The sequence below is a fragment of the Robbsia sp. KACC 23696 genome, assembly GCF_039852015.1.
Taxonomy (GTDB): Bacteria; Pseudomonadota; Gammaproteobacteria; order Burkholderiales; family Burkholderiaceae; genus Robbsia.
The window spans coordinates 807,224-1,037,909 of record NZ_CP156626.1 but is presented as its reverse complement, the minus strand read 5'-3'; the positions used below and the strand labels follow the sequence as shown (position 1 = coordinate 1,037,909).

Below are 230,686 nucleotides of genomic sequence, written 5' to 3'. Positions count from 1 at the left end.
ATATCGCGCGGATGCGTCCGACGCTGCGATGTGATGCACGCACGCAGGAAGTGCTGCAGGTGCTGATGCATGCGCCGGCGCCGAACAAGGCGATCTGGCCGGCCGCGCGCCTGCTGTTGCACGCGGGGCCAGACCTGTTGCCGCCCTGGGCGCAGGAAATGTTCGGACTCGATCGCTATGCGGCGGCGCGCAGGCTGGCGCTGCGCCCCAGTGTACACGGCGTGGGAAAAATCATGCGCTGGGCGCTGACCAATGGGGTATCGAAACGTGCGCGGGCACGCGTGGCGGCCGGCAAGGGCGACGCCGACTGATTCGCTTAGACGCGATCGTCGCCGACGCCTTTCGCATCGAAATCGCCGAGGTGGGCGACATCGCCCCACGCCAGCACCTCGGCCCGATCTTCCGCCGGCGTCTGGCCGGGATACCAACGCAGCGCATTGATGCTGGCGTTCAACAGAACGCCCGGGCGCGGCGCATCGAGGGCCACGCCCTGCGCAAACCGTAACGCGCAATCGAGTACGCCGCCATGCGCCACGCAGGCGATCGTTCCCCCCGCATATCGACGCGCCTGTTCGCCCAAGGTCTGCACTACCCGTTGCGACAGTGTCCGGATCGACTCGCCGCTCTCGGGCGCGAAGTCCGGATCGTGCGTAATCCATTGTGCGTAGGCCGCGGGCCAACGCTGAGCGATCGCCGCTTTATCGTGCCGCTCGAACACGCCGAACAGGCGCTCACGCAGCCCCACTGCCTGCACGACATCGGTTGCGGCCGCATCGGGAGCAAGTACCCGCAGCAACGGCGCGGCCGTCTGCATCGCGCGCGACAGATCGCTGCTCACGATCGCGGACAAGGGCGCCACCCAGGCCGACGCATCGCGCGGCACCGACGACCCAACCTCGCCGATCAAAGGGGCGCCGGCTATCGCAGCCAGGCCGCCCGCATCGCCACCATCGGGCGTCGAATCGGCCGCTGCTCCCGCGATCGAAGCCGTCCAGCGACGTGCGAGCGCCTCGGCCTGCGCCAGTCCGACCTCCGACAGCGGAATATCGATCTGGCCTTGGATACGCTTGACCGCGTTCCATGCCGTTTCGCCATGCCGTATCAGCAGAACGATCGTCGGCGCCAAGGCGGCAGGCACGGTTTCCTGCGTGGCGGCAACGTCGGCTGCACGTATCATCGGCAACTCAGGCCGACAGCGTGACGCGCGCGAAACGGCGCTTGCCCACTTGCACGACGTAGGTCCCGGCGTCGAGCTTCAGGGCGCGATCGCTGATGGCGGTACCGTCCACCTTGACGCCACCCTGCTCGATATTGCGGTTTGCTTCCGTCGTCGACGGCACCAGGCCCGCCTGCTTCAGCAACGCCGCGATACCCAACGGCGCACCGTTCAATGCGACCTCGGGAATGTCGTCGGGCACCCCGCCGCGCGCACGGTGGTTGAAGTCTTCCAACGCCCCTTCCGCTGCCTGCTTGCTGTGAAAACGGGTGACGATTTCTTGCGCCAGCAGCACCTTGAAGTCGCGTGGATTGCGGCCCGCCTCGGTCTCCGCCTTGAAACCAGCGATACGGCCCAGCGACTCAAAAGACAACAATTCGAAGTAACGCCACATCAGCGTATCGGAGATGCTCATCAGCTTGCCAAACATATCGTTCGGCTTCTCGCTGATGCCGATGTAGTTGTGCTTCGACTTCGACATCTTCTCGACGCCATCCAAGCCTTCCAGCAAGGGCATCGTCAGCACGCACTGCGGTTCCTGCCCGTACGCCTTTTGCAGCTCGCGCCCCATCAGCAGATTGAAGCGCTGATCGGTACCGCCGAGTTCGAGATCGGACTTCAGCGCGACGGAGTCATAGCCTTGCAGCAACGGATATAGGAACTCGTGAATCGAAATCGCCACGCCGCCATGGAAGCGTTTCGTGAAATCTTCGCGCTCCAACATCCGCGCCACCGTGGATTGCGATGCCAGCTTGATCATGCCGGCGGCGCCCAGCGGCTCCAGCCATTCGGTGTTGTTGCGCATTTCCGTCTTCTCGCGATCCAGCACCAGGGCTGCCTGCTCGAAGTAGGTATGCGCATTCGTATCGATCTGCTCCTGCGTCAACGGCGGCCGCGTGCTGTTACGCCCCGAAGGGTCGCCGATCAGCGACGTGAAACCGCCGATCAGGAAGATCACCGTATGGCCCAGATCCTGCAGCTTGCGCATCTTGTTGAGCACAACGGTGTGCCCCAGATGGATGTCGGGCGCAGTCGGGTCCAGGCCGAGCTTGATACGCAGCGGCGTGCCGGACTTTTCGGCGCGCGCAAGCTTCTGCGCGAACTCGGACTCGACGAGCAATTCGTCGCAACCGCGTTTGACTTCGGCAAGCGTGTCCAGCACCGATGCCGTCAACGGCAACGCGGCGCTGTCCGGCGAGGACGACGCATTGGCAGGGGAAAGAGCATCAGCGTTCATACGAAACCGTGGGAGTAACTGGAGAGCCAGGGCGAATGCCGTATCGATACGGCAGCGCCGAAAAGTCCGTATTGTAGCAACGATACGCCACTCCCCCTAACCGGGCATCCTCGCCCCGACGCGTTTGCGACTCGGACGAGCGGGTAGAATGACCGTTTCATCGTGCGCACGGTTCGCCGACGCCGTGCGATGGACCGATCCGCTCCTCCGACGTCGATTTCATGTCCAACGCCTCAGCCCCCTCCTCCGCCGGAACACCGGCGCGCCACTACATCGGCCTGATGTCCGGTACCAGCATGGACGGCGTAGACGGGGTACTCGCGACATTCGCACCGCAACCCGAGGTTCTGGCGCACGTCCACCTGCCCTTTCCGGCACCGTTACGCGACGCCTTGTTCGCCTTGCAATCCCCCGGCGACAACGAAATCGACCGAGAAGCCCTCGCCGCGCAGGCGCTCGTCGTTGTCTATGCCGACTGCTGCACGGCATTGCTGCAGGAAACGGCGCTTCAGGCTGCGGACATTGTCGCCATCGGCGTCCATGGACAGACCATTCGTCATCGTCCTGAACGAGGCTATACGCGTCAACTGAACGACCCGTCGCGACTCGCCGAGCTGACCGGCATCGATGTAGTCGCCGATTTCCGCAGCCGCGATCTGGCGGCTGGGGGCCAAGGCGCACCGCTGGTGCCGGCATTTCACGCCGACGTTTTCGGCGCGCCGGGGCAGACGCGTGTGATCTGCAATATCGGCGGCATCAGCAATCTGTCGATCCTTCGCGGCAAGGACGAGGTGCACGGCTTCGACTGCGGTCCCGGCAACGCCTTGCTGGACGCGTGGGCGGAACGCACACTCGGGCGCCCCTACGATGAGGGCGGCCGACTGGCCGCGGCAGGAACCGTCGATGAGACCCTGCTGAAGCAGTTGCTCGATGAACCGTTTTTTTCGGCATCACCACCGAAGAGTACCGGTCGCGACCTGTTCAATACCGCCTGGCTCGACGGCAAATTGCAGGCATGGCGCGATGCGGGGATTGGCGACGCTGTCGACAAAGCGGAGCACGCCGCCGATATCCAAGCGACATTGACGGCATTGACCGCACGCACCATCGCCGAGGAAATCGCGATTCACGCACCGGGTTGCGACGCGGTCTATGTGTGCGGCGGCGGCGCGCACAACGAAACACTGATGCGCGCCTTGCGCACCGCCCTACGGGAGAAAGCCCCGTCGGTTGCGCACGTTGTCAGTACGCAAGCACTGGGCATGGACGTCGAACATGTGGAGGCATTGGCCTTTGCCTGGCTTGCGGCGCGATTCGGCCAACGCGCCCCGGGCAATCTCCCCGCCGTCACCGGCGCGCGCGGTCTTCGCGTACTGGGCGCGCTGTATCCACGCTAACGGCACCTACTCCAGAGCGGGATGGCGACCAAACACAAATGGCCCGATCCGCCTTTACGGCGTCCGGGCCATTCGCAATACCGCGCTACTTTATCGACCAGACGAAGACGCTTGTGCATCCTGTGCCTGATACGGTTCCGCCCCGTTCTTAGACCGAGAACGAGGAGCCACAGCCGCAGGTGGTGGTCGCGTTCGGATTCTTGATCACGAACTGCGCGCCGGTCAGATCGTCTTTATAGTCGATCTCGGCACCCACCAGGTATTGGTAGCTCATCGAATCGATCAGCAGCTGGACGCCATTCTTATCCATGACCGTGTCGTCTTCGTTCACTTCCTCGTCGAACGTGAAGCCGTACTGGAAGCCGGAGCAACCGCCGCCTTGCACGAACACGCGGAGCTTCAGATCCGGGTTGCCTTCCTCGTCGATCAGCTCCTTCACCTTGCTAGCTGCCGAATCGGTGAAGACAAGGAACGTCGGGGCGGGGGCAACGGCCACTTCAGCGACCGGCGTGTCTGTCACAGCATTCATTGATCTCTCCAGGGGGATACTGCTTGTTCTGTGGCGCGAGCCATGTGCATAGCCCCGATTTTAGTCCGAAGTGGCGAAACGCGGCGAATTGCACTGGTACACCTGCCAGCGACAGGGACTTGCCGCATCAGGAAAGCAACAGCGCGCAAGCATAAAACAAAAACGCCGCTGGATCTGCCAAAGGCATCCAACGGCGTTTTGCATGATAAGGCGGCGCGTATCCGAGGAAACTGCCGCCATATCGGCGGTCCTGAAACGAATTAACGCTTCGAGAACTGCTTTGCGCGACGTGCCTTGCGCAGACCAACCTTCTTACGTTCGACTTCACGTGCATCACGCGTCACGAAACCGGCAGCCGACAGGCTCGGCTTCAACGTCGCGTCATAGTCGATCAGTGCGCGGGTGATGCCGTGGCGCACTGCGCCGGCTTGACCCGTTTCACCGCCGCCATGGACGTTGACCTTGATGTCGAACTTTTCGAGGTTTCCCGTCAGTTCCAGCGGCTGGCGCACGACCATCAACGACGTCTCACGCGAGAAGTATTCGTTGATAGGCTTGTCGTTCACAACGACCTTGCCCGAACCCGACTTGATGAAGACACGGGCAACTGCGCTCTTGCGGCGGCCAGTGCCGTTATTCCAATTTCCGATCACGGTATAGGCTCCTTAGATCTCGAGCGCCTTCGGCTGTTGCGCCGAATGCGGATGCGTACCCTCGGCGTAGACCTTGAGCTTCTTGATCATCGCGTAACCGAGCGGACCCTTCGGGAGCATACCCTTCACCGCCTTTTCCAGCGCGCGGCCCGGGAAACGTTCTTGCATCTTGCCGAACGTCGTCTCGTAGATGCCGCCCGGGTAACCGGTGTGACGGAAGTACTTCTTGTCCGTCGTCTTCTTGCCGGTAACCTTCAACTTGCTGGCGTTGACGATAATGATGAAATCGCCGGTATCGACGTGAGGAGTAAATTCAGGCTTGTGCTTACCGCGCAAGCGGCGTGCCACTTCGCTGGCGACACGGCCGAGAACCTTATCCGTCGCGTCAATCACGTACCATTCGTGCGTGGCCGTTTCGGCCTTTGCAGAAAATGTCTTCATGACTGATCCAAATAAAAAAAAGCGCCCTTACGGCACCGCTTAAGGCGTGCGGAACTCTTATTGGATGACCCGGCCGATCGGCCCCGCCCTCCTCCGTTTCCCTGCGCCTGCAGCGGTGATGCCTTCGTTCCACGCCGCACGATCGAAAAACGATTGTCCAATCGGCGTGGTCGGCATGACTTGCCCGGTCTTGCAACCGTCCTTCCCGACGAGCTTTTATCGGGAGAGCCTGCGAGTATAGCGCACTTTTGGCAAAAGGAAGAGCGCCGCGGCAAACGAGAGCCCAGCGTCGTGGGTTTCGCGCGACCGTGGTCGGCAGGACGTCCCGCGGCATGTCGGGCGCGGACGCGACGCGAAAGATATGAGATCGGTAGAAACAGTCTCAGTTGACCGCGCAAAAAAATGCCCGGAAGGGAGCCCTCCGGGCAAATCCACCCACGCGACATTCGTCTGCAGCGGATGGAGGAGACAGGGAAAAGCGATAACGCGACGCGTGATGACGGCCATACAAGCGGGACTGTCGCAGGACGCGTGCCTGTTCGATTCACTATAGACGCCCTTCTCACCTATCGCAAGGAGCCGTTCGTCATATGAAAACGTCTTTCGCATTGCGAAAAATGCGACACTGAAACGAATGAACGAGATTGCCGCAAATTCATTGATTTGCAGCATTTCGGTCTCTCGATCGTCATAAACCCAGATAGAACAAGCACTTTCCCCTGACGTTTAGGGGGGCAATCATATGCCGTGAGCAAGCTATGATTTCTCCGGGGGTAGAATGCGCGTCTCAGAGGAGTGAAGCCAAGATGGAATGCAAGATCAGTTGGATGGGGCCCGAGGGCATGGCGTTCGCGGCCGAAACCGGTAGCGGACACTTGGTGACGATGGACGGCGCACCGGAAGGCGGTGGCCGTAACCTGTCGCCGCGGCCGATGGAAATGCTGTTGGTGGGAACCGGCGGCTGCACGGCCTACGATGTCGTGATGATCCTGAAGAAAAGCCGCCAGGACATCCACGATTGCAGCGTCAAGCTGACCGCCGAGCGCGCCAGTGAAGATCCGAAGATCTTCACGAAGATCCATTTTCATTTCACGGTGAGCGGCCGCAACCTCGACCCGTTGAAGGTCGAGCGCGCGATCAACCTGTCGCATGACAAGTATTGTTCGGCGTCGGTCATGCTCGGCAAGACCGCCGAGCTGAGCCATTCGTTCGACATCGTCGATAGCGCGGCAGCCTGATCGGTCCGATCGGCGCGGCGTGGCGCGGATCGTGCCACGCCGCGGCAAGATGAAAAACGCCCCGCGCATCCTTTCGGATGGCGGGGCGCTGAAAAAAGGGCAAAGTGTCCCGATAAGCCGGATTCTGTTCGCACCGCGAAGTGCGCGACAGCCATTCATCTAGACGCACCATTGCTGGTACGCTCGAGCTCCCTACCCGCAGACCGACGGGGGCCCCGTCGTGACACCGTTACCGATGACGTGCCTGCCTATTTGGAATTGCTCCGGGTGGAGGTTACCGTGCCGTCTGGGTCGCCCCAGCCGCGGTGCGCTCTTACCGCACCGTTTCACCCTTACCTGATCCGTGTCGCGCGAGCGCGCCACGGCCATCGGCGGTCTGTTCTCTGTTGCCCTGTTCCGCGTGTCGCCACGGATGGCCGTTAGCCATCACCCTGCCCTGTGGAGTCCGGACTTTCCTCCCCCTGCCCCCTTTCCCCGTCAACGTGTGACGATGAGAGACAACGCAGGCGGCGGCTGTCTGGAACACTTTGCGAAGCGGAGTGTAGCACGCGCGCCGATCAGACCAGCTTCCAACGCAACACTTCGCCAGCGCGCAGCGGCACTACCGCACTCTGATCGCTGCCATAGACAGCCGGCAGCGTCCACGATTCCCGACGCAGCGTCACCGTGTCGGTGTTGCGCGGCAAGTTGTAGAAATCGGGGCCGTTGAAGCTGGCGAACGCTTCCAGCTTGTCCAGCGCGCCCGCCTGCTCGAACGCTTCGGCATACAGCTCCATCGCATGCGGTGCCGTAAAGCACCCGGCACAGCCGCAGGCGTTTTCCTTCGTGTCCTGCTGGTGAGGCGCGCTGTCGGTGCCGAGGAAGAAACGCGCATTGCCCGACGTCGCCGCGGCCACCAGCGCCACGCGATGCGTCTCCCGCTTCAATACCGGCAGGCAGTAATAATGCGGACGGACACCGCCTGTGAAAATGGCGTTGCGGTTGTACAACAAATGCTGCGGCGTGATGGTCGCGGCCAGCGTCCCCGGCAATGCATCCGCCTCCAGCACATAGTCCGCAGCCTCGCGCGTCGTGATGTGCTCGAACACCACCTTCAACGCAGGATGGCGCTTGCGCAGCGGAATCATCACCTCGTCGATGAAGACGCGCTCGCGGTCGAACAGATCGATGTCCGCATGCGTCACCTCGCCGTGCACGAGCAATGGCAAACCGGCTTCCTGCATCGCATCCAGCGTTTTGCCGCACTTCGCGAGATCGGTGACGCCCGCATCCGAATTCGTCGTCGCGCCGGCCGGATACAGCTTCAGCGCATGGACGATGCCGCTGTCGCGCGCGCGGCGAATCTCTTCGGGCGGCGTGTTGTCGGTCAGATACAGCGTCATCAGCGGCGTGAACGCGGCGCCGGCCGGCAAGGCCGCGACGATCCGCTCGCGATAGGCCTGCGCCAGGGCCGTGGTCGTCACCGGCGGCCGCAGATTCGGCATGATGATCGCGCGACCGAATTGCCGCGCGGTATGCGGCAGCACTTCGGCCAGCATCACGCCGTCACGCACGTGCAGATGCCAGTCGTCGGGACGAACGATCGTCAAGGATTCCAACGTCGCGCCAGGCGCGGCGGACACAGACGGGGAAGCGGAGGCAGCTGCGGAAACGGCAGAGGTCATGATGGCGTCGATAAAAGAAGAATGCAAACTGCGGGAGAGTCTAATCGGTCGGGGCGGCGTGGGACATCCCCGTCGGCAGGCGCGGCACACGGTGTTGCCCGGTCGCCGCACTTCGGCTGTGACAGCCAAAATGACTTTTCTGGGAACTTTTAAGACAAACGTCGCAATGCTATGCTTGGCGCGTCGTCTGTTTGTGCATCACGCCATGCAGAAACGCGTCTATTGTACCGACGTCCACCTGCGACGGGCAGTTCGCACCGACGCTCGATGGCGTCCGACCGGGTCCATGCGCCATGGACCGCGCTTATTAGATTGCCGCGGCCCAGGGAGCCGCCAGCCTTATGTGTGAGCTTTTGGGTCTGAATTGCGCGACACCCACCGATGTCCGCTTCTCCTTTACCGGCTTTGCTGCGCGTGGCGGCATCACGGACCACCATGCAGATGGCTGGGGCATCGCTTTCTTCGAGGAAAAAGCCTGCCGGCTGTTCATCGATAACCAGTCGTCGTGCCAGTCGCCGGTCGCCGAATTGGTCAAGCGATATCCGATCAAATCAAAGAACACCATCGCGCATATTCGCAAGGCCACGCAGGGCGCGCCCTTGCTCGAAAACTGCCACCCCTTCATGCGCGAGCTGTGGGGACGGCATTGGATTTTCGCGCACAACGGCGATCTGAAGCAGTACTCACCCGATTTGACGGGCTTCTTTCAGCCGGTGGGCAGCACTGATAGCGAGCTGGCTTTCTGTGAAATGCTCGAAGGCCTGCGCCAGCGTTTCCCGAGCGAGCAGCCGCCGCTCGACGAACTATTCGATGCGGTGGCCGAGATCACCGCGCGCATCAGTCAGCACGGCACCTTCAATTTCCTGATGTCGAACGGCCAGGCGATGTTTGCGCATTGTTCGACGCATCTGCAATACCTCACTCGGCAATGGCCTTTCTCGACCGCCCATCTGGTGGACGAGGACATGTCGATCGATTTCGCGCAATACACCACGCCGGAAGATCGCGTCACCGTCATCGGCACACTGCCGCTGACGGACAACGAAGTGTGGACAGCGTTCGCCCCGGGTGACCTCTTTCTATTCCGCAACGGTGAGCGCATCGCGTCGCGCCGGCTGGCCGTCCCCGAAGCGGTTTTGGCCGTAGCGGCACGCCCACGCGAGCGCTATCCGTCCGAAGCCGCAGCGCTCCCGCGCGCCGCGTTGACCTTCCCGAGCACGACGCCGTTTCACCCGGTACTGACCCCCTGAAAAAGGCGGATGCGGTCGACGCCTGCCTGCGCGTCGCCGCCGCCGATCAATCGTCGCGCCGCGGCCACATCGACGCCGCTAAGTCTTCGAATCGATAAGACTTTTTCCCGCATTTACATTTTTTCCCTCAAGATCCTCCTTCGCCCGGCCGTTATCTTCATCATGCGCGCCGGCGTTGCCGGGCATGCGCGTCGAGCGCCCCGGCAGCCCGACATTTTTTCTTGTTACCGCACAGGACGCTGTCATGGATGTGACGAACGCCTCTTCCACCGCCGCCACCACGGCGAGCGTGGCGGCCGGCAAACGCAAGGACGTCGACGCGAAAGCGGCGTCGTCTTCTGCCGCGCCGTCGCATCATGCCGCGCCTGCCAGTAGCAAGGTGTCGCTGTCGTCGGCAGCCAAGGCGGCACACGAGTCGGACCAACAGCGCAAGGCGGCCGAGACGGCAAGCGGATCGAAGGCAGCCGACAAGGCGACCGGCACGACCGTCGGCGTCAAGTCGGAAAACGATGCCGCGGTCGCCGAGGAAAAAAAGGCAGCGGATGCCGCCGCGGATGCCAAGGACGCCTCCGCCGTGAAATCCCTCGCCTACGGGGCACTGGGACTGCAGAGTCCGGAAGAAGCACAGAAGAATTCCGACCATTGGTATTCGGCCGGCAAATGGGTGGGCGCAGCCCTGACAGTAGGCGGGATCGTTTCGCTGTTGCTGTAAAACAAGACATCGGATCGCGGCACGCTGTCCCCAGCCCACACTTGATATAGGACATATCATGCGTAAGCTCGCGTTGATCATCGGCGTCGTTGCGGCGCTCGGCACACAGGGATGTGCCACGAATTTCCAGACCTTCCTGACCGGTGCGGTCGTCGGCGGCGCGCTTGTCGGCGCCTCGCAATGTTCCCGCTTCTGCTACTGAGGCAGATAAAGACAAAGGGCCGCGAGTAGGGTTCGGCGCTTGGCCTTGCCCTGCTCGCGGCCCCCTCTGCCGCGCTGTCTTAAGGTCGTGTCAGTGCAGGATCTTCGCCAGGAAGTCCTTGGCGCGATCCGACTTCGGACTGTCGAAGAACGCTTCCTTACGGTCGTCCTCGACGATCAACCCCCGATCCATGAAGATGACGCGATGCGCGACCTTGCGCGCGAAACCCATTTCGTGGGTCACGCACATCATCGTCATGCCTTCCTGCGCCAGCTCGACCATCACGTCGAGCACTTCATTGATCATTTCAGGATCGAGCGCCGACGTCGGTTCGTCGAACAACATCGCGATCGGGTCCATGCACAATGCGCGCGCAATCGCCACGCGCTGCTGCTGACCGCCGGACATCTGTCCCGGAAACTTATCCGCATGCGATCGCAGGCCCACACGGTCCAGCAGCTTCAGCGCTTTCTGCGTCGATTCGTCCTTGCCTCGGCCAAGCACTTTCATCTGCGCGAGCGTCAGATTCTGCGTGATCGACAGATGCGGAAACAACTCGAAGTGTTGGAACACCATGCCCACGCGCGCGCGCAGCTTCGACAGGTTGGTCTTTTTGTCCGTCACCGATACGCCATCGATCAGGATCTCGCCCTTTTGAATCGGCTCCAGGCCATTGACGGTCTTGATCAGTGTGGACTTGCCGGAACCGGACGGACCGCACACCACCACCACTTCCCCTTTCTTCACTTCCGTCGTGCAGTCGGTCAGCACTTGAAACTGACCATACCACTTCGACACGTCCTTCATTACGATCATCTGCTCACCCCTTTTTGCATCCGTTTGACGAGCGTCGACGCGATTACCGAAACCACGAAGTAGCATGCGCCAGCAAACAATACCATTTCGACCATCGTACCGTCGCGGTCGCCAATATTGGTGGAGGTACGGAAGAAATCGGCCAGGCCGATCACGTACACCAACGACGTATCCTGGAACAACACGATCCCCTGCGTCAGCAACAACGGCACCATCGCACGGAAGGCTTGCGGCAACACCACATAGCGCATCGATTGCGTGTACGTCAGCCCGAGCGCCGAAGAAGCCTGCACCTGTCCTCGCGCCACGCTCTGCACGCCGGCCCGGATAATCTCGGAATAATACGCGGCCTCGAACAAGGAGAACGCGGTCAAGGCCGAGACGAAGCGGATATCGACCGACGGCGACAGACCGAAGAACGACTGCAACAGTTGCGGCACCAACAGGAAGAACCACAACAGCACCATCAGCAGCGGGATGGAGCGGAACAAGGTGACGTAGATCGTCGCGAACCACGCCAAGGGCTTCACCGGCGACAGTCGCAGCAGCGCGAGAACCGTCCCCCAAAGGATGCCGATGACAATGGCACACACGGTGATCTCGAACGTCACGATGGCGCCATGCCATAGCGTATTGAACGACGCCGGAATCGAAGACCAATCGAATTCGTGATGCATCACTTGCCTCCCAGATAGCCAGGCAGCCGCGTGCGCTTTTCGATCCAGCGCATGAACGACATCACGATCATATTGATCAGGAAATACGCGAACGTCACGACGATGAACGACTCGTACGGCTGCGCCGTGTAATCGACAAGTTGACGAGCCTGCGCCGACAACTCAAGAAGACCGATCGTCGATGCCACGGCGGAGTTCTTGAAGATGTTCAAGAATTCGGACGTCAATGGCGGCACGATAATCCGGAATGCCACCGGCAGCAGCACATGGCGATAAGCCTGCGGCTGCGTCAGGCCCAAGGCGTAGGCGGCATTACGTTGGCCGCGCGGCAAGGCCTGGATGCCGGAACGCACCTGTTCGCACACCCGCGCTCCGGTAAAAAGCCCGAGGCAGATGATGCTGGAGGAGAAAAACTGGACGGTGGGATCCAACTGTTTGAACCAATCACCCCATGCCTTCGGCAACAGTTCCGGAATGACCAGATACCAGATAAAAAATTGAACGATCAATGGGATGTTACGAAACACCGCCACGTAGATCGTGCCAATGGCAGGAAGCCATCTGCCCTGGACGGTCCGCAACACGCCGAAAAACGACCCGCAGATCAGCGCCACGATCCATGCCGCGATCGACAGCTCCACGGTGACTGCCAATCCCGACAGCATCCACCCGAGGTAGGTGGTGGGCTCGCCGGTGGAAACCGGGCTCGTCAGGACGCCCCAGTTCCAGTGATAAGCCATGGTGAACTCCAGAACAAGAAAAAACCGGTTTGCTAACGCAAATCGTACACATACAGCAAGATAGACGCGCGTGATACATAACAAAAAGCCCGCAGCGCGCGGGCCCTTCCATTGTCCTTGATCCAGTCCGTCAGAACACGGTCACAATGGATGCGAATTTTCCGAATTGCTGCCAGTCACCGCAAGCGGAACTTTACACGAGTGTAAGCTGCCTGCAACGCTGGCAAAAACAATTTATTGGAATGCCTTGTCGTTCGGTGCCTTGAACAGGGTCTTCATATCGTCGCTCAACGCGAAATTCAGGTTCAAGCCCTTCGGCGGGATCGGTTGTTCGAACCAGTTGTGATACCACTTCATTGCTTCGCCATCGGTTTCGGCCTTCGCCACGACCTTGTCGGTCAATGCCTTGAAGCCTGCATCATCCTTGCGGACCATGCAACCGTATGCTTCGTTCGACTGCGGCTTGCCGACGATGACCCAGTTGTCCGGCTTCTTCGCCTTCGCACGTTCACCCGCGAGCAGCGCGTCATCCATCATGAACGCGACCGCACGGCCCGTTTCCAGCGTCAGGAAGGAATCGCCATGGTCCTTGGCGCTGATGATACGCATGCCCATGTTCTGGTCGGCGTTCATCTTGCGCAGCAATGCTTCAGACGTCGTACCGGCCGTCGTCACGACGTTCTTGCCCTTCAGGTCGGCGAAATCCTTGACGCCCGAGTCCTTGGCCGTCAACAGGCGCGTACCGATCACGAAGAACGTATCCGAGAAGGCCACCTGCTTCTGACGGTCGAGATTGTTCGTGGTCGAACCGCATTCGAAATCGATCGTACCGTTTTGCAGCAGGGAGATCCGATTCTGCGATGTGATCGGAATCATCTTGACCTGCAGATTCGGCAGGTTCAGTTCCTTCTTCACTTCCGCGACGATCGCGTTGGAGAAGTCCTGTGCGTAGCCAACGACTTGTTGCTTGTCATCGTAGTACGAGAAAGGAATCGACGACTCGCGGTGTCCCACCGTGATGATGCCGTCCTTCTTGATCTTATCCAGCGTGGCACTAGACTGCGCAAAAGCGCTTCCCGTCATGACGCCCAAAACACACATTGCGAGCGCGATTTTCGTGATTTTCATTGTCCTGATCCCCTTGCGGTGTGTCGATCCTGCTGTTCGCGAATAGATGTTTCGCCTTCGTAGACAAGCGTTGCCGCGTCTGCAGCGCGCTGTGAAACATCTCCTCGCACATGGTCGCCTTGCTTTTGCCTGACGAACGCACTGCATTTATATAACAACACGCCCTGCACCCGCAACGAGTTCACAACGTTCGACCTTAAAAAACCCGTATGACGTGCGCATTAAAAAGCCCGTGCGACCGGGTTTCTCGGTCGCACGGGCTATCTACGTGATCTATCTCAACAAGACGCTGGCCCGCGCAAGTTGCAGCACGCATGCAACACTGTCCCGCATTGCACCGTCGCATGCAAACGCTCGCCTACATCGCATCAGGGATACAGACCGCGCATCTCGCGTGCTTGCAGAATACGGGTGCAGGCAACGATATAGGCGGCGGTCCGCATCGTGACCGATTTCTCCTGCGATACTTGCCAGACGGCGGAAAAGGCCTCGCGCATGATGCGCTCCAGGCGCCGATTGATTTCGTCTTCGTCCCAGAAGAAACTGGAGAAATCCTGCACCCATTCGAAATAGCTGACGGTCACACCACCGGCATTGGCAACCACGTCCGGGACGACCAACACACCGTTCGCGTGCAGGATGTCGTCGGCGGCGGGCGTCGTCGGGCCGTTCGCGCCTTCGACGACGATGCGCGTCTTGATCTGATGCGCATTCTGCTCGGTGATCTGTCCTTCGAGCGCCGCCGGAATCAGGATATCGGTTTCGATCTGCCAGAACGCGTCGCGCTCCCGCAGCACTTCGATACCGGCAGCGGCACCCGCCGCTTCGGCAAAGCCTGCGACGCCGCGATGTTGCTCGACATGCGCGGCCAGGGCCCGTGCGTCGAGACCATTCGGCGCATACAGCGTGCCGGTGTGATCCTGTACCGCAATGATTTTTGCGCCGGCATCCTGGAACAGCCGCGCCGCCACGCCACCGACGTTACCGAAGCCCTGCACCGCCACGCGCGCGCCGGCCAGATTCAGCCCGATCTTGGCAGCGGCTTCGCCGGCGACGACGAAGACGCCGCGCCCCGTCGCATCGCGACGTCCCAGACTGCCGCCCAGGGAAATCGGCTTGCCGGTGACGACGCCGGTTGCCGTATGACCCTGGTTGACCGAGTACGTGTCCATCATCCACGCCATGATCTGCTCGTTCGTGTTCACGTCCGGCGCGGGGATATCGGTATTCGGTCCGATGATATTGTTGATTTCGCTGGTGTAGCGGCGCGTCATGCGCTCCAGTTCGCCACGCGAGAGATTGCGCGGGTCCACGCGGATACCGCCCTTCGCGCCGCCATACGGCACGTTGACGGTGGCGTTCTTGACCGACATCCAGGCCGCCAGCGACATCACTTCGCTCAGCGTCACGTCCTGGTGGAACCGCACGCCGCCCTTGCCCGGTCCGCGCGACACATTGTGCTGGACGCGGTAGCCCTCGAAGTGGGCAATGGTGCCATTGTCGAGTTCGATCGGCACATCGACGATCATGATGCGCTTAGGTCGCTTCAGCGTCTCGACCCAGCGGCTCAATGTGCCCAGATAGGGCGTGACACGATCGACCTGTTCGAGATAACTGCCCCAGGGACCCAAGTTTTCCGCGCTCAGATACGAGGGGGTGCGATGACCTTCTGACATGGCGGCTGCTCCGCTTAAGTAGATGATGAATTGCACTCTATGACTGCCGAAAAGCCGTTGCAAATGCCGAAGCGTCATCTATCCATGCATTTTTTGCATAACCTCTGAAAAGCATTACAAAACAAGCTTCTACAGCGCCACGTCGGCACGACATACCCTCTCTATCGTCACTGATCATTACGACAAATCCGCCTAACGTTGGCGTAAAAATCGGTAAATGCACCCCTTGCGCGAAAAACCGCCGATACGAGGCCAAGCCGATCGCGTCGCGCGATCAGAGATTTTCCGGCTCGTCGAGCAGGGTTTGTGCGGCGTCCCAGACGGCGTCGCGCAATGCCCGACGTTGCCCGTCGACATCGGCCAGCGTGTCGCGATAGAGCCGAATTTCCATCGTGAGCGTCCACGGTCCCGCCGTCTCGCTGCTACCGGGAATGTCGTCGAGCGGGACGAGGCGACCGTCCGTCAGCGCATCCGCGGCCGCACTCGCCGGCAAAAAGGCGATGCCATGGCCGGCAATCGCCATCACTTTCAGGCCTTCCGCCATATCGGTCTCATAGATCCGATCCAGATACAAAGGCTGCGTGGCGCGCGACAGCAGCACTTCGGTCATCCGGCCGAGGTATGCGTCAGGCGCATAGGCCAGATAAGGAACCGGCGCCTCTATTTTGCCCGGCAGCGTAAATCGCGGGGTCGCCGCCTGCGCAGGCGAGCGTGGCGCGCAGAACGGGCCGATCGTTTCCTGGCCCAGCGTCAATTGCGCATAGCGGCGCGGATCGAGGGCCACCGGATGACTCGGATGGTGATAGCCCATGATCAGATCACAGCCCCCTTCCGTCAGCGTCAGCACTGCGTCATGCACGTTCAACGCCCGCAAACGCGCATGCAGCGGACCGGACGGCCGCCGCCCCGCCCCATTCGCCTCGGTCGACGCTGGCGTCGGCGTCGGATGGCGCGCGAGCAAGGCATCGATACGGCGGATCCATTGCGGAAAAAACGTCAGCGACAGCGTATGCGGGACCGCGAAGTCCAAGGTGGTGGCGCTCATCACGCCCTGCCCTCGGAGCAGCGTGCGCGCCTCACGTGCCTGATTAAGCAGCGCCAGCGCCTGCGCATGAAAGATATTGCCGGCTTGCGTGAGGCGCGTGGGATAGCCGGAACGATCGATCAGTTCCGCGCCCAGCCAGGCTTCCAAGGCCTGGATGCGCCGCGAGAACGCCGGTTGCGTCACATGCCGCAGCGCCGCCGAGCGGCTGAAGCTGCGGGTTTCCGCCAGCGAGATAAAGTCCTCGAGCCATTTGGTTTCCATCGCGTGTCAGTCCGGTGCCACGTCATTCGAGTTCATCGTGCGATTGCAGGCGCCACATCTCGGCATACGGTCCGTTTGCCGCCAGCAAGCTCGCATGCGTGCCGCGCTCGACCACGCGGCCCGCATCCATCACGAGGATCTGCTGCGCATTCACCACGGTAGACAGGCGGTGGGCGATCACCAGCGTCGTCCTGCCGCGCGCCACTCGGTCCAGCGCCTGCTGGATCGCACGTTCCGCACGGGAATCGAGCGCCGACGTCGCTTCGTCGAGAATCAGGATCGGCGGATTTTTCAGTAGCGTCCGAGCGATCGCGACCCGCTGCTTCTCTCCGCCCGACAGCTTCAGTCCCCGCTCTCCTACCGGCGTATCGTACCCCTTGGGCAGGCTTTCGATGAACGCATGGATCTGCGCATCGCGCGCCGCGGCGAACACTTCTTCGCGGCTGGCGTCCGGGCGACCATAGGCGATGTTGTAGTAGATCGTATCGTTGAACAGCACGGTGTCCTGCGGCACGATGCCGATCGCCGCGCGCAGCGACTGTTGGCGGACCGAGCGGATATCCTGGCCGTCCACGGTGATACGGCTGCCGACCTCGGCATCGTAAAAGCGGAACAACAGTCGCGCCAACGTCGACTTGCCGGAACCGCTATGTCCGACGATCGCCGTGGTGGTTCCCGCCGGCACGGTGAAGTCCACATCGTGCAGGATGGTGCGATCGGCTTGATAGGCGAATCGCACATGGTCGAAGACGACGGTGGCGCCCAATGGGCCGTGCAAGGCCAGCGCTGGCGCATTCGGCGCATCGGCGACTTCACGCTGCTCGCCGGTCAGCGTGAACATCCGGTCCATATCCGCCAGCGCCTGCTTCAACTCCCGATAGATCACGCCGAGGAAGTTCAGCGGGACATATAACTGCAGCATGAAGGTGTTGATCAGCACCAGATCGCCCAAGGTCTGGCGCCCGGCCATCACCTGGGTGGTGGCGTGCCACAGAATCAGCACCAGGCCGACCGAGATGATCACCTGCTGCCCGAAGTTCAGCATCGATAGGGTCTTCTGCGATTTGACCGCCGCGGCACGGTAGCGCCGAAGATAGGTATCGTAGCGATCGGCCTCGAAGGCCTCGTTGCCGAAATACTTCACCGTCTCGTAATTCAGCAGCGAATCGATGGCCCGCGTGCTGGCCTGCGATTCGAACTCGTTGACCGAGCGACGCAAGGCCGTGCGCCAGGCGCTGACCTTGACCGTGAACGCGACGTAGGCGAGCAGTGCAAGAATCGTCACCAGCGCGTAGTAGACCTCGTAACGCGTGATGAAGATGACGATGACCAGCGTGATTTCGATCAAGGTCGGCAGGATGCTGTACAGCGAATACTGCAGCACCTGCTGAATGCCGCGCGTGCCGCGATCGATATCTCGCGTCATGCCGCCGGTCTGCCGATCCAAATGGAAACGCAGCGACAAGCCGTGCAGATGCCGGAACACCTGCAAGGCGATATCGCGCACCACCTGTTCGGTGACGCGGGCGAACAACAACTCGCGCAATTCGGTAAAGAGCGAGGTGGAGAGACGCACCACCGCGTAAGCGAGCACCAGGATGCCAATGCCGCCGGCAAGGATGATCATCGGCGAATGGGCTTGTTGCCCGGCGGCCACCAGCGTATGCGACGCGGAGAGTCGATCGACGATCATTTTCAACAGCAGCGGCACGCCGAGGTTCGCCACCTTGGCCAGGATCAGGCAGCTGAGGGCCAGCGTGATGCGCACGGAAAACCCCGACAGATAGGGCAACAGCGCCTTCAAGGTCTGGACATCCCGTTGGGGCGCATTCACGGCGGGCGCGGCATCGGTCGGATAGGAAGCGGAACGGCGCATGGAACGTAAGCGAGGCGAGAAAAAAGCGGGAATCGGAGGGGAAATCGCGGCGGACTTACAATAGCGGGCGGTCCGTCATTTGCATCGACAGCCCGCATCTTACAGAACGGCTTTCCATTCAGACCACACGATGACCGAACAATTCAATGCCGCGCCCGACGCCGGCCCGGGCGATGCCCACGGTACGCCGCCCGTCACGGGGTCTTCCGGCAACCCCGCCACCGTGCCGCATGCGGGCAGCGATGAGACGGAGGGCTTTCCGCCGCACCGTGCCACGAGCCAACCGACGCTGCGCGTGATGGCCCGGCCATCGGACGCCAATATCTATGGCGACGTCTTCGGCGGCTGGATCATGTCGCATGTCGATATCGCCGCCTCGCTGGTGGCCGCACGGCGCGCCAATGGGCGCGTCGTCACTGTCGCCGTCAATTCCTTCGTCTTCAAGCAACCGGTCTTTGTCGGCGATCTACTCAGCTTCTATGCCGACGTGGTCCGGACCGGTCGCACCTCGATGACGATCGATGTCGAGGTTTTCGCGCAGCGCATGCACGCCCCGAACAACGTGGTCCGCGTCACCGAGGCCACGCTGACCTTTGTCGCCACCGGCGACGACCGACGGCCGCGTCCGCTGCCGCCCCAATAAAGCAAGGGCGGCGCGCTGCGGCGTTCAGGAGGCCAGGCCGAACTCCCGCAACGCCGGCACGAAGTCGTGATTGGGCTTGGGTTTGCGCGCTAATTTGGCCAGCGCATAACGCTGAAAACGGGATAACGCCGACCATTGCGCCACGCTCAGCGGCGCGGCGCCGGCGAAACCGCACTGTGCCTGGACCGTGTCCGGCACGACATCGGACGCGTCGCCGGGCATCGGCTGCAATGGCGGCACGCGTTCCACCGGTTCGCGCAGGTCGCGCGCGGCGAGCGTCGCCAGAAACGTCTCGAAGGCCGACGACGGCGCAGACGAATCGGCTTCCGCATCCGGCACCGGGTGTGCCGCCAGGGCGACGCGATCGCTATAAGGAAGTGCCTGCCACTGCGCGAGCGACAGACGCCAGCCGCCGCGGTCGAGATGAAACCGCACGCTCAGTGGAATATAGGTGAAGTCCTCGCACGACGGCTGTTCGAAGGCAAACAGCTGCGGCGCATTGGCGGGACGTTCAGGATGATCTTGGCTGTTCATCCCCTCACGATAGCATGATCGCCGCAGGCTATGGCATGCTGAGGCGGAGACGGTCAGGGCACTGTACCGCGTAAGAAAGGCGGTACAGCGATTGCGCACCGGTTCGCGCGGGGCGATGTCGACCGGAATGTCGCATCATAGCGTTTGGCGGCCGCGTGGGACGATCCCCGCGCTGCGCGGCGCCGCTGACGGCACGCGCCCGCTCCGCCGCGCATGGCATCCATGGCCCGACTCGACGTTTCGATCGTCGTTTGGCCCCGACCCGAGACAGGCAGCATGATCAAATCCGATCCCAGCGAAAGCGATCCCTCCCCCAGCACCGGGTGGCGGGCACTGGACGTGGCCCGGCATCGCGGGGGCGTGGCACAGGCGGCCCAGGACGACATCGCGGAAGAATGGCCGGTCGCCCTGGTCTACAACGGCATTTCGCACGCGGTCATGATGACCACGCCGCGCGACCTGGAAGCGTTCGCGGTCGGATTTTCCCTGAGCGAAGGCATCATTCGCGATGCGGCCGATATCCGGGATATCGAGACGACCTTTTATGAAGAGAGCGCCGAAGTCCATATCGACATTCTCCAGTCGGCGTTCGTCGGCCTGAAAGAGAAGCGGCGCGCCATGGCGGGACGCACCGGCTGTGGCGTCTGCGGCATCGAAAGTCTCGATCTGCTGGATCTCGATCCGGAGCCGATCGACACGTGTCGATCCCGACACCACGGCAATGCGGCGAATGCCGCCGCCACATCGGAATCGCCACCGCTCGCCACCGATGTGTCCGACGTCGCCATCCAACGCGCGGCAGGCGCCTTGCGGGCGCATCAACATCTGATGCGGCGGACCGGCGGCGTCCATGCCGCCGCATGGTGCAGTCCCGACGGCGACCTGCTCGCCGTGTTCGAGGACGTCGGTCGGCATAACGCGATGGACAAGTTGATCGGGCGACTGGCGCTTGATCGCGTCGACTTCGGTTCGGGCTTTGTGTTTTTGTCGAGCCGGGGCAGCTATGAGTTGGTGCGTAAAGCGGCGCGGATGCATATCCCCATGCTGGCAACGATATCGGCGCCCACGACGTTGGCGGTCCGCATCGCGCGACAAGCCGGCGTGCGTCTGGCCAGCTTCTGCCGCGACGACGGCTTTGTCGACTACACCGCCGTGCCCGGCGCCAATCTGCCGGCCGGATGAAGATTGACCGCGCTGCCCACGCGTCGCTCAGCCGCTTTTGGTCTTGCTACCGATCGCGCGAATGCGTTGCTGCGCGGCCGGGGACTGCAGCAGATCCGCGAAGATCGCCGCTTCGCGCGTGATCTGCGCCGCCGTGGTTGCAATGCCGTGCGCGGTATCCGCCCCTTCCGATACATCCGAGGGATCCGATCTGTCGGGCTTCATCAGTGCCTTGGTCGCGCGCACCGCCGCTTCCGGCAAGCTCGCCAGCCGACGCGCAAGCGCCAGCACGTGCGCATCGACCTGTCCGCTCGGCAGCACTTCGCCGACCAGGCCGCAGGCCAGCGCCTGCCTTGCGTCAAAGGGCTCGCCCAGCAGCAGCATGCGCGCGGCCCGCTGATACCCGACCAGACGCGGCAGCAACAGACTGGCACCGGCCTCCGGACACAGACCGAGCGCCGTGAACGGCATGGCAAATCGCGCGTCATCGCCGGCACAGACGATGTCGCAATGCAGCAGCATCGTCGTACCGATACCGACCGCCGGCCCGCGTACCGAGGCCAGTATCGGCTTGCGCACCCGATTCAAGGTGTGCAGAAAATCGAGCACCGGCTGCAAGGCCGCCACCGCCGCAGCGGCAGCGTCTCGATCGACGACGCCGTCCGCCGACGTCGGAGCCCCGGAAGCGGGCGTTGCGAAGTCCGAGAGGTCGTTCCCGGCAGTGAACGCTGCGGCGCCCTCGTGCTCGGATCCCGCCACAACGATGACTTTCACCGCCGGATCCGCCTCGGCCTCGCGCAACGCCAGCGTCATCGCGCGATACATCGATAGATTGATCGCATTGCGCTTCGACGGTCGGTGCCAGCACAGCGTTCTGACGGCGCCTACCGATTCCGCATCGGAGAGCACCCGGATGCCGTCGGCTTCGGCTGCCGCGCCGAGGGTGTCTTGTGCGGCCGCCATCAATCCATCCGCTCGAGAATGCCGGCGGCGCCCATGCCGGTGCCCACGCACATCGTGATCATCCCGTAACGCTGTTTCGTGCGTTGCAGACCATGCACCAGCGTGGCGGCCCGCACGGCGCCGGTCGCGCCCAACGGATGCCCGAGCGCGATCGCACCGCCGAGCGGATTCACGCGCGACGGATCGAGATCGAGGTCACGCGTTACCGCCAGCGCTTGCGCGGCGAACGCCTCGTTCAATTCGATCCAATCGAGATCCGACTGCGACAGCCCGGTCGCGCGCAACACCGCGGGAATGGCTTCCTTCGGCCCGATGCCCATGACATCCGGTGCCACGCCTCGCACCGAGAAACCGACAAAACGCGCGAGCGGCTTCAGGCCGAACGTCTTCAATGCCCGCTCCGATACCAAAACCAGCGCCGCCGCGCCGTCCGACATCTGCGAACTGTTGCCCGCCGTTACCGATCCCTTTGCCGCAAACACCGTCTTCAACTTCGCCAGGCCTTCCAGCGAGGTATCGGCACGAGGACCTTCGTCCGCGGACAACGTGCGTGTATCGAGCCGCACCGTGGCACCGTCGAATTCCGGCATGCGATTGACGATGTCGATCGACGCGATTTCCTGCGTGAACGCGCCGGCCGCCTGTGCCGCGAGGGCACGACGATGCGATTCCACGGCAAACGCATCCTGGTCTTCACGGCTGACCTTCCAGCGCTCGGCGACCCGTTCCGCGGTCAGTCCCATGCCGTAGGCGATCGCCACGTCCTGATCTTTCGCGTAGACCTGCGGATTGATCGACGGGGTGTTGCCGGTCATCGGCACCATGCTCATCGATTCGACACCGCCGGCGATCATGACATCGGCTTCACCGACGCGAATACGATCGGCCGCCATCGCCAGCGCGCTCAGCCCCGACGCGCAGAAGCGGTTGACGGTGATGCCCCCTACCCGCTGCGGCAATCCCGCCAGCAACACGCTGGTACGGGCGACATTCAGCCCCTGCTCGGCCTCGGGCATTGCACAGCCGATCACCGCATCCTCGACGGCACTGGGGTCCAGCGACGGCACCTGTGCCATCACATTGCGCAGCGCATGCACCAGCAGGTCGTCCGGGCGCATGAAGCGCAGGGCACCGCGAGGCGCCTTGCCGATCGGCGTGCGGACCGCCGCGACGATATAGGCATCCTGAAGCTGACGCACGCCACCAGACCGCTGTTCATTGAAGGTTGTCATTCGTCTCGCTCCACCTATTAGTTTCGCGGCGGCTTGCCGCCCTGCAGCAGCCCGGCAATCCGTTCCTGCGTCTTCTGCGTACCCAGCAGTTCGACAAAGGCGCGGCGCTCCAGATCCAGCAGCCATTGCTCGCTGACCAGCGTGCCCGGATCGACATCGCCACCGCAGATAATGTCCGCGATACGCGTCGCGATCTCCGCATCGTGTGCGGAAATGAAGCCGCCATCGCGCATATTCACCAGTTGCGAACGGATCGTCGCCGCAGCGGAACGGCCGGCTACCGGGATCAGGCCATTCGGCAATGGCGGTCGATAGCCAGATAAGGACAACGCCCTGGCCTCGCGAATACCGGCCCCCAGCAGATCGTGCACATTGAAGACGATCGGATCCGACGGTTGCAGATAGCCCATCTGCAACGCTTCATGCGCGGAAGCCGACACCTGCGCCGTGGCCGCATATTTGAAGCGCGGCGTCAGGAAGTCGAGATAGCGCTTGCTGTCGAACTGACCCGCCACGCGCGCCGCCGCAATGGCCGCTTCCTTCAAACCGCCACCGGCCGGCACCACGCCAACGCCAATCTCGACCAAGCCCAGATAGGTCTCGACATGCGCGACACGGCGCGCCGCATGCAGGGTCAGCTCGCAACCGCCGCCCAGTGCGATACCCGACAGCGCCACCACCACCGGCACCTGCGCGTATTTCACGCACTGCATCGTTTGCTGGAATTCGGCGATAAAGGGCTCGACACCGGCAGCCCCGCCCAGCATGAACTTCGGCATCGCCGACGCGAGATCCGCGCCGGCCGAGAACGGGCCGCCCGGCGTACCCAGCGTCAACGACGTCGGTTGCCAGATCACCAGGCCACGATAACTTTCTTCGGCCAGCGCGACGCCGCGCCGGATCGCATCCAGCACATCCGGTCCGATGGTGTTCATCTTGGAACGGAACGACAGGATCAGGACATCGGCGTTGACACTGCCGTCGGCAGCGGCGACGTCGTCGACCCAGAGTCGTGCACCGGCATTTTCGAAGACCGTCGTCCCGCGTTGTGTCGGATCGGCATTCGTATCACGCTGCGTGCCGAAAACACGCGCCGGGAAGATCTGCCGCGCATAGATCGGCAACTCGCTACGCGGGACGAAGCGCTTCTGCGACGGCGACCACGAGCCGTCCGGGGAATGCACGCCACCGTTCGCGTCGACCGGGCCGTCGAAGACCCAGGCCGGCAGCGGCGCCGACGACAAGGACTTGCCTGCGGCGATATCGTCACGCACCCACTCCGCGACCTGACGCCAGCCGGCGGCCTGCCACAGTTCGAACGGGCCTTCGTTCCAGCCAAAGCCCCAGCGGATCGCGAAATCGACGTCGCGGGCATTATCGGCGACTGTCTCCAGATGGACCGCGACGTAGTGGAACACGTCGCTGAAAATAGACCACAGGAATTGCGCCTGCGCATCGTTCCGCGATGCCGCCTCGCGCAGTGCGGCGAAACGCTCGACCGGCTTCAGCTTCAGGATCTGCTTGATCTCGTCGCTCGCCTTCGCACCCGACGCCTGATAGGCGGCATTGCCGTCGACACCCGATGCCGCCTTATCGGCATCGAGCACCAGGATGTCCTTGCCCACCTTCTTGTAGAAGCCGGCGCCACTCTTCTGACCGAGCGCGCCGCGTTCAACCAGGGCACGCAGTACCGGCGGCGTGGCGTAGTGGGCGGCAAAAGGATCGTCGGGCAGGCCATCCTGCATCGTCTTGATCACATGCCCCATCGTGTCCAAACCGACGACATCGGCGGTACGGAAGGTCGCCGACTTCGCGCGGCCGAGACGGCTACCCGTCAGATCGTCGACCAGATCGAAGGACAGCTTGTATTGCGCCGCGCGTGCGATCACGGCCAGGATTGAAAACACCCCGACGCGATTCGCAATGAAGTTCGGCGTGTCCTTGGCATGCACGACACCCTTGCCGACGACACCGGTCAGGAAGGTCTCCAACGCTTCGAGAATATCGGGGCGTGTCGACGGCGTCGCGATCAACTCCACCAGATGCATATAGCGCGGCGGATTGAAAAAGTGGACGCCGCAGAAGCGCTCGGCCAAAGAGGCCGCTGCGCCGTCGAGTCCCTGCGCCAACGACGCAATCGACAAACCCGACGTATTCGACGCGAAGATCGTTTGCGCACCGAGGGCCGGCGCGACCTTGCGATAGAGATCGTGCTTCCAATCCAACCGTTCCGCGATGGCTTCGATCACCAGATCGCAGTCGGCCAGCAAACCGAGATCGTCCTCGTAGTTCGCCGCTTGCAGATAGGCCGCGTCCGCCGGATTTCCGAGTGGCGCCGGCTTCAGCTTCTTCAAGCGTTCGATCGCCTGCAAGGCGATGGCGCTGCGCGGCGCCGCCTTGGCGCCCGCGTCCGCTTTGGTTGCAAGATCGAACAGCACGACAGGAATCCGCGCGTTGACCAGATGGGCGGCGATCTGTGCGCCCATCACGCCCGCACCCAGGACAGCGACCTTGCGCACGCGCCATTGCGACGCCACGAACGGGGCCGCCGCCGGCGCGTTGGCGCGCGCCCGCGATGCGGCCGCCGCGGCGGAAGCCGCCGCCGCGTTCGACGATGCACCTGCCGGCGCATTGGTCGCCGACGTATCGGTCTTTGCCGTATCGGTCTTTCCCGCCGGCGCCGCAAACAAGGCGCTGACGCGATCGAAGGCCTGCTTTACCGAACCGTCCGCACCGAACGCCGCGGTGCCTTCTTTCATGATCGGATCGGCGCCGGTCCGCACCAAAGCGGCCTGCGTCAGCGCTTCCGGCAGCAGCTTCGCAAAATAGAAACGTGCCGTCGCGAGCTTGGTTTGATAGAAGGCCGCACCGCCCTCGTCGGCGAGCGCCTTCGGGTCACCCTGCAGTGCATCGAACGCGACCCGCGCCATCCGCGCCCAAAAGTAGGCGAAGACCAGATGACCGACCACCCGCAGATACGGCACGGCGGCGGCGCCGACTTCATCGGCATTCGTCATGGCCTTCATGCCGACTTCACCGGTCAGCTTCTTGACTTCCATGCCCAGCAAGGCAAGCGGACCGACAAACTCCGCCATCTCCTGCGATGCCTGTTCGGATTCGACGAACGCGATGATCAGTTGACCGAACTGCGTCATCTTCCGGCCCATGTCGCCGAGAATCTTGCGTCCCAGCAGATCGAGCGCCTGTACCGCGTTCGTGCCTTCGTAGATCATATTGATCCGCGCATCACGCACATACTGCTCGATGCCCGTCTCGCGGATATAGCCATGACCGCCGAACACCTGCACCGCATGGTTCGTGCATTCGAAGGCGTTGTCGGTCAGGAAGGCTTTGGCGATCGGGGTCAACAATGCCACATGGTCTTCGGCGGTCTTGCGCACCGCCTCGTCCGGATGCGTGTGCGTCACGTCGATCTGCAGCGCCAACCAGCTCGTGAACGCGCGCGCGCCTTCCGCGTAAGCGCGCTGGGTCAGCAGCAGGCGTCGCACATCCGGATGTTCGATGATCGGGTCGGCTGGTTTGTCCGGTGCCTTGATGCCCGTCAGCGAGCGCATCTGCAGCCGCTCCTTCGCATAGGCCAGCGACTGCTGATACGCCGCTTCGGTCAGGCCCAGACCCTGCATGCCGACGCCAAGCCGTGCGGCGTTCATCATCACGAACATCGCCTGCAGGCCGCGGTTCGGTTCACCGACGACCCAGCCACGCGCACCGTCCAGATGGATCTGGCATGTCGAATTGCCGTGGATGCCCATCTTGTGTTCGATACCGGTGCAGCTCACCGGATTGCGCGCGCCGATATTTCCGTTCGCATCGGACAGGAACTTCGGCACGAGAAACAGCGAAATGCCTTTCGTCCCGGCAGGGGCGTCCGGCAACCGCGCCAACACCAGATGCAGGATATTGTCGGCCAGATCGTGTTCGCCGCTGGAAATGAAGATCTTCTCGCCGCTGATCAGATAGCCGTCGCCGTCCGGCGCGGGGAGCGCCTTGCTGCGCAACATCCCGAGATCGGTGCCGCAATGCGGCTCGGTCAGACACATCGTGCCGGTCCATTCACCGGAGGTCAGCTTCGGCAAATACTGTTGTTTCTGCTCGGGCGTGCCGTGCGCATGCAAGGCCGCATAGGCGCCGTGGGACAGGCCCGGATACATCGTCCAGGCCTGATTCGCGCCATTCAGCAGTTCATAGAGGGTGTTATTGATGCTGATCGGCAGCCCTTGGCCGCCATAGGCTTCGTCGCACGACAACGCGGGCCAGCCGCCTTCGACATACTGCTTATAGGCCGCCTTGAACCCGGCCGGGGTCGTCACCGCCCCATTGTCGAAGTGACAGCCCTCGTGATCGCCGCTTGCGTTCAACGGGAACAGGACGTTCTCGCTGAACTTCGCCGCTTCTTCGAGTACCTGATTGACCGTGTCCGCGTCGATCTGCGCGTCAGTCGGCAAGGCCTGCCGTGCCGGCTCCGTGGCCAGCAATTCATGCAATACAAACCGGATATCCCGCAACGGCGCGCGATACTCTGCCATGAGTGTCTCCTCCGACGCGCCGCCGAGACCCCTCGTCTTCCGCACCGCCGGCGTTCCTCCGCTTGCTTGCAAGCGGCGGGATGCCGACAGCGCGGGTCAGGAGACCGCCAGCGCGCTATGCCTGATACGAAACGATCAGCTTCTCGAGCGCGGCCCGTGCAAACGGAATCGCATTCGGAAGCCGCAGGAACCGGGCGTCGTGATGCACGCCCAGCGTCAAGCTATACAACTCGAACAACATCATCTGCGGATCGACATCCTTTCGCAGATGCCCTTCTTCCTGCGATTGCAGGATTGCCGTCTCCAGTGCCTGGCGCCAACTGATCACGCTGTGCTCGAGCTGCTGGCGCACCGGACTGTCGGCGGCGCGGTCGTCATATTCGATCGGTCCGCTGATCAAAATACAACCGGTCGAGATCTCTTCCTTGATCCGCTTGTCGACCCAGGCGAAAACCATCGCCCGCAGCCGTGGCAGGCCGCGCACGGCCTCCAGGCTGGGAAAAAACACATCCTGCTCGAAGCGCCGGTGGTATTCCTGCACCACCGCCACCTGCAAGTCCTCACGCGAGCCGAAGTGGGCGAATACGCCGCTCTTGCTCATACTCATCCGCTCGGCCAGCGAACCGATGGTCAAACCCTCCAGTCCCTCCCGGCTGGCCATCTGGAGCGCGGCGTCCAGAATTTTCGACCGCGTCTGCTCACCTTTGCGCATGCTCTTCTCTTCCGATTCGAAAAATCGAACGGCCGTGCTATTATTGACATCGGCCGTTCCGCAAAACAAGTAATTTATTAGAAACGACTTTCTAATGCAGACCAAAGGTCGGATCTGCCCGGGCACCTGCCCGGCGCACCGCGTCGTCCAGCGGCCTGTGGTCGCCGTTCGCCACTCAGTCGAAACGGCCCGCGGTCAGTAATCGCATCATGAAACGATAAACCAGATACGCGGCGCCGTTCAGCGCCCGTGTCATCCAGCCACGCGCCGCATAGCGCGCCGGGTCGATCCGGCGCGACGCATCGAACGCTTTTTCGATCGCCTCGCGCAGTCTCACGGCGAGCGGGTCATGCAGCAGCACGACATTGGCCTCGTGATTCAAAAACAGGCTCAAGGCATCCAGATTCGACGAGCCGACGGTCGCCCATGCGTCGTCGACGACGGCGACCTTGCCATGCAGCATCGCCTGATCGTATTCCGCAATACGCACGCCTGCCTTCAGAAAAGCGCCGTACAGCGAGGGCACCGCCCAATCCAACAGCGCGAATTCCTTGCGACCGATCAGCAGCCGGACATCCAGCCCACGCTGCGCCGCCTGGATCAACGCCCGTCGCAAACGGCGACCGGGCGTGAAATACGGCGTCGCCAGCAGCACACGATGTCGTGCCTGCCGGATCGCCTGCAGATAGGCACGCTCGATGGCTCGGCGGTTCAGCAGATTATCGCGCGCGACGAAGGCGACTTGAGACTTCCGAAGCGGGGCATCCCGTCGCTTGTCGTCGTCACGCGCGCCGGCGGGTGGCGACGACACCTGCGCGGACGCCGATACCAGCGCGCGTTCGCGTTTCAGCACACGCCGCAATTGCCGTCGATCGCGTTGCGACACCCGTGCCGCCCGCAGACGCTGCCAGAGCCCCCCTTGCTGCCGCGCCGGATCGACGCGATTCCACTGGATATCGAAGGCCAGCGTCACGTCGCGAACCACGGGCCCGCGCAACGCGACGGCGAAATCCCAGCGCGGCGCGTCGAGCTTGCGCCCCTCGTTCATCCAATCGTCGACGATATTGATGCCGCCGACAAACGCCACGCGTTGATCCACGACGCAGAGCTTGCGGTGGTCGCGCGCCAGCCCCAGCGCGCCGAACCAGTGCGGATTGAAAATCCGATGCACGATTCCCTGCGCGGGCCATTCGGCAATCAATGGCAAGGCGGCGGTGCCGACGCCGTCGGTGATCACCTGCACTGCCACACCGCGTTGCGCGGCGCGCACCAATGCGGCCGAGATCGCTTGCCCGGCCTCGTCATGACAGAAAATATAGGTTTCCAGCCGAATCGTATCGTGCGCGGCGTCGATAGCCTCGACCATCGCCGGGAACAGCATCGTCCCCCCCGACATCAAGGTCGCGCCGGGACAATCGAGGAATTTCAGCCGCGTCGCACGCCAAGTACGCCAGGCGCCGCGCAAGCGACGCGCGTTGCGCTCCGGACCGTGTTCGTCGTCCCGCGACGGCCCGTCTCGATGCTGCTGCAGGGGGAGCGCCGACAGCGGTGCCGGCATGCCTTGCACCGACGCTGCATCGGCCTCGGCGCGGGGCGGGGTGCGCCGCTCAGCGCCCGGCGAGTCGATCGGGGAGCGCGAGGATGGCTGCGGCATTGGAGGGGGAGGTGCACCGGGCCGCTGCGTCGTGCAGGGACAGCCAGGCGTGGGCAGTGTGCTCTCGTGGCGAGAGGACGATGGGGATATCGCGCGGCACTTCGACACTGAACCAATGTTCGGTGTTCGTCGTCACGCCCGGGGCATAGCGATGCCGCCAGACGGGATAGATTTCATAGGTGATGGCGTGCTGCCAGTCATGCAACGCACGACGCGGCACGCGCGCGCTGCCGACGACGATGCCAGTCTCCTCGGCCAGCTCGCGCATCGCGGTCTCGGAGATCGCTTCGTCGAGGTGGTCCTTGGAGCCGGTGACCGATTGCCAGAAGCCGGGAAAGTCGGTGCGTTCGATTACGAGCACTTCGATATCCGGTAGCGGCGTATGAATCACCACCAGTACCGACTCGGGAATCTTCGGCGGACGTCCGGTCTGCACCATCGCGCGACGCCGGACTCAGGCCGGCTTCTGCTCTTGGCGCAAACGGATATGCAGCTCGCGCAGTTGCTTCTCGTCGACTTCGCTCGGCGCCTGGGTCAGCAGATCCTGCGCACGTTGCGTCTTCGGGAAGGCGATGACGTCGCGGATCGAGTCCGCACCAGCCATCATCGTGATGATCCGGTCGAGGCCGAAGGCGATACCGCCGTGCGGCGGCGCGCCGTACTGCAGCGCGTCCAGCAGGAAGCCGAACTTCACCTGCGCTTCTTCCGCATCGATCTTCAGCGCGCGGAACACCTTGCTCTGCACGTCCTCGCGATAGATCCGAACCGATCCGCCGCCGATTTCCCAGCCATTGAGCACCATGTCGTAGGCCTTCGCCAGGCAACGACCCGGGTCCGTTTCCAGGTAGTCCAGATGCTCGTCCTTCGGGCTCGTGAACGGGTGGTGGCAGGCGGTCCAACGGCCGTTGTCGTCGTCGTACTCGAACATCGGGAAGTCGACGACCCACAGCGGACGCCAGCCGGCTTCGAACAGGCCCGTCTTCTTGCCGAACTCCGAGTGCCCGATCTTCAGACGCAGCGCGCCCAGCGCGTCGTTGACGACCTTGGCACGGTCCGCGCCGAAGAACAGGATGTCGCCGTTCTGCGCGCCACTGCGCTCCAGGATCGCGGCGACGGCGGCATCGTGCAGGTTCTTGACGATCGGGCTTTGCAGGCCGTCACGGCCGGCGGCCAGATCGTTGACCTTGATCCAGGCCAGGCCCTTCGCGCCGTAAATCTTGACGAATTCGCCATAGGCATCGATATCGCCACGCGACAAGGCAGCACCGCCCGGGACGCGCAGCGCGGCCACGCGGCCGTCCTTCGAGTTGGCCGGGTTGCTGAACACGTTGAAGCTGACATCCGTCATCGCGTCGGTCAGTTCCGTGAACTCGAGCTTGACGCGCAGATCGGGCTTGTCCGATCCGAAACGCTGCATGGCTTCCGAGTACGCCATCACCGGGAAGGTTTCGGCGAGCGAGACGTCAATCGTGTTCTTGAACACGTTGCGGATCATCACTTCGAACAGATCGCGGATTTCCTGTTCCGACAGGAACGAGGTTTCGCAGTCGATCTGCGTGAATTCCGGCTGACGGTCGGCGCGCAGATCTTCGTCGCGGAAGCACTTGGTGATCTGGTAGTAGCGGTCGTAACCCGACACCATCAGCAATTGCTTGAACAATTGCGGCGACTGCGGCAAGGCGAAGAACTGGCCGGGATTGGTACGCGACGGCACCAGATAGTCGCGCGCGCCTTCCGGCGTGCTCTTGGTGAGCATCGGCGTTTCGATGTCGATGAAACCGAGGCGGTCCAAGTGGTTACGCACTTCCATCGCGACGCGATAGCGCAGACGCAGATTGTGCTGCATCTGCGGACGACGCAGGTCGAGGACCCGATGCGTCAGGCGCGTGGTTTCCGACAGGTTGTCGTCGTCCAGCTGGAACGGCGGCGTCACCGATGCGTTCAGCACCGTCAGTTCGTGGCACAGGACTTCGATCTTGCCGCTGGTCAGGCCGGCATTTTCGGTGCCGTCCGGACGCGAACGCACGAGACCCTTCACCTGAACGCAGAATTCATTGCGGACGCCTTCGGCGACCTTGAACATCTCCGCACGATCCGGATCGCACACGACCTGGACCAGACCTTCACGGTCACGCAGATCGATGAAGATCACGCCGCCGTGGTCCCGGCGGCGGCTGACCCAGCCGCACAGGGACACCGTTTGCCCCAGCAGATGCTCGGCCACCCGGCCGCAATATTCGGTTCTCATCGAAGTGGTCATCTCGTTGACTCTGTGATTCATTCAGTAATGGCGACGCGTCCGATGCACGCTGTGTGCATCGCGCGACCGTGCGGCCGAAGCCGCTCAGTCGCCACGCGTCGCGTGATTCGTTCCCGCCGCGTCTTGCGCGGTGATGCTGTCACCGCCCGGCCCGCCTGACGGGTTGCGCGATGGGGCAGTCGCGGTTGCCGCCTGCTTGGTGGCAGCTGCCGCGGCCAGTGCCTCCAGTGTCGGCTCCGGCACACGCCGCGGCGGCGATACCGGCGACACCACACCCATCGACACGATGTATTTCAATGCCGCGTCCACCGACATATCCAGTTCGACCACTTCCGCGCGCGGCACGATGAGGAAGAAGCCCGACGTCGGATTCGGCGTAGTGGGCACATACACGCTCACGTGATCGCCATTGAGCTGCTCGGCCACATCCCCGCCCGGCACGCCGGTCAGGAAGGCGATCGTGTAGGACCCCTTGCGGGGATACTCGATCAGCAGCGCTTTGCGAAAGGCATTGCCGCTGCTCGACAACAAGGTATCCGAAACCTGCTTGATGCTCGTGTATAGCGGCCCGACGATCGGAATATGCCGAAGCAGCCAATCCCACCATTTGACCAGCGTCTGGCCGATGAAATTCTGCGTCAGCAGACCCACGACGAAGATGAACGCCAGCGTCAGTACCGCTCCGATGCCCGGCACGTGCACGCCGAGCCAGGTGTCGGGCTGCCACGATTCGGGTAGCAGCAGCAACGTCTGGTCCATCGTGCCGATCACCAGGCCCAGCACCCACAGCGTGATCGCCAGCGGCACCAGGACCAGCAAGCCGGTCAAAAAGTAGGTTTTCAGCGTTTTCTTCGTCGTCATCGATTTTTCCGTCGGCGCGTTCCCCTTCGTCGCCGCATGGGACCGCAGGACGCGCTGGTGCTCAGGATGCGTTCGATCCGCCGCCAGCCGGTGCCGCGGGGGGTGCCGGCGTCGATGCCGCAGCCGGCGCCGCTGCCGGGGCCGCCGGCTTGGCCTCGCCGCCCGAGGAGCCGCTGCCGCCGCTCTCGGCGTTACCGCCCGACGGCGTGCCGGCGCCATCCGAGCCGCTCGACGGTGTCGTCGTGCTGCTGGCGCCCTTATTGCCGTTGTCGCGGAAATCCGTCACATACCAACCCGAACCTTTCAATTGAAAGCCGGCGGCAGTGACTTGTTTCTGGAAGGTCGACTTGCCGCAGCTCGGACAATCCGTCAGCGGCGGGTCCGACATCTTGCGCAGGACATCTTTCTGGAAACCGCAGGATTCACAGCGGTACGCGTAGATCGGCATGACCCAATACCCTATTGAAAACGTGTAGCAACTCGCAAAGCGTTGAATTATAGCTGCAAACGGCCTGCCTCAACGGGCAAAACCGTCGTCGGCAGCCGACAGCTCAGAGGATCCCGAAGGTGCTGGCCAGCCAGATCTTGGTCAGCGCAATGCCCACGCCCACCGCCACGCCGAACACGATCACGCCGCGCAGCAGGCGATTGGTACGCTGCTGCTCCCGGATCAACGTCAGCATCAGCTCGTCGGCCTGACCGCCTTGCCGGAGCCGGCCATGCTCGCTGAGCATCGCGTGGACCAGCCGCGGCACCTGCGGCAACGTCTTGCTCCACTGCGGCGCTTCCACCTTCAGGCGATCGTACCAGCCACGCCAGCCGATCTGATTGATCATCCACTTTTCGAGATACGGCTTGGCCGTCTGCCAGAGATCCAGCTCCGGATCGAGATCGCGCCCCAGCCCTTCTACATTCAACAAGGTCTTCTGGAGGAGCACCAATTGCGGCTGGATCTCGACCTGGAAGCGGCGCGACGTCTGGAACAAGCGCATCAGCACCTGTCCCAGCGAGATGTCCTTGAGCGCCTTATCGAAATACGGCTCGCACACCGCGCGGATTGCCCCTTCCAACTCCTCGACACGCGTCTTCGCCGGCACCCAGCCCGACTCGACGTGCAGCATCGCGACGCGATGGTAGTCGCGCTTGAAGAAGGCCAGCAGGTTCTGCGCGAGATAATTCTTATCGAAATCCGACAGCGTACCGATGATGCCGAAGTCCAATGCGATATAGCGGCCGAACGAATCCGGATCCAGGCTGACCTGAATATTCCCCGGATGCATGTCGGCGTGGAAGAAGCCGTCGCGGAACACCTGCGTGAAGAAAATCTCGACACCCTCGCGCGCGAGGCGGGGGATATCGACATTGGCGGCGCGCAGACGTTCGATCTGACTGATCGGCACCCCGACCATCCGTTCCATCGTCAACACCGTCGCCGAGCAGTAATCCCAATACATCTCCGGCACCATCAGCAGGTCCGTCGAGGCGAAATTCCGCCGCAACTGGCTGCCGTTCGCCGCTTCCCGCATCAGGTCCAGCTCGTCGTGCAGGTATTTGTTGAATTCCGCCACGACCTCGCGCGGACGCAGCCGTCGACCATCGGCCCAGAACCGCTCCGCCATCCGTGCCACATCGCCCATCAGCGCCAGATCGCTTTCGAGCACCGGCAGCATGCCCGGGCGCAGCACCTTGATGGCGACGGGCTTGCCGGCATGCTCGCCGGCTTTCAACTTGGCGAAGTGCACCTGCGCAATGGAGGCGCTGGCGACCGGCACGCGTTCGAATTCGTCATACATGTCTTCGATACGACGCCCGAGCGCACGTTCGATCAAGGCGACGGCGACGTCGGAATCGAAAGGCGGCACCTGATCCTGCAATTTCGCCAATTCATTGGCGATGTCGGCGGGCAGGAGATCGCGTCGCGTCGACAACATCTGACCGAACTTGACGAAAATCGGGCCCAGGCTTTCCAGCGCGAGCCGCAGACGTTCACCGCGCGGGGCATGGAGCCGGCGGCCGATCGTCATCAGACGGACCAGCAGCCGGATACGGCGTTGCGGGAAGCCTGACAACACGACCTCGTCCAGGCCAAAACGGATCAGAGTGAAAATGATCTTCCATAACCGGAAGGTACGCATCATCGCGGCGCTCCGGTTTGTGTGAGGGGGGACGGCAAGGCGGGCGTCCGGTTGTTGCCCGCCGAGCGTTGTTGCTCCAGGCGCGCAATGCGCGCTTCCAGCGATGCGATGCGATGCGCGGTGGCGTCGACCTCGGCGCCGAACGCATCGTTGACACGCGTGCGCACCAGTTGCGGGCGCTCGTCCAGCAGGTATTCGGCCAATTGGCCGGCGGCACTTTCGGCCAGTTGACGCAGCTGCGCGCCAACGTGTCGCACACCACGTACGACGCGATAGGCGGGCGCGTCACCGAGCCACTGCGCCAGGTCCTCCTCCGGCTCCCAGCGCAGATGCTCGGCCAACCGGCCGAGCGCCTGCGCGAACTCGGCATCGCCCTCGATGCGCACATGCTTCATCAGCACCGAGGGGCCATAACGTAGCAAGGCGGGAATCGCGTCCGGGAGCACGGTGATTTCGACATCGGCGCGATCGTCAGCGGCCGCGCCTGCACGACTGCCTGGGCCATCGACAGCCGCCTGCAGACCCGCGCCAGGGACGGCGGCGCTGGCAGGCGAGTGCGGGCGATCGGCACGCGCAACGGCATCACGCCAGGCCTGCGCGGCCGGTGCCGCGTCACGCAGCGTCGAGGGAACGGCCAACAAGCCGTCTTCCGCGACAAGCACGTCGAAGGTCAACGGCGACACGTGCAAACGCGCACGCCGGCCGGCGTACGGAACGAGCTGGGCGCGGGCCCAGGACTCGCGGCGCAACAAGTGATTGACCGCCGCTTGGAAAGACGGAACGGGAAGAGTAGCGACGCGCATCAGCACAAAGAGCACAAAAGGAAAAAGCCCGCCCCGCGGAATTCGCGAAGCGGGCTCCTATTGTAGGGCAGTTCGATCAATGCAGTTGTTGAATCCCGGCTAACAACCACCCTGCTTGCTCGTTCTTCCGCTTGACCAGATTCCAGACCTCGGCGAATTCTTCCGCCGCGGCGCCCTTCGTTTCCCGGATCAGTCCGGTGAAACGGACGCTGGCGAGGAACTCGGTGGCCGTGTCCTCGATGCCCATCAACTCGGCATCTACGCGGACCACATCGGTGCGATTCTCGGTCTCGCCACGTGATTGGAGATCGAGGCGCAGCTCGGCGAACATTTCCGGCGTCGTGAAGTCGCGCAGATCGTCGAGATCAGACGAATCCCAGGCCGTTTGCATCCGGACGAAATAGACTTTTGCATTGTGCAGGAAGGTCGTCTGGTCGAAATCGCCCGGCACGCCCCACTGCCCTTGCGGCATCGCACCGGCAGACGCCTGACCCGGCGTCGATGCCGTACCGAAGGCACCGCCGGCAAGACCCGCCGCCGAACCCGGGGCATCGCTCCAGCCGGACGCTTGGCCGGACGGCGCGCTCTGCGTCGAGGCAGCCCCATCGAAACGGCTCGACGAGCCATTCGATCCGATACCGCCCATGCCGCCAGACTGACCACTGCCCGCTGCCGCATAAGCCGGCGTCTGGGACGTCGGTTGACGACGCGACATGAATTTCCGAATCAGCCAGATTGCGACGAAAGCGATCAGCGCGATGACGATCATATTGGCCATCGCACCGGCGAAGGCGCCGCCCAGGCCGAAGTGCGACAACAGCGCGGCAATGCCCAGACCAGCGGCGAGACCGGCAAGCGGGCCCATCCAACGGTTACGCGCCGGCTGTGCGGCTGCCGGGGGTGGCGTCGCCGGCTTGGCGGCTGCCGTCGGCGCCTGCGGCGCGGCACGCGATGGCGCCTGCTGCGACACCATCGGCGATTGGCGACCCATGCTCCGGCTGCTTCCCATACGGCGCGCGTCGGCGTGTTCGCTCATCGCCGCGAAAGCCAAGACGGCCACAACGGTCAGCGCGCCCACTTTGATCGCGGGCAGCTTGACGCGCCGCAGCGATCCGCTCAGTGATGCGATCAATGAACGGGCGACTGATCGCACCGTATCGATTCCTGCTTTAGACATACGTTCCTCGCAATTGGCATGCTGGATTGGCCACCCGACATCGCGCACGACGTATCCGGCGCAGAAGACAAGGCGTTGTTGCGCTACTATCTCGCGCAACCTTTCAATAAGCATACAACTGAAAGGTAACGAAGTAAATCAGAATTTGGTGCCCTGGTGGAGCGCGACAATGCCGCCCGTCAGGTTGAAATACTGCACCGATTCCAGCCCCGCACCGGCCATCAGGTCCCTCAGCGATTCCTGATCCGGGTGCATCCGGATCGACTCGGCGAGGTAACGATAGCTTTCGGCGTCGCCCGCGATGCGTTCGCCGAGCCAGGGCAGCAGCTTGAAGGAATACACATCGTATGCCTTCGTCAGCGGGCCCCAGACCTTCGAAAACTCCAACACCATGACCTTGCCGCCCGGCTTGATCACCCGACGCATTTCCGCCAGCGCCGCGTCCTTGTGCGTCATATTGCGCAGGCCGAAGGCGACGGTCACCACGTCGAAGTAGTTATCCGGAAAAGGCAGCTTCTCGGCATCGCAGAGCAAGGCCGGGGTGACGATCCCGCGATCCAGCAGACGGTCGCGGCCGACGCGGAGCATCGAGCCGTTGATATCGGTCAACCAGACTTCGCCGTGTGGACCCGCCGCCTTGGCGAACGCGGCGGCGAGGTCGCCCGTGCCGCCCGCGATGTCGAGCACCTTCTGGCCCGGACGCACGTTCGCGCGGCCGATCGTGAAAGCTTTCCAGACACGATGCAACCCGCCGGACATCAGGTCGTTCATCACGTCGTATTTTTGCGCGACCGAGTGGAAGACGCCTGCGACCTTCTGCGCCTTCTCGTTCTCGTCGACCGTGCTGAATCCGAAATGGGTCTTGCTCATCGCGTCATGCCTCGCGTCCTCTTGTCTCTTTATAACCGTCTTTCTGCCCGCCCGACGCCCCTTTCATGGGAAACGTCGGCGTGCATCCTCTATGCCGTGCCAGCCGACGGCGCGGCCATGCCCGTGTCCGTTGCCGCGTCCCGGCTCGCTCCAGCGGCATCCAGGCGCAACAGGTAATCCTGCCACAGTGCGTCCTGCCGTGTCGCCAGCATGTACAAATAATCCCACGAGTAAATGCCGGTGTCATGGCCGTCGGAGAATCCGAGCCGGATCGCGTAATGCCCGACCGCGTCGATCCGCGTGACCCGCACCGCACGCTTGCCCGTTTGCAACACCTCCTGCCCCACGCCATGACCGCGCACCTCCGCCGACGGAGAGTACACCCGCAGCAGCTCGAACGGCAGGCGATACTGCGCATCGGGGTATTGCACTTCCAGCACCGCGGAGGCTTTGTGCAGCACAAGGCCAGTGGGAATAGGTGTGTCTTTTTCGAGTCCCGCCATCTTTTAGGCTCCGATTCCGTTAGTGCGGCGTCGCGTGCAATGACTTCCGTGCCGCACGCGCACGTTCCCGGCGCTCAGGGACGGGACGCCAGCGGCGCGAACGACTGCGCCAGCGCGCCGCGCAAGGCCTCGGCCAGACCGACCGTCAGCGCCTGGCGTGCCGCCAGCAGCGTCGGGGCGACGTCGCGCTGACGCGCCGACCACACCGACTGCGGGAAATGGGCATCGTCCCGAAAACGCGGTATGACGTGCCAATGCTGGTGCGCCACCATATTGCCGAGGCTGGCCACGTTGACCTTGTCGCACCGCAGCCGCGCGCGCAGCACGCGCTCGACGACGACGATCGCATCGAACAACTGCGCGCGCGACGTGGCGTCGAGGTCGCTAAGCTCCGCGACGTGATCCTGCCAGATCACCCGGCAAAAGCCCGGATAGTCTGCGTCGTCCACCAGCACGACACGCATGACCGCATCACGCCAGACCACCTCGCCGCCATCGGTCGTGCACAGCGGGCAATCGGCGTGGGAACTCATACGAGCACCCGCTCGATGCCGCCCGCGTTCGCCTTGTTGACGTACTCTACCATCCAGTTTTCGCCCAGGACGGCGCGCGCCATTTCAACGACGATGTAGTCGGCGCTGACGTCGACGTCGCCGTCGTAACGCGTCAGGCCTTGCAGGCAGGACGGGCAGCTCGTCAGGATCTTGACGTCGCCGTCGAACGTCGCGGGCGCGTCGGCCAGCACCGGCGCGATCGGCGTCACCACCGCCAGGTCGGTGCCGACGGCCGGCGTGACCGGCGTGACCGGCGTGACAGTCGTAGCGGCGGGCGTGACCGGCGCGGCCACCACCGGCACGGAGATCTGCCGCACGCGCGCCTCACCCTTGCGCATTTCCTCCGCCTTGCGGAACCGGACTTGCGTCGATACATCCGGACGCGTCACGGCCAGCGTGCCGGACTCACCGCAGCAGCGATCGTTCTTCTCGATCTTGTAGCCGTCGTGTTCGCTGCCCATCAGCTGATTGACGAGTTTGACCGGATCCATCGTCTTGATCGGCGTATGGCACGGGTCGTGATACATGTATCGCGTGCCCTTCACCCCGTCCAGCTTGATGCCCTTTTCCAGCAGGAATTCGTGGATGTCGATAATCCGGCAGCCGGGGAAGATCTTGTCGAATTCGTAGGTGGCCAGCTGGTCGTAGCAGGTACCGCAGGACACCACCACCGTCTTGATGTCGAGGTAGTTCAACGTGTTCGCGACGCGATGGAACAACACACGGTTGTCCGTCATCATCTTCTCGGCCTTGTCGAACTGCCCCGAGCCACGTTGCGGATAGCCGCAGCACAGATAGCCCGGGGGCAATACCGTCTGCACGCCGGCGTGCCAGAGCATCGCCTGCGTCGCCAGTCCGACCTGCGAGAACAGCCGCTCCGAGCCGCAACCCGGGAAATAGAAGACCGCCTCCGTATCCGCCGTCGTGCCCTTCGGGTCACGAATGATCGGGACGATCTTGTTGTCCTCGATATCGAGCAAGGCACGCGCCGTCTTCTTCGGCAGGTTGCCCGGCATCTTCCGGTTCACGAAGTGGATGACCTGCTCTGACACCGGCGGCTTGCCGACGGTGGCCGGCGGATGGGCCGCCTGCTTGCGTGCCAGGCGCTTGAACAGGTCGTTACCGGCACGCTGCGCCTTGTAACCCCAGTTCATCATGACCTGGCGCGTCGCATTGATCGTGTTCGGATTCGTCGCGTTCAAAAAGAACATCGCCGCGCTGGAGCCCGGGTTGAACTTCTTCTTGCCCATCTTGCGCAACAGATTGCGCATATTCATCGTCACGTCGCCGAAGTCGATCTTGACCGGGCAGGGCGTCACGCACTTGTGACAGACGGTGCAGTGATCGGCGACATCGTTGAACTCGTCCCAATGCTTGATCGATACGCCGCGACGCGTCTGCTCCTCGTACAGGAACGCTTCCACCAGCAGCGACGTCGCGAGAATCTTGTTGCGCGGGCTGTACAGCAGGTTCGCGCGCGGCACGTGCGTGGCACACACCGGCTTGCACTTGCCGCAGCGCAGGCAGTCCTTGACGCTGTCGGCAATCGCGCCGATGTCGGACTGCTGCATGATCAGCGATTCATATCCCATCAGGCCGAAGCTGGGCGTGTAGGCGTTGCGCAGATCCGCCCCGTCCATCAGCTTGCCCTTGTTGAATCGGCCTTCCGGATCCACGCGACGCTTGTAATCGCGGAATTCGGCGATCTCGTCCTCGGTCAGGAACTCGAGCTTCGTCACGCCGATACCGTGCTCGCCCGAAATCACCCCGTCCAGCGAACGCGCCAGCTTCATGATGCGGGCCACCGCCGCGTGCGCATCCTGCAGCATCGCGTAGTTGTCCGAGTTCACCGGGAGGTTCGTATGCACATTGCCGTCGCCGGCGTGCATATGCAATGCGACGAAAACACGCCCGCGAAGGACGCGCTTGTGAATCGCCTGCGTCTCGTCGAGGATGGGCTTGAATTCCCCGCCGTTGAAGATCTTGCGCAATTCGGCACGGATCTCCTGCTTCCACGAGATCCGCACGGTGCGGTCCTGCGCGACATCGAACAAGGTCGCGTCCGGCTGCGCGGCGAGCCGATCGGCGAACGCGCTTTCCAGATGCGCCAGACCCAGTTCACGCAAAGCCGGCGCGGCGTCGGACAGCGGTTGATCGAGATGCGCCTGGATATAGGTCCAGCGCGCGCGAACCTGCGTCAGCAGATCGAGCGCATGCGTCACGCGATCTTCCAGCAACTCCGCGCTGGGGATCTCGTTGGCGTCGTCGCTCTTGCCCAGCGGCAGGTCGCCGCGCGCAAAGAATGCGTCGAGCGCCTCGACCAGTTGCAGCTTGTTCTTCAGCGACAGCTCGATATTGATCCGTTCGATACCGTCGGTGTACTCGCCCATCCGATTCAGCGGGATGACGACGTCTTCGTTGATCTTGAAGGCATTCGTATGCTTGGCGATCGCGGCCGTGCGCGAACGGTCGAGCCAGAAGCGCTTGCGCGCCTCGGCATTGACGGCGACGAAACCTTCGCCGCTCTTGCCGTTGGCCATACGGACCACCTCGGACGTCGCCTGCGCGACCTTGTCCGGATCGTCACCGACGATATCGCCGATCAGCACCATCTTCGGGAAGGCGTTGCGCTTGGACTTCGTCGCATAGCCGACCGCGCGCAGATAGCGCTCGTCCAGATGCTCCAGGCCGGCCAGGATGGCACCGCCCTCTTTCGAGGTCTGGAACAGATAGTCCTTGATCTCGACGATCGACGGGATCGCATCGCGCGGCTGACCGAAGAACTCCAGACAGACCGTGCGCGTGTGCGCCGGCATCTTGTGCAGGACCCAGCGCGCGCTGGTGATCAAGCCGTCACAACCTTCCTTCTGCACGCCCGGCAAGCCCGCGAGGAATTTGTCGGTGACGTCCTTGCCCAGCCCTTCCTTGCGGAAGCGCCGGCCGGCGATGTCGAGCGTTTCCTTGCGCAGCAGCTTTTCGCCCGGCGCATAGTGACCGTCGAACCAATGCAGCTCGAATTTCGCCACCTCGATGTCATGGATCTTGCCCATGTTGTGCTCGAGGCGCGTCACTTCCAGCCAGTCGCCGTTCGGATCGATCATCCGCCACCAGGCGAGGTTGTCCAGTGCCGTACCCCACAGCACGGCCTTCTTGCCGCCTGCGTTCATCGCCACATTGCCGCCGACGCACGATGCGTCCAGCGACGTGGGATCCACGGCAAACACGAAACCGGCCTTTTCGGCGGCTTCCGTGACCCGACGGGTGACGACGCCCGCGCCGGAGAAAATCGTCGCGACCGGCGTGCTCAGACCCGGCAGCATCGTCGTCTCAACGTCGCCCAGCTGTTCCAGCTTCTCGGTATTGATGACGGCCGCAAACGGCGTCAGCGGCAAGGCGCCACCGGTATAGCCGGTACCACCCCCGCGCGGGATCACCGTCAGGCCGAGTTCGAAGCAGCTACGAATCAGCGCCGCGATTTCTTGCTCGGTATCCGGCGTCAGCACGACGAACGGATATTCGACACGCCAATCGGTCGCGTCGGTGACGTGCGACACGCGCGACAGGCCGTCGAACTTGATATTGTCCTTCTGCGTGTGCTTGCCGAGCAGGCGCGCCGCGCGTTTGCGCAGCTCGGCCGTCTTGGCGAATTCGTCGGCGAATTCGCCGACGGCACGGCGTGCCGCCGCGATCAGCTGCTCGACGCGCGCGGCACGGTCACGGCCGATGTCGTCGTTGTGCTCGCGCAGATCCTCGCGACGACGCTTGTCGATTTCCGCCAAGCGATGGCTCAGCGCGTCGATCAGCATCTGCCGACGACGCGGGTTGTCGAGCAGATCGTCCTGAAGATACGGGTTACGGCGCACGACCCAGATATCGCCGAGCACTTCGTACAGCATGCGCGCGGATCGGCCGGTACGGCGCTCTTCACGTAATACCGACAACGCCTGCCAGGCGTCGTCGCCCAGCAAACGGATCACGATTTCGCGGTCCGAGAACGAGGTGTAGTTGTAGGGAATCTCGCGCAGGCGCAATTCGCCGTGCGGGTCAACGCCACTGCCAACGGCAACAGGCATGCCGTTCTGATCGAATATCTGGGGAGCGTTCATTTTCAACTGGGGTCGTGTCCGGCGGGTAAGCCGGACCGGCTCTGGAAGCCGCCGCGAGGCGCAGCATTCGGCGACGCTACTACCTCGAAAGTAGCGCATTGTACTGCAACGACTCGTTGCGCGCGGGCAACGACGCCGTGGCCCGCCATCCGTCGCGCCTCCGCCGGGCCTCCCGGGCCGGGGCGCCGCATGGCGACGGGATCGGTCTGCCGACATAGCCACTATCGCGAAAAACCGTGACAATACGCCGATGAAACCAGCTAACACGCCCTCCTCCGTCGATCACACCCAGCCGATCGGCATCCTGCTCGCGGCCGGCCGTGGCAGTCGCTTCGACCCGTCCGGGGCCCACAACAAGCTGCTGACCACGCTGCCCAGTGGCGCCGAGGCCGGCTTGCCGATCGCCTTTGTCGCCGCGCGCCGCATGCGCAATGCGCTGCCGCGCGTGATCGCCGTCGTCGACGGCAGTCCGGAGATGTCGGCCGAGCGAGCCGCGCAGCAGCGCACGCTGGGCGACTGGCTCGTCAAAGCCGGCTGCGAGGTGGTGGCCAGCCCACGCGCCCATCTAGGTATGGGGGCCAGCCTCGCCGACGCGGTGCAAGCCAGTCTGCGCGCAGCGCCGGGCAAGCCGGCCGCGTCTACCGGCTCCCCGTCAACAACAGAGGCGGCAGACGCGCCTTCCGCCGCCGCCCCGGTCGTGCCGAAGGGCTGGGTCGTTGCATTGGCCGATATGCCGATGATCGCGCCGGCCACCACGCAGGAAGTGGCCGCCGCGCTGCTGTCGGCAAGCGATCCACTCGCGCTGGTCGCGCCGGTCCACGCCGGAAAGCGCGGTCACCCGGCCGGCTTCGGCGCGGGCCGCCTCGACGCATTGCTGGCGCTGGACGGCGAGCGCGGCGCTGGCGACTGGTTTGGCGCCGACGGCTTCGTCGCCGTCGCAACCGGGGATGCCGGCGTGTTGCGCGACATCGATGTTCCCGACGATCTCCGCTAAATCGGATCCTGCGTACTGTCGAAACACCGCAAAACCCCAAGGTCCGCGTGCCGTCATCCCACCGTGACAGTCGCCGGACGACTTTCCGGCTCTTTCAGACTAGACCCCATGGAAAGCGCCGCGCGGCGACGCTTTAATCGATGCGTCCTTCGGCTGATGGCCTCGCATCCGCGCGCCGTCGGGTAAAGGAAGGAAAGTCGGGAGGAAAGTCTTATGTTGGGTTACGTCACCGTCGGTACGGCCAGCGTCGAAAAAAGCCGCCACTTTTATCGCTCGGTCTTGGCCGGCCTGAACCTGGATGTGCTTCACGAAAGCGAACACGAAACGATGTTCGGTCCCCGTGGCGGGACGATCCTGGAGGCGTTCTTCAATGTGACACGCCCCTTCGACGGCCGAGCAGCCAGTGTGGGGAATGGCACGATGATCGCATTCGATGCACCGGACAGCGCCAGTGTCGATATCGTGCATGCCGCGGCACTAGCGGCGGGCGGCCAGTGCGAAGGCGCCCCGGGCCCGCGCATCGATTATCACCCGCAGATGTACGCCGCCTATTTCCGGGATCTCGATGGCAACAAACTGGCGGTCGTCCATTTTTCACCGACGCCGTTTCTTGCCTGAATCGCACTTGCGCTGACGGCGACCGTCGCCTTTCCTGCCGACCGACTCGCTAGCGGCTGCCAGCGGATTAGGACTACAGCGGCGCACGCGGTCCAGACGCCCGGTGCGACGCCAAGCCGCAGGCGTGATCCTGCAAATCCTCCGCACTCGGGCCGCCTAGCAGCGGCACGGCCAAACGCCGCACGGCGACAAGCAGCGCCGTCGCCGCGCCACCGGCAGCGGCCGCGCCGTGTCCCGTCGAGGGCGCACCGGTCACGAAAATTGTTTGATGCCCCATGTCGTGCGCCGCGCCGGGAAGTTCCCGTGCGACCATGGCAAAGAGATTACCGGTGCGCAACGCTTCGAGCGACAAGCGCCGCACTTGCCACGTCCCGCCGCCCAGCGACACGTCGGTCCACACGTCCGATATCGATGCGGCAGCGAGCGTGTCCCGCACATCGGCGCGCGCGCAGTCGATGTGAATATGCAAGTGATCCTGCGAACGCGCATTTGCGGGATTGATCGCCAACGCGATCTCGTTATCCTGCAACGACTTGGCCAACGCCGCGATCACGTGGCGGCGCTGATGCCAGGCCTCGTAGAAGTAAGACGGCGTGTCGGCACGCAACACGGCCGGATCCTCGATGCCGGAAACCGACGAAATCGGCAACAACAGAAACTGCGACTGTCCCCGAATGTCTTTTAGCACCACGTCGTCGCCGGCGGTGTCGTACACCAGGCAAGGCTGGTGGTCAGCGGTGGCACCGCACCGTGCGACGATCCGCGCCAAGGCCTGACGTCGCGCGGCGCCGGGCGACGATGCCGGCATGACGGCGCCGGCCGCGCGCGGCGGCACGATCTCCGCAGACGCATCGAACGGCCGTGCGGAACCGGTGTTCCGACAGCCGCCAAGCACGCCGACCACCAGGCAGCCGAGCACGATGCGACACGCAACGCGGCGTCCGACGACTCCGCGGCCACGCCCAGATGACGGGCGCACGCCGGCAGCAAGCGTCCCGGCGATGTCGCGGCCAATGGGTATCGAAGGCATGTCGGAAAGGCGGTCACTCATCGTGCGTCCAAGGGCTGCAGTGGAAAGAAAGTCATGCACGCTCACGCGTCATCTACCTGCTGTAATGACTCCGCGCTGTGGCCGTCATGAACGTCGTTCATCGATCGCACCGCGAGATAGACCTCGTCCGCGTCGCGGCTCTTATGAAACGACGGCGCGCCGGTGATGAAGACCGTCCGTCGCGTCATCCGATCCGCAGGCCCAGGAAGCTCGTCCGCGATCGTGGCGAATACGTTTGTCGCTTTGAGCTCGTCCAGGGACATGCGCCGGACATGCCAGAGATCACCGTCGTACGCCCACTCGGACCAGTCGGTCGACACGTCCGCCCATTTCAGCGAATCATAGACGTCGGGCTTGACGCGGTCGAGATGGATATGCAAATGATCCTGCGTTCGCGTGGTTTGCGCGTTGATTGCCAGACTGATCTCGATCCCGTTCCTGCGACTCCCGACGAACTCGAGCGCGGAGAACCAGGCGTAATACAAATAAGGCAAGGTCTCGAATTGCTGCAGATCCGGAGACTCGATCCCGCTGATGGACGAAATGGGCAGCAAGAGATAATGCGACTTTCCTTTGACGTCTTTTAAGACCACCACGTCGCAGGCGCGATCGAACCGAACGCACAAATTCGGCTCCGCCAGGCATCTGGCGCAGGACGCAACACGCCGCGCCAATGCCATTCGTGCTCCAGTCGGCAGCATCGTCTCCGCGCACTCCGATTCGACCAGCTCGACCAGCTCGACCGATTCGACCGGCTCGGTCGGCGCCTTCGTGCCAGCCGCAACGGCAGGCGCAGGCGCACAGACACACACGAGCTGCACGTGATTGCTTCCGGCGGTCGATGTCGACTCGCCGGGCGCGCAGGCGCTGATACCGCCGATCAACACCACGCAAGCAACCACGGCGACGAGCGAACGGAAGGTCATGGCGGCGATCCTGGGCGATGAAACGTCATCGAGGCGTGCGGTCCAGCGAACAGCCGATCACCGTCGCCTAATCGTCCACCCAGCTGCCAGTCAGCCTAACGAGGAGATCACGCGAGGCCGTAGACATATCCGCTCTCTCAGCGCATTTGCCGAAGCGTACAGGGCGCGCCCCACTCGCGTCCGCTCGGAAAGGTCGCTGCGCTCGGCCGCCGCGATCGGTGTCTCAAAATGGCTTGACAGCCATTTTGTCGTCGTTTCATGACCGGATTGCGACGCAAATCGCGATATCATAGATGTTTTACCCACCGCAAGTGGCACCATGTCAGCCCCCGACTATCTGCGAAAAGTGTTGAATGCGCGCGTCTACGACGTCGCCCGCGAAAGCGAACTGGATTACGCCCCCAACCTGTCCGCGCGCATCGACAATCGCATTTGGTTGAAGCGCGAAGACAATCAACCGGTGTTCTCGTTCAAGTTGCGCGGCGCCTATAACAAGATGGCGCAGTTGGACGATGCGGAGCGCGCGCGAGGCGTACTCGCCGCCTCGGCCGGCAATCATGCCCAGGGCGTGGCGCTCGCCGCGGCGCGGCTGGGCTGCACGGCCGTCATCGTCATGCCGACCACGACGCCGCAGGTCAAGGTGGATGCGGTACGCGCCCATGGCGGCGCCTTTGTCGAGGTCGTGCTGCACGGCGAATCGTATTCGGACGCCTATGGGCATGCGCTCACGCTGCAGGCGGCGCGCGGCCTGACCTTCGTGCACCCGTTCGACGATCCCGACGTGATCGCGGGCGCCGGCACCGTGGCGATGGAAATTCTGCGTCAACATCCTGGCCACATCGACGCGATCTTCGTGCCGATCGGCGGCGGCGGCTTGATTTCGGGGGTCTCCGCCTACGTCAAGGCAGTTCGCCCGGAAACGCGGATCATCGGCGTTCAGACCGTCGATTCCTGTGCGATGGCGCAGTCCCTGGCGGCCGGCGAACGCGTCTCCCTGACCGATGTCGGCCTGTTTTCAGACGGCACCGCCGTCAAGCTGGTGGGCGAAGAAACGTTCCGGCTCTGTCAATTGCATGTCGACGAAGTGGTTCGCGTCGATACGGACGCGCTGTGCGCCGCCATCAAGGACGTCTTTCAGGACACGCGCAGCTTGCTGGAGCCTGCGGGCGCCCTCGCGCTGGCCGGCCTGAAACTGGTCGTGGAACGCGATGGACTGACGCAACAGACGCTGATCGCGATCAATTCCGGTGCAAACCTGAACTTCGATCGGATGCGCTTTGTCGCGGAACGTGCGGAAGTGGGCGAGGCGCGTGAAGCCGTCTTCGCCGTCACGATCCCCGAGGAGCGCGGCAGCTTCCGCCACTTCTGCGAAATCGTCGGCGACCGCGCGGTGACCGAATTCAATTACCGCATCGCCGATTCGCAGGCCGCGCACATCTTCGTCGGCGTGCAGACGCGCAGCCGCGAAGAAGGTCCGGCACTGGCCGAGGCATTCGAACGCGCCGGCTTCTCGACGATCAACCTGACGCACGACGAATTGGCGAAACAGCACGTCCGTCATATGGTGGGAGGGCACTCACCGAATGCCCATGACGAGCTGCTCTATCGCTTCGAGTTTCCGGAACGCCCGGGGGCGCTGATGCGCTTTCTTTCGGCGATGTCGCCGAACTGGAACATCAGCCTATTCCATTATCGCAATCAGGGCGCCGACTATTGCAGCGTGCTGGTGGGCTTGCAGGTGCCGACCGAAGACAGCGCGGCCTTCGCCGCCTTCCTCGAACGCATCGGCTATCCGTACAGGGAGGAGACGGCGAATCCCGCCTATCGCCTGTTTCTTGCCGACGCGGCAAAGCGTACGCCCGGCGTGCAGCGTAACGAGAGGACATGACACGATGACCCCGGACCAATCGTCGCTCGGCAAGGCGGTCGACTATGCGGATCAATACGACCCGTCCCTGCTCTTCCCGATCCCGCGCGCGCAAGGGCGTGCCGAACTCGGACTGACGGCGGGCGCGCCCTTGCCGTTCTTCGGTGCCGACATCTGGAATGCGTACGAACTCTCCTGGCTCAATGCCCGCGGCAAGCCCCAGATCGCGGTGCTGACGCTGATCGTCCCCGCCGACGCGCCCTTGATCGTCGAATCGAAGTCGCTGAAGTTGTATCTCGGGTCTTTCGCGCAAACGCGTCTCGACTCGGTGGAATCACTGCGGGACACCTTGCGCCGCGATATCGGCGCCGTGTGCGGCGCTAGCGTCAACGTGCAATTGACGCTGCCGCACGCGTTCGACCAACTGGCGCTCGACGAGCTATCGGGAACGGATTTGGATCGCCTCGATCTGGACTGCGACGTCTACGCGCCGGATGCGTCCTTGCTGCACGCGCGCGTCGATGAAGCGCCGGTGGAGGAGACGCTGGTGTCGAATCTGCTTCGGTCAAACTGTCCGGTCACCGGGCAACCCGATTGGGGGAGCGTACAGATCCGCTATTCGGGCCCGCAGATCGATCAGGCCGGGTTGCTGCGCTACATCGTCTCGTTCCGTCGCCATACCGGCTTTCACGAGCAATGCGTCGAGCAGATTTTCCTCGATGTGCTACGCCAGTGCCGCCCGTTGAAACTGGCGGTTTATGCGCGTTATACGCGCCGCGGTGGGCTGGACATCAACCCCTTCCGGACCAATTTCAACATGCCCGTGCCGGATAACGCCCGCACCGCGCGTCAGTAAACAAAACGGGGCGCACCCACGCGGCGCGCCCCTTTCGACATGCTCCCGCACACCGCCGCCGTCAATTCTTGGCGTTGCCCGAGCGTGCCCGCTGGTCGCTGCTGGACCACTCGGCAAAACGCTGCTCGACCTGGTTGACCAGCAGATACAGAAACTCCAGCACCGGACCGCTGGCGACGGCATCCTGCAGGCGGCGATGGAAGGTCGCGATCTGCGGCGTGGCGACATCGATCAGCTTGCGGCCCTGGTCCGTCAGACACAGATTGTTCAAGCGGTTGTCACGGGCATCCGGTTCGCGATTGATTGCGCCGCGGCCGTTTTCCAGTCCCTGGCACACACGCGTCAACGCACCGGCATCGATTCCCAGCGTGCTGACCAACAGCTTTTGCGGATGCTCGTCCTTCCAATCCGACATGCATTTCAGCACGCGCCATTCCGGTGCCGAAATCTTCTGTTCGTTGTGACCGCATAAACCCGTCGTGTAGTCGCGGCTCAGGCGATTGCACGCCTGTGCCAGATCGTTACACAGCTCGTCGAGCGACAGTGCGCGCGCCGCGCCGGCGGCCGTGGCGTTGGCGTTGGCCGGTTCCGCAGCCGTTCTCGCATCGGCGGCACGCGTGCCCAAAATCACGCCACGGGCCAATTCGACGACATCGTGCAGCGCGATCGCGCCGCGCGACAAGGCCTCCCGACGTGCGGCAATGGCGCCCGCGTCGACGAGCGAATGCACGCCTTCGGTCGGCGCCTCCGCCGCATTGGCAGCGGCCGTGTCGGCATCGGCACCCGCACCGGCATCGCCGCCCTGGCTGCCGACGATCTTCGCGATCGCGTCGAAGGCGGCATTCAGTGCATCGATTTGCGCCGTCGTCAGCGGCGTCCTGGCAATTGCTGCCGGCCGCGCCGGAACCCAGCTTGTTTCGTCAGTCCGTTGCTGCATGCCGTCTATTCCATCGAAGATGCTGCGTCCCGGCGCATCCACTACGTCACCGGCCAAGTTCCCGTTCACGTTTTTCGTCTCCTATATCCATTCCTGAAGCCGACCTTCCGGCCGACCCGCGTCAAACGCATCTCCTCACATCACACCCTGGCCACCCGCCCTGAAGTGCCTGCCTCGCCTGGATCCGTTTCTCCATCTCTTTGGAGTACGAATCATCTATCATGCTTTTCTCGGACCGTTTTTCACATTGCCGATGCACGGCTTCCCGTCCTCGTAGGCCCTATTGCTCAGCGGGCACGCCGCATCGGTGCCCGAATCGGCTCATCCGCGCGATGAGCCTCGTCTTATTTTTTATCCCCGGGCGATGACGGTGTCGCCTTTTTCTCTTTCGAGAACTGAATCGACGGTACCCGTCGTGTCTGCCACAAACCCCAGGCGGCGGCCAGAACGGCGCAACCCAGACCCAGGTGCACGGCGGTAACCAGTGCGCTGCGCGCCAGATCAATGACCTGGCCATTATGCCCAGCTCGTACTAGTTGCGCGACCAGCCGTGTCTCATCTTGCTGATCTACCAGGATTTGCGGATTGGCCATCGCCCCGAACCAGGATGACAACTGCGCCGAATCCAACAGGGTGCGGATCCGCGCCTGGTAGACATGCGAGATCACGGCACCGGTCAGCGCCGTCCCCGTCATGCCGCCAATCATGCGCAGCGATTGCAACATCGCCGTCACGGTACCCAACCGTTCCCGTCCCGCCTGCTCCTGACCGAACACCGTCAGATTGGGCAGTATCCATCCGAGACCCAAACCCGTGCTCGCCATGCAGGTACTGAGCCACCATACCGGCGTCGTCCGTTGCGCCAGCATCACGCCGATACACCCTACGGTCAACAGACCAAAGCCCAGCGTCAACATGCGATTAGGCTTACGAAGTCGGGTAATGATCCGGCTGTTCGTGATGCTGCCCACTGTAATACAGACAACCAATGGCGTGACAAGCGCACCCGCATTTCCGGGCGACAAACCGAAGCCACCCTGAAACAACAGCGGCGCGTAGAACAGCAGCGAAAACAATGCGCCTCCTGCCAGCAGAGACAACATGAACAGCGACGACAGCCGCACATCGGCGAACATCGTCAACGGCAGGATCGGATGCGTGGCGCGGCGCTCGCATTGCCACAATGCGACTCCCGCAACCGCGGCCAAGGCCAGCAGTCCGAGCCCGGGTAGTCCGATCCCATCGTTCTGCAAGCGCCCGACGCCCAGTTGGATCGCGACCAGGGCGCCGGCCAGGAGGACGGCACCCAGCCAGTCGATCTTGACCCGCCCTTTGTGGGTCCCGCCGTGCATGCCCTGCCGGAGCCGCGGCAGATAGCGCCAGACGAACCATGCCGAGATCACCCCGATCGGCAGATTAACGAAGAACACCGAGCGCCAGCCGAGCGTCTCGGTCAGCAGCCCGCCGAGCGACGGGCCCACGGCATTGGCGATGCCGTAGGCCGAACTCAGGATCACCTGCCATCGCATGCGCACCAGCGGCGAGGGGAACAGGTCGGGTACGCAGGCGAAGGCCGTCCCGACCAACATGCCACCGCCGACGCCCTGCAACGCCCGGGCAATGATCAGCATCGTCATCGATCTCGAAACGCCACACAGCAGGGAGGCACCGGTGAAGATGACGATCGACGCCAGCACGAATGGCTTGCGACCGAAGTCGTCCCCCAAGCGGCCGAAGATGGGCACCGTGACCACCGATGTCAGCAAATACGATGTAGCGATCCACGCATAGAGCCGGAATCCATGCAACTCGGCGACGATGCTGGGCAAGGCAGTGGCGACGATGCTCTGATCCAAGGCGACGAGCATCACAACGAAAGCGATACCGAGCGTGGCGAGGAAGGCGGCACGGAAAGGCAGGGCCGAGTCGGAAACCGGGGACGGCGAGGAAGCGGGAGACGCAGCGGCAGCGGCATCCGTCGCGCGGGAATCGCGTGACGCTGTCGGCTCCGATGATGCCGGATTGGACATGACGATAGGAAATGGGGGAGGGAGGCGATACCTGAGCGGATCGGCGCGGCCCTCTGTACGGGAGCGTCGGTGACGCTGCAAACGCAGACGAATTTTGTTCGAACAATTTGCTTCGGCAAATTATCGCACGCAGCGCTCGGCGCCGCGACCGGCCGATAAGCGAAACACGCAGTATCATCAAAGACGTTGCGCGCACATCGCGCTAATCCCCAGGCAAGGGCTCGCACGCTCCATGATCGACAAGGTTTCCACTCCGCCCTCCTTCGAACCGCTCTCGGCCGCCGATCTGGCGCGCCTGAGAACGGCGCGCCAGACACTGGAAAATCCCGGACTGGCCGTCAAGCTAGCCTCGGCGATGGGCGCACCGGTGGAAAAATTACTCGGTCGCCTGCCGAATGCGGCCAGTCGGATTGTCAACGACGCCACCGGCCGCGCACTGCAGACCTGCCTGAGTCTGGCAATTCGCACCTTGCGTTCGCCGCAGGCGGCCGAGGAACTCACTTTTACGCTCGACGACACGAACACGGTGACGCCGATCACGCCGGCATCGGCGGCGGCTCGGAGCGAGAGCGGCGGCAAGCGCAGTCGGCGCCTGCACCAACTGGCCGTGGCCGCCACCGGCGCTGCTGGCGGCGCTTTCGGCATGATTTCACTGCCGATCGAGTTACCGGTCACCACCACGCTGATGTTCCGCTCGATCGGCGCGATCGCGGCCCAGCATGGCGAAGATATCCGCAGTGCCGAAGTGCAACTGCAATGTCTGACGGTGTTGGCCATGGGCGGCCCGACGAAGGACGACGACGATGCGTCCTACGGCTATTTCATGGTGCGCGGCGCGATGGCACAACAAGTGGCCGCCGCCACCGCCGAATTGGCGGCGCGCGGCGCGGGCGGCCACAGCTCGGCCCTGGTGACGAAGTTACTGCACTCGGTGGCGGCGCGGTTTTCCGCCCAAGTCAGCGAACAGGCGGCGGCGAAGGCGGTACCGGTGGTCGGCGCGGTTTTCGGCGCGGCGGTCAATGCGATCTTCATTTCGCATTTCCAGGACATGGCACACGCCCACTTCACCGTACGGACACTCGAACGCCAATACGGTGAAGCGGCGGTCAAGCATGCCTATGCGTATGACGCTTGATGAAACGCGCGGCCTCCTCGATGGCACGGCGTCCCTCCGGTAGCACCGGTGCAAACATCTGCCAGGCGTGAGGCACCCGCGGCGTCATCGAGAGGGTGACCTCGACGCCCGCCTCGCGCGCACGTTCAGCCACGCGGCGCGCATCGTCCAGCAGCATTTCGCTGTCGCTGGCCTGTATCAATAGCGGTGGCAGACCGTGGAAATCGCCGTAAAGCGGTGAGATGCGCGGGTCCCGCGCATCCAGGCCATCCGGCCCCAGTACGAGGGACGTGGCATCCCGCAGCCCCTGCCCATCCATCAAGACATCGCGCTCGGCATTGCTGACAAGCGTCGCGCCCGTCAGCGCCAGATCCGTCCACGGCGAAAACAGCACGCCGGCAGCGGGCATCGGCTCGCCGGCGTCTCGCAGTGCCTGCAATAGCGCCAAAGCCAAGCCACCGCCGGCGGAATCACCGGCAACGACAATCTGTTCGGCGCGCTCGCCCGATGCCAGGATCGCATGCCAGACGCGCAGCGCGTCTTCCAACGCGGCCGGGGCCGGATGCTCGGGCGCCAGCCGGTAATCCGGCGCGCATACCCGCGCGAGCGCGCGACGGGCCAGTTTGCAGGTGACCGCACGGTGCGTGCGCGGCGAACAGAAGAAATAACCGCCGCCATGCAGATAAAGCACGATGCGCCGGCTCGTTTCCAATAATCGCGGCGAGCTGGGACCAATCCATTCGCCTGGTATCGCCGCGCCGGTATCTGGGGCCAGATCCTGCGCCGTCTTGATCGCCCAGCCAGTTGCCGGCCGCGCCGACCAGACCATTTTCTCCGCACCGGCACGTACCGACGCCACATCCAGCGGCGAATGCCGCAAGGCCCGAACACGGCGCTTCAGAAACCCACTCAATAAGACATTCTGCCAACTCATTGCGACGATCTTCCTCGATAGGCTGGTGCTGATTGTATCGATACGGCAGGCGGCACCGCATCTCACCTTAGCATCGCAAGACTATTCTGCTCCAGGCAATAAGTCGTTTCTGAATCTTGAGACGCGTGAACGCCCGCAAGCTCCTACAATGAGCAGGCGAGAAGGTGGCCCATGCTGTTGGGGTCTCCATTCCTTTGGCGCGGCCTGTTGGTCGCGCTTTTTTTATGTGCGCGTCGCGCCACTCGCGCGCGCGAAACCGGCCGCACCAATGCAAAAAAGGGATGCCGACACGCGGCATCCCTTTCTCTGTCCCAACGGCAGGCTGGTATCAGCGCTTGCCGTTCTGCTGCGCCATTGCATCGGCTACGACTTGGCAGATTTGCAGGTGTTGCTGCAAAGCCAGACGCGATTGTGCACGTACATAAGCGATGCCGCGGCCGAATACACCGTTTTCACGAATCAGAAATTTTGCAATGGCGGTCATGATGACGTCCTTGACGTTCAGGGATCTCCCCTAAGGGTTATCCCTAGAATACGCCTCGACGCCCCCGCATGCAAGTCGTCATACCACTTTCCGTCCGCTACACCCGCAGAGCGCCCGCCTACACGAAATTTTCCAGCCAGGCGTCGGTATTAAAGCAACAAATCCCTGCGCTGAACGGTGGCGCAGTCATCGTACAACTCAGGCATCACGGTCGCGAAGGACCTGCGCGAAGCTTTCGCCGACGTAGGCGACATTCGCTTCGCTCAAGCCGGCGACGCACATCCGCCCGGAACGGATCAGATACACGGCAAACTCTTCCCGGAGGCGGTCGACTTCCTCGCCCGTCAGCCCGGTGTAGCTGAACATGCCGTTCTGTTTGATGAAGTAGCTGAGGTCGCGGCCCGGCAATTGTTCCGCCACCACGGCATGCAGCCGCTCGCGCATCGTGCGAATCCGCACCCGCATCGGCGCGACTTCCGCCACCCACTGCGCGAAAAGCGCCGGATCGTTCAGCACCGTCGACACCAGCGTGCCGCCGTGACGCGGCGGGCTCGAATAGTTGCCGCGGACCGTGGCCTTCAGCTGACCGAGTACCGCATCGGCGGCCGCCGGCGTCTCGGCGACCACGGACAGACTGCCGACGCGCTCGCCGTACAAGGACAGGTTTTTCGAGAACGACTGCGCGACGATGATCGGCAGCCCCGCATCGGCCATCATCCGCACCGGGCCCGCATCTTCGTCGATGCCCGCCCCGAATCCCTGATAAGCCATATCGAGGAACGGAATGACGTTGCGCGCCTTCAGCACTTCGGTGATCTGTGCCCATTGCGCGGACGTCGGATCGACGCCCGTGGGGTTATGGCAGCACGGATGCAGCAGCACGATGCTCTTTTCGGGCAGTGCCGCCAAGGTGGCCAGCATCGCGTCGAAGCGCAAGCCGCCACTGGCTGCATCGTAGTAGGGATAGGTATTGACCTTGAAGCCTGCCGCGCCGAACAAGGCCACGTGGTTGTCCCACGTCGGATCGCTGACCCACATCTCGCTGCTAGGGAAATAGCGGCGCAGGAAGTCCGCACCGATTTTCAGGGCGCCGGACCCGCCGACGGTCTGCACCGTCGCGATGCGGTTTTCCGTCAATGCCGGGCGATCCGCACCAAATATCAGACGCTGCGCGCCGGTGCGATAGCCGGCCAAGCCTTCCATCGGCAGATAGACCTGCGGCGCCGGCTTGGCGTCGATGCGCACCTGCGCCTCGCGGACGCAGTCCAGCACCGGAATGCGACCCTCCGCGTCGTAGTACAGGCCCACGGATAGATTGACCTTGTTCGCGCGTGGATCGCGCTCGAAGGTTTCAATCATCGACAGGATGGGATCGCCCGCGTAGGCATCGACGTGCTGGAACATACTGTTTCTCAGAATTGTGCGCGAGGCGTCAGTCTAGCGTGTTTGCGCCGCCGCGACATCCTCATGGACCCCGTCGCGGCAAGAATGCGCTCCACCCGCTGTCTTTTGCCGCTGTTTCGCGCTCAAAACCGGTCTTTTGGAGAAATTCAGGCCGCGCCGATCGATGCGTGCCGGCGCGCCACCGCCTGGGTACACGACGCGGTAAAACCCCTTTCGTGTTGCACGGGAATCGTGCGTGATTTGACAGCGCATAGATATCGATATATCTTTTCGCAATCATCTTTAGATATATCTATATGAAATTCTCCTTCCGTTCTGGTTTCCGGTCCCATGGACCGGCACGTTCCCGGGAAGACGTCCCGGGTGGCGATAACACTGACGCGCCGCGTGGTGAAGACAACGGCCGCGGCCGCGAACGCGGCCGGCATCGGGGCGACGCTCCCGGCCTCGACGCCGCCGACGGCGGTCCGCGCGGCGAAGGTCACGGCCATCGTGGCCGCCATGGCCATCATGGCCGTCCCGAGGGCGAAGACTGGCGCCGCGAACGCGACGGCGAGGGCCGCGGCGGCCGGCACGGTCGGCAAGGCGAAGGCGGTCGCGTGCTGGGACGCGGCGAGCTGCCCTTGGTGATGCTGTCGTTGCTGGTGGAAGCACCGCGTCACGGCTACGAGATCATCCGCACCATCGAGGAACGCACACGCGGCGGCTATGCGCCGAGTGCCGGTGTCGTCTATCCAACGCTGACCTTGCTCGAAGAACAGCGTTGGATCGCCGGACTGGGCGCGGACGAATCCGGCAAGCGGCGCTTCTCGGCGACCGATACAGGTCGCGCCCATGCTCAGGCGAACGACAGCCTGATCCGTGGCGCCTTCGCGCGCCTCGATATGGTGGCACGGCTGCGCGCACGTGAGTCCCTGCCGGCACGAGTACGGCAGGCGATGGAGACGCTGAAACAGGCGCTACTCGCACCGGGCGCCCGTTGGGACGACGGTGAAGCGGATCGGGTGGCCGCGGCCATCGAACTCGCCGCGATGACCGTGGTGGATCCGACGGCGCGCGCGTCGGCTGCCGCATCGACGTCCGCTTCCGCGGCGAACGCCGGCATGCCGCCCCCGGTTTCGCCTGATCTCGCCAGGGCGACGGCCGACATCGCGGCGGCTCCGACCGTGGCCGACATCGGCACCGCACACGTGGACGCCGACCGCTTCGCCGCGCAGCGCGTCCGGCACACGCTCACGGCCCGCCTGCTGCAAGTGAAGCGCGTTACGCAAGTGGCGTCGCACCTGGTTCGTATCACCTTGACCGGAGACGCGCTCGCCGGCTTCGTCAGCGCGTCGTTCGACGATCATGTGAAGGTGTTCTTCCCACGCGCCGGAGACACCTCGCCAATCATGCCGGACGTGAGCGACCTGAAAAAACGCCACGATGATCCGGCAAAGCGCCCTATCGCGCGCGATTACACGCCGCGCCGCTACGATCCGATCGCCAATGAGCTCGACATCGAGTTCGTGCTGCACGACGAGGGACACGGCGCAACGGCGTCGGGCGCAGCCCCGCACATGGACGACGGACGCGGGGCCGGATGGGCGGCAGGGGCGCAGCCGGGCGATTTGCTCGGCATCGCGGGACCACGCGGCTCCTTCGTTGTGCCGAACACCTTCGATTGGTATCTGCTGGCGGGCGACGAAACGGCGTTCCCGGCAATCGGCCGCCGCATCGACGAGTTGCCCGCGCATTGCACGGCCTTCGTCTTCGCCGAAGTCGGCACGCTCGCCGATTTGCCGCAATGGCAACGTCGCGCAAACGTCCACGTGACGCCCGTGCTGCGTGGCGAGGTACCGGCCGGCGCGAGCGATGCGCTGCTGAAAGCCGTGCAAGCGGCGGATCTCCCCACCGGCATCGGTCACGGCTGGGTGGCCGCGGAATCGACGGCGGCACGTGCGCTGCGCAGCCATCTCATCGACGAACGCGGCTTCGACAAGCAACACGTTCGCGCGGCGAGCTATTGGCGCAAGGGCGCCAGCAATCAGCACGAATCGCTGGACGGTTGATGCCGGACGCGGGATGCGGGATGCGAAGGCGTCGCGACGTGCAAGCGGCATGCGTCGCGGCGCCGCGCGTCACCGACTGATCCGCACGTCATCCAGCAAGGACAGCGGCGGCATCTGCTGCATCCTCCTGGCCAAGCGCCCATCAAGGCGTAACGGCCCCTGCGGCAACGCTTGCCACAGCGGCGCTTTGCCCCCGGCTGGCACCGCCGTCCGCGGTGACAGCAAGATCTGCGATGCCAGATAAGCGGCCATCGACGGCGCCGCCTGGCGTAACGGCGTCACACGCAACAGACAGCTTTCCGGCACAGCGATCATCGACGCGGTATCGGCATCGCAAAACGTGCCGATATCCGCATTAACCGCCGCCTGCAGTACGTCGGGCGGCGTATGGGCATCCGCATACAATAAGCGGACTCCGGCGTGACGCCAGCGCGCGATCGCCTCGGCAGGCGGCCCCGTCGCCGCCACGATCTCGATCGCGCCCCCCTCCTCGTCGACGCGATCGCCGACCGCCCTTTCGTCCATCTCTTGCGGCACGGCACCGAGCCGTTCGTCGTTCGATGCCAGCCCTTGCGCGGCATCGCGCAAGGCGCGCAACCTCTGCTCCGGCGTAGGCCGTTGCATGGCGATCCGCGTGGGCGAGTCGGGCACGGCTGCCATTTTCGATTTCGGCGCGGGAGACGGCGCGGGTGTCCCGTCGGTGCTCGCGGCGACGTCGCGCCAATAGCCGATACGCACGGGCGACGCCTGCGGCAGATAGCGGTGCGCCCATCGCAACTGCGTCGCCAGCGCAGGGGCGGCGATCACGCCGCGCACTGTATAGCCCACGCGCTGCGCCGACGGGACCAGCAGACGCGCATCCATTTCATCGATGTCAGTGAAAATCAACGGCACGCTGCCGGGCGTCCCGCGGTCTTCTTCCACGACGCCGACCCGCAAGGCTGCGATACGCTGCGCATACTGCGCCGCGGCGATTGCATGCTGCAATGCGCAGGGGCCGATCACATAAAGCATCCGTCGCTGCGTGCGACGCGCTGACCGGCCATTCGATGCCTGCAATAAAGGCGCCGATGCCACACGACAGGGTGCGGTTCCCGGATCCGGACCGATCAACACCGTGTCGAATTGCGGATAAAGACCGGCATCGGTCAATGCGTCGACGAAGCGCTGCGCCGTCGCGGCGGCGTCGGCTCCCTCCGGCCGCACGATCACGATTGCCGGGAAAGCCGCCGCGACCGTCTTGCTCAATGGCGACGAGCCGCCGACCGCATCACGCGGTGCCGACGCGCTGCCCGCGCTCCCACCCGGCCATAAGCGTTGCAATAAACGCGTGGGGTCCGGGGTCTGCGTCCACCACAGTACCGAGACCGATATCGCCGCGCCCAACAGCGTCAAGCCGATCCGCCAGCCCACGTCGCGTAGGCGCATTCGCCGTCGTAATCGTTTCATCGCATCCCCGAGGAAGGGGCCTCCGAACCAAGCGCTACCGTGTCATCTGCGACGACGCCGGTACCACGCAAGAAGGTCGCATCGGTTTCAGTCCGAGGATCCCAGGCCAGCGCGATGCTGGTGATATCGTCCGCCTGTTGCGCGCCCTCGGCGAACGCCTGAACGGCTGCCAATACGGCATCGCTGACGCAACGCGCCGTGTCCGCACCGGTAGGGCGCACAGGTGGCAAAGTCGCCCGACCAGCACGCCTGTCCGCGGGGCTGCCGGCTTCGGCAGGCAGCGCATCCAATGTGATGACGGCGTCCACGATCACGTCGTGCAGCGCTTGCTCGCCAAAGAAGGCATCGCCGCGATCGCAGGCTTCGGTGACGCCATCGGTATAGAAGAACACGATGTCGTTGCGATCGAGCACCTCGCGATGCTGCGTATATCGCGCGTCCGCGAGTACGCCCAAGGCGATGCTCCGACCACGATCGAGCCATACGGCCTCCGCGGGCCGCGCGCGTCGCACGCGCAGCGGACAGTTATGTCCGGCATTCACATAGTCGAACGTCGCCGTACGAAGATCCAGCACGCCGAAGAACATCGTGACGAACATGCAGTCGGGGTTGTCCTCGCACAGCAGCGCGTTCAGCCGCGTCAACACCGCCGCGGGCGCGTGCAACATGCCGGCGGTGTTCTTCAACAAGGAGCGCGCCACCGCCATGAAAAAAGCGGCCGGCACCCCCTTGCCCGAGACGTCGGCAATGACGATGGCCAGATGCGAGTCATCCAGCATGAAATAATCGTAGAAATCGCCACCCACTTCGCGCGCCGGCAGGATCGTCGACACCAAGGCAAGGCCGGCGGCGTCACACGCCGACGGGGCCGCGTGGGGAAGGATCGACATCTGCATCTGCCGCGCGATCAACAGCTCCTGATGCAAGGCGGCGAATTGCACCTCGCGCACCAGCGCCGCTTCTCGCTCCGCAAGCAGACCGCGCAGCCGATCATGTTGCCCACAGACGAGCCCGGTCATCTGCGTGAGAACGGCCGCCAGGTCGATAAGCGAATCCGATGGCGCTTTCAGCGCGTCCAATGTCTGCTCGATGTGCAGCCGGTCGTCAGTGTCCAGCGTCTCCGCCAATGTGCGCAATTGCGCGCGTAGCAGTTGTCCTTGCCGCTGCATGCCGCGCGCGCGTTCGTCGCGGAGGACCTGAAGCGCCAGCAGATTCGTGCGCAAGGCCATCGCGGCGCGCACGATCGCGCCGGCTTCGTCGCTGCGATCCCGATCGGCATCGTCGGACAAAAAATCGACCCGACCTTCGGCAAGGCGACGCAGGCCGCCCATCGCCCGCCGCAACGGCGCGAAGATCACGCCGAAGGACCAGCGCAATAGGACGACGCACAATATCGCCAGGAGTCCGATCGATAGCATCAGCACGATGCCGATCACGACCTCGTGCAGGCGACCCGGGTCGATGCGTGCCATGAGGCGCCGATCGTCGTCGTGTGAAACGACGGCGGCATCGGAAGGAGCGGCGGGCGTGGCAGCGTCGACGCTGACGGCGTCCGTGCGCCAGACAATCCACGCGATCTGCCGCCCATCGGGCCCGGCGAGCGGCGAGGCGATCTGCCAATATCGGCGGCCGCCAATGCTCAGCCGCTGCACCGCGTTCCGGCCATGGCGCAACGTCGGCCAACGATCGTCGGCCGGCCAGGCGTCGGCATCGTCGGCTGCGGCGTGGCGGCCAAGCCGTCCTTGCGCGAACGCCGAGGCCGTGGTGATCGGCGACGGCGCGGCAGCCGTTGCACGCCGGGGACCGTCGCCCTCGCGCTGAACCGGCGCGAGAAAAAGGTTCAGCAACAGCACTTCGCCGCCTAGCTGCCGGCCGAGTCGTTCCAACGGCATCGACGCCGACATCATCGTCGGCGCCGGAGACAGCGCCGCCGTGGCCAACGCCGATGCCCTAGGCCTGACCGTGTAAGGCGTGATCCCCGTCTTCGGTTGACCAGTGCGCGATGACGCTTCGCCGCAAGGGAGCCAGCCGTAATGCGCACCGTCCAACCACTGCAGCGCCGGCATCGGGGCATCGGCATCGCACTGGCCTTCACGCCCGGCCTCGGCTAGCTGCGTGCGCCAGCCGCGCGTCAGCAGCGCATGCAGCATCGCGTCGTCGCCCTCGCTTTCCCCTTCATCGCGGCCGCTCAAGCGATTTCCGATCGCCGAGAGCGAAAGCCATCGAACGTGCCATGTCCCGTTGCCCGACACGCCGCTCCCGCCTCGTCCGTCGTGCAGGGCAAGGACCAACAACACCGTTGCAGCCGCCATGCCCAGCATCGCGATTACCGTGACCGCCAGCACATTGCGTTCTATCCGCGTACGCGAGAAACGGTGCGCGCCGATCATGGCCGATTGCGCTGTGGATCGGCGTCGAATGGCGCCTCCGCCAGACGCCCCGAACGTTGCCAGGGACCGGCCTGGGATTGCCAACGCCAGGCCTGCACGGCGGCCAGGATCGGCAAACAGACAACAGCCGATGCCACGACGAGAAAGGGCCAGCCCGATGCCAACGCGCCGCTCAAACCCGGCCCGACCAGTGCGACGCCGATCACCGTCGCGAGGGGCGACGATGCTAGCCGCCTGGCCTTGCCCTCGACGTGATCGACATCGAGATATGTCCGATCGTCACGCGTCGTGCATTGCAACGCCCACACGAGCAGCACGGCGGCACGCAGCAGCCCTCCCACGCAGACCGACAACATCGCCGGCAGCAGCACTGCGGGCCAGGTCGTCAACGCGGGCCAGGCTTGTGCGGCGACGATCGATGCCAAGGCGACAGCCATCCATAGCGCGACACCGCTCGCCCGCATGCCGACCGACGCCACGCCGGCCATCGCGCTGTCATCGACGTGTTTTTCATCCTCGTTATCCAGGCCGGTATCGGCGTCGCTAGCGTCCGCGTGCCAAAGCCGGTGCACGCCCCATCCCGCGACGAGGCAGAAAGCGCCATAGATCCCCTCCCATATCGATGGCGCCGCATACGCCAGCAGCGCCGCCACGCCGCCGGCGCCAGTGCCGCATAGCAGACTGAACCAGCGCGCTTGGGCACCCACGGCCACCACATGGCGGATGTCCGGCGCCGCTGCCGGATAACGCGCATTGCCCGCCGCATCGGCGATACATCGCGCGCGCCGTGCCGGAGCAGTCGGATCGGTTTCAGTCCGGTCCAGGACATCGGCGCGGACGCGCAACGCCTGACGATGCGCGACGAGCCGATCCAGCACGCGCGAGACGATCCCCGCATAATCGATGCCGCCGCGCGTCGCCCCGCCGATGGCGCTTCCCGCGCCTGCCGCCCGCCATCGTTCGCGATAGTCGGCACGCACCAGCGCATCGACGCCGCGCATCGTCACGGTATCGCGTACCACCGGACCGACCCGCCAGGCGTACCGCCAGGCAGCGATGCCTAGGAGCAGCATCGCGCAGGCGAACGCCAGCAAGCCACGCCAGAAAACGCCGCCGCGCCGCAAGCCGTCGGCGAGAAGCGTTGTCGGCCCCGACAACGCCTGCACCGCCAGGTCACCCTGCGCATAGGCGACGACGTCGCCGGTCTCGTTCTCGACCGTCAAGGACAGCAGCGGCGCGAACGTGCTGCCCGGCGGCACCGCGCTCGCGACGATACGACCGACCGGGTCGACGAGTCGGATCGCCGTGCCGGCGTCGCCCCGCACGCGCGCCTGCAGTTGGGCCGACAAACCGTCGACGCGATCGATCGGCATGATGCCCGCGGCAGCCGCGCTGCCCCGTGCCACGTCGACCACGATCGCCTCCATCCGATGATGGCGTACATCCTGTTCTGCCTCATGACGCTGCATGGCGCCATCGGACAGGATCAACATGCCGACAGCCGCGGTCCACGACAGCGCCGCGATGGCAAAGCCGATCAGGGCGGCGACGATCCACCACCGGGCACCGAAGCGCTCCGCGAGAAGGGATGCGCCTTGCATCATGTCGGCCGCCCCGTGGCGGACGTCGCGGGCAGGGGCGGTGACGCCGCAGCGCGGGACGTCCTGCCGACCTCGACCGTCTGGTCGACCGCGGGCGCGGGCACCGGCGCCTCGGTCAGCGTGCCTAAAGCCTTCATCAGAACGCGTTGGCGTTGATGGGCGCGCGTCCATTGCGCACGCCAGATTTGCGCGAGCACCCGATGACGACGCGCACGCCGATACGCGAACACCGACAGCACCGCAGCCAGCACGCCCGCTGCCACGAGGTACTGCGAGCGCACGCGGAAGGTGTCGGCGACCGATACGGCCCGCGCCGAACCGGCCGCTTCCCGGTGCGACGTGTCCACGCTGGCCTGACCATCCGGTAACGTGCCTACTTCGTGTCGGCGCGGCACGAACCGCGCATCGACACCGATGACGGCGAACGCGACGACCTGACCGAATGCATCGTAAATCGCGGTACCGATCACGCGCTCCCCCGCAGAGACGACCGACCACTCGGACGCGATTCCCCGACGCCCGCCCGGATCGGAGAGCACGCCAGTTGGCGCATTGCCTGGCGAAGCATCGACGTCGACACCACAGGCAACGCCGGTCGACGTGCCCTGCGGTCGTCCCGGAACACAATCCGCCCATTGGCGGCGCAATACGCGCCGCACGTCCGACGGCAGCGCGGTGCCTGCCGCCGTCCTATCGCTGGCGGCGCGGATGACGCCGTCGAGATCCACCACGGCGATCCAGTGCAGCGATGTCTCGTCCTGATAGGCGCGAGACAGCGCCGCCGTCACGCGCGAAAAATTGCCCTCTTCCGGTTCGGCAACGACGACTGCTCGCCCCGCCCGCGTTGCCGCGGCGCCTGCGGCTTGCGTCCGGGGCAAGGGCTCGACCGATAAAAATGTCGCATCCCATGCGGCCAATCGCGTCAGTTGGGAGGCGGCGACCGCGAGCGTCACCCGTGCCCGCGCATTAGCCATCCCGTCCAAGGCCGCCCGGTCGTGCGAACGAAACATGGCCGACATGACACTCACCGCGAGGACGGCCAGCAAGGCCGGTAATCCAAACACCTCGCACCACCCGAATGTCGCCTGCGCAGCGGACTTGATCGCTCTAGCAGCCGAAAAACCGGGATAACGAACGATCCGCAGAATGCGACGATGAATTGACATGAGCGTGCAGTCCCACCCCTTCCGATTGACGTTCGATGCCGCCCGCGAGCCGGGCGCCTCGGTATTCCATATGCGCGCACCCGCCACGCTCCACAACGCCGCGCGATGTGTCGAAGCGATGCACGTCTGGCTCGACCTTAGGTCACCGGGTTCACGCGACGGGTTCCACGCGGCATTGATCGTCGACGAACTGGTTCACAATATCGCCATGCATGGCCAAGGGCGCGAACATCGGCGCCGCGCCTCGGTCTGCTTTTCTTTATGGGTGGAACACGGCGCGCAAGGCATTCGCATCGCTTTGCACGACACCGGCGCGCGCTTCGATCCGCTGGCCGCGCACACGCGGCACGGCCGAAGCGCGACGCTGGACGATCCGGTGGGCGGATTGGGCATCACGCTGCTGCGGACCTTGCTGCATGCCGCGCATTATCAGTACTGCGCCGGCGAGAACCGCTTGCGTCTTTTCGTGCCGCCGCACGACGGATCGGCATGAGCCGCATCGGCGTCTGGCGTGGCATCGGCCGCCGCAGGCGTCGCGGCCGATGCCAAGGCCGCCGCCCGCAGCAAGGCAACGTCGATCTGCGCGTCTCGACCCAAAGGAAGCTCGACGGACAAACACATCCAGACCTGGCCGCGCGGCCAGTGCAGATTGATCGTTCGAAGATCGTCGAGCAACAGACTGCAGTGTCCGCGTGCGTCTAGCGACAAGGCATCGATGCCGCACAGACGCCCCAATTCGCCTAGCGGATCGCATGCTGCTGTCTGACCATGGTCAATCCCGTTCCGATAACGCACAGCGGCACTCCCTTTCAGACGCTTTATCGCAGCAAAACGATCTGCTCCTTACGCACATTGCGCGGTATATCAAGATGAATCCGACGTAAATCCCTCGGCAAATCGGCCGGCGATCGACAGTACTCATTGCAAGCGCTCGTTAATGCATGGCGAAAGAAATCTAGTATCGAAATAAATACCAAAGCAGGCATTAATATTCACATCTTAAAATAACACGCGGATCTTTCAAACGATCGATTCATACAGTCAATCATCCATATCTTCATGACATTTCACGTCGCGCACCGGACGTGTATCCATAGAACATCGCCCAAACACGACGGAAGCGATTGCGTGGCAAGATGACACCACAATTGATCAGGCCATTTAGCCAACTTAGTGGAAAAATAAATACGAAAATGCGTTTCACCAAGCGAACATTTTTTAAACGGACGCCCCTATCACGGAAAAACTTCCAGATAATCTCAAAACTACTTAAATCTAGGTATCGATTTTTTGAGAAAGTTCGTTTCTAATAACCTCAGATCGCTTCTTCATCTCGTCTCTTCTTTTCCTGGGATTACCCTCCCAGGGGAACAGTCGGCCTCGACCCGTTACCCAGCGGGGAATAACCGAAATGAGGACAGATGCAATGGCGCATCTTCGCAATGCGACAAACACGACGGCTGTCGTTCCCGTCCTGCAACTGGCCGATTTCCGCCGTCAAGCCGAAGACGGCGCGACGGTGGCGGTGGTACGGGACCGTGCAACCATCCGGGTGATAGCACTCGGCACGACGCCCGATGGTCGAAGCATTGCATGGCTGCGGTCGAGTGAGGATACGGCGGCACATTTCGTCTCCTCGCTGGGTAATGCATTCGGTAAGCAAATCGCGGAACATACCGCGCGCGAACTGAAATTGACGTCTCGTGGGGGCGTGCCGCTGCATGCCTCCTTGGTACAGCGTGCGATCCGTATGGCAGAAAGTGCGAAGGCGTCGCTCGACGGTGTGGCATTCATGGATGCGCTACTCGCCGGGCGACCACCCAAAGCACACGACAAAGCCTAAACGGATCGGCCTGCCTGTCCAAGGGGGTGGCCAACGCCGCCATGACAAAAACTGCCTATCAATGCTTGCGCTTACCGCCGCGTCGGTTGCGCGTGCCGGCGAGCGCCGGTTCCGGGGAAACAAAATGAATCACACAATTTGTAGTCCTGATCTATTCCACTATAGCGCGTCGATGCCTGCCGTTCCTCCCCCTCTCCTGCCCGAAGCATTGTTGATCGATTCGGCCGACCCCGAAGCCGGCTGCAGCGTCGACGATGACTTTCACGTCGAGATCGATGCGGCACATTTGCTACCCGTCGCGACGCCGGCTTGGACGGAGACCGAGCCCTTGGCGGCGGCGGCCGTCGCGCATACGATGCCTTTCACGGGCTATGTCGACGAAAACGCCCTGTTCAGAGAGCTAATCGACAAGCATTCCTCGCGTTTATACCGTTTCATCCTGAAGCATATCGGCAACGCCTCGGACGCCGAAGAGCTTGCGCAGCAAACGTTTGTCGAAGCGGTCCAAGCGTATCGCACCTTTCGGGGCGACTCGCAGCTGTCGACCTGGCTGTACGGTATCGCGATGAATCTCGTCCGTAACTACCTGTCACGGGCGCCGCATCGCCGACACCACATGACCGACGACTCGATCCTGGACGATATGCCGGAAAGCGATATCGCGGGACGCACCGTCCATGACCCCGAGCAACGTTTTGCGCAAACGCAGTTGTTCGCGCAAATGGATGTGGCACTCGCCGAGTTACCGGAACATATGCGCGAACTGTTGATACTGGTGGGGGTGGAGGCGCTGTCGTACGAGGAAGCGGCCGTGATGCTGACCATTCCTATCGGCACGGTGCGAAGTCGCTTGTCCCGCGCCCGCAAGGCGCTGTCCGAAAAATTAGCGGCACGCGGCATCGTTCCCTGATGCTTCGGCTAGGTGCGCGATACCCATCGAGCACGCTATACGTCACACGCCTTACGCCGCCGGCCTCACCGCCGCGCGGCGCCGCTTCGAGCCGGTCTCTTCTGTTCGCGAGATCGGCTTTTTTTCGTCCACTACTGCGCGGATGATGCGGACGGCACGGCGATGCCGATCGGCGAAGGCGCGGTCGGCACTTCCCCATCGGGTGACGGCGACGTCGATCCATAAGGGCGGTACGCGGGGCCGTCAGGAATGCTGATCATCGTCGGGCGGATGATGAACAGGCGCTCGGTATTCGTCGCGTTCGTCTGACGACTGCGGAACAGCACGCCCAGCAAGGGGATCTTGCTCAACCAAGGCGTGCGTTGCAGATCCAATCGTTCATTGCTGCTGTTGTATCCGGCAATCACGAGCGCCTCGTTGATCGACAGCCGGGTCTGCGTGCCGATCGTCGTCTTGCGGATACGCGGCAAGCCATTTCGACCGATCTCGAGAATGGTTCCGTCCTCGATGTCCACCGTCAATTCTATTTCGCCGAAGGGTAGATGCGCGACGTAGCGCGGCGTGACGTTCAAGGTCGTCCCGACGGTGACCGGCGTGACCGTCGCCACATCGCGCCCCGTGGTCTGGATATAGACGGTGTCGGAGAGGTCCATCACCGCGCCCAGGTTATCGAGCGTCAGGATCGACGGACTCGCCAGCACTTTCGCATCGCCATCGGCTTCCAGCAGGTTCAGCCGCGACGCGAACGCGCTCCCTGCATTGCCCACCAGCGACAGGACACCACTGGTGCCGGCAACGGCGTTCAACAAGCCGGCTCCAGTGACCGCGCTGGTGGCCGTCGTGCTGCCGAAGCCGATACCGACATTCCCGGTACGCGCGCTCCAGTTGATTCCCAGCTCCTGGATGCGGCTCTTGCTGACATCGATGATTTCCGCCTCGATCTGCACGATCGCCGTGGGCACATCCAATTCGTCGATCAGTTTCTGGTAGATCGGCATCCGGTCCGGCACATCCTGCACGATGATCGCATTCAGGCGTGCATCGGCCCGGATCGACGGTTGAATCGTACGCGGCAAATTGGCCTGCAGCGCCGCCTCGCCGCTCGTACCGTTCGCACCACTCGCGCCGTTGCCGGCCGATGCGCCCCCGCGCGAGCCGCCCGTCGCCAGCGCCTGCCCGAGTCCCGCCGCCGACGCGACGTTGGCCGCCGACGACAGGCCCATCGGCGGTAGCGGCGGCATCCCCCCTTGCAAGCCGGTCAATGCCTGGCTGCCACCGCCCTGGTAGACCGGTGCATAAGACGAGGCCGCCCCGCCTTCTTGAAACGTCGGCGGGTTACCCCGCAACGGCGCGCTCAGCGCCGACATCACCTCGTTGTTGCCTCGCCCCCCGATACCGCTGCCATCGCCCTGGATCAACGCCCGCAATGTCGTGGCGAGACCCGGCGTGACGATGCTCCGATCGCGATATTGAATCGTCCGATCGAGCACCGACGCGTGCTTGAGGCGGAATACGCGCACTTCCTGCGCACCGGCAGCGCTCGGCAGTTGCGCGACCAGATGCTCCACCAGTTCCACGTAGCGACGCGGGCCGGACACCAGCGCCACGCCCCGCTCCGCCATTTCGCCCCAGCCGAAACGGGGATCCAGGACCCCCAGCGTGTACAGCGCGTCGCGCAGCCCGCCGATGCTGCCGCCGCGTGCGTCGACCACGCGCGTGACTACATCCGAGGCGCCGCTGATGTAGAGCACACCGGCATAACCGAACCAGGAAAAACCGTAGACGCTGCCCAACTGATCCAGAAACGCGGTGGGATTCGCGCTGTTGAAGCGCCCGTTGACCCGCGCCCCCAGACGGGAATCGGCGCGCGACGACACCGCACCATCGATGTCCAGCCGCAGGCTGAAGTTTCGCGCGAAGTCCTGCAGGACCTTTGTCACCGCCACGTTGTTCGCGTAATACGTGAAGGGGGCATCGTCCCACCGGGGCGCCGCGTGCGGACTGCCGTGCGCGGTAAGGAGCATGCCGGCCACCGCCAGGGCGAGCAAACCATTCCATAGACGAGAGACGGACGCCAAGGCGTGAACGCCGACGGCCGGTGACAGGACAGACAGCTTCATAAGGCGCATGACGAACTTAAGAAAAAGAAAGGACCGACGCGGGGCCGGTGATGGCGTAGCGGCCGCGCATTGCAACCGTGCATACGCCTAGACATTGGGCAAGAGAAAGGGAAACGCGCCGTGTGCCACCCGTTCGGCCGCGACGCTTTCCGGACGGGCGAGGATGTCACGCCATCGGGCGAACATATCGACGAAGCGACCCAGCGCGTGCGCCAACGCGTCGACTTCGGCGTCGGTGATGGCCGGTCGCCCCGGCGTCGCGCCGGATCGGCTCTCGGAAAGCGTCGTCAATGCAAGACCACCCGTTGCCGCATTCGCCGCCAGCGCCTCGACGTGCCATTCCAGCCAGGCAGCGCGCGCCGCGGTATCGACGGCACAAGACAGCGGCGAACGGCTCGCGGACCACAGCGCGATCCGGCCGAGCCGCAGCACCGCGGCATCCCGTTGCGGCCCCGGGAACGGCAAGATCATCAAGCGGCCGCGTATCAAGACGCCCCCTTGGCGCGACGGCGAGAGTTCGATGCGATAGCGTCGGTCGAAGACTAGCACCGTCGCCGTCCGATCGCGTAGCGGCACGTCGGGCAAGCCGCGACGTCGTCGATATTCCGCGATCAGCCCGATCGCGGCGTCGCTTTTTTCCGTCATGGCAACGCTCCGTCTGCGTCCTGTGCCAGCATCTCGCGCACGAAACGCAATACCTCGGCCACCGGCTCGAGGAAGGCCTCGGGGATATACTCGTCGACCTCGGCGCCGGCCAGCATGCCGCGCGCAAGGGGAATGTTCTGCACGATCGGTACGCCAGCGTCGCGCGCCTCACGAATCATCGCTTCGGCCACTGCCCCTTCCCCCTTCGCCAAGACGAGCGGCAGCGGCGAATCCGGATCGTCCTGCTCGTAGTACAGCGCAATGGCGACGTGCGTCGGATTGGTCACGATGACCGTGGCATTGCGTGCGCGCTTGACCGCACCCTGCGTGGCCATCTCGCGCTGCAGACGGCGGCGCATGCTCTTGACGTGGGGGTCGCCTTCCATTTCCTTGTATTCCCGTTTGACGTCGGCCTTCGTCATCATCAACTGCTTGCGATGCTGGAAACGCTGCCAGGCGAGGTCTGCCAGACCAATGACCAGATAGGCCAGCGCGACATTGATCAACAGCGTCAACATCAGCGCGCCGATCGCGCTGAACACCCCCTCCAGGCCGGCGCGTGGCAAGGTGAACAATTGCGGCAACGCGCCCATCAATACCTTCCAGACCAGCACCGTCAGAAAGACGATCTTCAACGTGGACTTCAAAAACTCGACGAAATTTTTCTTCGAGAAAATCTGCTTCAGATTGGCGATCGCATTCAGCTTTTTTCCACTCGGCTTCAACTTCTCGAAGGCCAGCAACAAACCGGTCTGAATCGTCTCCGCAAAGATGCCAACGACCAATACGATCACCAGGAACGGCCCCACGATCAGTGCCACTTCGCGTGCCGCCATTCGGACAAAGGCCGACACCGCCGAGTCGAATGGCATATTCATCAACGAAGGGGGCGTCAGGATCAGACCGGTCAACGATTCGTACATCGCATGACCGCGACCGATCAGATAACCGAACAAGGAAAGGATCAGCAACGTCTGCGTGAAGTCCTTGCTCTTGGGAACATCGCCCTTTTTTCGCGCATCTCTGAGCTTTTTCTGTGTGGGTTGCTCGGTTTGTTCGCCGCTCATGATGGCCGCCTCACCACTCTTTGTTGAGGAACGGCAGCAGGCCGCCCAGTTCCGTCAGCACCCCTTCGAGCTGAAAGATCAAGGTGCCGACGTACAGCACGAGAACGAAAAAGGCGATGGCGCTCTTGATTGGCATCGCGATGAAGAACACCTGCAGTTGCGGCACGAAACGACTGATCAGGGCGATTCCCACCTCGGCGAGAAACATGACGATCATCACCGGGCAGGCCAGCAGGATGGCCGTTCGTACCAGCGTGCTGAGCATCCCCAACATCGCCGGCACGCTGTCGCCGCGCAGCGACGGATACCACGACGCCGCCGGCCAGAGATGGAAGCTGTCGTAAAGGCAGGTCAGCATCAGTTCCGGGCCGTTGGCGATGACGAAGAAAACGACGAAGGCCTGCAGGAAAAGCTGCCCTAATGGCGAGGAATCGTTGCCGGTCAAGGGATCGAGCGTGGCGCCCAGACCGGCACCGCGTTGGTTGTCGATGAAAAAACCGACCGCTTCGAGGATCCAGAACGGTACCGCGAACGCATAGCCGAGTACCAGGCCGATGAACGCTTCCTTGAAGGCCCAGGCAATGAAGCCCGCGACGTCGCCGGTGGTTACGTTCACCGCACCCGACAACAAAAAGGCGACGCCATCGAGTCCCGGCAGCGCCGTTTGCGAGCCGTCCGGGGAGCCCGACAACAACACCGGCATGACGAGAAAGCCGAAGGTGGCCGAGATCGCCATCCGCATCGTCATCGGGATCGCTTGCTTGCCAAATAGCGGAATGATCGCGAACATCGCCAACATCCGTGGCTGCGTGGCGAGCCAGGCCCACAGCATGCGCAGGATGCTCTCGAATGCCGCGCTGCCCGAGCCCACGATCAACGTCGACATGGTCCCCGCCCCTTGATCGCGCCGCCGCGCCCCGCCTTGCCCACCGCGCCGCACGCATCACGGCCGATCACCGGACGATGTCGCCGAACCGCTCGAACAACAATACGGTGAAGTTGTAGAGTTCCGTACCGATCCAGCCACCCATCAGCATCAACGTCGCGATGACGGCAATCAACTTCACCGCGAAGGAGAGCGTCTGCTCCTGGATCTGCGTCAACGCCTGAAACAAGGAGAACAAGGTGCCGACGATGGCGGCCACCGCAATCGGCGGCAATGACAACCACAGCGTCAGCATCATCGCCTGCTTCAGATACCCCACCAGATCCACGGTTTGCATCGTATGCTCCAGCGTCTACAGGTAGGACAGGACAAGGCCCTGAATCAAACGGGTCCATCCGTTCACCATGACGAACAGAAAGAGCTTCAACGGCAGTGAGATGGTGACCGGCGACACCATCATCATGCCCATCGCCAACAGGATGTTGGAGACAATCAGATCGATCAGCACGAACGGCAGGTAGAGCAGGAAACCCATCTTGAACGCCGCGTCCATTTCCGAAAGCACGAAGGCCGGGATCAGGATCAGCAGGTCGTCCTCCTTGACATCGGCCGCCAGCGTGTTGGTCCACATCCGGCGTGCGGTATCGACGAAGAAGGCGCGATGCTCGGGCCGGCTGTTGTGCATCAGAAACCCTTTGAAGGGATCGACGCCCGCCGCCACCGCCCGCAATAGCGTGTCCAATGTGATGCTAGGCGCTTGCGCGGCAGTCTGCCGCGAGGTGCCGCCCCCGATGCCGGCCGTGCCAGCCGTGCCCGGCATGCCGGCGGTTCCGGGACGGGGCGCCGTGGCGCCGAAACGCGACTGCGGCGAACGCGCATTGCCACCATAGCCATTCACCACGCTCGGCGGTGCCGACATCGACGGCGCGCTGCCACCGATGTCGGCACTCGCCGCCGTGGCGCCGGACGTCATGCCACTCCGGTCGCCGTCCGCCGTGCCGCCGTTGCGCATGACGACGCCGGTACCGGCAGGCAAGGTCGCCATCACCGCGTCGTACACCCGGCCGCCGACAGGGGCCATCACATAGGCCGACAGGATCAGCGCCATCCCGTAGATGGCGATATTCGGCGGGGCCTGCTGCACGCCCAACGCGTTGCGCACCAACAGCATCACGACCGAGATTTTCAGGAAAGACGTGGATACCACCGCCAGGGTCGGGATCAAGGTCAGCGACGCGAGAATCAGAGCCAGTGCAATGGGATCGAGATTGCTCACTGCCGCGCCTCTGTTACGGCGCGGTCGATGGCGTCGCTCGCATCGTTGTCATCGATGTCACGGCCATCGCCCGCGCCGGCCACGAACAAGCGCAGCACCGACACGCCCAATTGACCATCGATATCGACCAGTTCGCCAACGCCCAGCGGCGCGCCATTGACACGAATCCGCACCAGGACCGCCGGGAGGTCGTCAGGCTCGGTGGCGTCTTCGGTGGTTTGGCCATCGTACGGCGCCTCGTCCTGTGCTTCGTCATACGCCACATCCGCGGCAGCGTCTTCGGCGCCGCGTTCGCCGAGGGTGTCGGCACCTGGAGCGAGATAAGCCGCCCCCGCCGACGGCCCGGCGTCGACTGGCGACGGTTCGGGCGCGCGATGGGGCGCACGGAACGACAGCGGAACGGGGAAGGTCAGGATGCTGCCTTCGCGCCACCGCTGCAGTTCCGCGAGGGACACCGTCTTCGCCCCCAGCTCGAACGTCACCCGCACCGGCACACGATCGGTCCACGCATCGCCGATGTCTGCCCCATCATCGCGCGCGGAACGTCCACCCTGACCAGCGGACGCCTCCCCGTGACGCGAGCGATTCGCACTGCCATTGAAGTCGTCCATTGCCTCGTCTGCCACACCGAACTCCTGATTGATCAAGCGCACGCGCCAAGCGGCCGCGCCCTTATCGCGCGATGGCGCAACGACCATGCGCCAGCACGACACGTCGTCGATTGCGACGAAGCCAGACAAGGCGATGTCTTCGCGGTCACCGCCGCGGATCGCGTGCATGCCTTCCGATACGTGGCTGGCCGCCTGCGTGCCGTGCGCCGAGGACAGACTCGGCACGCCCAGCAAGACGATGTCGCCGGCCGATAACGCGCGCACGTCGACGATCGGCAACGACACCGGCGGCAGCACGAGACGCGTCCGCATCGACAGAAAGCGGTGTCGGGACGCGCGCATAGCGTCATCGGCCACCGCGTCCGCGCCGTCGGTCTCGTCCGCACCCGGTATTGCGATCGACGCCGGGTCGCGTGCGGCGGCAGGCGGTCGCTCGCGTCGGTTCTCCAGCAGCGCCGCCAGAAGATTCACACCGAATGCATCCGTTTCGAGCGCCGCCAGAATCGTCGTCCTGGCATCGTTCAAGGGCTGAAGCAGCACGACGAACGAGAACACCGACGATCCCGCGTCCCGATGGCCTGTCGCGATCGTCTGGTCGTGCACCACGTGCGGCGCGCCCAAACCGGTCAGGGCCAGACGCGCCATCAGATCGTCCAGGGCAGCACTGCGAAGCGATCGTGCCGATGCGTCGTCCAGCGGCGTACCGCCGTCGATGTTCAAGCGCGCGGCCAGCCAGGACAGCGCCGCCGCATTGCGATAGAGCAGTCGCATCCGTGCACCGGACCAGTCGATCAGTGCTTCACGATCGAATTGCTCGCGCAGCGTTTGCGAGACGCCGGCGGACAAGCTCAGGCGCCAACCGGCTGGCGTCTCGCCCCGACCCGTCGCGTGCCCGGCGCGCGGGGCGCGGGTATCCTTATCGTGTGCGATCACGCCGATCGGGCCGGTGTGGGCGCCGTTCATGGCGATCAGACAATCGATGCCGCGTTGACTGATCGTCGTCAGTGATTGCGCCACGTCCGCGGAGAGCCGGCGCAATGCGACACGCGCCGGTCGCGCGCGACCGCGAGCGAGTGGCGGTGGCGGTGGCGGTGGCGGTGGCGACAGCATCGGCGCATCGACGGATGCCGGCGCCGAGGGCAATGTCCCCGCCTCCGCCAGCGCGGGCGTCTCTTGCCCGAACGATGGCAACGATGCAGCCATCAGACCGGCTCCCCGCTCGGCGCGGGCGCATAGGCTTCGGCCACCACGCTGTGTGCCTCGGTGCCGGCGTGTGCCGTCATGCCGCGCGCCATGTCTGCCGGTGCGCGGTTATCCGCTCCCGGCGCGGTCTCGATCCGCACCCGCGCAGCACGCGCGAACCGCGCGGCAAGATGGCTCGCGAGCTTCTCGACGCCTGGCCGCAGCCGCATGGCGTCGTCGGCATAACGGCACGACACCGTCGTTTGCAAGCAGCCGTCCTGTTCCTCGACACGCACCGTCACGCCCTGTTTGCCCGCCACCGACACGTCCATCTCCACGCCACCGCGTCCGTCGATGTCGACGCGCAGCGCATCGATCGCATCCAACATGCCGCGCAACGCCGCTTTTTCCGCATCGCCCTGCGTGCCGTTTCTTGCCGCGTCCGCATGCGGTGCTTGCCGTGCATCGACAAAAGCGCCTGCCGCCGCGGGTCCGCCATGCGACTTCGGCCCCGACGACGTCAGCGCCGCCAGCAGGGCCGCCTGCGTGTGTCGCGCCATGCCATCGCGATCGCCGTGCCCTTCCTCGCCCCCTCCGTTATCGCCACCGGACGCGTTATCGCCATCGGCGGACCTGCGCGTGTTGGCAGGCAATGCCGCATCGCGCGATGCCGACGCGGTCCCCGATGCGTTGTTTGTCCCCTCCGCCTCCTCTGCGTCCTCCGCACCGTCCTCGCCCGCTGCGCTCGGGCCCGCATCGTCCTGCGTACCGCGCCCTTCCTCGATATCGCACCGTGCATCGCCATCGGCCGCCATGCGCGCCGCCACGCGATCCTGATCCTCGACGTCGCCCTCACCGTCGTCAGCGATGGCCTGGAAAGCGTCGGCCGGGTCGGTGTGATCATGGCGGTCCGCGCGATCGCCACGGTACGCTTGCCTCGATTGATCGGCCCGCCCGGCGCCGGGGGGCTTGTCCGCTTTATCGCGGCGGCCTTCCTCCCTGACTTGCTGCCGCGCGGACAGCAAGCCGCCGGACAGCGGGCTGGGTCGCGCCGGTGGTGGCGTCGATGGTGGCGTCGATGGGGAGGTCGGCTTCGACGTGTCGCGACGCGCCAAAGCGGCCTCGAACGATCGCGCCTGACCCGTGGTATCGCGTGCCGTATCTCGTGTATTGCCATGCGACGCGCGCTGGTCGCGATCCCCGCCCGTGATGCGCGTCATTGTCATTGCATGCATTCCTTTGGCAGCCTACCGAATGGAAAACGGGCTCGTTCCATGACGCTCAGTCACCGGCCAGGTGGTCCGCGTTCCATTCCGCCTGCGCTTCCCGATCCGCGCGATCGGCGCCATCGCGTCCCTGCGCGGCGGCCTCTTCCATTTCCAGGTCTTCGAGCCGTTGCGCTTCCCGGGCGGCAATGCCGGTGTAGCGATGCGCCAGATCGACGAACTTCTCCTTTGCCCGTTCGGCCCGGCGTGTCGTATCGCGAACGTCGTCGAGTTTCTTCTGCGCCTGCGTCAGTGCGCTGGCCGCCTGTCGCGCCAGTCCGCCCAATCGATCCGACTCCTGCCGCATCGACTGCACTTCCCAGCGCGTATCCTCGATCTCCCGCACCCGCCGCAGACCGCCGATCATGGCGCCGAACAGCGCGATTTCGCGCGTGTGCGCTTCCTTGCACTGATGCTCCCAAGTCCGCTTCGCCTCGTCGCGGGCCTGCAGCGACTTCGCAAACACCACGCGCTCGCGCATCAACGCCAGTTGCGCCCGCGATTCACGCAGGTTCTTGATCCGCAGCAGATCATCGATCATTCGCATGGTTCAACGGGCCAGGGCGATCAAGCGCTTCACGGTATCGTCGAAGCTGCTGTGCTCATGGACGTCCTGACGCAGGAAGGCGACGATCGCATCGCGTTTGGCGATGGCCTCGTCGGTGACCGGATCGCCGCCGCGTTGGTACTCGCCGATCTTCAGCAATAGCGCCACCTCGTCGTACTTTGCCAATAGCTCGCGCACGCGTGCAGCCGCGGCGCGATGTTCGCGCGAGGTGACCGAATTCATCACGCGACTGGTGGAGGCGAGCACATCGATCGCCGGGTAGTGATTCATCGTCGCCAGCGAGCGCGACAGCACGATATGCCCGTCGAGGATCGAGCGCGTTTCGTCGGCGATCGGCTCCGTCATGTCATCGCCTTCGACGAGCACCGTGTACAACGCCGTGATCGAGCCCTTGTCGTTGGTGCCCGCGCGCTCCATCAACTTGGGCAGCGTGGCAAACACCGATGGCGGATAGCCGCGCCGCGTCGGCGGCTCCCCGGCGGCCAGGCCGATTTCACGCTGCGCGCGCGCGAAGCGCGTCACCGAGTCCATTAGAAACAGCACGCGTTTGCCCTGGTCACGAAAATACTCGGCAATCGCCGTCGCGACGTAGGCGGCCTTGGCGCGCTCCATCGACGAACGATCGCTGGTGGCGCAGACGATCACGGCGCGACGACGGCCCTCGGGACCGAGTTCGCGCTCGATGAACTCGCGCACTTCACGGCCCCGCTCGCCAATTAGCGCGACTACCGTCACATCGACATCCGCGTGTTTGACGAGCATGCCGAGCAACGTCGACTTGCCGCCACCGGCCGCCGCGAACACGCCCAAGCGCTGCCCTTCGCCACACGTCATCAGCGCATCAAGCGCGCGGATGCCAAGCGACAACGGCCGATCGATGATGCGACGCGTCAACGGATCCGGCGCTTCCGCGAAGACCGGGTAGTACATGCCGGTGCGCAGCGGGCTCGGCGCGCCGTTCTTATCGGTTTCGCCAAGGTGATCGAGCGGCCGCCCGAGCCCATCCAGCACGCGGCCGAGCAACTCGTCGCCCACCGGTACCCGATGCGCCTGCCCCGTGGGCAGGACTTCGGTCCCTGCCGACAGGCCGTACATATCGCCGAGCGGCGTCAGCAAGGCGGCATCGCGGACGAAACCCACCACCTCGGCGCGCATCTCGAAGCGGCCATCCGGATCGCGCAGAATGCACAACTCGCCCACCCGCACGCGAGGCACCACGGCGCGAATGATCGTGCCGGTTACCTGCGTCACGCGGCCTTTGACCTGCACCGTACGCGCATCCTGCAATGCGGCCTGCATCATATCGGTGATGTAATCGAAAGAGCGCACGGCGCGTCAATCCTCCAGCAGCGGTGAACGACGGCGACCACGGCGCGCGTCCTCGTCGCGGTCGTCGCGGCCACCGTGTTCGTCGTGGCCGCCCTGGCCGTCGCGCCCCGTGCGCCCTTCCGGCGTCTCCCGATCCGAGCGCTCGCCGAGCACGGCGCCGAGCGCATTGCGTATCGCTTTCAGTTGCCCGTCGAGACTGGTATCCACCATGCCGATATCGGTTTCCAGGATGCATGCGTGACGCCCGAGACGGCCGTCGGCCACCACATCGACGAAGCCGATCGACGGAAACCCTTGCAAAATCGTGTCGAGTCGCCCGCGCACCGACGCCACCTGATCCGGATTGACGCGCAACAGCACCTGCTTCTGATTACGCACGGCAGCCAGTGCCGAGCGCACCACCATAGCCACCTTGGCGTGATCGTCGAAGTCGTCGATGATGCGCGTCACGGCGGACATCACCAAATCGACGGCATCGCGTTCGACGCGCGCGAAATAATCGATCGCCCTTCCGACGTTCTCGATCATCCGCTCCGCCTGCTCCAATTGCGCCGTCTCCCGGCCTTCCGCATAGCCGCGCGCGCACGCATCGTCATGGGCACGCTGCGCGTCGTCGACGATGGCCTTCGCGCGGCGCGTCGCCTCCGCCACCACGCGGTCGGCTGAGACATAGGTCGCCACGGCGGCAGCCTTTATCACGCGCGTCCCCGGCGTCAAGTGGACGCTGGCCTGCTGCGGCGTCAAGGCAAGGTGTCGAATGTGGAAAGCCATGGTGCATCCAGGCAGGTGGTCAATGCCGCGAGAAACGCGAGGAGGTCGGCGTCGGAGAGACGGTTCAATGCGGGCGCTGCCGGCAGCAACGCCGGCAGCAGCGAAGGCGCCGCTTGCGCATGGCCGATCGCCAATGGCGGCGCGCTCGGGAAGGGGTCGATCATCGCCGCAGCATTCGCATCGACGGGCAGCTTCAAGGCCAGACGCCGACCAATCGCATCCGGTGTCCGTGCTGCAAAGCGGGCCAATACCTGCCATCCGATTGCTTCCACCGTCTGGCGGATCGGGGACCGGCCGAAACCGTCGCCCATGCCGCCATGCGCATCCTGTGCGCCGTCGATGGCAAGCATCTGCGGCGTCATGCCTGCAATCGGATGAAAGCGATGGGCCTGCCGGACGGCAAAGGTGTAGAGCGGCTCGCCGAGCGCCTCGCGCCAGCGCGCCAGCTCGTCGCGCCGGATCGACGCGCGTATCCACGGTGCTTGCAGCGTCGCGCCGCAAAGGCAGGCGAGCCCCGTCAGTTCCGTCGCATCGAGCAAGACCACGCGGGCCAGCGCCGGGTCGAGTGGCGGTAGCGGCAAATCGTCCAGACCGTGCGCAGCCGTCAAGGCCTCGGACTTGGCTCGATGCCAAAACACTGCCGCCGCGGGACCGAACGCCTGCAAGCGTGTCAGCATCTCGCGATCGGCCGGGTCTTGCCAACTGACGTGGAGGTTCTGCGAGGGCCAGCGCGTAAAGGTATCCAAGCGCTCGGCGAGCGGCGCCGGCAGCGTCCATCGCTCTTTCGGATCAACGCGTATTGGCACGTTCGTCACCGCTTCCTTCCGCGCCCGACGCGCGCGCGCCGACCGGCACCGTTGCGACCGACATCAGGCCGGCGCCCTTCATTCCCGCAGGACCGCCGCCAGCCGACGCGGCGCCGGAACCCGCACCCGATTTGCGCAAGGCGTCACGCATGCGCCAGGTCCACCAACCGAGTCCGGCCAGTGCCGCCGCGAGCGCCAGCGCCACCACCGATGCCACGCCGAGCACCGCCCGCATGCCCGCCACCGAGTCCGGCGCCACCTGCCAGCCGGCCACGCGTACCCACGGCACCGCGGCGGCACGCACGGTTGCCTGTGCCGGCACCAGAAAAACGGTGACGCGCGTGACGCTCAACCCGGGGATACCATTGGCCACCATCGTGCGAATCTGCGGCATCAAGGCATCCAGACTCAGTCCGGCCTTGTGCTTGATAAAGACCGACGCACTCGCCTGCGTGCCGACTTCATTGATGCCGCCGCGCTCGGGCAACACCACGTGGACCCGCGCCGTGACGACACCGTCGATCTGCGACAACGTCTGTCCCAACTCCTGCGACAAGGCGAAGACATAGCGCGCACGCTCTTCCAACGCCGACGACACCAGGCCCTCCTTGCGAAAGACCGCGCCGATGCCGGTAAAGCGTTCCCGGGGCAGACCGTGCGTGCGCATCACCTCCAGCGCGGAGGCAACCTGATTGGACGGCACCGACAAAGAGGCGCGATCCTTAACGGTCGTCTTGCTCACTTCGACGCCGTCGGAGAGCAGCGTCGCCATGATGTCGTTGGCTTCGTCGTCGGTCACCGACGACACCAGTTCGACGCGCGAGCCGCAGGCTGCCAGCAACAGGCACACCAGCATCGCCCCCACCCGCGCGGCACGTTTCATTGTGTCTTCACCAACTGATCGATGATTTGCGGCGGCTTGGTGATGATTTTCGTGGTCAGATCGATCTGGAACATCGCACCGAGCGTCGTCATCTGAATGCGCGTCAAGTCGGCCAGCGACATATCGCCATTCACGCCCACACCCTGCTGCACGGTCTGCGCCACCTGATGCCACGACGTCGATACGCCGCGCAGCGTGTCGCGCACATTGCTCGCCAGTGCCGAGACAGCAGTGGACGGCGCCGTACCGGATGCGGCCGCATCCGACGCGGCGACGCCCCCCGTGCCGTCTGCCGTCACCGTACCGACGCCATCGGACGATTGGCCTTGCAAGGCGGCATTGAAGCGCGCAATCGATGTGACGCTCGGCGCACCGCGTACGACTCCCGCCGCGCCTGCTCCCGCAGCCGCCCCCACCGCGTTTTGTGCCAGTGCCTCCAACATCACCTGCTCCTTGCGCTTTGTTCTTTGTGATTCGACAAGTTGTCCGCCAGCCGGCGCAAGGCCGGATCCAGCAGGCTGCCATCGGCATCCTGCTCCGGCACGCTGCCCCATGGGATCGCCGACACGATCTGCTCACTCTCCTGAGCGCGTCCCGCGGCCTGCAGCATCACCGCGTGGTGCACATCGAGCGCGACGCGTTCGTGCGGGCCGAACCGGTCTGTCCTCGCCGGTGCGGGGTCGGCCGAGTTGCCAGTGCGCTGCCATAACGTCGACAGCGGGGGCGCGGCGGGCCGAAGCCGCTCGAACACCGCCACCGCGCGCCGCCCCTGGCCCGCACTCGCAGCGGCGAAGGCAAGGCCGATATACCCGGCGGCGTGGTCCGGCCGCATCGCGATCACGGCCGCGAGAATCGGCTCGGCATGGGCCAGATCGCCTTGCTCCGCCGCCATATAGCCCAAACGATTCAGCAGATTGATCTCACTGCCGTCGAGCAACGGGACGACGGCGCCGAACGGGGCATCCCCCGTGTCCGGCAAACCCTCACGATCCGTCATCACATATTCCGATTGATGGCGCTGGAAGCATCGGCGAGCGATTGATGGATCGAACGCAGCGTCTGCAAGGTCTCGTTCGCCCGATCGCGCATCGTGTTCGCCATGTCCGCCGCGGCATTCGCGCCGGCATCATGGCGACTGGCATCCAATTCATATTGCCGCTGCATGACGGATGCCTCGTCCGCTCTCGCCGTTACCACCGCACTCGCGGCCTTCCCGATCGCGCCGCCCACCTTCTGGATGGTTTCGTTACGTTCGCTCAAGGCCGTCACGCGTGCCTGTGCCGCCGTGGCCTGCGTTTTCAGATCGTAGACGTCTGTCTTGGTCGGCGCGGCTGCACCCGCCGGCGTCTCGACCTCGCCTTTGAACTGTTTATTCGCAGCCGAATACTTGTTGCTGGCACTCTCGGCTGCCCCCGCGGATTTTGCCGTGGCCGCCGCCTGCGCCAGCGACACGACCCCGAGCACCAGCTGCGTCGTACTTTCGATGATGGCCGCGGCGAAGCGCTGCCCCGCGGCCTCTCGCATCGACGCAATCGCGGCCGTCTGACTGGCGACATTCGCCTCTTGCGCCATCGAGCGCTGCTTCATCGCGGTGTCGCGCAGACCGCGCGACACCTCGGCCATCATCAGCATCAGTTGGCTGATATCGGTCACGGGCACCGCTGCGCCGCCCTCCTCGCCGCCGCCGGCAATCGACGTCATCACCTGCATGACCCGCGCCGACGACATGGCACCGGGCGCGGGCGCGCTAAGCGGCACTGGTGCACCCTGCGCGCGCGCCGCGGCCTGGTCTGGCGCGCGCAGGCCGACGAGCGACTCCTCCACCGAGGCGAGCGAAAACGAAGGCAAGGACAATGCCCCCGCCGGTGTTTGCTTCGCCGAATGCGCCGCTGCTGCGCCCTCGGCGCCCTCGCTCATCGGCAAATGGCCGATCTTCCCGGCATCTCCCCGAACTCCGTCGACCATATTCGCTACTCCTGAACGCCTGTACGAACGCCATCCAGCCAATGAGTAACCGAGGCGCTTCCCCGGTTCCCCGCCGGACACCGCGTCAAATCGATGCCGGAACCGCACCGAGCGACGCCACCGTCGCGCCGTTTATCACGGCGCCGCTGCCATCGATCCCGCGACGCAGCACATCGAGCAACGCTTGCGCGCGATACGCCACTTGTGTCGGCTTGCTGGAAGAGGCGGTCGCATCGGCGACGATCAGATCGAGCAGGCGCTCCGCTTCCTCACGCTCCTTCAAGGCAAGCAGGCATTCGGCGCTACGCAGGCTGGCTTCGACACTGTCTGCGTCGAGCACGCCGACCCAGGAAAACGTGGCCAACGCATCGCGATGTCGTTCGAGTTGCTGCAAGCACACGCCGAGCCCCATCAGATAAGTCGCGTCGATGGGCGCATAGTCGGTGAGGAAGAGGAACAGGCGCAAGGCGGTGTCCGCTTGTCGCCGCGTCAGATGCGACCACGCCAGCGCATAGATCGTATCCAATTCATCCCGCGTGTAGCGTGACGTCAGCGATAGAGAGGACAATCCTTCGCGTAACCGCGTCACGACCGCCTCGATCTGTTCCGCCGATTGCCGCATCGTCGGCGCCGCGGTCACGTCTGCGCCGCCGTCGATCGGAACGTCCGCACGCGTTGCGGACGACGACTGCGTGTCTACCATGGCTTTCTCCCTACACATGAATCGATCATGCGCGGCCTTATTCGAACGTCGGGACATCGGGACATGGGCGCGTGACCTCACGCACCCACGCGACCGCCCATATTGCGCGCAAGCAACTGATACGACTGCGAGGCGCGGCCCAACATCTGCGACGCGCCGCGATAGCTTTCCTCGACGTCCTCGAACATCTTGCGAATATCGTCGAGCAGATCGTCCATCTGCTGCTGCAGTTTCAGGGTCTTGACCGACGAGGCTTTCGCATCCGCACGTGCCTGATCGGCGTCCAATTGGTGTTTTGCAACGATGATGCCTTGCGTTCCGGCGATGACACTACTGCTGCCCTCGGCGACACCTTTCGTCACCGTCAAGCCATACTTCAGACCCGACATCTTGGCCAAGGTCCCGGCCAATTTCGTCGCGCTCTCCGCGCCTTTGAACATCGCGCCCGTGGCCAGCGCCGTCACCACCACGGTCGCCAGCGTCGCAACGACGGTCACGATGGCGATGACGTTGGGACTGGCGCCCGACACTGCCGCAATGCCGCCCACCAGCTCGCCCAATACCGAAGGATCGACCGCGCCGAGCAGAAAACCGATACCGTTTCCGACCACCTTTCCAAGCTGTTCCGCCTCTTTATCCGAACCACCACAGGCTTTCACCAATGCCGTGCCCATCTTCGTCAACAGCCCTGAAATCGAAATCGCCGGACCGCCTGCCAACTGACTGATTTCGCTAACGAGGCCGATGACCGCGCCAACCGTTCCGGCAACGGCAAAGGCCAACAGCGGCGCCGCTGCGCCGGCGGTGGCGGCCACCGCCAAGGCGGACAACACGACGGCGGCGACCGCGGCCACTATCTTGAAAAGCTTCTTGAAAAAACCGAGGATGCCGCCCGATTGGGCCTCCGCCTCGCGCGCGCTCTCGACGGACTTCTTGTAGTTGGCGTTCTGTTCAGCCTGACTGGCCTTCAGCTTCACGGCATTGTTCTTGATGTCGCCCATCGTCGTGTCGGCCTGGGCATTGGAAAAACTCGCCTGCATCAATTGCATCGCGATTGCCAGATCTTCGGTATTCCCGGTGAGCAGCGAGGGCGCCAATGCCGGCGCGCCGTTACCATCGTCGCCGCCTCCGCCGGCGCCATCGGGCAAGCCGGAAGCACGCAAAAAGTCGCGCACCGCACGCAAGGGATCGATCGCCTGATCGGCGCCGCCGCCCACGCCCAGCGCACCGGTAGCCGTAGCGGCCCCTTTGTTCGGGTCGACGGCGCCACGGCCCGTGCCCGGCGGCGCGGCAGCAATACCGCCTGGATCGTCGCCCATGGCCCCACTCAGCGGTGGCCGGATACCGTCCGGCGGCAGTGCCGTATCGCTCATGCCTTTGTCTCCCGCATCAGCCAATCGCGCATGGCCTGGGCACGTGCGCGCAACGCGATGTGCGCGGGCGCATCGGCAAGATCGATGACGAATCGCAATGTCTCTACTGCTTCTTCACGCATCTGCAACGCGATCAGACATTCCGCGATGCGATACTGCGGCGAGGGATCCGACATGGCCAGACTGGCAGCCACGCCATAGGAGGACAGCGCGTCCTCGAAACGTCCCAGCATCTGCGCACAACCGGCCATCCCCATCAGGTAACGGCTTTCCCATTGGTTGTGCAGGTTCAGAAACGTGAACAGGGTCAATGCTTCCTGATAGCGTTTCTGGTGATAGAGCTGGGTCGTGTAGTGATACGCCGCCTCCATCTGCGATTCGTCGACGCCGACGAAATCCCGCAACAGGCCACCTTGCGCAACCCACTCCAACCAGCGACTCGCGACCTCGGGGATGTCCGACGAGGCCGTGCTTTCTTCGCTTCCTTCGGTCTGGTCGCTCATAACGGTCAACGCATATTCGAGATGGGCGTCTGCCGCGCCTGCGCGAGCTTCGACATCATGTTCGACCATTGATCGACGATCTGGCCCAGCTTGCTCATGGCCTGCTGCATCATCAGCTGATCCGTCTGGCTCGTGCTGCCGATCGAATCCGCTTTCTGGCGCACGGACGACGCCGCGGTCGTCAATTGATTCAATGTCACGGTGGACATGCCTGTCCTGCCAAGCAAGGAGTCCAAGGGCACGCCTGCCTCCGTGCAGCCTTTCCTGATATCGTCGAGAATTCGGCCCTGTTCGGCGTTTAGTGCCCCCAATGCCTTGTCCGGACTGCTCGTTTTCATACTCGCGGCCAGACGCGAGAAATCAGAGGACAGCGCATTGAACTTCTTCATTTGCTCCGTCGATTGCTTCATGGCATTGAGCTTGTCCGTGATATTGCCTTCACTCGTCGCCAGACGTGCCGCCATCACCAGGTTCAAATCCGTTTCTAAATTCCCGGTCAATTCGATGGGACCGCTGCCAGACACTGGGGATGACATCGCGCGTCTCCTTTGATATTTCACATATCTCAAATAAAAGGCCCTGGGCGGCATACCGCGCTGGCTGCGCCCGAGACGTCTTTACCATCCGACGACGCGTACCGCGAGATGGCGCGCTGGCACCATCCCGCTATAGCCGGTTACGGCCGCCGATAGAAACCGACGCGGTCACACGCTCTCTCAATGCATCACCGATAAAGGTCAACGCATATTCGAAATGGGCGTCTGCCTTGCCTGTGCCAACTTCGACATCATGTTCGACCACTGATCGACGATCTGGCCCATCTTGCTCATCGATTGCTGCATCATCAGTTGATCCGTCTGGCTCGTGCTGCCAATCGAATCGGCCCTTTGACGCATCGACGCGGCCGCGGTCGTCAGTTGGTTATAGGTAACCTCGGAAAGCGCGTCGGTTCCCAGCAGCGCACTGAGTTCCACGCCGGCCGCGTGGCAATGCTTGCCGATCACCTCGAGGATTTTCTCTTGATCGGCGTCGGGCAGGCCCAAGGTCTTGTCCGGGTTGTTCGTTTTCATACTGGCAGCCAGCCGAGACATGTCGCCGGACAGAACGTTGAACTTCTTCATCTGCTCGGCCGAGTCTCGCATCGCGCCGAGCTTTCCCTGAATGCTCTGCTCACTTGTGGACAGACGCGCCGCCATCACCAGGTTCAAATCGGTTTCGAAATTCCCAGTCAACGCAATCGACCCGTCGACACATAGCGGAGATGACATCGCACCCCTCCTTCTCTGTTAAAAACACGTTCAAATAAAAGAACGCGGCCGCCGTAATGGACCCGCGCCCCCCAGGGAATCTTTCTTCTCGGCCGTGGCAAAGGCCTGCGCCGCCTGCTCGCGCGCGACCGCGTCGTGCATCTCCGCCTCGTCCTGCGCATTCATCTCATTGACCTTCGCCAACTCCTCCGGCGAAAGCTGCGACATGACCCACCGTTGATCCAGGCCCCTTTCCGCCAGCACGGCGTTGCTGCGAATCAATAAGGACTCGGCCTGCTCGATCGTTTCCTCGCGGCTCGCAATACAGGCAGCGATGCGCGCGTCCATCTCGATATCGCCAGGCGTCAGCGTCGGATTGTCCGAGGCGGGAGACTGCGCGGCAGTTGCATCGACATAAGGCTTACCCGTTTCTGAATGCGTGGACACAGACCCTCCTGCGAATGAAAACGTCGGAACATCGATCACCCCCCTACTCGGGCGCCATCGCCTTTATCGGCGCAGCGCCGCGCGAAGGCGTGCTCCTTCAGTACCGTGCCGTCGATTCTGGTTCCCTATCCGGAATGCCGGCGAGCCGGCGTCCGTCATTTCTTCCGGCAAGGACGGTCCATGGCAAAAAGTCGTGGATGCAGGTCAGCGAATCGGCCGGTGCGGGAACCCACGCCGCCGACCGGTTACTTTCCTTTTGCCATCAAACCATGCATCGATCGCACCAGGCGTGTATTGCGTTGCACCGCTTCGTTTCCTGGCGCATCGTTTCTTCGCTTTCATCCAGTCATCACCATGACCGCATTCTCGATCGGCAACGGGCCGCCACAGTCCAATCCCAATGCATTGGATCCTGCCGGCACGCGCGCCGATGCCGCTACCCGTCAAAGCAATCTGTACGATGCCGCGCCGCTCTTCGTCAGCGACGCGTTGATAGGCATCGAACACGGCGAACGGCTGGCCGAACAAGCAGACGCCTTGGCGGAACTGCTCAAGTCCGAGCTGCAAGGCAAGGAAGAAGCCGAGCGGGATCTGCGCGAGGCGGAAGCGCATGAGTGGATCGATCCGGAGGCGCTGGCGGAATTGCTCGCCGAAACGCTGCAAAAGGACGAAGAGATACAGCGTGCCCGTGAGGAGCTGGTCGCCGATCTTCAACAGGGCTCTCCGGAAACGATGCAGCAGATGTTGCGGGAACGGTGCGACAACAATCCGACGCAGTTGTTCCTCGCATTGCAACAGGCCGCCGGCGCGCTGCGTCGCGGGGCCGTGGCATCGGACGACGACAGCAGCGACGGCGACGGCGCGCAACCCCGGGCAGGCACTGCGCGCCGTCGCGGCGGTGCCGGCGGGGAAGACGCGGAAGCCATCCTGGAGCGCTTGCAAGACATGACGCAGGAGCTGGAGCTGTCACACGGCACGCGCATCCGCGCCGATCTGAATACGCGCGGTGTCTGGCACATGCCGGACACGACGCGGCAGTGGGACGCGGCCGAGATCGTATCGCTGCAGGCGTCGTACACGACGCTGGTCGAAGGCGACACGCGCATCGCGTCGGTCCTGCTCCGCGTACTGGACGGCGTCGACATGCTGCAAGCCAAGGACCCGGGCGACATCATCGATGCTTCCCCGGGCGCGGAAACGCGCGTCGGCACGACGGCGCAGGCAGTACTCGAACGGTTTATCCAGGCGGTCGGACGCGATATCGAGGCGCTGCGCCCTTCGGTAGACAGGGAACATCTGCACGCGTTGCTGACGGAAAAGTCGCACATCATCACCGCCGTCACGGTGCTGCAGCAATGCGACACGCTGGCCGCGACCTTGCACCCCCGCTCCCCGTCCAACGCGGATGCCGTCGCCTTGCAGACGATGCGCAAAGCTGTCGAGTTGACCGATCAGGCCTACTTCGCACCGGAGGCATTCGTGCAATTCGCGCGCACAATCGCGGCGGAAGCCGATCACCGGCCGGTTTCCACCGAGAGCATCGGCAACGCAGGACATACGTCCGGCGTCGTGGCGCAGTCCGACGCGGGCGTATCGCCCGTTATTGCGCGCGCCATCCCTTTTCTGACCGGCTTCGGCGTCGTGGTGCGGGATATGCCGGAGCAGGTATTCGTCGATGCACTACAACGGGGTCGCGCGCGCGACGCCGTGCAACATGCATTGGACGATCTGATCGACGAGGAGAACGCCGGTGTCTGATCCCCAAGGCAATCCCTATGGTACGTCCGGGTCGACGCCGATACCGAGCCCGGGCCCGGGCCTAAACGCAGCCGATGCGCTCGCGGCGCCATACCGCTATGCCGCGCACATGGCGCAGTCCCTGCCGTCATTGCGCGATAGGCATGACGTGCAGCAGACCTCGCAAGCGGTGCTGGCGGTGATGGAAGCACTGGCGGAGCGGGTTGGCTTTACCGTGGAGGCGGCACAGAGCCGGCAGCGCACGGAGTTGCGCCTCGACTCCGGGGCCCGGATCGGCATCGAGCCGCTGGGTGAAACCTTGCTCCTGCACGCGGTTTTTCCGGTGACGGCGCATTTACCGCGTCATCTGTTGGAAGCGCTGCAGCGCGTTGCCGCGACATCGGGAGAAATGCTGGCGGGACGGAACCGCGACGCGTCCAACGCCACCGATGCATCACGCAGGGCGCGTCCGAACTGGACGATCCATGTGGCCGCTCAGACGCAGCAGGACGCCCACGTACGGGAGGATGCATTGATTGTCATGGTCCGCTTGCACGGCGAGGCACTGCAACTGGACGAGGCCGAGGCCGCGCTTCGCTATCTGCACGGATGGCAGCCGCATGCGATAGACCGATAGACCCGTTTTGATTTTGATCGAGAAAGATGGAACTGCACCCTTATCGCCTGGATCACGGCCTGACCGATGTCAGCCAGCTCGACGCCGCCGACCGTCCTCGCCTGCCGGCCGGGCCGGCTTCGCTGCTGCCGACGACCAGCCCGGCAAGCGGGCCGTTGCAGCGATTATTTCGCGAGCAGGGCCTGGATGTCTATTTGACCGCCGCGCTGGGTGGCCCGAGTGCCGCAAGCGGCAACGCGGACGCTGCATCGGCATCGGCGTTCGCGTCTGCGCCGCTTGTTGACGCGCAATCGTTCACGACGCCCCGAGGCTATGGGCAGGCACTCGATCAAGCCTGCGTATTGCTCGAGCAGAAACTTGCCGCGCGCGGCGATCCCGGCGACGCATCGACAAAGATCATGCGCTCGGCGCTGCGGGTACTCACGTCGACCGCCGAGATGCGCGCCGAGCTGGCAATGCTCCGCGGCCTGTTGCTGGCAGGGTGACATGACTGCCGCACGCGACGCGTCGCCGCTACGCCAACTCGGGCCCGCATCGGTCGCCCCGTTTGCGGCGCAGGTGCGAACGCCGCCCGTGCTGGTGGAGAACCGCGGCGACCGCGCCTTCATCGCGCACCTCGCCTTCCTGTTCCTGGCGCACGATCGGGCCGAGCGCGCCGTCGCCCTGTTCGTCCTGCTCGCCCACAACGCGGCGGCCGACGACCCGATCCGGGGCGCGCTTGCGCTGGCGCAGTTGCGGTCCGGCAAGCCGAAAGCAGCATTCACGACGCTGTCGACCATCCCCATCGCGCTTCAGGTGCAGGCCCCGTACCAACTGCTGCGTGCACAGATTCTCGGCGCGCTCGGCCGACATGAGGAAGCGGCGCGAGCGATGCGGGCCTTCGCCGTGGCCTTCGCGGCAGACCCGTTGCGCGCGGCCGTCGATGCGCGCGCCGCGGCAGACGTTTAACGCCCTCCTCTCCCTCTCCCCGGCCAATCATGTATCAAACCCTGCAACGCGTGGTAGCGCTGGCCACCAGTCGTAACGACATCGTGCTGGCCTTCGTCTTGGTCGCCGTCGTGTTCATGATGATCCTGCCGCTGCCCACCTGGCTCGTGGACACGCTGATCGCGATCAATATGACGCTGTCGGCGATCCTGCTGATGGTGGCGATGTACCTGCCCTCACCGCTGGCGTTTTCTTCGTTTCCCTCGGTATTGCTGATCACCACGCTGTTTCGACTTTCCATCTCGATTTCCACGACGCGGCTGATCTTGCTGCAAGGTGATGCCGGGCATATCGTCGAGACCTTCGGCAACTTCGTCGTGGGCGGCAATCTCGTCGTCGGCCTCGTCGTCTTCCTGATCCTGACGATCGTGCAATTCATCGTGATCACCAAGGGCGCCGAACGCGTGGCGGAAGTGGCCGCGCGCTTCTCGCTGGACGCGATGCCGGGCAAGCAGATGTCGATCGACGCCGACATGCGCGCCGGCGCTATTGATTTGACCGAAGCGCGCAAGCGCCGCTCACGGGTCGAAAAAGAAAGCCAGTTATACGGATCGATGGACGGCGCGATGAAGTTCGTCAAAGGCGATGCGATTGCCGGCATCATCATCGTTTTCGTCAATATGCTCGGCGGCATCATCATCGGCAGTGTCCAACGCGGCATGCCGATAGCGGAAGCGATCAGCACCTATTCGGTTCTGACGATCGGCGATGGCCTGATCGCTCAGATCCCCGCCCTGTTCATCGCCATCTGTGCCGGCATTATCGTGACCCGCGTGCAAAGCGGCGAAGGCGAGTCGAACGTCGGCCGCGATATCGGCATCCAGATCCTGCAGCAGCCTCGCGCGTTGCTGATCGGCGCAGGGGTTGCACTGGGCATGGGTATGATTCCGGGCATGCCGATGGCCGTGTTTATTAGCCTGGCGATTCCAGCCGGTGTAATCGGCTTCGTCTTGCTGCGCGCCACGCGCCGGGTCGTCGATGCGAAGACCGGCGCCGTCTCGGAAATCCCGGGACTGCGCGCGGCGGGACAAGGCGCGGAATCGCCGGAGCCCACCGAGGAACATACCGAGTTCACGCCGACGGTGCCGCTCAGCGTCGATGTCGCATCGGGTTTGCGCAGCACGTTCAGCGCGAATGTCCTGAATAGCGAATTGATCAAGATCCGACGGGCGCTGTACGCGGATCTGGGCGTGCCCTTCCCCGGCATTTCGTTGCGCTTCACGAATACGCTCGCCGATGAGCGCTACAGCGTGCTGTTGTCCGAAGTGCCGGTGGCGAGCGGCCGTCTCCGTCCGAACCATCTGCTGGCACGCGACACGCAACGCAATCTGGAAGCGCTGCAAGTGCCGTTCGAAACGGACGCGACCTTTCTGCCGAACATCCCGACTCTGTGGGTCGATGCCGAATTGCGGCAGACCTTGACCAACGTCGGCATCGGGACGATGGACGCCAGCCAGATCCTGACCTACCACCTCGCCTTCGTCCTGAAGAAATACGCGGCGGATTTCATCGGCATTCAAGAGACGCGCTTTCTGATCGAATCGATGGAAGGCCGCTTCCCGGATCTGGTCAAGGAAACGATGCGCGTGATGCCGATCCAGAAAATCGCCGAAATCCTGCAGCGGCTTGTTTCGGAAGACATCTCGGTGCGCAATCTGCGCGGCATCCTGGAGGCGCTGATCGAATGGGGGCAGAAGGAAAAGGACACCGTGCTGCTGACCGAATATGTTCGCATCAGCCAGAAACGCGAGATCAGCTACAAGTTCGCCAGCAGCCACAACGTGCTGCCCGCCTACCTGCTATCGCCGGCGATCGAGGATACCGTGCGAAGCGCCATTCGGCAGACCTCCGGCGGCAGCTATCTCGCGCTCGATCCCTCTGTCTCGAAATCACTGATCGCCGCGATCAAGCATGTCGTGGGCGATCTGCGCAGTGGCGCGCACGCCCCGGTCATGCTGACGTCGATGGATATCCGGCGCTATATGCGCAAGCTGATCGAAACCGACTTCTACGAGCTGCCGGTGCTGTCGTATCAAGAGTTGACATCGGAGATCAACGTCCAGCCTCTTGATCGTATCGCTCTCTGACGCAGGTTCGATCATGCATGTGCCGCTGCAAACGTCAGCCCGATGCCGGCTGCAACGCCGTCAGATCGTCGATGACGGGAAACAACGCAATGAAGCCGCTCATCTCGAACACCTCACGGACATTGGCTTTCAACGTCGCCAGCACCAGTTGGCCTTTGACGCCCCCTTCGGGCGCGGCACCGGCGCTCGGGCGCGCCAGCCGTTTACCGGCCATCAACAGCACGCGCAAACCGATGGAACTGATATAGCTCAGCCGCGACAAGTCGAGCACGAGATGGCGCCCCCCGTCGTCGAGATAGGCATCGATCGCCCGTCCGAGAAGCGGTGCGCCGTTCCCGTCCAGGCGCCCATTGAGGTGCATGACCTGCCAGCCCTGTTGTTCCGTTTGGTCTATCTGCATGGTTCTGCTTCCGGTTTGTCTCGGCAACATGCCGCCAACGCCCACTCAGTGACGTGCTTCGTGCTTCATATCCTAAAAATAGATAGACGATGAAACCTCAGGATTTCTCAGCGGAGCGCGAAACAGCTGCATCACAGGCATCGGCCGAGTTCGCGTTTCGTATCCTGCGCGGTTGGCATGCCGGCGCGCAGATCGTCCTGCAGCCGGGCGAAACGCTGCGAATAGGCGGAGGCGAGGATTGCGACATCGTCTTGACCGACGAGGTCGTGGCACAGGCAACGCTGCTGGTGCGCTTGATACGCGTGGACGACGGCCGCGTCACAGGCTGGCACCTGCGCCGACACGCGTCGCGCGCGTCGGCGCCCGCGATGTCCGCCGACGAGGGCGGCGACAGACAAAGCGACAGCCATAACGACGACAACGCGCGCCGGAACGACACCGCCACGCCATTCGACGAGCCGGTCCACATCGGTCCGCTGACAGTCACGGTGTCCCGTGCGGACGCGTCCTGGCCCGCCGTGTTCTTGCCGGACGCGCCGACGCCAGCGGTACGCGACGACACACAGTCCACGCCCCAGTCGCTCGACGATACGCCACAAATGGCATCCGACGCGATCGACGACGAAGCGCACGACGCCCGGCAATCGGCAGCGCTCGATGTCGACGGGCGCCCGAGCGAGTCGGAAGCGCCCCTCGGTTCTGCCGGACAAGACGCAATGGCGGCGGAGAAAACCATCCCGCCATCGACGCCGGGCGCTGACGGGCACGATGCGTCGGCGGCACCTTCGCGCGACGACAAAAGAGCGCGCGGGCCGCTATTCGGCTGGCGTCGCGGATTCGGCCGATGGCAAACGGACGGCAACGGCCTACCGATGCGCTGGATCATGGCCGTGGGCGTCCTCGCCATCGTCGCGGCCTTGGTCGCCTTGATCCGCGTGCTACCGGGCCCGGCTCCGACGCCGCCGATGCCGACCACGACGCTTACCGTCGATAGCCTCACGGAGACCCGGATGGCCTTGCGCGCCGCCGGCTGGATCGACGGTATTCGAGCGGATGTCGACAGCGAGGGCCATGTCGTCGTCTCCGGCTGGGTTGCCGACGACGCCGCGCGCGATCGGCTTTCCGCGGCGTTGGCGCGCCTGACGCCGATGCCGGCGATGCGTATCGACATCGTCGCGGATGCGGTCCAGGCCGGCCGTGACGCGGCAGCGCGTTTCGGCCCGTTTCTGAGTATCGACGCCGGCAGTGTCGGCACGTTACGCATCCGCGGCGTGGTGTTGCCACCATCCGATCCCGATGCGCTGCTTGCCATGCCGACCAGGACGATCGAGACCGGCGCGGGGGCAGCGACATCGCTCCCAGGCGCCCCGACGACCGACACGCCCACCGCCGCACCGAACGCCACACCGAACGCGGTCCTGCCGAACGGCAGCGAGGACGATCCCCTGCTGCCGACGTTGCGTGCCGCCTTGCACGCCGCGCTTGCCGCTGCGGTGCCGAACGCCACGCTGAACGATGCCGCTTTGCTGACGACCGACGGCGCGGTGCGGGCGCTCGCGGCCGCTTTGGCCCAGGCGAGGCTGCCGCGCGCCGCCATCCATTGGGAACGCAACACTCTCGTCGGCGTCGATACCGCCAGCCGCCGCGCCGACCGTAGCGACGCATCGCAGAGGGTCGGGCAGTTGTTGCTGGATGCGCCAGCGGGAACGGACATCGGCCAACTGCAACATACCGTGGAGGGCTTCCGCAATCGCTATGGCGATCGAATCCCGATTCGTACGCTGATAGCCGGCAGCCGGGCGATGTTCGCGCCGGCCCAGTTGCCCTTTGCGATCGTCTCGATCAGTAGCGGCCCGTTGCCCTCGGTCGTCGTGGACGGCAGCGTGCGGCTTCTGCCCGGCGGCACCTATCGCGGCTTCCGGCTGGTCCATGTCGACGACGACGCTGTGGTCTTCGATCGTGTCCCGGGCGTCGTGTCGGGCATATCGTCATCGCCGCCCGCTTCGACGCGGATCGTCTTGCAGCGCTAAGCCTCCCTTCTGTCCCAGGAAACGACGCCATGACTCGCTCTTTGCCTCCCACCGCGCCGATGTCCAGCACCGCGCCACCGCTTGCGCCGGGCGACGCCCCCATCGGCATCCCCGGTCGCCCCGGTACCCGGGCCGAATGCGACGTGATAGCAGCACGTCTGGCGTCGATCTCGGACCGTCTGCGCGGCGAGGTCCAGGCCGGCATGCCGCCCGAACGCTATGCGGTCGCGCGCACCTGCGTGGCGGCGCTGGACGCGGCGCTGTCGTTGGTCGACGCGATGCGTCTGAGCTTGGGACCGGATGCCGCCCATGCGCCGAGTGCGCCGAAGCGATGACGTCGCACGCGAACCGCGTCGCCTGACATCCGCCTCGGCGCCACGCGATACCGGCTGGGGCAGGGAACAAGGCCGCCGATCCGGTCACTCACACAGCGCGGCGCCCCCTTCCCCTCGCTAACCTTGCACAGGTATCCGTATGTCCACTTTCTCACCCGACAGCATCATCAGCACACTCGGCACGACGTTGACGTCGGTCGAGACGAGCATGAATCAATTCATCGGTCAGCCTGACCTGTCGACGACCCAATTGATTCAATTCCAGGGGCTGATCGGCAAATGGTCGATGATGTCGAACCTGAACAGCACACTGGTGAAGAGTCTCTACGATACCTTTACCGGCATCGTGCAAAAAATGGCATGAAGACGCTGGCGTCCGTCGCCGGATCGGACCAACGTCTCCCCGCCCGGCGTTCGATGCGCTGCCGTTCATGTCGTCGCCGTCGATTGGCACGGCGATATTCATCGGGGCCCGTCACTGGGGATGAAAGTCGATCTTCTTTGGCGCTACGAGGAACTGCATATCGACGGTCTGCCCATCGGCATGATGTGCGACGGCGATCCGGTACACGGCGACTTATTGCTGTATTCGGCGCTGGGCAAGCCACGACAACAAGATGCCGAGGCGCTGAATCGACGCCTTCTGGAAGGCAACCATCTCTACGCCGGTACCAGCGGCTGCACGCTGGGACGGCATGAGGGCAGCGGCATCGTCACCTTGTATGCGCGGCTGCCGATCCCCCTCACCGTGCCGGCCACGTTGCTGGCCAAAGTGTGCGACCTGCGACACGTCACCTTGATATGGCGTCACGATATCCAGGCGCTGCCCACTCTTCGCGCCTACGCGAATTGACGTCGGCCGAATCGGTGCACGATGCACTGCCGTCAGGCAAGCCTGCCACTGTCCGCGTGAAACGCCATGCGATGCGCGATTTCCGCGCATAGATGCGTAACCCCATAGGTCGTGGCCACCCAGCCTGGCAGCGCGTCGTTCAACGGCTCGTCGCGCCCCACATGCACGACTCGCCGGACCTGCAGCCAGCTCGGGGCGGTAGGTGCCCACGCCGTGACGGTATCCGCTTCCGTCACCACCGCGGCACGGCCGGGGCTCGGCACGCCGGCGTCCAAGGCCACGCCATAGTGTGCAATCGGCCATTTGACTTCGGTATCGGCGCAAACGCCGCCGCCCGGATCCGTCCACAGGTCGACATGAAACGTCGGCGTGTCGCCGAGCAACACCCATTGACCCGGCGCATCGGTCCCCGGCAGCAGCAACCGCTGCGGATCGTCGTCCACGGCGTACCGCGCGATAGCCGGCATTGCCGCGGCCAACAGGCTGCTTTGGTGCAGACGCCGGCTCAGTGCCTGGACAACGGTCTCGTCGCCGTCGCACAGGGAGACGAGCCGCGAGATGAAGGCATCGATCGCCGAAAGCGCGGCGTCCCCGCGCGTATCGCTCGGACCGGACGCCGCGCCCGGCGACGGTAGAACGGAGTCGCCAAGGAAAACGATCGATGCGTCCAACGCTTCCGCGACGAATGCGGGATCGAGTATCTGCCGCACGCCACCGGTGTCGGCGTCGGTGCCCCGCCCGCTTTCGGACGACGCCCCGCCGGCGCGACGAGATAATGTATGCAGCATGTTTCTCATAAATGGATCGGCTTCGTCGCTTGGCGCCATGATCGTCGTGAACGACGACGCCGTTTGCACCGATGCGATCGTGCCGCTCCAGTGCCGCGCGATGCCGATCCGCACGCTGCCGTCGAACGGTGCGATACGCGCGGGGGCGAACGCGGCGCGGACTTCGCGTAACGGCGTGTGTCGATCGGCCGGCAATGCGCTTTGCTGCTCGGCGAGCAGCTGTAACGCACGCTGCAAGGTGCGATGCGTGACCGCGCTGGCATCGGCCGGGGGCGCGACCGATTCGCTTTCGCTTTCCCCCCCGTCATCGGCCTGACGCAGCGCCGACAGCATGGCCGGCGTGGTCGACGCGGACAGCGACAACATATGCCCGAGCGCATCGGCCAGCGCGTCGGTGCGGGGTGCCCGACTGGCCGCCGCCGTCAGGGAGACGGCCAGGGCGGCGTCGGGCGTCAAATCCTGATCCTGCTGAAAATAGCCCACGGCGAGCGGCGCGGAGCGATCGTCGACTGGACCATTGGCACCGTTGCCACCGTTGGACAATACGCGCACGAGGTCTTGCAGTGCATCCAAGGCCGAGATCACCTGTTGGCGCAATGTCTGCGACGTCCGAATATATACATGATCGGTCGGACGCCACGTAAAAACGGCCGTCGACGCAACCTCGCCCGCTCGTCCGACCGGCGCGTCGCCTGTACTGCCCGAAACGTGCCGTGCTGCCGGCATGTCGCGATCCGACGGCGCCGCGTCCACCCGCGCCGCGTGGCGACGATGCAGTTCGGCTTCCGTCGGCGACGATCCGTCCGCCCCATCGGGCACGATGTCCGGCGCAGCATAATGCGATAGCCGATCCATCACCGTACGCTGCAGGCTCTGGGCCGTGTGCGCGTTGGCGCTCGCGCCGCTTATCGCCGCGGCCAGGGCCGCATTGCTGCTTCCGTCGGTCACCTCCACCGCGTGCCAGCCGATCAGACCCGGCACCGCGCCCGTCCCTGCCAACCCGATTGCTGACGACATGCCTTCTCCTGGCCTGAATCGATGAGGACCTGTCGGCGTCAGACGGTCTGTGGGGAAGGGGAACCGCCGGAGCCTGCGGACGAGCCGGTCATCAGCGTCATGTGATTCATGCCGCCGTTACCGCCGTCCATCTCGACCGGAAGGGTCTGCAACATCGCTTGCGCATCACTGACGAAAGCCTTCACTTGGCGCGCGGCATCCGGTGCGACGGCCGACACCAGACGGATCGTCTTGAACAGATTGATCGAATCGCGTTGCGCGTCGAAGCCGAAATAGGCGCCACCGGTGGCCAGGCCGAAGAGGTGCATGCGCAGCAGCATTCCGTAGACATCGGCGCGCGCCGCTTCGCTCACCCGTCCCAACGGCGCATAGAGCCAGACCACCTGCCGTTCGTTATCGCATTCCAGCGTCAACTCGAGCGCCTTGCCGCCGGGATGATCCATCCGCACCAGACAACTGCCGGTTTCGATGACTTGATCGATATCGATCTTTTCCTGCAGTCCCAGCGCCAACAATAAATCGCGGTATTGCATCATCAGTATGTCTCCTCAGACCGGCATGACGAAGGGGGAACCACTACCGGCCGCGTTCGGGCCGGCGCCCGCGCCGGGCATCGAGGAGGTGCCAGGACGCAACATCGGACCGGACCCGGGGGCACCGTTTGCCCCCATTGCGTCGGATGGCATGTTCAGCGGAATGTTCTTCAAGTCCGGCAGGGCGGCGGACCAGCGCATGGCTTGATTAACGAAGGATTCGACTGCTTTCATCCCGGCGGCACGGTCCAGGCCCCCAAGTGCGACGGTACGGAACAACGTCACCTGGTTCGCGCTCTCGTCGAAGCTGAAATACGCGTCATCGGTGACGAGGCCGAGCAAATGGATCTGCATCAGAACCGGAAACAGCAGTACCTGGTCTTCGCGCGAAATCGTCCCCAGTACTGCGAAGAGATTGGCGCCGACGCCCTCCGGTGCGGACGCCAACGTGATATCCACCTTGTCGTCGAAGCGAATCGAGCAGGACCCGCCATTCTTTACGTCTTTCAGATCGAGCTTCGTCTCAGCGCTCAGCGCTTCCAGCAATTCAGTGAAATTCATTCCAGCCTCGGGCGAGTAAACGGAAAAAGGGCCAAGTAGGGTTCCCGCATGGCCGCTCTGTAACCGCCTGGCGCCCCGGGTTCCCTGCTTCGCCCCTTCTCCGTTTCGATTGCCCGCAACGGCCTGCCCGCCGTTGCGCCGGCACACCGTGGGGCAAATCGAGCGGCATTGCACGCGCTCGACTCGCCCTCGCCGTTTTATCGATCGATGCTTTTCATCCGGGCATCGCTATAGCGCGCGCCGGAAACACTGTTCGGCGGCAGCGCGCCGTCCAATGCCTTCAACTCGTCCACCGACAAGGTTATCGACATCGCCGCCGCATTCTCTTCCAGATAGCTGCGCCGTTTCGTGCCCGGGATCGGCACGATATCCTCACCTTGGTGCAGCACCCAGGCCAGCGCGATCTGCCCTGCCTTTACGCCCTTGTGGCGCGCGATGTCCTGCACCACCGAGGCGGCCTTCATGTTCGCATCGTAATTCTCGCCCTGCAGACGCGGATCGTCGTGGCGGAAGTCGTCGGGCGGATAGTCCTCGGCGCGCTTGGCAGTCCCGGTCAGAAAGCCCCGTCCCAGCGGACTGAAGGGCACAAGCCCGATGCCCAGCTCACGCAACACGCCGATGATGCGCGGCGCCAGATTACGTTCCCAGAGCGAAAACTCGCTTTGCAGCACGGAAATGGGCGCGGTGGCGTGGGCTTTGCGAATATTCGCCTCGCCCGCTTCCGAGAGTCCGAGATAGCGCACCTTACCCTGCTCCACCAGCCGCGACATCGCCCCGACGGTTTCCTCGATCGGCACGGCCGGGTCGACGCGATGCTGATACAACAGATCGATGTGATCGGTGTTCAAACGCCGCAACGAGCCTTCGACCGCTTCGATCACATGTTCCGGGCGGCTATTCAGTCCGGTCGTCTTGCCTTCCTCGATTCGCATGCCGAATTTCGTTGCGAGGATAATTTTGTCGCGATGCGGCTTCAGCGCGCGGCCCAACAGCGTCTCGTTCGTGAACGGCCCATAGACTTCGGCGGTATCGAAGAGCGTGATGCCGAGGTCGATCGCGCGATGCAACGTGGCGATCGCTTCCGCCTCGTCCGCGGGGCCATAGGATTGGCTCATCCCCATGCAGCCCAGTCCGATCTTCGATACTTCCAGGCCTTGGCGGCCCAGTTTTCGTTTTGCTGACACGACAGGTCTCCAGACAAATTCTTTAAAAAGTCGGCGCGCCACCCGAATAAACGGCGGGGGAGGCGCATACAATGGACACTCCCGATACGATAATCCGTTTTGCGCCCATGCGTGTTTCCTCCGTCCGCGCCCGGACCGCTGCACGACTTCCCTCCCGCGCGGCCTGGCGCAGTCTTCCCTGGGCCGATGCAGGCCATGCCGCCGTGGTCAGTGCCGTACCGGTCATCCTGGCGGTCCTGGTCGGCGAGCCGCGCCTGGGCTGGAGCGCCATCGCCGCGTTCTGGGCGTGTTTCGCCGACCCTGGCGGTCCGCTCCTGCGCCGGATCGGCGCGATGTCCGCCGTCGCGCTTGTGGGGGCCCTGTATTGTTTCCTCGGCAGCGCGGCGCAGCACGTGCTGTGGTTGCTGCTGCCACTGACCTTCCTCTGTTGCACGACGGCCAGCCTCGCGCAATTGACCGGGCCGTCGAATGCCATTGTCGGCACGCTCGTCTGCGCCGGATTCGTCGTTTCGACTGAATTGCCCACGCACGACATCCGCGACAGCGCCACCTATGCGGTGTTCTTCATCTGCGGCGGCGTCTGGGCCATCGTTATGACCGCGCTGGTCTGGCGACGGCGTCCCTGGCGTCACGCCACCGCGGCAGTCGCCGGCTGCTTTGTCGAGCTGGGCGACTATGCGCATGCGCTCGGATTGCGCTATATGCCATCGCCCGCACGGGAAGCGCGCCGGGAAGCGCGACGCAAGGCACGGGATGAGAACGGCGAAGAGACCGATGCCCTGCGCGATCTGAGCATCACCCATCGCCAGCTGTTGCGCGCCCGGATCGAAGCAGCGCGCGCTCGAGTCCGCGAAGTGCTGGGCAGCCGTCCATCGCGTGGCGAACGCGGCCAGCAATTACTGGCGCTGCTCGATGCGGCGGAGGCCGGCTTCGTCGTACTGGTGGCGCTGTCGGATACGCTCGCTGCGCGGCCTCGTGCCGAGACGATCCGCGCAGAGGATCGCATTGCCGACGCCAGCATCCTGCGCGTGCTCTATCGTTTCGGGCAATGCGCGGATGGGATTGCCGACGTCTCGGACCTCACCGATCCGCGGCAGCGGCAACGACTGCAACAAGCGCTGGGACAAGTCGATCAAGCCGTGCGTCAGGCCCATGCCTCGGTGCGCGCGCTCGACGTCGTACAGGATCTCCCGATGCACACGGTCCTGCGCCTGCTGACGCAATTGCTCGATGCCGGCGCCACGGCGGTCGCCGTGTTGATCCAAGGCAGCACGGATGAAACGACGCGGCCCGCGCCGGACGCGGCGCAGACCGATGCGCCACGCACCGCGGCACCGATGTCGATGTCGATGTCGATGCTGCCGGACCTATGGCATCGGCTAGGCGCCATGTTCCAACACGGCTTCGTGATCGCGCGACGAGAGCTGCATCCGCGTACGCGCGTCGCACGGCATGCGTTGCGGGTCGGTATCGCTACCACGCTGTCGGTCGCGCTTTGCAAGACGTTCGCACTGAATCACGGCTATTGGATGTCGCTGACGGTCGTGTTCGTGTTGCAGCCCTACCTGACGTCCACCTGGCAACGTGCCTTCGATCGCATTGCCGGGAGCGTGATCGGTGCGGTAGGCGCATCGCTGGTCGGTATCCTGCTTCCTTCGCCGTTGGCCGTCGGCTTGGCCGTGCTGCCGATCGCCATCGGCACCTTCGTCGGCCGCACGGTCCATTACGCCGTGTTCACTTTTTTTGTCACCTTGCAGTTCGTCCTCGTCGCCGAGATTCAGCAGCCCGCCTCGCATGAATTCGTGCTGGCCGCATTACGTGCGATGAACAGCATCTACGGCGGTCTGCTCGGCCTGGCCATCGGCCAGCTGTTGTGGCCGGAGCGCGGCGGCGAACGCTTGGCGACCGTCCTGGCCGACGCGCTCGATCGTCATGCCGGCTATGTCCGAGAAGTGCTGCGCGGCATGCTGGATCAGAGCAACGAAGGCGGCGCCGGTGCCATGCACGCCGGCGCCACGCCCCAATACACAGCGGGTAAAGCCACGCCGCTCGCGCGCAAACTCGCTGGCTTGCGGCGCGAAGCCTGCGTGGCTGCCGACAATGCGCAATTGCTCCTGCGCGCCTTGCGCCAGACGCCGTTGCAACGCGACCGCCGTCTGGTGTTATGCGCCGCATTGGTCGGCGCAATGAAGGAATTGACGGCCGCGGCGACCGTGCTGGAACTACAGCCGTGGCGGCGACCGGATGCCAGTGGCGACATCGGCGCCACCGCGCACGAGCAAGATATTGCCTTGCTAGCGTATGCGGATGCCGTCGCCGCGCTGCTGCGCGGCGCCGCGCGATGGTTGCGTGACGGTGCGGCAGCCGGGACGCGCCCCGAGATCGTCGCCCCGCTTCGCCCGGTATTGCCTGAGGCCGATGCACGATGGCTCGCCCTGGCTCGACTGGTGAGCGTCGATCGAAAAATCCAGCATGCCTTGCAAGAAGCAGCGGAGGCCGGACACGCCGCCCCGCACACTGGCATCGTCGGCGGATAAAACGACGAAGCCCGTACCGGCAATCGGACCGGGACGGGCTTCTTCAAACGGACCCTCATCGTCGACCACGCCAATACGTTGATCGGCGTGGCGATTCAGGCATCGGGGTAACTCAGACCGCTTGCTGACGCGGCAGAAAGGTCTTGCGCTTCAGTGCGCGCTCGATGTCCTCGAGACTCTTGCCGCCCGTTTCGGGCACGAGGAAATAGACGAACAACCAGCCTGCCGCATTCAAGCCGGCATAGACCCACATCGCGCCGCCGACACCCAGCCAGTGCGTCATCGTCAAGGCGGTGCCGGTCAGCAGCAGATTGGAGCCCCAGAGCATTGCGGCATGCGCACCGGTAGCCGCATCGCGGATCGCGACCGGATAGATTTCGGCACCGGTAAGCCATCCCACCACCTGGATACCGCCGGAATTAAAGATCATGAAAACGATGAGGCAGCCGACGATCCACCATGCCTGCGTCGCGCCCATCAAATTGTAGTGCAGCACGGCGCCCAGTACGATCAACGAGACGACCGCGCCCGGCATCATCCACAGCGTCAATGAACGGCGGCCGGTGTGGTCGACGAACATCTTGCCCAACCACGTCATCACGAGATACGTGACGGCCACGCCCAGCGCCGCCCACAACGCCGACGACGCGCCGAAGCCGGCGTTCTTCAGGAATGTCGGCGTGTAGTAGATCATCATCTCGATGCCGCTCAACTGCGTGAACGCTGCAACGCCAAGCCCCGCCACCAGTGCCGGGCGTACCCACGGTTGACCGAGCGCACGCCAGCCCTTCACGTCGTTGGATTCTTCCTTCTGCACGATGGCTTGGATATCGGCCACTTCGCGATGTACCGCCTTATCGCTTTCACGTACCTTCGACAGTTCGGTCTTCGCGTCCTCGACACGGTCCTGCGTGACCAGCCAGCGCGGGCTGAAAGGCAGCTTCGTCATACCGAGCAACAGCGCCAGCGACGGCACGACCGCCACGCCGATCATCCAGCGCCAATCGAAGAGGTTCTGTCCTGCGACACCGACGATTGCCGCCAACAGAATGCCAATGCCGATCGAGACATTGAAATACGTCACCAGCCTGCCGCGCTTCTCCGGCTCCGCCAGTTCGGCGATATAGGTCGGCACGATCTGCGTGGATCCGCCCACGGCGAAACCCAGCACGAGGCGCGCGGCGATAAGACTCCACATATCGGGCGACAGCGCTGCGGCCACGACGCCGACGCAATAGATAGCCGAGACGATCATGATCGTCCGACGCCGACCGATACGCGCCGACAGATTCGTCGAACTGAGTGCGCCGATCACGGCCCCCAGCAGAATGGCGGCGGCCACCCATTCCTGCTGACGATAGTCGAGATGAAAGTCGTGTGCGATCTGCGGCAATGCGCCCGATATGATCCCGGTGTCATATCCATACAGGCCGCCGGCAATGGCTGAAACCGAGGCCACCATGGCCATGTAGACGTTCGGCGCCATAGCGGTGCTTTGCGTTTGTGCAGAAGTTTCCATAGAAATGAGCCTTTTTTAATGTTTTTTAACTAATTTTTCTCTCTCTTTCAAAATACCATGGTTTGTTGGGGCGGGTTTTCCCTCGGATCGGGTGCAAGTCGCCGGACCGACGTGGTATTTTCCGACACACTCATCGATTCGCCGATACCTCGGCGCCCGCGCCTTCCTATTTCCGCAGGAGCCCACCATGTCGCTGTTTCACGGCCTCAGCGCCTTCCCGATCACGCCAGCCGATGCCGACGGCATCGTCGACACCGATGCCCTCGCGAGTTGCGTCACGCGACTCGTCGTACCGGGCGTGGCATCAATCGGTCTCCTCGGCAGCACCGGTAGCTATGCCTATTTGCGCCGCGAGCAGCGCCGACGCGCGATCGAGGCCGCGGTCGAGGTGTTGGGCGTAACGGAACGGCCGCCACTGATCGTCGGCGTGGGGGCCTTGCGAACCGACGAAGCGCAAGCGCTGGCGCGCGACGCGGAGGCCGCCGGCGCCGATGGCCTGCTGCTGGCACCGGTGTCTTACGCCCCGTTGACTGAAGACGAAGTGTTCGGACTCTTTTCCGCGGTAGCGGGCAGTACCGGTTTGCCGATCTGCATCTATCACAACCCGGGCACCACACACTTCCGCTTCAGCGATGCCTTGATCGTGCGGCTGGCGCAGGTGTCGAACATCGTGGCGGTCAAACAGCCGGGGCTGCCTGCGGCGGAAATCGGCCCCGCGTTCCGGTCGCTACAGACGCAGCTGCCGGGGGATTTCTCGATCGGCTACAGCGGCGATTGGCATGCGTCCGGCGCGTTGCTGGCAGGCGCGCATGCGTGGTTCAGCGTCGTGGGCGGCATCCTGCCGGAAGCAACCGCGCGCCTCGCACTGGCGGCAGTGGCACAGGATCGGGCAGCGGTGCAGCATTACGAGCACGGATTTGCGCCGCTCTGGGCTCTGTTCCAACAATACGGCAGCTTCCGCGTCGTCTACGCCATCGCGGCATTACTCGGCCTGACGACGGCGATGCCGCCGTTACCCGTGATGGGCGTGCCACGTGATTACTGGCCTGCCGTGGAGAAAGCGATACAGTCGGCCAGCGCCGCCTAAAGCTCACCTAAGTCCCACCTTAGATCCGCGTAGGCCGGCCTAGATCCGGTAGGGCATCCGCACACCGGGGACATCTGCTGGAAAGTCCTTGGTGTTTCGTGAAACGAGCAATAGCGAGTGAACCTGAGCGGACGCCCACACGATTGCATCGGGAAGCCGGATCTTGCGCTCCTGTCGAATCGCGATGGCACGGCTCGCGACGGTGGCATCCACGGCAATCACATCGAACGTACCCAACCATCCGCGTATCAATGCGTCTTCGTTTGCCTGAACGCCTACGAGAACCTCCATCCAGGTGATCATGCTGATCGCTTTGGATGTGTATCGGGACAGCTCTCCCTTGGCCGCATCGACACCATTGAGATAGTCGATCAGGATGTTGGTGTCGAAGAGCGCTTTTACCATTCCGAACGCCGCGCTTCTTGATACGCCAGACCGTCCACGCTTCGGCCATCCCATAGCCCGAAAACGTCCGTTGCAGCAGCGGACTGGTAGTGCGCAAGGTAAGCGTCAACCGCGTCGCGAATCACAGCAGCGCGCGGACGACGTTCTGTTTCCGCCCGTTTTCCCAAGGCGTCGACTTGTACGTCGGAGAGGTCTATCAAGATACGGGGCATGCTTCCCTCTCGATTCATATCGTATATCCATATCATATATCAAAGTTACCCTCTCCGCCGCGCTTCTTTCACAGTGCCCGCTAAACACAGTAATCGATGACCACCCGAAGTCCAGCTAGCCGGATGGCATAGCGCGTGGCTGGGTGATAAAACAGGCCCCGGCCCCCCCGACGTGACGCGCAGGCAAAAAAAATCCCGTCAGCACGAGGGTGCTTACGGGATTTTCGTCAGACTTTAGTCAGGCTAATCAGACCAGCGCGTTAGAACGGAATATCGTCATCGCCGTCGAAGCCGGGGTTAGGCGAGTTATAGCCGCCACCGCCGCCCGAGCGACCGCCGCCGCTGGCGCCACCGCTCGAACGACCGCCACCACCGTTGCCGACCGGCTCACGCGAGAAGCCGCCATCGCCACCGTCACGGCCGCCGCTGGAACGACCACCGCCGTTACCGCCGCCGTAACCACCACCGCCGCCGCCGTAACCGCCTTCATCGCCGCCGCCCATGCCTGCGCCGCCACCGCTGCGGCCGCCGAGCATCTGCATCTGGTCTCCGACGATTTCCGTGGCGTACACGTCACGGCCGTCCTTGTCCTGATATTTCCGCGTGCGGATCCGCCCTTCGATATAGACCGAGGAGCCTTTCTTCAGATATTGCGCCGCGATTTCACCCAGCTTATTGAAGAGCGAGATGCGGTGCCACTCGGTGTTTTCCTGGAAGTTGCCGTCCCGATCCTTATAACGCTCCGTCGTCGCCACGCGCAGATTCGTCACGCTCCCGCTCCCGCTCGGGAACGAGCGCGTTTCCGGATCGGCACCGAGATTGCCAACGATGATGACTTTATTGACCGATGCCATGCTTTCTCCTTGCGATTCGGTTAGGCCCGATGTGCGACGACGCCGCCCGTGACGTCGGCCCTGATGGGCCCGTCGTCTCCGGCGGCGTCGCGCATCGATGCCACTATTTTAACTGTCGATAGGTATCGAAATGGGTTGAATGGGGTGCTCGATGCAACTGATTGCCAACACAGCGATCAGGCGCTCTCCGCCGACGTCGTCGACTTGGGCGGCCACGCTTTCATCCTGCTTGCAATGATAAGCCATACGAGCACCAGAAATCCTGTCACCAGAAACACCGAATGCTCACCATGGCTTTTCACCAGCCAGCCCCCCACTGCACCACCGGAAAACAAGCCCAGGGCCTGGAGGGTGTTGTACACCCCCATGGCCGCCCCCTTGCGGGGTCCCGGCGACAATTTCGACACCATCGACGGTTGCGAGGCTTCGAGGATGTTGAATCCCGTGAAGTACACCAGCAACACGATGGCGATAGACCAGATCGTATCAGGCACCCACAACATTGCTACTAGGCCGATCAGCACGAGGAAAATCGCCAGGCTGATCACCGATTTCATCTTGCCGCGCTTCTCCGCGACGATGATCGCCGGCACCATCAGCACGAAAGCGACGCCCATCACCGGAAGATAGACGATCCAGTGCGAGGATACGCCCAGGCCGGCGGCCACCAACATATGCGGCAGCACGACAAACAGCGCGGTCTGCGTCGCATGCAGCACGTACACGCCGAAATTCATCCGCAGCAACTCGGGGTTGCGGAATACGTCCGAGAAAGGCGTGCGAACGGCCGGCACGCCTTTTGGGGCGTCCGGCACGACCCATAACACCACGCCGATCGCAACGATCGACAAAAGGCCGATCACCGAGAACAGCCCTTCCATGCCAATCCAGCGGTACACGACCGGCGCCGCCACGATAGCGACGGCGAAAGACACCCCGATGCTGGCGCCCACGGTCGCCATCGCCTTCGTGCGATTGGCCTCGGACGTCAAATCCGCGATAAAGGCGGTAATGGCCGACGAAATGGCACCGGCGCCCTGGATGGCGCGACCGATGATGATCCATTCGAGATTCGGTGCCAATGCCGCGATCGCGCTTCCCAAGGCAAAAACGAGCAGCCCGGCCACGATCACCGGCTTGCGGCCGATTCGATCCGAAAGCCAGCCGTAAGGAATATACAATAGCGACTGCGTCAGCCCGTAGATACCGATCGCGAGGCCCACGAGTGCGGTGTTGTCGCCGCCGGGGATCGTCTTCGCGTAGATCGAGAAGATCGGCATGATCATGAACAGGCCGAGCATGCGCAGCGCGAAGATCGCGGCGAGCGACAAGGTCGCGCGCCGCTCCAACGCAGTCATGCCGGTGGATGAAGCGTGTGAATGTGACATCGGAGATTCCGCAATTCTGGCAAGGGTCGACGCCCCGCCCGGAGGCGCCGACGCCGATAACTACTGTGCGCCCATCCGCATCGGGGCGCCGGGCACCGCACACCGCAGTGCGCGATCAATGGCAGCGGCACCCGACCCGACGGCCGTCGCGGGCCGTTCGCACCCTAGCCGCACGGCCTCGGCCACCATGCTAGGGCACGCGGCGGCCGACGGCCGGGCGGCGATTTGTCGCGCATTGCTTTTCTGGGAAGCGGGGGACGCTGTCGTTTTTTCTCTTCAGGCAGTCTTCGATCGGAGGGCCTGAGCGGCACGGAAAGCCAAACGCAAGTCGGCTTGTCAGCCATCTGTCAGCGTTGCCAACCAGGCGCAAACGCCCCCGAACTGAAAACAGCGCCGTAGGCGTTACAAGGGCGGCAAAAGACGCGAGACGACCATCCCGCTACGGCGTGCCGGAAAAGTCGCTATAGTAGCAGGTTTGTTCCTTCCGAGATCCGGCCAGCTTCATGGAAGAAATCCGCATTCGTGGTGCGCGCACGCACAACCTGAAGGACATCGATCTGGATTTGCCGAAGCACCGCCTGGTGGTCATCACAGGCCTCTCCGGCTCCGGCAAATCGTCGTTGGCGTTCGATACGCTCTACGCGGAGGGACAGCGCAGATACGTGGAAAGCCTGTCGGCCTACGCCCGGCAATTTCTCCAATTGATGGAGAAGCCGGACGTCGATCTGATAGAGGGGCTGTCTCCGGCCATCTCGATCGAGCAGAAAGCCACCTCTCATAACCCCCGCTCGACGGTGGGTACGGTCACGGAGATCCACGATTACCTGCGTCTGTTGTTTGCACGCGTCGGTACGCCGTTCTGCCCCGATCACGATGTGCCACTGCGCGCGCAAAGTATCTCGCAGATGGTCGACGCGGCGCTGGCCCTGGCCGAAGACACGCGCCTGATGATCCTGGCTCCGGTGGTCTCGAACCGCAAGGGCGAGCATACCGACCTGTTCGACGATATGCAGGCGCAAGGGTTCGTGCGCTTCCGCGTCCGTTCCGGGGGCGGCGCCGCGCATGACGGCGCGCCGAAGATCGTCGATGTCGACGACCTGCCAAAGCTGAAAAAGACCGAGAAACACTCGATCGATGTCGTTATCGACCGGCTCAAGGTCCGCGAGGACATCAAGCAGCGCCTGGCGGAATCGTTCGAAACGGCGATTCGCCTGGCCGACGGGCGCGCGCTGGCGATCGAAATGGACAGCGGCAAGGAGCACGTTTTCAGCTCGAAGTTCGCCTGCCCAATCTGTTCGTATTCGTTGCAGGAGCTCGAGCCGCGTCTCTTCTCCTTCAATAATCCGATGGGGGCGTGCCCGACCTGCGATGGCCTGGGCCAGCAGACCTTCTTCGATCCGAAGCGCGTCGTCGCGCACCCGTCGCTGTCGCTGGCGGCCGGCGCGATCAAAGGCTGGGATCGACGCAATCAGTTTTATTACCAGATGCTGCAGAGTCTGGCCGCGTTCTACGATTTCGACATCGAATTACCGTTCGAGCAATTGTCGGATACGATCCGCGACGTCCTGCTGCACGGCTCCGGCGATGTCGAGATTCCGTTTTCGTACATCAACGAACGCGGCAAGGCCGCGGTACGCTCGCACGCGTTCGAGGGGATCATCCCAAATCTGGAGCGCCGCTTCCGCGAAACGGATTCGACGGCGGTCCGCGAAGAACTGGCCAAGTACCAGAACACGCAGCCCTGCCCCGCCTGCAAAGGCACGCGGCTGCGTCGCGAAGCCCGGTTCGTCCGTGTGGGCGACGGCGAACAGTCGCGCGCGATCTTCGAGATCAGCGTCCTACCGCTGCGGGACGCCCTCGGCTATTTCAGCGAGCTGCGCCTGCAGGGCGCAAAGGGAGATATCGGCGACAAGGTGATCAAGGAGATCATCGCGCGCCTGACCTTCCTCAACAATGTTGGGCTCAACTACCTGTCTCTGGATCGCAGCGCGGACACGCTGTCCGGGGGCGAGGCACAGCGCATCAGACTGGCCTCTCAGATCGGCTCCGGCCTGACCGGGGTCATGTACGTGCTGGACGAGCCGTCGATCGGCTTGCACCAGCGCGACAACGATCGTCTGATCGATACATTGAAACATTTGCGCGATCTGGGTAACTCAGTGATCGTCGTCGAGCATGACGAGGACATGATTCGCGCGTCGGACTACGTCGTCGACATGGGGCCGGGCGCCGGCGTGCATGGCGGCGAAATCGTGTCGCGCGGGACACCGGACGAAATCGCCGCCGACGAGGCATCGACGACTGGCCGCTATCTCAGCGGCAAGCTGGCGATCCCGGTCCCCGCCGACCGACGCCAGCCGGACCCGGAACGGCAATTGCGCATCATTGAGGCCTACGGCAACAATCTGAAACGCGTGTCGGTCAGTCTGCCGGTCGGCCTGCTGACCTGCGTGACCGGCGTTTCGGGATCGGGCAAGTCCACGCTGATCAACGACACGCTGTATAACGCGATCGCGCAGCACCTGTACGGCTCGATCGCCGAACCGGCGGAGCACGAGGCGATCGAAGGGCTCGAGCATTTCGACAAGGTCATTGCCGTGGACCAGTCGCCGATCGGCCGTACGCCACGGTCGAACCCGGCTACCTACACCGGCGTGTTCACTCCGATCCGCGAATTGTTTGCCGGCGTGCCGGCGGCCAAGGAACGGGGGTATGAGGCCGGCCGCTTCTCTTTCAACGTCAAGGGCGGCCGATGCGAAGCGTGTCAGGGCGACGGCGTGCTGAAGGTGGAGATGCACTTCCTGCCGGATGTCTACGTGCCCTGCGACGTTTGTCACGGCGCCCGCTACAACCGGGAAACGCTCGAGATTCAGTACAAGGGCAAGAACATTCGCGAAGTGCTCGATATGACCATCGAGCAGGCGCACGAGTTCTTCAAACCGGTGCCAGTCGTGGCGCGCAAGCTGCGAACGCTGCTGGAAGTGGGATTAGGGTATGTCCGATTAGGCCAATCGGCGACGACACTGTCGGGCGGCGAGGCGCAACGTGTCAAGTTGTCATTGGAACTGTCCAAACGAGACACCGGTCGTACGCTCTATATTCTCGACGAGCCTACAACCGGGCTACACTTCCATGACATTGCGCTTTTGCTGGAAGTGATCCACCGCCTGCGCGAGCAGGGCAACACGGTGGTGATCATCGAGCACAATCTGGACGTGATCAAAACCGCCGACTGGGTCATCGACATGGGTCCCGAAGGCGGCGCCGGCGGCGGCGAAGTCATTGCGCAAGGCACGCCGGAGCAAGTGGCGGCATCGAAGGCGAGTTTTACCGGCAAATACCTGGCGTCGCTGCTCGAAAGGCGCGCCTAGCAACAGAGATCAATGCACGTCGATGGAAAATGTTCGTCCCAGCCGCGGCCAGCGCGTTTCCTCGGCAGATGCATTGCCCGCGTCGGCGGTCCCCACGCCGGCACCTAGCGGCGCGGCCAATCACGCCGCCAGCGTCGGCCACGGCCCCCATCTGGGCGGTGGCGCGGGAGGCCATGGGCCGCGCGGCGGCAGCGGGGGCGGCTTGTCGCCCCGCGCAGCCGCCTGGCTGGAGGGCGTCAGTTACGCGCTGAGCGGACTGGCGCTGGCCGCCGTCCTCTTTCTGCATCTGCTCGGGGGCCTGCTGGCCGGCCTGCTCGTCTACCAACTGGTCTATTCGCTGGCGCCCTTGCTGTCGCGTCGCCTGCCGGGCCGTCGGGCTCGCTGGGTGGCGCTTGCAGTGTTATCGGCCGGTATCGTTTCAGCACTGACGGTCCTGGTGCTGCTGATGATCGCGCATTTCAAAGCCGACGCGGCCACCGTGCCGAAGTTGCTCGACAAGACGATGACCATCATCGATCAGGCGCGGGAACATTTGCCCGATTGGGCCGACGGCTATCTCCCCGACGATATCGACGATATTCGCGCCGCCCTTGCCGGCTTCATGCACGACCACATGTCGACGCTGCAACTGGCGGGTCGCGAGGTGGCACGGGGTTTCGCTCATATCGTGCTCGGCATGATCCTCGGCGCCATCATCGCCGTGGACGCCTCCGATCCGGGCTATCGTCGGCCGCTCGTCGCCTTGTTGGTTACCCGCTTCTCCCGTGTGGCCGACGCTTTCCGCCGCATCGTCTTCGCGCAAGTCAAGATTTCCGCGCTGAATACGATGTTCACGGGCATCTTCCTGCTCGTGGTGCTGCCAATCTTCCACACGCGGCTGCCGCTATCGAAGACGCTGGTGATGATCACCTTCGTCGTCGGGCTGCTGCCGGTGATCGGCAACCTGATCTCGAATACCTTGATCATCATTGCCGGCCTGTCCGTCGGCTTGCCAACCACGATTGCCGCCTTCGCCTTCCTCGTGCTGATTCACAAACTCGAATATTTCCTGAACGCGCGCATCGTCGGGGGGGAAATCGAGTCGAAAGCGTGGGAATTATTGCTGACCATGCTCGTCATGGAGGCTGCCTTCGGCCTGCCCGGCGTCGTCGCGGCGCCGGTCTATTACGCGTACGTCAAGCGTGAATTGCGGCTGAAGCATCTGGTGTAGCAGTGCCACCGCGGCAGCGCGGTATTTCGGTATCGCGTCCGTGCGTTCAACTTCAAGGATGAGGTTCCGATGTTGAAACACACCCAGGCAATCATTCATGCCCCCCCGCCGGAGCGTGCCGTCCGGTCCGCCGTCCCCGATTCGGTCGAACCTGGCTTCGAAGCCGAGGCAGTCCTGGCGGCGGCCCGCCATCAAGCCTTGCATGTCGCCTTCCGAAACCAGCAGGATTGGCTCGAAGAAACCGAGCCCAACGCCGACCAGGCACTGAGCGACGGCACGCTTCACGCCGACGCCCCGGATCCCCTGCCCCCGCGAGCATACGCCTTACAAAGCCCATCCGTGCCGCCTGCCGCGCTCCCGACCGCACCGATGCGCCATTACGGACGTATCGACCGGGCGGATGCCGGTCACGGCGCCACCTTGGATCTGGTCATCACGGCAGCCGACGTCGAGGCAAAATACGAGGACGGCGTGCATCCCGGGGCAGACAAGGCACCCTTCGCGCAGCACCGTATCGAAACAGCTGAAAAATCGCATTCCGGCGGCCTAAATAATTCGTTATCCGAAATATTTAGGGCACTCAAACGCGCCTGGCACACCACGACGCGACATTTGCAGGACCGGTGGCGCGGCGATACCGAAGCAGGGACGAGGGAGCGTGCCGACGCACCGGCACCGGCCGCTGCCGCACACGCGCCCCGCCTCTTGACGTTCGGCACGCTCGGTAGCGCCATCGGCGGGATGTCGAATCTGTTCCTGCTGCACGGCATCAGCGCCATTCCGCTGGTACTGTCGATTTTTCGCTGGCCCGCCGAACAGTCGCACGACAGCTGCAAACCGCCGGCGCCCGAACAGTTGCCCGAATGGGATATCCAGGCCCGGCAAACGGCCATGACGGGCATTGCGCTCGCCGGATCGGGGCTCTATGCCGGACAGGTGCTGAGCCGCCACTGGGATCGACTCTCGACGCGCGGCAAGGCGGTTGCAACGGCCGGCGCCTGCCTGCTCATCGGCGTATCCGGCCTACTGTCTTATTACGACAAGACACTGACGATGGGACGCATGTTGGCCGGTTTCTTCGATAAGTATCTCGAGATATTGGTGACGAACGGTTGGACCACCGAGGTGGGCGCAGGCGTTGGCGATGCCCGTACGCTGACCGCATGGAGCGTCATCATCACCGTTTGTTTATTCACCGTGCACATGATTCGCTCTGGCATCTTCGTCGGAGTGGACGCCTTGCTGAATCAGAAATGGCTGTCGTCTTCAGGCGAAATTCTGATGCGCGCCGTTGGCAAGGTGGTCGCCGAGGTTCTCGCATTCGGCATGCTGATGCCGTCAACCATGGCGCTGGCGAATGCCGTGTTCGGCACGCACTTTATCGTCAGGCCGCCCGCGCGCTCGATACGGCAATCGGCCTTGGACACCGCGACCCGTTGCCTGCGCGCGGCCAGCGGCCAGGACTCCCGCACGCGCTTCCTGCGCGATCTGGCGCGCAATATGGTGCGACCGCTGACAAAACGAGAATTCAGCACCAAGTTCGTGGCCTTGCCCAATCTCGGGCACACCACTGTCTGCTCGGGCGGACAAGCCAATATGAGCGTGGATTTATGGTTTCGCAACGCATTCGGCGAAAGCCTGCTGGAAACGATCAAGACCGGAGAGACACTCAGCCACGCACGGCGCGCGGCCGACTCGGCAGAGCACGACCATGACGGTCCGAACCGAATCATTTCGCTGGTAGGCGACTATCTTCGTGCCGATGCCCTCCCGAGCGAACGCGTGCGCGATGACGACATCGCGCACGCCGATGCGGGAGCCCCGTCGGGCGATCCCTCATATACGATAAGCCGTCCCGCGGCCCGTCGTCGTGCTGTCCCTGCCGCGGACGGCCTTTGAAAAGTCACTAAGCCGAGCGGTCCGCACTGCGCATCGCTCGACAGCCGCGGTTTTTGGCGGCCCTCACCCTTGCCGATGCCGACGCCCGAAGGCCGGACGCCCGATACGGCTTCGGCAACGCGATGCGACGCGGCATCAGCATCAGCATCGGCGTCCGCAACCAGGCGTTAGACAATCATCGTATCGACAAGGGTTAGGCCTTCCGCCCAGCGCTGTTTTCACGCTCTTTAAGACAGCACTATCTGATCCGCATCTGCGGAAAAAACAATAATTGACGATCCATTCACATCATTCTGCACTACGAAATAGTTATTGCAGGACAAAAGGATCGATATTATGCATCCGCAACCCTTGACCATGGCCTACCCGTCCGATCGCACTTCCCAGGGCACCGACAAACAGCGTCGCATCGCCCGCAACGAGAGCGACGACGATGATCGCGGCACTTTCGGCCGAAACAGCCGCTCTCCCCTCGGGCTCCCCAGCGCATGGCCAATCGCGAGCGCGGTGCCCAGCCGGACGATCATTACCGGTTTTGTGCGCGACGACGATCCCACCTTCGAAGAGGTGCCCCTCGACGATGACGGCGATACGACGCCGCAAGTTGGCGCCGTGCGCCGTCTTTTCGACGCCCATGCGTCGACTGCGTTTGCCGCGTTCGCCGCTGGCGCGCACTATCTTCCCCCTACCTTCTGGGGCGATACCGACAGCCGTACTTCGAGCATTTCCAGCAGGGATTCAGACGTTTTCGTAACCGCCCCGACAAGCCCTGACGGCTCGCCGCCCCCTTCTCCTGCCGTCTCTCCCTCCCCTTCCCGTGCTTCGTCTCCCAGCGGCGCGATCAATCGACCCGAACCCTCCGACGACAATGCCATCGTCCCGATAACGCTGTCGAATCGTAACGACCGTGCCGGCGACATCGATCTGCTCTTGGCAGGCACCGTCGCTGAAACGCCTGACTTCATCACGGACGACCAGGTCCTTGCCGCAACGCGCGGGGACTGGAAAAAATGGGCCGTCAAATTAATACCCACGGCCATCAACACGGCAATGCAGTCGGCGCTCGCCTATGCGTTTTCCGCGGGCACCCAGGCAATCGCATCGATCCCAAAAAACGACAGCGAGATCGACGCAGCACTGCAATCGCTGAATGCGACGCTGCTCGAATTCGATGCTGCGGAGAAGGAGCAATCGAACCAGGACGGCAGCGATTGGGGAAGCTATCTTGGCTATGTTGCGGCGTTGACATCGGGGGTCGCCTCGATGATCATCGCCTACCGCTATCTTTTCGATGGGGAAAAAAAGTCGCGCCGCATAGACGGCGGAAAGTATGCGTTGATCGCCACGGCAGGCGCGCTCACCTCGGCGCCCCTGCTGCTCGCGCCGAAAACGGCACCCGGCATTTTTTTGAGCAGTCTGTTCGATATTCTCGTCGAGGCGATCGCCCCTTCCGATGCCTTGCCGAAGCTCGACGTCACCGGGGAGAACAGCGGAAGCAGCCGAACCGAGGCATGGATCACCGCCGGTGTATCCGGCGGACTATCGACGATCGTGCTGCTGATCGGCGTGCCAGTCGGCAGCGCGCTGGGTGCCCGGCCGTGGGTGGTCATCCCGATCAATGCCAGCATCCGAACGGTGCTCGATCTGCTCAAGCCGGTCGCACAAAATCGGCTTCGGCAATGGGCCTCGAAGCGCGGCAAGGCCAGTTACGTCTTCACGGAAGCCGACGCGGACATGACGATCCATAGCGAGACATTAGACAAACTCAAGACGCTACTGGGTTTGCCGACATCCGGCGAGAACAGCACGGAAAATGCGGAAGCCGGCATCGTCTCGGCGGAAAAAGGCGTGCTGCATACGCGCGGCATTTATAAGGGCCTGCTCCCGAGCGCGGTCATCGGCCAGATCCCCCGTAATGCGCTGTCTCTTGTCCTGAACGCCGAGGCATCGCAACAGTTGAGCGACGGCGCGGTGCTCACGCTGCGCATTGGCGCCATCGGCGGTGCGAGCGTTCTCTCGATCGCGATGAGCGCATTCGAGACACAGCGCATCACCGCGAAGAAAATCAACAAAAAAGCGGCGAAGACGGAGGCGGAAACGACGTCGGCAAGCGTTCAGACCGCTCCTGCCGACATCGCCGAAGCAGTTGCGCGCAGCGATGTCGTCGATCGCGAGCCGGTCTTCGACGAACGTCTTTAGGAGAACACGATCGTCTTGTGCCCGTTGATCAGCACCCGACGTTCGACATGCCATTTGACCGCCCGCGCGAGCGTCACGCATTCGATGTCGCGACCAATGGCGGTCAGTTGCTCGGCATTCATGCTGTGGTCCACACGCTCCACACCCTGCTCGATGATCGGGCCTTCATCCAGATCCGTCGTCACATAGTGCGCGGTGGCACCGATCAACTTCACGCCGCGATCGAAGGCCTGAAAATACGGTCGCGCACCCTTGAAACTGGGCAGGAAGGAGTGGTGGATATTGATCGCGCGCCCCGACAGCTTCTCACAAAGCGCGGGCGACAGAATCTGCATATAGCGCGCCAGCACCACCAGATCGATCTGCTGTTCTTCCAGCACTTCGACAACGCGCGCTTCCTGCGCCGCCTTGCCTTCCGGCGTCGCATTCAACAGCGGGAAATGATAAAAGGGAATGTTGTACGACGCCGCCAGCTGGTAGAAATCCTTGTGATTCGACACGATGGCCGGAATCTCGATCGGCAGTTGCCCCATCCGATAGCGGAACAGCAAATCGTTCAAGCAATGGCCGATCTTCGAGACCATCAGGATGACCCGCGGTTTATGCGTCACGGCGTGCAATTCCCATTGCATGCCGAAGCGCTCCGCCAACGGCGCGAACGCCTCCTTCAGCAAGGCATGACCTGCCTCCACCCCGATTTCCTCGAAGTGCACACGCATGAAAAACTGTCCGGTATGCGCGTCACCGAACTGAGCCGAATCCAGTACATTGGCACCACGCTCGAACAGAAATCCTGTCACGGTGTGAATGATGCCCGGCCGATCCTGGCAACCCAGCGTCAAGATGTAATCGTGGCGCGCTGACATGATGCTTCCCTCTACTTTCTACTAGTGCTTGATTGAACTGAAACGGGGCGGCCGATACGCATCGGCGTCGATGCGCGGGCAGCCACCCGTCATGGCGCGCGATAAAGCGCGCCGAAACCTTTTGCCTGTTGCGACGAGATCCAACCACGGCGCAGCGCGCAATCGAGTGTGGCGACACTGGCGTCCATCGTCATCTCACCGCGCGCGATCGCCAGCAAGGCGTCCGCTGGCGTCACGTGCAAATGCTCGCCCACTTCGCCGTCCTCGGCACGCGGGGCGAAATCGTCGGGCAGCGCCAGATCGAAAACGAACAATTGCTCCGCCTGCACGCCCTGCTCGATCTCGTTCAGCACATGCAGCGTACCACCGGCTTGGGCACTGGCCGCCAATTCGGGCGCGATACCGGACTCCTCCCAGCACTCCTTGACCAGCGCCTCGGCGACGGTACAGCCCCACGGAATGCCGCCGCCAACGAGGTTGTCCAACATGCCGGGATCGACGGCCTTGGCCAGGCTGCGACGCGCGATCCACATATGCGTCGCGGCACCACCGGCCAGAATGCCCTGCACGCCGTTGACGTGCACCGCATAGGTCATCGTGCCGAAGAAACGCGAGGCGGCGCGTTCGATAAACGCCAGCGGCGGATCATCGAAGGCATTGCGGATCGCAAACGTCTCGTCGCGCCAGCCGGTGATCCTTCCCTCATCGCGCAACGTGGCGATGACCGCGCCCAATGCCTGTGTCCGTGCCGGCGTATCGGCCAGCGCGGCGGCAAGCGCCACCACGCCAGACGGCCCGGCGGCCGACGCCTCGGTGGCTGCGGGCGAAAAAACGAAATACTGCGGCCAGCGCGCGAGCCGGGACACGTCGTCGTGACGTACCCAGCCCACACGGACGCCGTCGATCTCGAAACGCCAGAATCGACGTGCATCGAAGCCCCGCGCCGCCGCAATGCAGGCCGGAGCGCCCGTCGGTCCCGCCGTCAACTGTCGATGCGCGACGGCCCATGCCGCGTCAGATGCATTCATTCCGTCGATCCTCCGCTCCGTTCAGGAAGCCGCGCTCCGCAAACGTGCACGCAATGCCCGTCAATGTCCGTCGAATGTACACAGCGTGAACAACGACAAACCCGCCTCGCGCAACAAGGTCGATCCGCCCAGATCCGGCAGGTCGATCAATGCGGCCCCTTCGACGACATCCGCCCCCAGACGCTGCAACAGCGTGCGCCCCGCCATCAGCGTGCCGCCGGTGGCGATCAGGTCGTCCATCAGCACGACGCGCTCACCGGGGCGGCAGGCGTCGATATGCGCCTCCAGCGTCGCCTCACCGTATTCGAGCTTGTAGGACTCGCTCACGGTCTTATACGGCAGCTTGCCTTTTTTGCGCAGGGGGATAAAGCCCGCGCCCAGCGCATGCGCGAGAAGCGGCGCGAGGATGAAGCCACGCGCCTCGAGTCCGGCGAAGTGCGCGATGCGCTGATCGCGATAGCGCGCGACGAAAGCATCGATGATGACGTTCATCGTCTCGGCCGACGCCAGCAAGGGCGTGATGTCGCGAAACTGCACACCCGGCGACGGCCAGTCCGGAACAGTCCGAACGCGCGCGCGCAAATAGGCCGCGACGGCCTCCCGATCGCCGGGAGCCGGCAACGTCTGTGCTGAAAAGTCCACTTGATACCCTTGTTGATTCGCTTGTGATTCGCCGGATGTGCCGATTCTGTCCGCCGACGGCGGCCCGACGAGCGTTGCGACGGCCGACACGCCAGGCCGCTGCGCCGCCGCAGCCCGTGCGTCCCGTTCGATTATGCACTCCGCCATCGTCCGTCGATGCCCCGCCAGGCCGAGGGATGTCGCTCAGGCACGTCCACTTTCGCGGAGCAGCTTTTCCTCCGCGTGCGCGAGCGCCGATGGCGTCCCGCGCAGGACCAGGACATCGTTCATCATGACCTTGGCGGCGGCGTCCGGCTCGCCGCCACGGATCCCGCGGCGCCGGATGGCCGTCACATCGACGCCCATCTCGCGCAGCCGCAGATCGCCCAATGTGCGTCCTACCGCGTCGGCGTGCGGCTCGATTTTGACGGATTGTAGCCTGACCTGCTCGTCCTCGTTCTCATCGTCGGGATCGTCGGCACCGCGGAAATAGCCACGCAACAGTCCGTAGCGCTCGTCGCGCATCTGTTCCACGCGCCGCAAGACCCGCCGCATCGGCACGCCGACCACCACCAACGTGTGCGACGCAAGCATCAGACTTCCTTCGACGATCTCAGGGATCACCTCGGTCGCGCCGGCCGCCGTCAACTTGTCGAACGCCGCATCGTCGACAGTTCGGACGATCACCGGCAGACCCGGATTCAATTCCTGGACATGCTCCAGCACGCGCAACGCCGACGGCAGATTCGTATAGGTAATGGCGACGGCGGCAGCGCGCTGGAGCCCGGCCGCGACGAGCGCCTCATGGCGCGCGGCATCGCCGAACACCACGGACTCCCCGGCGGACGCCGCGGCGTTGACCCGGTCCGGGTCCAAGTCGAGCGCGACGTAGTCGATGCCCTCCTGCTCCAGCATCCGCGCCAGATTCTGCCCCGAGCGGCCATAACCGCAAATAATCACATGCCCGGTGTTTTTCATGCTTTGCGTCGCGATCTTCGTCATCTGCAGCGACTGCACCAGCCATTCGCTCGACACGACCCGCATGACGATCCGGTTCATGTTCTGCAACAGGAACGGCGCGGCGATCATCGACAGCAACATGGCCGCTAGGATCACCTCACTGGTCACCGGATCGAGCAGATGCTTGTCGTTAATCAGATTCATCAGGACGAAGCCGAATTCCCCGGCTTGCGCGAGGCCCAGGCCGGTCCGCAACGCCACGCCGGGCGTCGCACCGAACAGGCGCGACAAACCGGCGATCAACATCAATTTCAGCGCCATCGGCACGATGAACAACACCGTCACGGCGATCGGGTGATGCCAGACGATCATCGGATCGAGCAGCATCCCGGTAGTGATGAAGAACAGGCCGAGCAAAACGTCGCGGAATGGCTTGATATCCTCTTCCACCTGATGCCGATACGGCGTCTCCGCGATCAGCATGCCGGCGATAAAGGCACCCAGCGCCATCGACAAACCAAGCTCTTCGGTCAGAAAAGCGCCACCGAGCGTGACCAGCAGCAGGTTCAGCATGAACAGTTCTTGCGAGCGCCGGCGCGCGACCAGCGTCAACCAGAACCGCATCAAGGGCTGACCGAGCCACAGCAGCAACGACAGCGCGACGCCGATCTTGATGGCTGCCATGCCGAGCGAGAGGGCGAGGTCGCGCGCATTTTGATTTAACGACGCGAGAATGATCAGCAGCGGCACCACCGCCAGATCCTGAAACAACAACACCCCGATGATGCGGCGTCCGTGCTCGGTTTCCAGCTCCAGCTTCTCCGCGAGCATCTTGCTGACGATGGCCGTCGAGGACATCGCCAGCGCCGCGCCCAAGGCAAACGACGACTGCCAGCTGAAATGGGTGAAGGCATTGACGGCCGCCCCGGCGATCATCGACGCGGCGATCGTCCCCACCACCTGCGCGACCCCCAGGCCGAAGACGATCCGCCGCATCGCCCGCAATCGCGACAGTGAAAATTCGAGGCCGATCGAGAACATCAGAAAGACGACGCCGAACTCCGCCAGATATTCCACGCGCGACGAATCGGAGGCGATGCCGAAGGCATGCGGCCCCACGAGAATGCCGACCACCAGATAGCCCAGCATCGGCGGCAGGTTCAAGCTGCGGAACACGACCACGCCGGCCACAGCGGCCAGCAACAGCATCAAGGTCAGTTGCAGCGGTGTCGTCATCGTCAGATCGGGCTTTAAAATCAGAGGTTTGAAATGGCCAGCGCCGCGCCGATTGAAAGACATCGTCGCGTGGGGCAGTCGGACGCGTCCGGCCTGCGTCGTGGAAAGAGCGAGGGGAAAACAGGAAAATTCACGGTGCCGCGCGAAGCGGACTGTCGAACTATCTCGAAAATAGCATCATCTTGCAGCGAAACTGTCGCATTCCACCAACATTCCGCATTATTGCCCCGCTGCGCGCCGTCGTCGGCACGCGCAATCATCCGGCATCTGTCGCATCGACCGTCGCTCGGCCTGCCTTTTCCGGGGGTAATAGTCTGTCATTCACCGGTAACGAAATCGTGCTGCCGACGGCCTGGCTGAAACACTCGATTGCAGGCCTTTTGTTATACTCCGCGAATGATAGCGAAAATCAATCAGGACCGTGCCATGTCATTGGCACGCGAGGTCCTGGCGATCGAAGCGGATGCCGTACGCGGCGTCGCCGAGCGCCTGGATGGTCAGTTCGTCGACGCGGTCCAGTTGCTGCTGGCATGCCGCGGGCGTGTGGTCGTCTCGGGCATCGGCAAATCCGGTCATATCGCGCGCAAGATCGCCGCGACCCTGGCCAGCACCGGCACGCCGGCCTTCTTTGTCCATCCGGCCGAAGCGGTCCATGGCGATCTTGGCATGATCACTGCCGACGACGTCTTCGTCGCCATCTCGTATTCGGGCGAGACCGATGAGCTGCTGCGCATCATGCCGCTTGTGAAGCGAATGGATACGACGCTGATCGCGATCACCGGCAACCCGAAATCCAGCCTGGCCGGCTTGGCCGATGCCCATCTGGACGGCTGGGTCGCGAAGGAAGCCTGTCCGATGAACCTGGCGCCGACGGCCAGCACCGTGGCTGCATTGGCCCTCGGTGATGCGCTCGCCTGCGCGGTGCTGGATGCGCGCGGCTTCGGCCCCGAGGATTTCGCGCGTTCTCACCCCGGTGGCGCGCTGGGCCGCCGGCTGCTGACCTATGTGCGCGACATCATGCGCGTGGGCGATCAAGTCCCGCGCGTATCGGCGGATGCCAGCGTCCATGATGCCCTGTTCGAAATAACGGCGAAAGGGTTGGGCATGACCGCCGTCACGGAAGCGGGCGACACGCTGATCGGCGTCTTCACCGACGGCGACCTGCGCCGGGTACTGAAAAGCCATTCGACGCTGGACACGCTGCCGATCAAGGATGTGATGACGCGCTCGCCGCGCGTGATCGCCCCGGATCATCTGGCCAGCGAAGCCGCCAGCCAGATGGAAAAATTCCGCGTCGGCCAGATTCTCGTCGTCGAACCGGCCGGAACGCTGGTGGGCGCATTGAACCTGCATGACCTGTTCCGTGCAAAGGTAATCTGATGAGCCATACGGAAAATTTCGCCGCGGCATCGGGCCCGGCCGCGAGCGCGGGTGCCGCGCCCATCGACGCCGACACGCTGCGCCGCCGCGCGGCCGGCGTCCGGCTGATGGCCTTCGATATCGACGGCGTCTTCACCAGCGGCCAGATCTATTACGGGCATGACGGCGAGATGCTGAAAGCCTTCCATACGCTCGACGGTCATGGCGTCAAGCAATTGGCCCGCTGCGGCATCGAGGTCGCGATCATTACAGGCCGGGAATCCGGCATCGTTGCCTCCCGTGCCCGGGAACTCGGTATCGGCCGTGTATTCCAGGGGGTCAAACAAAAAGGCGATGTGCTGGCCAGCTTGCGCGCCGAACTGCAGTTGCGCGACGCCGACATCGGGTATATGGGTGACGACTGGCCGGATCTGCCGATCTTGTGCCGCGTCGGCTTTGCCTGCGCGCCCGCCAACGCGCATCCGGATGTCCGGTCGCGCGTGCATATGGTGACCCAGGCGCGCGGCGGCGAAGGCGCGGTGCGCGAAGCGTGCGATACGATCCTGCGGGCAACCGGGCATTACGACGCGTTGCTGGCCAAACAGTGCGAGGGCTGAGCGTATGACGTCCAGTACCGGCGCTGCTCGTACGCCGCCCGCGCAGCCCACGCCCCCTTCGCAGCGTCCGCCGCACCAGGCAAAGTGGACGCAACGCGTTGCACCGTTCGTGCCGATCGTCGTCATGGCGATCCTGGCCGGCGCGACCTACTGGCTACTGCAGTCATCGCTCAAGCCCGCCGCCCAGCCGGCGGCGAAGCAGGTAGGGCATACCGCCGACTATTTCGGCAACGACCTTTCGGTCACGATGCTCGACGATACCGGCAATGTGCAATACCGACTCAATGCGCGAACGTTGACGCATTACGAAGACGATCAAAACAGCGTACTGACCGATCCCGCGCTGCGTTCCTTCAAGCCCGGATCGCCCATCATCACGGCTACCTCGAAACGCGGTGTGGTCAATAGCGACGCCTCGATCGTGAACCTGTACGATGACGCGAAGGTGGTCCGTGCGCCGGGCCCCGCGGATCCCCCGATGGAAGCGGATTCCTCGCACTTCGAGGTGCTGGTGAACGATGACACGATCCGGACGGAAAAGCCCGTCAAGCTGACCCGTGGCCCGTCGATTGCGACGGCTACGCAAGGCATGACTTATATCAACACGACCCGCTCGGCCCAATTGTTCGGTAACGTCCGCGGCTCGATCGCGGCCCAGCAATTGAACGGCGGGACGCGCTGAATCAGAACGACCAGATGAAATTTTCGTATCAAGAGCCGCGCCGCGTCGCGCGGCGCATCACGGCCACGTGGCTCACGCTGGTAGCCCTGCTTGGCGGGCTGGCGACGTCGGCGGCCCATGCCGAACAGGCAGACAAGAACAAGCCGCTGGTCTACTCGGCCGACCACCTGTCGTATGACGATCTGAAACAGACGACCATCCTGACCGGCAATGTCGAGCTGACCAAGGGCACGATCATCGTCCGCGGAGACCGCGCCGAGATCCATCAGGATCCGGAAGGCTATTCCTACGCAACGGCCACCAGCGACAAAGGCCTCGCCTACATCCGGCAAAAGCGCGATGGGGTCAACGAGTACTTCGAGGGTCAGGGCAAGCGCATCGACTACGACGGCAAATCCGACGTGTCGACGCTGACCGGCTCGGCCGTGGCAAGGCGCCTGTCGGGCCTGACCACCCCGATCGACGAAGTTCACGGTAGCGTCATTCGCTACGACGGCCAGACCGGCTATTACACGGCGCAATCGAATGGCGGGACGAAGACCGGCACGCCAGGTGGTCGGGTCCGCGGCATGATCGCGCCCAGTACGACTACGCCGGCAGCCCCCTCGTCACCCGCCTCAACCGACGACGGCGATAGCAGTGCCTCCACCGGTAACGGCGCCGGGGATGGCAGCCGCGGCGGTGTTGCAAACGCCCATAGCACCCGAACCCAGGCGGTCACGGACGGTACGAGCGGTGCATCCGGCACCGCCGGCGCCTCGCCGCTCGAGTCGGCACATCAATTGGAGACCACCCCATGACGGACGTTGCCGTGGCAAATGCAACGGCCGCCGAGGCTCTGCACGAGGCCGCCGGACTGCTGCAGCATGCTGGCGAACGCCGCACGCTGAAGGTCAGAAATCTGGAAAAGCGCTACGGCGCGCGCACTGTCGTCAAGGACGTCTCGCTTGACGTCTCCAGCGGCGAGGTGGTGGGACTGCTCGGGCCGAACGGCGCGGGCAAGACCACGTCGTTTTATATGATCGTCGGTCTGGTCCCGCTGGACGCTGGCGAGATCCAGTTGAACGACAAAGTGATCTCGAAGCTGCCGATTCACCTGCGCGCGAAACTGGGGCTGTCGTATCTGCCTCAGGAGGCCTCGGTTTTCCGTAAGTTGAGCGTCGAGCAGAATATTCGTGCCGTTCTGGAGCTGCAACGCCATCCGAATGGCCGCAAGCTGTCTCGACAGGAAATCGCCGATCGCACCACGGCCTTGCTGGAAGAATTGCAGATTGCACATCTGCGGCAAAACCCGGCCATGTCGCTATCGGGCGGCGAGCGTCGACGGGTCGAGATCGCGCGTGCGCTGGCGACCGATCCCGGCTTCATCCTGCTCGACGAACCGTTCGCGGGCGTCGACCCGATCGCCGTGATCGAGATTCAGAAGATCGTCCGCTTTCTGAAAAGCCGCAATATCGGCGTATTGATCACCGACCACAACGTGCGCGAAACCCTCGGGATCTGCGACCACGCCTACATCATCAGCGACGGCCACGTCCTTGCCTCGGGCGCGCCGGCCGACATCATCGCCAACGAAAACGTGCGCCGCGTCTATCTGGGCGAACATTTCAGGATGTAACACGCCGCGACGGCGCGTGTCGATCGGCGACTTTTTTTCCGATTTTTTGTTTCTTCAGCAGCCGCCCCGCCCTTGCACGACGCCCTCCGGTACGTCTGCACATCGATGATTGATGCCCCCATGCGCCCCTGCCGGCCCTTGCCTGCGGGGGCGCGCTGCAATTACCGGGCCAAGTTGGCATCAAACGGCAATCTAGTGGTTTCGCCGCATCCTCAAAGCCACTACAATGGTTGGCGACATTATGAAAGCCAGCCTCCAGTTACGCCTATCTCAACACCTCGCGCTCACGCCGCAGTTGCAACAATCCATTCGATTGTTGCAACTGTCGACGCTGGAATTGCAACAGGAAGTTGCCACCGCCGTCGCCCAGAATCCATTGCTAGAAAGCGATGACGATTGGGGCGGCAAGTCGTTGCGCGTGGCGAGTGATGGTTCGATCGCCGGGCACGGCCCGTCGACCGCTGGGACGAGTGGCGTATCGGAAGGCGGCCAGAACGGCGAGAATCGGCGGGATGGCGCCGAGGGCGAGGCGCACGGCGGCAACGGCAGTGACAGCGGTGACGGTGACCGCGGCAATGCCGATGCCCCGCGCGACAGCAGCGACGATGGTCCGTCCTGGAGCCTGGACGACTATGCCCGTAGCGGCTCCGGCGGCAGCGGCGCTGGCAGTGACGACGATGATCTGCCGCCGATGCAGCTCGAGGAAGTGCGCACGAATCTGCGCGATCACTTGAACGATCAGCTGGCCCTGACGCGCACCGATGCCCGTGATCGCGCGCTGGTTACCTTCTTGATCGAATCGATCGACGACGCCGGCTATCTGACCACGTCGCTCGACGAGATCGTCAGCGAATTGCCGGAAGACAGCGGCATCGACATCGACGACCTGAACAATGCGCTGACACTGCTGCAAAGCTTCGATCCCGCGGGTGTCGGTGCGCGCTCGCCGTCGGAATGTCTGGCACTGCAATTGCGCCGCCTCACGCCGGGCGCCACCCGAACGCTGGCGCTCGATATCGTCAACCATCATCTCGAATTGCTCGCGGCGCGTGATTTCGCCCGCTTGCGTCGGCAGTTGAAGGTTGATGATGATGCACTGCGAGAAGCGCATCAACTGATCCGTTCCCTGGAGCCCTTCCCCGGCGCCGCCTACAGCAGCGCTGAAGCGGACTATGTGATTCCGGACGTCCTCGTGCGGAAGACCAGTCAGGGCTGGATCGCCGAGTTGAATCCCGAGGTGATGCCGAAGCTTCGCATCAATAATCTGTACGCCAATATCCTGCGCAACAACCGCGGCGATCCCGGCAGCGGATCGCTGCGTCAGCAGCTGCAGGAAGCACGCTGGCTGATCAAAAATATTCAGCAACGATTTGACACGATTTTGCGTGTGGCGCAGGCTATTGTGGAACGGCAGAAGAATTTTTTTGCCCATGGCGAAATTGCCATGCGTCCCTTGGTTTTGCGAGAAATTGCTGATACGCTAGGTTTACACGAGTCGACTGTGTCGCGCGTCACAACAGGCAAGTACATGCTGACGCCGTCGGGGACCCTCGAGTTCAAGTTTTTCTTTGGCTCCCATATCTCTACCGATACGGGTGGCTCGGCCTCGTCCACGGCGATACGTGCACTGATCAAGCAATTGATAGGAGCAGAAGACCCGAAAACGCCGCTTTCCGATAGCCGGATTGCCGAGCTGCTCGCTGAACAAGGCTTCGTCGTCGCACGACGGACCGTTGCAAAGTACCGCGAAGCGCTCCGCATTCCAGCCGTCAATCTCCGTAAGTCGCTCTAGTCCGCCGCAGTTTCCCGCCGTTGTTCCGCGAGGCTGCGTCGGCAGCTCACAGGGCATTGGCTCGTCGCATGTTGCGGCGGGTTTGTACCGGCCGCGAACGACTGCGAAGCTTCCGCCGCGCAGCGATCCTCCGGCCCCAGCATGGGAGAAGCAGCAATGAATCTGACCATCAGTGGACACCATCTCGATGTCACACCCTCCTTGCGCGAGTATGTGATGAACAAACTCGACAAGGTGCTCCGGCACTATGATCAGGTGATCGCCGTCAATGTGCTGCTGACAGTGGATAACCATCGGGAGAAGGAAAAACGGCAACGCGCCGAAATCACGCTGACGGTCAAGAAACGCGATATCTATGTCGAGAGCGCCGATGGCGATTTGTATGCCGCCATCGATCTCCTCGTGGATAAGCTCGACCGACAAGTATTGCGTCACAAGGATCGGCTGCAGGGCCATGAACGCGAGGCATTGAAGCACGTTGCCGTGAATGCGGCGCAGGCGGAACTGCTGGAGTCCTCGCAATAAGCGACATCCGCATTCCGACCCATCGCTTTGGCAGTTCCCGATCGTGACACATGTGTCCGGATTCTGGAAAAGCGGCGGGAAATGCGCACGAACGGCAGGATGGCAGCATTGGCATACACGCCTCCATGCGGCCGCGCGGCCAACAGGATTGGCCCGGCCCTAAACCGGTTTAGCGTTATTGCCGCACTGTGCTGGAATACAGTTCGACGCGCGTTAGGACAAAGAAGCCGGTGGCGTTGCCACCGGCTTTGTTCTTTGCAAGACGTTTCTCGTGTTGTCCACGTCATTGTGTGGTTTATTTTGCAGCGCGCAACAATGGCGCAATAACGAAAGCACGTGCTCTATAATAGGAAATTCGTCACGGGGAAATTCGGCTCGGCATGGCGTCGGTGTGCTAAATAGACGCCGGCGGTTGATGCCTGCTTTTCAACATGAATCGTTTAGCCAAACTGTTAGCGCCGGAAAACGTACAACTCGGCGTCAGCGTCACGAGCAAGAAACGTGTGTTCGAGCAGGCGGGTCTGATCTTCGAGAATCAGCACGGGATCGCGCGCAGCATCGTCACCGACAACCTTTTCGCACGTGAGCGGCTTGGGTCCACCGGCTTGGGGGAAGGCGTCGCCATCCCGCATGGTCGCATCAAGGGTCTCAAGCAGCCGCTGGCCGCTTTCATGCGGCTGGACACGCCCGTGCCGTTCGACTCGCCGGACGGCCAGCCGGTTAACCTGCTGATCTTCCTGCTGGTGCCGGAGCAGGCAACCCAGCAACATCTGGAAATCCTGTCGGAAATCGCCCAGTTGCTGTCGGACCGCGACACACGCGAGATGCTGGCGGCGGAGCGTGATCCGCTGCAGGTGCATCGTGTCCTGACGCAGTGGCATAACTGACCGCCCCTTTCTTCGCGTGGAGTCTTCCGCCTGATGGATACGTCGAGCATCAATGCGCAAAGCATCTTCGACGATAACGCCGCCGAATTGAAACTGAGTTGGCTCACCGGCCATGAGGGCTGGGAGCGCGGCTTCTCTCCGGAGACGGTCGAAAACGCCACGTCCAGCGCGGATCTGGTAGGACACTTGAATGTGATCCACCCCAACCGGATTCAAGTCCTGGGCGATGCCGAACTGGCCTATTATCAGCGCCAGTCCGACGAGGATCGATCGCACGATATCGCCAAACTGATCGCGCTGGAACCCCCGTTTCTCGTCATCGCCGGTACCGGCGAAGTGCCCGACGAATTGATTCTGCGCTGCACTCGCTCATCGACGCCGGTGTTCACCACCCCGCTGTCGTCCGCGGCGGTCATCGATAGCCTGCGGCTCTATATGTCGCGCATCCTCGCCCCGCGCGCGACGATGCACGGCGTCTTCCTCGACATCCTCGGCCTCGGCGTCTTGCTGACCGGCGACTCGGGATTGGGCAAGAGCGAGTTGGGACTCGAACTGATCAGCCGCGGCAATGGTCTGGTCGCCGACGACGCGGTCGATTTCGTTCGGCTCGGCCCCGACTATATCGAAGGCCGCTGCCCGCCGCTGCTGCAGAATCTGCTGGAAGTACGCGGGCTGGGTCTGCTCGACATCAAGACGATCTTTGGTGAAACAGCCGTCCGGCGGAAGATGAAGCTGAAATTGATCGTCAATCTGGTGCGCCGTCCGGACGGTGAATTCCATCGATTGCCGATCGATGCGCAAACGATCGACGTGCTAGGCCTGCCGATTCCGAAAGTGAATCTGCAAGTGGCCGCCGGCCGCAACCTCGCGGTGCTGGTCGAAGCCGCCGTTCGCAATACGATTCTGAAGCTGCGCGGTATCGACACGCTGCACGACTTCATGGACCGACAACGTCTGGCAATGCAAGAGCCAGACAGCCAATTTCCTGGAAAAATGATCTGACGCGCAGGCCAGGTCGACAGTGCTATGATGGCTGCAACTCCGGTGTAAACCGGTTCACCGTCTGCTTACCCAGAGGGTGGCGCGGCGCGCGGTAGCTCGCCCTGTCTCGTGACAGGCCGGCGTCCCCGACGCGAGCAGCGCCACCGGCGCGCGCCGATGTGGTATTCGGCGACGACTGGGCGACTTTGCTTCGTAAAGCTGCCGCCATGCGGATCATTCTTATCACCGGTATTTCGGGGTCAGGCAAATCGGTCGCGTTGAACGCGCTCGAAGACGTGGGCTATTACTGCGTCGAGAATCTGCGACCCCGCTTCCTGCAGGAACTGGCCGGCGAACTGGACCGCGACGGTTGTACGCGACTGGCCGTCGCGATCGACGCGCGTCCGGGCGCCGCGGCCCTCGCAAACGCACCGCTGGGCATCGAAGGCGTGACGCCGCGCGACGCTGGAGGACCGTCCGTTTCCGATATCAATGCCATCATCACTCGCTTGCGCGACGATGGGCATACGGTGCGCGTGCTGTTTTTGAATGCCAGTACGCAAGCGCTGATTGCACGGTACTCCGAAACGCGGCGCCGACATCCGCTGTCTGCCGCCGTCGGCAGCGCCCTCGCCGCCGATGGCTCGTCGGCCGGTGCCGATACGTCGTTGGCGGACGCCATCGAACGCGAACGCATGCTGGTCGCACCGCTGGCCGGCCTCGGTCATCAAATCGATACGAGCAATCTGCGCGCCAACACCTTGCGTGCCTGGGTCCGTACGTTTGCGGAACATCAGAACGAAGGTCTGACCGTGATGTTCCAGTCCTTCGGTTTCAAGAAAGGACTGCCGCTCGATGCCGACTACGTATTCGACGTGCGGATGCTGCCGAACCCCTATTACGATCTGTCGTTGCGACCATTGACCGGACTCGACCAGCCGGTGATCGATTATTTAAGTGCTATTCCGGAAGTACATCGGATGATCGACGATATCGCACACTTTATCGAAACCTGGCTGCCCGCCATCCGCAACGACAATCGCAGTTATCTGACCGTGGCGATCGGTTGCACCGGCGGCCAACATCGGTCCGTGTTTATCTCGAAGACGCTCGCCGAGCGTTTCGGCGGTGCCGACCGCGTCATCCTGCGGCATCGTGAAATCGCGCCGACCGTCGTGCCGGGCGTATCTACAGGACGGTGACCATCATGGCAACGCTGCTGGCCGACCTGCCGCTTTTCCCATTGGGTGCCGTGCTGTTTCCGGACGGCTTGTTGTCGTTGCGGGCGTTCGAAGCGCGCTATCTGGACATGGCACGGGACTGCCTGCGTCGGGACGTGCCGTTTGGCGTGTGCCTGTTGAAGAGCGGCAGTGAAGTATCGCTGCCCGGAAGTGACGAGGCGGAGCCGGAGACAATCGGTTGCCTGGCACAGATCGTCGGGTGCGACGTCCAGCAATTGGGCGTGCTGCTATTGCGCTGCCGCGGAATGCATCGCTTCCGTCTCCTCTCGACGCACCGCGAAAAAGACGGTCTGCTGCGTGGCGTCGCCGAGCCGATGGGCGACGATACGGTCGAGGACGAATCGGACGAACACCGGATACGCCTGGCGTCCTGCTCCGAATCACTGAGTCGCATCATCGACAATGTCCGCGAACGGGATCCCGCGCATATGCCGTTTCTCGAGCCCTTCCAGCTCCACGACGCGAGTTGGGTCGGAAACCGCTTATCCGAGGTCTTGCCGATCTCGATTCGCGCGCGTCAGCAATTGATGGAACTTGACGACGCCGGCACCCGGCTTGAACTAGTCCATCAATACATGATGCGCCATCAGATGCTGTAGATCGCCGATCGAGCGTCTTTTACAACAAGGCACCGCGCAAGCTGTCGAGCAGCTTGCGCACCGGCGCCGGCAAACCGTATTGATGCAGCGACGACCAGGCGACCCATTCGACTGGCGCAACGCCCGCGTCATCGTCGGCAATCCCGAAATCGATGCCCTCAGCGGTCGGCACGCGCCGCGTCGATGCCGACTTAGCCGCGCCGCGCGGTTTCACGTTCGATGCGGTGGGTGACAACGTCAGCGGACCGCCTTGCGGCTCCGTGCAAGGCAGTAACAGCGGCGTGATCGTCAGACGGAAGTGGGTGAATTGATGCGCGAACGGCGTCAGTTGCGATGCCTGCGTCCAGTCCGCCCCGTATTCGCGCGCCAGCGATTGCGCCTGCGCCGGGTCGGCAGCCTCCGGCAAACTCCATAGCCCGCCCCAGATGCCATGCGGCGGACGTCGATATAGCAAGAGATGCGAGCCAGTGTCGAATACCAGCATCGTCGTTTCCCGCTGCGGGACGACTTTCGCCGGCTTGCGCGTCGGCAGATCCTTCTGGCGACCGCCCACACGCGCGACGCAATCGTCGTGGAAGGGGCAGCGCTCGCACAACGGGTTCGCACGGACGCATAAGGTCGCGCCCAGATCCATCAAACCTTGCGTATAGGCCTTCATCGTCGCACGCGATTTCTCGGAGCGCGTCGATCCGCTCGGCGCCGGAAGCAAGGACTCGGCGAGTGCCCACATCGCCGTCTCGACGCGTTTTTCACCGGGGAAACCTTCGATGCCGAACACCCGCGCCAGGACACGTTTGACATTGCCGTCGAGAATCGTCTCGTGCGTCCCGTAGGCAAAGGCGGCGATCGCCGCGGCCGTCGATCGGCCGATTCCCGATAGCGTGACGAGTTCGGCGACATTGTCCGGGAAACGCCCGTCGAAACGCGCCACCACATCCTTCGCGCAGCGATGCAGGTTTCGCGCACGCGAGTAATAACCGAGCCCTGCCCAGAGCGCCATCACCTCGTCCTCGGGCGCGGCGGCAAGTGCGCGAACATCCGGAAAACGTTCGGTGAAACGCGCGTAGTACGGGATCACCGTGGCCACCTGCGTCTGCTGCAACATGATTTCGGACAGCCAGACACGGTAAGCATCGTCGGTCTGCCACGGCAGGTCGTGGCGACCATGTCGGCGTTGCCACGCAATCAGGCGCGGCGCAAAACTGTCTTTCGCTATCAAAGGGAGCACAGGACCCACGGGGCGGTTCGATGGCAGGGCGTGGCCCCGCCGATTACAAAAGCAGCCGGCTCAGCGCTGGCACTGCGCGCAGTAGAACGTCGAGCGCTGGCCCTGAACGATCTTGCGGATCGGCAACAGGCAGACGCGGCACGGCTGGCCGTCGCGATCATACACCGCGTGCGCCATCTGAAAATAGCCGCTGGCACCGTCGCTGCCGATGAAATCGCGCAAGGTGCTGCCGCCCTGCTCGATCGCCTCACCCAGCACCTCGCGGATTACTTCCGCCAATCGATCGTAGCGCTGCCGCGAAACGCGGCCGGCGGCGGTGGTCGGGCGGATACCGGCACGGTACAGCGATTCCGATGCATAGATATTGCCCACGCCTACGACGATCGTCCCGGCCAGCAAGGCCTGTTTGACGGCCATCGCCCGGCCGCGCGTGCGCTCGAACAACAAAGCACCGGAGAAGGCATCGGAGAATGGCTCGACGCCGAGCGAGGCGAGCAAGGGATGCGCGAGCACATCACCGGCCTCCCGTGGATGCCACAGTGCCGCGCCGAAGCGACGCGGATCGCGCAGCCGGACGATCGCCTCGTCGAAGACCAGGTCCAGATGGTCATGCCGACCGGGGGCCAGATGCCGGTCCTCCCCCTGCAACACGCGCAACGAACCGCTCATACCGAGGTGCAGAATCAACCATCCGGCATCGGATTCGAGCAAGAGGTATTTGCCGCGACGCGAGACGGACCGGATCGGGCGGCCGGCCAACGCCGCCGGCATCTCCGTCGGAATCGGCCAGCGCAGCGCCGGCGTACGCACGTGCACGGCCTGCACGCGCCGCGCGGTGACATGAGGCGCGATCCCGCGCCGGGTAACTTCGATTTCGGGTAATTCGGGCATGATCCGGGACGGCGGGCGCCCCACGGGAGCGCGGTTTGACACATTATGCAAGGTGCGGTCCGACAATGTACCACCGCCCTCCTGACAATGTCGGCACGTGGAGCTTACAAAAATGGGCGGTTTGCAAGTCATTCGATGCGCGAGCGGGTCGAAACGTAGCGGTCGCGATACAATCAAGGAAACTGCAGCCTGGAACTTATGAACCACTCTTTCGCCACACCCGCCCGTTTGCCGCGTCCGGAGCGAATGACGCATCAGGATGCTTCGTCCATGTCTCCGTTCCCCGCGATACACCCTTCAGCGCTGCAGGCTGCGCAGATCCGCCATGCCGTCCGTCCGGACCATGACGTCGACGCGATTGCCGCCCCCGCTACAAACGGGATGGCCGATCGTTTCGCGTTGCGCCGGATCGTCAGGCTCGTACGTGCCGTTGCCGTCACGGCCCTCTCCGCCACGGCGCTGAGCGGTCTCGCCGCGCACGCCGCCTTTGCCGCCGGCGCCGTTGCGGGATCGACGCAGGGCACGGCGGTGGGCGCCTCGGCGTCGCCTCTCGGGCACGCCGGCGTGCCGCTATTGGCGCAAGGCAGCGCGACGCCGGCGCAAGCCGCGCCGGCGGACGACGACGATGGCGACAGCGACCCGACAACGGTGCCGATGCCCGGTGGTGCGGCAGCGCCGGCGACGACGGTGGTGATGCCGGCCGGCCAGCGCCTGCCCGCGTCGGACACGGTCGATCTGCCGAATCGCGAACTCTCGAGCCAGATCGTCTTCCAGGTGCTGGCGGCGGAAGTCGCGTTGCAACGCGGCCAGGCGGCGCCGGCTTACCAGACTTATCTCGCGCTTGCGCGCTCGACGCAGGATCCGCGGATGGCGCAACGCGCCGCCGAAATCGCCGTCAGCGCACAGAGCCCGAGCGATGCCTTGACCGCCGCGCGTCTGTGGCACCAATTTGCGCCGCACTCGGACCAGGCGGCCCAATTCGATGCCACGCTGCTGGTATTGAATGGCTATCTGGACGAGGCCAAGCCGCTGCTCGCCCGTCAGTTGGCCGCCGTGCCCGATTCGGATCGGGGCGCCGCCATCATGTCCTTGCAGGAACTGGTCGGGCGCGGCCCGGATCATATCGGCGGCGTGCGGGTGCTGCGCGAGCTGCTGCAAGACGATATGAATCGTCCGGAAGCCTCGACCGCCATCGGGCGGCAGCAGTTGCTGGCCGACGATCAGCCCGGCGCGCGCAAATCGTTCGATGCCGCATTGAAAGTCAAACCGGATTTCGCGCCGGCCGCCCTGCTGCTCGCGCAGCTGAGCGCCGATGCGCGGCATGATGCGATCGCGTCGGTGTCGGGTTTCGTGCAGCAGCATCCGAAAGACCGCGATGCCCGCTTCCTGTTGGCCCAGCTGTATCTGGCCGACAACCAGGTCGATCCGGCCCGCAAGCAATTCGAGACGCTGCATCGGGCCAATCCCTCTGACCCGGCGCCGTTGTTCGCGTTGGGCCTGCTCAGCATGCAATTGAAGCAGCAAGGCGACGCGGAGAAGTACTTCACGCAGTATGCCGATCAGGCCGCTAAGCTCAATGCCGCCGCACAGACGCAAGCGGGGCAGAACGGCGCATCCAACGGCATGCTGACTCGGCACCTCGACGGCGGTCCCGCCTATCTGTATCTGGCGCAGATCGCGGCCGAACGCAAGGATTTCACGGCAGCGGATGGATGGCTGCAGAAAGTCGACGTCAACAGTACGCAATTCGTGCCGGCCCAGATCGGTCGCGCCGAACTACTGACGCAGCAAAAACGCTATGACCAGGCCGATGCCTTGTTGTCGAGCATCCCGCCACGCACCGCGCGCGAAGCAGTGGCATTGGGTCGCGCCGATGCCGGCGTACTGATGCAGGCCGGCAGGTACGACCAGGCCGAACAGCGACTCTCGGCGTTGGTGCAACTGGCGCCGAACGATCCCGATCTGGTCTACGACTACGCGATGGCGGCGGAGCGCAACGCGCACTATCCCGTCATGGAAGCGCAATTACGCCGCGTCATCCAGCTCGATCCGACGAATGCGCAGGCGTATAACGCGCTCGGCTACTCCTTGGCGGACCGCGGCGTGCGCCTGGACGAAGCGGACAAGCTGATTCAGAAGGCGATGTCCTTGGCGCCCGGCGATCCCTATATCACCGACAGCGCCGGCTGGATCAAGTTCAAGCTCGGCGACAAGGATCAAGCGGTGACGCTGTTGCGGCGCGCCTATCAGATCCAGCCAAATGCGGAAATCGGCGCGCATCTGGCCGAAGTGCTGTGGAGCCAAGGCAAGCAGGACGATGCACGCCAGGTGCTGCGCAGTGCCCAGCAGCTCGATCCGACCAATGACACGTTGCTGGGCGTGATGTCGCGCCTGAAGGTCACGATCGAATGAAGGGTTCGTTTCTGCATCACCGCTCCGCTGCGCATGGCGTCACTGTCGGTGCCCGCGCCGGCCGCTCCACCCTTTCGCGCCGAAGCGGCCTGACGCACCGGCTCGCGTCGACCTGCACGATTGCCTGCCTGAGTGTCGCGGCGTTGTTGACCGGCTGCGCGACGCAAACCCCACCGCAACAGAAAACGCTCGCCCCTACGGCGCGCACGACGGCGCACAGCGCGTTCCAAGGGCGCTTTTCGGTCCGGTACGCGGATCAAAATCAGCGCGTGCAGAACGCCTACGGCAATTTCGACTGGCTGGAACAGGGTGACGAAGTGACGCTATCGCTGCGTAGTCCTCTGGGAAGCACGCTGGCCATCGTCGGCAGCACGCCGACACAGGCGACGCTCGAGCTGCCGAACCAGCAGCCACGCACCGCGACGAATGTCGAGGACCTGATGCGCGGGGCGCTCGGTTTTCCGTTGCCGGTCTCCGGCATGCGGTACTGGCTGAAAGACAGTCCGTCTCCGGAATCGCATGCGCAGATCGTCCGGGATGCGCAAGGCCGCATCACCCAGATTGTCCAGGACGGATGGCGTATCGATTATCTGGCTTTCGGTGACACGCCGAGCGACGCGCCGCCGGCCACGCGGACGGCTGGCGCCGGCGCTGCCACATCGCAGGCGCCTTCGGTTCGTCGGATGAACCTGACTCGGATCGACGCGCCATCGAACGCACCGCTCGACGTCCGGATCGTTCTGAACCCCTGAGCGTGCGCGAGTGCCCATGGCGCCATGTCGGCGGTAAGATGCCGATGTGTGTCCATCGCCGAATCACACGATGGGGCGCTTGCCCGTTTTGCCGCCCCATCTCGCTGGCTGCCTTTTCTTACCTCGTCGTTCCCTCATGACCACGCTGCCGCCCTCCCCCGCTCGTCCTGTGCTGTCCACCACGGACATCGCCGCACCCAACCCTGCGCTGCGGGCTTTGCTGCCTGCCGCGGCACGCACGATGACGGACTGTCTGGCGCCGGCAAAGCTGAACCTGTTCCTGCACATCACCGGCCGACGCCCGGACGGCTATCACGCCTTGCAAAGCGTGTTTCAGTTGGTGGGCTGGGGCGACACCCTGCACTTTGCACGACGCGATGACGGTCAGATTCGCCTGCTGACGCCCCTGCCCGATGTGGATCCCGAGACGGACCTCACCGTCCGCGCCGCCCGCCTGCTGCAAACGTATCGTGGCAGCCATTACGGCGTGGACATCGTCGTCGAGAAACGCATTCCGATGGGTGCCGGGCTGGGCGGCGGCAGCTCCGACGCGGCGACGACGTTGCTCGCCCTGAATCAGCTCTGGGAGCTGGGCGAGTCGCGAGAGACGCTCCAGGGCCTCGGCCTGAAACTGGGCGCCGATGTCCCGTTTTTCGTTTACGGCCGCAATGCCTTTGCCGAGGGCGTGGGCGAGCTGCTGCAGCCAGTGCAGACACCCGAAGCATGGTTTCTGATCGTGACACCGCCGGTGCATGCATCGACCGCAGAAATATTTTCATCGCCGCATTTGACACGGAGCACGAAAGCCATCACAATTGCGGACTTTCCTGATGCGAGCTCAGGTGCCAGTGCCGCTGAAATCTACGGATTCGGCTGGAACGACATGCAAGCTGCGGTGGAAAAACAGTACGCGATGGTTGCGGAAGCCAGAGTCAGTTTGTCTGCTTTCGCGCCGGCGCGGATGTCGGGATCCGGCGCGAGTGTATTCGCGGCATTTGCCAGCGAACACGCTGCGAGGGAAGCCCAAGCGGCATTGCAAGCGCAATCGTCGTCGGCATCGTGGTTCAGCATTGTGGCGCCCGGTATGGCGAACCACCCGCTGTAAAGCACTACCGAACGAAGTAACGCAGGCGTTGGATCGGGTTTTGAGAAAAATTTAGCGAAAACGCTAGACGGATACGAAAAACCCACCTATAATGCAGGGCTCTTGAGTGATCTGAACGAACGCAAACGCGGCTTCGGAAACACACAAAAGAACATATCGAACAGTGCCGTTGTATAGGCGTCCTGTCTCGATAAAGCGGTAACCGGCATCGCGCCGGGAGCAGTACGTAGGGGAGTCGCCAAGTTGGTCAAGGCACCGGATTTTGATTCCGGCATGCGAGGGTTCGAGTCCTTCCTCCCCTGCCAAAAGAATTCTTCTCATCGAGCAATGACAGCAGTCTGAAAAAACGGGGCCACATGGCCCCGTTGCTCGATAAGTTCCCAAGTCAGATCTTCGGCCCGCCCGATGACGAAGCAAAAGCAAGACGTCAGCCTTTCAGGTGACGCAGGCATTCAGCACCAGCGCTTGTCCGCCCGAGTTGCCTCCTTCAAAGCCCCCCCGAGTGTAAAAACGATGAACGAAGGCCTGATGGTTTTCACTGGCAATGCCAACCCGCACCTTGCCCAGGAAGTCGTCAAGATCATGGGCTTGCCACTGGGCAAGGCTACGGTCAGTCGTTTCTCCGATGGGGAAATTTCGGTCGAGATCCAGGAAAACGTTCGCGGCAAGGATGTCTTCGTGCTGCAGTCCACCTGCGCGCCGACCAACGACACGCTGATGGAACTGATGATCATGACCGATGCGCTGCGTCGCGCGTCGGCTGGTCGGATCACCGCGGCCATCCCGTATTTCGGCTATGCACGTCAAGATCGCCGTCCGCGTTCCGCACGCGTGGCCATCTCGGCGAAGGTCGTGGCGAATATGCTGCAGATCGCCGGCGTGAACCGGATCATCACGATGGATCTGCATGCCGATCAGATTCAGGGCTTCTTCGACATTCCGGTCGACAATATTTACGCCACGCCGATCCTGCTGGACGATCTGCGCAGCCGCAACAACGACAACTTGTTGGTCGTGTCGCCGGATATCGGCGGCGTCGTGCGCGCCCGGGCATTGGCCAAGCAATTGAACACGGAACTCGCCATCATCGACAAGCGTCGTCCGAAGGCGAACGTTGCCGAAGTAATGAACATCATCGGTGACGTCGAGGGCCGTAACTGCGTGATCATGGATGACATGGTCGACACCGCGGGCACGCTGTGCAAGGCGGCCGAGGTGCTGAAGGAACGTGGCGCATTGAAGGTTTTCGCCTACGCGACGCACCCGGTGCTGTCGGGCGGCGCGGCCACCCGTATCGCCGCGTCGCAATTGGACGAACTCGTTGTTACCGACACGATCCCGCTGAGCGAGGAATCGCGGTCGTGCTCGAAGATTCGCGCATTGTCGAGCGCCGGCTTGCTGGCCGAGACGTTCTCGCGAATCCGCCGGGGCGATTCGGTGTTGTCTTTGTTCCAGGACGGCGAAGGCCTGCTGCCCTGATATCGTATTGCACCATGTCGGCACGATGCCGGCATGGAACCAATCGGCGCGACTCAGCTGAAAGCGGGGCGCGTCGTTTTTTGACGAGAATCCTTAACGGATTCATTGCACTGCCTGGTCGCGGGCAGTTTGTGGAGAAACAAGATGGACGTTATCGCTTTTGAGCGCAGTGTACAGGGCACGGGTGCGAGCCGCCGCCTGCGTCGCGCTGGCAAGACGCCGGGCATCGTTTACGGTGTTGGCGAGCCGCAAGTCATCGAACTGGATCACAACGCACTGTTCCACGCGTTGAAGAAGGAATCGTTCCACGCATCGATCCTGCAGTTGAAGGTCAGCGGCGGCGAAGCACAGCAAGTGTTGCTGCGCGACGTGCAATACCACCCGTTCAAGCCGCAAGTGCTGCACGTTGACTTCATGCGCGTCGACGCAGCGAAGGTTCTGCACACCAAGGTGCCGGTGCACTACATCAACCAAGAAACGTCGCCGGCTGTGAAGCTGAGCGGCGCGGTGATCTCGCACGTGTACTACGAGCTGGACATCGTCACGTTGCCGAAGAACCTGCCGGAATTCGTTTCGGTCGACATGGCGACGTTCACGCTGGGTCAATCGTTGCACGCAAAGGACGTCAAGCTGCCGAACGGCGTGCAACTGTCGCCGACGTTCGCACAGGAAAACCCGGTCATCGTCACGGCAACCTTGCCGGCAGCTGCGCAGTCGGAAGACGGCGCCAGCGCCACCGAAGGCGGCGAAGCAGCAGCGTCGTAATCACGACGTCGGTCGGGCCTTGTGCCTGGCCGTCGGTATCGGGCTCAACCGGGGCGCTCGCGCTGCCCTGCCGAACACGATACCGGCTTCCCTCCCCCTTCACCGGTTCCGCCGCTATCATAGGGGCGAGCCGGTAGACAGAACCCGCCAGGCGTCATGCCGGCGGGTTTTTTTATTTTCAGGAGAGCGTGGTGGCTGCCATCCGCATGATCGCCGGGCTGGGCAATCCCGGACCGGAATACGAAGACACACGGCATAACGCCGGATTTTGGCTCGTCGACCAACTCGCGCGCGAAGCGGGCGCGACACTGCGTGTCGAGCCACGCTTCAATGCACTGGTGGCGCGCGCGCGGCTCTATGGCGACGAGGTCTGGCTGATCCAGCCGCTGACCTTCATGAATCTGTCGGGCCAATCGGTCGGCGGTCTGGCGCGGTTCTACAAGATTCTGCCCGATGAAATTCTCGTCGCCCACGACGAGCTCGATCTGGCGCCTGGCATCGCGCGATTCAAACGCGGCGGCGGCAGCGGCGGCCATAACGGTTTGAAGGACATCAGCGCGAAGCTGGGGACGCAGGACTACTGGCGCTTGCGTATTGGCATTGGCCATCCGCGCGATCTGATACCCGGTTCGGCCGGCAAACCCGATGTCGCGAATTTCGTCCTGAAACCGCCGCGCCGCGAGGAACAGGCAGACATCGATGCATCGATCGATAAAAGCCGCGCCGTCCTGCCCACCTTCGTCAAAGGCGAGCAGGAGAAAGCGATGATGACGCTGCATCGCCAGTAAGCGGGGCATGTCAGACGGCCCATCCTCTCGCCGGCCCGATCGCAGAGACTCGGATCGCGCCCGGGCTGCCGACGCTAGCGGAAATCCCTGAGACAGAACAAGACTTTTTCCTATTGGACTGGCCCTTTATCGCTGATTGAATAGGTCTGGGGCGATGGCACGGCCAGCAGCGATCGCTGTTCCTGTCATTGCAACCCTTCTTTATTCGCAGTGCTAATAAAAAAGGTCCGATATGACGTATTCCAAACAACGGCGCTTACTTCTGCGATCGATCGCCCCCGTCGGCACTGCGGCAGCATTAGGCACTCTGGGTCTGCTGGGAGGATGCGGGGACGGCAGCTCTGGGAGCAAGCGGGACGTCGTGACCGAAGCGCTGCGCGACGTATGTCTTCCGCCGCTGCCGATCCCAGCAGTCGATGTCGACGCCGTTCGAGCCACCCTTGCGCAGTCCTTTCTGGAAGGCGACGACACGAATCAAGCCGATACCTTCCGCAACGTCGACCTGCTTCACACAACGCGTCCCATCGCGCAAAACCGCTGCCGCGGTGATGCATTGGAACGGGACCCCCGCTTCGATCTCAGCGATCTGCGCTATACGTATGACGCACAGTCGCAAAGCGTCGACAACTACATGGCGCGTAATCGTACTGCCGGTCTATTGGTACTCAAAGACGGCAAGGTCGTGCTCGAGCGGTACGGCATGGGGCAAACGGAAACCGCGAAATGGACATCGTTTTCCCTGACAAAGTCCTTTACCGGGACGCTGGCGGGCGCGGCCGTCCAGGACGGCCAGTTGGCATTATGGCAATCGGTGGCGCATTATCTAGGCCGTGACGCAACGGGCCGCTACGCCGACGTGCCGATCGAGAACCTGCTGCGGATGCGATCCGGTATCGGATGGCAAGAGCTGGACATCTCGCGTCTCGGGCAGGTGTTTCTACCCATGTTGACCTTGAATGCCGGCCGAAAAGGCGATGTGATCTCGGCGGTGGTTCAGCAAGTACAGGAACTTTCCCAAGACGCCGGGGCGTCGGCATTTCGCTATAGCACGCCCGATAGCATCATGCTGGGCGCGGTGATCCAGGCCGCGACGGGGCAGCCCCTGAATGCCTATCTGCAAGAAAAGATCTGGGAGCCGGCCGGAATGGCCTACGACGGCTATTGGCTATCGGAATCCACGGAAGGGATTGAAATCGGCGGGGCCGGTATCAGTGCGACATTGCAAGATTTTGGACGCTTCGGGCAGTTCATCCTGACAGGCGCGAAAGGACGCGACGGCAAATCGATCTTACCGCCAGGCTGGGCGCGATCCGCCTATTTCAGCGGACCTGGCGGTGGACCTGGGCAGTTTGTCCGGGTCAGTGAAGAAGAGCCGCACGGTTATGGCTATCAATGGTGGATTGTCAGCCCGGACGACGCCGGCCGTCCCGCCGATACGCGACCACCGATCTTCTACGCGAGTGGGCTGATGGGACAGCGGATCTTTATCGACCCGGTCAGCAATGTCGTCATGGTGATACTGAGTGCCTGGCCCATGATGGATCTGCTGTACGCCGAACGGAATATCCAGACGCTGGCATTGCTGAGGGCGACGATTCAGAGGCTGTCGTAGTGCCGCCAGGCACGCGACATGAGAGGGGGCTAATCGACCAGCACATGATCCCCGGCCGCGTTGACCGGGTCGGCATCGCCTGCGTAACACCCTCGCCCCACTGCTCGCATGATGACGCCCACTTGATCACGCGTGGGCTTACAAATCAAGCCTCGTCGGAGGTCGTGGTTGTCGGCGATTCCGGCGCGTCCTGCTTCGTCAAACGCGCATATTTATGCAATAGCATTTCCCGCGACTCGACATGGTTCGGATCCAGGGGAATGCATTCTACCGGGCACAACATCTGGCACTGCGGCTCATCGAAATGCCCGACGCACTCGGTACATTTGTCCGGATCGATCTCGTAGATCTCCACCCCCATGCTGATCGCATGGTTAGGACAAGCCGGCTCGCACACATCGCAGTTGATACATTCGTCAGTGATTATGAGCGACACGTGTTCACCACTTTTTCTTTACTGTCCAAGAAGTCAAAAACCTTCAGAAGATGAGGGAATTATCATCGCTTCATCGCATGTCCCAAGCGATACATGCTCGCGTCCCGCATCGGTTCAACCATGCACCGCGGGGTAGGCACGACTGCCCGCGTCGTTGCTGCATCCCATATTGTGCGCCACAGTCCCCCTGCCGTCCAATAGCAAAGGCGCTCATCGAAGCGGCCACTAAGCGCACGGTCGTGCCGCCGCCCCATTAATGCGATCTATTTTTGTAGTCTGAAAATCGATGCCGGTGACAATAGACACGCCGCTTCGTGACTATAATGATCCGTCTCTTCCTATCGGAGCGGTGATGCCTGTGCAATGCATATTTCAATTAAACGGGCAGAAGACATCGATGTTCGTTTGCCAAGGGTTCGGCGCAGTCATCGCGTTCTCCGGGACGGACAAATACATCAATAAGCCCGACGCGACCGCCATCGTCGGTAATGGCCCGATTCCAAAGGAAGCGCGGAAATTTTCGACTCCACCCCAACGGCCGTTTCGGTGTCAGTGAGGGATGTATTTACCTGATATCGCAGGCACAATTCGACCGATTACGCCGCTACCTCCTATCGCAAAAGCCTACAACGATACCGGGTACCAGCATTCCCTACTACGGTATGGTCGAGGTCCGATGACAACGGTTCTACGTATTGTCTTAGTCGCGGTCATTACGCCGATCGTCTTTCTGGGAATCACGCGCTCCGACGCCGTCGCCCGCTGGATCGTAAGCGCCCTCGTGTGGAGCGCATTGACGCCGCTGTTCCGCATAACGGGTGCATTTGGAAGCGAGGGTGAAGAAAACGTGATCTTCGGTTTATTGGCTGCGGTTAGTGTGCTGATCGCAATCGCATTGGTATGGATCGCGTCGACGCTCATCATCGCGATGACACGTTCCGGATATCGCTGACGTAGAGCGCGAACGCGGGCTTGGACCGACGTGCCCTTCCGACGAACTAGCATCACCTCAATGGCTCTCTGCGATCGAGAACGTGCACTTTTGTGGTTCGCCGGTGCAGAGATAGCGAACATCGCCCCACCCGCTCACATCCCGCTTCCATCGTTCGCCTCTCGGTACGATCTTGCTGACGAGATCATCGTCCCTGCGGCCAGCGCTCAGGCGCATCAACAAGGACCCACCGCGGGTCAGATCGTAGCGACAGCCGACGAATTCGCTGATCCCGGGTTTCGGCGCCGTCGCCCCCGCATGGCGTTTCTTATCATCGAGCGGGCGAATCCACACCTTCTGGAACTGCCGAACCTCTTGCGCATCTGACTGCATAACGCCGACCCATTGGAGACCGCTGGCCGTTCGGGCCGTAACGACTGCATCGAGCTTCTTCATGTCCGCAAGCTGCGGACAATGTTCGACGCGAGACTGTACCGATGTCGGCGCCTGCGCCTGCGTCGTGATCGACGCGAAGCCCAGCGCGCCGGAAAGCGCCACGCTGGCGATCGTGGCAAAACGGATCGAATCTTTCAAGGGCGGTTTCTCTATTTCCGCACCGCGATGCGGTGACGTGCTTCCAATAGATATCGGTAGCATCAAAAGAGTAGGCTAAGCCCAGAAACCTCGATAGGTCCACCGGTCTGAGCGCGCAGTGCGCGCACTCACGCTGACCGTTCGGCCAGGGCACACCGCATCGGAGACGCGTCGACGGTTAAAGCACGCGACGGCGAGGCAGATAATCAGGACTACGATGTAATAACAAAGCAAGCCGTCATGCATGTTTATCCATGACGGCAGAAACATCGATCTATCAGCGCGCCCACGGCCCGGAAAGCGCGGCCTCGCGCGCATCGACAGCGCCAGGTGGCGCCGCCAGCGCACACGCGTCGCCTGCAACGGACCAAAACAGGCCTTGCCGTTTCAGTTGCCGAGATCGGTCTTGGCGACCTTCTCTTTCAGACGCGCTTCCACCGACGGGAAAACGAATTTACTGACATCGCCGCTGAGCAACGCCACTTCGCGGACCATATTCCCCGAAATGAATTGATACTGCTCCGAAGGCGTCATGAACATCGTTTCGACATCGGGCAACAAATGCCGGTTCATCCCGGCCAGTTGAAACTCGTATTCGAAGTCCGATACCGCTCGCAAGCCCCGAACGATAATCCGTCCGTTCACCTTGCGAACAAAATCCTTCAGCAGGCCGGAAAACCCTTCCACCTGCACATTCGGATAGTGGCCCAACACGTCCCGTGCAATTTCCAGACGCTCGTCGAGCGAGAAAAAGGGGCCCTTGCGCTTGCTGGCGGCCACGCCGACGACCAAATGGTCGAACATCGACGAGGCGCGTCGCACGAGATCTTCATGGCCCCGCGTAAAGGGGTCGAACGTGCCGGGATATACCGCAATGATCATTGTCTCTTCTCCGCGTCGGCTCGCAAGGCCGCTCCTGTACCGGTGATGCCGCGCACGATCAGCTCGTCGTGCTGCGTTGCAGTAAGTGATAATGTACCGCACCCGCGACACCTTGATGTGACACTTCCCATCCATCACGCGTCAAAGTGGACCATGCCTGCGCCAGCGGGCTGTTCGGATCCAGCGTCAGCGATGCGGGCCCCTTTTTCTTGACCGGCAGCGGCGAAAGCGGTACCGGCGCCTCCACATAAATCTTTCCGTGCGGCGTACAGACCCGCGCCGCCGCGACTAATGCGGACGGCAAGGCGCTGCTGTCGAACGGCGGATCGAGAAACACCAGATCGACGCTGGCCGGCGCCATGCTCGACAACAGGCGCCCGCCATCGGCCTCCACTACGTCGACTCCGCGCGCCTCCAGCTTGTCCTTCACCGCGCGCAATTGCGCCGCGACGCGAGGATGACGCTCGATCAGCCGTACCAAGGCCGCACCACGCGACGCGGCTTCGAAACCGAGCGCCCCGCTGCCGGCAAAGACATCGACGCAGCGCCAGCCATTCAAATCCTGTCCGAGCCAGTTGAAAAGCGTCTCACGAACGCGATCCGGTGTCGGCCGCAGCCCCTCGGCATCGATCACTGCCAGCGGCGTCCGCTTCCACTGTCCGCCAATAATCCGGACCTGCTGCGCGACGCCACGCGGGCGGTTGATCGCGGCGCCACCCGTTTTGGCGGCGGGGCCGCCGGCGCGCGACGGCGCATTGCCGGGAGAAGACGAACGAGGCATGTAAGGAAAGTCCACTGAAAGCAAAACCGGATTATCGCAGGTTCGGCGCGCCGCGGGCCGTCGCACCCTCGCCGCCTGTGGCGACGGTGCGTCGCGCCGCTCGGCACGCGCGTCGGAAGGACGCGTCGAGACGTGCAATACCCACCCGCGCGCGATGCTTATCCACGCGGCTGTCGGCCGCCACGGTTTCCTTATAATGGGCAACTTTCGCCATTTGGAGCACCGTCATCGCGATGGATTTCGCCACACTGGACGCGCCGCTGGCTCATTGGGCATCGCAGTTCCCCAACCGCATCGCGCTCGATGACGGCACCCGACAACTGACCTTCGCCGCGCTGCATCGCGCGGTAAGCGCCCGCGCGGCTTATTTGCGGGACATCGCCGCGCCGCAGCATGTGTGGCTCGACGCGGCGCTCTGGGCCGACGCGCCGGAAACGGACGCGCAGACCGCATTGGCGCGCGACCCCGCGGATTCGGAAGCAGGCGGCACGGCAGCAGCGGCGGCCAGTCACGACGACCCCATCGCGCGACTACGGGATTTTCTCGCGATCATCCATAGCGGACGTGCCGCCGCCGTGGCCGACGACGACTGGCCGCAAGCGGTACGCGGCCGCCTCGCCGACGCGCTCGCCGATACCCCGTCGACGCTAGCCGCACCGTCGCCGCTGACACCGTTCTACGTCGGCTTCACCTCGGGCAGCACCGGCTTGCCGAAGGGGTTTCGCCGGCATCATCGTTCTTGGGTGGAAAGCCTGCGCGCCGCGCTCGATGCATTCGGCCCAGGCGCCCAGTCTCGCGTGTTCTGTCCCGGACGCCTGTCCCATTCGCTCTTTCTGTTCGGCGCCTTGCAGGGCCTGTGGACAGGCGCCGGGGTCGTCTTACAGCCGCGATTTTCTGCTGCGCGTGCTTTGCAGACGCTGCGTGACGGGGAACATTGCGTGGTCGCAGTACCCAGCCAATTGGCCCTTATGCTGGACGTGGCGGCACGGCGCAAACTGGCGCCGCTGGAAGGCGTGACACTGGTGATGATCAGCGGCGCGCGATGGATGCGCGAACGGACGCCCGCGCTGCGCGCGCTGTTTCCGAATGCGCGGATCATCGAGTTCTATGGCGCGTCCGAAACCAGTTTCGTCGCGTGGACCGATGCCGACGACGCGCTGCCTGGTGCCGTCGTCGGACGCCCGTTCGCGACGGTCGATCTCCGCATCGCCCCACTGCAACCGCCGTCCACCGATGGCGCCGGCTTGATCTTCGTGCGCAGCCCGATGCTCTTCAACGACTACGTTTATGCCGCTGCCGCAGGCACAATCGACGACACTGCCGCCGTCCGGGAAACGGGCGACGCGCAAGGCGATTGGTTGTCGGTACGGGACGTCGGATATCTCGATGACGTCGGCCGTCTGTGTTTGATCGGCCGCGCAAAGCGCATGCTCGTAACGCAAGGAAAGAACCTGTTTCCCGAGGAAGTGGAAGCGGTGCTGCGCGCGCATCCGTGGGTGGACGATGCGTCGGTGCATGGCGTGCCGGACGCGATTCGCGGTCGTGCCCTCGTGGCTGCCGTCCGATGGCGACAGAATGCGGGACCATCGGACAACGCCCTAATGGATGAAACGATTGGCGCCGCTATCGCCGATGGCGACACCGATCTGCCGCCCAGCGCCGCCGAATTGGCGCGTTGGTGCCGTGCGCGGCTCGAACCCTACAAGACCCCCCGTCGCTTTTTTGTCTGCACGGACAACACGGCCTGGCCTTGTACGACCAGCGGCAAGACCGACCATCCGACCCTGGCCGCACGGCTCGATCGCGCCTGTGCGGCGCAAGCCGCTATCGCCGCGCAAGCATCGGCCGGATCGCAACGATCCACCGAAACCATTGAACCGGCCGATCCAGCATCCGATAGTCTGCGCCCGCTATGAACGATATCGACGACCCCATCGTTCTGGCCGGCTGGGCGCGCAGTGCCGTGGTGCCCGTGGATGGCGCCTTTGGCGACCTGACGCCCGCTGCGCTAGGCGCGCCGGTCATCCTAGCAGCGCTGGCGAAGGCGGGAATCGTCGGCGCGCAGGTGGATACCGTGGTGGCTGGCAACGCGCTGGGGGCCAATGGCAATCCGGCGCGGATGCTGGCACTGGCGGCGGGGCTGCCGGACGCCTGCGCCGCCTTCTCCCTCGACAGCCAATGCTGCGCCGGGCTGGATGCCGTCACCGTCGGTGCAGGCCTGATCGCGTCGGGTACGGCATCGATCGTCGTGGCGGGCGGGGTTGAAGCATGGAGTCGCGCACCGATCCGCGCCCATCGTCCTGCCCGCTCCGATGATCCGCACGAACCGCCGCGCGTCTACGAACGTCCTGCGTTCGCCCCCGACCCGGCGCGCGATCCGGACTTGTTCGCGGCGGCCGCCGACTACGCCCGACAGCGCCGATGGACGCGCGAGGCACAGGATCGCTACGCGATCGCCATGCATGGCCGCGCACGCGCCCATGCCGCCGAGTGCGCCAATGAAATCGTGCGCATCGCCGGTATCGATGCCGACCGTTATCCCCGCACGCTGACCGCCGAACGCGCCGCGCGGATGCCACTGGCGATGCGTGCGGACGGCTTGGGACATGGCCTCGGCCTCAGCCCAAGCGACCGTATCGTCGACATCGATGCCGACGACCCACGCTATGCGCAAAGTCGCATCGCGGTATCGCCGCGCGCGGACGGTGCCGCCTTTGTGGTGTTAATGCGTGCATCGACGCACCACACGGTGCGCGCCCACTTGGCGCAGACAAACGCGCCGCGGCTTATCTGGCGCGGCGGCCAATCGCTGGGCGGAAAGCCCGAGCAACCGATGCTCGCCGCGGGACTGGCGGCCAACGCGCTGCTCCAGCGCCACGGCCTATCGGCGCAGGCATTGCACACGATCGAACTGCATGATGCGTTTGCATCCCAGGCGTTCGCGTTTGCCGAGCAATTGGGGATCGACGTGATGCAATTGAACCGGCGTGGCGGTGGCATCGCGCGTGGACATCCCATCGGCGCCTCGGGTGCGATCGCGTTGGTGCGGATGGCAACGGATCTGCTCCGCGATGGGAAAACCGGCGATCTCGGCCTGGCCGCGATTGCCGGCGCAGGCGGCCTGGGCGCCGCGGCCTTGCTCGCGCGCGACGATGCTGTCCTCTAGCCGATTTCGGTAAAGAAATCGTCGACTGCGAGACGGGCGGTGCGACAGGTATTGACCGGCGCCGTCGGGTCGCGATAACCCAAGGCCATGCCGCACACCAGAAGGCGGCTGTCCGGAAACCCAAGGGACGCACGGATAAGGCGCGGGAAATGCGCCATCGCCCCAATCGCGCAACTGGCGATGCCCTCGGCCTCCGCCGCGACCATCAGGCCATGCAACATCATGCCCAGGTCCATATAGCCGCCCGCGCCGAGTCTCGAATCGATCGTCACCAGCAGCGCGACCGGCGCATCGAAAAAGCAGAAATTGCGCGTGAACTGTTCGGCACGACCGACGCCGTCATCGCGGGCCACGCCCAGCGCCTGATACAGCGCCTGGGCGGCGGCCACCTGGCGTCGCCGCAGCGTGTGCGGCATCGGATCCGGAAAATAACCGTAGTCTTCCGGCTCGTGCAGACCCGCACGATGCGCGTCGCACAAGGCGGCGCTCAACGTCGCCCGTGCCGCGCCCTTGACGTGAACGATCTCGCCCGGTTGCAGATTCGCACCGCTCGGCGCGCGCCGCGCAACGGCGAGCAAGTGCCTGAGCATGCCGTCCGGCAAGGGCGTCGACAGAAACTGGCGAGTCGAACACCGCGTCAGCAGCGGATGGCCACTATCGATCGCGAACGGCGCGTCGGCGCCGCGCGGCATGACGGCGCTTTGCGTCGGCACGCTTTCGGACAGAGCGCTTTCCGGCAGTCGGTTCATTCGGCCTCCGACGCGCGCGACACTCCCTCCTCCGCGATCTCGCTGGCACCGACGACGACGCGCACCTGACGCGCCGGATCGATCCAGCGTGCAAAGGTCTCCCGCGCTTGCGCGTAGCGCACCTCCAGCACCGAGTCGACCCACGTCTGGATACGATTCAACGGCAAGCCCTCGAAGCCGATGTCGGCGGCCTGCCGCAGCAGTTTCGCATTCGAATCCAATGCGAGATCCCGACCCTCGACCATTTCGGTGCGCGTTCGGAGATAGAGGTCCTGCAGCATCGCCTGATCGGACAGCGCATCGCCGACAAACGCACGCAAGGTATCGCGGATCGCCTGATCGCAGCGGCGCGCCTGATCCGCCCGCGTCTTCACGACGATGCGATGCTCGCCCACTCGCGACGCATACAGCGTGCTGGACACCTCGTATGCCAATCCCAAGCGCTCCCGAACCGTATCGTTCAACATCCAGGAAAACATGCGATTGGCGAGCATCAACGGAAAATAATCGGGATGCCCGATTCCCGGCGTCAAGGCGCCAATCAGCAGATGCGCCTGACTGGCCGGATGCGCGATCCATTGCTCGCCCGCTTTTGCCGACGGCCCGGCGTCGATGCGCAGATCGGCCAGCGCCGCGTCGAGCGCGGCGCCTCGAATCACCGAGGGCGCATCGATTACGGTCGCTTTCGATCTGACTGTCGACACGTCCGCACCCGGTGCGGTGGCGGGAAGCGCCAAGGCCAATTGCTCGGCCAAGGCCTTGGCATCGTCGGCGGATAGATCGCCGACGATCGTGAGAACCGCGCGATCGCGCGTCAGATATTGCCGATGAAACGCGCGCAGATCCGCCGTCGTAATATTTTCCAGGCTCTCGACATCGGGCAGGCGTCCATAGGGATGATCGCCATAAAGCGCCTGCGTCAGACGCAGGTTCGCCAGTTGCTCCGGATCGATCAATTGCTCCTCGGCGAACGCCAGCAAGCGATCCTGTTCTCGCGCGATCGGCCGCGCGGCCCACGACGGCACCGCCAGCATCGCGCTGGTCAGCGCGATCGCATGCCGCAGCAACACCGGATGCGACAAGGCCCGCAGTCCGACCGACAAACGGTCCGCCTGCGCGTCCGCGGCCACCTTTGCACCGATGCGATCGAATGCATGCTCCGCGGCTTCTTCGCGCATGGCAGGCAAGGTTTCGTCGCCGTACGGGCCTACCGCGCGGTAGGCTTTCTGCCCCGTCAACAGCACGCTGGCCAGCAGATCGGCCAGCCCCGATTTGCCTGGCGGATCGAATACGCTACCCGCCGCAAAGTCGATATTGATATCCACGATCGGCACTTCGCGACGCGGCACGAAGAATACCGGTACACCGCTTGCACTGGTCCACTGTTCGATCACCCGCCCGTCCCCTCGCCTTTTCCAACTTTTCCGACGCGTGACGGTGCCGGCTCGTTTTCCGCGACATCCGCATCGTCGCCGCCGTCATCGTTGGGCATCAGCACGGCCACCGTCATCGTTTCCGGTTTGAAGTAACGCTGCGCCACCGATTGCACTTGCGCCGCCGTGACCGCGGCAAGACGCGCATCGATCGCACGCGCATCGTCGCCAAAACCCAGCATTGCAAGGCGCCCCACTTCCTCGGCTTGCTCGAACACGGAATCGGCGCGATACAAGCGCGACGCCATCATCTGCATCCGCACGCGCTGCAGCGCCGCTTCGTCGACGCCATCGCGCGCGACGGCCGCCACCGCGTCGCACAAGGCGCGCTCGACGCGGGCCGGCGTGACATCGGCCGTGCAGACTGCGCCGATCGTAAACAGCCCCGGGGCACGCATCAGGTAATCGAACGAGGCCCACGCCTCGTCGGCCAGCCGACGCTTGCGGACAATCGCCGTTTCCAGCACGCGGCCCCAGTCCAGCAGCTCGGCCAGAATCGCCAGCGCGAAAACGTCTTCGTCGATGGCTTGCTGCTCCGCGGTGCCGCCGGGCTGCGCCCGATGCAGGCGCGGCGCCTTGAAGCCCAGCGCCAACTGCGGCGTGGGCACATGCGCGCGCGCCGCCACGCGTCGCGTGCCACCCTGTTCGGGTTCACGCTGCGCACGCCGCGTCGGCACCGGCGCCGACGCCTCGTTCGGGATGACGCCATAGTGCGTTTGCGCCAGCGCCAGCACCTGATCCGGCACGACGGCACCGGCCACCACGAGTACGGCGTTCTCCGGGCGATACCATCGGCGATACCAGTCACGGGCATCGTCGGCCGTCATCGACTCGAGATCGCTCATCCAGCCGATGATCGGCCAGCGCTGCGGCGAAGCGTGAAAGGCGGTGGCATACAGCTGCTCGAAGAGCAGCCCGCTCGGGTCGTCGTCGGTGCTCTGCCGGCGCTCCTCCATGATCACGCGGATCTCCCGCGCGAACTCGGCATCGTCGATGGCGAGGCGCGTCATCCGCTCGGCCTCCAGCGCCATCACCGCCCCCAGATGTCGGGCGGGCGCTTCCACCGTATAAGCGGTATAGTCCGTCCACGTCAACGCGTTCGCGTACGCGCCGAGCGCCTGCATCTGCTTGTCGTATTCGCCGGGTCCGTATCGGTTCGTGCCATTGAACATCATGTGCTCGAGAACGTGCGCGACGCCGGTCACGCCGCTGGTCTCATCGATGGACCCGGCGCGATACCAGAGCGAATGTGCCACGACCGGCGCCCGATGATCCTCTAGTACGTAGACCGTCAGACCATTATCCAAACGATGCACGGACAACGGCGCACCCGCGGCAACTGGCGCGACAGCGAGTTCCGCCAGTGCGACGTCAAGATCCATCGTTACCTCTCTGTTAGAATACTGGGCGCTTGCGCGTTGCTTTCCGGATTTCACAAATGTTCAGTTTTTTCAAACGCTTCGGCCGCTCTCAGCAGGACAGCAAGGATAACGCGGAACAGAAGCGCGATGATACGCCGCCACAGGCGCCAGCGCAGCCTACCCCCGCGGTTACCGACGCCGATGTGCAACATCAGCCATCGGTGCCTGTTGTCACGCCCGCACCGCCCGTTTTCACACCGCCGCCCGCGGCCCCGGTAACGGCGCCGACGCAGCCGCCTGCACCGTCCATCGCGCCGACGCAGGAGGCTTCGCACGCCGCTGCGGCACCCGCGTTCGTGCCGCCGACGGCCGGTTCGCCTCTCGTGCCGACCGTGCCGACGCCGCCTGTCGTGCCGACGGCACCCAGTGCACCGGCTAGCGACACGTCTGCGCAAGCCCCGGCTCCGGAGGCAAACGGCCAGCTCGATGCCCCACCTGCCGCGGCGCAGATCATCGCGCCGACGCCTGCTACGCTTGTCACGCCTGCCGCAGCTGCAGCGCCTGTCATGCCTGCCGCACCACCTGTCACGCTAACCGCACCTGCCGCGCCCAGCGCAGCCGTGCCGCCAGCGAGCGTAAGCCCGGTCGCCGCGGTAACCGCGCCCGCGCCGGCGGTCCGCGACGTATTCGAGATCGTACCGCCGCCGGAGCCGGAGCCGGCCGCGAAGCAATCCTGGCTGCAACGCCTGCGCGGCGGTCTGTCCCGCACGTCGTCCAATCTGACGACGCTGTTCGTCGGGGTCAAGGTCGACGAAGCGCTGTTTGAGGAATTGGAAGACGCGCTACTGCTTTCCGATGCCGGCGTGGAAGCCACGCAATTCCTGATCAACGGTCTGCGCCAGAAAGTCCGCAACGACCGTCTGACGGAGGGCTCGCAAGTCAAGGCCGCGCTTCGCAGCCTGCTCGTGGATCTGCTGAAGCCGCTGGAGCGCTCCATCACGCTGGGCCGCGAACAGCCGATGGTCATGATGATTACCGGTGTGAACGGTGCAGGCAAGACCACCAGCATCGGCAAACTGGCCAAGCATCTGCAGAAATACGGGCAGTCCGTGCTGCTGGCCGCCGGCGATACCTTCCGCGCGGCGGCGCGCGAGCAACTCGTCGTCTGGGGTCAGCGCAACAACGTCACCGTAATCGAGCAAGAAGGCGGCGATCCGGCCGCCGTCATCTTCGACGCCGTGAATGCCGCGCGCGCGCGGAAGATCGATATCGTCATGGCCGACACCGCCGGCCGCTTGCCCACCCAGTTGCACCTGATGGAAGAACTGCGGAAGGTGAAACGCGTCACCGCGAAAGCGATGGACGGCGCGCCGCATGAAGTGCTGCTGGTGCTGGATGCCAATACCGGGCAAAACGGCTTGGCGCAGGTCAAGGCGTTCGACGACGCGATCGGCTTGACCGGACTGATCGTCACGAAGCTGGACGGTACCGCGAAAGGCGGCATCCTCGCCGCGATCGCGCGGCAGCGCCCGGTACCGGTGTACTTCATCGGCGTCGGTGAATCGGTCGACGATCTGCAACCGTTCTCGGCGGTCGAATTCGCCGATGCGCTGCTCGGCTGAGACGCCGCAACCAACACCGATGCACAAAAAAACGCGGGAAAGGCCGGCGACGCTCGCCGGTCCTTCCCGCGTTTCGACTTTAGACGACCTTAACGCTGAACTCGCCGACGCCGTCGACAACGCCGTGCATCACGTCGCCCCGTACGATCTTGCCGACCCCTTCCGGCGTACCGGTCATGATCAAATCGCCGGGGAACAGTTCAAACAGACCCGACAGATACTCGACGGTTTCCGCAACCGACCAGATCATGTCGGACAGATCGCCGCGCTGACGCTCTTCGCCATTGACGGACAGGAAGATGGCGCCCTTCGACGGATGGCCGATATCGGCGGCACGATGGATCGGCCCGATCGGTGCCGAATGATCGAAACCCTTCGCCGTTTCCCAAGGACGACCCAGCTTCTTCGAGGCGGCCTGCAGATCACGACGCGTCATGTCCAGACCCAGCGCGTAACCGTAGACGTGATCTAGCGCTTCCGCGGCGGGAATATTCTTTCCGCCCTTGCCGATGGCCGCCACCAGCTCCAGCTCGAAATGCACGTCGTCGGATTTCGTCGGATAGGGGAAAGCGCCTTCGCTACCCGGAGCCACATAGACGACGGCGTCGGCCGGCTTGCTGAAGAAGAACGGCGGCTCGCGGTCCGGATCATGGCCCATTTCGCGCGCGTGTGCCGCGTAGTTGCGGCCGACGCAATAGATTCGGCGCACCGGAAAGTCGGCGTTGGCGCCGGCCACAGGAACCGCGGCTTGAACCGGGGGTTCGATAACATAAGCCATCACAAGTCTCCCAAGAACATCTTAAAAAACGATCGAATCGGAATAGGGGGAAAGCCGCGCATCGACGGGACGGCGCACGAACGTGCCGGCAGTCTTGCCGATGAAAGCGCTATAGTACTCGCGACAGCCGTCTTTTACCGAACTTGAACTTTATGCACCCGCCTTCCCCTGCCAGTGCCGCCGGCGCGCCCCCTGATCCGCAGCGCAGCCCCTCTGCCGGCGAGCCGTTTCGCTGTGCTCACCTGATCAAGGAAATCGGCCGTGGCGCCCGCGGCGCGCGTGCCTTGTCGCGCGAGGATACCGAAACGCTGTTCACCGCGATCCTGGACGACCGCGTGGACGACGTCGCGCTCGGCGCGCTGTTGATGGCTTACCGGATCAAGGGCGAAACGCCCGACGAACTGGCGGGCATGCTCGCTGCAGCCCAAACGCGCGTGAACGCGATCGCTTTTCCGCACGGCGCCATACCGGTGCTGTCGGCATCCGCGTCGGGCGCCACGAGATCGCCTCATTTCCGCCCGGTATCGATCCCGTCGTACAACGGGGCCCGGAAGATGGCGAACCTGGTCCCCTTGCTCGCGGCTTTGCTGGCGCAACGGGGGGTGCCGGTCGTTGTCCACGGCGTGCGAACGGACCCGGGCCGCGTCACCAGCGCCGCGATATTTACCGCGATGGGACTGCCGCCCGCCGAATCGGCAGCTGATGCCGGCGCTCTGCTTCACGCGGGCAAGCCGGTGTTCATGCCAATCGATGTATTGTCGACAGGACTGGATCGCCTGCTGCGTCTGCGCGCCAAGATGGGCGTACGCAACAGCGCGCATACGCTGGTGAAACTGCTGGATGTGTTTGCCTATGCCGCCGGCGAAAGTGGCGTGCGGCTGGTCAATTATACGCATCCGCCCTACCGGGACAGCCTCGCGGGCCTGTTTCAAGCGCATCCGTTTCTGGCGCGAGGCGATATCTTGCTCGCGCGCGGCACCGAGGGCGAAGCCGTGGCGGATGTCCGGCGCCAGGTGCAGATCGACCGGCTGCGGGACGGCGCGGCCGATGTGCTGGTGAATCCCAGCCGGAGCGACGATCTGCCCACCGATCCGGCATCGCTGCAGTTGCCGGACGCGGCCCAGGCGATGGACGCGCAAGCGACGGCCGACTGGATCGGCAGCGCGCTTGCGGATCCGGCACGCGTGCCGGCCAGCATCGCCCGACAGGTCGAACAGATCGTCGACATCGCCGGACAAGCTTAGCCTAGCCCATACCGGTTCCCGGCAGCCGAAACAGACTGGCCGGGGGATGCCATGCCGGGCAGCGCTTCACGCCCGGGCGCCGACGTCTATTAGCGCGGGATCAGCGGAAGTTGTACTGCACGTAGATCTGGTGGAAGTCGATCCCCGGATTCGGGCTCTTGATACTTGCATTCGACAGATGCTGGAAGCGGTATCCCACCTGATACTGCTGGTGATTGCCGAACTTGACGCCGAGGCCGACCATGTCTGCAAACTGGAAGGCGGTGGACATCGTGTAAGTATCGGAAAGACGATCATGTGTCAGCAGTCGAACACCGACACCCGCTTCGACGTAAGGCCGCAAGGCGCCTGACGATTTTTCGAAGCGCAGGACCGGCGAGACACCGAACTCGCCAATCGTCTTGCGCGCACTGGTTCCGACATCCCAGTACACCGCGTGCGCTTCACCGACCGCGGCGAAATTCCATCCGCCGATGTGCCAGAACGTCCAATGCGGGTCCCATACCAAGCCCAGGTCGAATTTTTGCGTGTGCACTTCGTGATCGTTCGCGAAGCCGTAGGCAAACTGCGCCCCCCAGGTACTTTCCGCATGGGCCAACGTCGGACCACACGACATCATCGCTGCGCCCGCGATCAGCGCGCAGCGAAGCGCTACTTTCGTAATTGGCATCTACTGCTCCATCGTCTGCCTACCGCAGTGGAAGGACTGCGGTTGTTTTTTTGATTTAATTGCGTTATCAAACAGTTAATCGAAATGTCTGTCTGGGAACGCTTGGACGCATGTCGCTAGAAGCACTAGCGATCGCATGGACATGCTGGAATCATTCTAAGCACTTTGTGACAAAGTTTGCTGACGGGTCCCCAATCGCGCGGAAATGAAGGACTTATGTAAGATTTTGAGACAATGTCCGCTGTCCGGGAACGGACCGTGCCCTGGACGTAGGTGCAGTAGAGGCGTACCATAGACGTTACCCTATCAAGAGATGCTTCCTGATAGTTTTTGAACTTTTCGTGGGACATCCTGTCCAAATAGCTATTAGCACTCGCTTTCATTGAGTGCTAATATCTTTCCGTCTTACCGCTGTCCTATAGACGTTGCTAACTGAGGAAAATCCGTGAGCGAAGCCATGTCCCCCACCCTTTCCAGCGCGGCCTTGCGCGGCGGCGCGCTGGCGCTGACGCCCAAGTCCTTGCTGACCGGGCACATCGGCAACATTGACGCATATATTCAGGCGGTCAACCGGATCCCGCTGCTGACGCAGGCAGAGGAAACCCAGTTCGCTCGCGATTTCCGTGAGCATCAGGATCTGGAAGCCGCGCGGCATCTGGTGCTGTCGCACCTGCGTCTGGTCGTCTCGATCGCTCGTCACTACCTGGGGTATGGCTTGCCGCACGCCGACCTGATTCAGGAAGGCAATATCGGTCTGATGAAGGCGGTCAAGCGCTTCGATCCCGAGCAAAACGTGCGACTCGTGTCATACGCGATGCACTGGATCAAGGCCGAGATCCACGAATACATCCTGCGCAACTGGCGCCTGGTGAAGGTCGCGACGACCAAGGCCCAGCGCAAGTTGTTCTTCAACCTGCGCAGCCATAAGCGTAGCGCGCAGGCGTTCACGCCGGCAGAGATCGACGGTTTGGCGAAGGAATTGTCGGTCAAGCGGGAAGATGTCGCGGAGATGGAGCGTCGACTTTCGGGCGGCGATGTCGCACTGGAAGGCCAGGTCGAGGACGGCGAAGAGTCGTATGCGCCGATTGCCTACTTGTCCGACTCCCGCGCCGAGCCGAGCGAAGTGCTGGAAACACGTCAGTTCGATCGTCTGCAATCGGACGGCTTGAGCACGGCCTTGGAGTCGCTCGATCAGCGCAGTCGCCGGATCATTCAGGCACGTTGGCTGAATGTTGAGGACGACGGTAGCGGCGGCGCCACGCTGCACGAACTGGCCGACGAATTCGGCGTGTCGGCCGAGCGTATCCGCCAGATCGAAGCCAGTGCGATGAAGAAAATGCGCGGCGCGCTAAACGCGTTCGCCTGATCGTACGGCTTGACCAGCTTAACCGAAGGCAGTCCCGCTGAGAGGCGGTACTGCCTTCGTGCTATCGACGCATCCCCTTTCGTTTCAGACCGGGTCCGGCGGCCACGCCGACGTGGGGCAGCTGTGTCCCGGGGTCAAGCCGTCTTATGCGACCGCGGCGGCGTCCGGAGCCAGCAGAAGACGCACATCGTGCACCCACCGGTCCACCCCTTCCCCATCCTTCGCGTACAGACGCAAACGCCCTTGTGGGTCGAATACGAAGCTGACGGCGGTATGCGCAATGCCATACGCGCCCGCGTCGCCATTTGTCGCATTGGTGCCATTGGGCGCTACAGCAATGGCCGCTGAGGCTCCTGAGGCCGGCGCGGCGGCCGGTGTCTTTTCGACGTAGACGTGGAATTGCTTCGCCAATTGCTGAACCGCCGCATCCGTCGGGGGACGCAAAGCGATAAAGCCGGGATCGAAGGCGTGCACGTATTCGGTCAGGATCGGCGGCGTATCACGCTCGGGATCGACGCTGACGAACACCACCTGAAGTTTGGTGCCATCGTCGCCCAGACGCGCTTTTGCACGCGCCAACTCGGCGAGCGCTGTCGGACACACATCCGGACATTGCGTATAGCCGAACAGTAGAACGACCACCTTGCCGTGCCAGTCCGCAATCGTACGAACGGCACCTTGCGCGTCGGGAAGGGAAAATCGGGGATCGAAATCGCGGCTGCCGGTGATATCGAGGTTATCGAAATCCGGGCCGCGCTTGCCGCAGCCGCCGAGCACGCCCGCGAACGACAGAAAACCGCTGAGGCCTACAACGCCGAGACCGCCCAGCACGGTACGCCTACGCGGAACGGCTCGCGGGGGTGGCGATGCACCGCTCGCGCGCGCATCGGCGGGAGGGGGGCGGCGGTCGAAGGACATGGTGCCGCGCCGGGTTCAGGCCAATATGCCGTAAAGCATCTGCGCGTAGTGGTCGACGAGCAAGGCGGCGAACAGCAGCGACAGATAGACGATCGAGAATCGGAAAGCACGGCGCGCCAACGCATCCGAATAATGACGCCAGATCTGCCACGAATACCGCAGGAACACACCGCCCAGGACGATCGCGCTTACCAGATAGACATACCCGCTCATCCGCGCCGCGAATGGCATCAGCGTGACCGCAAACAAGGCGATCGTGTACAGCAGGATGTGCAGCCGCGTGAGTGCCTCGCCATGCGTATTCGGCAGCATCGGCAAGCCCGAACTCAGATAGTCCTTGCGACGATACAGCGCCAGCGCCCAGAAGTGCGGCGGTGTCCAGATGAAGATGATCAGCACCAGCAGCCAGGCTTCCGCCGGCACCGCGCCAGTGGCGGCCGCCCATCCCAATGCCGGCGGCATCGCACCCGAGGCGCCGCCGATGACGATGTTCTGCGGCGTCGAGGGCTTCAGGATCAGCGTGTAGATGATGGCGTAACCGACAAAGGTTGCCACGGTCAGCCACATCGTCAGCGGGTTCGTAAACCGGTACAGCACCCAGGCACCGATGCCACCGAGCAATGCCGAGAACACCAAAATCTGGCGGCTGTTCAGTTGACCATTCGCCGACGGACGCCATGCCGTGCGACGCATCATCGCGTCCACTTTCTGTTCGACCAGGCAGTTGATGGCGAACGCGGCGCCAGCGGTCATCCAGATGCCGACGGTACCGCCGATCAAGACGCGCCAGGACACCATGCCGCGTGTCGACAGAAACATGCCGATGATGGCGCAGAAGACGGCCAATTGGGTGACGCGCGGCTTTGTCAGCGCGTAGTACTGCGCGGCGCGACTTTGCGGAGCGGAAGAAAGGGTTGTGCTATCCATCACTTATTCGGTGCGGGGTTGGCGCGCGTATCGGCGCGCTCGCCCGGTGCGGACGACGCCACGAAGGCCGTCGAAAAGGTCGGCGTCGAATGCGACGGCGCCGCGTGAGCCTGTGTCGCGTGCTGCTGTGCCGAATAGGCCGATTCGGGCGTGGATCGCGTCTGGGATTCCGCGGGAGACGAGGATGACGCTGCGCCGGTTTGCGCATCGACATCCGCTATTTTCGATGTCCGATGCCGTGCTGTGCAGACGCGATAGTTTAGCATGACGACGGTCAGCAGCATGATCGCTGCACCACCGTTGTGCGCGACGGCGATCGGCAGCGGCCATTTCAGCACGATGTTCGACAGCCCCGTCAGGAACTGCACGACCGCCAGCGCCACCAGCAGCCGGGCCGGCTGGCGCAGCGCCGGCGAGCGCTTCAGCGCCGAACCGAGCCACAGCAGGTACGCCACGACAACCACGGCAAAAACACGGTGCGTCCAGTGGATCGCGACCAAGGCCGACTGCGTGATCACCTCACCGTCGGCAGCCATGCCAAGCTTGCGCCACAGATGGAACCCCTGCGCGAAGTCCATCGGGGGGATCCACTGGCCGTTGCAGGTTGGGAAATCCGTGCAGGCCAGTACCGCATAATTGGTGCTGACCCAGCCGCCGAGCGCGATTTGCACGACCAGCAGCAGCAAGCCGACCAACACGGCCGCGCGCCAGCGGTGCACACTCGGATCGTAAGCAGGCTGCGGCGTCTGCGAGGCCGAAAACCAACCCAATCCCGCCAGCAAGGTCAGCGCCAACAGCAAATGGGTCGTGACGATCAGCGGTTCCAGCTTCTGGGTGACGGTCCAGGCACCGAACACGCCCTGCACCACAACCAGTCCCAATAAACCCAAGGGCCAGGCCAGCGAGATGCCGAGCACCTTGCGACGGACATACACGATCACGCCCTGCGCGATGATCAGCACGCCCAATGCCATGGCCACGTAGCGATGGATCATCTCGATCCAGGCCTTCGTCATCGTCACCGGCCCGGTGGGCATGGCCGTGGCGGCCAGATGAATCGCGTGGTGCGCACTGAAGGGCGAGGCGGTGCCATAGCAACCGGGCCAGTCGGGACAGCCCAGACCGGAATCGGTCAGGCGCGTAAACCCGCCGAACATTACCAGGTCCAGCGTTAGAAACGTGGTGACCCAGAGCAGCTTGCGGAACTTGGCCTGATCGCCCTTGACGAACACGTACGACAGCGGAAACAGTGCGATGCACAGTCCGATGGCGGCGAGTTGAATAAGATGGTCGAAGGAAATCATCGTTCTAGGCGCTCCCGATGCCGGCTGGGCAGGATACGCACTGCCGTTTCAAGGAGCGAGGTCTCGCGCACGGATCAACCCGCCGACAAGGCGAACACCAGACGCGTCGCCGGAACGGCCATGCCGATCATGATCAGGAATGGCACGACGAGCCAGACCACTTCGACGGTCATGCTGCCATGGAAATTCGTCCCGTCCTCGCTGCGTCCGCGCACGCGGCGCAGACGAACGATCGAATACAACATCGCGACGAAGACCACTGCAAAAACCAACAGGCAGAGCACCATCAGCGCGACATGAATGTCGGAAAGCGCATGCAACCACTGCGCGACATCAAATGCGGCCATCATCACCTCCCACCGGGGACCAGACCATACGCGCCGAATGCGGCGCGGGCACTGTCACACCGGCGCCGGCGCAGCGCGATCCAGTCTCGGAACGTTCGCCCTGGTGGGGCCCTCATCCTCGAAACGGCGTACCGGCGCGCAAACGGCGTCATGCGACCAAGCGCCGCATTATAGGCGCCGGACCGGCGGCGCAGCAACCGAGCCTGTTGCAAGCACGCGAGGTTCCGTCCCGTCTACCTGCCGAAATAGTCGAAGTGCAGCGCCGACGCGGCGTGTCGCACGTGCCGATCGCGCGGTGGAATACGGCATTAGGCAACGTTTACACCGATTTTAACGTCGCTTCCTGCGATATCGCCGCATTTGCTTCGGCTGCGCACGCGACGCGGCGTCCATTCGCGGCGAAATGCCGCACCGCCAAAAACAATATGATGCGTCAGCGGCAACGATGCCGTTATACGACGGACGCTGTTTGTCTCAATATCGATCGAGCAGCCCGCTGCGACCGGGGTCTCGCCACTCAGTTTGGCCCGCGGCGCAGACGCTGCCGCCCTTGCCGACCGCCGATATCGTCGATGCGAACGATCGCGCGCCCATCGTTGGTTTGTTTCGGCGCCGCTTTCCAGGCGTGGCCATAGACGATCTCGAATGTGAGCGGGATCGCACCGTCGCCGTTGCGTCGCGCATCGAGTGCATCAAGCCAGGCGCGGTGGAAACGACGCCCCATCAAGCCTTGCGGCCGCAGCCCGGCGATTGCGGTGTCGCCGGCCGCCGCGCCGCCAGGCGGCTTGCCGGGGCCGGGGATCGCCGGGCCCCAGCCGCGGACGTCGCGCAACAGCGATGCCGGGTCACGGTAGGTGATCGTCAGCCGCTCCATGTCCATTACCGGTTCGGCAAAGCCGCTGGCAACCAGCATGTCGCCGAAATCATGCATATCGACGAAATCACGCACCGGCGCACGCGGCATGTCGGGCGCAGCCGTCATCGGCGCGGGTGCGTCCCAGGGCGACGAGTCCGACGCCGCCGCCACGCCGGATCCCGCGGCGGCGGCTCGCCCCCATCGGTCATGATTCAGCGCCATCGGATGGAGCGCCGTATAGGCGTCGTACCAGGCGTCGCGCACCTCGGCGAGCGTATCGGGGCCCACTGTCGAAAACATCAACAGCCCCCCTACCGCCAGAACCCGCTGCCACGACGGAAAGACACGATCGGGCGCCGGATGCCATTGCAATGCGAGATTGGACCACAACAGATCCACGCTACCGGCGGCGATCGGCAGGTCCGTGTAGTCGGCCTGCACCCGCCATACGGCTTTTTCGCCCATCGCGCGCCGCAGCGGCGTCGGCAGCGTGCGAGACAGCTTCTGCTTCCAACCGGCGCCTGCGGACGGCGTTCCGTCGATCGTTCCGGGGACCCGGGTCAGCATCGCATGCGCCAGATCCACGCCGAGCGTCTGCGCCATCGGATAGCGCTGCATCAGCGCCGCCAGGTCGCTCCCGAGCCCACAACCCGCATCGACGATCCGCAGCGGCGACACCTTGATGTAGTCCAAGCGCTCGTGCATCCGGGAAGCGATTTCCCGTGGCAGAAAGCTGATGTCCGCGAACGACGCCGCGCGACGCTCGAACCCTCGCCGCACGTGGGAAAGCACCGCCGCATGCGACAGATCGACCGGGGTCGACGGAGAGGAACTGCCCGGTGACGGAGAAATAGAGTCGTTCGGCATAGTGATACGGCGTTTGCGACGCGTCGGGACGACGCTACACTGGCCCGCAGTATACGTCGACATGACGGCGTGGCTGGAAAAGGCCCATCAGGAGAGGTGGATCGTGAAAGACCCCGCGCACCGCATCGGCGCCGGCGCGCTCCGGGCCTGGGCGTATGCGAAGTGGCAGCGTCTGCTGCCGGCCGCCTGCCTTTTATGCGGACATCGGGCGGACGGCGCTGTGTGCGTCCGGTGCGAGCAGTGTTATTGGCACGCCGACGACGCCCTGCCCCGCTGTGAACGATGTGCGGTGCGCTTATCGCTGCAATCGCCGCCCGCCGAGGAAGGCACTGGCACCCGCGCACCTCTGCGCCGCTGCGGCCATTGCCGCACGCGGCCACCGGCCTTCGATGCGACGTTCGCGCTGGCGGACTACCGGGCGCCGCTCGATGCCTTGATCGTCGCCTTGAAATACCAAGGCAGAGTCGGCCTCGCCTCCGATCTGGCGGCCCGACTCGCGACGCGACTTGGCGGCCTGCCGAAAAACGCCCACCCGGACGTTCTCATCCCGGCGCCGCTTTCCGCCGAGCGACTGAGCGTGCGCGGGTACAATCAGGCCTGGGAATTAACGCGTCGCCTCGGAAAACATCTCTCGATACGCACCGATAGCGGCCTGCTCCAGCGAGCGCATACCGATGCGCAAGCCCGTCTCGGTCTTCGCGCTCGGCAGCGCAATCTGCAACAAGCGTTCTCGCTTGCAGAGGGCGGCCGGCATCGCATCGGCCCGGACGGGGTCTTGCCGGCGCTGGCCGGCGCGCATATCGGCGTGGTCGACGACGTGATGACGACCGGGGCAACGTTGCATGCGATTGCCACCTTATTGAAACGCCACGGCGCGCGGCGCGTAACCGCGATCGTCGTTTTTCGTACCGCTTGAGGGTGCGAGCGGTACGTCACGGCACCGCTCTCCTCTCGATTCACTCAGTCAACTCGCTGTCGTCGCCATGTTCAACGTCGTTCTGGTCGAACCGGAAATACCGCCCAATACGGGCAATGTCATCCGCCTGTGCGCCAATACCGGCGCCAATCTGCATCTGATCGAACCGCTGGGATTTCCGTTGGAAGATGCCAAATTGCGGCGTGCCGGACTCGATTATCACGAATACGCCAAGATGCAGGTGCACCGCTCCTGGGACGCCTTCCTGGAAACGATGCGGCCCGATCCCGCGCGACTGTTCGCCTTCACGACGAAGGGCGCGACCGGCTTCGCCGGACAGGCCTTGCATCCCGGTGACTGGTTTGTGTTCGGTCCTGAAACGCGCGGCCTCTCGGATGCCTTTCTCGCGGGCTTCGATACCGCGCATCGGCTGCGCCTGCCGATGCAGCCGAACAACCGCAGCCTGAACCTGTCGAATGCCGTTGCCGTCACGGTCTTCGAGGCATGGCGTCAGGCGGGATACGAAGGCGGGGTTTGAGAAAGACGCGCGCCCGTGAGGCGCGCGCCCGATGGCAAGGCGAAAGACCTATTCGGCCTTGGCGTCGCGCTGCAACAGCATCGCCACCGCATCGCGCGGCGACTGACCATCGAATAGCACACCGCACACGGCGCGCGTAATCGGCATATCCACGCCCCGCGCATGCGCCAGTGCATCGACCGCCTGTGCGCAGGCGACGCCTTCGGCAACATGGCCCAAGGCCGCAAGAATCGATGCGAGCGATTGGCCGCCGGCCAACTGCATTCCGACCTTGCGATTGCGCGAGAGATCGCCGGTCGCCGTCAGGATCAGATCCCCTACACCAGATAGACCCGTGAACGTCTCCGCCCGTGCGCCCAGCGCGATGCCGAGCCGGGTGATTTCGGCCAAGCCCCGCGTGACCAAGGCCGCACGCGCATTCAGACCCAACCCCAGCCCATCGGCAATCCCGGTTGCGATCGCCATGACGTTCTTGACCGCCCCGCCGACTTCCACGCCAGGCAGATCGTCGCTGGTATAGATGCGCATGCCGTCGTGATGACAAGCATCGCGAATCCGTTGCTGGCACGCCGGATCGATACTGGCCGCGGTCAGCGCCACCGGCAGCCCGAGTGCGACTTCCTTCGCGAAACTCGGACCGGTCAACACGCCGCAGCCCGGTCTCGCCTCAGGCGCCCCCTCGACGCCGCTGTCTCTTTCACCGGAATAGGCGGCGTCGAACACCTCGACAGCCACCTGGTGCGGCAATTTCCCCGAACCCGCCTCGAAGCCCTTGCACAACCAAGCCAGCGTCGATCCGGGCGACAACATCGCCGCGCCCGCGCCGTCGAGCCCGCTGAGACGCGACAACATGGGGCGAAGGCCCGCAACCGGCGTCGCCAGAATCAACAAGGTAGGAAGCGTGCCAGCGGCAGCGCCAGGCGTGCCGTGCGCGACCGCCTCGTCCAGATCGGCGCTGTAACGCAGTGCGGGGGGAAGCGGGCAAGCGGGAAGGTAGGCGTCGTTCACACCGGTCGCCCGAAGCCGGTCGACCAGATGTGGATCACGCGCCCAGAGCACCACGTCGTGGCGTCGGGCGAGATGAGCGGCCACCGCGGTACCCCATGCGCCGGCGCCCAATACTGCGATTTTCATGCGGACGCTCAGTGCGTCTGCGGGGCGCTCTGAGCGACGGTGATGTCGCTGTCCGGGCCGCCCACTTGTTGCTGGCGCTGCTGCTCGTACAGCATCTGGAAGTTGATTTCAGCCAGATGGATCGGCGGGAAGCCCGCACGCGTCACGGCATCGGCGATATTCGAGCGCAGGTAGGGAAACAGGATCTGCGGGCAAGCGATATGGCAGACCGGATCCAGCTGGTCGGCCGGCAGATTGCGAATATCGAAGATGCCTGCCTGGGTGGCTTCCACCAGGAATGCGACCTTTTCACCGATCTTGGCCTTCACGGTACCCGTCACAGTGGCTTCGAAGACGTTGTCCTGCAGCTTCACAGAACCGACCGCCACTTCCACGTCCAACTGCGGCATTTCCTGTTCCAGGAAAATTTGCGGGGAATTGGGCTGTTCCAGGGACATATCCTTCAGATAGATACGCTGGATATTGAAGAAAGGCTGATCGTTTTGGTCGCTGTCGCTCATCGATAATCTCAGAAAATAAACCGGCGAAATGCGGATCATATCGCCGGTGCAATACGCTAGCATGTCGCGCGTCTTATCGCGCGCATGCCCAGCATCAAGGGGCATCGGGCCGAGGGACGGCGCGCAGTTTACCCGGCGCGCGATCCGCGGCGCGTCGACGCGGGCCGACTCGACCCGCGTCGCACGGCGGCCGCGTTGCTCAGCCGCCCGTCACCGCGCCAGCCAGCAGCGGCATCAGACCGCCCGCGCGATCCAGCGCCGAGAGGTCGTCATACCCACCGACATGGGTGTCGCCGATATAAATCTGCGGCACCGTGCGTCGGCCGGTCTTTTCCATCATGGCAGCGCGTTGCTCCGGGTCCTTGTCGATCAAGATCTTCTCGACATGCTCGACACCGCGTTGCTTTAACAAGCGTTCCGCCATCTGGCAGTACGGACATACCTGGGTGCTATACATCACGACGTGATGCGCGCCTTTGTCTTCTGCGTTGCTCATTCGTTTGCTCCTGACTTCATGCATTCGATGCCGCGGACGCCGCCGCAGCCACCGCGACGCATCGTGGCACCGGTCCACGGACCGTCCACGACGCGCGTGCGCGGCACTTTACAAGCATGTCACGCTTTCGATGCCACCACCGGCAACCCTGCTTTCTTCCAACCGTCCAGGCCGCCTTCCAGCGCGTGCACTTCGGAGTAACCGGCTTGCCGCAGCGTGTCGAGCGCCCTGTTCGATTGCTGTCCGCTCTGGCAGACGACGATGACGGGGGTCGCCTTGTTCTTGGCGACCTGCTGCACCTTGGCCGACAACTCGGCAAAAGCGACGTGGCGCGCCTGCGGCAAATGCCCTGCCGCGTAAGCGTCAGCGGCACGTACGTCGATCACGACCGCATTGCGCCGGTTGATCAGCAGGATGGCTTCGCTCGACGCCAGCCCCCGGTTGCGCCGGGTCAGGGTGGGCCACAGCAGCATCACGCCGGAGACCAGCACGATGACGATCAGGGCAAGGTTAAAGGGGTTCGTAAAAAACTTCACAGGCGACCGCCGGAAAAAGGGAATTCGCGCATTATAGACAGTCTCGCCGGATTTTCGAGCCAAATGCATCGGCGCGACGGTACGGTTGCGCGCTGGACACTCTAGAATGTGGGGATAGAGCCTGGCGAATCAAGCGCCCGAAATCGTTCGTTTCAGCGGCCGGATCCATCGGATCGGCCCGTGAGACGGGCGCAGAGGGCCGCCTGGGCCGATCGCATTATCCACTACCGACGTTTCGCCATGTACAAACTCGTTTTGATTCGCCACGGCGAATCCACCTGGAATCAGGAAAACCGCTTTACCGGCTGGGTCGACGTCGACCTGACCGAAAAAGGCGCCACCGAAGCCAAGCAGGCCGGCGTGCTGCTGAAAGAAGCGGGCTTCACCTTTGATATCGCTTACACATCCGTCTTGAAGCGCGCGATCCGCACGCTGTGGCATGTACAGGACGAGATGGATCTGATGTACCTGCCCGTCGTGCATTCGTGGCGCTTGAACGAGCGTCATTATGGCGCGCTCGCCGGCTTGAACAAGGCCGAAACCGCGCAAAAGTACGGCGACGAGCAGGTCCTGGTCTGGCGCCGTAGCTATGACACGCCGCCGCCGGCGCTGGAGGCCTCGGAAGCCGACAAATGGGCAGCCGACCCGCGTTACGCCAAGGTGCCGCGCGAGCAATTGCCGTTGACCGAGTGCCTGAAGGACACCGTGGCCCGCGTGATGCCGCTCTGGAACGAGTCGATCGCGCCGGCCTTGCGCGGCGGCAAGCGCCTCGTGATCGCCGCGCACGGCAACTCGATCCGCGCGCTGGTGAAGTATCTAGACAGCATTCCGGACGACGAAATCGTCGGCGTGAACATTCCCAACGGCATCCCGCTGGTTTATGAACTCGATGCCGACCTGAAGCCGATCAAGCACTATTACCTCGGCGATGCCGATGCCATCGCCAAGGCGCAAGCCGCGGTGGCGAACCAGGGTAAATCGAAGTAAGCGCTGGACGCACGGCGGTGGGCAGCGCTCGCGGCCCGCCGTCGTTTCACTTGAACCACGCCTGAATACGGCCTTTCACCGGCCTTGCGCACAGAACGGCGGTTCAAATGATGCGCTCAAACCACGCTATACTGCCTGTGAGCCCGTCAAGAACGGCGCGTTCTCCTGCGTTATCTTTTTTCGCCCGTTTTGCACGCGGACCAATCCGTTCATCCCCACCTCGTTATGCGCAAACACCTGAAGCACCTGGTATTGATCGTCGCCGGCCTGACGACCGGCGTGCTGGCCACGCTGCAGATTTCTGCAGCCGCCCAGACCAATGCGAACACCACGGCCGCCGCTGCGGTAGCGCCGTTGCCGCTGGACCAACTCCGTCTCCTTGCGGAAGTCTTCGGTCAAATCAAGCACGAATATGTCGAACCGGTCGACGACAAGAAGCTGCTGACCGCCGCCATCAAGGGCATGGTTTCCAGCCTGGACCCGCATTCGTCGTATCTGGATAAGACCGACTACCAGGAATTGCAGGAACAGACGCAGGGCCGCTTTGCGGGCCTGGGTATCGAGATTTCGTCGGAAGACGGCTTGATCAAGGTGATTTCGCCGATCGAGGACACGCCTGCAGCCAAGGCCGGCATCCGCCCGGGCGACCTGATCACCCGAATCGACGACACGCCGGTACGCGGCATGACGCTCGACCAGTCGGTCAAGCGGATGCGCGGTGCGCCGGGTTCGAAGGTCACGCTGACGATCTTCCGCAAGTCCGACCAACGGACCTTCCCGTTGACGGTCACCCGCGCGGAAATCGTCGTGAAGAGCGTCAAGTACAAGATCGAAGAGCCGGGTTACGCCTGGGTCCGGATCACAAGCTTCCAGGAAAAGACGGTGCCGGATCTGGCCGCCGCGCTGAAGGACATCGCGCGTCAGCAGCCGAACTTGAAGGGCTTGGTCCTGGATCTGCGTAACAACGGTGGCGGCTTGCTGCAAAGCGCGGTCGGCGTCGCGGGCGCGTTCCTGCCGGCCAACTCGCTGGTGGTGTCGACCAACGGTCAGATTGCCGACTCGAAGCAAGCGTATCGCGACACGTTCGACAACTACCGTCTGCCGGGCATGAACAGCGATCCGCTGCAAGGCATCCCGGATGAAATCAAGACGGTGCCGATGATCGTTCTGACCAACGCCTATTCGGCGTCGGCGTCGGAAATCGTCGCCGGTGCGCTGCAGGATCATCGCCGCGCCTTGACGATGGGTAAGACGACGTTCGGCAAGGGCTCCGTGCAAACGGTGCGTCCGCTGACCGCCGACACGGCCCTGCGCCTGACGACGGCCTACTACTACACGCCGAGCGGCCGTTCGATCCAGAACAAGGGGATTCGTCCGGACTTGACCGTCGACCAGTTTGCCGAAGGCGATCCGGACGATGCACTGGTGACGCGTGAAGTGGATTACACGAACCACTTGGCGAATCTGCAGGATCCGAACGAAAAGAAGGAAGCCGAGGCACGCGAAGCAGACCGGATGGAGCAATTGCGCCAGCTGGAAGAGCGCAACGACAAGCTGACGCCGGAGCAACGCCAGAAGGAACGCAATCGCCAACCGCCTGATTTCGGTACGGTGACGGGCGCGAACGCGGACTTCATGCTGCAACAGGCCTTGAACAAGTTCAAGGGTCAGCCGGTCCAGCTGTCGAAGTCGGCTGCGGAACGCACGCTGTCGGCCGCAAAGCCGCCGGTGGACGCTTCGGCACCGGTCACGACGACGAAGCCGGCCTTGCCGGCGGTACCGGGTGCATCGGCTCCTGCCGCTAAATGAACGACGCGCAGTTGCTGCGATATTCGCGGCACATCCTCCTGGACGAATGGGGTATCGAAGTCCAGGAAGCGGTGAACAAAGCCCGCGTGCTGATCATCGGCGCGGGTGGTCTCGGATGTCCGGCGGCGCTGTATCTAGTGGCTGCCGGGGTTGCACAACTGACAGTCATCGACGGCGACAACGTCGATTTGACCAATCTCCAGCGCCAGATCGCGCACACCACCGACGGCGTGGGCCAGGCCAAGGTCGATTCCTTGGCCGAATCCTCGGCCCGCCTCAATGCCGACGTGCGCTTCCGCGCGATTCGCACCCATGCCGACGATGCCCTTCTGGCGCGTGAGGTGCCCCTGGCCGACGTGGTGCTCGACTGCACCGATCATTTCAGCATTCGCCAATCGATCAACCGCGCGTGCGTGGCGCATGGCGTGCCGCTCGTCTCGGGCGCCGCACTGCGCTTCGACGGCCAGGTCAGCACCTTCGATCTGCGCCGCGACGACGCGCCCTGCTATGCCTGCGTGTTCCCACCGGAACCGGCACCGGAGGAAGTGTCCTGCGCAACGATGGGCGTGTTTTCGCCGACCGTCGGCATCATCGGCGCGATTCAGGCCGCGGAGGCGCTGAAGGTGATCTCTGGGGGCATGGGGGAGACGCTTTCCGGCAGGCTGTTGATGCTGGACAGTCTGCGGATGCGTTGGAATGAATTCAAGATCGCGCGGCAGCCGGATTGCCCGGTCTGCCGCGACAAGACGACGGAACGACGCTAAACGCGCACCCGTCGTCGCGTAGCGCGCCGTGGAAGCGCGCTACGCGACCGCGAGGCGTTTTACGGCGGCACTGATTTCGTTCGGCTCGACCATCGCCGTCAGGTCGGCGACGCATTTCTCCAGCTTTTCCAAATCCGCGCGCAAGACCTCCCGCTTCACCACCAGCAACTGACTGGGGTGCATCGAGAATTCGCGCAAGCCCATGCCCAGCAACAGCCGCGTCATGGCGGGATCGCCTGCCATCTCGCCACAGACCGCCACCGGAATCCGCGCCCGCGTTGCCTCGCTGATCGTCATGCTCAGCAACCTCAGCACGGCCGGGTGCAGCGGATCGAACAAGGCTGCGACGGCGTTGTCGGCACGATCGATCGCGAGCGTGTATTGAATCAGATCATTCGTTCCGATTGACAGGAAGTCGAAGCGCTTCAAGAAAAGCGGCAGTGCCAATACGGCCGCCGGAATCTCGATCATGGCGCCAATCGGCACGTTCGGATCGTATTTGATGCCGGCCGCGTCGCACTGCGACTTCGCTTCATCGATTAGCGCCAGCGTCTGGTCCATTTCACTGGCATGCGCCAACATCGGGATCAGAATCCGTACCGACCCGAACGCGGATGCACGCAGGATCGCCCGCAACTGCGTCAGGAACATCTGCGGCTCGGACAGGCACCAACGGATGGCGCGAAGGCCGAGCGCCGGATTCATTTCCGCTTCGAAACCATCGCTCGGCCGGGAATCCAACGGTTTGTCGGCGCCGACGTCGATCGTCCGAATCGTCACCGGCAAGCCGTTCATTGCTTCGATCGCGCGCCGATACTGCGAGAGTTGCTCGTCTTCATCCGGCAAGGTACCGCGCCGATTCATGAAAAGAAACTCGGTGCGGAAAAGGCCGACACCGGTGGCTCCGGCGGCGCAGGCCGCCACGCCGTCTTCGGGCAATTCGATATTGGCATGCAGATGCACGCGCGTGCCGTCGAGCGTCTGCGTCGTGGCCGAGCGCAGCAATTGCAACTTGCGCTGTTCCAGCGCCCGCTCGCTTTGCCGGTAGCGATATTCTTCGAGTACCGTTTCCGGGGGCGACACGATGACGACGCCCCGCTCTCCGTCGACGATGATCACGTCGTCCATCCGAATCAGGGTGCTGGCCTGCTGCATGCCCACTGCCGCCGGGATACCAAAGCTCCGCGCGACGATGGCCGTATGCGAGGTGCGGCCGCCCAGGTCCGTGACGAAGCCGCCAAATCGTTGCGTCTTGAATTGGAGCATGTCGGCCGGGGCGATGTCGTGCGCCACGACGATCATCTCCATATCGCCGTCGCGGGTACGCTCGGCCACCAACAGCGCCGCCGAAGGATGGCCCGCCAGTACCTTCAACACCCGCTCGACCACCTGCTCGACATCCGCGCGACGCTCGCGCAAATACGGGTCGTCCATTTCGTCGAAATGGCGAATCAGGCTGGCAAGTTGTTCGGTCAACGCCCATTCGGCGTTATAGCGGCGGGTGCGGATCAGCTCGACAGTGGCATCGCCGAGCATGGCGTCGCGCAGCAGCAAGCCGTGGACATTGAGGAAGGCATCCATCTCGCCCGGTGCATCGGGCGGCAATTCGGCGCGCAAGACTTCCAGCTCTTCGCCCACCGCATCCTGCGCCGCGCGAAAACGCAGCACTTCCGCTTCGACATCACCTGGTTCGACCAGATAGTGATCGACGTCTATCGCTGCCGATCCAATCAGGCAGGCGCGGCCGATCGCGATTCCCTTGGAAACCGGAATCCCATGCAGAGTGAAAGACACGCGCGCGCTCCCGACAAATGAGGTCGAATAGGTTGGATGCCGCAACCAACGCGCAGGACGAAACGAAAGGGGGTGAAGGGAGACGAAAGAAAACGCTTACTGACCTTCGCCGAACTTATCGGCGATCAGCGCCTTCAGAGCCGTCATGGCCTCGGTTTCATCGGCACCCTCGGTTTCAACCAACACCGTACTGCCGATACCCGCAGCCAGCATCATCACGCCCATGATGCTCTTGGCATTGATCCGGCGTCCATTGCGCGACATCCAGATCTCGCAGGCGAATTTGCCTGCCAACTGCGTCAGTTTAGCCGATGCTCTCGCATGCAGCCCGAGTTTATTGATGATGGTGATTTCTTCGCGCAGCATGGTGCTCGGACGGACAGGTGACCGGTGGAACCGGGAAAACGTAGGGCGCCGACTGCGGCGTGACGGCCTGGATACCGTTGGTCCCACCCGCCAATGTCTTCTCGACAAGCAAGTCCAGAGACGTGCTGCGGTAGCAGATCGCACGCAACAGCATCGGCAGATTTACACCCGCCAGCACCCGGACATTGGGGATCGTCGCCAGACGGCCAGCGATATTCGCCGGCGTCGCGCCGTACAAATCGGAAAAGACCAGCGCACCATTGCTGTCTTTCAAGCGCTCGATTTCCGCGCGCGCGACATCTTCCACGGCGGCAGGGTCGCTATCGGGCAATACGTCGATCGCACCAATGCGCGCAGGCAATCCGCAATAGATATGTTTCAGACAATCCCGCAGCGCGCTTGCCAGCGGGGCGTGAGCAACAATCAAGATACCGGCCATTTTTATCCAGCCCCATGAGGGCTCGAGTTTGCCAGGCGCGCCATCGCTGCGGACATCGGGGAAGGTGCCGGTCTGTGCCGGTCACCGCTGGTTTCGGTAGCACGCGATACGCCGCGTGCCCGTCCAGCTGTTGTTGCGCCCCGCGACGTCCGTACCGACCCTGGTACGTTACACGCGCGCAAACACGACGATTGCAACCGGATTGTTGGAAAATCGTCGGGTTTTAAATGGATTGTAACAGTTCGACGCCAAGAGTGCGCCGCACAATGACGCTTCTGTCATCAAAGTGTGGCCCTAAAGCAATCCCGTATTTTTACTCGGTGCGCGCAAACTCAGGCGGCTGCCGTCTCCAGCGCGTCGATGAACAGCGCCGCGACGTCGCAGCCGGCCTGATCCATGATTTCGCGGAAACAGGTGGGACTGGTGACATTGACCTCGGTCAGGCACTCGCCAATGACGTCCAGTCCCACAAGCAGCAGCCCGCGCGGATACAGGACCGGCGCCAGCGTTTCGGCAATCTCCCGATCGCGCGCGGACAAGGGTTGCGCCCGGCCGACGCCGCCCGCAGCCAGATTGCCGCGTACCTCGGTGCCCTGCGGAATGCGCGCCAGCGCGAACGGCACGGGCTTGCCGCCGATCAGCAGGATGCGCTTGTCGCCCTGCTTGATCTCCGGAATGTAGCGCTGCGCCATGATGGTACGCGCGCCGTTATCGCTAAGCGTCTCGATGATCGCGCCCAGATTCAGCTCGTCCTCACGGACGCGGAAGATGCCGGTACCGCCCATGCCATCGAGCGGCTTCAGGATCACGTCGCGATGGGTCGCGTGAAACGCGCGCAGCTGCGCGGCATTACGGCTGACCAGCGTCGGCGCGGTGAATTGCGAGAATTCGGCGATGGCGAGCTTTTCCGAGTGGTCGCGAATCGCCCGCGCCTTGTTGAACACCCGCGCCCCGGCCCGCTCGGCAATTTCGAGCAACCAGGTGGCCGTGACATATTCCATGTCGAACGGCGGGTCCTTTCGCATCAGAATGGCGTCGAAGTCCGTCAGCGCACGCAGTTGCGCCGGTTGGCGCGCGAACCAGTGCGCCTGCTCTTCGCCGACGATATCGATCTGACTCGACACACTGGATACCACGCCGCCTTCCAGCGCGAGTGTCTGGGCCTCGCAGGCGAACACCGTGTGACCGCGGCGGTGCGCCTCGACCATCATCGTGTACGTCGAGTCCTTGTAGATCTTGAATTGTTCCAGCGGATCGGCGATGAACAGGATTTTCATAGGTCAGACCTGAATGGCTTCCGGATCGGTTTTTTCGAGTTCGATGGAGGCCGCCAACAGCGACAAGCGCGCCACGACCCCGTACAAGTAGAACCGGTTCGGCGGGGCGGCCGACGCGGCGTGCGGATCCGGCATCGCGGCGCTCTCGAACGACAGCGGCACATACTGCATGCCCGGCGCGTTCAGATTCTCGTCGCGCTCGCGGTTTTGATGCACACGGTAGAAACCGCCCACCACATAGCGGTCGATCATATAGACCACCGGCTCGGCGACGGCATCCTTGACGCGTTCGAACGTCGGTACGCCTTCCTGGACAATCACGTCATGGACCGCGATGCCTTCCTTGCCGGTTGCCATCTTATTGCGCTCGCGCTTGCTTAGGGCAGCCACTTCGGACGCATCGTGGACCGTCATCACGCCATTGCCGTCGGTTCCTGCCGCGGCCTTGACGACCACATAGGGCTTCTCGCCGATGCCGTATTCGCGGTATTTCTTCGCGACCTTCTTCAAGACGGCATCGATCGCATCCGCAAGGCGTTCTTCCCCGATCCGCTCCTGGAAATCCACGTCGCCGACCTTCGCGAAATACGGATTGAGCATCCACGGGTCCACATCGACGACTTTCGCGAAGCGCTTGACCACGTCGTCGTAGCAAGCGAAATGGTTCGACTTGCGGCGCACGGCCCAACCGGCGTGCAACGGCGGCAACAAGTACTGCTCGTTCAGATTTTCGAGAACACGCGGGATCCCGCCCGACAGGTCGTTGTTCAGCAGAATCGAGCAAGGGTCGAAATTCTGCATGCCCAGACGGCGCGGCATGCGCTGTACCGGCTCGAACACCAGCGTCTGCCCGTCCGGCAAAGTGACCGTCATCGGATCCATCAGATCGTCGTCGAGCGAGCCGATGCGGACATTCAAGCCCGCCTGCCGCATGATCGACGACAACTGCGCAAGGTTTTCGAGATAGGCGCGACTGTGATGGCCGCCTTCCGGAATCAGCAGCAGATTCTTGGCGTCCGGGCAGATCTTCTCGATCGCGGCCATCGCGGCCTGAACGGCCAGCGGAATCATCTCGGGCGGCAGATTATTGAAGCCACCCGGAAAAAGGTTGGCGTCCACCGGAGCCAGTTTGAAGCCGGCGTTGCGCAAGTCCACCGAGCAATAGAACGGCGGCGTGTGCTCCTGCCACTCGAGGCGGAACCAGCGCTCGATAGCCGGCGTGGCATCGAGGATCTTACGTTCCAATTCGAGCAAGGGACCGTTCAGCGCGGTAACAAGATGCGGAACCATTAATATCTCGCGGGCGGTTAATTTGGGGGATTGTATGCTTTTGTAGTGGATCGACGGTCAAAAACCACCTTCCACCGAAGAGACGCGACCCCCGATCGGTCGAATTCTTCCCACCGACATCCGGGCAGCAAACAGCAGAATGGCGCTGCAGCGCCACCGTGTGCGAGGCCCACGGTCCGGGCTTCCCGGCGTACGGCGGGATCATCGTAGCGCAAAAATCGGGCCAATTCTGAATTTGCCTTTGGCGCGCGGGCCGATATGCGATAAGTGCTTGAACCGCCGACACATATCGCTACCGTGATCGGCGGGCCACCCTGGCCGCCACTCGGTTATTGCGTCGAGCGATGCGGACAAAGTGGCGTGACGCGCTTACATATGGGGCTTCAACGGCATATTTCAAGGCATGTCTTATCGGAACCGTCTCCGTCCCACCGATCACGGTTTCCGGTACACCATGGCCTGTCGATCGCGGTTTCGACGCCCCAATGAAAAGACCCGCCTTGCGGCGGGTCTTCCCGATCGGCATGACATCGGGCATCGGTGCGCGCTTGCGGCACCCGCCCGATGTCGACACCCACCTTATTCCACGTGTTCGCCGTGCAGCGAGACATCCAGACCTTCGCGCTCTTCGTCTTCCGTGACGCGCAGCCCGATGATCACATCGACGATCTTCAGCAGGACAAAGGTCAGCACACCGCTGTAGACCAGCGTCGTGACGACGCCCTTGATCTGCGTCAGGACGTTGCCGTCCAGGCCGCCGATCGACGGCTGAACAAACACGCCCGTCAAGACCGCACCGATGATGCCGCCGATACCGTGCACGCCGAACGCATCCAGCGAGTCGTCCCAGCCCATCTTGTTCTTCAACCAGGTCGAGCCCCAGAAGCAGACGACACCCGCAACCAGACCGATGATCAGCGCGCCCGTCGGATTGACGAAGCCAGCGGCCGGCGTGATGGCGACCAGACCGGCGACAGCACCCGACGCCAGACCCAGTGCCGAAGGCTTACCGTGCGAAATCCACTCGGCGAAGATCCAGGCCAATGCTGCTGCGGCCGTCGCGATCTGCGTCGTCGCCATGGCCATACCGGCACGGCCATCCGCTGCCACTGCCGAACCTGCGTTGAAGCCGAACCAGCCCACCCACAGCATGGCCGCACCGACCAGCGTCAGCACCAGGTTATGCGGTGCCATGATTTCACGCTGATAGCCGATCCGCTTGCCCAGCACCAGTGCCGCCACCAAACCGGCGATACCGGCATTGATGTGCACCACGGTACCGCCGGCGAAGTCGAGCACGCCGGATGCAGCCAGCCAACCCGTCGGTTCCCAGACCATGTGTGCCAGCGGCGCGTAGACGATAACCGACCACAGCACCGAGAACACCAGCATCGCCGAGAACTTCATCCGATCGGCGAACGCACCGGTGATCAGCGCCGGCGTGATGATCGCGAACGTCATCTGGAACATCATGTAGACGGATTCCGGAATCGTCGGGGCCAGGTGGCTGACCGTTTCCGTAACCGTCGAACCGTCCGCCGACTTGGCGTACGTCATGCCGCTCAGGAAGGCGCGCGAGAAGTTGCCGAGGAAGCCGCTACCCGGCGTGAACGCCAGCGTATAGCCCAGCACCATCCAGACGATCGTAATCGCACAGCAGATCGCGAAGCTCTGCATCATCGTCGCCAGCACGTTCTTCTTGCGGACCATGCCGCCATAGAACAGTGCCAGACCCGGGATCGTCATGAACAGCACGAGCGCGGTCGAGGTCAACATCCAGGCCGTGTCACCGCCCGAAATCTTCGATGCATCCACGGAGAACGGCTCGGTCGGTGCGGCCGGAGCAGCCGCCGCCGGAGCCGAAGCGCCCGATGCTGCTGCCGCTGCCGGCGTGCCGGATCCCGCATCGGGCGCTGCCGATGGGGTCGAGGCCGGAGCGGCCGTGGTGGTTGCCGCCGACGGTGCCGATGCTGCGGATGCCGCATCCTGCGCTACGGCCGGCGCCACTGCTGCCCCAAGCAGCGACCCCGCCATCAGGATGCCCAACAAGAATTTACGCATTTGCTTTTCCCTCTATGTCTCACTCACAGCGCGTCAGCGCCCGTTTCCCCGGTCCGAATCCGAATCACCTGCTCGATTGGCGTGACGAAAATCTTGCCGTCGCCAATCTTGCCGGTACGAGCGGAGCGCTCCAGCGCTTCGATCGCCTGATCTACGAGGTCGTCGGCTACCGCCGCCTCGATCTTCACTTTCGGCAGAAAGTCCACCACATATTCCGCGCCGCGATACAGCTCGGTGTGCCCCTTTTGTCGCCCGAAACCCTTGACCTCCGTGACAGTAATCCCGGAGACGCCGAGCGCCGACAGCGATTCGCGCGCTTCGTCGAGCTTGAACGGCTTGATGATTGCTGTAATGAGTTTCATCGCATGCTCCTAGTAATCGGCTCCTCGCTCAGTGACAAGCAACCGCCTAGTCAAAAGCGCGATGAAGCGCATAGGCTTTGCGGTGCTCTCACGGTCCCGATTTTTCCGCCAATGCATTGTCTGCGTCGGTGGTTTTCGGATTGCTTATTGCAGGACCGGTCCACCCCTAGGCAAGCCTTATGCCATGCGCACGAAATTTTGACCGACTCAGTCCGATGGGTGACGTGAAAGCGTGCAAATTCGATGCTGTCCGAACGGCCAAACCCCTTTCATCCCTGACAAATCCACGTTTGGTTCATGCTAGAGTGCATTCGTGACGGTATGGCGGCTCGTGCCGAAATACGCTTCCCCACGTGGATCAGACGTAAAATACCACGGGTGAATTCCATTTTGGTGCGCACTTTATTGGTGCTTTTTTGCCACGCTTGACCTACCGCACCGAAATAGTGCAAACAAGGATGATTATGAAACCGGAAGCTTTTCTGAAAGACGCTCAAGAGAAGATTGGCGAGCTATTGCGACAGTCGCCGGCAAAAGACGTCGAGCGCAATGTGAAGGCGGTATTGGCGCAGGGCTTTGCGAAGCTTGACATCGTGACCCGCGAGGATTTCGACACGCAGGCACAGGTACTGGCGCGCACCCGCCAGCGGCTGGAAGAGCTGGAACGGCGCGTCGCCTTGCTGGAGCAGGCCACGAAGCCCAACGACGCGACACCCGGCGCCGTCCCGCGCTGATGTCGATGTCCGGCGCCCCCGCTGTTTCTCATTAAAGGCGCCATACAATGACCATTGCCGTCGTTCATAGCCGCACCTTGACGATCGGTATGGCATTGCCGGTCACCGTCGAAGTCCATCTGGCGAATGGCCTGCCGGGATGCGCGATCGTCGGATTGCCGGATGCGGAGGTGCGTGAGAGCCGCGAGCGCGTGCGCGCGGCGTTGCACCACTGCGGCTTCACCTTTCCGCCCCGACGGATCACGGTGAACCTCGCACCGGCGGATCTGCCGAAGGCCTCAGGCGGTTTCGACCTTCCTATCGCGCTCGGCATTCTCGTCGCCAGCGCACAGTTGCCGGAGCACGCGCTACGGGACGCGGTGTTCGTCGGCGAACTGTCGCTGAACGGCGAACTGCGGGAAATTCGCGGCGCCTTCGCGCTGAGCTGCAGCACCGTGCGCATCGATGACGACGGGCACGGGGCTTCCCCATCCGCCCCCCGCGCCACGGCGGCCGGCGACGCCGGCGACGCCGGCGACAGCGTACCCATGCACACGGCCACGCCGCTCTATCTTCCTCTCGCGAATGCCAAGGAGGCCGCCTACGTACCGGGCAGCCTCGTCTACGGCGCGTGCGATCTACCGACGCTTTGCGCCCATCTACGCGGCGAGCGCGGCGCACAGATCGCCCGCACCACCGTCGCGACGCAATCCGGGCCGCGGGGCACGCGCCACACCGGCGCGCTTGCCATGGGCCCGCCCGCAGGCGCGCCGAGCGACCCGCACGCTGTCGGCCAGGGCGACCAGGACGACGCGGACACGCCGGACCGCGAGCCTGTCGCAATCGGCCAGCAGGCAGAGGACGCGGCGTTTGCGCGCGATGCAGACGGTTTTCCAGACCTTGCCGACGTAATCGGCCAGGCGGCGGCCCGCCGCGCGCTCGAAGTGGCTGCCGCGGGCGGTCATCACATCCTGATGGTCGGACCACCCGGCGCCGGCAAATCGATGTTGGCCGCACGTCTAGCCGGTATCCTGCCACCGATGTCCGACGCCGAAGCCTTGTCATCCGCCTCTTTATTGAGCACTGCCGCACGCTTCGATCCGGCGCTCTGGCGCCGACGCCCTTTCCGCGCACCGCATCACTCGGCCAGCGCCGCCGCATTAGTCGGCGGGGGCAATCCACCGCGCCCCGGCGAAGTGTCGCTGGCGCATAACGGCGTGCTGTTCCTCGACGAACTGACCGAGTTCGATCGACGCACGCTCGACATGTTGCGAGAGCCGCTCGAAACCGGGCATATCACGATCAGCCGCGCGGGCAATCAGGCCCACTTCCCTGCTGCCTGCCAGTTGGTATCGGCGATGAACCCCTGCCCCTGCGGCTATGCGGGAGATCCCTCCGGACGCTGCCGCTGCACCGAAGCGGTCGTGCAACGATATCAAGCGCGGGTATCCGGCCCGCTGCTCGATCGTATCGACATGCGACTGACCTTAGCGGCGCTCACGCCGATCGAGCTGATGTCGGGCAGCGTGGCAGCGGAGCGGGCAAAGCCGACGGGCCGATCGTCGGGCCAAAGCCGAGGCCGACGGCAGGGCCGGGCAAGCGACGTCGACGGTTCGAACGCAACGCGCCTGACACCGCGCGACGATCCCTCGGGCAGCGCCGCCGACACCGTCATGCAACATTCGCGCATGCCGGCCCGCGGAGAATGCAGCGCGGAAGTACGCGCACGGGTGCGGTCGGCTCGAGCGCGCCAGATCGCCCGACAGAACTGCCCCAATGCCATGCTGGACAGCCGCCAGATGGCGCGGCACTGCGGACTCGACGCCGGATCGCAGGACCTGCTCGTGCGCGCGATGCAGCGTTTCAATTGGTCTGCGCGCGGGCATCATCGCGTGCTGCGTCTGGCCCGAACGATCGCGGATCTCGACAACAGCGATCTGCTGTTGATCCATCATGTCGCCGAAGCGATTCAATATCGCAAAGTCGGCGATTGAATGACCGACTTTGCGCCGCTTCGCATCGAGCGCGATCGATATCATTATTTCGTCTTTCAACTGGACAGATCTGACCCAGTCGAATCCAAATGAACCGGTTTCGCTTGAAAACCCGCCTCCCACCATTGCCGGCAAGGGAGATCAGCAGCGCTTTTACGCCATGTGAAAGCGTCGGATGCAGACATCGATACGTCAGTGATGAAAAGAAAAGAAATAACGGCACGCGCGAACGCGATGCTGAACGAGGGAGTCGCTAAGCAGCAGGTTTTCGAGACACTGACGGGCGAAGGCGGAAAACCGAAGACCGTGGCGTATGTGATCGCATCACATCTTGATCCGCGATTACGCGAGGCAAGCGGCGGCCACCGTATCGCCGTCATCGCGCTGGCCTACATTCAGCTCGTCGTTGCCCTATTGATCGTCTTCGCGCTCGGATTGACGCTGCCTGCCGCCTTCACCATCATCATGGTGTTGATCGTCGGTTCCATCGGCGGTGCCTTCGTCTGGGGTTTTACGAAGGACAAGGCAAGCTGTTACAACGTCTATATATATCTCGGAATCGTGCAATGCGGACGCGGCTTGCTGGGGATCGCTGCCGACCCGGTCGCCGTGATTGCGGGGCTGGCGATCTCGTTCGCGCTGATCGCCTACCTCTTGTTCGTCCGCAAACGGCTTTTCCCCGATTTCGATTTCCTCGGTCCCAAACGCATCAAGGGCGAGTACGTGTTCGTCGAGCCAGCCGGTTGAGCACACGCCGCTTGCCCGCAGGACGCCTCTGCTACCGCCTCTAGCCGCGGCGTGCCCCCGTCATCGCGGCGCCGACGCGTCGGATCAGTCGGGGATCGGTCGAGAATCAATCGCGGATCGTGACACCCGGCAAGCGCCGCAATGCCTCTACCGCCTTGCGATACTGCCCGGTGGTCACGCGCGAGAACGTGATACGCACCTGATCGAGGTCGTCGTCCTCTTCATGCCGCTCGACGACGAACTGCCGCACGCGGCTGGCTTCCGCGCCCAATACGTCATGCAAGACGTGCAGGGTCAACACGCCGCGTTCCGCCGTGACCAAAATATGATGCGACTGCCAATTCGCGCGGTACCGTTCTTCCAACGGTTTGACGCCCGCCAGGATCACCAAGAGGATGACCGTTGCCGCAGTGGCAGGAACATACATGCCCCCGCCCATCGCAAGACCGACGCCCGCAACGGCCCAGACACTCGCCGCCGTGGTCAGCCCGCGAACCACCTCATTGCGCAGAATGATCGAGCCGGCCCCCAGAAAGCCGATCCCCGATACCACCTGCGCCGCAATGCGGGACGGGTCGAGCACGACGTGATCGGACTGCATGATGTTTTGGAAGCCGTAGGCCGACACCAGGATCATCAGGCAACTGCCGACGCTCACCAGCATATGCGTGCGAAGTCCCGCCGCCCACGACAAACGCTCGCGCTCGAAACCGATCGCCGCACCCAAAACGGCCGCGCCCAAGAGTCGGCCAATCATTTCCCAATTTGACAACATCATCGTGTTTTTCGCCGATTGACTACGTCCCGTCCGGTGACGACACGAATGCTTCGGAGTACCTGTAGCGCGTACCCGCTGCTTTATTGTAACGAGGCAGCGTCACGCGCGCAGCGCCGCTCGTCACGTACTGCAGGCGATCGATCGCCCGACACGCACCGTCAAACAGCGCTTGTTGTTCCGCATCGCTTTCAGGAAAATAGCGCGACGATTGATGTGATGTCGCGCAACGAGAAACAAGGAGGCCCGCCCATCGGTGGCGGCTCCGCGCTGGCGCGGCATACGCGGGTGATAAGGAGCCATATGGCGGCGCGGGACAGGATCAGAACAAAGCAAGTCGCTCGGAGCCCGAACAAGGCGACAATCGATCGGACATCGTGCGAGCTGCGGTTCGCACGCTGCGTCGGCACGATCGGCCTCGCTGTGGCGCTGGGCGTGAGCGTCGGCGCCTGCGCGCTGCTCCCCGACCAGGCATCGAGGCCGGCCAGCAAGACATCGGGAACGACGCTGGCCAGCACCCTCGCTGCGATCGATCCCGGCACCCGCCCCACTACCGCCGTCCCGGATAATGCCGCGTCGGCAGCCAGCGCCCCGGTGGATATGCGGCCGGTTCCATCGGATCTGCGTGTGGTCAACAGCGGTGCCGACAGCCGCGTCGCGAACGTCGCGGCCGGCACGGCCGTCGACAACGAAGCGGCGCAGAACCCCATGTCGCCCAGCTACCAGACGGTGAGCACGACGCCACCGGCCCCACGCGTGCGCACGATCGATCCCGAAACGATGCGATTGGCCCTGGCACTCGCCACCGGGCCGACGCGTGTTCGGTCCCAGGGTGGCAACACGTCGGGCAGCGACGCGGTCCCGACCGTTGCCGGCGATGCAAACGGCTGGCAATTGCAGTCCGTCGTCGCGATGACGCGCCCCGATGCCGGCCCGTCCCTGGCGCGCATGGAAACGCAGTGGCTCGGCACGCAGCAGTTGCTGCCACTGCGCGGCTGCCCGGCGCCGAACCAAGTCTATATGTACGCCGACCTGTCGACGCGCGCGGGCGATAGCGCCCGACGCGCAGCCGATGCGATGGCGGCTGGATGCGGCGTTGCGGTCCATCGGCAGACGGATCTGGGACGCCCCGACCCGCTTTTCGACAGCATCGGCAGTCGCGCCTGCGTGCTCGACCCCAACCGGCTCCGTCGCGATGTGCGCAGCGGCCCGCTCGCGCGCCAGATTCAGGGCAAGAAGTCGACCGACGCCTTGCTGGAATATGCGAACGCCGATCAGGGCGCTTTGTTGCGGGCGTCGCCTTACTTGACATCCCGCCGCGCGACGCTGGCCATGCGTCAGGTTCTGGGCGCCCTGACGCAACAACGTTTCGGTGTCACCGTGCCCTGGACGCACGCCAGCACCGATAGCCGCGTGTATTGGATCACCGGTGATGGCCCCATGTTCGATGCCGTCACCACGCTACTCGACGGGATGGCGGCGCGGCGCCCCGGCCGTCGCGCGGACCAACCGGCACAGTGGTTGTTCTCGCTCTGGCGCAACCCGTCGGACAATCACTATTACGTCCGCGTCAATGCAATCGATCCGCGCGCGGCCGCGCCATCGCACGCGAAGCGGGCGACCGCCCCGGCATGGATGCCGTCGAGTGGCGACGCGCTGCGGCTGTCACAGTGTGATGGCTCGGATAGCACCGGAGCCTGTGCACTGGAAGACTTCCAACGGTCGATCGGCCAGCAGCTCGCAAAAGACTGCACGCGGCTGACGCCCTGATCGGTCCGGTTCGCCCCCCATGCGATCGGTACGACGGCTCCATCGATCGGCTGCCGTGCGACGAATCGCGGCAGGTCGCTAAATCAATGCGCCCACCGTCGCGGCGTCCGGCGACGGTTTTCCCCGGCTTTTTTGTCTCGCCGCAGCGCATCAATGCGGCCCGTATGAAAAAAGTAAGCCCGTCATATCGGGCCGACCCGCGAAAAAGCGGCCCCTCGTGCTTTGTCAAGACTTGACTTATACACAAAAGTGAGTCGTAGGCATGCGCTTACAAAGCCTGGCAACTAGCCCGGGCAATCTCACAATTCCCTATTAAGGGATTGATTTTTATGAAAATAAATACTGCATGAGATTTTCCGTGAGACGCTATTGACAAGGTCGGCCAACTTTGCGTTCTGCCGCGTAAAGTTGTGAACAGGGTTATCCACAGCCCGATTTGGCAGCGCTCGCGCGGCCGCCCCACTACCAAAGGCCGCGGCAGCGATGCCTCAGAAAGGTTTGAAAGCGCTGAAGAAACGCTGCTGATCCTGATCGGAGGGCAAGTGCTCGCCGACGATGACGACCTCGTAGACGCGGTCGCCGCGCGCGGCAAAACGCGCGCGCACGGTGCGCGACAGCTTGGTGCCGGGGACCAGGTCCGTCGATTGCCACGCCAACGCGGGGATCGCGCTGCCATCGGCTGCGGTGATCGACGCGGCGGTGGGAGCCTGGGCGTTCGCCACGTTATGCGTCATCCCATCCAATAGCGATCGCTCCGCGAGTTGGCGCATCGCATCGCTGTCCTCAGGCAGCAGCATCGCGCCGATGGCAAATGTCACCCCCTCCTTGTTTGTCGCCGTCTGGGTGCGCATGACAACCTGATGCGTTTCGTCCAGCACGATCTTGTCGATTTCCATCTGCGGCGCATCCGGGAAATCGGCACTGTATTTGCCGGTGGCGTCGGTTGCGCTGCGCCAGTGGGTTTTATCGGTACAGCCGCTCAGGAGCAGCGCGCCGCACACGGCGGCCCACGCAAAACCGAGGCACATCACGCCGCGACGGGCCCGTACGGCACCGGCTGTGGCGCCGGAAGCAAAGCGAAAGGTCATATTCGATATAATTCAATGAACCGGTGTATTATCGCCGCAGAATCCCCATCCATGCTTTTTCGCGCAGTCAGAGGCTGACGTCATGCGTTCTACATCGTCCACGGCATCGAGCCGAAAGGGCATTTACGGCATTGTGGCCGCGGTCATCGTCGCCGCCATCGCGGTGTCGGGTTGGTTTGCGTTCACGTCCAGTAAACACGTTCCGGATGCGACCTTCACGCTGCTGTCAGGACAAAAAGTGTCCACCGGCGATTTGAAGGGCAAGGTCTATTTGGTTAATTTCTGGGCAACCAACTGCGAAACCTGCATGCAGGAAATGCCGCAGATGATCAGCACCTACAATGAGTTCAAAAAGGACGGCCTGGGTTTCGTTGCTGTAGCAATGAACTATGATAACCGTTCCTATGTCGAGAACTACACGAAAAGCCGCAATCTGCCGTTCCAAGTGGCATTCGACAATACCGGCGATGCCTCGAAGCAGTTCGGCAATGTGCAATTGACGCCGACGACCTTCCTGGTGGACCGCGACGGCAAGATTCTCAAACGCTATGTTGGCGAACCGTCGTTCGCGGAACTGCACCAACTGATCAGTCAGGCGCTGTCGGCCTCGGCCTGAGAATACGGGGCGCCGTTACCGGCGTCCACGGTGAAAATGCCCGCTTTGTCGCGTCCTGCTTGGGACCGAGAAAGCGGGCATTTTTCATGATGCGTCAGGTCCACGACGGCGGGCGGTGATCGCCCGCCGCCTGCCTGTGCCGCGTCAGTCTTGCGCGATATTCGCGGCAGCCACGGCGGTCATATTGATGATCCGACGGACGGTGGCATCCGGCGTCAGGATATGCGCCTGGTGCGTCGCACCCAGCAGGAACGGACCAACCGTCACGCCTTCCCCACCGGTCACCTTCAACAGGTTGTAGGCGATATTTGCCGCCTCGACATTCGGCATTAGCAGCAGATTCGCTTCGCCTTCCAGTGCCGACGCGGGAAATGCCGCCCGGCGGATGCTTTGCGACAGTGCGGCATCGCCGTGCATCTCGCCTTCGACCTGCAGATCCGGCTCGCGTGCCGCGATCAATTCGCGCGCCTTGGCCATCCGCTTCGCCGACGCGCTCGGCACGCTGCCGAAATTCGAATTCGATAACAGCGCCACCTTCGGCTGAATGCCGAAACGCGTGATCTGGCGCGCCGCCAGTACCGCCATATCCGCCAACTGCTCGGAGGTGGGTACTTCGTTCACGTACGTATCGCAAATGAACAGATTGCGGCCCGGCAGCATCAACAGATTCATCGCCGCGAAGTTCTTGGCTTCCTCGCTGCGACCCAATACCTGATCGATATACTTCAGATGCTCGTGATAACCGCCGATCAGGCCGCAGATCAGGCCATCGGCTTGGCCGAGACGCACGAGGATCGAACCGATCAGCGTGTTGAACTTGCGCAGGGCCGCCTTTGCCACTTCCGGCGTCACGCCTTCGCGCGCGCCAATCTCGTGGTAAACCTGCCAGCATTGCTGGAAGCGCGGATCGTCCTCCGGATTGACCAGATCGAAATGCTCACCCGCGAGCAATTTCGAGCCGATTTTCTTCAGACGCATTTCGATGACGGCGGGCCGACCGATCAAGATCGGCTTTGCAATGCCCTCGGCCTGCACATACTGTGCGGCGCGCAGCACGCGCTCGTCTTCGCCTTCGGCAAACACGATGCGCGCCTGGTTCGCCTTCGCCGCGGCAAACACCGGACGCATTACCATGCCGGTGTGATAAACGGTCGAGGCCAGCTTTTCGCGATACGCGTCCAGGCTGTCGAGCGGCAACGTGGCGACGCCCGATTCCATTGCCGCCTTCGCTACCGCCGGCGCGATCTTGATGATCAGGCGCGGATCGAAGGGCTTCGGAATCAGGTATTCCGGTCCGAACTCGAGCGTGTGGCCTTCGTACGCCTTGGCGACTTCATCGCCCTGATCGGCTTCCTGCGCCAATTCGGCGATCGCATGCACGGCGGCCAGCTTCATCTCCTCGGTGATCGAGGTGGCGCCGACATCCAGTGCGCCGCGGAAGATGAACGGGAAGCACAGCACGTTGTTGACCTGATTCGGATAATCCGAACGCCCAGTCGCGATGATGGCGTCCGGCCGAACGGCACGGGCTGCTTCAGGACGAATTTCCGGCTCCGGATTCGCCAAGGCCAGGATCAGCGGCTGACTGCCCATCTCCTTTACCATCTCCGGCTTCAGCAGGCCAGCGGCGGAACAACCGAGGAAAATATCGGCGCCCCGGGTAGCATCGGCCAGCGTCCGCGCATCGGTGTCAACGGCGTAGACCGCCTTCGACGGATCGAGATTGTCGCGCCCCGAATGGACCACACCCTTCGAATCCACCATCAGGATGTTCGATTTCTTCAGACCCAGATGGACCAGCAAATCGAGACAGGCGATTGCGGCAGCGCCAGCACCCGAACAGACCAGACGGACGTCGCCGATCTGCTTGCCCACGACTTTCAGTCCGTTCAGGATCGCCGCGGCGGCGATGATCGCGGTGCCGTGCTGATCGTCGTGGAAGACGGGAATCTTCATCCGCTCGCGCAGCTTCTTTTCGATATAGAAGCACTCGGGCGCCTTGATGTCCTCGAGGTTGATGCCGCCCAGCGTCGGTTCCAGCATCGCGATGGCATCGACCAGCTTGTCCGGATCCGTCTCATCCAGCTCGATATCGAAAACGTCGATATCGGCAAATTTCTTGAAAAGACAGCCCTTCCCTTCCATCACCGGCTTCGATGCCAACGGCCCGATATTGCCCAGACCCAGCACGGCGGTGCCATTCGTGATCACGCCCACCAGATTGCTACGCGACGTGTACTTGTTCGCGTTCAACGGGTCGGCGTGAATTTCCATACAGGCAGCGGCGACGCCCGGCGAATACGCAAGCGAAAGGTCGAGGCCGTTCGACAGCGGCTTGGTCGGTGTGACGGAGATTTTCCCGGGTCGTGGGAACTGGTGATAGGCCAGTGCGTTTTTCTTCAGCTCTTCATCCATGCTCTTTATCCCTCGATATGCAATACGTTTCCGGCAACACGCCGTTATGGATGATCAGCACGCTGGTCATGCATAACATCATGAAAAGGCTTTCATTTAAGCCGCCGATAAAAGGCGCCCAGTGTACACCCGGGAGAAGACAAACTGTAAGGAGGGTCTGCCGCAGGTTCGCCTCATGGTGCGGCGCAATATCGCCGTCATTTGCCATCGAGGAACGCGTATTCGACATGCGTTTGGATTAGAAAGGACAACATATAAATTGCACTCTGCATAGAATCAGCGCATATCAAAATCGCGGGAACATCATGTCGCGCGATCAAGGCGAAGCATTCACGCCTTACAGGCGCATTCATTATGCAAGTGACGGCGTCTTCACCTGAAGCCGAAGCTAAACCATCGAAGATGCGCAGGTGTGCAGAAGGACGGCGGAAAACATCACGCAACTGGGGACCCCGCGCGATGGCGCAGGAGTCCCAGCGTCGCGTCCATGTGCCCGCGGGCGCGACAGAACGTCACAGGATGGGCGTCTGCTCGATCATGCGAAGGAGGCGAAGCGATCGATCTGTCGTCGATGCTGCACTGAAAAAACGCTTATTTCGGACCGAAGTTATAACCGATCGACGTCATCACGATCGTATTGGTCTTCTTCACGCCAGCCACCGGATGATTTTGATAGCTGTTCGACACGGTGATCTTCCAGTTCAGGCGATCCGTGATCTGCGTCGTGAGGCCGGCATCGAGCTGCGTACGGACATTGCCGATATAGCCCAGATTTGGGTAGACGGCGATCCGTTCGTTGAACGTCGTATTCGGACCGATTTTCTGGATCCAGTTTTCACCCATCAACAACTCGGGATAGTTACGTGAACTGGTGTGGTACTGCTCGTAGTTGTACGACACACCGCCGTACACGTCGAACACCGTCGGAGCGGTCTTGACCACGTGATAACCGAAGCCGCCGCCCAGCGAGGTCTGGAAATTCAGATCCTGCAGCTCGTTGCGCTGCGCATCGAATACGCCGAGCGCGTAGACCTTCGGCGTCAAATCGTGATCGTATTCCGCATCGAATTTGATCAGGTTGTTCGACGTTGATTTGGCACCGGTGTCGTCTTTGGTCCAACCATAAAGGCCGGTCAAAGTACCGATGAACTTATCGGTCGAATTGGCCCATTGCGCATTGGCAGCCGTATTAACGGCCAGAGAACTCGTGTCGCCCGAAGCGGCGCTGAGCCCTGCGTTGAAGGAACCACGCCATTGTCCATCTGTCTTGACGGCCGCGCTACTTTCAAGAGCAACGGGATCTGCCCAGACAGGCGCACTGGCGAACATCATGAAAAACGGCAAGGCGTAGGTTTTTTTCAATTTCATAATGTCAGAGAGGCGGATGGTGGAAGCGAGACCCGATTCGAAAACCGGACACGTCTACAGCCCTGAATTTCCAGCACAAAGCAGGAACGCGACCGCGTACGCGCCCTAGCGATTTGCACCAGCTGCTCTCCGATAATAGAACAGACAATCGAATTTTGCGTCCGGCCAAACAAAGCCTCTCTGCCTCATTTGGGGCACCAGGCAGCATGATTCATGCTGTATTTCCCAGATTACGACCCGAACCTTTCATTTCCTTACGCTCCCGCCAGCCACCGGAGCGCCGGCCGCACACGGCTTGTTTCGACCGCGCATCGAGCAAAATCCTCGCGGGGTGTCCGCTGCCTTACTTCCCGAAGGTGTAGCCCAGGCTCGTCATCAGCATCGTATTCATCTTGCTGTTGTTCGCACGCGGATGACTGCGATAGATATTCAACAGCGAGACCTTCATCTGCAGACGATCCGATAATGCCGTGCTCAGCGCCAATTCCAATTGCGTACGCACGCGACCGAAGGGGCCGATACTTGGATAGACGACAAAGCGCTGCTCGAAGCGCGATCGTTCAGAAAATTGATACGTGAACCGCTCACCCAGCATCAATTCCGGTGACTTGATGGTTTCGCCGGGGCGGTTATTGCTTGCCGCATAGCGTTCCACGGTATAGCCGACCCCACCAAAGACATCGAATGTCTTCCGCTCATCCCTGATCAGGTGATAACCGGCACCGACGCCGAAAGTCGTACGGACGGACAAACCGCGCAAGGGCGCCCGTTCGAGTTCGAGATAGCCAAGTCCGTAAATGCGATCGGTGAGGTTGCGGTCGTATTGCAGTAAGCCGCGCTGGTAGTTTGCCGTCTGCACGGAGCGCCCATCGAGCGAGCGCGTCAAGCCACGCGTGGCCAGCCCGTTCAACGTGATCGTATCGATGCCGTTGGAACGCTGAGCATCGACGTCACCGGTCAACGCGAACGAGCGAACATCGCCGGCGGTGCCGACCAGACCACCGTTGACCGAGCCGCGCCATCGCGCATCGTGGCGGCCGGTGACTTCTCGAGGTGCCACGACCACGGCGTTTTTTTCGCCGCCATCGAGCAGCTCGGCCCGCGCCGCGCGACCGGGCAAGGCCAGGCAGAGCAAAGCGAGCCCGATGCCCGCGTACCGCTGGACCCTATCGTGTGCGCCAGCATCGGGGGCGCCGATGCGAGCCGTGCGCGGAGCGGTACGGTGTGAGAAGGCGGTCATCATGGCACTCCGGTGGCTTAGATCACCACAGTGTCGATGTCCGATCCCGCGTACGTGGGACCAACCGCGAACCCATCGGTGTATCAGGCGAACACCTACAGATACAGCGCGACTGTAGTCTCAAAGATCCGATCCGCTTGGCCGCGGTGTTGTCCGATCGGCTGAAAATCAACTTTTGCGCCGGTCATCGGCGCGGCTGATGTAAAATGTGGCCCCAATCCCGTTGCCGGGCGCAAACGTTGCGCCCGCGCCCCCTGGCGCGCGGCCCCATCAGGCCGGTCGCCCGATTTGGCCTGTTGCCGGAGCCGCCCTGCGGCCACGGCAACATGTCTGCCGAAGCGACGTCAGACCGCACCAGGGCGCCGCACAACCCATTGGACCTCACCGAATCCATCATATGAATAGCGCCGACCGCCAAACGATCGCCGAAACCACCGCCAAGATCCTGCTGGAAGTCCAGGCGGTCCACTTCAACGCCGAAACGCCGTTCAAGTTGACCTCCGGCTGGGCCAGTCCTGTGTACATCGACTGCCGCAAGCTGATCTCGTTCCCGCGCGCGCGTCGCGCCCTGATGCAGATGGCGAAGGACGTGATTCTGAGCGACATCGGCTTCGAGCAATTGGATTCCGTGGCCGGCGGTGAAACCGCCGGTATCCCGTTCGCGGCGTGGATCGCCGACCAATTGGATCTGCCGATGCAGTACGTGCGCAAGAAGCCGAAGGGCTTCGGTCGTAACGCGCAGATCGAAGGCTATCTGAAGGAAGGCTCCCGCGTACTGTTGGTCGAGGACTTGACGACGGATGGCAAGAGCAAGATCAATTTCTGCGAAGCCTTGCGTACCGCCGGCGCCGAAGTGAAGCACACGTTCGTGCTGTTCCACTACGGCATCTTCGAACAAAGTAAGACGGCGCTGGCCGATATCGGCGTGCAATTGCACGCGCTGGCTACGTGGCGCGATGTGCTCGCCGTGGCGCGCACACAGTCGTACTTCGATCAAAACACGCTCGACGAAGTGGAAGCCTTCTTGAACGACCCGGCTGGCTGGTCTGCCCGCAATGGCGGCGCAAACGGCGTAACGGCGTAACGACATCGGGACCTGGGAGCGCTTGTCGGCTCCCTCCTGCGATGGCCTGACCTCACGTCAGGCCGTTTTGCTTTTGCGCTATTTTTTTTGCGATCAACCGATCGTGCTGGATTCCGCCGCGGCAACCGGCAGCGATGCTTCGGCATCGGTCGCAATGCCCGCTCCGCTCGGCGACACGTTGAGCGCGTGCGCCATCTCGGCGTGTTCGCACCACTGCCAGGCATTGCTGCCGGCTGCGCCCGGCATCAATAGCAAGCCGTTTGCCGCCGCGTATTGATAGAGCTCCGCATTGCTGTTGATCCCGGCCTTGTGCATGGCACTCATTTTTTGCGTGCTGACGGTCTTGACGCTCCGATTCAGCGCCTGTGCGATGTCTTTTACCGGATCGCCGTTGACGAAACGCCGAATCACCTCTGCCTCGCGCTTGCTCCAGATGGCCGGACGGTCCGTGTCCGTGTCCTGATAGCCGGCCTGTTCCAACGCCGCAGCGATGGAGGGTCCATGGTAGACGCCGCCCTTGTGCACGACCCCGACCGCGCGCCGTATCAAGGCGATATCGTCCATCTTGCTGACGATGCCCGGCACTCGCAATAACTGGAGATTGCGTAACACGCAGGCGTGCAGGCACATCGTGTGAACGATCAGCTTCACACAGGGATAATGCCGCCGCAGATAGCCGATCATCGTCAATCCGTCGCCATGAGGACCGTCGCCCATCGCAAGATCACAGACCAAGACATCGCACGGCGTCGTGGCCAGGGCTTCGAACAACTCTGCCGAACGGGAAAAGGCCCCGGTCACCACCACATTTCCCAGGGCGCGCTCGTCCGGGGAGGTCGTGCCACCGCGCCTCGCCCCGTCGATCGATGCGTCGCACGCGCCGTTTCTCGTGTCCTCCTTATCGATCACCGGTATGCCATCACGCACGCGTAGCCGGCCGAGCGCGCCACAGGTAGGGCCGTCATCGACATCGTCGGCGCCGACCCGCGAATCTCGTCGGCCGTGCGCCCATTCATCATCGCCGTCATCGTCGGTCGCACGCATCGCGGTGCCACGACGCGCCGCGCCGGCCCGATGCGGCGAGACAGCCGAATCGGGCGTCGGATGCCAGACGGCGATAGACCGCACGCCCAGGGACGACGGCGCGACCGTCGCGGGCGACGCCGTCGGGCTCGCCGTCGTGTCCGTTAGTCCGGCGACGACGCGATCGATTTCGATCCGGGCCGTCATCGTATCGGCCGTGCGCGCGTCGCCGCGTTCTGCGGCCGACGATCGCCGTCGCATGCCGCGCGATGTCGGCGTTACGGCGTCTTCCGCGTCCGAATCGCCGTGACGCCCTGGGGGCAGACCCGTTCGCTCCATTCGTCGCAACCAGTCCACAGTAAAAGGCGCATCCAGCATCACCGCTATCCCGCAGAGCGTCGCGCGATGATCGTCCGCAAGCATTACGCGGATGGCGCACGCTTCGACATCGTCCCTTCCACTCATCCTTGCCCTCCCCTTTTACGCTTCATCCACTGTCTCTCCGCTGTACCCACATACCGCATAACCATTGACGATGGCCGGCCGTGCCGATCGTCGGCAAACGGCCAAACCCGGCACGCAAAACCGCCGCGCGCGAGCCGACCCAGCCGCCGCTGCCGTGATAGACTCGTTCATCGATATCCGTCCAATCGCTCGCATATCTCATGAGGCCGCTTGCTATCCGTTCAAGTGTCACGTGGGTCGGCTCGCCGACCACGCAAGCATGGGATGCATCCTTCTTCGACTGCTTCGCCGGGCGCGACCCCGACGCACTGCGACGCGCTTCGGCGCCGATCCGGCATCGATTGATCCGCCTGATTGTCGTTGCCGCACTCGCCTTTCGGCTGACCGTGCCATCCGCTTACGCCGCGCCACCGTTCTCGATCAGCAGTCCGGATTTTCAGCCTGGCCTGCCATTGGGTATCGCGCAGATCGGCGAGAAGTGCGGCGGCAAAAACCAATCGCCCGCCGTGCAATGGCAACACGCCCCTGCCGGCACGACTTCCTTCGCGATTACCCTATACGACCGCGATGCGCCTGGACGCGGCTGGTGGTTTTGGGCGGTCGCGGGTATTCCTGCGTCGATCGACCAGCTTCCCGCGAATGCCGCGGCATCCGGTGCCTTGGCTGCCTTGGGCGCGATGCAGGCACGCAACGATGCCGGCGACGACGGTTACACCGGGCCTTGTCTGAGCACCGGCGCGAACGGCGACGCCAACGAGGCCAGGGCCGGCCGCCCTATCTGGGTCACGGCGCCCGACGCCCAGTTTCACCGCTTCCGCTTGACCGTCTATGCGTTGAAAGGACCGATCAGCCATGTCGCGCAGGGCTTGCCCGCGCCGTTCTTCGAACATGAAATCGCGAATGACGCCATTGCGCAAGCCAGCCTGGAGATGCGCACGGCGACGCCCGGGCCCCGCCGCCCTTGATCGTCGCGCGGGCGGCCCGGCCGCACCTGGACTTCGTATGCGCCGGCACGACGGGCCATGCCCTGCTATCGACGATGGCATTTACAGAAAACCGGACAAATGCTTAGCGCTTACCTTTAAAATGCGAAGGTGCACGTCGCAGAAGGACGGCGTGCACCGGTGCGCCGTGTGTGGCGTTGTTATGACGTAATTGAGGGAAGCGCGATGAGCTTCAAAGTGTTTGTCGACGGGCAGGAAGGAACGACCGGCCTGCGGATTTTCGAATACCTGAGCGCGCGCGCTGATATCGAGATCCTCCGTGTCGACGAAGCCCGACGCAAGGATCCGGAGGCGCGTCGCGCGCTGATCGACGCATCGGATGTCACCTTCCTGTGTTTACCCGACGTCGCCTCGCGCGAATCGGCGGCTCTGGTGACCAACCCGAATACCTGCATCATCGATGCCAGCACCGCCTTCCGCACCGATCCGAATTGGGCCTATGGTCTGCCGGAACTGGGCGCGGCCTATCGCGATGCGATCCGCGCCAAGAAGCGGATCGCCGTGCCGGGCTGCCACGCCTCGGCTTTCCTGCTGAGCGTGCATCCGCTGGTGAAAGCCGGCATCGTGCCCGCGTCCTACCCGGTCTCGGCCTATTCGCTGACCGGCTATAGCGGCGGCGGCAAGAAGATGATCGCCGATTATCAAGCGATCCCGTTGCCGACGGCACTGGAAGGCCCGCGCCCCTACTCGCTGGAGCTGAAGCACAAGCACCTGCCGGAAATGAAGGCGCACGGCGGCCTAGCGGCCGCGCCGATCTTCACGCCGATCGTCGGCAACTTCCTGAAGGGTTTGGCCGTGACCACCTATTGGCATCCGAGCCATTTCGCCCGGAAGGCCGATGTCAACGATATCCAGGCCTGCCTGCGCGAGCATTACGCCGGCGAGCATTTCATCGACGTCCATCCCGTGGGCGACGGGAATAACCTCGACGGCGGCTTCTTCGACGTGCAGGCCTGTAACGATACGAACCGCGTGGATCTGTTCGCGTTCGGCGACGCCGATCGCATCGTGACGATCGCGCGTCTCGATAATCTGGGCAAAGGCGCCGCAGGCGCGGCAATCCAGTGCATGAATCTGCACCTGGGCTGCCCGGAGGATCTGGGACTGGCGCGGGATTGATGCAGGCGTTTGCATGACGAAGGGCGTCCACGTGACGCCCTTTTTTTTCAACATTGCGCATCACGGCGGTCCGCGCTTTTCTCGCGGAAGCACGGCACGCGGGCCTTTCGACCGTTACTTATTTGACGCATCAGGGATAATACCGAATCGAAAAAGCACGATCGTTCGTCGTATTATCGCTTGCAGCCACAACTCAATAAGAGGGCAGCCCTGCCCGCGGCTCGAGGTCCAAGGAGACAGCAATGAAAATCCGCCAAGCGTGCGCGTTCGCGACCCTGTCAGCATGCGCCTGTGCTGTAAGCACCACGGCATCGGCGCAATCGGCCGGCAGTTTTACGATCAACGCAGGATGGTTCCATCTGGCGCCGCAGGATTCGAGCCGGCCGCTCTCCGTCAGCGCGCTCGGTCAGACGGCGACCGTCCCCAATACCGGCGCGACGATCAGCAATGCCGATACCGCAGGCCTCACGCTAGGCTATTTCATCACCGACCATATCTCAGTCGAAGGCGTATTCGGCTATCCGCCGAAGATGCGCTTGTATGGCGAAGGCAATCTCTCGCCACTGGGCAAACTCGGGACCGCGAACGAGTGGAGTCCGACCTTGCTGGTCAAATACAATTTCTTTAAGCCCGAGGCAAAATTCCGCCCCTACCTGGGCGCCGGGGTGTCGTATGTGTGGTACTCAAATGTGAAGTTGTCGCAGCAGATGTCCAATGGTGCCTTCCTGGCGGCCCGGAGTCCCTTGTTAGTCGGCAAGACCAACGCCGACCTGAGCAGCTCTTTCGCACCGGTACTGAACGCCGGGCTGACCTATAACATCAACAAGCACTGGTCGATCGGCGCATCGGTGTCGTATCTGTTCCTGAGCACCAATGCGACGTTGACAACGCAGTCCGCCGTCGGCACGGTCACCAGCAAGACGCGACTGAAGATCGACCCGATCGTGACCTTCCTGTCGGTCGGGTACACGTTCTAAACGCCTACCGGCACACCACCGAAGCGCGTCCGACGAAAGGACAAACTGGTCGGGCACGCCTCCCGGCGCGCTTGCAATGAGCGCGCCGCATTGCAGAACAGGACGATTCGATCCTGTTCCGTCTGATCGCCGGCACGGTACGCCGCGCTGCCCGATGCGAGGGCATGCCGGGGAGAAACGTTGCTGCCACAATCTTAAAAAGCGTCGAAATCGAGGCCGTTGTATTTAGCCGACGCTTCGATTGCGAGGGCGCCCATCACGCCTCACTTCAGGGAAATCGGCGCAGCATCGTCGAACGGGGGCACAATATAGCCTTCGCGCGGGTCGGCCCGACCGTCCCACTCCTCCCTGTTTTCCCGTCATACCCTGCTGAACATGTCCCAAAACGCCGACACGCTGCTCACGCTGCAATTTTCCCAAAATCGTCTGAACGACATGGCTGGCGACCCTTACTGGGTCGACGTCACGCAGGATGAAGCGAAAACGCTGGTCAGCCTGCTCGAGACCCGCCTTGCCGCCGCGGCCGACACGGCACCGGTGGCCATGGTGCTGCGCTGAGCTCCAGCGAACCGCAATAAAGCGCGGCGAGTCTCCACGTCCCGCCGCGCATCCGACGCCGGTCCGCCTGGCCGTATCCTCGATTCACCCGATTTCCTACCGCCGGCCCGTTCGGCCCCGTCCATGTCTCAATCCGCATCGCCGTCCGCGCTGCGCTTCCAGCAAGCTTTGTTTGCGATGATCGGTATCGGTCTCGTCAACATGCTGGTTGCGCTCGACCAGACTGTCGTCAGTACTGCCCTCCCGTCGATCGTTTCCGAGTTGAAAGGCTTCGAGTACTACGCCTGGATCGCCAATGCGTATTTGCTGGCGTCGATCGCGACGGTGCCGATCTTCGGCCGCATCGGCGATTTCTTCGGACGCAAACCGTTTGTCGTGGCGGCAGTCATCGTCTTTACCGTCGCGTCCATCTTGTGCGGCCTAGCGACGAATATGCTGTTCCTGGTGCTGGCACGGGCGCTGCAGGGCATCGGCGGCGGCATGATGGTGGCCACTGCGTTCGCGTCGATTCCCGACCTGTTTCCCGATGCCCGGGCACGCGTGCGCTGGCAGGTGGTGATGGCGGCGGCATATGGCATCGGCACCGCGGCCGGCCCCTCGCTGGGCGGTTTCCTGACCGAGCAATACGGCTGGCGCTCGACCTTCCTGGTGAACCTGCCGGTCGGCGTGGCAAGCCTCTTTTGTATCATCCGATTCCTGCCGAAGGTTCGTCACGCCCATACCGGCAAAGTGAAACTCGATATCGGCGGAGCGGTGTTGATCACCGTGGCGCTGGCGGCGCTGCAAATGTCGGTGGAAGCCATTCCGCGGGAAGGGCTGACGGCCTACAACCTCTGGCTCGTGGCCATCGTGGTCGCCAGCGTGGCCGGCCTGCTGTGGTGCGAGCGGCGCGCCACGCACCCGATGATCCCGCTCGACCTGTTCCGAAACGGCGAACTGGTGCGGTTGTTCATCATGTCCGTCCTCGCGGGCTTCGTGATGTTTTCGCTGCTGTTCTTTACGCCGTTGCTGCTGCAAGGAGGCTTCGGCCTGTCGCCGCAGCTGGCCGGCCTGCTGGCCACGCCCCAGGCGGCGTTCATCGCGGTGGGCAGCGTGATCAACACGTCGATCGTGATCCGGCTCAAGCGGCCGGTATTGACGCTGACGGTCGGATTCTCGTTGATGCTGGCCTCGGCGATGGGCGTCATGGTCACGCAATCCTATACGCCGCACTGGTTCCTCGTGGTATCCGTCATGTGCGCGGGACTGGGCCTCGGTTTCACGCTGAACAATCTCAACATCTTTTCGCAGAACATCGCCGGCAAGGCCCGCTTCGGCATCGCCACCGCTTTGATGCAGTCGTCACGGATGATCGGCGGCATGATGGGAACCACGCTCATCGGCGTGCTGGTCACGCATAGCTATGAAAGTGGTGTAGGCCGACGCCTTGCAGCCACCCTCGATAAACCGCTGCCGGAGCCGCTCGCGGCACGCTTTCGCGATCCGCAACTGCTGGTCGATCCGGCCGCGCAGCAGCAGATGCTGGATGCCTTGCGCGAGATCGGCGTGGCGGGCCGTACCGTCATCGCGACCAGCCGGGACGTGTTGGTCGGCTCGGTACACATGGGCATGCTGCTGACCGCGGCCGCCGCCTTCATCGCCGTGATGATGACGCGCAAGCTGATGCATATCCCGCTGCACGCCAAGCCAGTCGCGGTCGTGGTCTCGACTCCGACCGGCAGCGCCGAGGCGCATGCGCCTGTGCGCGACGACGTCGAGGGCGCTGCGCCGGCGCCGTCTCCAGGCGCCGCGTCGCCGATCGATACGGCTGCCGTGCCCGCCACCGAAGCGCAGCCCGGCGGCGGCGATCGGCACAAAAGTTGATCCAATACCAGGGTGGGGCCGACAGTCGGCGCCCTCAGTCGTTACAATAACGCTTCCCTCTCTTCCTCATGCCGACGCGAGCCGTGCGGCATGATCATCCGCAAGGTGCCACCCAAGATGCAGACGCAAACCAGCCATCGGATCGTGATTGTCGGCGGAGGTGCGGGCGGCCTCGAATTGGCCACGCAACTCGGCCGCAAGCTGGGCAAGCACGGGACGGCACACATCACGCTGGTGGACCGCAACGCCACGCATATTTGGAAGCCGATGCTGCACGAGGTCGCGGCCGGAAGCATGGATCCTTATATCCATCAGGTGCAGTACGCCGCACAGGCGCACTGGAACCACTTCCAATTCGAGCAGGGCGATTTCGTGGCGCTGGATCGGGAAGCCAAGACGATCACGCTGGCACCGCTGGTGTTCAGCGACAGCGGCGAAGACGTGGCGTTGCTGCCCGAACGGACCTTGCGTTACGACACGCTAGTGCTGGCGATCGGCAGCACGACGAACTTTTTCAATGTCGAAGGCGCCGAACAACACGCGCTGGCCCTCGACACGGTCGCGCAAGCCGAGCGGTTCCGGCGCCTGCTGATCAGTGCCCTCGTTCGCGCACCGGCCAAGGCGCAGCATAATGCGCGACCGTTGGTGCGCGTGGCGATCATCGGCGGCGGTGCGACGGGCGTCGAATTAGCCGCGGAACTCCGCACTACCGCGAGCGAGCTGCGCGATTTCGGTGTGCATAAGCTGGATCCTTGGCAGGACGTGACGATTACGCTCATCGAAGGCAATGCGCGTATCTTGCCCGCGCTCTCGGAGCGCGTCGCCACGGCAACAGCCCAACAGCTCAGCGAGCTGGGGGTCGCCATCCTCACCGGCGACGTGGTTGCGAAAGTGGAAGAGAATGTCGTCCAGACGAAGGGCGGCCAATACATTCCCACGGACCTGACCGTCTGGGCCGCCGGCATCAAGGGGCCCGCCGTATTGGCCGGCTTGTCCGGACTGACCGTGACGCGCTCGAATCAGATCGAAGTGCATCAGACGCTGCAATCGAAGGACGATCCGAGCATTTTCGCCTTCGGCGATTGCGCGGCCTGCCCCTGGCCTGAAACCGGACGGATGGTGCCGCCGCGTGCGCAGGCCGCGAGTCAGCAAGCGTCTTTCCTTGCGAAGGCGCTGCCTATGCATATGCGCGGCGAGACGCTGCCGGAATACGGCTATCGCGATCTGGGCTCGCTGATTTCGCTCGGACATTGGACCGCGGTGGGCAGCCTGATGGGAGGCGTCAGCGGTAAGAGCCTGTTCATCGAGGGCTTTCTCGCGCGACTGATGTATGTGTCCCTTTACCGAAAACACGTGATGGCATTGACCGGCCCGATGCATGCGCTGCTCGACGCCCTCGCGCAGCGCTTGCGTAAATCGTCCACGCCCCGGATCAAATTGCACTGATCACGCAGCCGACGGCCTGGCAAGCAGGCGATCCGGTTTAGCGGGCGAGACGACATCGAAGGGTGTCGATCCGGCCGCCGAATCGGCCGACCGCGCGTTGCCCGGGCCATGCCGTTCCTCTTTTTTCGCGCCTGTCGCGGCTCTATTGTGGTTTCGTTCTCGCGTTCGACTCGTCCCGACGCTTCCCCCAAAGCCCTGCTGCTTGCCGTGCTCGCCCTGGTCATCGCCTCGGCCAACAGCACCGCGCCCTCTCCGCTCTACCATCAGTTGCAACTGCAGATGGGCTTCGACGGCACGATGCTGACAGTGATCTATGCGGTCCACTCGGCCGGTGTCCTGCTGACGCTGCTCACCACGGGCCGCTTGTCGGACCGCCTTGCAGACCGTCGCGTGATCCTCGTTCCCGCATTGATCTGCGTCTGTATCGGGGCGGTATCGATGGCCGCTGCGCAATCGATCTGGTGGCTCGTCGCCGGGCGCATCGTCTCGGGCCTTGGCGTGGGGGCGCTCACCGGCTCCGCCAGCGCCGCCGTCGTCGAGTTGGCGCCGGCGGAATTGCGCAAGCGCGCGTCCTTGTTCGGGACCAGTGCCATCACCTTCGGCTGTGCCTTGGGCCCCTTACTGGATGCGGGCGCGTTATGGATCGGGGTGATTCCGACACGGCTGTCGTTCCTGCTGATCGCGCTGTCCGGCGTCGCGACCGCATTCGCGCTGACGCGTGTTTACTGGCCGGCTCGGGAAACGGTGCTCGACCTGGCACCACAGGAAACGGACACCGAAACCCGCGTGGTCCTCCCGCCCGCGTCGGCCACCGAGGCATCGATTCCCTCGGCGTTCGCGCCGCTGGCGAGCGGCGCCGGCGTCGATACCGTCGCCGAGGCCTTCGAATCCGCGCTGAGTCAGGGCGCCACCGCACCGCTCGCCACGGCCGCTGCAGCAGCGGCCGTGGCCGGTGTCTCCGTTGTCGAGCCCGCGGACGCGGAATCTGAGTCGGAGGCGGACCTGGCCAGTCCCAAGCGGGACGATGTTCCGTCGACGGCATCGGCCGCTTCAGCGCAAAGCGATGCACAGTCCGCGGCAGCGGCGGGACCGGCCCAATGGCGTGCGATGTCTAGCGCCCCTTTCCTGATTTCCTCCGCGGCCCTGGGCTTGGTGTGGTGCGCGGGGACCTTCGTCATGACACTGACGCCTTCGCTGGCCGACACGCTGATGCAGATCCACGATCCCGCGTCGATCGCGCTATTGCTCAGCTTGTTTCAACTGGTGACCGGCAGTACGCAATTGGCCGCGCGGCGGATGCCGGCGCAGGTCGCGATCATCGGCGGTGTCGCCCTCGTCGCGGCGATGCTGGCCGTGTGCGCAACGGCAGCCTGGCTGAAGGCGCCGATGCTCTTTGCCGGCGCGATGGTATTGCTGGGAGTGGGATACGGTGCGGCCTTCGTCGGCTCGGCCGGCGTCGTCAATCATGCCGCCCCCGAGCGCTCGCGCGCCGCCGTGGTCTCGCTGTTTTATGTGATCGGCTATGTGGCTTGCACGCTGCCGATTCTCGCCTTCGGCCTGTTGTCGGACTGGTTCGGCATCTCGACGGCAACCGCCGTGTTCACCGTGACGACAGTCGGGAGTGCCGCCGCTATCGTCCGCGCAAGACGGCGCCTCGTTACGCAATGAGCGGGCGCTCGGCCCGTCGCGCGATCGGTTTCGGCTAGATGTCCTGCGTGTCGCCGACGGAATCGAAGCCCGAAGCGCGGATCGACTGATAACGGTCTTCCATTTCCTTCCGGAGTTGCCGCCGGAGTTGCGCCTTGCGGAAGCGCTCCTGCTCTTCCTTGGTCGCGGGCTGCAGCACCGGCACCTCTACCGAGCGGCCTTCGTCATCGACGGCCACCATCGTGAAATAGCAGCTATTGGTGTGTCGGACGACCTGGTTGCGAATATTTTCGGTGACCACCTTGATCCCGATTTCCATTGAACTGCGCCCGGTATAGTTCACCGCCGCCAGGAAATGCACAAGCTCGCCAACGTAGATCGGCTGCCGGAACACCACCTGATCGACCGACAGCGTCACGACGTAGCGCCCCGCATATCGGCTGGCGCAGGCGTAGGCAACGCCGTCGAGTAATTTCAAGACGGCGCCGCCGTGCACATTGCCGGAGAAGTTCGCCATATCGGGTGTCATCAACACCGTCATCGACAATTGGTGACTGGCCTCGTTCATCGTGTTTTGCTTTCGTAGAGAGGAGAATATCGCGATGCATGCGTGCTGCCGCATGCCGGCAGACGCGGAAGGACCCGCCCGCGCAGGCATGTCATCATACCTCTGATACGTGCGTCGGACCGCGCGCAACAAGCGATTCCTTACCTCGGCTTTCAACGATATAAAACGATACCATCGATAGATAGCATCGATATGCTTCTTTCGTGCGCCGCCAGCCGCCGCGTTTTGCCCTCTACTTGCGGAGCTTTGTTTTGCCGAATTCCCGCACCCTGTCATCCAACACAACCGCCTCGCCCCCCCAGTCCGATGTCCCTTTAGTCGCACCCGGCCGGCGCAAGGTCATCTTCGCCGGCTTGATGTTGGCGATGATCCTGGCCGCTCTGGACCAGAGTATCGTTTCTACCGCGTTGCCGGTGATCGCCAGCGATCTGGGCGGACTGGTCCATATGACCTGGGTGGTGACGGCCTTCATGCTGACCTCCACCATCAGCGCCCCGCTCTACGGCAAGCTGTCCGATATGTACGGACGCAGGCCGCTCTTCGCCATCAGCATCGTCGTCTTTCTGCTGGCGTCTTTGTTATGCGGGTCCGCCCACACGATGACGCAGTTGATTTTGTTCCGCGGTCTGCAAGGACTGGGGGCGGGCGGCCTGATGACGCTGGCGCAGACCGTGATCGGCAGCATCGTCACCCCGGCCGAACGCGGCCGTTACCAGGGCCTCTTCACCGGTGCCTTTGCGGTAAGCAGCGTGACCGGCCCCTTGCTGGGCGGCCTGATCACATCGCACGCGTCGTGGCGCTGGGTGTTCCTGATCAACCTGCCGATCGGTGTCGTCTCGCTGGCATTAGTACTCATTGCCTTGCCGAAGGGCTTACGCGGCGGCCATCACCAGATCGACTATGCCGGCGCCGCCTTGTTGAGCATCGGCACCGCCGCTTTGTTGCTGTTGCTGAACAGTGGTGGCGCGGTACACGATGCCACGACCGGCAGCGGGGATGTATCGTCGCATGCGCTGCTGTCTCAGATCGGCCTTGCCGCCCTCGCCTTCGCCGCGTTCGGCATGCTGCTGGCCGTGGAGCGCCGCGCCGCCGAACCGATTCTCGATCTGTCGTTGTTCCGGCTGCCACCGTATGCGGTCAGTGTCACCGCATCCGGCGTCATGGCCTTCGCGATGATGGGATCGTTGGTCTTCATGCCGCTCTACTACCAACTGGTCCAGGGACAATCGCCGGCCGAGTCGGGCATGATGATGTTGCCGCAGGTGATCGCGATGATGATCAGCTCCGTCGTGGGCGGCCGCATTTCCTCGCGTACGAAGCGCTTCACGCAGCTGCTCGCGCTGGGTGTCTTTCTCGAATTTCTCGGGCTGGCCCTGCTCGCGATCTGCGCGCATTGGGACGCACCGATCCCGGCATTTCTGATCGTGATGGCCGTGCTCGGTACCGGCATGGGCATCGGCATGCCGAATGCCACGGTAGTCGTGCAAAACACCGTGCCACGCGACGCGCTGGGCGCCGCCACGGCATCGATGTCCTTCATCCGTTCACTCGGCGGGTCACTGGGCACGGCACTGTCGGGCGGTGTGATGGCGTTCGTGCTGAATCAGCGCCTCGCGTCCATGCACCTCGACGTCGATATCCACACGCTGCTCGAACGCGGCATCAGTGCCATGCGCGCGCTTCCGGTCGCCCAACAACACACCCTGGCCGACGCCTACCGCGGCGCGATCGGCGCCAGTCTGGTGACAGGCGGCGTGTTGATGTTCGTTGCCTTTTTACTGGTTTTCCGATTGAGCCGCCGATCGACGGTTTAAGACCCGTACGGGAGCGACGTCGCCGGACAGGGCCGTCGACCCGCTTCGTCGCACGGCCCTGCCGGCGCGGTGTGACAAAAATACCGCGAAACACCGGCGCAGCCGTTGATCGATCGCCAATCGCGTAGAATCGGCGCACGGTAAGCATCTTTGCAGTGCGCATCACGTGCCGCCAAAATCATACAAACGTTTAAATAAGAACAACGATAAACTGGTGCGTCGGTTCGCGCCCATTCTTACCGGAAATGGGCGAACTGTGAGTGATGGCGATTCCGTTAAACACGCGAATGCCATCGTTGGCGACACGCTTCTCCATCCGAAAAGTCCGTCCGCATGTCCAATGTTATTTCCCCCTCCGCGCCCGCGTTCCGTGCGCCGCGGCGCCTGAATGTCGGTACGCGATTCTCGATCCTGGCGGCTGTAGTCGCAGCGATCCTGATCGCTACCTTCACGATTGCCATGACGCAGATCACAGGCAATGCGATGCGCGATGAGGCGCTCGATCAGATAGACCACGACAATCACGGCATCGAAACCATGGTGTCGTTGTACGACAAGGCCGTCAATGCCGAGGTCGGCCGGTCGATGTCCTTATTCCAAAGTTTCATGCCGCGTACCTTCGCACTCGACGAAGCCCAAACGATCGATATCGGCGGCGTCGCAGCGCCGACGATTCGGGCCGGCGACACGGTCCTCGACATGAACTTCGATATACCGGATCAGTTCACGTCGCGCAGCGGTGCCCTGGCCACCGTGTTCGCCCGGCACGGCGACGACTTCGTGCGGGTCACGACGTCGCTGAAAACGCAAACCGGCGCGCGCGCGGTTGGCACGCTGCTCGATCGCAGCAGCCCCGCCTATCCGTTGATCGTCGCAAATCGACCTTTCTCGGGCATTGCGATGTTGTTCGGGAAGCACTACATCACGAAATACCAACCCATCGCGGATGGCACCGGACGCGTGATCGGCGCATTGTTCGTCGGTGTCGATATCGAAGCGGAAGTCGCGGCACTGCAACAGTCGATCGCGGACACGCCGATCAGTGGCAAAGGCTATTTCTTCGTGTTGGATGCCTCGAAAGGCCCCGGTCGTGGCGCGCTGCTGGTCCATCCGGGCGATGGCGTCGTCGGCAAGCCCGCGGATGCGCGCATCGCACCCTTCCAGGCGATGCTCGACAACGGCACCGGTCGTCTGGTCTTCGATGCAACCGACAGCACGGCGCTGCCGTTTCGCGACCCGCACGTGCACGACGGGCGTAAGGTCATCGTCTACCGGACCTTGCCGCAATGGGGCTGGCTCATCGGCGGCATTGCTTACGAAGACGATCTGCTCGCCCAGGCTCATTCGATCCGCAACCGTTTCCTGTTGGCCGGCCTGATCGCGGTGATCGTGTTCGCCGTCGTCTTGTTACTGATCGTCCGCCGGATGATCGGAACGCCGCTGGCGCAGGCCAGCGCCGCCGCCAGTCGTATCGCCGCGGGCGACCTGACGGTGCGCCTGGGTAGCACGCGCGAGGACGATATCGGTGCGTTACTGCGGTCCATCGATGGTACGGGCGCGGGGCTCGCCCGCATCGTCCGTGATGTTCGCGCGGCAGCCGGCGATATCAGCGCACGGACGGATCGGATCGCGGCCACCAGCCATGACATCGCCGAACGGGTCACGGAACAGGCCGCCAGCGTCGAGGAAACCGCCGCCAGCATGGAGCAGATGACGTCGATCGTGCAGCAAAACGCCGAACATACCGCGCAGGCCGAAGCCAAGGTCACGGATGCCATTTCCGCGGCGCAGGCGGGCGGCGAGGCGGTGCAACGGCTGGCAACGACCATGGCGGGCGTGGCGGCCTCGTCGAAGCGCATCGGCGATATCACGACATTGATCGAAGGCATCGCGTTTCAGACCAATATCCTCGCGTTGAATGCAGCCGTGGAAGCCGCGCGCGCGGGCGAGCATGGCAAGGGGTTTGCCGTCGTCGCCGGTGAGGTTCGCGCACTCGCGCAGCGCAGCGCGGCTGCCGTCAAGGATATCGAAACGCTGGTCGACGAGTCCGTGAAGCGCGCCGCCGAAGGCGCTGGCGAAGCCGCGAGCGCCCACGACACAATGGCATCGATCGTTGCCCAGGTCCGGCAAGTCGGCACCATCATCGGCGATGTGAATATCGCCTCGCGCGAACAGCGCGGCGGGATCGAGCAGGTGAACCAGGCGGTTTTGCAAATCGGCGAGGCCACGCAGCAGAATGCCGCACGCGTCGAGGATGCCGCGCATGAAGCTGGGGAATTGCGACAACGGGCGGAACAACTGAATCAGGCAGTCAGCGTGTTCGTCATCTAAGCCGCGAATCCGCGGGAAGCGGCGGGAATCGGCTAGAAGCGGGCCGGGAATGAGGGCGGGCGGTGTGGTCGCAACTTGTGTAACTTGCGTAACTAGCGTAACCTTCGAGGTGGTGAGGGGTAGCGAGGTTATAGGAGGGAAGCATGGCATCAACGCACGCATCGACGCTGGCCGATACGCCCGGACAACTGGGGGAAGCGCGTCCGCCTCAGTCATTTCCGCAGTCCGTCGGAAAAGAGGCGCTCCGGTGGCATGTGTCCGACATCGAGCGGGCTGGCCATTTGGACAGGGTTATCGTGTCGTTTAAAACCGCCGATACTGAGAAATATGTAGCGCTGTCGCTGCATTGCTCAGTCTCTTCGGAAACGGAAAACGGTATGTTCGATCCAGACAATCAGCGGGTCGCGGTCCAGCTTCAAGGATGCGAACTCCACTATGACGCCCTCCCGACGCAACTCGCGTTCATGAAGGCCGTTTTCGAAAAAACCATCGAGTCCGTAAAGGAAATACAGCAGCGTCCTTCGGAGAAGCGCACAGCCGGTCAGCTCATTCAGCACATCGCGGTGACGCTCGCCGACAAGTGTGAAGCCGAGGGTGAGAATCCATCGATCGATCAGGGCTGGCAGGCATTGCTGGAAAGCGGGCTGCGCACGAAGACCGCACTGCTCCAATCCAGCGAATTCAAGACCGTGTTGCAGGCCAGCGCGCTGTGCGGCGTCAAGGAAGCGGCCATCCGGAAGCGGATCCGCGAGAAGAAACTGTTCGCCTTGAAAAACCCCGTCGATGGCGAATATCGGATTCCGGCTTGGGCACTCGATGCGCAGATTGCGGGCGCCACCACCGCAGACTGGCTCGCGACAGCGGAAACGGCGGACGACTGGGCCGTGTATGCGTTCTTTGCTGCGCCGAACGGTAGCCTCAATGGACTCCGCCCGTTTGAATGCCTGTTGTCGACGGAGCATCTTCCGCTCGCGCGGCGGGCGCTTCGGGAAGACCTTCGACGCTATCTGACACTGCCTGACGAGACATCGTTATTGGCCGTTGTGAAAAAGGCCCTGCATGCGGATCTGAGCGAAGGGAAAGGCATATGAATGGCCCGATGCCCATGCTCGACGCCGCGTTTGTCGTTGCAACGCAAACAGTCACGCGCGAACTGCTTCACCGCGTTTATTGGGCGGGGCAGGATCCGCTGAAACCCAGTGTCGAAGGCAACAACCGCTACGATTGCCCGCCCGGATCTGCGCCTTTCGGCGTGCTTTACCTTGGCATGGATCTGCCGACTTGCTGGATGGAAACGGTGGTTCGCCACAATATGATCCGCGCGGCAGGAACGGCCATTACGATTCCGCTGGGGAAAATGCAGGCGCGCTGGACCTGCGACATCGCTTGCCGGAAACCTTTGCATCTCGCGCAATTCGCGGACGAGCCATTGATCGATCTCGGCGACTCCGCCTCCAACATCACGGACGACAGTTATTTCCGTACCCGGACATGGGCGGCGCTGCTTCACATGCATGCGAATCCCACAGTCGACGGACTGCGGTATCGCTCGCGATTCAAGTCCGATCAGTTCTGCATCGCATTGTTCGACAGAGCGATGCAGGACAAAGGGCTGACGGTATCGAACACACGAAGCATCGACCCCGCGCAATCGTTCGAGGCCCAGGCGATCATGCGCCGATACAACGTCGTTCCGATCTGAATGTATCTTCCCCGCAGGCGTGCCTCCGCTTCCGCTTACGCCGACGGACGGATCATCTCGAACAGCTCGCCGATGCCCAGATAGTCGCCGCGATAACCGGCCCGCATGACCGGGTTGGCGGCGACGGTATCGAACAGGCCATCCTTCAGGAAGGTCTTGCGGATATGCACGCCGACCACCTGGCCCAGGACCAACCAGTTATCCAAGTCCTTGCCATCCAAGCCCTTGAGTCGGACGATCTGCAGTAGCTTGCATTCGAGCGACGCCGGCGCGTCCGCGACGTGCGGTACCGACACGTTGCGGCCGCTGCCCTTCGCCAGTCCGGCCAGATCGAATTCGTCGACGCCATGCGCCACCGGCGCTGCGCTCTGGTTCATCTGCTTGGCCAGTTCCGCGCTGGTCAGGCTCCAGACGAACTCGCCGGTCTCTTCGATATTGCGCAAGCTGTCCTTGCGCCCCTCACTGGAAAACCCAATGACATGCGGAAAACTGGCGAAGGCGCCAAAGAAACTATATGGCGCCAAGTTGACGTTGCCGGCCTTGTCTTGCGTCGAGATCCAGCCGATCACCCGCGGCGCCACGATCGCCTTGAAGGGATCGTGCGCCAACCCATGGCCTTCGTCGGGATGGTAGAAATGGACGTCGTCGGCGTTTGCAGCGTGCGGCATGGTCTGGTTCCTATAAGCAGAAAAGGCAATCTGATAACGAACCGTCCGGCGGTATCGGATGATTGCGCGCTCGGCCGGCTTCCATCAACGGTCTGTACCGCATCGTAGACCAACCGCAAAGAACGTGCGCGCCGGCAAACAATCCCGCGTGCACGCAGAGATCGCAATGCACCGCAGCGACGACTGCGACAGCGGCGGCAGCGGCGGCAGCGGCGGCGACGCGCATTTTCCGGTTTTCCGGTCATACCGTAACGCATAAGCGGCTTGCATCGGCCGAAGCGTAGTTCAGCGACTGTGTGCGGTTCGGGCCGCGACGTCATCGATCGCGGCGCGCAGACCGTCGTACACCGCCGGATGTAACGATTGCGAGACATTGAAACGCATATAGTCCGGCGATCGTCGGCCGACGCTGAAGACATCGCCCGGCGCCAGCACGATGTCGCGATCCAAGGCCCGCCGCGCCACCTGTGCGGCATCGAGACCTTCCGGCAGGCGTGCCCAGACAAACATCCCCGCCTCTGGCCGCAACCACGGCGTCAGGCCGGCGCGTTCGAGCCGGCGGAGCGTCTCCCCCATCGCATCGGCCAGTCTGCCACGCAGGCTATCCAGGTAGCGGCGGTAGGTGCCATCTTGCAGCAATTGCGCCACCAGCGCAGAGGACACACCGCCATTTCCGAACGTCGTCGCCAGTTTCAAATCGACCAAGGCGTCCACTAGGTCCGCCCGAATCGCGATATAGCCGCAGCGTGCCGCGCTCGACAGCGTTTTCGAAAAACTCCCCAGGACGATCACCTGCTGCAATGCATCGAAAGCCGCGTATCGGGGCGCCGCGCGATGCTCCAAGTCGCCGAAGATATCGTCCTCGACGATCGTGACGCCATGCGCATGGGCCGCGTTCAGCACCTGATGCGCACGCACCGGCGTGAGGATCGCGCCGGTGGGATTGTGCATTGCCGAATTCGTCAGGTACAGACGCGGACGCTCCTGTGCGACAAGACGCGTGAACACCTCCAGATCCGGACCGTCGGCCGTCATCGGCACGCCGAGCACCCGTACGCGATGTACCCGCAGCAGCGCCTGGAAGTTGAAGTAGCATGGATCGTCGACGAGCACGGTGTCGCCCGGTCCAATGAGATAACGACACAGAAGATCCAATGAGTGCGAGCCGGAGTCCGTCAGAATGATCTGCTCCGGCGCGGCCGGCACGCCGTTTTTCGCAAGCCGCTGGCTCAACTGATGGCGGAGTGCCGCCAGACCCAGCGGCACGCCGTATTCACTCAATGTTTCGGTGCGCGCGCGTGACAACGCGCGTAGACCACGACGAATCGCCTCCTCCGGCATCCACGACGCAGGCATCCATCCGCAGCCTGGCTTCAACGAGCTTTCGGCCGCCTCCAGAGATTGTCGCGTCACCCAGAGCGGGTCGACCTCGCGCGCCAGATCCGGCGCTTCGGTGTGCAGCGTCCGAACCGGCGCCGGGCCGAGCACGTAGAAGCCGGCACCCGGGCGCGATTCGATCAGATCCTGCGCCAACATCCGGTCATACGCGGTGACCACCGTCGCCTTCGACACCTTGAGCATGTGGGCCATCTGCCGTAGCGACGGCAAACGCTCTCCTCGCGACAGCAAGCGCGCCTCCACGCGCGAACGGACCCACGCGATGACCGTATCGATCAGCGTGGGTCCCTCTGTTTCGCCATGAATGCCATCGACCGCTTCCGTCGTCCCGTCCCCGCCCGGCGTGCCCCGTCTCCCCGCGTCCGAATTCGGCAATGCGTTTGTCGCGATCCCGGCGGACCCCGTTCGATTCCCGTGCGCCATCGTGCGCTCCATTTTTTCCGCTCCCTGACGCTTTTAACCATTACCGTACTGCACAGAGGACCGGTACAGTTTCTTCCGATTGTACAGGTGCGTGTCTTGGCAGAACAGTCGCAACGGCGCAGCCTACCCCTCTGTGCTCCCAAACCGTTTTTGCCATGCGATCGCCTTCCACCACCGCCGCGCCACCCTCTCGCCCAACGCCCCCCGCCCAGCCCGCTGTTGCCGGCATCGCCCGCGCTGCATCGGCGGCATCGGCCGAGGGCACCGCGCCCGGCATGCTTGGCGGTTGGCTCAGCGGCCTGCTCGGCATGGTTATCTTCTCCGGCTCCTTGCCTGCGACGCGTGTGGCACTTGCGGGCTTCTCCCCCGCCTTCCTGACGTTTTCTCGCGCGTCCATCGCGGGCCTGCTCGCCCTGGCCGCGCTGACGCTGACCCGCAGTCGACGACCGAGCCGGGCCCATCTGAGCGGTCTGGCAGCGGTTGCGTTCGGCGCGGTGGTGGGCTTTCCGCTTTTCACCGGAATCGCCCTGCAAGCGATCACGTCCGCGCAAGCGCTCGTCTTTATCGGCTTGCTGCCCCTGAGCACCGCGCTGTTCGGCGTGCTGCGGACGTCCGAGCGTCCCTCGCGCTGGTTTTGGCTTTATTCGGTACTCGGCGCGGCGACCATCGTCGCCTACGCGATCTATCAGATGATCGCCCCGGCGCCGAATGCCCATGCCGCCACCTCGGGCGTCGGCCACGCCGTCTTGATCGGTGAAGCGATGATGCTGCTCTCGATCGTCGTCTGCGGTTATGCCTATGCCGAGGGCGGCCGCCTCGCGCGCGATCTCGGTGGCTGGCAGGTCATCTGCTGGGCATTGGTGCTAGCGCTGCCGTTGATGCTGCTCGCCTGCTGGCTCGGACGCCCCTGGGGCAGCGGCACCGCATTCGCCGCACTGAGCCTGACCAACGCGCCGCCCGCACTCCTGCACCACGCCGCCGGCACCGCCGCGACGTCGTTTTCCGCGTGGCGCGCATCCGTCCCGCTCGCCGCCTGGCTCGGCCTCGCCTACGTCTCGCTGTTCAGCATGCTGATCGGTTTCATCTTCTGGTACCGTGGCCTGGCGATCGGCGGCATCGCCGCGGTCGGGCAACTGCAATTGCTGCAACCCTTCGTCGGCCTGCTGCTGGCAGGCATGGTACTGGGCGAGTCGATCCGGCCATCAATGCTGGGCATCAGCGCCGCCGTCGTCGCCTGCGTCGGATTGGCCCGGCGCGCAAATACGCGCAAACGCGGCTGATCCGTCATCGCACGCTGGTATGATCGAGAGCACCTGTCCCGCCCCTCATCGGGCTTCAATCGCTCACGACCTTGCCGTCCCGCCACGACCCGCCGCATCGCGCCACGCCGTCACCTTTGCAGCGTTGGAAAGCCCGACTGCAAACCCGCTTCCTGCTGTCGCTTGCAGAACGTCTGCATCCGTCCGACGGACAGATCGCCCTGCTGTGGGCCGTACCGGCCGGAATCGCCGGAGCGCTGGCCACACTCGGATTTCGCGAGGCGATGGATGGACTCGAACGGCTGATATTCGGCCGTGACGGCGACATGGCCATACTCGCGGCGCTGGCGCCTTGGCAAACCCGGCTGATCCTTCCCGTCGCGGGCGGCGTGATGGCCGGATTGCTGCTGATGCTCGCGCGCCGCTACACCGACAAGGCGCGCCACTCGGACTACATGGAAGCCATCACGCTCGGCGACGGCGTCCTCCCCGTTCGCCTGACGCTGATCCGATCCGCCGCGTCGCTGTGCTCGATCGTTTCAGGGGCGTCGATCGGCCGGGAAGGACCGATGGTGCAGATGGCGGCGCTGGCCGCCTCGCTGGTCGGTCGCGCGCGACGCATTTCACCCGAGCGATTGCGCACCATCGTCGCCTGCGGTGCCGCGGCAGGATTGACGTCTGCCTACAGTGCCCCCTTTGCCAGCGCTTTTTTCGTGTCGGAAATCGTGCTCGGCTCCGTGGTCGCCGAACGAATGGGCCCGCTGATCGTGGCGGCCGTCGTCTCGAATGTGACGATGCGCGCGCTGCCCGGCTACGCACCGTTGTACACACCGCCCGCATTGCCCGAGTTACATACGGTGCAGTTCCTCGCGTTTCCGTTGTTGGGTGTCGTGTTGGGCATCCTGTCGCCCTTGTTCATGGCGACGCTGCGCTGGGGTAAAAGCGCGTGGAACGCGCTCCCTTTGCCGAACAACGTCGCCTTGCCGGTCCGTCTCGGACTCGGCGGCCTTCTGGTGGGAACGATCTCGATCTGGTTTCCGCAAACGTGGGGCAACGGCTATGGCGTCGTCAATCAACTGATGCATGTCTCCTGGCCCTGGACCACGTTGACGCTCGTCCTGCTCTTCAAAGTGCTGGCCACGGTGATTTCAGCCGGCTCGGGCGCGGTGGGTGGCGTGTTCACGCCGACGCTGTTCGTCGGCGCGGCGCTGGGCGCCTTGTGCGCAAAGATTCTGGCGGTAACGATCCCGTCGATCCATCCGGACACGATCACCTGCGTCATCGTCGGCATGGGTGCGTTTCTCGCCGCCACTGCCCAGGCACCGTTGATGGCGATCCTGATGGTATTCGAAATGACGTCGAGCTATCAGATCATGCTGCCGCTGATGTTGTGCGCGATTGTCGCCTTTTTCGTCAGCCGCTCTTTGACGGCCGATCCGATGTATTCGGCCACGTCGCGGATCAATGCAAAACGCGCGGCGGATGAACGCGCCCGCGGCACGCGGGTGCGGGAGTTGATGAAAACGACCGAACAGATCGTCGATGTCGACGCGTCTCTTGAAGCGGTACGTCGCGTCTTCATGGCGATGCCGGTCAAATATGTCTATCTGGTCGATGCAGACCATAAATTGCACGGTTTTCTCGCCCTCAGCGACTTCAACCGACTGATGGACGAAGGCAAGTTGGACCTGAACGCGCCCGCGAAGCCGCTAGCGACGTCGCACATCCCCGTGCTCTATCCCGATGACAGTGCCGCCGTCGCCTTGCAGGCCTTTCTGCGTCATGAAGGCGAACGCCTCCCCGTGGTGGCCTCTCCCGACGACCGCACTTTCCTCGGCGTGATTTCCAAAGCGGACTTTCTGACACGGATCGAATCGCTGGTCTGAAGCGCCGCGCGCCAACGCGTTCGCGGCCGCTCGACGCACTCGATATACATCGCTTCGCCGCGACAACCATCGCGATCCGACCCTGCCGTATCGGTGTGTTACGCTTCCACCTGCGGATCCGGCGGCGTGTTCGGCAAGCCGTTTCCCAGCCCGCGGCGCGAGCGAATCTCACGACAACCACGATGTTTCGCCTTTCCCTTTCCCGAGACCGTCGCCAGGACGGATCCCTTGTCGATCAAGTAGTGGATGGCATTGCCGCAATGATCGAGCAACGTGTGCTGCCTGCGGGCACGACACTGCCGTCGGTGCGCGCTTTCGCGAAAGAGCAGGCATTGAGCCCCTATACGGTCGCCGAAGCGTATCAACGTCTTGTCGCGAGCGGTCAGATCATTGCGCGCGCAGGCGCCGGATATAAGGTGGTCGACAAGGCACAGGGCCTCTGGCAGCCCGCGCCGACGCCACCGCAGGACAATGTGCTGACGGCTTCCTGGCTGCTCTCCGATGTATTCGCCGATCGTCAGGTGCCGATCAAGGCAGGCTGTGGCTGGATGCCGGGCGACTGGGTAAACGACGCGGGGCTGCAGCACGCCTTACGGCGCGTCAGCCGTTCGCCCGGCGCGCGGATGGGCCGTTACGGGCATCCCTTCGGGTGGGCCGCCTTGCGCGAACATATCGCCGCCACGCTGCGGCGCTGGTCCTTGCGCGTGGACGCCGGACAGATCCTGCTGACACAGGGCGTCACGCAAGGCCTGGACTTGATCGTTCGCACACTGCTGCGGCCGGGCGATACGGTGCTCGTCGAGGACCCCGGCTATTGCAATTTGCTGCAGATCCTGAAACTCGCCGGCGTACGCGTTGCCAGCGTGCCGCGCACCGTCGATGGTTTCGAGATGGACGCATTGGAACACGCCATCGCGCAGCATCGCCCCAAGGCGCTGTTCGTCAACACGGTGCTGCAGAATCCGTCCGGCACGTCGCTGACGGTGTCCTCGGCTTTCCGATTGCTGCAGGCAGCGGACCGGCACGGACTGTGGGTGATCGAAGACGATATCTCGCGCGAACTCGCCCCGCCCGGGGCGCCGATGTTGGCCGCGATGGCAGGTCTCGATCGCGTGATCTATCTATCAGGCTATACCAAGACCATCACGCCGGCGGTGCGCGTTGGTTACGTCGCCGCCGCGCCGGGCGTCATCTCTCAATTGGCTTTGACGAAGATGTCGGTGGGATTGACGTCGTCCGAGATCACCGAACGCGCGGTGGCGAATGTGCTGGTGGAAGGCCACTACGAACGTCATGTGACGCGATTGCGAGAGCGGCTCGCAGCATCGCATGATCGCGTCGTTCCGGCACTGCAGGCGGCCGGCCTGACGCCGATGCACATGCCCCGTGCCGGCTTGTTCCTCTGGGCGCAAATGCCGATTGCTGCCGACCGGGCACTCCGGGTCAGTGAAAAGGCGCTGACCCACGGTATATGGCTCGCGCCGGGCGCCTATTTCCGGCCCGGCGACGAACCGTCCGCATGGTTCCGTTTCAACGTCGCCACGTCCGACGATCCCGCGTTATGGTCCTTTCTCCGCGAGGTCATCGCTGCCGACGCCGAGCCGGGGCATGGTCGCTGAAGCGGCTTGCGCATTCGAGCCATGCCGTCGCACGTCAACGTGACGTCGGCCGCCAAACGCGACGTGCCTTGGCGTTCACATCAGTATCCCGACCGTCGGCGGCATCAGCGCAGCCATCTCCGGGAGTGCCGCGGCGAAGCGCTCCGACAGAAAATCCAACAGCACCCGGATACGGGGGGCCATATAGCGACTGCGCGGATATAAAGCATATACCGGACGTTGCGGCGTATTCCAATCGGCCAGCGCGACCACCAGGCGGCCGGCCTTGATATCGGCGCTGACGTCCCACACGGATTTGATGACGAAGCCATGCCCCGCCAACGCCCACTCCCGCGCGAGCGCGCCGTCGTTCGTTTCGCGCGTTTTCGCCATCGGCAGCGTGAATAAACGCGTCTCCTCGTCACGGGCAAAACGCCACACCGCCGAGGACGAACCGAGCGCACCCCGCAGAATAAAATGGAAACGATCGAGATCGTCAGGGTGTTCCGGCGTGCCGTTAGCCGCCAGATAGTCTGGCGACGCACATAACAAACGCCGATTCGGCGCCAACGGACGGGCCACGAAGGAACTGTCCTCGGCCATACCAAAACGAATGGCCAGATCGATCTCGTCGCGCAGCAGATTGACCTTGGAATCGGTCAGCACGACCGATAGCACCACGTCCGGATACAGCGCGTTGAACGCATTCAACCAATCGTTCAGAACGTAGCGGCCAAAATCGCAGGTCGCCGACAGGCGCACGCGCCCCCGCACCACGCTTCTGCCCGCCTGCAACGCCGCATGACCATCGTCTAGCGCCTGCACCGCAAGCTGGCAATGTTCGAGATAGCTGCGCCCCTCCTCCGTCAGGCGCAAGTTGCGCGTGGTGCGCTCGAACAGACGCACATTCAGGTCGGCCTCCAATCTCATCAACCGGGCGCTGGCCGCGGCTGGCGAGAGGTTTAGTTTTCGACCGGCTGCCGAGAGGCCACCAAGGTTCGCGGCTTCGACGAACAGACGGATGTCCGCAATGCTTTCCACGATATTTCCATAGTTGTTGAAAGTGCTTCAATCGACGCACCTATTATCAACCAATCCATAGCCTGTGCAAAATAGAGGCCCGAATGGCGGACGCCACCGCGGCGATCCTAGACCGATGCGCTTTATTCGATTTGCAACGACGAACACCGACACGTCATCTCGATATAATCGATGCGGCCTTCGTCAACGCTTCTGTCGCCTTTCATTTCCCTGCCTATCGCTTTCCGTCTGCTTTGCCGACTTCTTTCCGATGCCTTACCGTCTTCTATGAAAATCGATCGTCATCTCCGGTCCGTCGTCACCACGGCGGTGCTTTGCCTCTCCTCCCTCGCGTGCCTTTCATCGGTGTATGCGCAAGCCCCAAGTAGCGGTACCGCCGTTGCCCCTCGCGGCGACGCGGCGGACGGCCCCGTTTATGGCGCCGAACTCCAAGGCTTCGACTATCCCTATCCGGTGTCCTACTTCCACTTCGCATCCCAGCGACAGCAGTTGTCGATGGCGTATATGGACGTTGCGCCGGATCCGCAGAAAGCCAATGGCCGCACGGCCGTATTGCTCCATGGCAAAAATTATTGCGCCGCCACGTGGGGCCCGACCATCGGCGTGTTGAGCAAAGCCGGATACCGCGTGATCGCCATCGATCAGATCGGATTCTGTAAATCGAGCAAGCCGCAGGACTATCAGTTCACGTTCCAACAACTGGCGCGCAACACCAACGACTTGTTGCTGTCGCTTGGGATCAAGCAGGAAACGATCGTCGGGCACTCCACCGGCGGCATGTTGGGCATTCGGTATGCGTTGACCTATCCCGAGCAAACGCAGCAATTGGTCTTGGTCGATCCGATCGGTCTGGAAGACTGGAAAGAAAAAGGCGTGCCGCCTGTGTCGGTCGATCAATGGTATGCGCGGGAGCTGCGCACCAGCGCCGACAGCATTCGCAATTACGAGCGAAACACGTATTTCGATGGTCATTGGCGCGCGGACTACGAACCGTCGGTGCAGATGCTCGCAGGCATGTATCGCGGACCGCAACGTGCCATGGTCGCCTGGGACTCCGCGCTGCTGTACGACATGATTCTCACGCAACCGGTCTATTACGAGCTGCCCTTCCTCAAGATGCCGACGCTGTTGATGGTGGGCGACAAGGACACGACCGCGATCGGCAAGGACTTTGCACCGCCGGCGATTCGCCCGACATTGGGCCATTACCCGGAACTGTCGCATCACGCAGCGGCGGTGATTCCCCACGCGACCTTGGTGGAGTTCCCCGATGCCGGCCATGCACCACAGATGCAGGAACCTGCGGAATTTCATGCAGCACTGCTGAAGGGTATGGCAGCACTGACGTTGTCTCAATAATGATGGAAGATCGGTGTCCAAGCCTTATTTCTCGTTCTTTGCAGTTTGCTCGCCCGTTTTGGCTTCTGTCGCCATGGCTTTCTCGGGCTGGACCGTCGATGCGAACGCAGCGACCACGCCGGCCGATGCGAAAACGAATGGCGCCCTCTACGCCGTCGTGCACGTCGACGTCGAACCGAAAGATCTGAGCTCGGCGCTCCCGATTTTGACGACGTATGCGCAACGCGCGGCCGCCGACCCGGCCGTTCGGCATATCGACGTTTTGCAACAGGATGGCGGCACGAATCATTTCACCTTGCTGGAAGCTTTCCGTTCGCAAGCCGCGTATCAACAGTTCGTCGCGCAGTCCTACGTCAAGCAGATGCGGGAGCGCATTCAGCCCATGTTGGGCAGCCCATTCGACGAACGTCTGCACAGTGCCGTAGTGATACGCTGAATGCCATGCCGAGCGATTCATCGGCATCCGATGGACCGCTCTTTCCGGCTAAGGGAATAAAGGAAATGCGCAATATAGAAAAACGATCGATGGCGCGAACGCTACGCGTCGTGCTCGCCGCCTCCGCGGTGACGTCAGCCTGTTTCGCTTCTTCTGTTTGGGCGCAGGCATCGGCGAGCGCGACACACAGGGCCGAGCCCGCGTCAAAGTCGGCGTCGCTGTCCGCGACGTCCGACACGGAGGGCGCGAATACCGCCATGGCAAAGCTATTCGCGCCGACGGGCCGCTTGCGCGTCTCGATCAATATCGGCAACGCCGTTCTGGCGAACATGGATGCCGCGACAGGCGAACCGACTGGCGTCTCCGTGGATCTGGCGCGAGCATTCGCACAACGTCTCGGCGTTCCGTTGCAACTCGTGGTGGTCAAGGGGGCAGCCGCGTCCGTGGCCAACGTCAGCACGGGCAAAGCGGATATCGGGTTCTTCGCAGTGGATCCGAAGCGAGGGCAGGACATCAACTTCACCAAGCCCTACGTGTTGATCCAAGGCAATTACCTGGTGCGGGAAGGGTCGCCGATCACCGATAACGCGCAGGTCGATCAAGCGGGGATACGCGTGGCGGTCAGCAGGGGCAGCGCCTACGATTTGTTCCTGACGCGCGCGCTGCATAAGGCCAGCATCGTGCGTCTGCCGATCAGTGATGCGGTTCCCGCCTTCCAGCAAGACGGTCTCGACGTCGTGGCCGGTATCAAGACGGTGCTCGAAACGCATGCGGGCCAAGGTAGCGGACTGCGGTTGTTGCCCCAGCCTTTCATGACCATTCGGCAGGCGATGGGCGTACCGAAAGCCAAGGGCGCCGACGCCGCGGCCTTCCTGTCACGATTCGTCGAAGACGAAAAGACGTCCGGCTTCGTCGCGACCTCTCTGTCGCAGCATCACATCAGCGGCGCGACAGTCGCCGGCGCAAACGACTGACGCCGTTGCCTCCGGCGTTATCGCATCAAGCCACTCGCCCGAAATACGCGGCGCTCGATCGCCTGGATCAGCACCTTATCGTCACGCGCGGTACTGGCCAGCGTCAGTCGGTCGCGCGCCCGCGTGATGCCGGTGTAGACCAATTCCCGCGTGAGGATTGGATTCAAGCGGGGCGGCAGCACCAAGACCGGATGCGCGAACTCGGAGCCCTGCGATTTGTGCACCGTCATGGCAAAGACCGTCTCGACGGCCTGCAATCGGCTGGGAAGCACCCACTTGACCGTGCGACTGCCATCGCTCGCCAGAAACGCGACACGTAATTGCGTCAGGGTGTCGGCATGCGCGCTCGACGCCGAAGGGCGCCCCGCCCGGGTCGGTTCCGGCGGCGGACCGATCAACGTGATGCCGACGTCCCCATTCATCAAGCCAAGGCCGTAATCGTTCCGCGTCACCAGTACTGGCCGCCCCAGATACCAGGGGGTCGGCGCCCGCACCTGGCGCATCGATGGCAAAGCGATCAGACCCGCCTCGTGCAAGGTCTTCGCGATCCGCTCGTTCAGCCCGTCTACTCCCCATTCACCGCGTCGTAGCGCGCACAGCAACTGAAAACTGCCATAGGCATCGAGTACCGCACGCGCCCATTCGTCGTAGGCCATGCGCAGCGCCGCATAACGCGCCTGCGCGATGGGTCGATCGCGCAGCAAACCGCCGTCGTCGACGAAAGCGGCATCCCGCATGCTGTCGTCGGAGATCGTTGTCTGGCCCGAGACAGGTGCGGTTCCCGCCGCGTTCAGCACGCCCGCGGGCGCTTGCTCTCGCATTACGCGCAGATAATGCGCATAGCCATAAAAGCCGGCAGATACGGCCGCGTGCGTCGTCGGGCTCCCGGCGGGAGCCGCCGTCGAGACGATCGGTTCCACCGCGCCGTCGATCGCAAGGGATCGGAACACACGCTCGTCCGGCTTGTCGGACGGTGACGACGATGGCGACGTCAGTGCGACGTACGCCAGATCCGGAAAAGGGGTCGCGCGAATGCGGCGCAACGCCTGCGCATCGCCGTCATTGACGGCCTGCGCCAAGCGTCCGATACCACTGTCGGCCGTGAAACGATGACTGTGCCGCAGCATCGCGATCGATTGGTCCAACGCCGTGCCGGCCGCGTCCCGCAGCGGCGCATCGATCGACGTGCCGGTGGTTGCCTCGATCCATGCACAGGTTTCCGGCGTGTAATGTCCACGCTGCGCGCGCGCGCATAACTCGCCGAGGACCGCGCCCGCTTCGACCGACGCCAACTGATCCTTATCGCCGAGCAGGATCAAGCGGGCCGACGACGGCAACGCGGCCAGCACCGCCGCCATCATTTCAAGATCGACCATCGACGCTTCGTCGATAACCAGGACGTCTAAGGCCAGCGGGCTATCCGCATCATGACGAAAGCGCCGACTGTCGGGCCGGCTTCCCAACAAGCGATGCAAGGTGGTGACCTCGGTCGGGATGGCCGCGCGCAATCGGTCGATGCGCGCTTGCGGCGCGCCGTCGCCAGGCGCCGATGCATCGGGCATGGCGATGTCCGTCGGCAGCAAGTCCGCGAGCGCCGCCAGTGGCAACGATCGCACCGCGCGCGCGATCGCATCGTTAAGGCGTGCGGCCGCCTTCCCCGTCGGTGCGGCGAGACGGATACGCAAGACGGGATTCCGCGACGTTGGTGCCTGTCGTGCATGCCCTTCGATCGGCGACGTCATGGCCGCCGTCGCGGCGCCGGCGCCGCCGGCAATCGCAAGACATTGCAACAAGGCGAGCAAGCGCACGACGGTCGTGGTCTTCCCCGTGCCCGGACCGCCGGTCACGACGCCGAAGCGCCGACGCGTCATCAATGCACACGCCAGTTTTTGCCAGTCGGCCGCGCCGTCCGGCAAGCGATTCGACGGCGGGAACAAACAGTCCAACAAAGCGCGTAGCAGCACGTCGTTCGTCGTGCCCGTTCCGGAGGTCGGCGTACCGACCCGCCGGAAAATAGCCGCGCGCACCTGTTGCTCGTACTGCCAGTAACGTCGCAGATACAACCGCGCGTCACCGTCTTCGGTGATGACCATGACCAGGGGCGAGGCCGCGTCGGGCGCATCGCCCGCACCATCAGCCGTGGCGCCGAGGTCGACGCATCGGACCAAACCCGTCAGCGATAAGGCGGCACGCCACTGCGCGACGTCGACGCCGTCGAGCAGAACGTCGGGCGTGACGATCCGCTCGATGGCCGTTGCAGCATCCTGCACCGGCCATGACGACCTTTCATCGGGCGGCAGCGATAAGGCAAAGCGCGGATCGGCCAGGGTATCGGCCAATGTCACGCAGACATGCCCTCGTCCCAATTGATGGCTCGCCAGGGCAGCGCCCAACAACAGCAAGGCCGATGCGCCGGGCACCTGTTCGACAAGAAAGGCCGCGAAGGCGCGGTCCAATTCGCGCAGCCAGCCCCGATCCGCCCAGTCACGCAGGACGACCAACATCTCCGCGGCCGACATCGCCGCGGCATTGGGATGCGACGAATAGACCGATGCATCGACCCGCGGGGCAGGTGCGACGTCATTTTGCGCGACGATCGGCGGACTACTTGGCGCACTACTTGACGCGACACCTGGCGCGACACTTGGCGTAACGTCCGGCGCAACCTCCGGCTCGAAGGTGAAGGCCATTTGCTCCTGGGCATCGTCGTGCGTGGAACCGGTATCCGCGCGCCCTTGCTTGCCGGTGCGCTTCGCCGATGTGCGATCGTTGCTCATCGCTTTGCCTCCTGCGGCGCATCGTCCGGCGCGTCGGCGTCGGCTGCGAAGTCTGGTTCGACGCGATCGCCCGACGACGATTTCGCGCCGGTGAACAACGCCTCCATCTCGTCGATCATCTCGCCGGGCGGGCAGGCGTGATACACGCCGTGACTGGGCGCTTGCGCGCCGCGTAAAAAGAGGTACAGGGCGCCCCCGATATGCGTGTCGTAATCGTAACCGGGCAATCTGGCGCGCAACAGTCGATGGAGTGCGAACACATATAACGCATACTGCAAGTCATAGCGCTTCTCCGCCACCGCTTCGGCCATCGCCTGCGTCGTATAGGCTTGCGCATCGTCACCCAGCCAATTCGACTTGTAATCGACGACGTAATAGCGGCCGTCATGCTCGAAGACCAGATCGATAAACCCCTTCAGCATGCCGTTCATATGATGGGGCGTCAGACGCGCGCGCGGCGCGTCTTCCGGCGTATAACGCCGGATGATCCGATCGAGCGACGCCGCCGAAACGTCGTTCAGGCTGAACCAGAACTCCATTTCCACCTGGTAACCGGCAAGCTCGGTCAAGGCGGGGCCCCTCGCTTTGGTGCGACTGTCGGCGCTGGCCGACAATCCCGGAGCAATCGGCAACGGCGTAGCGAGCCAATCATGCATCCAGCGCGTTAGCGGCGCGATCCACGCTTCCCAGCCACGTACCTGACAACGACGCGCGATTTCGTCGCGCAGCACCTCGCGGTCACGTACGCGATCGAATCCCTCCCGCCCTGCCCACTCCAATAGTCCGTGCAGGAAACTCCCCGGCCCCGGACCGCGCGGGAAACCATGCATCGCATCGAGCGACGACGGTGCCTCCGATACGGGCGCCGCACCACCCTCGACGGTATCGGCATACCCATCCGCGTCAGCGTTTATCCCATCGCGTCGCGCCAGCGCGCCGTCTGCGACTTCCTCGGCGAACAACGCTTCGCGTGCACTTTCCAGCGGCGGCGCCATCTGTACGCGCGTGCCCTGCGCCATCGCGGCCAAAACCGTATAACTCGCGATCCACCATGTCTCACGCGGGACGGCCGGGGGTGCCCGCTCCGGCGCCAGCGCGGCGATCTCGCTCGCCGATGCCGACGCGGCCGGGCCCCGCGCGTCGATCCATGCGTTCGGCGTGTCCGATGCCAGCGCCGTATCCGTTTCATCGAATGCGGCAGAAGCATCCAACGCGTCCAATGAGGTCAGCGCGATATCGACGCACTCGCCACGGAATCCGGTCAAGGCATTGGCCAGCTCACCAGGTGCGATCGGCTGGCCGCCATGCAAGAGATAGCCCACGGCGCCGCGATGCAGATCGGCCAGCGGCGCCACACCGATCCAAGTCGCGAATTGCGCGCGCGTCAGCGCCACGTACAGCTTGCGCAAGTCCTCGCCCAGACGTTCGTCGTCGGCCTGTCGCACGGCATCGGCGTCGCCACGCAAGGAGACGTGTGGTTGATGCGCTGCATCGTGCCAGATCAAGGGCACGTCGCTGTCCTTCACCGCGCGGTAGGCACTGGCGAACGGCAAAAACACCAGCGGATATTCGAGCCCCTTGGACTTGTGCACCGTCACGACCTTGACCAGGTCCGCGTCGCTCTCCAAACGCAATTTGCGCGCATCGTCCTGACCGCCGGCATCGCGGCGCTGCTCCGCCAGATGCCGAATCAGCGCATGCTCGCCATCCAGCACGGCGCTGGCCTGTTGCAGCAATTCGGCGAGATGCAGGACATCGGTCAAGATCCGCTCGAGGTTCGCCGCCAGCAGACGGCCCGGTACGGCGAAATCGTGCAGCAGACGATGCAGCATCGGCAGCACGCCCTGCCGCTGCCATATCCGCCGGTATTCCCGGAACTGCGTGACATACCCTTCCCATACCGCTTCGTCGGTATTCAATAGATCGAGCGCGGCCCAATCCATCCCCAGCAAAGGGCTCGCCAAGGCGGTACGCAGCAGCCGATCGTCGTCGGGCGCGGCGCAGGCGACAAGCCAGCGCTGCAAATCGTCGGCCGCCGTGCTGGCAAAAACGGACTCGCGATCCGACAAATAGACGGAGCGCACCGCTTGTTGTTGCAGCGCTTGCCGAATGGCACGGGCTTCGGCGCCGGTGTTGACGAGCACGGCAAAGTCGGCCGGCTGCACCGGCGTCAAGACGCCCGACGCATCGCGAAAGCCCGCGCGATGCTCCCGCCCCAGGGCAAGCAGGCGCACGATATGCAACGCGCACGCCTGCGCGAAGCGGTATTGATAAACGTTGCGTGGCAAGGCGGCGCCGTTCTCGGTGTCGACCCACCACGCGGTCAGGCCGGCCTGTGCCGCGCCATCGATCCACCATTGCCGGTCGCGTCCCCGTGCCGCCACGGGCAGAAACGGCAAGGGATTTCGCGCGGCGGCGTCCCCTGCCTCCGCCGACGATGTCGTCGCCTCGCGAAACAAAAAGGCGCCGCGTCCCGTCGCACGCCGCTCCGCCTGCGCGAAGCAATGGTTCACCGCCGCGACCATCGATCGCGTCGAGCGGTAATTGGTGCCCAGCGTGTAATGGCGGCCCCCGGTCGCCTCGCGCGCGAGGAGATAGGTATGGATGTCCGCGCCGCGGAACGCATAGATCGCCTGCTTCGGATCGCCGATCAGGATCAAGGCGTGCACGGCCGCTTCCGAAAGCGCTTCGGCAGGCGCTTCCGATGTCTTGTCCGCAGTCGCTTCGACGGGCACGCCCGCCACGTGATAGACGGCATCGAATATCCGATATTGCAAGGGATCGGTATCCTGAAATTCATCGATCATCGCGACCGGGAACTGTTTCCGGATCAAATCGGCGAGGCGCTTGCCGTTCTCGCCGTGAAGCGCTGCATCCAGTCGCCGCAACAGATCGTCGAAACCCATTTGCGCGCGGCGCGCCTGTTCCAAGGCAAAGCGATCCGCCACCCAATGCACGGCATGTCGCAGGACGGTATCGCGCGCATCCGGCAACGCCGCCAGCGCATCCGGGAGTGCCTGCAATGCGGACCACGCCGCATGCTCCGGCGGCGCGCCCAGCTTCCACGCCTCCGCCAGCCCCGCTTCCGACAGCCGCTTCCAGGCGGCATCCGGCAACGCCAACGGTGCCGGTGCTTCCTGCATCGCCCACTGCCGGATGATCGCAATCCACGGTTTGAAATAACGTGCCTGAAGCTTGCGGCCGTCCACGCGCTTTGCCGCACACGCCTCGTCCAGCAAGGCTTCTATTTCATCGACCCACGCTGTCCATGGCGCGCGCAACGCATCGAATGCGACCCGCGCTTCTTCGCGCGCGGTCGCGATCGCCTCGGCCGGTATGTCGCCAGCGGGCAAGGTGCCGACATGCGTCAGCAGGCGCGTGACCTGCGCGTACAGCGACGGCTTGCCGAACGAAACGCCCTGCGCCGGATCGTCGGGACCGGACCACCATCCGAGAATGGCCGAAGCGCCCGCCTCGTCCAGCGGATAAAGAAAGGTGCGCCAGTAGTCGCGAATCACCTCGGCCAGCAAGTCGCTCTGGTCGGTCTCCAGGCGTTGCGCGAACAGACTGTCGCTGTCGAAAGCGTGTTCACGGAGCATGCGATAGCACCAACCGTGAATCGTCGATACCGCCGCCTCGTCCATCCACTCGGCGGCCACGCGCAACTTGTGCGCTGCCGCCGCCCATTGCGCGCCAGGCAATTCGGCTAGCAAGCGATATAGCAGATCACCGCCCTCTGCTGCCGCCTCGACCGCATCCTGAACCATGTCGCGTTCACTGCCGAATGCGCCATCCCACTGCAGGGCCGCTGTCTGGAACAAGGCCGCCGCTTCACTCAAGCGATGACGTATGCGGTCGCGCAGCTCCTTTGTCGCCGCGTCGGTGAAGGTCACCACCAGGATCTCCGGCGGCGACAAGGCGCGACCGATGCCATGCCCCAGCACCAGGCGCAGATACAAGGCGGCGATCGTAAACGTCTTGCCGGTTCCCGCGCTCGCCTCGATCAGTCGGCTGCCCGTCAGCGGAAAGGTCAGGGGGTCCACGGCCAAGGGCGCATCGGGCGACGGCCGCGACGTGCGTGGGTCCAGGCCCGCGTCCGTGGCGTCGGATGAAAACGGATCGAATGGGGCTTGGTCGTGATTCACGCGTCCCCCTTCGACCGGTTGCGGCGCGGCAAGGCGCGATAGATCGGTTCGAGCAAGGTGCGCGTCCAGTAAGCCGCCTCGCCATTGCCCCATAGCGCGGCGAAGGTGGGAAATGCGCGTCCGAGGTAAGGGTTGTCGTCCCGTTCGGCAGGCGTCGTCAGCGAGCCGTCTTCATAACTTGCCCGAGCGGATTCCCATGCCTCGGTGCCGGGACCGCCGCCGGCGTTATCGGGGTCGTCGCCAGAAGCGCCTCCCCGCTCCAGCCACGCAAAGCCGGTGCGAATCGCCAGCGGCAGCGGCGCGCGCATGCCCACATCCCAGGCCCGCAGCAAGGCCGGCCACAACGTGGCCAATTCGGCGTCCGCGATCGGTGCGAACTGCATCTCGCCTTTCTTGCTCAGCACCCAGGTCGTCAATGGGCCGCCGCTCATATGCGCCGCGAGATGGCCGACCCAATGCGGGATCGCGCGATCGCGCCGATAGCTCTGTGTCGTCGAAACCAAGGCACTGCTGCTGATGACGATACGCGCTCGCGCACCCGTGTCGGCGCCGCGCACGCCGCCGATCCAATCGAGTACCTGCCGCGGGATCGGCTCGGCATCGTCGAATGCCGCTTCGTAGCGATAGTCCAAGGCCTCGTCGGCCAACACACGCGGCCAGCTGGCCAGCAAGCCGTCGTATTGCTCGAACAACGGCGTCAGCGGCGCACGCAAGGCCTGCGCCGCGGCCAGGCCGAACGCGCCGATCGGCAATGCGCCGCGCCGTGCGAAACGCGCCAATTGCGCATCGACCGCGCCGTCGAGGGCGGCCGTCATCGCATCTGCGTCCACCGCATCGGCAGCGGCGCCATGCTGCGAGGCATCCGCCGCTTGCGCGTCAGCGCTCGACAAGGCCCGTTGCACCGCACCGCGCCGACGAATCAACTCATCCTGCAGGGACCAGGTCTGCAGCCCATCGACGACGAAGGGCTCCTGATCCTCGCCGATCGGATCGTCCGTCTCGAATGCGACCTTCAGGCGCGTCCGGAAAAAAGCCCGTACCGGATCGCGCAGAAAATCCACCAGATGCCGCACGGTCAGCTCGCCATCCCAGACGATCGGCGATAAGCGCGGCGCCGCGTCCGACGGCACGGCGACCGATGATTCCATGCTGGCCGCCTGCATCCTTTCCCGCGCATCGACATGCTGCTGTCGAGACGCCGCCTGCGCCACCAGACCATCGCGCCATTCGCGTGCAAAACTGAACAAGCGCGCATCGCCGGTATTCGCGAAGTAGTCCCGATTGAACGGTTGCATCCGATGGTCGATCGTCAAGGCATCGAGCAGATCCGTATCGCGCCCCGTCGCAAGCAAGGCCGCGAGCGCCGATCCCGAGCGCGCCGCATCGGGATAGGACGCCTCACCCTCGCTGTCGTCATCGATACCCGTATCGACATCGACATCGACATCGTGCCCGCCGGCCAGACGCCATCCCGCCGCCAGATGATCGCGCAATTGCGCCACCAGCACCGATGCCGGCCGTTCCGTGTTGTCGTGAATGCTGCGACCCACCCAACTGATATGCAAGCGGTCGCGCGCGGACAGCACTGCCTCCAGAAACAGATAGCGGTCGTCCTCGCGACGCGAGCGGTCGCCGGGCCGGTAATCGGTCGCCATCAGATCGAAGTCCATCGGCACGCGGGTGCGCGGATAGTCGCCATCGTTCATGCCGAGTAGGCAAACCATGCGGAAAGGAATCGCACGCATCGGCATCAGCGTTGCAAACGTGACGGTGCCGGCGAAGAACGGTTGCGACAAACCGCGCTGCTCCATCTGCGCGAGCCAATGTTCCCGCACGACGGATAGCGGTATCGCATCGTGCATGCGCGACTCGGCGCAGGCGTCAAGCCAGTCTTGCAACGCCGCGTCGAGCCGCAGCAACGTCAAGCCGTCGCGGCTCTCGCTGTCGGTACCGGCACGTGCGTTGTCGCGTCGCGACGCGGTAGCGCCGGCCGCGCCGCTACCATTGACGCCGTCTGCGTCGAAACAATCGGCCAAGAGGCCGCGTAGATGCTGCCCCCACGCCTCCGGCGACGCCGTGCCACGCAACACGCGCCAGTAGCGATGCACGGTATCGAGCAGATGCGTAAGGGGTCCGAGCAAAGCGGCATCGAGGCCGCCGATCTCGTCGAGCGGCTCGATGCCCCGCCACGCCGCATCGCCGCCGACGGCATAGCCGAGGAGCATGCGTCGCAAACCGAACAGCCAGCTGTTCTGTTCCGGGACGCCGCCGCCGT

The 230,686-nt window shown here is 63.4% G+C and carries 201 protein-coding genes, 1 tRNA gene, 1 other RNA gene and 5 pseudogenes (2 of these 208 cut by a window edge); 86 read left to right on the top strand and 122 right to left on the bottom strand.

Features of this window, described 5'->3' with window-relative positions; genetic code table 11:
• Positions 1 to 311: pseudogene (locus ABEG21_RS04290) on the top strand (oxygenase MpaB family protein); it begins 573 nt to the left of the window's first position.
• A 5-nt stretch (positions 312 to 316) separates the two neighbouring features.
• On the opposite strand, the gene ABEG21_RS04285 reads toward ABEG21_RS04290, so the two are convergent.
• Together ABEG21_RS04285 and tyrS are read right to left on the bottom strand one after the other, a co-directional pair.
• Positions 317 to 1,126, bottom strand: a complete 810-nt coding sequence (locus ABEG21_RS04285) for a histidine phosphatase family protein (protein WP_347556618.1) — start codon at positions 1,124 to 1,126, stop codon at positions 317 to 319.
• A gap of 58 nt (positions 1,127 to 1,184) precedes the next feature.
• Positions 1,185 to 2,453, bottom strand: coding sequence for a tyrosine--tRNA ligase (gene tyrS, locus ABEG21_RS04280; protein ID WP_347556029.1), 1,269 nt, complete (start codon positions 2,451 to 2,453; stop codon positions 1,185 to 1,187).
• Positions 2,454 to 2,674: 221 nt separating this feature from the next.
• Between tyrS and ABEG21_RS04275 the strand changes: the two genes are divergently transcribed.
• Positions 2,675 to 3,850 (top strand): anhydro-N-acetylmuramic acid kinase, encoded by a 1,176-nt coding sequence (locus ABEG21_RS04275; RefSeq protein WP_347556028.1) that lies wholly within the window; start codon positions 2,675 to 2,677, stop codon positions 3,848 to 3,850.
• A 148-nt stretch (positions 3,851 to 3,998) separates the two neighbouring features.
• Here ABEG21_RS04275 and erpA read toward each other — a convergent pair whose 3' ends face one another.
• The 3 genes from erpA to rplM form a co-directional block, all read right to left on the bottom strand.
• Positions 3,999 to 4,379, bottom strand: coding sequence for an iron-sulfur cluster insertion protein ErpA (gene erpA / locus ABEG21_RS04270; RefSeq protein WP_347556027.1), 381 nt, complete (start codon positions 4,377 to 4,379; stop codon positions 3,999 to 4,001).
• Positions 4,380 to 4,639: 260 nt separating this feature from the next.
• The gene (gene rpsI / locus ABEG21_RS04265; RefSeq protein WP_347556026.1) at positions 4,640 to 5,032 is read right to left on the bottom strand and encodes a 30S ribosomal protein S9; all 393 of its coding nucleotides are present in this window, start codon (positions 5,030 to 5,032) and stop codon (positions 4,640 to 4,642) included.
• 12 nt (positions 5,033 to 5,044) lie between these two features.
• On the bottom strand, positions 5,045 to 5,473 hold the full coding sequence (gene rplM / locus ABEG21_RS04260) for a 50S ribosomal protein L13 (protein WP_347556025.1): 429 nt from the start codon (positions 5,471 to 5,473) through the stop codon (positions 5,045 to 5,047).
• Positions 5,474 to 6,279: 806 nt separating this feature from the next.
• Between rplM and ABEG21_RS04255 the strand changes: the two genes are divergently transcribed.
• Complete coding sequence (locus tag ABEG21_RS04255) at positions 6,280 to 6,711, top strand: OsmC family protein (RefSeq protein WP_347556024.1); 432 nt, start codon at positions 6,280 to 6,282, stop codon at positions 6,709 to 6,711.
• Between the two features lie 97 nt (positions 6,712 to 6,808).
• Here ABEG21_RS04255 and rnpB read toward each other — a convergent pair.
• Together rnpB and pyrC are read right to left on the bottom strand one after the other, a co-directional pair.
• An RNA gene (gene rnpB, locus ABEG21_RS04250) (RNase P RNA component class A) lies at positions 6,809 to 7,240 on the bottom strand.
• 28 nt (positions 7,241 to 7,268) lie between these two features.
• Entirely contained in the window at positions 7,269 to 8,333 is a 1,065-nt protein-coding gene (gene pyrC / locus ABEG21_RS04245) for a dihydroorotase (protein WP_347556617.1), read from the bottom strand.
• Between the two features lie 383 nt (positions 8,334 to 8,716).
• On the opposite strand from pyrC, the gene ABEG21_RS04240 reads away from it, so the two are divergent.
• From ABEG21_RS04240 to ABEG21_RS04230, 3 genes are all read left to right on the top strand, one after another.
• Positions 8,717 to 9,625: a class II glutamine amidotransferase gene (locus tag ABEG21_RS04240; protein WP_347556023.1), complete on the top strand. Its 909-nt coding sequence runs from the start codon at positions 8,717 to 8,719 to the stop codon at positions 9,623 to 9,625.
• Positions 9,626 to 9,869: 244 nt separating this feature from the next.
• Positions 9,870 to 10,337, top strand: coding sequence for a hypothetical protein (locus tag ABEG21_RS04235; RefSeq protein WP_347556022.1), 468 nt, complete (start codon positions 9,870 to 9,872; stop codon positions 10,335 to 10,337).
• Positions 10,338 to 10,395: 58 nt separating this feature from the next.
• Positions 10,396 to 10,539, top strand: coding sequence for a hypothetical protein (locus ABEG21_RS04230; RefSeq protein WP_347556021.1), 144 nt, complete (start codon positions 10,396 to 10,398; stop codon positions 10,537 to 10,539).
• A gap of 90 nt (positions 10,540 to 10,629) precedes the next feature.
• Here ABEG21_RS04230 and ABEG21_RS04225 read toward each other — a convergent pair whose 3' ends face one another.
• The 7 genes from ABEG21_RS04225 to ABEG21_RS04195 all read right to left on the bottom strand — a co-directional run bounded on the left by ABEG21_RS04225 (position 10,630) and on the right by ABEG21_RS04195 (position 18,758).
• Positions 10,630 to 11,355: an amino acid ABC transporter ATP-binding protein gene (locus ABEG21_RS04225; protein ID WP_347556020.1), complete on the bottom strand. Its 726-nt coding sequence runs from the start codon at positions 11,353 to 11,355 to the stop codon at positions 10,630 to 10,632.
• A complete protein-coding gene (gene gltK, locus ABEG21_RS04220; protein WP_347556019.1) occupies positions 11,352 to 12,032 on the bottom strand; it encodes a glutamate/aspartate ABC transporter permease GltK in 681 nt (226 codons plus the stop codon). The genes ABEG21_RS04225 and gltK overlap by 4 nt, the downstream gene beginning before the upstream one ends.
• Positions 12,032 to 12,772 carry an amino acid ABC transporter permease gene (locus ABEG21_RS04215; protein ID WP_347556018.1) on the bottom strand — a complete coding sequence of 247 codons (741 nt, stop codon included), beginning with the start codon at positions 12,770 to 12,772 and terminating at the stop codon, positions 12,032 to 12,034. Before ABEG21_RS04215 ends, gltK begins: the two co-directional genes overlap by 1 nt.
• A gap of 234 nt (positions 12,773 to 13,006) precedes the next feature.
• Positions 13,007 to 13,900, bottom strand: coding sequence for a glutamate/aspartate ABC transporter substrate-binding protein (locus tag ABEG21_RS04210; protein WP_347556017.1), 894 nt, complete (start codon positions 13,898 to 13,900; stop codon positions 13,007 to 13,009).
• A gap of 368 nt (positions 13,901 to 14,268) precedes the next feature.
• Positions 14,269 to 15,576 (bottom strand): Glu/Leu/Phe/Val dehydrogenase, encoded by a 1,308-nt coding sequence (locus tag ABEG21_RS04205; protein ID WP_347556016.1) that lies wholly within the window; start codon positions 15,574 to 15,576, stop codon positions 14,269 to 14,271.
• Between the two features lie 274 nt (positions 15,577 to 15,850).
• The gene (locus tag ABEG21_RS04200) at positions 15,851 to 16,882 is read right to left on the bottom strand and encodes a LysR family transcriptional regulator (RefSeq protein WP_347556015.1); all 1,032 of its coding nucleotides are present in this window, start codon (positions 16,880 to 16,882) and stop codon (positions 15,851 to 15,853) included.
• A 22-nt stretch (positions 16,883 to 16,904) separates the two neighbouring features.
• Positions 16,905 to 18,758, bottom strand: a complete 1,854-nt coding sequence (locus tag ABEG21_RS04195) for an ABC transporter ATP-binding protein/permease (RefSeq protein WP_347556014.1) — start codon at positions 18,756 to 18,758, stop codon at positions 16,905 to 16,907.
• Between the two features lie 298 nt (positions 18,759 to 19,056).
• Between ABEG21_RS04195 and ABEG21_RS04190 the strand changes: the two genes are divergently transcribed.
• Positions 19,057 to 19,401, top strand: a complete 345-nt coding sequence (locus ABEG21_RS04190; RefSeq protein WP_347556616.1) for an acyl-CoA thioesterase — start codon at positions 19,057 to 19,059, stop codon at positions 19,399 to 19,401.
• A gap of 24 nt (positions 19,402 to 19,425) precedes the next feature.
• Here the strand turns inward: ABEG21_RS04190 and ABEG21_RS04185 are convergent, their stop codons facing one another.
• Positions 19,426 to 19,935 (bottom strand): nitrate reductase associated protein, encoded by a 510-nt coding sequence (locus ABEG21_RS04185; protein ID WP_347556013.1) that lies wholly within the window; start codon positions 19,933 to 19,935, stop codon positions 19,426 to 19,428.
• Positions 19,936 to 20,211: 276 nt separating this feature from the next.
• Between ABEG21_RS04185 and ABEG21_RS04180 the strand changes: the two genes are divergently transcribed.
• Positions 20,212 to 21,117, top strand: coding sequence for a formate dehydrogenase accessory sulfurtransferase FdhD (locus ABEG21_RS04180; protein WP_347556012.1), 906 nt, complete (start codon positions 20,212 to 20,214; stop codon positions 21,115 to 21,117).
• Between the two features lie 27 nt (positions 21,118 to 21,144).
• Here the strand turns inward: ABEG21_RS04180 and ABEG21_RS04175 are convergent, their stop codons facing one another.
• The 17 genes and pseudogenes from ABEG21_RS04175 to ABEG21_RS04095 form a co-directional block, all read right to left on the bottom strand.
• Positions 21,145 to 22,059 (bottom strand): enoyl-CoA hydratase-related protein, encoded by a 915-nt coding sequence (locus ABEG21_RS04175; protein ID WP_347556011.1) that lies wholly within the window; start codon positions 22,057 to 22,059, stop codon positions 21,145 to 21,147.
• The gene (locus tag ABEG21_RS04170; protein WP_347556010.1) at positions 22,059 to 23,291 is read right to left on the bottom strand and encodes an acetyl-CoA C-acyltransferase; all 1,233 of its coding nucleotides are present in this window, start codon (positions 23,289 to 23,291) and stop codon (positions 22,059 to 22,061) included. The genes ABEG21_RS04175 and ABEG21_RS04170 overlap by 1 nt, the downstream gene beginning before the upstream one ends.
• A 17-nt stretch (positions 23,292 to 23,308) precedes the next feature.
• The gene (locus ABEG21_RS04165) at positions 23,309 to 25,828 is read right to left on the bottom strand and encodes a 3-hydroxyacyl-CoA dehydrogenase/enoyl-CoA hydratase family protein (RefSeq protein ID WP_347556615.1); all 2,520 of its coding nucleotides are present in this window, start codon (positions 25,826 to 25,828) and stop codon (positions 23,309 to 23,311) included.
• 228 nt (positions 25,829 to 26,056) lie between these two features.
• Positions 26,057 to 27,838: pseudogene (locus tag ABEG21_RS04160) on the bottom strand (acyl-CoA dehydrogenase C-terminal domain-containing protein); the annotation flags it as partial.
• A 115-nt stretch (positions 27,839 to 27,953) separates the two neighbouring features.
• A complete protein-coding gene (locus ABEG21_RS04155) occupies positions 27,954 to 28,550 on the bottom strand; it encodes a TetR/AcrR family transcriptional regulator (protein WP_347556009.1) in 597 nt (198 codons plus the stop codon).
• Between the two features lie 175 nt (positions 28,551 to 28,725).
• Positions 28,726 to 30,204, bottom strand: coding sequence for a phospholipase D-like domain-containing protein (locus ABEG21_RS04150; protein WP_347556008.1), 1,479 nt, complete (start codon positions 30,202 to 30,204; stop codon positions 28,726 to 28,728).
• On the bottom strand, positions 30,158 to 30,643 hold the full coding sequence (gene nudB / locus ABEG21_RS04145) for a dihydroneopterin triphosphate diphosphatase (protein WP_347556007.1): 486 nt from the start codon (positions 30,641 to 30,643) through the stop codon (positions 30,158 to 30,160). The genes ABEG21_RS04150 and nudB overlap by 47 nt, the downstream gene beginning before the upstream one ends.
• Positions 30,644 to 30,658: 15 nt before the next feature.
• Positions 30,659 to 32,464, bottom strand: coding sequence for an aspartate--tRNA ligase (gene aspS, locus ABEG21_RS04140; protein WP_347556006.1), 1,806 nt, complete (start codon positions 32,462 to 32,464; stop codon positions 30,659 to 30,661).
• An 84-nt stretch (positions 32,465 to 32,548) separates the two neighbouring features.
• On the bottom strand, positions 32,549 to 33,325 hold the full coding sequence (locus ABEG21_RS04135) for a DUF502 domain-containing protein (protein WP_347556005.1): 777 nt from the start codon (positions 33,323 to 33,325) through the stop codon (positions 32,549 to 32,551).
• A gap of 61 nt (positions 33,326 to 33,386) precedes the next feature.
• Positions 33,387 to 33,773, bottom strand: a complete 387-nt coding sequence (locus tag ABEG21_RS04130; protein ID WP_347556004.1) for an FmdB family zinc ribbon protein — start codon at positions 33,771 to 33,773, stop codon at positions 33,387 to 33,389.
• A gap of 103 nt (positions 33,774 to 33,876) precedes the next feature.
• Positions 33,877 to 35,460, bottom strand: coding sequence for a ubiquinone biosynthesis regulatory protein kinase UbiB (gene ubiB, locus ABEG21_RS04125; protein WP_347556614.1), 1,584 nt, complete (start codon positions 35,458 to 35,460; stop codon positions 33,877 to 33,879).
• On the bottom strand, positions 35,460 to 36,263 hold the full coding sequence (locus ABEG21_RS04120; protein ID WP_347556003.1) for a sterol-binding protein: 804 nt from the start codon (positions 36,261 to 36,263) through the stop codon (positions 35,460 to 35,462). The genes ubiB and ABEG21_RS04120 overlap by 1 nt, the downstream gene beginning before the upstream one ends.
• 76 nt (positions 36,264 to 36,339) lie before the next feature.
• Entirely contained in the window at positions 36,340 to 37,440 is a 1,101-nt protein-coding gene (locus ABEG21_RS04115; RefSeq protein WP_347556002.1) for a TIM44-like domain-containing protein, read from the bottom strand.
• A 138-nt stretch (positions 37,441 to 37,578) separates the two neighbouring features.
• On the bottom strand, positions 37,579 to 38,310 hold the full coding sequence (gene ubiE / locus ABEG21_RS04110) for a bifunctional demethylmenaquinone methyltransferase/2-methoxy-6-polyprenyl-1,4-benzoquinol methylase UbiE (protein WP_347556001.1): 732 nt from the start codon (positions 38,308 to 38,310) through the stop codon (positions 37,579 to 37,581).
• Between the two features lie 89 nt (positions 38,311 to 38,399).
• Positions 38,400 to 38,813, bottom strand: a complete 414-nt coding sequence (locus ABEG21_RS04105) for a DUF971 domain-containing protein (RefSeq protein WP_347556000.1) — start codon at positions 38,811 to 38,813, stop codon at positions 38,400 to 38,402.
• A 74-nt stretch (positions 38,814 to 38,887) separates the two neighbouring features.
• Positions 38,888 to 39,346: an HIT family protein gene (locus ABEG21_RS04100; protein WP_347555999.1), complete on the bottom strand. Its 459-nt coding sequence runs from the start codon at positions 39,344 to 39,346 to the stop codon at positions 38,888 to 38,890.
• Positions 39,343 to 43,473, bottom strand: coding sequence for a DUF3683 domain-containing protein (locus tag ABEG21_RS04095; RefSeq protein WP_347555998.1), 4,131 nt, complete (start codon positions 43,471 to 43,473; stop codon positions 39,343 to 39,345). The genes ABEG21_RS04100 and ABEG21_RS04095 overlap by 4 nt, the downstream gene beginning before the upstream one ends.
• A gap of 250 nt (positions 43,474 to 43,723) precedes the next feature.
• Here ABEG21_RS04095 and ABEG21_RS04090 point away from each other — a divergent pair, with 250 nt between their 5' ends.
• Both ABEG21_RS04090 and ABEG21_RS04085 read left to right on the top strand, forming a co-directional pair.
• Positions 43,724 to 44,467 carry an NTP transferase domain-containing protein gene (locus ABEG21_RS04090; protein WP_347555997.1) on the top strand — a complete coding sequence of 248 codons (744 nt, stop codon included), beginning with the start codon at positions 43,724 to 43,726 and terminating at the stop codon, positions 44,465 to 44,467.
• Between the two features lie 213 nt (positions 44,468 to 44,680).
• Positions 44,681 to 45,085: a VOC family protein gene (locus tag ABEG21_RS04085; protein ID WP_347555996.1), complete on the top strand. Its 405-nt coding sequence runs from the start codon at positions 44,681 to 44,683 to the stop codon at positions 45,083 to 45,085.
• A gap of 73 nt (positions 45,086 to 45,158) precedes the next feature.
• Here the strand turns inward: ABEG21_RS04085 and ABEG21_RS04080 are convergent, their stop codons facing one another.
• Both ABEG21_RS04080 and ABEG21_RS04075 read right to left on the bottom strand, forming a co-directional pair.
• On the bottom strand, positions 45,159 to 46,136 hold the full coding sequence (locus tag ABEG21_RS04080; protein ID WP_347555995.1) for a CDP-diacylglycerol diphosphatase: 978 nt from the start codon (positions 46,134 to 46,136) through the stop codon (positions 45,159 to 45,161).
• 41 nt (positions 46,137 to 46,177) lie between these two features.
• Positions 46,178 to 47,062, bottom strand: coding sequence for a CDP-diacylglycerol diphosphatase (locus tag ABEG21_RS04075; protein WP_347555994.1), 885 nt, complete (start codon positions 47,060 to 47,062; stop codon positions 46,178 to 46,180).
• Between the two features lie 319 nt (positions 47,063 to 47,381).
• Between ABEG21_RS04075 and ilvA the strand changes: the two genes are divergently transcribed.
• Complete coding sequence (gene ilvA, locus ABEG21_RS04070; RefSeq protein WP_347555993.1) at positions 47,382 to 48,950, top strand: threonine ammonia-lyase, biosynthetic; 1,569 nt, start codon at positions 47,382 to 47,384, stop codon at positions 48,948 to 48,950.
• Positions 48,951 to 48,954: 4 nt separating this feature from the next.
• Positions 48,955 to 49,785: an NADPH-dependent 7-cyano-7-deazaguanine reductase QueF gene (gene queF / locus ABEG21_RS04065; RefSeq protein WP_347555992.1), complete on the top strand. Its 831-nt coding sequence runs from the start codon at positions 48,955 to 48,957 to the stop codon at positions 49,783 to 49,785.
• 61 nt (positions 49,786 to 49,846) lie between these two features.
• On the opposite strand, the gene ABEG21_RS04060 is transcribed toward queF, so the two are convergent.
• Entirely contained in the window at positions 49,847 to 50,791 is a 945-nt protein-coding gene (locus ABEG21_RS04060) for a MarR family transcriptional regulator (protein ID WP_347555991.1), read from the bottom strand.
• A gap of 275 nt (positions 50,792 to 51,066) precedes the next feature.
• A complete protein-coding gene (locus ABEG21_RS04055; RefSeq protein ID WP_347555990.1) occupies positions 51,067 to 52,752 on the bottom strand; it encodes an MFS transporter in 1,686 nt (561 codons plus the stop codon).
• 232 nt (positions 52,753 to 52,984) lie between these two features.
• On the opposite strand from ABEG21_RS04055, the gene ABEG21_RS04050 reads away from it, so the two are divergent.
• A complete protein-coding gene (locus ABEG21_RS04050; RefSeq protein WP_347555989.1) occupies positions 52,985 to 53,887 on the top strand; it encodes an EcsC family protein in 903 nt (300 codons plus the stop codon).
• Here the strand turns inward: ABEG21_RS04050 and ABEG21_RS04045 are convergent.
• The 3 genes from ABEG21_RS04045 to ABEG21_RS04035 all read right to left on the bottom strand — a co-directional run bounded on the left by ABEG21_RS04045 (position 53,859) and on the right by ABEG21_RS04035 (position 56,688).
• Positions 53,859 to 54,800: an alpha/beta hydrolase gene (locus tag ABEG21_RS04045; protein WP_347555988.1), complete on the bottom strand. Its 942-nt coding sequence runs from the start codon at positions 54,798 to 54,800 to the stop codon at positions 53,859 to 53,861. The two genes, ABEG21_RS04050 and ABEG21_RS04045, sit on opposite strands and share 29 nt — an antisense overlap.
• A gap of 328 nt (positions 54,801 to 55,128) precedes the next feature.
• Positions 55,129 to 55,284: a hypothetical protein gene (locus tag ABEG21_RS04040; RefSeq protein ID WP_347555987.1), complete on the bottom strand. Its 156-nt coding sequence runs from the start codon at positions 55,282 to 55,284 to the stop codon at positions 55,129 to 55,131.
• 198 nt (positions 55,285 to 55,482) lie between these two features.
• Positions 55,483 to 56,688 carry an amino acid aminotransferase gene (locus ABEG21_RS04035; RefSeq protein WP_347555986.1) on the bottom strand — a complete coding sequence of 402 codons (1,206 nt, stop codon included), beginning with the start codon at positions 56,686 to 56,688 and terminating at the stop codon, positions 55,483 to 55,485.
• Between the two features lie 296 nt (positions 56,689 to 56,984).
• On the opposite strand from ABEG21_RS04035, the gene ABEG21_RS04030 reads away from it, so the two are divergent.
• Positions 56,985 to 58,739 (top strand): siderophore-interacting protein, encoded by a 1,755-nt coding sequence (locus tag ABEG21_RS04030; protein ID WP_347555985.1) that lies wholly within the window; start codon positions 56,985 to 56,987, stop codon positions 58,737 to 58,739.
• Between the two features lie 69 nt (positions 58,740 to 58,808).
• Here ABEG21_RS04030 and ABEG21_RS04025 read toward each other — a convergent pair whose 3' ends face one another.
• The 4 genes from ABEG21_RS04025 to ABEG21_RS04010 are packed head-to-tail and all read right to left on the bottom strand — an operon-like array spanning position 58,809 to position 65,345.
• On the bottom strand, positions 58,809 to 60,167 hold the full coding sequence (locus ABEG21_RS04025; protein ID WP_347555984.1) for a hypothetical protein: 1,359 nt from the start codon (positions 60,165 to 60,167) through the stop codon (positions 58,809 to 58,811).
• Between the two features lie 17 nt (positions 60,168 to 60,184).
• Complete coding sequence (locus tag ABEG21_RS04020; RefSeq protein WP_347555983.1) at positions 60,185 to 62,578, bottom strand: PP2C family protein-serine/threonine phosphatase; 2,394 nt, start codon at positions 62,576 to 62,578, stop codon at positions 60,185 to 60,187.
• Positions 62,575 to 64,182: a hypothetical protein gene (locus tag ABEG21_RS04015; RefSeq protein ID WP_347555982.1), complete on the bottom strand. Its 1,608-nt coding sequence runs from the start codon at positions 64,180 to 64,182 to the stop codon at positions 62,575 to 62,577. The genes ABEG21_RS04020 and ABEG21_RS04015 overlap by 4 nt, the downstream gene beginning before the upstream one ends.
• Positions 64,179 to 65,345: a hypothetical protein gene (locus ABEG21_RS04010; protein WP_347555981.1), complete on the bottom strand. Its 1,167-nt coding sequence runs from the start codon at positions 65,343 to 65,345 to the stop codon at positions 64,179 to 64,181. Before ABEG21_RS04010 ends, ABEG21_RS04015 begins: the two co-directional genes overlap by 4 nt.
• Here ABEG21_RS04010 and ABEG21_RS04005 point away from each other — a divergent pair.
• Positions 65,344 to 65,838, top strand: coding sequence for an ATP-binding protein (locus tag ABEG21_RS04005; protein WP_347555980.1), 495 nt, complete (start codon positions 65,344 to 65,346; stop codon positions 65,836 to 65,838). The two genes, ABEG21_RS04010 and ABEG21_RS04005, sit on opposite strands and share 2 nt — an antisense overlap.
• Here ABEG21_RS04005 and ABEG21_RS04000 read toward each other — a convergent pair.
• On the bottom strand, positions 65,775 to 66,140 hold the full coding sequence (locus ABEG21_RS04000) for a type III secretion system chaperone (protein WP_347555979.1): 366 nt from the start codon (positions 66,138 to 66,140) through the stop codon (positions 65,775 to 65,777). The genes ABEG21_RS04005 and ABEG21_RS04000 overlap by 64 nt on opposite strands.
• A gap of 616 nt (positions 66,141 to 66,756) precedes the next feature.
• Between ABEG21_RS04000 and ABEG21_RS03995 the strand changes: the two genes are divergently transcribed.
• Positions 66,757 to 67,188, top strand: coding sequence for a hypothetical protein (locus ABEG21_RS03995; protein WP_347555978.1), 432 nt, complete (start codon positions 66,757 to 66,759; stop codon positions 67,186 to 67,188).
• Positions 67,189 to 67,312: 124 nt separating this feature from the next.
• Positions 67,313 to 68,098, top strand: a complete 786-nt coding sequence (locus ABEG21_RS03990; protein WP_347555977.1) for a sigma-70 family RNA polymerase sigma factor — start codon at positions 67,313 to 67,315, stop codon at positions 68,096 to 68,098.
• Positions 68,099 to 68,229: 131 nt separating this feature from the next.
• Here ABEG21_RS03990 and sctC read toward each other — a convergent pair whose 3' ends face one another.
• The 23 genes and pseudogenes from sctC to ABEG21_RS03875 all read right to left on the bottom strand — a co-directional run bounded on the left by sctC (position 68,230) and on the right by ABEG21_RS03875 (position 87,745).
• Positions 68,230 to 70,218: a type III secretion system outer membrane ring subunit SctC gene (gene sctC / locus ABEG21_RS03985; RefSeq protein WP_347555976.1), complete on the bottom strand. Its 1,989-nt coding sequence runs from the start codon at positions 70,216 to 70,218 to the stop codon at positions 68,230 to 68,232.
• Positions 70,219 to 70,305: 87 nt separating this feature from the next.
• On the bottom strand, positions 70,306 to 70,863 hold the full coding sequence (locus tag ABEG21_RS03980; RefSeq protein WP_347555975.1) for a hypothetical protein: 558 nt from the start codon (positions 70,861 to 70,863) through the stop codon (positions 70,306 to 70,308).
• Positions 70,860 to 71,930 (bottom strand): type III secretion system export apparatus subunit SctU, encoded by a 1,071-nt coding sequence (gene sctU, locus ABEG21_RS03975; RefSeq protein WP_347555974.1) that lies wholly within the window; start codon positions 71,928 to 71,930, stop codon positions 70,860 to 70,862. Before sctU ends, ABEG21_RS03980 begins: the two co-directional genes overlap by 4 nt.
• Positions 71,931 to 71,940: 10 nt before the next feature.
• Positions 71,941 to 72,816: a type III secretion system export apparatus subunit SctT gene (gene sctT / locus ABEG21_RS03970; protein ID WP_347555973.1), complete on the bottom strand. Its 876-nt coding sequence runs from the start codon at positions 72,814 to 72,816 to the stop codon at positions 71,941 to 71,943.
• 67 nt (positions 72,817 to 72,883) lie between these two features.
• A complete protein-coding gene (sctS, locus tag ABEG21_RS03965; RefSeq protein ID WP_347555972.1) occupies positions 72,884 to 73,153 on the bottom strand; it encodes a type III secretion system export apparatus subunit SctS in 270 nt (89 codons plus the stop codon).
• A 15-nt stretch (positions 73,154 to 73,168) separates the two neighbouring features.
• Positions 73,169 to 73,789, bottom strand: a complete 621-nt coding sequence (locus tag ABEG21_RS03960; protein WP_347556613.1) for an EscR/YscR/HrcR family type III secretion system export apparatus protein — start codon at positions 73,787 to 73,789, stop codon at positions 73,169 to 73,171.
• Positions 73,790 to 73,861: 72 nt separating this feature from the next.
• A pseudogene (locus tag ABEG21_RS03955) lies at positions 73,862 to 74,092 on the bottom strand (EscR/YscR/HrcR family type III secretion system export apparatus protein); the annotation flags it as partial.
• A complete protein-coding gene (locus tag ABEG21_RS03950; RefSeq protein WP_347555971.1) occupies positions 74,089 to 75,906 on the bottom strand; it encodes a hypothetical protein in 1,818 nt (605 codons plus the stop codon). The gene ABEG21_RS03950 and the pseudogene ABEG21_RS03955, both read right to left, overlap by 4 nt.
• Positions 75,906 to 77,111: a hypothetical protein gene (locus ABEG21_RS03945; RefSeq protein ID WP_347555970.1), complete on the bottom strand. Its 1,206-nt coding sequence runs from the start codon at positions 77,109 to 77,111 to the stop codon at positions 75,906 to 75,908. Before ABEG21_RS03945 ends, ABEG21_RS03950 begins: the two co-directional genes overlap by 1 nt.
• Positions 77,112 to 77,166: 55 nt before the next feature.
• A complete protein-coding gene (locus tag ABEG21_RS03940; RefSeq protein WP_347555969.1) occupies positions 77,167 to 77,691 on the bottom strand; it encodes a YscO family type III secretion system apparatus protein in 525 nt (174 codons plus the stop codon).
• Positions 77,692 to 77,700: 9 nt separating this feature from the next.
• A complete protein-coding gene (gene sctN / locus ABEG21_RS03935; protein ID WP_347555968.1) occupies positions 77,701 to 79,047 on the bottom strand; it encodes a type III secretion system ATPase SctN in 1,347 nt (448 codons plus the stop codon).
• 6 nt (positions 79,048 to 79,053) lie between these two features.
• Positions 79,054 to 79,818 carry an HrpE/YscL family type III secretion apparatus protein gene (locus ABEG21_RS03930; RefSeq protein WP_347555967.1) on the bottom strand — a complete coding sequence of 255 codons (765 nt, stop codon included), beginning with the start codon at positions 79,816 to 79,818 and terminating at the stop codon, positions 79,054 to 79,056.
• On the bottom strand, positions 79,788 to 80,624 hold the full coding sequence (locus ABEG21_RS03925; RefSeq protein WP_347555966.1) for a hypothetical protein: 837 nt from the start codon (positions 80,622 to 80,624) through the stop codon (positions 79,788 to 79,790). Before ABEG21_RS03925 ends, ABEG21_RS03930 begins: the two co-directional genes overlap by 31 nt.
• The gene (sctJ, locus tag ABEG21_RS03920; RefSeq protein WP_347555965.1) at positions 80,608 to 81,507 is read right to left on the bottom strand and encodes a type III secretion inner membrane ring lipoprotein SctJ; all 900 of its coding nucleotides are present in this window, start codon (positions 81,505 to 81,507) and stop codon (positions 80,608 to 80,610) included. The genes ABEG21_RS03925 and sctJ overlap by 17 nt, the downstream gene beginning before the upstream one ends.
• Positions 81,504 to 81,950: a hypothetical protein gene (locus tag ABEG21_RS03915; RefSeq protein ID WP_347555964.1), complete on the bottom strand. Its 447-nt coding sequence runs from the start codon at positions 81,948 to 81,950 to the stop codon at positions 81,504 to 81,506. Before ABEG21_RS03915 ends, sctJ begins: the two co-directional genes overlap by 4 nt.
• A complete protein-coding gene (locus ABEG21_RS03910) occupies positions 81,950 to 82,504 on the bottom strand; it encodes a tetratricopeptide repeat protein (RefSeq protein WP_347555963.1) in 555 nt (184 codons plus the stop codon). Before ABEG21_RS03910 ends, ABEG21_RS03915 begins: the two co-directional genes overlap by 1 nt.
• On the bottom strand, positions 82,504 to 83,472 hold the full coding sequence (locus ABEG21_RS03905) for a hypothetical protein (protein ID WP_347555962.1): 969 nt from the start codon (positions 83,470 to 83,472) through the stop codon (positions 82,504 to 82,506). The genes ABEG21_RS03910 and ABEG21_RS03905 overlap by 1 nt, the downstream gene beginning before the upstream one ends.
• A gap of 85 nt (positions 83,473 to 83,557) precedes the next feature.
• Complete coding sequence (locus tag ABEG21_RS03900; RefSeq protein WP_347555961.1) at positions 83,558 to 84,175, bottom strand: tetratricopeptide repeat protein; 618 nt, start codon at positions 84,173 to 84,175, stop codon at positions 83,558 to 83,560.
• 77 nt (positions 84,176 to 84,252) lie between these two features.
• Positions 84,253 to 85,548, bottom strand: a complete 1,296-nt coding sequence (gene sctE, locus ABEG21_RS03895) for a type III secretion system translocon subunit SctE (protein ID WP_347555960.1) — start codon at positions 85,546 to 85,548, stop codon at positions 84,253 to 84,255.
• Positions 85,545 to 86,120, bottom strand: a complete 576-nt coding sequence (locus ABEG21_RS03890; RefSeq protein WP_347555959.1) for a SycD/LcrH family type III secretion system chaperone — start codon at positions 86,118 to 86,120, stop codon at positions 85,545 to 85,547. Before ABEG21_RS03890 ends, sctE begins: the two co-directional genes overlap by 4 nt.
• The gene (locus ABEG21_RS03885) at positions 86,057 to 86,587 is read right to left on the bottom strand and encodes a hypothetical protein (RefSeq protein WP_347555958.1); all 531 of its coding nucleotides are present in this window, start codon (positions 86,585 to 86,587) and stop codon (positions 86,057 to 86,059) included. The genes ABEG21_RS03890 and ABEG21_RS03885 overlap by 64 nt, the downstream gene beginning before the upstream one ends.
• A gap of 201 nt (positions 86,588 to 86,788) precedes the next feature.
• On the bottom strand, positions 86,789 to 87,319 hold the full coding sequence (locus ABEG21_RS03880) for a hypothetical protein (protein WP_347555957.1): 531 nt from the start codon (positions 87,317 to 87,319) through the stop codon (positions 86,789 to 86,791).
• A gap of 30 nt (positions 87,320 to 87,349) precedes the next feature.
• The gene (locus ABEG21_RS03875; protein ID WP_347555956.1) at positions 87,350 to 87,745 is read right to left on the bottom strand and encodes a hypothetical protein; all 396 of its coding nucleotides are present in this window, start codon (positions 87,743 to 87,745) and stop codon (positions 87,350 to 87,352) included.
• A 354-nt stretch (positions 87,746 to 88,099) separates the two neighbouring features.
• Here ABEG21_RS03875 and ABEG21_RS03870 point away from each other — a divergent pair, with 354 nt between their 5' ends.
• From ABEG21_RS03870 to sctV, 5 genes are read left to right on the top strand one after another with little or no spacing between them, the layout of a single operon-like run.
• Complete coding sequence (locus ABEG21_RS03870; protein WP_347555955.1) at positions 88,100 to 89,503, top strand: TyeA family type III secretion system gatekeeper subunit; 1,404 nt, start codon at positions 88,100 to 88,102, stop codon at positions 89,501 to 89,503.
• Complete coding sequence (locus ABEG21_RS03865; RefSeq protein WP_347555954.1) at positions 89,496 to 90,119, top strand: hypothetical protein; 624 nt, start codon at positions 89,496 to 89,498, stop codon at positions 90,117 to 90,119. The genes ABEG21_RS03870 and ABEG21_RS03865 overlap by 8 nt, the downstream gene beginning before the upstream one ends.
• Positions 90,120 to 90,145: 26 nt before the next feature.
• Positions 90,146 to 90,604: a hypothetical protein gene (locus ABEG21_RS03860; RefSeq protein WP_347555953.1), complete on the top strand. Its 459-nt coding sequence runs from the start codon at positions 90,146 to 90,148 to the stop codon at positions 90,602 to 90,604.
• Position 90,605: 1 nt separating this feature from the next.
• Positions 90,606 to 91,067: a hypothetical protein gene (locus tag ABEG21_RS03855; RefSeq protein ID WP_347555952.1), complete on the top strand. Its 462-nt coding sequence runs from the start codon at positions 90,606 to 90,608 to the stop codon at positions 91,065 to 91,067.
• Between the two features lie 29 nt (positions 91,068 to 91,096).
• Complete coding sequence (gene sctV, locus ABEG21_RS03850; protein WP_347555951.1) at positions 91,097 to 93,193, top strand: type III secretion system export apparatus subunit SctV; 2,097 nt, start codon at positions 91,097 to 91,099, stop codon at positions 93,191 to 93,193.
• 34 nt (positions 93,194 to 93,227) lie between these two features.
• On the opposite strand, the gene ABEG21_RS03845 is transcribed toward sctV, so the two are convergent.
• Positions 93,228 to 93,593 carry an STAS domain-containing protein gene (locus ABEG21_RS03845; protein ID WP_347555950.1) on the bottom strand — a complete coding sequence of 122 codons (366 nt, stop codon included), beginning with the start codon at positions 93,591 to 93,593 and terminating at the stop codon, positions 93,228 to 93,230.
• Positions 93,594 to 93,682: 89 nt separating this feature from the next.
• Between ABEG21_RS03845 and ABEG21_RS03840 the strand changes: the two genes are divergently transcribed.
• From ABEG21_RS03840 to ABEG21_RS03825, 4 genes are all read left to right on the top strand, one after another.
• Positions 93,683 to 95,623, top strand: coding sequence for a hypothetical protein (locus ABEG21_RS03840; protein ID WP_347555949.1), 1,941 nt, complete (start codon positions 93,683 to 93,685; stop codon positions 95,621 to 95,623).
• Between the two features lie 29 nt (positions 95,624 to 95,652).
• On the top strand, positions 95,653 to 95,958 hold the full coding sequence (locus ABEG21_RS03835; RefSeq protein ID WP_347555948.1) for a hypothetical protein: 306 nt from the start codon (positions 95,653 to 95,655) through the stop codon (positions 95,956 to 95,958).
• A 139-nt stretch (positions 95,959 to 96,097) separates the two neighbouring features.
• Positions 96,098 to 96,322, top strand: a complete 225-nt coding sequence (locus ABEG21_RS03830; protein WP_347555947.1) for an EscF/YscF/HrpA family type III secretion system needle major subunit — start codon at positions 96,098 to 96,100, stop codon at positions 96,320 to 96,322.
• A gap of 120 nt (positions 96,323 to 96,442) precedes the next feature.
• Positions 96,443 to 96,811, top strand: a complete 369-nt coding sequence (locus ABEG21_RS03825) for a type III secretion system chaperone (protein WP_347555946.1) — start codon at positions 96,443 to 96,445, stop codon at positions 96,809 to 96,811.
• Between the two features lie 32 nt (positions 96,812 to 96,843).
• Here ABEG21_RS03825 and ABEG21_RS03820 read toward each other — a convergent pair whose 3' ends face one another.
• From ABEG21_RS03820 to ABEG21_RS03805, 4 genes are all read right to left on the bottom strand, one after another.
• On the bottom strand, positions 96,844 to 98,616 hold the full coding sequence (locus ABEG21_RS03820; protein ID WP_347555945.1) for a hypothetical protein: 1,773 nt from the start codon (positions 98,614 to 98,616) through the stop codon (positions 96,844 to 96,846).
• A 38-nt stretch (positions 98,617 to 98,654) separates the two neighbouring features.
• Positions 98,655 to 99,152 carry a type III secretion system chaperone gene (locus ABEG21_RS03815; protein ID WP_347555944.1) on the bottom strand — a complete coding sequence of 166 codons (498 nt, stop codon included), beginning with the start codon at positions 99,150 to 99,152 and terminating at the stop codon, positions 98,655 to 98,657.
• Between the two features lie 12 nt (positions 99,153 to 99,164).
• Positions 99,165 to 99,710 (bottom strand): type III secretion system chaperone, encoded by a 546-nt coding sequence (locus tag ABEG21_RS03810; protein ID WP_347555943.1) that lies wholly within the window; start codon positions 99,708 to 99,710, stop codon positions 99,165 to 99,167.
• 197 nt (positions 99,711 to 99,907) lie between these two features.
• Positions 99,908 to 100,894 (bottom strand): aldo/keto reductase, encoded by a 987-nt coding sequence (locus ABEG21_RS03805; protein ID WP_347555942.1) that lies wholly within the window; start codon positions 100,892 to 100,894, stop codon positions 99,908 to 99,910.
• Positions 100,895 to 101,001: 107 nt separating this feature from the next.
• Between ABEG21_RS03805 and ABEG21_RS03800 the strand changes: the two genes are divergently transcribed.
• Complete coding sequence (locus ABEG21_RS03800) at positions 101,002 to 103,431, top strand: FUSC family protein (protein ID WP_347555941.1); 2,430 nt, start codon at positions 101,002 to 101,004, stop codon at positions 103,429 to 103,431.
• A 112-nt stretch (positions 103,432 to 103,543) separates the two neighbouring features.
• Here ABEG21_RS03800 and ABEG21_RS03795 read toward each other — a convergent pair whose 3' ends face one another.
• Complete coding sequence (locus tag ABEG21_RS03795) at positions 103,544 to 104,950, bottom strand: sugar porter family MFS transporter (RefSeq protein WP_347555940.1); 1,407 nt, start codon at positions 104,948 to 104,950, stop codon at positions 103,544 to 103,546.
• Positions 104,951 to 105,137: 187 nt separating this feature from the next.
• Here ABEG21_RS03795 and ABEG21_RS03790 point away from each other — a divergent pair, with 187 nt between their 5' ends.
• Complete coding sequence (locus tag ABEG21_RS03790) at positions 105,138 to 106,037, top strand: dihydrodipicolinate synthase family protein (protein ID WP_347555939.1); 900 nt, start codon at positions 105,138 to 105,140, stop codon at positions 106,035 to 106,037.
• 39 nt (positions 106,038 to 106,076) lie between these two features.
• On the opposite strand, the gene ABEG21_RS03785 is transcribed toward ABEG21_RS03790, so the two are convergent.
• The 4 genes from ABEG21_RS03785 to ABEG21_RS03770 form a co-directional block, all read right to left on the bottom strand.
• A complete protein-coding gene (locus ABEG21_RS03785) occupies positions 106,077 to 106,442 on the bottom strand; it encodes a type II toxin-antitoxin system VapC family toxin (RefSeq protein WP_347555938.1) in 366 nt (121 codons plus the stop codon).
• Positions 106,436 to 106,654: a CopG family transcriptional regulator gene (locus tag ABEG21_RS03780; protein ID WP_347555937.1), complete on the bottom strand. Its 219-nt coding sequence runs from the start codon at positions 106,652 to 106,654 to the stop codon at positions 106,436 to 106,438. Before ABEG21_RS03780 ends, ABEG21_RS03785 begins: the two co-directional genes overlap by 7 nt.
• A gap of 260 nt (positions 106,655 to 106,914) precedes the next feature.
• The gene (gene ssb, locus ABEG21_RS03775) at positions 106,915 to 107,508 is read right to left on the bottom strand and encodes a single-stranded DNA-binding protein (RefSeq protein WP_347555936.1); all 594 of its coding nucleotides are present in this window, start codon (positions 107,506 to 107,508) and stop codon (positions 106,915 to 106,917) included.
• Between the two features lie 176 nt (positions 107,509 to 107,684).
• Positions 107,685 to 108,896 (bottom strand): MFS transporter, encoded by a 1,212-nt coding sequence (locus ABEG21_RS03770; protein ID WP_347555935.1) that lies wholly within the window; start codon positions 108,894 to 108,896, stop codon positions 107,685 to 107,687.
• A gap of 503 nt (positions 108,897 to 109,399) precedes the next feature.
• Between ABEG21_RS03770 and uvrA the strand changes: the two genes are divergently transcribed.
• The 4 genes from uvrA to ABEG21_RS03750 all read left to right on the top strand — a co-directional run bounded on the left by uvrA (position 109,400) and on the right by ABEG21_RS03750 (position 117,575).
• Complete coding sequence (gene uvrA / locus ABEG21_RS03765; RefSeq protein ID WP_347555934.1) at positions 109,400 to 112,267, top strand: excinuclease ABC subunit UvrA; 2,868 nt, start codon at positions 109,400 to 109,402, stop codon at positions 112,265 to 112,267.
• Positions 112,268 to 112,289: 22 nt separating this feature from the next.
• Entirely contained in the window at positions 112,290 to 113,477 is a 1,188-nt protein-coding gene (locus ABEG21_RS03760) for a hypothetical protein (RefSeq protein WP_347555933.1), read from the top strand.
• 69 nt (positions 113,478 to 113,546) lie between these two features.
• Positions 113,547 to 115,376, top strand: coding sequence for a hypothetical protein (locus ABEG21_RS03755; RefSeq protein ID WP_347555932.1), 1,830 nt, complete (start codon positions 113,547 to 113,549; stop codon positions 115,374 to 115,376).
• Between the two features lie 336 nt (positions 115,377 to 115,712).
• Positions 115,713 to 117,575 carry a hypothetical protein gene (locus ABEG21_RS03750; RefSeq protein ID WP_347555931.1) on the top strand — a complete coding sequence of 621 codons (1,863 nt, stop codon included), beginning with the start codon at positions 115,713 to 115,715 and terminating at the stop codon, positions 117,573 to 117,575.
• On the opposite strand, the gene purU is transcribed toward ABEG21_RS03750, so the two are convergent.
• The 4 genes from purU to ABEG21_RS03730 form a co-directional block, all read right to left on the bottom strand.
• Positions 117,572 to 118,441, bottom strand: a complete 870-nt coding sequence (purU, locus tag ABEG21_RS03745; RefSeq protein ID WP_347555930.1) for a formyltetrahydrofolate deformylase — start codon at positions 118,439 to 118,441, stop codon at positions 117,572 to 117,574. The two genes, ABEG21_RS03750 and purU, sit on opposite strands and share 4 nt — an antisense overlap.
• Before the next feature lie 89 nt (positions 118,442 to 118,530).
• Complete coding sequence (locus ABEG21_RS03740) at positions 118,531 to 119,469, bottom strand: DUF4743 domain-containing protein (RefSeq protein WP_347555929.1); 939 nt, start codon at positions 119,467 to 119,469, stop codon at positions 118,531 to 118,533.
• 60 nt (positions 119,470 to 119,529) lie between these two features.
• Complete coding sequence (locus tag ABEG21_RS03735; RefSeq protein ID WP_347556612.1) at positions 119,530 to 120,090, bottom strand: adenine phosphoribosyltransferase; 561 nt, start codon at positions 120,088 to 120,090, stop codon at positions 119,530 to 119,532.
• A 204-nt stretch (positions 120,091 to 120,294) separates the two neighbouring features.
• On the bottom strand, positions 120,295 to 122,286 hold the full coding sequence (locus ABEG21_RS03730) for a monovalent cation:proton antiporter-2 (CPA2) family protein (protein WP_347555928.1): 1,992 nt from the start codon (positions 122,284 to 122,286) through the stop codon (positions 120,295 to 120,297).
• A 396-nt stretch (positions 122,287 to 122,682) separates the two neighbouring features.
• Here ABEG21_RS03730 and ABEG21_RS03725 point away from each other — a divergent pair, with 396 nt between their 5' ends.
• The 11 genes from ABEG21_RS03725 (at position 122,683) to ABEG21_RS03675 (ending at position 132,587) form a co-directional block, all read left to right on the top strand.
• Positions 122,683 to 123,666, top strand: a complete 984-nt coding sequence (locus ABEG21_RS03725) for a KpsF/GutQ family sugar-phosphate isomerase (protein WP_347555927.1) — start codon at positions 122,683 to 122,685, stop codon at positions 123,664 to 123,666.
• A 107-nt stretch (positions 123,667 to 123,773) separates the two neighbouring features.
• Positions 123,774 to 124,262, top strand: coding sequence for an HAD hydrolase family protein (locus ABEG21_RS03720; RefSeq protein WP_347556611.1), 489 nt, complete (start codon positions 123,774 to 123,776; stop codon positions 124,260 to 124,262).
• A gap of 4 nt (positions 124,263 to 124,266) precedes the next feature.
• On the top strand, positions 124,267 to 124,944 hold the full coding sequence (gene lptC / locus ABEG21_RS03715; RefSeq protein ID WP_347555926.1) for an LPS export ABC transporter periplasmic protein LptC: 678 nt from the start codon (positions 124,267 to 124,269) through the stop codon (positions 124,942 to 124,944).
• 14 nt (positions 124,945 to 124,958) lie between these two features.
• The gene (gene lptA / locus ABEG21_RS03710; protein WP_347555925.1) at positions 124,959 to 125,744 is read left to right on the top strand and encodes a lipopolysaccharide transport periplasmic protein LptA; all 786 of its coding nucleotides are present in this window, start codon (positions 124,959 to 124,961) and stop codon (positions 125,742 to 125,744) included.
• Positions 125,741 to 126,562 (top strand): LPS export ABC transporter ATP-binding protein, encoded by an 822-nt coding sequence (lptB, locus tag ABEG21_RS03705; RefSeq protein WP_347555924.1) that lies wholly within the window; start codon positions 125,741 to 125,743, stop codon positions 126,560 to 126,562. The genes lptA and lptB overlap by 4 nt, the downstream gene beginning before the upstream one ends.
• A 241-nt stretch (positions 126,563 to 126,803) precedes the next feature.
• Positions 126,804 to 128,354, top strand: coding sequence for an RNA polymerase factor sigma-54 (locus tag ABEG21_RS03700; protein ID WP_347555923.1), 1,551 nt, complete (start codon positions 126,804 to 126,806; stop codon positions 128,352 to 128,354).
• A gap of 156 nt (positions 128,355 to 128,510) precedes the next feature.
• Positions 128,511 to 128,879, top strand: coding sequence for a ribosome-associated translation inhibitor RaiA (raiA, locus tag ABEG21_RS03695; RefSeq protein WP_347555922.1), 369 nt, complete (start codon positions 128,511 to 128,513; stop codon positions 128,877 to 128,879).
• A gap of 431 nt (positions 128,880 to 129,310) precedes the next feature.
• On the top strand, positions 129,311 to 129,766 hold the full coding sequence (gene ptsN, locus ABEG21_RS03690; protein ID WP_347555921.1) for a PTS IIA-like nitrogen regulatory protein PtsN: 456 nt from the start codon (positions 129,311 to 129,313) through the stop codon (positions 129,764 to 129,766).
• 33 nt (positions 129,767 to 129,799) lie between these two features.
• Positions 129,800 to 130,768: an HPr(Ser) kinase/phosphatase gene (hprK, locus tag ABEG21_RS03685; RefSeq protein WP_347555920.1), complete on the top strand. Its 969-nt coding sequence runs from the start codon at positions 129,800 to 129,802 to the stop codon at positions 130,766 to 130,768.
• Between the two features lie 206 nt (positions 130,769 to 130,974).
• Positions 130,975 to 131,949 carry an RNase adapter RapZ gene (gene rapZ / locus ABEG21_RS03680; RefSeq protein WP_347555919.1) on the top strand — a complete coding sequence of 325 codons (975 nt, stop codon included), beginning with the start codon at positions 130,975 to 130,977 and terminating at the stop codon, positions 131,947 to 131,949.
• Positions 131,946 to 132,587: an LON peptidase substrate-binding domain-containing protein gene (locus ABEG21_RS03675; RefSeq protein WP_347555918.1), complete on the top strand. Its 642-nt coding sequence runs from the start codon at positions 131,946 to 131,948 to the stop codon at positions 132,585 to 132,587. Before rapZ ends, ABEG21_RS03675 begins: the two co-directional genes overlap by 4 nt.
• Positions 132,588 to 132,606: 19 nt before the next feature.
• Here the strand turns inward: ABEG21_RS03675 and mutY are convergent, their stop codons facing one another.
• Positions 132,607 to 133,824 carry an A/G-specific adenine glycosylase gene (gene mutY / locus ABEG21_RS03670; RefSeq protein WP_347555917.1) on the bottom strand — a complete coding sequence of 406 codons (1,218 nt, stop codon included), beginning with the start codon at positions 133,822 to 133,824 and terminating at the stop codon, positions 132,607 to 132,609.
• A 51-nt stretch (positions 133,825 to 133,875) separates the two neighbouring features.
• Positions 133,876 to 134,706, bottom strand: coding sequence for a bifunctional DNA-formamidopyrimidine glycosylase/DNA-(apurinic or apyrimidinic site) lyase (mutM, locus tag ABEG21_RS03665; RefSeq protein ID WP_347555916.1), 831 nt, complete (start codon positions 134,704 to 134,706; stop codon positions 133,876 to 133,878).
• A 270-nt stretch (positions 134,707 to 134,976) separates the two neighbouring features.
• Here mutM and ABEG21_RS03660 point away from each other — a divergent pair, with 270 nt between their 5' ends.
• From ABEG21_RS03660 to ABEG21_RS03625, 8 genes are all read left to right on the top strand, one after another.
• Positions 134,977 to 137,118, top strand: a complete 2,142-nt coding sequence (locus ABEG21_RS03660) for a tetratricopeptide repeat protein (protein ID WP_347555915.1) — start codon at positions 134,977 to 134,979, stop codon at positions 137,116 to 137,118.
• On the top strand, positions 137,115 to 137,870 hold the full coding sequence (gene lolB, locus ABEG21_RS03655) for a lipoprotein insertase outer membrane protein LolB (protein WP_347555914.1): 756 nt from the start codon (positions 137,115 to 137,117) through the stop codon (positions 137,868 to 137,870). Before ABEG21_RS03660 ends, lolB begins: the two co-directional genes overlap by 4 nt.
• Positions 137,871 to 138,111: 241 nt before the next feature.
• Positions 138,112 to 138,975: a 4-(cytidine 5'-diphospho)-2-C-methyl-D-erythritol kinase gene (ispE, locus tag ABEG21_RS03650; RefSeq protein ID WP_347556610.1), complete on the top strand. Its 864-nt coding sequence runs from the start codon at positions 138,112 to 138,114 to the stop codon at positions 138,973 to 138,975.
• 228 nt (positions 138,976 to 139,203) lie between these two features.
• Positions 139,204 to 139,280 (top strand) — tRNA-Gln (locus ABEG21_RS03645).
• Positions 139,281 to 139,488: 208 nt separating this feature from the next.
• Complete coding sequence (locus ABEG21_RS03640; RefSeq protein ID WP_347555913.1) at positions 139,489 to 140,454, top strand: ribose-phosphate pyrophosphokinase; 966 nt, start codon at positions 139,489 to 139,491, stop codon at positions 140,452 to 140,454.
• 144 nt (positions 140,455 to 140,598) lie between these two features.
• Complete coding sequence (locus ABEG21_RS03635; RefSeq protein WP_347555912.1) at positions 140,599 to 141,219, top strand: 50S ribosomal protein L25/general stress protein Ctc; 621 nt, start codon at positions 140,599 to 140,601, stop codon at positions 141,217 to 141,219.
• Positions 141,220 to 141,425: 206 nt separating this feature from the next.
• Entirely contained in the window at positions 141,426 to 142,007 is a 582-nt protein-coding gene (gene pth / locus ABEG21_RS03630; protein WP_347556609.1) for an aminoacyl-tRNA hydrolase, read from the top strand.
• Positions 142,008 to 142,239: 232 nt separating this feature from the next.
• Positions 142,240 to 143,619 (top strand): serine hydrolase, encoded by a 1,380-nt coding sequence (locus ABEG21_RS03625; protein WP_347555911.1) that lies wholly within the window; start codon positions 142,240 to 142,242, stop codon positions 143,617 to 143,619.
• A 145-nt stretch (positions 143,620 to 143,764) separates the two neighbouring features.
• Here ABEG21_RS03625 and ABEG21_RS03620 read toward each other — a convergent pair whose 3' ends face one another.
• Positions 143,765 to 144,055, bottom strand: coding sequence for a YfhL family 4Fe-4S dicluster ferredoxin (locus tag ABEG21_RS03620; protein WP_347555910.1), 291 nt, complete (start codon positions 144,053 to 144,055; stop codon positions 143,765 to 143,767).
• A 352-nt stretch (positions 144,056 to 144,407) separates the two neighbouring features.
• Here ABEG21_RS03620 and ABEG21_RS03615 point away from each other — a divergent pair.
• Positions 144,408 to 144,735 (top strand): annotated as a pseudogene (locus ABEG21_RS03615) (tlde1 domain-containing protein).
• Positions 144,732 to 145,007 carry a hypothetical protein gene (locus ABEG21_RS03610; protein WP_347555909.1) on the top strand — a complete coding sequence of 92 codons (276 nt, stop codon included), beginning with the start codon at positions 144,732 to 144,734 and terminating at the stop codon, positions 145,005 to 145,007. Before ABEG21_RS03615 ends, ABEG21_RS03610 begins: the two are co-directional and overlap by 4 nt.
• A 57-nt stretch (positions 145,008 to 145,064) precedes the next feature.
• On the opposite strand, the gene ABEG21_RS03605 is transcribed toward ABEG21_RS03610, so the two are convergent.
• From ABEG21_RS03605 to rsmD, 3 genes are all read right to left on the bottom strand, one after another.
• On the bottom strand, positions 145,065 to 145,580 hold the full coding sequence (locus ABEG21_RS03605; RefSeq protein WP_347555908.1) for a DUF3757 domain-containing protein: 516 nt from the start codon (positions 145,578 to 145,580) through the stop codon (positions 145,065 to 145,067).
• Between the two features lie 387 nt (positions 145,581 to 145,967).
• Positions 145,968 to 146,462, bottom strand: a complete 495-nt coding sequence (gene coaD / locus ABEG21_RS03600; RefSeq protein WP_347555907.1) for a pantetheine-phosphate adenylyltransferase — start codon at positions 146,460 to 146,462, stop codon at positions 145,968 to 145,970.
• A 58-nt stretch (positions 146,463 to 146,520) separates the two neighbouring features.
• On the bottom strand, positions 146,521 to 147,243 hold the full coding sequence (rsmD, locus tag ABEG21_RS03595) for a 16S rRNA (guanine(966)-N(2))-methyltransferase RsmD (RefSeq protein ID WP_347555906.1): 723 nt from the start codon (positions 147,241 to 147,243) through the stop codon (positions 146,521 to 146,523).
• A 233-nt stretch (positions 147,244 to 147,476) separates the two neighbouring features.
• Between rsmD and ABEG21_RS03590 the strand changes: the two genes are divergently transcribed.
• Positions 147,477 to 149,159: an AMP-binding protein gene (locus ABEG21_RS03590; RefSeq protein WP_347555905.1), complete on the top strand. Its 1,683-nt coding sequence runs from the start codon at positions 147,477 to 147,479 to the stop codon at positions 149,157 to 149,159.
• Positions 149,156 to 150,409, top strand: coding sequence for an acetyl-CoA C-acyltransferase (locus tag ABEG21_RS03585; protein ID WP_347555904.1), 1,254 nt, complete (start codon positions 149,156 to 149,158; stop codon positions 150,407 to 150,409). The genes ABEG21_RS03590 and ABEG21_RS03585 overlap by 4 nt, the downstream gene beginning before the upstream one ends.
• Here the strand turns inward: ABEG21_RS03585 and ABEG21_RS03580 are convergent.
• From ABEG21_RS03580 to ABEG21_RS03570, 3 genes are read right to left on the bottom strand one after another with little or no spacing between them, the layout of a single operon-like run.
• A complete protein-coding gene (locus tag ABEG21_RS03580) occupies positions 150,406 to 151,101 on the bottom strand; it encodes a nitroreductase (RefSeq protein WP_347556608.1) in 696 nt (231 codons plus the stop codon). The genes ABEG21_RS03585 and ABEG21_RS03580 overlap by 4 nt on opposite strands.
• A gap of 53 nt (positions 151,102 to 151,154) precedes the next feature.
• Positions 151,155 to 152,552, bottom strand: coding sequence for a pitrilysin family protein (locus tag ABEG21_RS03575; RefSeq protein ID WP_347555903.1), 1,398 nt, complete (start codon positions 152,550 to 152,552; stop codon positions 151,155 to 151,157).
• Positions 152,549 to 153,973, bottom strand: a complete 1,425-nt coding sequence (locus ABEG21_RS03570; protein WP_347555902.1) for a pitrilysin family protein — start codon at positions 153,971 to 153,973, stop codon at positions 152,549 to 152,551. Before ABEG21_RS03570 ends, ABEG21_RS03575 begins: the two co-directional genes overlap by 4 nt.
• A 488-nt stretch (positions 153,974 to 154,461) precedes the next feature.
• Between ABEG21_RS03570 and ftsY the strand changes: the two genes are divergently transcribed.
• On the top strand, positions 154,462 to 155,574 hold the full coding sequence (ftsY, locus tag ABEG21_RS03565) for a signal recognition particle-docking protein FtsY (RefSeq protein ID WP_347556607.1): 1,113 nt from the start codon (positions 154,462 to 154,464) through the stop codon (positions 155,572 to 155,574).
• Between the two features lie 79 nt (positions 155,575 to 155,653).
• On the opposite strand, the gene ABEG21_RS03560 is transcribed toward ftsY, so the two are convergent.
• Entirely contained in the window at positions 155,654 to 156,352 is a 699-nt protein-coding gene (locus ABEG21_RS03560; protein WP_347555901.1) for a fumarylacetoacetate hydrolase family protein, read from the bottom strand.
• 152 nt (positions 156,353 to 156,504) lie between these two features.
• On the opposite strand from ABEG21_RS03560, the gene ybiB reads away from it, so the two are divergent.
• A complete protein-coding gene (gene ybiB / locus ABEG21_RS03555) occupies positions 156,505 to 157,596 on the top strand; it encodes a DNA-binding protein YbiB (RefSeq protein ID WP_347555900.1) in 1,092 nt (363 codons plus the stop codon).
• Positions 157,597 to 157,696: 100 nt separating this feature from the next.
• On the opposite strand, the gene ABEG21_RS03550 is transcribed toward ybiB, so the two are convergent.
• Positions 157,697 to 158,266, bottom strand: coding sequence for an acyloxyacyl hydrolase (locus tag ABEG21_RS03550; RefSeq protein WP_347555899.1), 570 nt, complete (start codon positions 158,264 to 158,266; stop codon positions 157,697 to 157,699).
• 457 nt (positions 158,267 to 158,723) lie between these two features.
• Between ABEG21_RS03550 and rpoH the strand changes: the two genes are divergently transcribed.
• A complete protein-coding gene (gene rpoH, locus ABEG21_RS03545) occupies positions 158,724 to 159,632 on the top strand; it encodes an RNA polymerase sigma factor RpoH (protein ID WP_347555898.1) in 909 nt (302 codons plus the stop codon).
• Positions 159,633 to 159,776: 144 nt separating this feature from the next.
• On the opposite strand, the gene ABEG21_RS03540 is transcribed toward rpoH, so the two are convergent.
• The 5 genes and pseudogenes from ABEG21_RS03540 to ABEG21_RS03520 form a co-directional block, all read right to left on the bottom strand.
• A complete protein-coding gene (locus tag ABEG21_RS03540; protein WP_347555897.1) occupies positions 159,777 to 160,550 on the bottom strand; it encodes an SCO family protein in 774 nt (257 codons plus the stop codon).
• A gap of 15 nt (positions 160,551 to 160,565) precedes the next feature.
• Positions 160,566 to 161,477, bottom strand: coding sequence for a heme o synthase (gene cyoE, locus ABEG21_RS03535; protein ID WP_347555896.1), 912 nt, complete (start codon positions 161,475 to 161,477; stop codon positions 160,566 to 160,568).
• A 239-nt stretch (positions 161,478 to 161,716) separates the two neighbouring features.
• Positions 161,717 to 162,781, bottom strand: a pseudogene (locus ABEG21_RS03530) (COX15/CtaA family protein); the annotation flags it as partial.
• Between the two features lie 74 nt (positions 162,782 to 162,855).
• Positions 162,856 to 163,131 (bottom strand): cytochrome c oxidase subunit II transmembrane domain-containing protein, encoded by a 276-nt coding sequence (locus tag ABEG21_RS03525; protein WP_347555895.1) that lies wholly within the window; start codon positions 163,129 to 163,131, stop codon positions 162,856 to 162,858.
• Between the two features lie 514 nt (positions 163,132 to 163,645).
• Positions 163,646 to 164,851, bottom strand: coding sequence for a methyltransferase domain-containing protein (locus ABEG21_RS03520; RefSeq protein ID WP_347555894.1), 1,206 nt, complete (start codon positions 164,849 to 164,851; stop codon positions 163,646 to 163,648).
• A 103-nt stretch (positions 164,852 to 164,954) separates the two neighbouring features.
• Here ABEG21_RS03520 and ABEG21_RS03515 point away from each other — a divergent pair, with 103 nt between their 5' ends.
• Together ABEG21_RS03515 and trmL are read left to right on the top strand one after the other, a co-directional pair.
• Positions 164,955 to 165,767 carry a ComF family protein gene (locus tag ABEG21_RS03515; protein WP_347555893.1) on the top strand — a complete coding sequence of 271 codons (813 nt, stop codon included), beginning with the start codon at positions 164,955 to 164,957 and terminating at the stop codon, positions 165,765 to 165,767.
• A 67-nt stretch (positions 165,768 to 165,834) separates the two neighbouring features.
• Positions 165,835 to 166,305, top strand: coding sequence for a tRNA (uridine(34)/cytosine(34)/5-carboxymethylaminomethyluridine(34)-2'-O)-methyltransferase TrmL (gene trmL, locus ABEG21_RS03510; RefSeq protein WP_347555892.1), 471 nt, complete (start codon positions 165,835 to 165,837; stop codon positions 166,303 to 166,305).
• 48 nt (positions 166,306 to 166,353) lie between these two features.
• On the opposite strand, the gene ABEG21_RS03505 is transcribed toward trmL, so the two are convergent.
• From ABEG21_RS03505 to ABEG21_RS03490, 4 genes are all read right to left on the bottom strand, one after another.
• Entirely contained in the window at positions 166,354 to 167,439 is a 1,086-nt protein-coding gene (locus tag ABEG21_RS03505) for an NAD(P)H-dependent glycerol-3-phosphate dehydrogenase (RefSeq protein ID WP_347555891.1), read from the bottom strand.
• Between the two features lie 8 nt (positions 167,440 to 167,447).
• Positions 167,448 to 167,939, bottom strand: coding sequence for a protein-export chaperone SecB (gene secB, locus ABEG21_RS03500; RefSeq protein ID WP_347555890.1), 492 nt, complete (start codon positions 167,937 to 167,939; stop codon positions 167,448 to 167,450).
• A 199-nt stretch (positions 167,940 to 168,138) separates the two neighbouring features.
• Positions 168,139 to 168,435, bottom strand: coding sequence for a glutaredoxin 3 (grxC, locus tag ABEG21_RS03495; protein ID WP_347555889.1), 297 nt, complete (start codon positions 168,433 to 168,435; stop codon positions 168,139 to 168,141).
• Positions 168,436 to 168,554: 119 nt separating this feature from the next.
• A complete protein-coding gene (locus ABEG21_RS03490) occupies positions 168,555 to 168,971 on the bottom strand; it encodes a rhodanese-like domain-containing protein (protein ID WP_347556606.1) in 417 nt (138 codons plus the stop codon).
• Positions 168,972 to 169,211: 240 nt separating this feature from the next.
• Here ABEG21_RS03490 and gpmA point away from each other — a divergent pair, with 240 nt between their 5' ends.
• From gpmA to moeB, 3 genes are all read left to right on the top strand, one after another.
• Positions 169,212 to 169,958 carry a 2,3-diphosphoglycerate-dependent phosphoglycerate mutase gene (gene gpmA, locus ABEG21_RS03485; protein WP_347555888.1) on the top strand — a complete coding sequence of 249 codons (747 nt, stop codon included), beginning with the start codon at positions 169,212 to 169,214 and terminating at the stop codon, positions 169,956 to 169,958.
• Between the two features lie 225 nt (positions 169,959 to 170,183).
• On the top strand, positions 170,184 to 171,767 hold the full coding sequence (locus ABEG21_RS03480; protein WP_347555887.1) for a S41 family peptidase: 1,584 nt from the start codon (positions 170,184 to 170,186) through the stop codon (positions 171,765 to 171,767).
• A complete protein-coding gene (gene moeB, locus ABEG21_RS03475) occupies positions 171,764 to 172,531 on the top strand; it encodes a molybdopterin-synthase adenylyltransferase MoeB (RefSeq protein ID WP_347555886.1) in 768 nt (255 codons plus the stop codon). The genes ABEG21_RS03480 and moeB overlap by 4 nt, the downstream gene beginning before the upstream one ends.
• Before the next feature lie 39 nt (positions 172,532 to 172,570).
• Here the strand turns inward: moeB and ptsP are convergent, their stop codons facing one another.
• From ptsP to ABEG21_RS03440, 7 genes are all read right to left on the bottom strand, one after another.
• The gene (ptsP, locus tag ABEG21_RS03470; RefSeq protein WP_347555885.1) at positions 172,571 to 174,325 is read right to left on the bottom strand and encodes a phosphoenolpyruvate--protein phosphotransferase; all 1,755 of its coding nucleotides are present in this window, start codon (positions 174,323 to 174,325) and stop codon (positions 172,571 to 172,573) included.
• 96 nt (positions 174,326 to 174,421) lie between these two features.
• The gene (locus ABEG21_RS03465) at positions 174,422 to 174,691 is read right to left on the bottom strand and encodes an HPr family phosphocarrier protein (RefSeq protein WP_347555884.1); all 270 of its coding nucleotides are present in this window, start codon (positions 174,689 to 174,691) and stop codon (positions 174,422 to 174,424) included.
• Positions 174,660 to 175,130, bottom strand: a complete 471-nt coding sequence (locus ABEG21_RS03460; protein ID WP_347555883.1) for a PTS sugar transporter subunit IIB — start codon at positions 175,128 to 175,130, stop codon at positions 174,660 to 174,662. The genes ABEG21_RS03465 and ABEG21_RS03460 overlap by 32 nt, the downstream gene beginning before the upstream one ends.
• Positions 175,131 to 175,462: 332 nt before the next feature.
• Positions 175,463 to 176,407 carry a glutathione synthase gene (gene gshB / locus ABEG21_RS03455; protein WP_347555882.1) on the bottom strand — a complete coding sequence of 315 codons (945 nt, stop codon included), beginning with the start codon at positions 176,405 to 176,407 and terminating at the stop codon, positions 175,463 to 175,465.
• A gap of 3 nt (positions 176,408 to 176,410) precedes the next feature.
• The gene (gshA, locus tag ABEG21_RS03450) at positions 176,411 to 177,697 is read right to left on the bottom strand and encodes a glutamate--cysteine ligase (RefSeq protein WP_347555881.1); all 1,287 of its coding nucleotides are present in this window, start codon (positions 177,695 to 177,697) and stop codon (positions 176,411 to 176,413) included.
• Between the two features lie 579 nt (positions 177,698 to 178,276).
• The gene (locus tag ABEG21_RS03445; RefSeq protein WP_347555880.1) at positions 178,277 to 179,758 is read right to left on the bottom strand and encodes an ammonium transporter; all 1,482 of its coding nucleotides are present in this window, start codon (positions 179,756 to 179,758) and stop codon (positions 178,277 to 178,279) included.
• A gap of 23 nt (positions 179,759 to 179,781) precedes the next feature.
• A complete protein-coding gene (locus ABEG21_RS03440) occupies positions 179,782 to 180,120 on the bottom strand; it encodes a P-II family nitrogen regulator (RefSeq protein WP_347555879.1) in 339 nt (112 codons plus the stop codon).
• A 464-nt stretch (positions 180,121 to 180,584) separates the two neighbouring features.
• On the opposite strand from ABEG21_RS03440, the gene ABEG21_RS03435 reads away from it, so the two are divergent.
• The 3 genes from ABEG21_RS03435 (at position 180,585) to ABEG21_RS03425 (ending at position 183,574) form a co-directional block, all read left to right on the top strand.
• The gene (locus ABEG21_RS03435) at positions 180,585 to 180,854 is read left to right on the top strand and encodes an accessory factor UbiK family protein (protein WP_347555878.1); all 270 of its coding nucleotides are present in this window, start codon (positions 180,585 to 180,587) and stop codon (positions 180,852 to 180,854) included.
• 47 nt (positions 180,855 to 180,901) lie between these two features.
• Positions 180,902 to 182,827, top strand: a complete 1,926-nt coding sequence (locus tag ABEG21_RS03430) for a YifB family Mg chelatase-like AAA ATPase (RefSeq protein ID WP_347555877.1) — start codon at positions 180,902 to 180,904, stop codon at positions 182,825 to 182,827.
• A 198-nt stretch (positions 182,828 to 183,025) separates the two neighbouring features.
• Entirely contained in the window at positions 183,026 to 183,574 is a 549-nt protein-coding gene (locus ABEG21_RS03425) for a hypothetical protein (protein ID WP_347555876.1), read from the top strand.
• 106 nt (positions 183,575 to 183,680) lie between these two features.
• Here the strand turns inward: ABEG21_RS03425 and ABEG21_RS03420 are convergent, their stop codons facing one another.
• Complete coding sequence (locus ABEG21_RS03420; protein WP_347556605.1) at positions 183,681 to 184,349, bottom strand: MgtC/SapB family protein; 669 nt, start codon at positions 184,347 to 184,349, stop codon at positions 183,681 to 183,683.
• A gap of 219 nt (positions 184,350 to 184,568) precedes the next feature.
• On the opposite strand from ABEG21_RS03420, the gene ABEG21_RS03415 reads away from it, so the two are divergent.
• Positions 184,569 to 186,119, top strand: a complete 1,551-nt coding sequence (locus ABEG21_RS03415) for a hypothetical protein (protein ID WP_347555875.1) — start codon at positions 184,569 to 184,571, stop codon at positions 186,117 to 186,119.
• Between the two features lie 488 nt (positions 186,120 to 186,607).
• Here ABEG21_RS03415 and ABEG21_RS03410 read toward each other — a convergent pair whose 3' ends face one another.
• Entirely contained in the window at positions 186,608 to 187,207 is a 600-nt protein-coding gene (locus tag ABEG21_RS03410; protein WP_347555874.1) for a hypothetical protein, read from the bottom strand.
• 82 nt (positions 187,208 to 187,289) lie between these two features.
• On the opposite strand from ABEG21_RS03410, the gene ABEG21_RS03405 reads away from it, so the two are divergent.
• Positions 187,290 to 187,823, top strand: coding sequence for a TlpA disulfide reductase family protein (locus ABEG21_RS03405; protein ID WP_347555873.1), 534 nt, complete (start codon positions 187,290 to 187,292; stop codon positions 187,821 to 187,823).
• Between the two features lie 144 nt (positions 187,824 to 187,967).
• Here ABEG21_RS03405 and ABEG21_RS03400 read toward each other — a convergent pair whose 3' ends face one another.
• The 4 genes from ABEG21_RS03400 to ABEG21_RS03385 all read right to left on the bottom strand — a co-directional run bounded on the left by ABEG21_RS03400 (position 187,968) and on the right by ABEG21_RS03385 (position 192,849).
• Positions 187,968 to 190,238, bottom strand: a complete 2,271-nt coding sequence (locus tag ABEG21_RS03400; protein WP_347555872.1) for an NADP-dependent malic enzyme — start codon at positions 190,236 to 190,238, stop codon at positions 187,968 to 187,970.
• Complete coding sequence (locus tag ABEG21_RS03395) at positions 190,231 to 190,446, bottom strand: hypothetical protein (protein ID WP_347555871.1); 216 nt, start codon at positions 190,444 to 190,446, stop codon at positions 190,231 to 190,233. Before ABEG21_RS03395 ends, ABEG21_RS03400 begins: the two co-directional genes overlap by 8 nt.
• 383 nt (positions 190,447 to 190,829) lie before the next feature.
• Positions 190,830 to 191,606 (bottom strand): DUF481 domain-containing protein, encoded by a 777-nt coding sequence (locus tag ABEG21_RS03390; RefSeq protein ID WP_347555870.1) that lies wholly within the window; start codon positions 191,604 to 191,606, stop codon positions 190,830 to 190,832.
• A gap of 343 nt (positions 191,607 to 191,949) precedes the next feature.
• Positions 191,950 to 192,849: a DUF481 domain-containing protein gene (locus ABEG21_RS03385; protein WP_347555869.1), complete on the bottom strand. Its 900-nt coding sequence runs from the start codon at positions 192,847 to 192,849 to the stop codon at positions 191,950 to 191,952.
• Between the two features lie 394 nt (positions 192,850 to 193,243).
• On the opposite strand from ABEG21_RS03385, the gene ABEG21_RS03380 reads away from it, so the two are divergent.
• Positions 193,244 to 193,930, top strand: a complete 687-nt coding sequence (locus ABEG21_RS03380) for an orotate phosphoribosyltransferase (RefSeq protein WP_347555868.1) — start codon at positions 193,244 to 193,246, stop codon at positions 193,928 to 193,930.
• A 93-nt stretch (positions 193,931 to 194,023) separates the two neighbouring features.
• Here the strand turns inward: ABEG21_RS03380 and ABEG21_RS03375 are convergent, their stop codons facing one another.
• Positions 194,024 to 195,418, bottom strand: a complete 1,395-nt coding sequence (locus ABEG21_RS03375; RefSeq protein ID WP_347555867.1) for a LuxR C-terminal-related transcriptional regulator — start codon at positions 195,416 to 195,418, stop codon at positions 194,024 to 194,026.
• Between the two features lie 200 nt (positions 195,419 to 195,618).
• On the opposite strand from ABEG21_RS03375, the gene ABEG21_RS03370 reads away from it, so the two are divergent.
• From ABEG21_RS03370 to ABEG21_RS03340, 7 genes are all read left to right on the top strand, one after another.
• Positions 195,619 to 196,383: a YbhB/YbcL family Raf kinase inhibitor-like protein gene (locus ABEG21_RS03370; RefSeq protein WP_347555866.1), complete on the top strand. Its 765-nt coding sequence runs from the start codon at positions 195,619 to 195,621 to the stop codon at positions 196,381 to 196,383.
• 204 nt (positions 196,384 to 196,587) lie between these two features.
• Entirely contained in the window at positions 196,588 to 197,541 is a 954-nt protein-coding gene (gene argC / locus ABEG21_RS03365; RefSeq protein WP_347555865.1) for an N-acetyl-gamma-glutamyl-phosphate reductase, read from the top strand.
• Between the two features lie 242 nt (positions 197,542 to 197,783).
• Positions 197,784 to 198,518: an OmpW family outer membrane protein gene (locus ABEG21_RS03360; RefSeq protein ID WP_347555864.1), complete on the top strand. Its 735-nt coding sequence runs from the start codon at positions 197,784 to 197,786 to the stop codon at positions 198,516 to 198,518.
• Between the two features lie 375 nt (positions 198,519 to 198,893).
• A complete protein-coding gene (locus ABEG21_RS03355; protein ID WP_347555863.1) occupies positions 198,894 to 199,076 on the top strand; it encodes a hypothetical protein in 183 nt (60 codons plus the stop codon).
• Between the two features lie 177 nt (positions 199,077 to 199,253).
• A complete protein-coding gene (locus ABEG21_RS03350; RefSeq protein ID WP_347556604.1) occupies positions 199,254 to 200,939 on the top strand; it encodes an MFS transporter in 1,686 nt (561 codons plus the stop codon).
• A gap of 90 nt (positions 200,940 to 201,029) precedes the next feature.
• On the top strand, positions 201,030 to 202,385 hold the full coding sequence (locus ABEG21_RS03345) for an NAD(P)/FAD-dependent oxidoreductase (RefSeq protein WP_347555862.1): 1,356 nt from the start codon (positions 201,030 to 201,032) through the stop codon (positions 202,383 to 202,385).
• Positions 202,386 to 202,532: 147 nt separating this feature from the next.
• Positions 202,533 to 204,053: an MFS transporter gene (locus ABEG21_RS03340; protein ID WP_347555861.1), complete on the top strand. Its 1,521-nt coding sequence runs from the start codon at positions 202,533 to 202,535 to the stop codon at positions 204,051 to 204,053.
• Between the two features lie 34 nt (positions 204,054 to 204,087).
• Here ABEG21_RS03340 and ABEG21_RS03335 read toward each other — a convergent pair whose 3' ends face one another.
• Complete coding sequence (locus ABEG21_RS03335) at positions 204,088 to 204,600, bottom strand: acyl-CoA thioesterase (RefSeq protein WP_347555860.1); 513 nt, start codon at positions 204,598 to 204,600, stop codon at positions 204,088 to 204,090.
• Between the two features lie 251 nt (positions 204,601 to 204,851).
• Between ABEG21_RS03335 and ABEG21_RS03330 the strand changes: the two genes are divergently transcribed.
• The 4 genes from ABEG21_RS03330 to ABEG21_RS03315 all read left to right on the top strand — a co-directional run bounded on the left by ABEG21_RS03330 (position 204,852) and on the right by ABEG21_RS03315 (position 210,447).
• Entirely contained in the window at positions 204,852 to 206,414 is a 1,563-nt protein-coding gene (locus ABEG21_RS03330) for an MDR family MFS transporter (protein ID WP_347555859.1), read from the top strand.
• Between the two features lie 333 nt (positions 206,415 to 206,747).
• Entirely contained in the window at positions 206,748 to 208,745 is a 1,998-nt protein-coding gene (locus tag ABEG21_RS03325) for a Cache 3/Cache 2 fusion domain-containing protein (RefSeq protein ID WP_347555858.1), read from the top strand.
• A gap of 254 nt (positions 208,746 to 208,999) precedes the next feature.
• Complete coding sequence (locus ABEG21_RS03320) at positions 209,000 to 209,836, top strand: hypothetical protein (protein ID WP_347555857.1); 837 nt, start codon at positions 209,000 to 209,002, stop codon at positions 209,834 to 209,836.
• On the top strand, positions 209,833 to 210,447 hold the full coding sequence (locus tag ABEG21_RS03315; RefSeq protein ID WP_347555856.1) for an RES family NAD+ phosphorylase: 615 nt from the start codon (positions 209,833 to 209,835) through the stop codon (positions 210,445 to 210,447). The genes ABEG21_RS03320 and ABEG21_RS03315 overlap by 4 nt, the downstream gene beginning before the upstream one ends.
• 35 nt (positions 210,448 to 210,482) lie before the next feature.
• Here ABEG21_RS03315 and ABEG21_RS03310 read toward each other — a convergent pair whose 3' ends face one another.
• A complete protein-coding gene (locus ABEG21_RS03310; RefSeq protein WP_347555855.1) occupies positions 210,483 to 211,115 on the bottom strand; it encodes a flavin reductase family protein in 633 nt (210 codons plus the stop codon).
• 285 nt (positions 211,116 to 211,400) lie between these two features.
• A complete protein-coding gene (locus tag ABEG21_RS03305) occupies positions 211,401 to 212,936 on the bottom strand; it encodes a PLP-dependent aminotransferase family protein (RefSeq protein ID WP_347555854.1) in 1,536 nt (511 codons plus the stop codon).
• Between the two features lie 275 nt (positions 212,937 to 213,211).
• On the opposite strand from ABEG21_RS03305, the gene ABEG21_RS03300 reads away from it, so the two are divergent.
• The 3 genes from ABEG21_RS03300 (at position 213,212) to ABEG21_RS03290 (ending at position 217,700) form a co-directional block, all read left to right on the top strand.
• Entirely contained in the window at positions 213,212 to 214,216 is a 1,005-nt protein-coding gene (locus tag ABEG21_RS03300; protein WP_347556603.1) for a DMT family transporter, read from the top strand.
• Positions 214,217 to 214,287: 71 nt separating this feature from the next.
• On the top strand, positions 214,288 to 216,081 hold the full coding sequence (locus ABEG21_RS03295) for a ClcB-like voltage-gated chloride channel protein (protein WP_347555853.1): 1,794 nt from the start codon (positions 214,288 to 214,290) through the stop codon (positions 216,079 to 216,081).
• Between the two features lie 182 nt (positions 216,082 to 216,263).
• Entirely contained in the window at positions 216,264 to 217,700 is a 1,437-nt protein-coding gene (locus tag ABEG21_RS03290; protein ID WP_347555852.1) for a PLP-dependent aminotransferase family protein, read from the top strand.
• 75 nt (positions 217,701 to 217,775) lie between these two features.
• On the opposite strand, the gene ABEG21_RS03285 is transcribed toward ABEG21_RS03290, so the two are convergent.
• Complete coding sequence (locus tag ABEG21_RS03285) at positions 217,776 to 218,720, bottom strand: LysR family transcriptional regulator (protein WP_347555851.1); 945 nt, start codon at positions 218,718 to 218,720, stop codon at positions 217,776 to 217,778.
• A gap of 267 nt (positions 218,721 to 218,987) precedes the next feature.
• Between ABEG21_RS03285 and ABEG21_RS03280 the strand changes: the two genes are divergently transcribed.
• The 3 genes from ABEG21_RS03280 to ABEG21_RS03270 all read left to right on the top strand — a co-directional run bounded on the left by ABEG21_RS03280 (position 218,988) and on the right by ABEG21_RS03270 (position 221,489).
• Positions 218,988 to 220,079, top strand: coding sequence for an alpha/beta hydrolase (locus ABEG21_RS03280; protein ID WP_347555850.1), 1,092 nt, complete (start codon positions 218,988 to 218,990; stop codon positions 220,077 to 220,079).
• 13 nt (positions 220,080 to 220,092) lie between these two features.
• Positions 220,093 to 220,515: an antibiotic biosynthesis monooxygenase gene (locus tag ABEG21_RS03275; RefSeq protein ID WP_347555849.1), complete on the top strand. Its 423-nt coding sequence runs from the start codon at positions 220,093 to 220,095 to the stop codon at positions 220,513 to 220,515.
• A gap of 257 nt (positions 220,516 to 220,772) precedes the next feature.
• Positions 220,773 to 221,489: a transporter substrate-binding domain-containing protein gene (locus ABEG21_RS03270; RefSeq protein WP_347556602.1), complete on the top strand. Its 717-nt coding sequence runs from the start codon at positions 220,773 to 220,775 to the stop codon at positions 221,487 to 221,489.
• A 17-nt stretch (positions 221,490 to 221,506) separates the two neighbouring features.
• Here the strand turns inward: ABEG21_RS03270 and ABEG21_RS03265 are convergent, their stop codons facing one another.
• The 3 genes in view from ABEG21_RS03265 to recC are tightly spaced (each overlapping or abutting the next) and all read right to left on the bottom strand, a layout consistent with a single transcriptional unit that may run on beyond the window.
• Positions 221,507 to 224,266, bottom strand: coding sequence for an AAA family ATPase (locus ABEG21_RS03265; RefSeq protein ID WP_347555848.1), 2,760 nt, complete (start codon positions 224,264 to 224,266; stop codon positions 221,507 to 221,509).
• Positions 224,263 to 228,411: an exodeoxyribonuclease V subunit beta gene (gene recB, locus ABEG21_RS03260; protein WP_347555847.1), complete on the bottom strand. Its 4,149-nt coding sequence runs from the start codon at positions 228,409 to 228,411 to the stop codon at positions 224,263 to 224,265. Before recB ends, ABEG21_RS03265 begins: the two co-directional genes overlap by 4 nt.
• On the bottom strand, positions 228,408 to 230,686 hold the 3' portion of the coding sequence (gene recC, locus ABEG21_RS03255) for an exodeoxyribonuclease V subunit gamma (protein WP_347555846.1). The gene runs 1,807 nt beyond the window's last position; only the last 2,279 of its 4,086 coding nucleotides appear in the window; the start codon falls outside the window, past its right edge; its stop codon occupies positions 228,408 to 228,410. Before recC ends, recB begins: the two co-directional genes overlap by 4 nt.

Bases quoted from the DNA above. Each gene is read 5' to 3' on its own strand.
- ABEG21_RS04235 (WP_347556022.1), top strand. From the start codon at position 9,870: ATGGATGTGACGAACGCCTCTTCCACCGCCGCCACCACGGCGAGCGTG.
- ABEG21_RS03410 (WP_347555874.1), bottom strand. From the start codon at position 187,207: ATGACCTTTCGCTTTGCTTCCGGCGCCACAGCCGGTGCCGTACGGGCC.
- ABEG21_RS04045 (WP_347555988.1), bottom strand. From the start codon at position 54,800: ATGAGTTGGCAGAATGTCTTATTGAGTGGGTTTCTGAAGCGCCGTGTT.
- ABEG21_RS04005 (WP_347555980.1), top strand. From the start codon at position 65,344: ATGAGCGTGCAGTCCCACCCCTTCCGATTGACGTTCGATGCCGCCCGC.
- ABEG21_RS04170 (WP_347556010.1), bottom strand. From the start codon at position 23,291: ATGACAACCTTCAATGAACAGCGGTCTGGTGGCGTGCGTCAGCTTCAG.
- ABEG21_RS03945 (WP_347555970.1), bottom strand. From the start codon at position 77,111: ATGACAATGACGCGCATCACGGGCGGGGATCGCGACCAGCGCGCGTCG.
- ABEG21_RS04050 (WP_347555989.1), top strand. From the start codon at position 52,985: ATGATCGACAAGGTTTCCACTCCGCCCTCCTTCGAACCGCTCTCGGCC.
- ABEG21_RS03440 (WP_347555879.1), bottom strand. From the start codon at position 180,120: ATGAAACTCATTACAGCAATCATCAAGCCGTTCAAGCTCGACGAAGCG.
- ABEG21_RS04185 (WP_347556013.1), bottom strand. From the start codon at position 19,935: ATGAACAGCCAAGATCATCCTGAACGTCCCGCCAATGCGCCGCAGCTG.
- ABEG21_RS03480 (WP_347555887.1), top strand. From the start codon at position 170,184: ATGCGCAAACACCTGAAGCACCTGGTATTGATCGTCGCCGGCCTGACG.
- ABEG21_RS03625 (WP_347555911.1), top strand. From the start codon at position 142,240: ATGACGTATTCCAAACAACGGCGCTTACTTCTGCGATCGATCGCCCCC.
- pth (WP_347556609.1), top strand. From the start codon at position 141,426: ATGATCGCCGGGCTGGGCAATCCCGGACCGGAATACGAAGACACACGG.
- trmL (WP_347555892.1), top strand. From the start codon at position 165,835: ATGTTCAACGTCGTTCTGGTCGAACCGGAAATACCGCCCAATACGGGC.
- ABEG21_RS03635 (WP_347555912.1), top strand. From the start codon at position 140,599: ATGGACGTTATCGCTTTTGAGCGCAGTGTACAGGGCACGGGTGCGAGC.
- ABEG21_RS04080 (WP_347555995.1), bottom strand. From the start codon at position 46,136: ATGAGTGACCGCCTTTCCGACATGCCTTCGATACCCATTGGCCGCGAC.
- ABEG21_RS04035 (WP_347555986.1), bottom strand. From the start codon at position 56,688: ATGTTCCAGCACGTCGATGCCTACGCGGGCGATCCCATCCTGTCGATG.
- ABEG21_RS03905 (WP_347555962.1), bottom strand. From the start codon at position 83,472: ATGGTCGACGGAGTTCGGGGAGATGCCGGGAAGATCGGCCATTTGCCG.
- ptsN (WP_347555921.1), top strand. From the start codon at position 129,311: ATGAATCGTTTAGCCAAACTGTTAGCGCCGGAAAACGTACAACTCGGC.
- ABEG21_RS03880 (WP_347555957.1), bottom strand. From the start codon at position 87,319: ATGTCATCTCCGCTATGTGTCGACGGGTCGATTGCGTTGACTGGGAAT.
- ABEG21_RS03525 (WP_347555895.1), bottom strand. From the start codon at position 163,131: ATGATGGCCGCATTTGATGTCGCGCAGTGGTTGCATGCGCTTTCCGAC.
- moeB (WP_347555886.1), top strand. From the start codon at position 171,764: ATGAACGACGCGCAGTTGCTGCGATATTCGCGGCACATCCTCCTGGAC.
- ABEG21_RS03400 (WP_347555872.1), bottom strand. From the start codon at position 190,238: ATGGATGAAGAGCTGAAGAAAAACGCACTGGCCTATCACCAGTTCCCA.
- ABEG21_RS03720 (WP_347556611.1), top strand. From the start codon at position 123,774: ATGGCCTTCGATATCGACGGCGTCTTCACCAGCGGCCAGATCTATTAC.
- queF (WP_347555992.1), top strand. From the start codon at position 48,955: ATGACCCCGGACCAATCGTCGCTCGGCAAGGCGGTCGACTATGCGGAT.
- uvrA (WP_347555934.1), top strand. From the start codon at position 109,400: ATGGAAGAAATCCGCATTCGTGGTGCGCGCACGCACAACCTGAAGGAC.
- ABEG21_RS03540 (WP_347555897.1), bottom strand. From the start codon at position 160,550: ATGTCCTTCGACCGCCGCCCCCCTCCCGCCGATGCGCGCGCGAGCGGT.
- ABEG21_RS04230 (WP_347556021.1), top strand. From the start codon at position 10,396: ATGCGTAAGCTCGCGTTGATCATCGGCGTCGTTGCGGCGCTCGGCACA.
- ABEG21_RS04195 (WP_347556014.1), bottom strand. From the start codon at position 18,758: ATGCGCCGTTCCGCTTCCTATCCGACCGATGCCGCGCCCGCCGTGAAT.
- ABEG21_RS03385 (WP_347555869.1), bottom strand. From the start codon at position 192,849: ATGATGACCGCCTTCTCACACCGTACCGCTCCGCGCACGGCTCGCATC.
- ABEG21_RS03300 (WP_347556603.1), top strand. From the start codon at position 213,212: ATGCTTGGCGGTTGGCTCAGCGGCCTGCTCGGCATGGTTATCTTCTCC.
- ABEG21_RS04010 (WP_347555981.1), bottom strand. From the start codon at position 65,345: ATGTCAATTCATCGTCGCATTCTGCGGATCGTTCGTTATCCCGGTTTT.
- ubiE (WP_347556001.1), bottom strand. From the start codon at position 38,310: ATGAGCAAGACCCATTTCGGATTCAGCACGGTCGACGAGAACGAGAAG.
- mutM (WP_347555916.1), bottom strand. From the start codon at position 134,706: ATGCCCGAATTACCCGAAATCGAAGTTACCCGGCGCGGGATCGCGCCT.
- ybiB (WP_347555900.1), top strand. From the start codon at position 156,505: ATGCACCCGCCTTCCCCTGCCAGTGCCGCCGGCGCGCCCCCTGATCCG.
- ABEG21_RS04150 (WP_347556008.1), bottom strand. From the start codon at position 30,204: ATGCCGCAGCCATCCTCGCGCTCCCCGATCGACTCGCCGGGCGCTGAG.
- ABEG21_RS03750 (WP_347555931.1), top strand. From the start codon at position 115,713: ATGCATCCGCAACCCTTGACCATGGCCTACCCGTCCGATCGCACTTCC.
- tyrS (WP_347556029.1), bottom strand. From the start codon at position 2,453: ATGAACGCTGATGCTCTTTCCCCTGCCAATGCGTCGTCCTCGCCGGAC.
- ABEG21_RS03380 (WP_347555868.1), top strand. From the start codon at position 193,244: ATGAATAGCGCCGACCGCCAAACGATCGCCGAAACCACCGCCAAGATC.
- ABEG21_RS04135 (WP_347556005.1), bottom strand. From the start codon at position 33,325: ATGACGACGAAGAAAACGCTGAAAACCTACTTTTTGACCGGCTTGCTG.
- ABEG21_RS03265 (WP_347555848.1), bottom strand. From the start codon at position 224,266: ATGAGCAACGATCGCACATCGGCGAAGCGCACCGGCAAGCAAGGGCGC.
- ABEG21_RS04175 (WP_347556011.1), bottom strand. From the start codon at position 22,059: ATGGCGGCCGCACAAGACACCCTCGGCGCGGCAGCCGAAGCCGACGGC.
- sctS (WP_347555972.1), bottom strand. From the start codon at position 73,153: ATGCAAACCGTGGATCTGGTGGGGTATCTGAAGCAGGCGATGATGCTG.
- ilvA (WP_347555993.1), top strand. From the start codon at position 47,382: ATGTCAGCCCCCGACTATCTGCGAAAAGTGTTGAATGCGCGCGTCTAC.
- coaD (WP_347555907.1), bottom strand. From the start codon at position 146,462: ATGATCATTGCGGTATATCCCGGCACGTTCGACCCCTTTACGCGGGGC.
- ABEG21_RS03395 (WP_347555871.1), bottom strand. From the start codon at position 190,446: ATGGCAAATGACGGCGATATTGCGCCGCACCATGAGGCGAACCTGCGG.
- ABEG21_RS03585 (WP_347555904.1), top strand. From the start codon at position 149,156: ATGAACGATATCGACGACCCCATCGTTCTGGCCGGCTGGGCGCGCAGT.
- ABEG21_RS03590 (WP_347555905.1), top strand. From the start codon at position 147,477: ATGGATTTCGCCACACTGGACGCGCCGCTGGCTCATTGGGCATCGCAG.
- ABEG21_RS04225 (WP_347556020.1), bottom strand. From the start codon at position 11,355: ATGATCGTAATGAAGGACGTGTCGAAGTGGTATGGTCAGTTTCAAGTG.
- ABEG21_RS03430 (WP_347555877.1), top strand. From the start codon at position 180,902: ATGACCATTGCCGTCGTTCATAGCCGCACCTTGACGATCGGTATGGCA.
- ABEG21_RS04205 (WP_347556016.1), bottom strand. From the start codon at position 15,576: ATGTCAGAAGGTCATCGCACCCCCTCGTATCTGAGCGCGGAAAACTTG.
- ABEG21_RS03325 (WP_347555858.1), top strand. From the start codon at position 206,748: ATGTCCAATGTTATTTCCCCCTCCGCGCCCGCGTTCCGTGCGCCGCGG.
- ABEG21_RS04075 (WP_347555994.1), bottom strand. From the start codon at position 47,062: ATGACCTTCCGTTCGCTCGTCGCCGTGGTTGCTTGCGTGGTGTTGATC.
- ABEG21_RS04115 (WP_347556002.1), bottom strand. From the start codon at position 37,440: ATGTCTAAAGCAGGAATCGATACGGTGCGATCAGTCGCCCGTTCATTG.
- rplM (WP_347556025.1), bottom strand. From the start codon at position 5,473: ATGAAGACATTTTCTGCAAAGGCCGAAACGGCCACGCACGAATGGTAC.
- ABEG21_RS03370 (WP_347555866.1), top strand. From the start codon at position 195,619: ATGAGGCCGCTTGCTATCCGTTCAAGTGTCACGTGGGTCGGCTCGCCG.
- ABEG21_RS03940 (WP_347555969.1), bottom strand. From the start codon at position 77,691: ATGATCGATGATCTGCTGCGGATCAAGAACCTGCGTGAATCGCGGGCG.
- ubiB (WP_347556614.1), bottom strand. From the start codon at position 35,460: ATGCGTACCTTCCGGTTATGGAAGATCATTTTCACTCTGATCCGTTTT.
- ABEG21_RS03915 (WP_347555964.1), bottom strand. From the start codon at position 81,950: ATGTTGGAGGCACTGGCACAAAACGCGGTGGGGGCGGCTGCGGGAGCA.
- rsmD (WP_347555906.1), bottom strand. From the start codon at position 147,243: ATGCCTCGTTCGTCTTCTCCCGGCAATGCGCCGTCGCGCGCCGGCGGC.
- sctV (WP_347555951.1), top strand. From the start codon at position 91,097: ATGTATCAAACCCTGCAACGCGTGGTAGCGCTGGCCACCAGTCGTAAC.
- ABEG21_RS04180 (WP_347556012.1), top strand. From the start codon at position 20,212: ATGATCAAATCCGATCCCAGCGAAAGCGATCCCTCCCCCAGCACCGGG.
- ABEG21_RS03415 (WP_347555875.1), top strand. From the start codon at position 184,569: ATGTCGCGCAACGAGAAACAAGGAGGCCCGCCCATCGGTGGCGGCTCC.
- ABEG21_RS04095 (WP_347555998.1), bottom strand. From the start codon at position 43,473: ATGAACGCTCCCCAGATATTCGATCAGAACGGCATGCCTGTTGCCGTT.
- ABEG21_RS04055 (WP_347555990.1), bottom strand. From the start codon at position 52,752: ATGTCCAATCCGGCATCATCGGAGCCGACAGCGTCACGCGATTCCCGC.
- ABEG21_RS03280 (WP_347555850.1), top strand. From the start codon at position 218,988: ATGAAAATCGATCGTCATCTCCGGTCCGTCGTCACCACGGCGGTGCTT.
- ABEG21_RS03730 (WP_347555928.1), bottom strand. From the start codon at position 122,286: ATGACGACACCGCTGCAACTGACCTTGATGCTGTTGCTGGCCGCTGTG.
- lptC (WP_347555926.1), top strand. From the start codon at position 124,267: ATGACGTCCAGTACCGGCGCTGCTCGTACGCCGCCCGCGCAGCCCACG.
- ABEG21_RS03815 (WP_347555944.1), bottom strand. From the start codon at position 99,152: ATGATGCAATACCGCGATTTATTGTTGGCGCTGGGACTGCAGGAAAAG.
- sctU (WP_347555974.1), bottom strand. From the start codon at position 71,930: ATGAGCGGCGAACAAACCGAGCAACCCACACAGAAAAAGCTCAGAGAT.
- ABEG21_RS04130 (WP_347556004.1), bottom strand. From the start codon at position 33,773: ATGCCGATCTACGCGTACCGCTGTGAATCCTGCGGTTTCCAGAAAGAT.
- argC (WP_347555865.1), top strand. From the start codon at position 196,588: ATGAGCTTCAAAGTGTTTGTCGACGGGCAGGAAGGAACGACCGGCCTG.
- secB (WP_347555890.1), bottom strand. From the start codon at position 167,939: ATGAGCGACAGCGACCAAAACGATCAGCCTTTCTTCAATATCCAGCGT.
- erpA (WP_347556027.1), bottom strand. From the start codon at position 4,379: ATGAATGCTGTGACAGACACGCCGGTCGCTGAAGTGGCCGTTGCCCCC.
- ABEG21_RS03335 (WP_347555860.1), bottom strand. From the start codon at position 204,600: ATGAACGAGGCCAGTCACCAATTGTCGATGACGGTGTTGATGACACCC.
- ABEG21_RS03790 (WP_347555939.1), top strand. From the start codon at position 105,138: ATGTCGCTGTTTCACGGCCTCAGCGCCTTCCCGATCACGCCAGCCGAT.
- ABEG21_RS04105 (WP_347556000.1), bottom strand. From the start codon at position 38,813: ATGGCGGGACTCGAAAAAGACACACCTATTCCCACTGGCCTTGTGCTG.
- ABEG21_RS03910 (WP_347555963.1), bottom strand. From the start codon at position 82,504: ATGACGGATCGTGAGGGTTTGCCGGACACGGGGGATGCCCCGTTCGGC.
- gpmA (WP_347555888.1), top strand. From the start codon at position 169,212: ATGTACAAACTCGTTTTGATTCGCCACGGCGAATCCACCTGGAATCAG.
- ABEG21_RS04240 (WP_347556023.1), top strand. From the start codon at position 8,717: ATGTGTGAGCTTTTGGGTCTGAATTGCGCGACACCCACCGATGTCCGC.
- ABEG21_RS03780 (WP_347555937.1), bottom strand. From the start codon at position 106,654: ATGCCCCGTATCTTGATAGACCTCTCCGACGTACAAGTCGACGCCTTG.
- ABEG21_RS03350 (WP_347556604.1), top strand. From the start codon at position 199,254: ATGATCGGTATCGGTCTCGTCAACATGCTGGTTGCGCTCGACCAGACT.
- lolB (WP_347555914.1), top strand. From the start codon at position 137,115: ATGAAGGGTTCGTTTCTGCATCACCGCTCCGCTGCGCATGGCGTCACT.
- ABEG21_RS04275 (WP_347556028.1), top strand. From the start codon at position 2,675: ATGTCCAACGCCTCAGCCCCCTCCTCCGCCGGAACACCGGCGCGCCAC.
- gshA (WP_347555881.1), bottom strand. From the start codon at position 177,697: ATGGTTCCGCATCTTGTTACCGCGCTGAACGGTCCCTTGCTCGAATTG.
- ABEG21_RS03345 (WP_347555862.1), top strand. From the start codon at position 201,030: ATGATCATCCGCAAGGTGCCACCCAAGATGCAGACGCAAACCAGCCAT.
- rpoH (WP_347555898.1), top strand. From the start codon at position 158,724: ATGTCCCCCACCCTTTCCAGCGCGGCCTTGCGCGGCGGCGCGCTGGCG.
- ABEG21_RS03445 (WP_347555880.1), bottom strand. From the start codon at position 179,758: ATGCGTAAATTCTTGTTGGGCATCCTGATGGCGGGGTCGCTGCTTGGG.
- sctT (WP_347555973.1), bottom strand. From the start codon at position 72,816: ATGTCGACGTTGATCGTGGGCTCGGGCAGCGCGGCATTCGAGAGCATC.
- ABEG21_RS03360 (WP_347555864.1), top strand. From the start codon at position 197,784: ATGAAAATCCGCCAAGCGTGCGCGTTCGCGACCCTGTCAGCATGCGCC.
- ABEG21_RS03420 (WP_347556605.1), bottom strand. From the start codon at position 184,349: ATGTTGTCAAATTGGGAAATGATTGGCCGACTCTTGGGCGCGGCCGTT.
- lptA (WP_347555925.1), top strand. From the start codon at position 124,959: ATGAAATTTTCGTATCAAGAGCCGCGCCGCGTCGCGCGGCGCATCACG.
- sctJ (WP_347555965.1), bottom strand. From the start codon at position 81,507: ATGAAACGTGCCGCGCGGGTGGGGGCGATGCTGGTGTGCCTGTTGCTG.
- ABEG21_RS04155 (WP_347556009.1), bottom strand. From the start codon at position 28,550: ATGCGCAAAGGTGAGCAGACGCGGTCGAAAATTCTGGACGCCGCGCTC.
- purU (WP_347555930.1), bottom strand. From the start codon at position 118,441: ATGTCAGCGCGCCACGATTACATCTTGACGCTGGGTTGCCAGGATCGG.
- ABEG21_RS03305 (WP_347555854.1), bottom strand. From the start codon at position 212,936: ATGGCGCACGGGAATCGAACGGGGTCCGCCGGGATCGCGACAAACGCA.
- ABEG21_RS03870 (WP_347555955.1), top strand. From the start codon at position 88,100: ATGACCGCATTCTCGATCGGCAACGGGCCGCCACAGTCCAATCCCAAT.
- ABEG21_RS03890 (WP_347555959.1), bottom strand. From the start codon at position 86,120: ATGGTCGAACATGATGTCGAAGCTCGCGCAGGCGCGGCAGACGCCCAT.
- raiA (WP_347555922.1), top strand. From the start codon at position 128,511: ATGAATCTGACCATCAGTGGACACCATCTCGATGTCACACCCTCCTTG.
- ABEG21_RS03310 (WP_347555855.1), bottom strand. From the start codon at position 211,115: ATGCCGCACGCTGCAAACGCCGACGACGTCCATTTCTACCATCCCGAC.
- ABEG21_RS03855 (WP_347555952.1), top strand. From the start codon at position 90,606: ATGACTGCCGCACGCGACGCGTCGCCGCTACGCCAACTCGGGCCCGCA.
- aspS (WP_347556006.1), bottom strand. From the start codon at position 32,464: ATGACCACTTCGATGAGAACCGAATATTGCGGCCGGGTGGCCGAGCAT.
- grxC (WP_347555889.1), bottom strand. From the start codon at position 168,435: ATGAGCAACGCAGAAGACAAAGGCGCGCATCACGTCGTGATGTATAGC.
- ABEG21_RS03930 (WP_347555967.1), bottom strand. From the start codon at position 79,818: ATGGCTTTCCACATTCGACACCTTGCCTTGACGCCGCAGCAGGCCAGC.
- sctE (WP_347555960.1), bottom strand. From the start codon at position 85,548: ATGAGCGATACGGCACTGCCGCCGGACGGTATCCGGCCACCGCTGAGT.
- ABEG21_RS03560 (WP_347555901.1), bottom strand. From the start codon at position 156,352: ATGGCTTATGTTATCGAACCCCCGGTTCAAGCCGCGGTTCCTGTGGCC.
- ABEG21_RS03825 (WP_347555946.1), top strand. From the start codon at position 96,443: ATGAAAGTCGATCTTCTTTGGCGCTACGAGGAACTGCATATCGACGGT.
- ABEG21_RS03725 (WP_347555927.1), top strand. From the start codon at position 122,683: ATGATAGCGAAAATCAATCAGGACCGTGCCATGTCATTGGCACGCGAG.
- ABEG21_RS04120 (WP_347556003.1), bottom strand. From the start codon at position 36,263: ATGCGCGTCGCTACTCTTCCCGTTCCGTCTTTCCAAGCGGCGGTCAAT.
- ABEG21_RS03785 (WP_347555938.1), bottom strand. From the start codon at position 106,442: ATGGTAAAAGCGCTCTTCGACACCAACATCCTGATCGACTATCTCAAT.
- ABEG21_RS03550 (WP_347555899.1), bottom strand. From the start codon at position 158,266: ATGCCAATTACGAAAGTAGCGCTTCGCTGCGCGCTGATCGCGGGCGCA.
- ABEG21_RS03425 (WP_347555876.1), top strand. From the start codon at position 183,026: ATGAAAAGAAAAGAAATAACGGCACGCGCGAACGCGATGCTGAACGAG.
- ABEG21_RS03980 (WP_347555975.1), bottom strand. From the start codon at position 70,863: ATGACGGAAAAAAGCGACGCCGCGATCGGGCTGATCGCGGAATATCGA.
- ABEG21_RS03465 (WP_347555884.1), bottom strand. From the start codon at position 174,691: ATGCTGCGCGAAGAAATCACCATCATCAATAAACTCGGGCTGCATGCG.
- ABEG21_RS03995 (WP_347555978.1), top strand. From the start codon at position 66,757: ATGAGGACAGATGCAATGGCGCATCTTCGCAATGCGACAAACACGACG.
- ABEG21_RS04255 (WP_347556024.1), top strand. From the start codon at position 6,280: ATGGAATGCAAGATCAGTTGGATGGGGCCCGAGGGCATGGCGTTCGCG.
- ABEG21_RS03770 (WP_347555935.1), bottom strand. From the start codon at position 108,896: ATGTCACATTCACACGCTTCATCCACCGGCATGACTGCGTTGGAGCGG.
- ABEG21_RS03845 (WP_347555950.1), bottom strand. From the start codon at position 93,593: ATGCAGATAGACCAAACGGAACAACAGGGCTGGCAGGTCATGCACCTC.
- ABEG21_RS03435 (WP_347555878.1), top strand. From the start codon at position 180,585: ATGAAACCGGAAGCTTTTCTGAAAGACGCTCAAGAGAAGATTGGCGAG.
- gltK (WP_347556019.1), bottom strand. From the start codon at position 12,032: ATGCATCACGAATTCGATTGGTCTTCGATTCCGGCGTCGTTCAATACG.
- ssb (WP_347555936.1), bottom strand. From the start codon at position 107,508: ATGGCATCGGTCAATAAAGTCATCATCGTTGGCAATCTCGGTGCCGAT.
- ispE (WP_347556610.1), top strand. From the start codon at position 138,112: ATGACGGACTGTCTGGCGCCGGCAAAGCTGAACCTGTTCCTGCACATC.
- ABEG21_RS04215 (WP_347556018.1), bottom strand. From the start codon at position 12,772: ATGGCTTATCACTGGAACTGGGGCGTCCTGACGAGCCCGGTTTCCACC.
- ABEG21_RS03355 (WP_347555863.1), top strand. From the start codon at position 198,894: ATGTCCCAAAACGCCGACACGCTGCTCACGCTGCAATTTTCCCAAAAT.
- gshB (WP_347555882.1), bottom strand. From the start codon at position 176,407: ATGAAAATCCTGTTCATCGCCGATCCGCTGGAACAATTCAAGATCTAC.
- ABEG21_RS03795 (WP_347555940.1), bottom strand. From the start codon at position 104,950: ATGGAAACTTCTGCACAAACGCAAAGCACCGCTATGGCGCCGAACGTC.
- ABEG21_RS04100 (WP_347555999.1), bottom strand. From the start codon at position 39,346: ATGAGTTCCCACGCCGATTGCCCGCTGTGCACGACCGATGGCGGCGAG.
- ABEG21_RS04085 (WP_347555996.1), top strand. From the start codon at position 44,681: ATGTTGGGTTACGTCACCGTCGGTACGGCCAGCGTCGAAAAAAGCCGC.
- cyoE (WP_347555896.1), bottom strand. From the start codon at position 161,477: ATGGATAGCACAACCCTTTCTTCCGCTCCGCAAAGTCGCGCCGCGCAG.
- ABEG21_RS04040 (WP_347555987.1), bottom strand. From the start codon at position 55,284: ATGACCGCCATTGCAAAATTTCTGATTCGTGAAAACGGTGTATTCGGC.
- ABEG21_RS03505 (WP_347555891.1), bottom strand. From the start codon at position 167,439: ATGAAAATCGCAGTATTGGGCGCCGGCGCATGGGGTACCGCGGTGGCC.
- ABEG21_RS03860 (WP_347555953.1), top strand. From the start codon at position 90,146: ATGGAACTGCACCCTTATCGCCTGGATCACGGCCTGACCGATGTCAGC.
- ABEG21_RS04015 (WP_347555982.1), bottom strand. From the start codon at position 64,182: ATGATGCAAGGCGCATCCCTTCTCGCGGAGCGCTTCGGTGCCCGGTGG.
- ABEG21_RS03755 (WP_347555932.1), top strand. From the start codon at position 113,547: ATGTTGAAACACACCCAGGCAATCATTCATGCCCCCCCGCCGGAGCGT.
- ABEG21_RS03405 (WP_347555873.1), top strand. From the start codon at position 187,290: ATGCGTTCTACATCGTCCACGGCATCGAGCCGAAAGGGCATTTACGGC.
- ABEG21_RS04025 (WP_347555984.1), bottom strand. From the start codon at position 60,167: ATGCGCCTACGCGACGTGGGCTGGCGGATCGGCTTGACGCTGTTGGGC.
- ABEG21_RS03800 (WP_347555941.1), top strand. From the start codon at position 101,002: ATGCGTGTTTCCTCCGTCCGCGCCCGGACCGCTGCACGACTTCCCTCC.
- ABEG21_RS03270 (WP_347556602.1), top strand. From the start codon at position 220,773: ATGGCAAAGCTATTCGCGCCGACGGGCCGCTTGCGCGTCTCGATCAAT.
- ABEG21_RS03885 (WP_347555958.1), bottom strand. From the start codon at position 86,587: ATGTCATCCCCAGTGTCTGGCAGCGGTCCCATCGAATTGACCGGGAAT.
- ABEG21_RS04210 (WP_347556017.1), bottom strand. From the start codon at position 13,900: ATGAAAATCACGAAAATCGCGCTCGCAATGTGTGTTTTGGGCGTCATG.
- ABEG21_RS03570 (WP_347555902.1), bottom strand. From the start codon at position 153,973: ATGGATCTTGACGTCGCACTGGCGGAACTCGCTGTCGCGCCAGTTGCC.
- ABEG21_RS03660 (WP_347555915.1), top strand. From the start codon at position 134,977: ATGTCTCCGTTCCCCGCGATACACCCTTCAGCGCTGCAGGCTGCGCAG.
- ABEG21_RS03830 (WP_347555947.1), top strand. From the start codon at position 96,098: ATGTCCACTTTCTCACCCGACAGCATCATCAGCACACTCGGCACGACG.
- ABEG21_RS03700 (WP_347555923.1), top strand. From the start codon at position 126,804: ATGAAAGCCAGCCTCCAGTTACGCCTATCTCAACACCTCGCGCTCACG.
- nudB (WP_347556007.1), bottom strand. From the start codon at position 30,643: ATGGTGCAGACCGGACGTCCGCCGAAGATTCCCGAGTCGGTACTGGTG.
- ABEG21_RS03580 (WP_347556608.1), bottom strand. From the start codon at position 151,101: ATGCCGCGCGGCGCCGACGCGCCGTTCGCGATCGATAGTGGCCATCCG.
- ABEG21_RS03640 (WP_347555913.1), top strand. From the start codon at position 139,489: ATGAACGAAGGCCTGATGGTTTTCACTGGCAATGCCAACCCGCACCTT.
- ABEG21_RS03315 (WP_347555856.1), top strand. From the start codon at position 209,833: ATGAATGGCCCGATGCCCATGCTCGACGCCGCGTTTGTCGTTGCAACG.
- ABEG21_RS03835 (WP_347555948.1), top strand. From the start codon at position 95,653: ATGACTCGCTCTTTGCCTCCCACCGCGCCGATGTCCAGCACCGCGCCA.
- ABEG21_RS03760 (WP_347555933.1), top strand. From the start codon at position 112,290: ATGGAAAATGTTCGTCCCAGCCGCGGCCAGCGCGTTTCCTCGGCAGAT.
- ABEG21_RS03610 (WP_347555909.1), top strand. From the start codon at position 144,732: ATGACAACGGTTCTACGTATTGTCTTAGTCGCGGTCATTACGCCGATC.
- ABEG21_RS03810 (WP_347555943.1), bottom strand. From the start codon at position 99,710: ATGAATTTCACTGAATTGCTGGAAGCGCTGAGCGCTGAGACGAAGCTC.
- ABEG21_RS03390 (WP_347555870.1), bottom strand. From the start codon at position 191,606: ATGAAATTGAAAAAAACCTACGCCTTGCCGTTTTTCATGATGTTCGCC.
- hprK (WP_347555920.1), top strand. From the start codon at position 129,800: ATGGATACGTCGAGCATCAATGCGCAAAGCATCTTCGACGATAACGCC.
- ABEG21_RS03290 (WP_347555852.1), top strand. From the start codon at position 216,264: ATGTTTCGCCTTTCCCTTTCCCGAGACCGTCGCCAGGACGGATCCCTT.
- ABEG21_RS03740 (WP_347555929.1), bottom strand. From the start codon at position 119,469: ATGAATGCATCTGACGCGGCATGGGCCGTCGCGCATCGACAGTTGACG.
- ABEG21_RS03900 (WP_347555961.1), bottom strand. From the start codon at position 84,175: ATGGTAGACACGCAGTCGTCGTCCGCAACGCGTGCGGACGTTCCGATC.
- ABEG21_RS03990 (WP_347555977.1), top strand. From the start codon at position 67,313: ATGAATCACACAATTTGTAGTCCTGATCTATTCCACTATAGCGCGTCG.
- ABEG21_RS04200 (WP_347556015.1), bottom strand. From the start codon at position 16,882: ATGGAAACCAAATGGCTCGAGGACTTTATCTCGCTGGCGGAAACCCGC.
- ABEG21_RS03820 (WP_347555945.1), bottom strand. From the start codon at position 98,616: ATGTCGTCAGCAATCGGGTTGGCAGGGACGGGCGCGGTGCCGGGTCTG.
- lptB (WP_347555924.1), top strand. From the start codon at position 125,741: ATGACGGACGTTGCCGTGGCAAATGCAACGGCCGCCGAGGCTCTGCAC.
- rapZ (WP_347555919.1), top strand. From the start codon at position 130,975: ATGCGGATCATTCTTATCACCGGTATTTCGGGGTCAGGCAAATCGGTC.
- ABEG21_RS04190 (WP_347556616.1), top strand. From the start codon at position 19,057: ATGGCCCGGCCATCGGACGCCAATATCTATGGCGACGTCTTCGGCGGC.
- ABEG21_RS03460 (WP_347555883.1), bottom strand. From the start codon at position 175,130: ATGGCCGGTATCTTGATTGTTGCTCACGCCCCGCTGGCAAGCGCGCTG.
- ABEG21_RS04020 (WP_347555983.1), bottom strand. From the start codon at position 62,578: ATGATCGGCGCGCACCGTTTCTCGCGTACGCGGATAGAACGCAATGTG.
- ABEG21_RS03520 (WP_347555894.1), bottom strand. From the start codon at position 164,851: ATGCCGAACGACTCTATTTCTCCGTCACCGGGCAGTTCCTCTCCGTCG.
- ABEG21_RS04030 (WP_347555985.1), top strand. From the start codon at position 56,985: ATGAAATTCTCCTTCCGTTCTGGTTTCCGGTCCCATGGACCGGCACGT.
- ABEG21_RS04090 (WP_347555997.1), top strand. From the start codon at position 43,724: ATGAAACCAGCTAACACGCCCTCCTCCGTCGATCACACCCAGCCGATC.
- sctC (WP_347555976.1), bottom strand. From the start codon at position 70,218: ATGAAGCTGTCTGTCCTGTCACCGGCCGTCGGCGTTCACGCCTTGGCG.
- ABEG21_RS03375 (WP_347555867.1), bottom strand. From the start codon at position 195,418: ATGAGTGGAAGGGACGATGTCGAAGCGTGCGCCATCCGCGTAATGCTT.
- ABEG21_RS03840 (WP_347555949.1), top strand. From the start codon at position 93,683: ATGAAACCTCAGGATTTCTCAGCGGAGCGCGAAACAGCTGCATCACAG.
- ABEG21_RS03960 (WP_347556613.1), bottom strand. From the start codon at position 73,789: ATGACGTCCGGCGCCACGGCGGCGAGTGCCGACATCGGTGGCAGCGCG.
- ABEG21_RS03950 (WP_347555971.1), bottom strand. From the start codon at position 75,906: ATGGCTGCATCGTTGCCATCGTTCGGGCAAGAGACGCCCGCGCTGGCG.